At 65.1% G+C, this 200,920-nt stretch carries 182 protein-coding genes, 1 tRNA gene, 3 other RNA genes and 2 pseudogenes (1 of these 188 cut by a window edge); 103 read left to right on the top strand and 85 right to left on the bottom strand.

Annotated features, from left to right (window positions below; translation table 11 throughout):
- The first annotated feature begins 28 nt into the window (after window positions 1-28).
- The gene (locus QRM89_RS20200; protein WP_285448818.1) at window positions 29-322 is read left to right on the top strand and encodes a DUF6216 family protein; all 294 of its coding nucleotides are present in this window, start codon (window positions 29-31) and stop codon (window positions 320-322) included.
- Window positions 323-392: 70 nt separating this feature from the next.
- Here QRM89_RS20200 and QRM89_RS20195 read toward each other — a convergent pair whose 3' ends face one another.
- The 4 genes from QRM89_RS20195 to QRM89_RS20180 all read right to left on the bottom strand — a co-directional run bounded on the left by QRM89_RS20195 (window position 393) and on the right by QRM89_RS20180 (window position 3,509).
- Entirely contained in the window at window positions 393-1,166 is a 774-nt protein-coding gene (locus tag QRM89_RS20195; RefSeq protein ID WP_285448817.1) for a hypothetical protein, read from the bottom strand.
- Window positions 1,118-2,014, bottom strand: a complete 897-nt coding sequence (locus QRM89_RS20190; protein WP_274391613.1) for a hypothetical protein — start codon at window positions 2,012-2,014, stop codon at window positions 1,118-1,120. Before QRM89_RS20190 ends, QRM89_RS20195 begins: the two co-directional genes overlap by 49 nt.
- The gene (locus tag QRM89_RS20185; RefSeq protein ID WP_274391612.1) at window positions 2,001-3,044 is read right to left on the bottom strand and encodes a Fic family protein; all 1,044 of its coding nucleotides are present in this window, start codon (window positions 3,042-3,044) and stop codon (window positions 2,001-2,003) included. Before QRM89_RS20185 ends, QRM89_RS20190 begins: the two co-directional genes overlap by 14 nt.
- Before the next feature lie 168 nt (window positions 3,045-3,212).
- Window positions 3,213-3,509 (bottom strand): helix-turn-helix transcriptional regulator, encoded by a 297-nt coding sequence (locus QRM89_RS20180; protein WP_011050959.1) that lies wholly within the window; start codon window positions 3,507-3,509, stop codon window positions 3,213-3,215.
- A 171-nt stretch (window positions 3,510-3,680) separates the two neighbouring features.
- Here QRM89_RS20180 and QRM89_RS20175 point away from each other — a divergent pair, with 171 nt between their 5' ends.
- Window positions 3,681-3,992, top strand: coding sequence for a hypothetical protein (locus QRM89_RS20175; RefSeq protein WP_274391611.1), 312 nt, complete (start codon window positions 3,681-3,683; stop codon window positions 3,990-3,992).
- Between the two features lie 41 nt (window positions 3,993-4,033).
- Window positions 4,034-4,426 carry a hypothetical protein gene (locus QRM89_RS20170; RefSeq protein ID WP_274391610.1) on the top strand — a complete coding sequence of 131 codons (393 nt, stop codon included), beginning with the start codon at window positions 4,034-4,036 and terminating at the stop codon, window positions 4,424-4,426.
- Between the two features lie 64 nt (window positions 4,427-4,490).
- On the opposite strand, the gene QRM89_RS20165 is transcribed toward QRM89_RS20170, so the two are convergent.
- Window positions 4,491-5,213 (bottom strand): hypothetical protein, encoded by a 723-nt coding sequence (locus QRM89_RS20165; protein ID WP_274391609.1) that lies wholly within the window; start codon window positions 5,211-5,213, stop codon window positions 4,491-4,493.
- 536 nt (window positions 5,214-5,749) lie between these two features.
- Here QRM89_RS20165 and QRM89_RS20160 point away from each other — a divergent pair.
- Window positions 5,750-7,084 carry a site-specific integrase gene (locus QRM89_RS20160; RefSeq protein ID WP_274391608.1) on the top strand — a complete coding sequence of 445 codons (1,335 nt, stop codon included), beginning with the start codon at window positions 5,750-5,752 and terminating at the stop codon, window positions 7,082-7,084.
- Window positions 7,085-7,107: 23 nt separating this feature from the next.
- On the opposite strand, the gene QRM89_RS20155 is transcribed toward QRM89_RS20160, so the two are convergent.
- From QRM89_RS20155 to QRM89_RS20125, 7 genes are all read right to left on the bottom strand, one after another.
- Window positions 7,108-7,512: an H-NS family nucleoid-associated regulatory protein gene (locus QRM89_RS20155; protein WP_259172637.1), complete on the bottom strand. Its 405-nt coding sequence runs from the start codon at window positions 7,510-7,512 to the stop codon at window positions 7,108-7,110.
- Window positions 7,513-7,578: 66 nt separating this feature from the next.
- Complete coding sequence (locus QRM89_RS20150) at window positions 7,579-8,016, bottom strand: HIT family protein (protein WP_259172640.1); 438 nt, start codon at window positions 8,014-8,016, stop codon at window positions 7,579-7,581.
- On the bottom strand, window positions 8,016-8,870 hold the full coding sequence (locus QRM89_RS20145) for a macro domain-containing protein (RefSeq protein WP_259172641.1): 855 nt from the start codon (window positions 8,868-8,870) through the stop codon (window positions 8,016-8,018). The genes QRM89_RS20150 and QRM89_RS20145 overlap by 1 nt, the downstream gene beginning before the upstream one ends.
- A gap of 15 nt (window positions 8,871-8,885) precedes the next feature.
- Window positions 8,886-9,395, bottom strand: a complete 510-nt coding sequence (locus tag QRM89_RS20140) for a TIR domain-containing protein (protein WP_274391607.1) — start codon at window positions 9,393-9,395, stop codon at window positions 8,886-8,888.
- Between the two features lie 15 nt (window positions 9,396-9,410).
- Window positions 9,411-10,199, bottom strand: coding sequence for a toll/interleukin-1 receptor domain-containing protein (locus tag QRM89_RS20135; protein ID WP_259172645.1), 789 nt, complete (start codon window positions 10,197-10,199; stop codon window positions 9,411-9,413).
- Between the two features lie 527 nt (window positions 10,200-10,726).
- On the bottom strand, window positions 10,727-10,897 hold the full coding sequence (locus QRM89_RS20130; RefSeq protein ID WP_042598759.1) for a hypothetical protein: 171 nt from the start codon (window positions 10,895-10,897) through the stop codon (window positions 10,727-10,729).
- Between the two features lie 302 nt (window positions 10,898-11,199).
- Window positions 11,200-11,442 carry a hypothetical protein gene (locus QRM89_RS20125; protein ID WP_161963382.1) on the bottom strand — a complete coding sequence of 81 codons (243 nt, stop codon included), beginning with the start codon at window positions 11,440-11,442 and terminating at the stop codon, window positions 11,200-11,202.
- Between the two features lie 145 nt (window positions 11,443-11,587).
- On the opposite strand from QRM89_RS20125, the gene QRM89_RS20120 reads away from it, so the two are divergent.
- On the top strand, window positions 11,588-13,285 hold the full coding sequence (locus QRM89_RS20120) for a diguanylate cyclase (protein WP_285448804.1): 1,698 nt from the start codon (window positions 11,588-11,590) through the stop codon (window positions 13,283-13,285).
- Between the two features lie 16 nt (window positions 13,286-13,301).
- On the opposite strand, the gene QRM89_RS20115 is transcribed toward QRM89_RS20120, so the two are convergent.
- Complete coding sequence (locus QRM89_RS20115) at window positions 13,302-13,535, bottom strand: hypothetical protein (RefSeq protein WP_014507301.1); 234 nt, start codon at window positions 13,533-13,535, stop codon at window positions 13,302-13,304.
- A gap of 247 nt (window positions 13,536-13,782) precedes the next feature.
- On the opposite strand from QRM89_RS20115, the gene QRM89_RS20110 reads away from it, so the two are divergent.
- Window positions 13,783-14,757 carry a GGDEF domain-containing protein gene (locus QRM89_RS20110; RefSeq protein ID WP_285448802.1) on the top strand — a complete coding sequence of 325 codons (975 nt, stop codon included), beginning with the start codon at window positions 13,783-13,785 and terminating at the stop codon, window positions 14,755-14,757.
- A gap of 94 nt (window positions 14,758-14,851) precedes the next feature.
- On the opposite strand, the gene QRM89_RS20105 is transcribed toward QRM89_RS20110, so the two are convergent.
- The 6 genes from QRM89_RS20105 to QRM89_RS21375 form a co-directional block, all read right to left on the bottom strand.
- The gene (locus QRM89_RS20105; protein ID WP_115530120.1) at window positions 14,852-16,276 is read right to left on the bottom strand and encodes an efflux transporter outer membrane subunit; all 1,425 of its coding nucleotides are present in this window, start codon (window positions 16,274-16,276) and stop codon (window positions 14,852-14,854) included.
- Window positions 16,270-17,001: an SDR family oxidoreductase gene (locus tag QRM89_RS20100; protein ID WP_114997647.1), complete on the bottom strand. Its 732-nt coding sequence runs from the start codon at window positions 16,999-17,001 to the stop codon at window positions 16,270-16,272. The genes QRM89_RS20105 and QRM89_RS20100 overlap by 7 nt, the downstream gene beginning before the upstream one ends.
- A 34-nt stretch (window positions 17,002-17,035) precedes the next feature.
- Window positions 17,036-20,206 (bottom strand): efflux RND transporter permease subunit, encoded by a 3,171-nt coding sequence (locus QRM89_RS20095; RefSeq protein WP_285448798.1) that lies wholly within the window; start codon window positions 20,204-20,206, stop codon window positions 17,036-17,038.
- A 114-nt stretch (window positions 20,207-20,320) separates the two neighbouring features.
- Window positions 20,321-21,511 (bottom strand): efflux RND transporter periplasmic adaptor subunit, encoded by a 1,191-nt coding sequence (locus tag QRM89_RS20090; protein ID WP_103699737.1) that lies wholly within the window; start codon window positions 21,509-21,511, stop codon window positions 20,321-20,323.
- Window positions 21,508-22,281: an SDR family NAD(P)-dependent oxidoreductase gene (locus QRM89_RS20085; RefSeq protein WP_042598752.1), complete on the bottom strand. Its 774-nt coding sequence runs from the start codon at window positions 22,279-22,281 to the stop codon at window positions 21,508-21,510. The genes QRM89_RS20090 and QRM89_RS20085 overlap by 4 nt, the downstream gene beginning before the upstream one ends.
- Window positions 22,278-22,505: a hypothetical protein gene (locus QRM89_RS21375; protein WP_016944194.1), complete on the bottom strand. Its 228-nt coding sequence runs from the start codon at window positions 22,503-22,505 to the stop codon at window positions 22,278-22,280. Before QRM89_RS21375 ends, QRM89_RS20085 begins: the two co-directional genes overlap by 4 nt.
- 129 nt (window positions 22,506-22,634) lie before the next feature.
- Here QRM89_RS21375 and QRM89_RS20075 point away from each other — a divergent pair, with 129 nt between their 5' ends.
- Window positions 22,635-23,669 (top strand): LysR family transcriptional regulator, encoded by a 1,035-nt coding sequence (locus QRM89_RS20075; protein WP_011036627.1) that lies wholly within the window; start codon window positions 22,635-22,637, stop codon window positions 23,667-23,669.
- Window positions 23,670-24,757: 1,088 nt separating this feature from the next.
- On the opposite strand, the gene QRM89_RS20070 is transcribed toward QRM89_RS20075, so the two are convergent.
- The 9 genes from QRM89_RS20070 to QRM89_RS20030 all read right to left on the bottom strand — a co-directional run bounded on the left by QRM89_RS20070 (window position 24,758) and on the right by QRM89_RS20030 (window position 37,148).
- Window positions 24,758-25,483 (bottom strand): OmpA family protein, encoded by a 726-nt coding sequence (locus tag QRM89_RS20070; protein WP_076055809.1) that lies wholly within the window; start codon window positions 25,481-25,483, stop codon window positions 24,758-24,760.
- A 133-nt stretch (window positions 25,484-25,616) separates the two neighbouring features.
- The gene (locus tag QRM89_RS20065) at window positions 25,617-27,035 is read right to left on the bottom strand and encodes a deoxyribodipyrimidine photo-lyase (protein WP_285448796.1); all 1,419 of its coding nucleotides are present in this window, start codon (window positions 27,033-27,035) and stop codon (window positions 25,617-25,619) included.
- Between the two features lie 290 nt (window positions 27,036-27,325).
- Entirely contained in the window at window positions 27,326-28,756 is a 1,431-nt protein-coding gene (locus QRM89_RS20060; protein ID WP_011036624.1) for a replicative DNA helicase, read from the bottom strand.
- A 186-nt stretch (window positions 28,757-28,942) separates the two neighbouring features.
- Window positions 28,943-29,497 (bottom strand): NAD(P)H-dependent oxidoreductase, encoded by a 555-nt coding sequence (locus QRM89_RS20055; protein WP_285448795.1) that lies wholly within the window; start codon window positions 29,495-29,497, stop codon window positions 28,943-28,945.
- Window positions 29,498-29,571: 74 nt separating this feature from the next.
- On the bottom strand, window positions 29,572-31,515 hold the full coding sequence (gene asnB / locus QRM89_RS20050; RefSeq protein ID WP_115539980.1) for an asparagine synthase (glutamine-hydrolyzing): 1,944 nt from the start codon (window positions 31,513-31,515) through the stop codon (window positions 29,572-29,574).
- Window positions 31,516-31,537: 22 nt separating this feature from the next.
- On the bottom strand, window positions 31,538-32,167 hold the full coding sequence (locus tag QRM89_RS20045) for a glutathione S-transferase family protein (protein ID WP_285448835.1): 630 nt from the start codon (window positions 32,165-32,167) through the stop codon (window positions 31,538-31,540).
- A 227-nt stretch (window positions 32,168-32,394) separates the two neighbouring features.
- On the bottom strand, window positions 32,395-34,941 hold the full coding sequence (locus QRM89_RS20040) for a DUF3857 domain-containing protein (protein ID WP_285448833.1): 2,547 nt from the start codon (window positions 34,939-34,941) through the stop codon (window positions 32,395-32,397).
- A 92-nt stretch (window positions 34,942-35,033) separates the two neighbouring features.
- Entirely contained in the window at window positions 35,034-36,197 is a 1,164-nt protein-coding gene (locus QRM89_RS20035; protein WP_285448794.1) for an acyl-CoA dehydrogenase family protein, read from the bottom strand.
- A gap of 174 nt (window positions 36,198-36,371) precedes the next feature.
- The gene (locus QRM89_RS20030) at window positions 36,372-37,148 is read right to left on the bottom strand and encodes a glycine zipper 2TM domain-containing protein (RefSeq protein WP_011036618.1); all 777 of its coding nucleotides are present in this window, start codon (window positions 37,146-37,148) and stop codon (window positions 36,372-36,374) included.
- A gap of 144 nt (window positions 37,149-37,292) precedes the next feature.
- Between QRM89_RS20030 and QRM89_RS20025 the strand changes: the two genes are divergently transcribed.
- Together QRM89_RS20025 and QRM89_RS20020 are read left to right on the top strand one after the other, a co-directional pair.
- A complete protein-coding gene (locus QRM89_RS20025; protein WP_285448793.1) occupies window positions 37,293-37,508 on the top strand; it encodes a DUF6116 family protein in 216 nt (71 codons plus the stop codon).
- On the top strand, window positions 37,508-38,275 hold the full coding sequence (locus QRM89_RS20020) for a TatD family hydrolase (protein ID WP_285448792.1): 768 nt from the start codon (window positions 37,508-37,510) through the stop codon (window positions 38,273-38,275). The genes QRM89_RS20025 and QRM89_RS20020 overlap by 1 nt, the downstream gene beginning before the upstream one ends.
- Before the next feature lie 45 nt (window positions 38,276-38,320).
- Here the strand turns inward: QRM89_RS20020 and QRM89_RS20015 are convergent, their stop codons facing one another.
- Window positions 38,321-39,151 (bottom strand): tRNA threonylcarbamoyladenosine dehydratase, encoded by an 831-nt coding sequence (locus tag QRM89_RS20015; protein WP_285448791.1) that lies wholly within the window; start codon window positions 39,149-39,151, stop codon window positions 38,321-38,323.
- Window positions 39,152-39,199: 48 nt separating this feature from the next.
- On the opposite strand from QRM89_RS20015, the gene QRM89_RS20010 reads away from it, so the two are divergent.
- Together QRM89_RS20010 and QRM89_RS20005 are read left to right on the top strand one after the other, a co-directional pair.
- Window positions 39,200-39,628, top strand: a complete 429-nt coding sequence (locus QRM89_RS20010; RefSeq protein ID WP_285448790.1) for a hypothetical protein — start codon at window positions 39,200-39,202, stop codon at window positions 39,626-39,628.
- A 119-nt stretch (window positions 39,629-39,747) separates the two neighbouring features.
- Complete coding sequence (locus QRM89_RS20005; RefSeq protein ID WP_011036613.1) at window positions 39,748-40,230, top strand: glycine zipper 2TM domain-containing protein; 483 nt, start codon at window positions 39,748-39,750, stop codon at window positions 40,228-40,230.
- A 76-nt stretch (window positions 40,231-40,306) separates the two neighbouring features.
- On the opposite strand, the gene QRM89_RS20000 is transcribed toward QRM89_RS20005, so the two are convergent.
- Window positions 40,307-40,522: a cold-shock protein gene (locus QRM89_RS20000; RefSeq protein ID WP_003483561.1), complete on the bottom strand. Its 216-nt coding sequence runs from the start codon at window positions 40,520-40,522 to the stop codon at window positions 40,307-40,309.
- 228 nt (window positions 40,523-40,750) lie between these two features.
- Here QRM89_RS20000 and QRM89_RS19995 point away from each other — a divergent pair, with 228 nt between their 5' ends.
- Together QRM89_RS19995 and QRM89_RS19990 are read left to right on the top strand one after the other, a co-directional pair.
- A complete protein-coding gene (locus tag QRM89_RS19995) occupies window positions 40,751-41,236 on the top strand; it encodes a DUF456 domain-containing protein (RefSeq protein ID WP_011036612.1) in 486 nt (161 codons plus the stop codon).
- Between the two features lie 166 nt (window positions 41,237-41,402).
- Window positions 41,403-42,533, top strand: a complete 1,131-nt coding sequence (locus tag QRM89_RS19990) for a phospholipase A (RefSeq protein ID WP_040941535.1) — start codon at window positions 41,403-41,405, stop codon at window positions 42,531-42,533.
- Window positions 42,534-42,723: 190 nt separating this feature from the next.
- On the opposite strand, the gene QRM89_RS19985 is transcribed toward QRM89_RS19990, so the two are convergent.
- The 4 genes from QRM89_RS19985 to QRM89_RS19970 form a co-directional block, all read right to left on the bottom strand.
- Window positions 42,724-43,362, bottom strand: a complete 639-nt coding sequence (locus QRM89_RS19985; RefSeq protein WP_193387334.1) for a carbonic anhydrase — start codon at window positions 43,360-43,362, stop codon at window positions 42,724-42,726.
- Between the two features lie 184 nt (window positions 43,363-43,546).
- Window positions 43,547-44,182 (bottom strand): glutathione S-transferase family protein, encoded by a 636-nt coding sequence (locus QRM89_RS19980; protein WP_285448789.1) that lies wholly within the window; start codon window positions 44,180-44,182, stop codon window positions 43,547-43,549.
- Between the two features lie 28 nt (window positions 44,183-44,210).
- Window positions 44,211-44,747, bottom strand: coding sequence for a hypothetical protein (locus QRM89_RS19975; RefSeq protein ID WP_285448788.1), 537 nt, complete (start codon window positions 44,745-44,747; stop codon window positions 44,211-44,213).
- 80 nt (window positions 44,748-44,827) lie between these two features.
- Window positions 44,828-46,345, bottom strand: coding sequence for a fumarate hydratase (locus tag QRM89_RS19970; RefSeq protein WP_014507279.1), 1,518 nt, complete (start codon window positions 46,343-46,345; stop codon window positions 44,828-44,830).
- A 234-nt stretch (window positions 46,346-46,579) separates the two neighbouring features.
- On the opposite strand from QRM89_RS19970, the gene QRM89_RS19965 reads away from it, so the two are divergent.
- Window positions 46,580-48,457 carry an ABC transporter ATP-binding protein gene (locus QRM89_RS19965; RefSeq protein ID WP_057672901.1) on the top strand — a complete coding sequence of 626 codons (1,878 nt, stop codon included), beginning with the start codon at window positions 46,580-46,582 and terminating at the stop codon, window positions 48,455-48,457.
- A 212-nt stretch (window positions 48,458-48,669) separates the two neighbouring features.
- A complete protein-coding gene (locus QRM89_RS19960) occupies window positions 48,670-49,449 on the top strand; it encodes a ferredoxin--NADP reductase (RefSeq protein ID WP_012438788.1) in 780 nt (259 codons plus the stop codon).
- A 159-nt stretch (window positions 49,450-49,608) separates the two neighbouring features.
- Here the strand turns inward: QRM89_RS19960 and QRM89_RS19955 are convergent, their stop codons facing one another.
- The gene (locus QRM89_RS19955; RefSeq protein ID WP_285448787.1) at window positions 49,609-50,094 is read right to left on the bottom strand and encodes a glutathione peroxidase; all 486 of its coding nucleotides are present in this window, start codon (window positions 50,092-50,094) and stop codon (window positions 49,609-49,611) included.
- Between the two features lie 173 nt (window positions 50,095-50,267).
- Between QRM89_RS19955 and QRM89_RS19950 the strand changes: the two genes are divergently transcribed.
- Window positions 50,268-52,466: a M3 family metallopeptidase gene (locus QRM89_RS19950; protein ID WP_285448786.1), complete on the top strand. Its 2,199-nt coding sequence runs from the start codon at window positions 50,268-50,270 to the stop codon at window positions 52,464-52,466.
- 80 nt (window positions 52,467-52,546) lie between these two features.
- Window positions 52,547-52,623: non-coding RNA, sX9 sRNA (locus QRM89_RS19945), on the top strand.
- Window positions 52,624-52,688: 65 nt separating this feature from the next.
- On the opposite strand, the gene QRM89_RS19940 is transcribed toward QRM89_RS19945, so the two are convergent.
- The 3 genes from QRM89_RS19940 to QRM89_RS19930 all read right to left on the bottom strand — a co-directional run bounded on the left by QRM89_RS19940 (window position 52,689) and on the right by QRM89_RS19930 (window position 54,413).
- Window positions 52,689-53,189: a MarR family transcriptional regulator gene (locus QRM89_RS19940; RefSeq protein WP_115576790.1), complete on the bottom strand. Its 501-nt coding sequence runs from the start codon at window positions 53,187-53,189 to the stop codon at window positions 52,689-52,691.
- Between the two features lie 64 nt (window positions 53,190-53,253).
- The gene (locus QRM89_RS19935; protein WP_161960798.1) at window positions 53,254-54,090 is read right to left on the bottom strand and encodes a DUF3298 and DUF4163 domain-containing protein; all 837 of its coding nucleotides are present in this window, start codon (window positions 54,088-54,090) and stop codon (window positions 53,254-53,256) included.
- 38 nt (window positions 54,091-54,128) lie between these two features.
- Window positions 54,129-54,413 (bottom strand): GNAT family N-acetyltransferase, encoded by a 285-nt coding sequence (locus QRM89_RS19930; protein WP_042598734.1) that lies wholly within the window; start codon window positions 54,411-54,413, stop codon window positions 54,129-54,131.
- Window positions 54,414-54,628: 215 nt separating this feature from the next.
- Here QRM89_RS19930 and QRM89_RS19925 point away from each other — a divergent pair, with 215 nt between their 5' ends.
- Complete coding sequence (locus QRM89_RS19925; RefSeq protein WP_012438794.1) at window positions 54,629-54,829, top strand: hypothetical protein; 201 nt, start codon at window positions 54,629-54,631, stop codon at window positions 54,827-54,829.
- Between the two features lie 206 nt (window positions 54,830-55,035).
- Here the strand turns inward: QRM89_RS19925 and QRM89_RS19920 are convergent, their stop codons facing one another.
- The gene (locus tag QRM89_RS19920) at window positions 55,036-55,644 is read right to left on the bottom strand and encodes a rhomboid family intramembrane serine protease (RefSeq protein WP_011036598.1); all 609 of its coding nucleotides are present in this window, start codon (window positions 55,642-55,644) and stop codon (window positions 55,036-55,038) included.
- A gap of 7 nt (window positions 55,645-55,651) precedes the next feature.
- Entirely contained in the window at window positions 55,652-57,217 is a 1,566-nt protein-coding gene (locus QRM89_RS19915) for an oligopeptide:H+ symporter (protein WP_285448785.1), read from the bottom strand.
- 462 nt (window positions 57,218-57,679) lie between these two features.
- On the opposite strand from QRM89_RS19915, the gene QRM89_RS19910 reads away from it, so the two are divergent.
- The 3 genes from QRM89_RS19910 to QRM89_RS19900 all read left to right on the top strand — a co-directional run bounded on the left by QRM89_RS19910 (window position 57,680) and on the right by QRM89_RS19900 (window position 62,040).
- Window positions 57,680-59,449, top strand: a complete 1,770-nt coding sequence (locus QRM89_RS19910; protein WP_285448784.1) for a M14 family metallopeptidase — start codon at window positions 57,680-57,682, stop codon at window positions 59,447-59,449.
- Window positions 59,450-59,624: 175 nt separating this feature from the next.
- Window positions 59,625-61,811 (top strand): glycoside hydrolase family 3 C-terminal domain-containing protein, encoded by a 2,187-nt coding sequence (locus tag QRM89_RS19905; protein WP_285448832.1) that lies wholly within the window; start codon window positions 59,625-59,627, stop codon window positions 61,809-61,811.
- A gap of 142 nt (window positions 61,812-61,953) precedes the next feature.
- Window positions 61,954-62,040: transfer RNA gene (locus QRM89_RS19900), tRNA-Leu, on the top strand.
- Window positions 62,041-62,449: 409 nt separating this feature from the next.
- Here the strand turns inward: QRM89_RS19900 and QRM89_RS19895 are convergent.
- The gene (locus tag QRM89_RS19895; protein ID WP_285448783.1) at window positions 62,450-62,908 is read right to left on the bottom strand and encodes a hypothetical protein; all 459 of its coding nucleotides are present in this window, start codon (window positions 62,906-62,908) and stop codon (window positions 62,450-62,452) included.
- 431 nt (window positions 62,909-63,339) lie between these two features.
- On the opposite strand from QRM89_RS19895, the gene QRM89_RS19890 reads away from it, so the two are divergent.
- Complete coding sequence (locus tag QRM89_RS19890; RefSeq protein WP_343237691.1) at window positions 63,340-64,116, top strand: DUF2884 family protein; 777 nt, start codon at window positions 63,340-63,342, stop codon at window positions 64,114-64,116.
- A 19-nt stretch (window positions 64,117-64,135) separates the two neighbouring features.
- On the opposite strand, the gene QRM89_RS19885 is transcribed toward QRM89_RS19890, so the two are convergent.
- Genes QRM89_RS19885 through QRM89_RS19870 form a run of 4 tightly spaced genes read right to left on the bottom strand, consistent with a single transcriptional unit; the run spans window position 64,136 to window position 68,878 of the window.
- A complete protein-coding gene (locus QRM89_RS19885; protein ID WP_011036592.1) occupies window positions 64,136-65,716 on the bottom strand; it encodes a DHA2 family efflux MFS transporter permease subunit in 1,581 nt (526 codons plus the stop codon).
- 6 nt (window positions 65,717-65,722) lie between these two features.
- Window positions 65,723-66,916 carry an HlyD family efflux transporter periplasmic adaptor subunit gene (locus QRM89_RS19880; protein ID WP_042598728.1) on the bottom strand — a complete coding sequence of 398 codons (1,194 nt, stop codon included), beginning with the start codon at window positions 66,914-66,916 and terminating at the stop codon, window positions 65,723-65,725.
- Window positions 66,917-66,926: 10 nt separating this feature from the next.
- Window positions 66,927-68,441: an AdeC/AdeK/OprM family multidrug efflux complex outer membrane factor gene (locus QRM89_RS19875; RefSeq protein ID WP_285448781.1), complete on the bottom strand. Its 1,515-nt coding sequence runs from the start codon at window positions 68,439-68,441 to the stop codon at window positions 66,927-66,929.
- Window positions 68,438-68,878: a MarR family transcriptional regulator gene (locus tag QRM89_RS19870; RefSeq protein WP_029216859.1), complete on the bottom strand. Its 441-nt coding sequence runs from the start codon at window positions 68,876-68,878 to the stop codon at window positions 68,438-68,440. Before QRM89_RS19870 ends, QRM89_RS19875 begins: the two co-directional genes overlap by 4 nt.
- A 126-nt stretch (window positions 68,879-69,004) precedes the next feature.
- Between QRM89_RS19870 and QRM89_RS19865 the strand changes: the two genes are divergently transcribed.
- From QRM89_RS19865 to QRM89_RS19855, 3 genes are all read left to right on the top strand, one after another.
- A complete protein-coding gene (locus tag QRM89_RS19865) occupies window positions 69,005-69,868 on the top strand; it encodes a helix-turn-helix transcriptional regulator (RefSeq protein ID WP_285448780.1) in 864 nt (287 codons plus the stop codon).
- 60 nt (window positions 69,869-69,928) lie between these two features.
- Entirely contained in the window at window positions 69,929-72,172 is a 2,244-nt protein-coding gene (gene parC, locus QRM89_RS19860; protein ID WP_076039267.1) for a DNA topoisomerase IV subunit A, read from the top strand.
- Between the two features lie 305 nt (window positions 72,173-72,477).
- Entirely contained in the window at window positions 72,478-73,143 is a 666-nt protein-coding gene (locus QRM89_RS19855) for a thiopurine S-methyltransferase (RefSeq protein ID WP_115539962.1), read from the top strand.
- Window positions 73,144-73,386: 243 nt separating this feature from the next.
- Here QRM89_RS19855 and bfr read toward each other — a convergent pair whose 3' ends face one another.
- Entirely contained in the window at window positions 73,387-73,872 is a 486-nt protein-coding gene (gene bfr / locus QRM89_RS19850; protein WP_114998424.1) for a bacterioferritin, read from the bottom strand.
- Between the two features lie 153 nt (window positions 73,873-74,025).
- Here bfr and QRM89_RS19845 point away from each other — a divergent pair, with 153 nt between their 5' ends.
- The 3 genes from QRM89_RS19845 (at window position 74,026) to hpaM (ending at window position 80,145) form a co-directional block, all read left to right on the top strand.
- The gene (locus tag QRM89_RS19845) at window positions 74,026-76,413 is read left to right on the top strand and encodes a penicillin acylase family protein (RefSeq protein ID WP_285448779.1); all 2,388 of its coding nucleotides are present in this window, start codon (window positions 74,026-74,028) and stop codon (window positions 76,411-76,413) included.
- A 206-nt stretch (window positions 76,414-76,619) separates the two neighbouring features.
- Window positions 76,620-78,755: a TonB-dependent receptor gene (locus QRM89_RS19840; protein ID WP_285448778.1), complete on the top strand. Its 2,136-nt coding sequence runs from the start codon at window positions 76,620-76,622 to the stop codon at window positions 78,753-78,755.
- A gap of 340 nt (window positions 78,756-79,095) precedes the next feature.
- Window positions 79,096-80,145 (top strand): type III secretion-associated outer membrane-bound protein HpaM, encoded by a 1,050-nt coding sequence (hpaM, locus tag QRM89_RS19835; protein WP_042598717.1) that lies wholly within the window; start codon window positions 79,096-79,098, stop codon window positions 80,143-80,145.
- 202 nt (window positions 80,146-80,347) lie between these two features.
- Here hpaM and asnB (QRM89_RS19830) read toward each other — a convergent pair whose 3' ends face one another.
- Window positions 80,348-82,042 carry an asparagine synthase B gene (asnB, locus tag QRM89_RS19830; RefSeq protein ID WP_285448777.1) on the bottom strand — a complete coding sequence of 565 codons (1,695 nt, stop codon included), beginning with the start codon at window positions 82,040-82,042 and terminating at the stop codon, window positions 80,348-80,350.
- Window positions 82,043-82,411: 369 nt separating this feature from the next.
- Here asnB (QRM89_RS19830) and QRM89_RS19825 point away from each other — a divergent pair, with 369 nt between their 5' ends.
- Entirely contained in the window at window positions 82,412-83,284 is an 873-nt protein-coding gene (locus tag QRM89_RS19825) for a tetratricopeptide repeat protein (RefSeq protein ID WP_285448831.1), read from the top strand.
- Between the two features lie 190 nt (window positions 83,285-83,474).
- Here the strand turns inward: QRM89_RS19825 and dapE are convergent, their stop codons facing one another.
- From dapE to map, 6 genes are all read right to left on the bottom strand, one after another.
- Window positions 83,475-84,605, bottom strand: a complete 1,131-nt coding sequence (gene dapE, locus QRM89_RS19820; protein WP_285448776.1) for a succinyl-diaminopimelate desuccinylase — start codon at window positions 84,603-84,605, stop codon at window positions 83,475-83,477.
- A 109-nt stretch (window positions 84,606-84,714) separates the two neighbouring features.
- On the bottom strand, window positions 84,715-85,071 hold the full coding sequence (locus QRM89_RS19815; RefSeq protein ID WP_014507250.1) for an arsenate reductase: 357 nt from the start codon (window positions 85,069-85,071) through the stop codon (window positions 84,715-84,717).
- On the bottom strand, window positions 85,068-85,541 hold the full coding sequence (locus tag QRM89_RS19810) for a hypothetical protein (protein WP_285448775.1): 474 nt from the start codon (window positions 85,539-85,541) through the stop codon (window positions 85,068-85,070). The genes QRM89_RS19815 and QRM89_RS19810 overlap by 4 nt, the downstream gene beginning before the upstream one ends.
- On the bottom strand, window positions 85,538-86,710 hold the full coding sequence (gene dapD / locus QRM89_RS19805; RefSeq protein ID WP_285448774.1) for a 2,3,4,5-tetrahydropyridine-2,6-dicarboxylate N-succinyltransferase: 1,173 nt from the start codon (window positions 86,708-86,710) through the stop codon (window positions 85,538-85,540). The genes QRM89_RS19810 and dapD overlap by 4 nt, the downstream gene beginning before the upstream one ends.
- A gap of 20 nt (window positions 86,711-86,730) precedes the next feature.
- Window positions 86,731-89,340 (bottom strand): [protein-PII] uridylyltransferase, encoded by a 2,610-nt coding sequence (locus QRM89_RS19800; RefSeq protein WP_115576777.1) that lies wholly within the window; start codon window positions 89,338-89,340, stop codon window positions 86,731-86,733.
- Entirely contained in the window at window positions 89,337-90,113 is a 777-nt protein-coding gene (map, locus tag QRM89_RS19795; protein WP_011036574.1) for a type I methionyl aminopeptidase, read from the bottom strand. The genes QRM89_RS19800 and map overlap by 4 nt, the downstream gene beginning before the upstream one ends.
- 270 nt (window positions 90,114-90,383) lie before the next feature.
- On the opposite strand from map, the gene QRM89_RS19790 reads away from it, so the two are divergent.
- The 16 genes and pseudogenes from QRM89_RS19790 (at window position 90,384) to bamA (ending at window position 108,416) form a co-directional block, all read left to right on the top strand.
- Entirely contained in the window at window positions 90,384-90,935 is a 552-nt protein-coding gene (locus tag QRM89_RS19790; protein ID WP_029216855.1) for a spore coat U domain-containing protein, read from the top strand.
- Between the two features lie 98 nt (window positions 90,936-91,033).
- Window positions 91,034-91,687 (top strand): annotated as a pseudogene (locus tag QRM89_RS19785) (molecular chaperone); the annotation flags it as partial.
- 16 nt (window positions 91,688-91,703) lie between these two features.
- Entirely contained in the window at window positions 91,704-94,052 is a 2,349-nt protein-coding gene (locus QRM89_RS19780) for a fimbria/pilus outer membrane usher protein (protein ID WP_115576776.1), read from the top strand.
- Window positions 94,049-95,083, top strand: coding sequence for a spore coat U domain-containing protein (locus tag QRM89_RS19775; RefSeq protein WP_285448772.1), 1,035 nt, complete (start codon window positions 94,049-94,051; stop codon window positions 95,081-95,083). The genes QRM89_RS19780 and QRM89_RS19775 overlap by 4 nt, the downstream gene beginning before the upstream one ends.
- 48 nt (window positions 95,084-95,131) lie before the next feature.
- Window positions 95,132-95,470 (top strand): hypothetical protein, encoded by a 339-nt coding sequence (locus tag QRM89_RS19770; RefSeq protein WP_285448771.1) that lies wholly within the window; start codon window positions 95,132-95,134, stop codon window positions 95,468-95,470.
- A 55-nt stretch (window positions 95,471-95,525) separates the two neighbouring features.
- Window positions 95,526-96,188, top strand: a complete 663-nt coding sequence (locus QRM89_RS19765) for a fimbria/pilus periplasmic chaperone (protein WP_285448770.1) — start codon at window positions 95,526-95,528, stop codon at window positions 96,186-96,188.
- Between the two features lie 297 nt (window positions 96,189-96,485).
- On the top strand, window positions 96,486-97,313 hold the full coding sequence (rpsB, locus tag QRM89_RS19760) for a 30S ribosomal protein S2 (RefSeq protein WP_042598693.1): 828 nt from the start codon (window positions 96,486-96,488) through the stop codon (window positions 97,311-97,313).
- Between the two features lie 170 nt (window positions 97,314-97,483).
- Window positions 97,484-98,362, top strand: a complete 879-nt coding sequence (gene tsf / locus QRM89_RS19755; RefSeq protein ID WP_012438814.1) for a translation elongation factor Ts — start codon at window positions 97,484-97,486, stop codon at window positions 98,360-98,362.
- A 283-nt stretch (window positions 98,363-98,645) separates the two neighbouring features.
- Window positions 98,646-100,169 (top strand): GGDEF domain-containing protein, encoded by a 1,524-nt coding sequence (locus tag QRM89_RS19750; RefSeq protein WP_012438815.1) that lies wholly within the window; start codon window positions 98,646-98,648, stop codon window positions 100,167-100,169.
- Between the two features lie 107 nt (window positions 100,170-100,276).
- A complete protein-coding gene (pyrH, locus tag QRM89_RS19745; RefSeq protein ID WP_042598689.1) occupies window positions 100,277-100,999 on the top strand; it encodes a UMP kinase in 723 nt (240 codons plus the stop codon).
- A 237-nt stretch (window positions 101,000-101,236) separates the two neighbouring features.
- On the top strand, window positions 101,237-101,794 hold the full coding sequence (frr, locus tag QRM89_RS19740) for a ribosome recycling factor (protein ID WP_011036562.1): 558 nt from the start codon (window positions 101,237-101,239) through the stop codon (window positions 101,792-101,794).
- 17 nt (window positions 101,795-101,811) lie between these two features.
- Window positions 101,812-102,573 (top strand): polyprenyl diphosphate synthase, encoded by a 762-nt coding sequence (gene uppS, locus QRM89_RS19735; protein ID WP_042598688.1) that lies wholly within the window; start codon window positions 101,812-101,814, stop codon window positions 102,571-102,573.
- Window positions 102,570-103,397: a phosphatidate cytidylyltransferase gene (locus QRM89_RS19730; RefSeq protein ID WP_119959938.1), complete on the top strand. Its 828-nt coding sequence runs from the start codon at window positions 102,570-102,572 to the stop codon at window positions 103,395-103,397. The genes uppS and QRM89_RS19730 overlap by 4 nt, the downstream gene beginning before the upstream one ends.
- A gap of 2 nt (window positions 103,398-103,399) precedes the next feature.
- A complete protein-coding gene (locus QRM89_RS19725) occupies window positions 103,400-104,590 on the top strand; it encodes a 1-deoxy-D-xylulose-5-phosphate reductoisomerase (protein WP_119959939.1) in 1,191 nt (396 codons plus the stop codon).
- Between the two features lie 26 nt (window positions 104,591-104,616).
- On the top strand, window positions 104,617-105,963 hold the full coding sequence (gene rseP / locus QRM89_RS19720) for an RIP metalloprotease RseP (protein ID WP_228418085.1): 1,347 nt from the start codon (window positions 104,617-104,619) through the stop codon (window positions 105,961-105,963).
- Between the two features lie 83 nt (window positions 105,964-106,046).
- Entirely contained in the window at window positions 106,047-108,416 is a 2,370-nt protein-coding gene (gene bamA / locus QRM89_RS19715; RefSeq protein ID WP_161962618.1) for an outer membrane protein assembly factor BamA, read from the top strand.
- Window positions 108,417-108,497: 81 nt separating this feature from the next.
- Here bamA and QRM89_RS19710 read toward each other — a convergent pair whose 3' ends face one another.
- Complete coding sequence (locus QRM89_RS19710) at window positions 108,498-108,698, bottom strand: hypothetical protein (protein WP_011269917.1); 201 nt, start codon at window positions 108,696-108,698, stop codon at window positions 108,498-108,500.
- 127 nt (window positions 108,699-108,825) lie between these two features.
- On the opposite strand from QRM89_RS19710, the gene lpxD reads away from it, so the two are divergent.
- The 8 genes from lpxD (at window position 108,826) to QRM89_RS19670 (ending at window position 118,945) form a co-directional block, all read left to right on the top strand.
- On the top strand, window positions 108,826-109,839 hold the full coding sequence (gene lpxD / locus QRM89_RS19705; RefSeq protein WP_225041508.1) for a UDP-3-O-(3-hydroxymyristoyl)glucosamine N-acyltransferase: 1,014 nt from the start codon (window positions 108,826-108,828) through the stop codon (window positions 109,837-109,839).
- Window positions 109,836-110,297, top strand: a complete 462-nt coding sequence (gene fabZ / locus QRM89_RS19700; protein ID WP_011036554.1) for a 3-hydroxyacyl-ACP dehydratase FabZ — start codon at window positions 109,836-109,838, stop codon at window positions 110,295-110,297. Before lpxD ends, fabZ begins: the two co-directional genes overlap by 4 nt.
- A gap of 21 nt (window positions 110,298-110,318) precedes the next feature.
- Complete coding sequence (lpxA, locus tag QRM89_RS19695) at window positions 110,319-111,110, top strand: acyl-ACP--UDP-N-acetylglucosamine O-acyltransferase (protein ID WP_011036553.1); 792 nt, start codon at window positions 110,319-110,321, stop codon at window positions 111,108-111,110.
- On the top strand, window positions 111,107-112,423 hold the full coding sequence (gene lpxB / locus QRM89_RS19690; protein WP_285448769.1) for a lipid-A-disaccharide synthase: 1,317 nt from the start codon (window positions 111,107-111,109) through the stop codon (window positions 112,421-112,423). The genes lpxA and lpxB overlap by 4 nt, the downstream gene beginning before the upstream one ends.
- Window positions 112,420-113,154 carry a ribonuclease HII gene (locus QRM89_RS19685; protein ID WP_285448768.1) on the top strand — a complete coding sequence of 245 codons (735 nt, stop codon included), beginning with the start codon at window positions 112,420-112,422 and terminating at the stop codon, window positions 113,152-113,154. Before lpxB ends, QRM89_RS19685 begins: the two co-directional genes overlap by 4 nt.
- 242 nt (window positions 113,155-113,396) lie before the next feature.
- Window positions 113,397-116,987: a DNA polymerase III subunit alpha gene (gene dnaE, locus QRM89_RS19680; RefSeq protein ID WP_285448767.1), complete on the top strand. Its 3,591-nt coding sequence runs from the start codon at window positions 113,397-113,399 to the stop codon at window positions 116,985-116,987.
- A 185-nt stretch (window positions 116,988-117,172) separates the two neighbouring features.
- Window positions 117,173-118,132 carry an acetyl-CoA carboxylase carboxyltransferase subunit alpha gene (locus QRM89_RS19675; protein ID WP_011036549.1) on the top strand — a complete coding sequence of 320 codons (960 nt, stop codon included), beginning with the start codon at window positions 117,173-117,175 and terminating at the stop codon, window positions 118,130-118,132.
- Window positions 118,133-118,189: 57 nt separating this feature from the next.
- The gene (locus tag QRM89_RS19670) at window positions 118,190-118,945 is read left to right on the top strand and encodes a tetratricopeptide repeat protein (protein WP_285448766.1); all 756 of its coding nucleotides are present in this window, start codon (window positions 118,190-118,192) and stop codon (window positions 118,943-118,945) included.
- Between the two features lie 126 nt (window positions 118,946-119,071).
- Here the strand turns inward: QRM89_RS19670 and QRM89_RS19665 are convergent, their stop codons facing one another.
- Complete coding sequence (locus QRM89_RS19665; RefSeq protein WP_011036547.1) at window positions 119,072-119,518, bottom strand: CopD family protein; 447 nt, start codon at window positions 119,516-119,518, stop codon at window positions 119,072-119,074.
- A gap of 71 nt (window positions 119,519-119,589) precedes the next feature.
- Between QRM89_RS19665 and QRM89_RS19660 the strand changes: the two genes are divergently transcribed.
- Both QRM89_RS19660 and QRM89_RS19655 read left to right on the top strand, forming a co-directional pair.
- Complete coding sequence (locus QRM89_RS19660; RefSeq protein WP_161960790.1) at window positions 119,590-120,192, top strand: class I SAM-dependent methyltransferase; 603 nt, start codon at window positions 119,590-119,592, stop codon at window positions 120,190-120,192.
- 154 nt (window positions 120,193-120,346) lie between these two features.
- Window positions 120,347-121,654, top strand: a complete 1,308-nt coding sequence (locus QRM89_RS19655; protein ID WP_012438824.1) for a polyhydroxyalkanoate depolymerase — start codon at window positions 120,347-120,349, stop codon at window positions 121,652-121,654.
- A 391-nt stretch (window positions 121,655-122,045) separates the two neighbouring features.
- On the opposite strand, the gene QRM89_RS19650 is transcribed toward QRM89_RS19655, so the two are convergent.
- On the bottom strand, window positions 122,046-122,957 hold the full coding sequence (locus tag QRM89_RS19650) for a sensor domain-containing protein (protein WP_274348560.1): 912 nt from the start codon (window positions 122,955-122,957) through the stop codon (window positions 122,046-122,048).
- Window positions 122,954-123,316, bottom strand: a complete 363-nt coding sequence (locus QRM89_RS19645) for a PadR family transcriptional regulator (protein ID WP_040941562.1) — start codon at window positions 123,314-123,316, stop codon at window positions 122,954-122,956. The genes QRM89_RS19650 and QRM89_RS19645 overlap by 4 nt, the downstream gene beginning before the upstream one ends.
- A gap of 395 nt (window positions 123,317-123,711) precedes the next feature.
- Between QRM89_RS19645 and QRM89_RS19640 the strand changes: the two genes are divergently transcribed.
- Window positions 123,712-125,259, top strand: a complete 1,548-nt coding sequence (locus tag QRM89_RS19640) for an alginate export family protein (protein WP_016944171.1) — start codon at window positions 123,712-123,714, stop codon at window positions 125,257-125,259.
- Window positions 125,260-125,459: 200 nt separating this feature from the next.
- Here QRM89_RS19640 and QRM89_RS19635 read toward each other — a convergent pair whose 3' ends face one another.
- Complete coding sequence (locus QRM89_RS19635) at window positions 125,460-126,815, bottom strand: hypothetical protein (protein WP_285448765.1); 1,356 nt, start codon at window positions 126,813-126,815, stop codon at window positions 125,460-125,462.
- A 164-nt stretch (window positions 126,816-126,979) separates the two neighbouring features.
- Here QRM89_RS19635 and QRM89_RS19630 point away from each other — a divergent pair, with 164 nt between their 5' ends.
- The 3 genes from QRM89_RS19630 to QRM89_RS19620 all read left to right on the top strand — a co-directional run bounded on the left by QRM89_RS19630 (window position 126,980) and on the right by QRM89_RS19620 (window position 130,559).
- Window positions 126,980-127,651, top strand: a complete 672-nt coding sequence (locus QRM89_RS19630; RefSeq protein ID WP_011036539.1) for a DUF502 domain-containing protein — start codon at window positions 126,980-126,982, stop codon at window positions 127,649-127,651.
- Window positions 127,652-127,655: 4 nt separating this feature from the next.
- A complete protein-coding gene (locus tag QRM89_RS19625; RefSeq protein ID WP_285448764.1) occupies window positions 127,656-128,432 on the top strand; it encodes a queuosine precursor transporter in 777 nt (258 codons plus the stop codon).
- A 210-nt stretch (window positions 128,433-128,642) separates the two neighbouring features.
- Window positions 128,643-130,559: a DUF885 family protein gene (locus QRM89_RS19620; protein ID WP_285448763.1), complete on the top strand. Its 1,917-nt coding sequence runs from the start codon at window positions 128,643-128,645 to the stop codon at window positions 130,557-130,559.
- A 6-nt stretch (window positions 130,560-130,565) separates the two neighbouring features.
- Here QRM89_RS19620 and mmuM read toward each other — a convergent pair whose 3' ends face one another.
- Together mmuM and mmuP are read right to left on the bottom strand one after the other, a co-directional pair.
- Window positions 130,566-131,528 (bottom strand): homocysteine S-methyltransferase, encoded by a 963-nt coding sequence (gene mmuM, locus QRM89_RS19615; RefSeq protein WP_285448762.1) that lies wholly within the window; start codon window positions 131,526-131,528, stop codon window positions 130,566-130,568.
- Window positions 131,525-132,922 carry an S-methylmethionine permease gene (mmuP, locus tag QRM89_RS19610; RefSeq protein WP_285448761.1) on the bottom strand — a complete coding sequence of 466 codons (1,398 nt, stop codon included), beginning with the start codon at window positions 132,920-132,922 and terminating at the stop codon, window positions 131,525-131,527. The genes mmuM and mmuP overlap by 4 nt, the downstream gene beginning before the upstream one ends.
- Window positions 132,923-133,283: 361 nt before the next feature.
- On the opposite strand from mmuP, the gene QRM89_RS19605 reads away from it, so the two are divergent.
- The 18 genes from QRM89_RS19605 (at window position 133,284) to QRM89_RS19520 (ending at window position 153,000) form a co-directional block, all read left to right on the top strand.
- Entirely contained in the window at window positions 133,284-133,673 is a 390-nt protein-coding gene (locus QRM89_RS19605) for a VOC family protein (protein WP_115530076.1), read from the top strand.
- Window positions 133,674-133,879: 206 nt separating this feature from the next.
- Window positions 133,880-134,773: an ABC transporter ATP-binding protein gene (locus QRM89_RS19600; protein ID WP_285448760.1), complete on the top strand. Its 894-nt coding sequence runs from the start codon at window positions 133,880-133,882 to the stop codon at window positions 134,771-134,773.
- 12 nt (window positions 134,774-134,785) lie between these two features.
- The gene (locus tag QRM89_RS19595; RefSeq protein WP_285448759.1) at window positions 134,786-138,373 is read left to right on the top strand and encodes a M1 family aminopeptidase; all 3,588 of its coding nucleotides are present in this window, start codon (window positions 134,786-134,788) and stop codon (window positions 138,371-138,373) included.
- Window positions 138,374-138,631: 258 nt separating this feature from the next.
- On the top strand, window positions 138,632-139,081 hold the full coding sequence (locus tag QRM89_RS19590) for a DUF2147 domain-containing protein (RefSeq protein WP_114997528.1): 450 nt from the start codon (window positions 138,632-138,634) through the stop codon (window positions 139,079-139,081).
- A 270-nt stretch (window positions 139,082-139,351) separates the two neighbouring features.
- Window positions 139,352-141,436: a methionine--tRNA ligase gene (metG, locus tag QRM89_RS19585; protein ID WP_116903236.1), complete on the top strand. Its 2,085-nt coding sequence runs from the start codon at window positions 139,352-139,354 to the stop codon at window positions 141,434-141,436.
- 187 nt (window positions 141,437-141,623) lie between these two features.
- Window positions 141,624-142,214 (top strand): HAD family hydrolase, encoded by a 591-nt coding sequence (locus QRM89_RS19580; RefSeq protein ID WP_285448758.1) that lies wholly within the window; start codon window positions 141,624-141,626, stop codon window positions 142,212-142,214.
- A gap of 11 nt (window positions 142,215-142,225) precedes the next feature.
- Window positions 142,226-142,645, top strand: a complete 420-nt coding sequence (rnfB, locus tag QRM89_RS19575; protein ID WP_115530071.1) for an Rnf electron transport complex subunit RnfB — start codon at window positions 142,226-142,228, stop codon at window positions 142,643-142,645.
- Window positions 142,646-143,118: 473 nt separating this feature from the next.
- The gene (locus QRM89_RS19570; protein WP_115530070.1) at window positions 143,119-143,907 is read left to right on the top strand and encodes a hypothetical protein; all 789 of its coding nucleotides are present in this window, start codon (window positions 143,119-143,121) and stop codon (window positions 143,905-143,907) included.
- Window positions 143,908-143,989: 82 nt separating this feature from the next.
- Complete coding sequence (locus QRM89_RS19565) at window positions 143,990-144,358, top strand: membrane protein (protein ID WP_016944164.1); 369 nt, start codon at window positions 143,990-143,992, stop codon at window positions 144,356-144,358.
- Between the two features lie 58 nt (window positions 144,359-144,416).
- On the top strand, window positions 144,417-144,980 hold the full coding sequence (locus QRM89_RS19560) for a sigma-70 family RNA polymerase sigma factor (protein ID WP_042595946.1): 564 nt from the start codon (window positions 144,417-144,419) through the stop codon (window positions 144,978-144,980).
- Window positions 144,977-145,816 (top strand): anti-sigma factor, encoded by an 840-nt coding sequence (locus tag QRM89_RS19555; protein ID WP_042595944.1) that lies wholly within the window; start codon window positions 144,977-144,979, stop codon window positions 145,814-145,816. The genes QRM89_RS19560 and QRM89_RS19555 overlap by 4 nt, the downstream gene beginning before the upstream one ends.
- A gap of 356 nt (window positions 145,817-146,172) precedes the next feature.
- Window positions 146,173-147,174 (top strand): acyl-CoA desaturase, encoded by a 1,002-nt coding sequence (locus QRM89_RS19550; protein ID WP_228877764.1) that lies wholly within the window; start codon window positions 146,173-146,175, stop codon window positions 147,172-147,174.
- Window positions 147,171-148,421, top strand: a complete 1,251-nt coding sequence (locus tag QRM89_RS19545; protein WP_014507204.1) for an FAD-dependent oxidoreductase — start codon at window positions 147,171-147,173, stop codon at window positions 148,419-148,421. The genes QRM89_RS19550 and QRM89_RS19545 overlap by 4 nt, the downstream gene beginning before the upstream one ends.
- The gene (locus tag QRM89_RS19540; RefSeq protein WP_285448757.1) at window positions 148,415-149,299 is read left to right on the top strand and encodes a DUF1365 domain-containing protein; all 885 of its coding nucleotides are present in this window, start codon (window positions 148,415-148,417) and stop codon (window positions 149,297-149,299) included. Before QRM89_RS19545 ends, QRM89_RS19540 begins: the two co-directional genes overlap by 7 nt.
- Window positions 149,296-150,591 carry a cyclopropane-fatty-acyl-phospholipid synthase family protein gene (locus QRM89_RS19535; protein WP_011036521.1) on the top strand — a complete coding sequence of 432 codons (1,296 nt, stop codon included), beginning with the start codon at window positions 149,296-149,298 and terminating at the stop codon, window positions 150,589-150,591. The genes QRM89_RS19540 and QRM89_RS19535 overlap by 4 nt, the downstream gene beginning before the upstream one ends.
- Window positions 150,588-151,133, top strand: a complete 546-nt coding sequence (locus QRM89_RS19530) for a DUF2878 domain-containing protein (protein WP_228425922.1) — start codon at window positions 150,588-150,590, stop codon at window positions 151,131-151,133. Before QRM89_RS19535 ends, QRM89_RS19530 begins: the two co-directional genes overlap by 4 nt.
- Window positions 151,130-151,912: a DUF1295 domain-containing protein gene (locus QRM89_RS19525; RefSeq protein ID WP_076036105.1), complete on the top strand. Its 783-nt coding sequence runs from the start codon at window positions 151,130-151,132 to the stop codon at window positions 151,910-151,912. Before QRM89_RS19530 ends, QRM89_RS19525 begins: the two co-directional genes overlap by 4 nt.
- A 17-nt stretch (window positions 151,913-151,929) precedes the next feature.
- Window positions 151,930-153,000 carry a cyclopropane-fatty-acyl-phospholipid synthase family protein gene (locus QRM89_RS19520; protein ID WP_042595938.1) on the top strand — a complete coding sequence of 357 codons (1,071 nt, stop codon included), beginning with the start codon at window positions 151,930-151,932 and terminating at the stop codon, window positions 152,998-153,000.
- A 97-nt stretch (window positions 153,001-153,097) separates the two neighbouring features.
- Here QRM89_RS19520 and QRM89_RS19515 read toward each other — a convergent pair whose 3' ends face one another.
- Complete coding sequence (locus QRM89_RS19515) at window positions 153,098-153,445, bottom strand: RidA family protein (RefSeq protein WP_011036517.1); 348 nt, start codon at window positions 153,443-153,445, stop codon at window positions 153,098-153,100.
- A gap of 11 nt (window positions 153,446-153,456) precedes the next feature.
- Window positions 153,457-154,158 carry a DUF998 domain-containing protein gene (locus tag QRM89_RS19510; protein ID WP_285448756.1) on the bottom strand — a complete coding sequence of 234 codons (702 nt, stop codon included), beginning with the start codon at window positions 154,156-154,158 and terminating at the stop codon, window positions 153,457-153,459.
- 258 nt (window positions 154,159-154,416) lie between these two features.
- On the opposite strand from QRM89_RS19510, the gene mprF reads away from it, so the two are divergent.
- Window positions 154,417-156,981, top strand: a complete 2,565-nt coding sequence (gene mprF / locus QRM89_RS19505) for a bifunctional lysylphosphatidylglycerol flippase/synthetase MprF (protein WP_103699930.1) — start codon at window positions 154,417-154,419, stop codon at window positions 156,979-156,981.
- A 63-nt stretch (window positions 156,982-157,044) separates the two neighbouring features.
- Here the strand turns inward: mprF and QRM89_RS19500 are convergent, their stop codons facing one another.
- The 7 genes from QRM89_RS19500 to QRM89_RS19470 all read right to left on the bottom strand — a co-directional run bounded on the left by QRM89_RS19500 (window position 157,045) and on the right by QRM89_RS19470 (window position 162,744).
- Window positions 157,045-158,418, bottom strand: coding sequence for an AcvB/VirJ family lysyl-phosphatidylglycerol hydrolase (locus QRM89_RS19500; protein WP_228425912.1), 1,374 nt, complete (start codon window positions 158,416-158,418; stop codon window positions 157,045-157,047).
- A 69-nt stretch (window positions 158,419-158,487) separates the two neighbouring features.
- Window positions 158,488-158,670 carry an oxidoreductase-like domain-containing protein gene (locus QRM89_RS19495; protein ID WP_076055943.1) on the bottom strand — a complete coding sequence of 61 codons (183 nt, stop codon included), beginning with the start codon at window positions 158,668-158,670 and terminating at the stop codon, window positions 158,488-158,490.
- Between the two features lie 179 nt (window positions 158,671-158,849).
- The gene (locus tag QRM89_RS19490) at window positions 158,850-159,452 is read right to left on the bottom strand and encodes a hypothetical protein (protein ID WP_040941577.1); all 603 of its coding nucleotides are present in this window, start codon (window positions 159,450-159,452) and stop codon (window positions 158,850-158,852) included.
- A 35-nt stretch (window positions 159,453-159,487) separates the two neighbouring features.
- Complete coding sequence (gene thpR, locus QRM89_RS19485) at window positions 159,488-160,090, bottom strand: RNA 2',3'-cyclic phosphodiesterase (RefSeq protein WP_285448755.1); 603 nt, start codon at window positions 160,088-160,090, stop codon at window positions 159,488-159,490.
- A gap of 404 nt (window positions 160,091-160,494) precedes the next feature.
- Window positions 160,495-160,950 (bottom strand): PA2169 family four-helix-bundle protein, encoded by a 456-nt coding sequence (locus QRM89_RS19480; protein WP_011036511.1) that lies wholly within the window; start codon window positions 160,948-160,950, stop codon window positions 160,495-160,497.
- A gap of 239 nt (window positions 160,951-161,189) precedes the next feature.
- Window positions 161,190-161,366: a hypothetical protein gene (locus tag QRM89_RS19475; protein ID WP_011036510.1), complete on the bottom strand. Its 177-nt coding sequence runs from the start codon at window positions 161,364-161,366 to the stop codon at window positions 161,190-161,192.
- A gap of 169 nt (window positions 161,367-161,535) precedes the next feature.
- Window positions 161,536-162,744: an MFS transporter gene (locus QRM89_RS19470; protein ID WP_040942359.1), complete on the bottom strand. Its 1,209-nt coding sequence runs from the start codon at window positions 162,742-162,744 to the stop codon at window positions 161,536-161,538.
- A gap of 244 nt (window positions 162,745-162,988) precedes the next feature.
- Here QRM89_RS19470 and QRM89_RS19465 point away from each other — a divergent pair, with 244 nt between their 5' ends.
- On the top strand, window positions 162,989-164,083 hold the full coding sequence (locus QRM89_RS19465; RefSeq protein ID WP_103699933.1) for an alkene reductase: 1,095 nt from the start codon (window positions 162,989-162,991) through the stop codon (window positions 164,081-164,083).
- 416 nt (window positions 164,084-164,499) lie between these two features.
- Entirely contained in the window at window positions 164,500-165,555 is a 1,056-nt protein-coding gene (locus QRM89_RS19460; protein WP_343237690.1) for a L,D-transpeptidase, read from the top strand.
- Window positions 165,556-165,803: 248 nt separating this feature from the next.
- Here the strand turns inward: QRM89_RS19460 and QRM89_RS19455 are convergent.
- Window positions 165,804-165,878, bottom strand: a non-coding RNA gene (locus tag QRM89_RS19455) — sX9 sRNA.
- A 364-nt stretch (window positions 165,879-166,242) separates the two neighbouring features.
- On the opposite strand from QRM89_RS19455, the gene QRM89_RS19450 reads away from it, so the two are divergent.
- The gene (locus tag QRM89_RS19450) at window positions 166,243-167,040 is read left to right on the top strand and encodes a DUF6491 family protein (RefSeq protein WP_285448753.1); all 798 of its coding nucleotides are present in this window, start codon (window positions 166,243-166,245) and stop codon (window positions 167,038-167,040) included.
- A 138-nt stretch (window positions 167,041-167,178) separates the two neighbouring features.
- Here QRM89_RS19450 and QRM89_RS19445 read toward each other — a convergent pair whose 3' ends face one another.
- Window positions 167,179-167,514: a zinc ribbon domain-containing protein YjdM gene (locus QRM89_RS19445; protein ID WP_011036505.1), complete on the bottom strand. Its 336-nt coding sequence runs from the start codon at window positions 167,512-167,514 to the stop codon at window positions 167,179-167,181.
- 118 nt (window positions 167,515-167,632) lie between these two features.
- Between QRM89_RS19445 and QRM89_RS19440 the strand changes: the two genes are divergently transcribed.
- From QRM89_RS19440 to QRM89_RS19425, 4 genes are all read left to right on the top strand, one after another.
- On the top strand, window positions 167,633-168,595 hold the full coding sequence (locus QRM89_RS19440; protein ID WP_172666367.1) for a cation diffusion facilitator family transporter: 963 nt from the start codon (window positions 167,633-167,635) through the stop codon (window positions 168,593-168,595).
- Between the two features lie 157 nt (window positions 168,596-168,752).
- Window positions 168,753-169,226, top strand: coding sequence for a peptidylprolyl isomerase (locus tag QRM89_RS19435; RefSeq protein WP_040941580.1), 474 nt, complete (start codon window positions 168,753-168,755; stop codon window positions 169,224-169,226).
- A gap of 144 nt (window positions 169,227-169,370) precedes the next feature.
- A complete protein-coding gene (locus QRM89_RS19430) occupies window positions 169,371-170,753 on the top strand; it encodes an Hsp70 family protein (RefSeq protein ID WP_012438854.1) in 1,383 nt (460 codons plus the stop codon).
- Between the two features lie 189 nt (window positions 170,754-170,942).
- Window positions 170,943-171,128: a hypothetical protein gene (locus QRM89_RS19425; protein ID WP_008578219.1), complete on the top strand. Its 186-nt coding sequence runs from the start codon at window positions 170,943-170,945 to the stop codon at window positions 171,126-171,128.
- Window positions 171,129-171,229: 101 nt separating this feature from the next.
- Here the strand turns inward: QRM89_RS19425 and QRM89_RS19420 are convergent, their stop codons facing one another.
- From QRM89_RS19420 to QRM89_RS19410, 3 genes are read right to left on the bottom strand one after another with little or no spacing between them, the layout of a single operon-like run.
- Entirely contained in the window at window positions 171,230-172,114 is an 885-nt protein-coding gene (locus tag QRM89_RS19420; protein WP_285448752.1) for a DUF4097 family beta strand repeat-containing protein, read from the bottom strand.
- 11 nt (window positions 172,115-172,125) lie between these two features.
- Window positions 172,126-172,659, bottom strand: coding sequence for a hypothetical protein (locus QRM89_RS19415; protein WP_285448751.1), 534 nt, complete (start codon window positions 172,657-172,659; stop codon window positions 172,126-172,128).
- Window positions 172,656-173,243 (bottom strand): sigma-70 family RNA polymerase sigma factor, encoded by a 588-nt coding sequence (locus QRM89_RS19410; RefSeq protein WP_011036499.1) that lies wholly within the window; start codon window positions 173,241-173,243, stop codon window positions 172,656-172,658. The genes QRM89_RS19415 and QRM89_RS19410 overlap by 4 nt, the downstream gene beginning before the upstream one ends.
- A gap of 304 nt (window positions 173,244-173,547) precedes the next feature.
- Here QRM89_RS19410 and QRM89_RS19405 point away from each other — a divergent pair, with 304 nt between their 5' ends.
- Window positions 173,548-173,805, top strand: coding sequence for a hypothetical protein (locus QRM89_RS19405; RefSeq protein ID WP_285448750.1), 258 nt, complete (start codon window positions 173,548-173,550; stop codon window positions 173,803-173,805).
- Window positions 173,806-173,960: 155 nt separating this feature from the next.
- On the opposite strand, the gene QRM89_RS19400 is transcribed toward QRM89_RS19405, so the two are convergent.
- Window positions 173,961-174,035, bottom strand: a non-coding RNA gene (locus QRM89_RS19400) — sX9 sRNA.
- 131 nt (window positions 174,036-174,166) lie between these two features.
- On the opposite strand from QRM89_RS19400, the gene QRM89_RS19395 reads away from it, so the two are divergent.
- Window positions 174,167-174,760 (top strand): mechanosensitive ion channel domain-containing protein, encoded by a 594-nt coding sequence (locus QRM89_RS19395; protein WP_042599338.1) that lies wholly within the window; start codon window positions 174,167-174,169, stop codon window positions 174,758-174,760.
- Window positions 174,761-174,773: 13 nt separating this feature from the next.
- Here QRM89_RS19395 and QRM89_RS19390 read toward each other — a convergent pair whose 3' ends face one another.
- A complete protein-coding gene (locus QRM89_RS19390) occupies window positions 174,774-175,040 on the bottom strand; it encodes a DksA/TraR family C4-type zinc finger protein (RefSeq protein WP_228878730.1) in 267 nt (88 codons plus the stop codon).
- 129 nt (window positions 175,041-175,169) lie between these two features.
- Between QRM89_RS19390 and QRM89_RS19385 the strand changes: the two genes are divergently transcribed.
- Window positions 175,170-175,433, top strand: a complete 264-nt coding sequence (locus QRM89_RS19385; RefSeq protein ID WP_011036496.1) for a DUF2789 domain-containing protein — start codon at window positions 175,170-175,172, stop codon at window positions 175,431-175,433.
- Between the two features lie 163 nt (window positions 175,434-175,596).
- On the opposite strand, the gene QRM89_RS19380 is transcribed toward QRM89_RS19385, so the two are convergent.
- Window positions 175,597-175,770: a DUF1328 domain-containing protein gene (locus tag QRM89_RS19380; RefSeq protein ID WP_003489471.1), complete on the bottom strand. Its 174-nt coding sequence runs from the start codon at window positions 175,768-175,770 to the stop codon at window positions 175,597-175,599.
- Window positions 175,771-175,996: 226 nt separating this feature from the next.
- Here QRM89_RS19380 and QRM89_RS19375 point away from each other — a divergent pair, with 226 nt between their 5' ends.
- The 3 genes from QRM89_RS19375 to QRM89_RS19365 all read left to right on the top strand — a co-directional run bounded on the left by QRM89_RS19375 (window position 175,997) and on the right by QRM89_RS19365 (window position 179,046).
- A complete protein-coding gene (locus tag QRM89_RS19375; protein WP_285448749.1) occupies window positions 175,997-176,497 on the top strand; it encodes a YgjP-like metallopeptidase domain-containing protein in 501 nt (166 codons plus the stop codon).
- 37 nt (window positions 176,498-176,534) lie between these two features.
- Entirely contained in the window at window positions 176,535-177,788 is a 1,254-nt protein-coding gene (locus tag QRM89_RS19370; protein ID WP_285448748.1) for a 2OG-Fe(II) oxygenase, read from the top strand.
- 157 nt (window positions 177,789-177,945) lie between these two features.
- Window positions 177,946-179,046 carry a Glu/Leu/Phe/Val dehydrogenase dimerization domain-containing protein gene (locus QRM89_RS19365; protein WP_285448747.1) on the top strand — a complete coding sequence of 367 codons (1,101 nt, stop codon included), beginning with the start codon at window positions 177,946-177,948 and terminating at the stop codon, window positions 179,044-179,046.
- A gap of 101 nt (window positions 179,047-179,147) precedes the next feature.
- Here QRM89_RS19365 and QRM89_RS19360 read toward each other — a convergent pair whose 3' ends face one another.
- Window positions 179,148-181,994, bottom strand: coding sequence for a S8 family serine peptidase (locus tag QRM89_RS19360; RefSeq protein WP_285448746.1), 2,847 nt, complete (start codon window positions 181,992-181,994; stop codon window positions 179,148-179,150).
- 156 nt (window positions 181,995-182,150) lie between these two features.
- On the opposite strand from QRM89_RS19360, the gene QRM89_RS19355 reads away from it, so the two are divergent.
- From QRM89_RS19355 to pdeM, 12 genes and pseudogenes are all read left to right on the top strand, one after another.
- Complete coding sequence (locus QRM89_RS19355; protein ID WP_285448745.1) at window positions 182,151-183,326, top strand: thiolase family protein; 1,176 nt, start codon at window positions 182,151-182,153, stop codon at window positions 183,324-183,326.
- Between the two features lie 123 nt (window positions 183,327-183,449).
- On the top strand, window positions 183,450-183,791 hold the full coding sequence (locus QRM89_RS19350) for a hypothetical protein (RefSeq protein ID WP_011036489.1): 342 nt from the start codon (window positions 183,450-183,452) through the stop codon (window positions 183,789-183,791).
- Window positions 183,792-184,042: 251 nt separating this feature from the next.
- Entirely contained in the window at window positions 184,043-184,378 is a 336-nt protein-coding gene (locus tag QRM89_RS19345; protein WP_011036488.1) for a hypothetical protein, read from the top strand.
- Between the two features lie 142 nt (window positions 184,379-184,520).
- On the top strand, window positions 184,521-186,257 hold the full coding sequence (locus tag QRM89_RS19340; RefSeq protein ID WP_285448744.1) for a diguanylate cyclase: 1,737 nt from the start codon (window positions 184,521-184,523) through the stop codon (window positions 186,255-186,257).
- A gap of 69 nt (window positions 186,258-186,326) precedes the next feature.
- Window positions 186,327-186,887, top strand: a complete 561-nt coding sequence (locus QRM89_RS19335) for a polymer-forming cytoskeletal protein (RefSeq protein WP_285448829.1) — start codon at window positions 186,327-186,329, stop codon at window positions 186,885-186,887.
- Window positions 186,884-187,249 (top strand): hypothetical protein, encoded by a 366-nt coding sequence (locus QRM89_RS19330; protein WP_228438942.1) that lies wholly within the window; start codon window positions 186,884-186,886, stop codon window positions 187,247-187,249. Before QRM89_RS19335 ends, QRM89_RS19330 begins: the two co-directional genes overlap by 4 nt.
- Before the next feature lie 186 nt (window positions 187,250-187,435).
- Window positions 187,436-187,534, top strand: a pseudogene (locus QRM89_RS19325) (MBL fold metallo-hydrolase); the annotation flags it as partial.
- A gap of 219 nt (window positions 187,535-187,753) precedes the next feature.
- Window positions 187,754-188,764, top strand: a complete 1,011-nt coding sequence (locus tag QRM89_RS19320; RefSeq protein WP_011036484.1) for a ligase-associated DNA damage response exonuclease — start codon at window positions 187,754-187,756, stop codon at window positions 188,762-188,764.
- Window positions 188,761-188,994 carry a hypothetical protein gene (locus tag QRM89_RS19315; protein ID WP_040941587.1) on the top strand — a complete coding sequence of 78 codons (234 nt, stop codon included), beginning with the start codon at window positions 188,761-188,763 and terminating at the stop codon, window positions 188,992-188,994. The genes QRM89_RS19320 and QRM89_RS19315 overlap by 4 nt, the downstream gene beginning before the upstream one ends.
- Window positions 188,991-190,595 carry an ATP-dependent DNA ligase gene (locus tag QRM89_RS19310; RefSeq protein WP_070692582.1) on the top strand — a complete coding sequence of 535 codons (1,605 nt, stop codon included), beginning with the start codon at window positions 188,991-188,993 and terminating at the stop codon, window positions 190,593-190,595. Before QRM89_RS19315 ends, QRM89_RS19310 begins: the two co-directional genes overlap by 4 nt.
- Complete coding sequence (locus QRM89_RS19305; RefSeq protein ID WP_285448743.1) at window positions 190,592-193,084, top strand: ligase-associated DNA damage response DEXH box helicase; 2,493 nt, start codon at window positions 190,592-190,594, stop codon at window positions 193,082-193,084. Before QRM89_RS19310 ends, QRM89_RS19305 begins: the two co-directional genes overlap by 4 nt.
- Window positions 193,074-193,718 (top strand): ligase-associated DNA damage response endonuclease PdeM, encoded by a 645-nt coding sequence (gene pdeM, locus QRM89_RS19300; RefSeq protein ID WP_285448742.1) that lies wholly within the window; start codon window positions 193,074-193,076, stop codon window positions 193,716-193,718. Before QRM89_RS19305 ends, pdeM begins: the two co-directional genes overlap by 11 nt.
- 95 nt (window positions 193,719-193,813) lie before the next feature.
- On the opposite strand, the gene QRM89_RS19295 is transcribed toward pdeM, so the two are convergent.
- From QRM89_RS19295 to QRM89_RS19265, 7 genes are all read right to left on the bottom strand, one after another.
- Window positions 193,814-195,085, bottom strand: coding sequence for an NAD(P)/FAD-dependent oxidoreductase (locus tag QRM89_RS19295; RefSeq protein ID WP_285448741.1), 1,272 nt, complete (start codon window positions 195,083-195,085; stop codon window positions 193,814-193,816).
- Window positions 195,086-195,181: 96 nt separating this feature from the next.
- Window positions 195,182-195,388 (bottom strand): cold-shock protein, encoded by a 207-nt coding sequence (locus QRM89_RS19290; protein ID WP_003488188.1) that lies wholly within the window; start codon window positions 195,386-195,388, stop codon window positions 195,182-195,184.
- An 86-nt stretch (window positions 195,389-195,474) separates the two neighbouring features.
- A complete protein-coding gene (locus QRM89_RS19285) occupies window positions 195,475-196,227 on the bottom strand; it encodes an S-methyl-5'-thioinosine phosphorylase (RefSeq protein ID WP_285448740.1) in 753 nt (250 codons plus the stop codon).
- Window positions 196,228-196,316: 89 nt separating this feature from the next.
- Window positions 196,317-196,871 carry a hypoxanthine-guanine phosphoribosyltransferase gene (locus QRM89_RS19280; protein ID WP_011036478.1) on the bottom strand — a complete coding sequence of 185 codons (555 nt, stop codon included), beginning with the start codon at window positions 196,869-196,871 and terminating at the stop codon, window positions 196,317-196,319.
- On the bottom strand, window positions 196,871-197,866 hold the full coding sequence (nagZ, locus tag QRM89_RS19275) for a beta-N-acetylhexosaminidase (RefSeq protein ID WP_274317389.1): 996 nt from the start codon (window positions 197,864-197,866) through the stop codon (window positions 196,871-196,873). The genes QRM89_RS19280 and nagZ overlap by 1 nt, the downstream gene beginning before the upstream one ends.
- Window positions 197,867-198,268: 402 nt before the next feature.
- Window positions 198,269-199,858 (bottom strand): cryptochrome/photolyase family protein, encoded by a 1,590-nt coding sequence (locus tag QRM89_RS19270; protein ID WP_285448739.1) that lies wholly within the window; start codon window positions 199,856-199,858, stop codon window positions 198,269-198,271.
- A 170-nt stretch (window positions 199,859-200,028) separates the two neighbouring features.
- Window positions 200,029-200,920: the 3' portion of an FAD-dependent oxidoreductase gene (locus tag QRM89_RS19265; RefSeq protein ID WP_274348524.1), read on the bottom strand. Its footprint extends 116 nt past the window's final position; the window shows 892 of its 1,008 coding nt (coding positions 117-1,008); its start codon lies off the right edge, out of view; it ends in the stop codon at window positions 200,029-200,031.

Here is a 200,920-nt window from a genome sequence, read left to right as displayed (position 1 = left end):
TAGTGTGCCCGGAGACCTCTAACTATGGATGGATCAATTTTACGGGGAGTCGACAGTTGAACAGTGCAACACCGCCAACAAACAAGTCATCCCACCTACATTCGACCCACGAGACCTTAAAATTCTCTGCCAAGTTTGGCAGGATCCCGCTCTAAAATCGCATTTGGCAAAAGAGGTGCCTAAGCAGAGAGCTGCATCACTGTTGGGTTTTGTCTTCGCACTGTGGTGTGCCTGGCAATTTTATACATTGTTCAGAGAGCTGCTCTCAGCCAACATGCTCAAAGCTATTCTTGACGAGCGTCAACTCAGCACAAGTGAGTAGCGACGCGATTCACACTTCCCAAAAAAATGAGGAGGGCTTTGCCTCCTCATTTTTATATTTCCGCTAAATTCTACTCAACAGGTCTCGGAGACGGACGCTGATATTTAGAGAATGTTTTGTAAAGCGAAGCTGCACGCTCATCGGCAGCAACGCTCTCAACGCTACTCAACCCTCGAAGAGCAATGTCAGCAGATGCTTTGCCGTCTCCCAACAGATACGCCAAACGCAGATATGCGGCACTATCGATCAGATTTTTATCCTTAGTCTCGCTGGCATAGATATCCGACAATCCATAATACGAGTATAAGTTTCCAGCAGATGCCGCATTCCTTAAAATGCCAAGCCCCTCCTGGAAGTGGCCACTCGTTGCCGTCTTCTTTCCATAAATGACAGTTGCGGCCTTATTGCCCGCCTGCGATTCTGCCTTCAACTGATCCAGCGTCAGTTTGTCCAATCGTGCAAGTTCGGCCTCAGTCGGATAGCCATTAGACAAAAGCCACTCTGCCTCGGCATCCGAGTTAGCAACCAAAGGGCCACTTGCCTTGCAAGCACTTCCGCCGCCCTGACACAAATACTGCTTGGCATCTTGCACGCCGCTAGGCTGTTGCAGCTTCGCCGTCTGCTGCGCTCCATCCACAGCTGCGCTGTGATCAGCTTTTGCAGGCGAAGAAGTCCCAGTCTGGGAAGCTGGTGAGTCGCTGTTTTCCGCTGGCTTGTCGGCTTTTCCACAGGCAGCAAGCGCGCAGGAAAGCAGCGCCATGGACAAGATCATTTTTGCTTTCATAGTTCTATCCATTATAGGCTGCACTGATTTTGCTGGAAATTGGTCCACCATGCTGAGCATGCACCATCAGCGGATGTGACTTTCCATTTTACTCCGATTGAGTTGTCCAAGCTCCCTGAGCTTATCACTGCCCCTGGCACATAGCTTTCAAGATTAACTGCATAGCGCTTGGACCAATCGATGAAAAACTGCACAAAATTCATCTGATCGTCTGCTTCAATATCAAGCGCTTTCATGATTTCGAAGCAATAATACTCAGGAACGGTCAATTGGCCAGGAATTCGATACTTGCTAGACTCAATACTCTCCAACTCGCAGACTTGCTTTACGTCCTCTCGAAAAATCTTGGTCGCGTCTTTAAAAGACATTCCAGGATTTGCATAATTTTCCGTCTGTTTGTTTAAAACAAAGTCCATCAGCCATGCTGCTGTCACATTTGGTGCGGCTGTCGTCCCATTGGGGCCAAATGCTCTACCTTGGGAATAGCCAATGGCCATGAGCACGGTCGATTTCCCATTGATACTTGCCCCCGGCAATTTATCTTGGGCGTAGGTCGCGCCAGCTGGAAGCGGTATCGGATTTGGACACATCGCAGGCTTGGTTGCCCTGAGGTTCGCGCAAACCACTTCCGGATCCTCTCCGCTACCGCCGCCGCCACCACCATTGTCACCACCACCATCGCCTGGATCTGGATAGTAAGGTGGTGTCGGATTTTCAATCGGCGGCGGGATGTAAGGAGGCGGCACTTCGACAGGCGGCATCGTCGTGGTCCCGTCGGTATCGGAGGCTGATGCTAAGGGCGACAACACGCTTGCTGCACCAGCCAAGATCAATGTCAGATAAATGGTTCGCCTGATCGCAGCTTTGAGCTGCTTGGGCTTGCCGTCCTGCGCTTCATTCACTTTCATAACTATCCTTATTAATAGAGCGATCAATTCCGATGATCAGGATTTCAAGCTCGGCTGAGTAAAATATCCCCTGTTCCTGTTCCAAAAGCGCCGGTAGACGCCCCATAATTTTTGCAGCAAGCGCTGGACTGCATGCATTTTTGCCAGCACTAAGCGTTTCTACGGATACATATCCGTATGAAAGAAGTGACCACAACGCTCTCGGATCTAAACCAGCTGTTGCTAAGTCAGAAATTTTTTGCAAGATCAATTTGATTTGATCCAACCACGCCTTTGAATTACTGAAATTTCGACTTGTTGCAATCAAGGATGCCTGCATCCAGGTTTGACCTGTTCGCTGTTTGGCGAAGACCAGGCAATGCGCAATATAAAGTGGATAAAAATTTCGATAGCGTCCCGCAATATTAATCAAGAGAGTGCGAGTCACCCGTCCATTGGTGTCACTGAGCGGATGGATACAGATCATCTGATACGCAATGGCTTCGAAAAATGCGCAGTTGACCGGCTGGGTGGTTTTGCCTTGTAGCAAATCTTCAAGGTTTTTCAAAAGAGAAGACAGTTGATCTGCCTGCGGTAAAACAAGCCACGCTTCTGACGGTTTCTTACCGCCAACCCATGCATTGTCCGTGCGGCTTTTAACTTGGCTATTGCCTAAATTTTTGGCCAAATTCAATGACCAATTTAAAACACCATGCGTATCTGGAAGTCCTGCTCTGAGGGACACATTGATGGCTGACGCCGCTTGGCGACTTGCCCTCAAATCAGGGATCGAGGTGAACTTCCAACTCCCTCTGCACACATGAACTAGCCGGGAAGAAAGGGCTGAAAGGTAACTGGCGCACTGAGCATCTGACTCAAAGCGTTGGTAATCCCCTATTTTTTCATGGGTTCGAAGTGGTGGCTCCAACAACGCTGGCGTATAGACCGAAAAGGATGCATCGAGCCAAACAGAAGCGTCAGGCGCATCGCGTCGTCCTGGAAGTGGCGCAAAAGCCAAATCAAGCGGCGCTAACTCAAAATTTCCATCCATAAAATTTCGACGCACTGACGAAGCCCGGGCAACATGCCCTGACAACTATGTCAAAGCAAGGCAAAAATCACACAAAAAGTGATGTGCGTCACAAAAATCATCAAAACTCGATGATTATCAGAAAACCCCTACAACCACTGCGCACTTCACCGACAAACGTGATGCCAGTTAGCGCACACGATTTGTCTTGGAGCGAGACTTGATATCAGCCAAGAGCGCGTGCTGGTCTTTGGCGGGAAGCTGCATGAACTCCTGGATGAGTTCTGCTAGTTCGTCTGTCTCTGCATAGAGGTAGGCAAGCGAGACGCCAAGAGCGTCAGCCATTTTCTGAGCGGTTTCACTATCGCACTCATGCACTGCCCGCTCGTATCGATTGATGCGAACACCTGCGACATCTTCTGGTAGTCCCATGAGCACTCCTAAGGCCTTTTGGCTGAGCCGAAGTGTCTTCCTCCGCTTCTTCATACGGGCGGCGAAGACGACACGAACACTGCGGGCGTTGGGAGAAGTCATGCCCCAAGGATGAACGTAAGCTACGTTGCTCGTAAATTACGTTGCCCGTATGTTACGTTTAGCGTATCTTTTGCTTCGTTGCAACCCTCGTGGTTACACCCACCCAAGGCAAAGGACCAAACCATGTCGAAGTTCCGTGTCTCCCTCATTTCCTTGCTCATTGCGGGGCTGACAGCCTGCTCAGCAGGCGGCCCGGCTCAGACCGAAAGAGAGCATGCATTTCTGCAATATGTGAAAGACAACGGCAGCGACGACGCCAGGATTGAAGACTTCAAGAGTGGCAAGTGCACGAAGGCAGAAGACGCACCCAGCTTTTCTTGCGATGTCAGTGCCAAGGTTCGGGCGATGGGCCGAGATTTTGGGCACGAGATGGACGGGGTCTATACCTTTTCGGAAGTTGGTGGGGTTTGGAAGGTAACCGGTCGCATCCAGTGACGACCACTCTCTGATATTTCCTTCCCCATTTTGGAACTTCAATGACGGTCTGGACCCTCCTCCTTCTCCTGTTGGTTGGCAGCGCATTTTTTATTGTTATTGGATCGGTGGTCGCCTTGAAGCTGCACGGTGAGCGTGCAGGTTTTAAAGAAAATTATCAGCGGTTCCATTTTAATAAGCGCACTGCTATTGCCATTTCCACAGCTCGCTCATCCATTAAATTTAAAATGGGCAGCGCTTCAAAGGCTTATCAGTTTTCGGATGTTCGCTCATGGGATAAGCATTGGCACCGCTCAAAGCATGAAGGAACGATCACCGTGAATATCCGAGACATCGACCACCCGAATTGGACGATCAGTTTTGGAAATGAGCGCGAGATGGACAAGTGGTATGAGCTTATTCGACAAGCCGTCAATGAAGGCTTGAAGCTTTAATTTAAATTGACGCATTAAAAAGTTGGCCCCAGTCGGGGCCTTTCTTTTAATTTGAACATGGTCGTCAACCCGCACGGCCGCCTAGGATTTCCTTCTCCCACTCGTTCTTCATTTCGTTCAAGTTTGCAGCTTCGTCCCAAAAATTCTCATCTATCTCATTCAAATCGGCCATAAGCCATGATGTAAACAGGCCAATCTCAAAGCAGCAGAAGAGTGAAGCCTCAACTCTACTAGGCAGAACTAGCCCAAGCCCTACTTCAAAATGTGTGTCTGTTTCCTCCATTTTGATGGACGGAATGATGGACCTGACATTAGGATGAGCACCATCATCGATCATTGAATCATACATAGCAGTGATGAGACCCGCATTTTCTGGCATTAACTTGCCAAAACGCTTGCAGGTTTTCTTGACTGCATCGCTAAACTCGGCACGGCACTTTCTTCGAGCATCTGTATCTCGATGCCGTTTAGCCCACACATCGCCAAGCTCTGGCTTCTGTTCAATGAGTTGTGCATAGCAGGCTGCTTCAAGACACGCTCTGAGAGTCGGGAAGATCGCTGCACGGTATCCAATCAGAGCAGTGTTGATCGATGCACAGAACATACCTCTGGCACTCAACCGCAGAAGGGCCGCAATGGGCACTTGCAAACGAGCGGCTGCTGACTTCTCAATGAAAGCGTCCAGCTCAGCGCATCGCCTTACCGCGCTCGCATTTGATTGAATTGCGCCTTTGACGCAATCAGAAGCAGCTTCAAGAAACTGATAAAGGGAGCGTGAGGTATCCAAGATCTGAAAGCTCCGTAGAGGGAGGCAAATGATACCTAATTCATAAGAATCAGGTTGGGTGTGCTGGTTTTCCTGACGATTCTTATTACCGGATCAGGAATCACCTTGACTGAAGTCGATTCCGGATTATAAAACGTGGCATGGGCAAAAAAACGACATCGACTGATTATCACCTCGCTAATCCTATCCTGGACGACGAAGAGCGTGCGTTCCGAGCTGAGATTGTGAAAACAACTTACAAAGTCCTCAAAGCTAACAAGGTTCGCCCGTTCAAGCGGGTTAAACACTATCCCAACTCTATGTCGATGGCCTCATTACCGACAAAGAGCTAAGCGCGCTCTTGAACGCTCGCATTTCAAGGTGATTGAACAGCGCAACAAATCTAACCCACTTATATAACATTGTTCGCGACTCCTTACACTGCTGGGTATTTTAGATTTAGCGCAACAAAACAAAGTGCATCAAAAATAGTATTTTCGACATGGGTATTGACAGCCATCTGCTCGACGTTAGTGTCGGATGCAGAAGGAAACTCCATGCCCGATCATACAAAACAAAGCACATCTTGCAGATGCATCATTAGAAATTTGCCCCTCGGAAATACCGTCATCGGTGAGATTATTGTTGAGGGAGTAGATGCAGCCCAGTGCTTTGACAAAGTGCTGAAAACACTCACTCGAAGAGCTAGGCACAGGAAGTCTGACCACATCGAAGAAAAGCCAACTCTCAAACCCCGCATGCTTTCAGACGAGATTACGGGATATATTTCCGATCTGAAACGGAGGAAAGTGACGCTCACACATATTCAGTCCAGTGAGCAAACGCTTGGTGTTATGCTAGCGGTCACTGGCGATAAACAAATAGCCTCAGTCACAGACACCGATATTCGCGCCACTTTGGACAGCTATAAATTTTTGCCACCAAATGCTAGACGCAAAAAATCCTACAAAGATTTAAGCTTCCAAGACATTTTGGAAATTGGCAGAAAGAAAAAGCATTCATCCATAAATGCGACAACCTACAACAATCACGTCAAGCGGATCAAAGCGTTTTTCAACAAGCAGCTTCGTGCTAGACACATTGAACACTCACCCGCTAACGGCATAGCCATTGAAGTTGATACCTCTACCTTGGTCAAAACTCGCCGGCCTCTCAGCAGAGATGACCTAGCCCGCATTTTCGAATTAGAACCCTACGCCAAATGGAGCAAGGATATGCCCCACCGATGGTGGGCACCCATGATTGCGCTTTACAGCGGTGCCAGAGCAGGCGAAATTGCACAGCTCAAAATCTCAGACATCTTCATCATCGACGGCATTTCTTGCTTTTGTTTCCGCGTAACGACGAAAAATCAGCGCATTAAAAACGCTTCATCAATCCGAGTCATCCCCATCGCGCAGCCTCTTCTCGTTGCTAATTTCCTGACCTACGTCGATGAAGTCAAATCCACCGGACAAGATCGCTTATTCCCGCATCTGCCGCTTACAATTTCAGTCTACGATGGCGAAGCATACATGAAGGGCTATGGGAGCGCGATGGTCCAACAGTTCGGCCGATATCTGAAAAAGCTGGGGTTTGAGACGGGCATTGGATCTCATATCTTCCGACATACCTTCGCCACAAATTTGACCCGAGAGAAAGTCGGAGCCGTCCAAATCGCAGCTCTGACCGGACACAAGGTGATCGGTTCTAAGTCAGAAAGCGTGCTGGTTCCGGGCTTGCAATCGTATATTGATCGGAATGAATGCCCGCCCGAGTTGCGCGCGTGTGCGGAGACACTTGCCAAATTCAATCCCGGCATTGAGATCCCGATCTATACGCCAGGGCAATTCGCAAAAGCGCTATCCAACAGAAGACGCTTCAAAAAATAGCCCCGCGATGCGGGGCCTACTTTTTATCCCGGAAACTTAGGGAATTTTTCATCGGGATGCTTCGCCTTCCATTCCTTATAAGCCGCCGATCCTTCGTAAGCTGCAAAAGCACGTGGTGTCCTACCACGACCAGACCAAGTTTCCTGCGTATGGGGAAGCCAATACTTAGGAGCCACTTCCTTACGAGTGCCGGTTGCTTTCTTCGGGCGGCCAGATCCGCCAACAGAAGCCCCGAGCTGAGCTGCAAGATCTGCTTTCTGCTTGGCGGTGAAGTGCTGGCCGAAACGGGTCAGCAACTCTGACACTTGCTGGAAAGCGTTCGCTGCCTCTTCCTCCAATAAGTTGGCTTCTTGTTCTTCCAGCTTTCTTAATTCTTCAGCAATTTTGGCTTTCGCCGAGGCGATTGAATCAAGGGTCGATTTACTCATCTGGCCAGCGGTCCAATTGAAAGAGAATTCATTATAACAAACTAAGGGAGCGTGATAGCTTCGCCTCTACATATGCTCTGTGAGCCTCCGAGCGATTTTATCCGTCTCAGCCACCGAGATCTCAGCCACCTTCCCCCACTCTGTTCCCCCCTCATCAAGCGTTCCTGCCACATGAAAATGAAGATGGCTTATGGCCTGATTCGCATCCTTACCGTTATTTTGCCACACCGCGATGCCTGGCCTCTCATATGCTTGATCAATGAGACGCGCTGCATCACGAACAGCTGTCATTAATGCGAGGGCCTCACTATCGTCTAATTCCAATAGCGTTGGTCGATGGGCAATGGGGATGACCAACAAGTGTGGGATACCCCTTTGTTCACGAGTTACAAGCGTTGCTGTAAGTGCATCGCGCCGCAATATTGTGTAAGGCCTGTCTCCTCTTAAATATGCACAAAAGGCACATGCGCCATCGTCAGGAAGCTCAATACTATTTTGAGCCATTATGAACTCCTCAAAGAAGAGAGAAATGCCTGCAATTCTAGGCGATCTAGCTTTTTGAAAATTTTTGGGGGAATGACCACTGTGAGTTGGTCGGAGACCTTTTTCTTTCGCGAGGCAAACATAAAAGATAGAACGATAAGCCTAATTGAATCCTGCGCAGGAAGAATGCTTGAAATTCTTGACGGACCACCACCCCAAGGCGTAATTGAGATATGTTGACAGTTCCCTCTTGCGACAACTTCAACCCAGAGATCAAATAAGCTTTTGGTCAATGTATCGATCTCGGAGCTTGCGGAGTTATTCTGATCCATCTCCGCATATGCGGAGAAGAATATTTTTCGCGCCTGATCGTTCACAACTGCGACCGTTCCGATTTCATAAACATCTTGCTTTCCAGGTTTTTCCAACTTACCCACTACTACTTTATTGGCGAGAGCCTTTTCCAACTCTAAATCAAGCCTTTCGTAGTTGGATCCGTAAAGCTTATCAATTGTTTGACCAAGCAAGCTGTTCTTATCGATTATGTCTGGAATTTTCGTGTCAAAGGTATTGCAGATACCAATGACCAAGTGATCACGCTGGTCAAATATGTCGCCTTTCTTTATTTTAATTTTAGTTTCAGGCGACAAATAATCACACTCGATAGGCCTGGGCCAGGTTAGAAATAAGCCAGATCCTGCGGATATCATAAGAGCCGCAACAAACTCTCTTTCTCCAAGAAGATTTGCTTGTCCTGGGTAGAAAAGGAGCCAGATCCTAATAATTGCTACGATGGTTCCTAGCACCGCAAAGGACTTGGTTAAATAGTGGCGCCAGAAGCGCCACGTTCTAATGTCCTGTAATAACTCGTGCATTGAGGTTCCGGTTAATTAAAGACCTAGGCTTTCATAGACACTTGACTTATAACAGTGTGGCCCCTGACCTTTTTTAGATGGGTAAAATCCTACATAATTGTCCAAAGCAAACCTTATGATTTTCATCTGAAACGACACCGACATTGTGTAGTAGTTGGCATCCAGGAATGGCTTGGGTATGAAGCTCTCATCAACTTGACGGTCACCGTCCAAGTTGGCAACAACGACTGGCAGATCGAACTCTTTGATCACTTCAACTTCGTGTGCCAAGAAGGAGGATCCATCGCCGCCCTTCCTTTTCGCGTCTGAGCTTCCAAGCAGCACAACTTGCTTGGCATTCTTGAGGCGTTCCCTCAGGTTTCGCTTGATGGTCTCCGGCTTACTTGTGTCTCTGGCCTCAAACAGATCGTGAGCGTCGTAGAAGTTGAAATCGATCTTATCGTTGTCTCTCCAAGCTTCCATCAAACGATAGGATCTAATATCCTCGCTCGCAAACGCGATATAAGTTTTATTTCGATAACTCATTTTAAGCTCCATTTATTAAAGATGGCGCCGTTCCGGAACCAAATCATATAAGTCGTCCAGCGGACTTCTAGCAACGCCAGGATCGTAGCAAATTTTCCAAGCCAACAATCGCACTTCATCTATCCTGGAAAGATGGGAAACATCTAATTTATGAATAAGAGGGATGGAGCCATCCGATTCCATGAAGGCAGAGTCGTATGCCACAACACGCTTGTTTTGACGTGCGGGGGGCAGCGCTTTCTTTTGAATGGTCTTGGCGATAGCAATTTCGGCGTATATCCAAGGGGAAGATGTGCTTCCATCCTTTATTGTTTTACCGGGCCATATTGATTCAGGCGTATTCAGAAAAAAAAGACACTCACAACGATCAATCATCTCTGTAATCGCCATCATTAGCATTACATGGACGTGACTGGTAGAGAGATTTCGCTTATCGTAGTTATAACTCACACCGTTATCGTGAAGACAATATCGATTGTCTATCATTCTAATCAGCGCGTCTGCACTATTCCAAACAGTAGAGTCAATGAATGCAGTTAAATCAAAGCAATCTTTTAGCCAACCGGCTAGGCGTAGTGCCTTGGCTTCGTCGTTGTGGGAGTGAGAAATAAATACATCTGCTTTAATGGCCGGAAACCAAGCTTTGCTCAAAGCCTGCGCATCGAGCTTGCCATCTCCGTTAAGATATCCCTCGAGCGAGCTTTTTATTGCCGATGCATGCTCTTCTTGGACTAACCGCCCGAGAGAAGCAACGGAATACCCGAAGTTTTGCGAGAGACCTTCGATTTGAAAACCACGGTGCATCGTTCCCCCTATGAAGCTTGGCAGTGCTTTTCACCCAAGCCCGATGCTACCTTAACGAAGTGTTCATTGGGATAGGAATTCTCCCACATTTACTTGTGCCCGACCCGAATCTCGGAGATCGAGGTATCATCCTAGGTATCAAAGCAGGCACATCTGTTGGACCCAAATTTCTTTAGGTTCAAGGGTTTGTCTGAGGGCGTTTACAGGCTCCGCCCACCTCCACCAAACAACGGTCCTAAGACGACCGACTAAGGCCAGGCGTTCTCGAGAGAGACGACTGGCCTTTTTCATGTGCGGTGTTGAGCGTTTGGAGAGCGCTGCCGTGCGGGTCAGGTCGGTCCGTAAAAAGGTCACGCCACCTGGGCTTTGTGTAGCCCCGCCCTGCTTGCTCCAAGCGTCTACGGTGCCGCCTCGTTAGGGGGCGGTAGCGCGAAGCGCCGGCACGGGCAGTGGCAGTGGCGGCACAGCAGATCACCACAACACGACCGTGATGCGCCTCGCCCAGCCACGACAGTGGACGCAGCACGTCAGAGAGTGACGTCACCGGTCTGTGGCGCATGCGCGCGGACCGGCTCGGCTGCATTGCCCTGCATCGGGGTCGCTGGCGCGGTATCGCAGCATAGGCGGTCGAACAGGGCCAGCAATTCGGTGGCTTCCTGTCGCAGCATGACGAAGGCCTGTTTGGTGTGCTCTTCCATTCCTGCTCTCTTTGGCGCGCTCCCCAGCGCTCGTAGGGAGACAGCAGCAAGTGGCGTGCCAGTGTGTTCGCAGGACACAGTAGGCCTGCTGACAGGAAATGTACGCTCGGCAGGCAGCTTGCAAGAACAGGCGAAAAAGGGAATTTCCACCGGCGGTTCGGCTAGTGCGCCTACACCGTCAAGGCGGGCGATATGCCCTCCCAAGCCTGGCCTCGCCCGCCGGCCGTTGATCGCGTCGGCCCGAGATCGAACGCCGAAGGCCTTGGAGTTCAGGCGGCGTCGGCGAGCAGCGATGCCAGTGCTCAGGCGTATTCGAGCTGCCGCTGGGCGTCGGCGTGCATGGCTTCCAGGATCACCATGCCGGCGGCACGGGCGGCGGCCATGGCGCTGCGGTGGTCGGTAAACAGGGGCGAGAGTTCGCCGCGAGCCAGATCGCCGGCCTTGGATGCACCCACCTGATGGATGCGCCAGTCCGCGCGCCACCCTTGGGCAGGGTGCGGCAGCGCGTTGCACGACAACTGGTAACGCCCAAGAAAAATGACCAACGCGTGCTCGGCTCGATGACTCGCCACAAGGATACCGCTGGCTCCGCACGCAGGCGACCCCGTGCCGCCACCGGGCAAGCGAAGTGAAGCATAGGCACAGCGCTTGCATCGGACTCGACCAGACGATCGTTGTTTGGGGAACACGGTGTTGACCAGAAAAGCAAAACGCCACGCCGCCGGGGCCTTGGTGCTCGGCGGGCTGATCTTTGTGTTGATCGGCGTCGGTGGCTACATCACCTCGCGGCAGTCGCTGACGGCGGCCGCGTGGGTCTCGCATACGCAGGAAGTCATTGCCAGCATCGACGAGATCCAGGCCGGACTGCTGTCGGCGGAGTCGTCGGCGCGTGGCTTCGTGCTGACCGACAACGAGGCCTTTCTGGGCGTGCATGCCGACGCCATCGGGCGCCTGCCCGGGCGCATTGCACGGCTTGAGGTGTTGGTGCAGGACAACCCCCTGCAACTGCGCAACGTGGCCGCGCTGGACAAGCTGGTGGACATGCGCCTGGTGCAGATCAACGACCTGTTGCACAGCTATCGCGCCACCGGGCTGGACGGCGCGCGTGCTTCCATCGCCAAGGGCGTGTTCCAGACCTCTTCGGCCCTGCGCAGGCAGGTGCAACTGATGGGCGAACTGGAGCGCCGGCAGCTGGTGTCGCGCACCCAGGCCAACCACGACAGCGCCCGCTGGGTGCTGTGGATGACGGCGATCGGCATTTTGTCCGGGCTATTGGTCATGGTGCTGGCCTACCGGCTGTTGTCGCGCGAATTGGCCCGCCGTGTGCGCGCCGAGGAAGAAGCCAGTACGAGCAGCACGCGGCTGGCCGAATCGTTCAGCACGTTGGAACGGACCTCGGCAGGATTGGAAGCGCTGGCGCGCTATTCGGGCCTGCTGCAGAACTGCCGCAACGCCGAAGAGGCCCTGGAAATCACGGCACGCACGATCGCCCCGCTGGTGCCCGGTGTGTCGGGCGCGGTGTATCTGCTGCGCGCCTCGCGCGATCGCGCCGAGCAGGTGGCGGCGTGGGGAACGCTGGCCGATGGCGAACGCGGGAGCATCGCGCCCGAAGAGTGCTGGGCACTGCGACGCGACCGCACTCACCTGGTGGAGGACGCCAGCGTAGGCATGGTCTGCCAGCATGCCGGCGTCAATCTTCCGCCGCATGCGAGCACGGTCTGCATTCCATTGTCGGCACAGGGCACCCAGCTGGGCATGCTCGCGCTGCGCGGCGACAACGCGCAGGAACTGGCCTCGCTGACCGTGGCCGAGGCGGCCGCCGAACAATTGTCGTTGGCGCTGCACAACCTGCGCCTGCGCGAGACGCTGCGCCAGCAATCCATCCGTGACCCGCTGACCGGCCTGTTCAACCGCCGCTATCTGGAAGAAGCGCTCAACCACGAGCTGTCGCGCTGCACCCGACGCGTGCAGCCACTGTCGGTGCTGATGCTGGACGTGGACCATTTCAAGCAATTCAACGACCTGCATGGCCACAGTGGCGGCGACCGCGTGCTTGCTGCGATCGGCGAACTGCTGCTGGCGCAGACCCGCGGCGAAGACATCTGCTGCCGCTACGGCGGCGAGGAACTGACCATTATCCTGCCCGAGGTGGACCTGGCCACCGCCAGCGCGATGGCGGAAAAATTACGCGCCGGCATCGACGCCCTGCAGGTGATGGCCGATGGCGTGTCACTGCCCAAGATCACTGCCTCGTTCGGCGTAGCGACCTTCCCCGGGCATGCAGGCAACGCCGCGCAGTTGCTGCGCAAGGCCGACGAGGCGCTGTATCGGGCCAAGCAGGCCGGGCGCAATCAGGTGGTCAGCGCGGTGACGCCGGGCAGCGTGTGACGCCAGGCCCGTGCTGTCAGCGACAGGCTTGGCCGTTGTCGTCGGTCGGGATCAGCCCGGCGCTGGCCAGCATGTCGTCGATGCGGCCACGTACATGCGCGGCGTCTTCGGGTGCGGCGCTGTGCAGGACGGCCTCGGCGCGGGCCTGGAAATCCAGATAATCGAAGTCGGCATCTTCATCGGACGCCACGTTCGGCAGTGCGTCCTGCAGTGCATCCAGGCGCGCATCCAACTCTGAGCGATTAGGCATAGGTGACTCCACGGCAAAGCCCCAAGGTTGCGGCTATGCCGTCAAGGATCTGCGAAACCGCACAGCGCGTGCGGGATGCGGCATCTGATCGGGAGGCGTGCCGAGGTCCGTGATCATCGGCGTTGTGCGCCGCATCGGCATCTGGCCAACGTTACGCACGCACGAGGCGCTGCCGGCGCGCGCCACCTTCCCTCAACTTTCGCACGCGTCGGCCGATACTGATGCCGACTCCTCCAGAACTTCGCCCGTGATCCTCCATTTGCGGCGGGATTTCCGCCTCGGCATCGTCAAGATGCTCGGGCCGATCACCGCGCTGTTGCTCTGCCTGTACGCGGTGTACCTGGCCATGCATGGCCAAGGGGTGGCATGTGCGTTGACTGCCACGCTCGGCCTGGTCGCGGTGTGGCGTGGCTGGCGCATGCGCAGTGCCGAGCGCACCGGACGCGGTGGGGTGTGGCTGGCCTCCATCAATGTCGCTGGCTGCCTGATCGGCTGCTGGAGCGGCGGCGACGGCGCCCTGCCCTGGTTGTTCCCGGTGCTGGCCACCAATTATTTTCTCTGCGGCCCGCAGCGCGCGGTGTTGCTGAGCCTGCCGTTGCTGGCGGCCTTGCTGTTGCTGCCCGGCTTGATCATCAGCCCTGGCCAGGGCATCTCCACCGTGATGGTCACCTTGGTGACGCTGGCGGTGGGCTACGCGTTCTCGGTGCGCATGCAGGACGACCGCGTGCATCTGGAAGAACTGGCCTCGCTGGATGCGCTGACCGGCCTGCCCAATCGGCGCATGCTCGAGCGCGCGCTCACCCATCAGATCGATCAGCGTCAGCCGCAGGATCGGCTCAACAGCCTGATCATCCTGGACCTGGACCACTTCAAGGACGTCAACGATCTGTACGGGCATGCCGCCGGCGATGCGGCATTGGCTGACCTGGCCACGATCCTGCGGTTCGAGGTGCGTGAGCCCTATCAGGTGTTCCGCTTCGGCGGCGAAGAATTCGTAGTGCTGCTGCGCGCCGGCTCGCTGGCGGAACTGGAAGCGGCCACCGAGCGCTTGCGCAAGGTGATCCGCAACGGATTACGTGGGCCGGGCGGACGCATCACCGTGTCGCTGGGCGCGGCCCGCCACGATGGCGAAACGCACTGGCAAGACTGGTTTTCGCGTGCGGATGCGGCGCTGTATCTGGCCAAGAACGGCGGCCGCGACAGCGTGCGCATCGCGGATTAATCGATCCAGCGCTGATCGGCGATTTCCGATCAGCGATTGATACCGTCGTGCATGCAAGAGCGGGACGGCCGCGCGGCCGCCCCGCCCTGCCATCTCAGCGCTCGGCCACTGCCACCGGCGCGGCCGGTGCATCGCCTTGCTTCCAGCCACCCAACGCCTTGTAGACGCCGACCACGCCGACATTGACCGCCGCTTCGGCCTGCGCCAATGCATCATCGGCCGCCAGCTGGGTGCGCTGTGCATCCAGCAGGGTCAGGAAGTCTTCCGAACCCTCGCGGTAACGGATCTGCGCCAGCTGCTCGGCACGCCGCGCCGCATTGGCCTGGTCCACCACGATCGCCAGGCGCGCCTGCTGACGCCCGTAGCCGGTCAAGGCATTTTCGGTGTCTTCCAGTGCCAGCAGCACGGTCTGCTGGTACTGCGCCAACGCGCCTTCGGCCTGCGCCTTGCTGGCACGCAGGCGTGCACGCACGGTGCCGAAGTCGAACGCGGCCCAGCTGATCGACGGCGTGATCGACCACGCCTTTGCGTTGCCCTGGGTCAACCTGGCCGCATCGCCAGACAGAAAGCCGACAAAGCCGCTCACACTGATGCGCGGGAACAGATCGGCCGTGGCCACGCCCACCTGTGCGGTGGCCGCAGCCAGACGCCGTTCGGCGGTGCGCACGTCCGGGCGTTGCCGCAGCAAGCTGGCGGTATCGCCAAGCGGCAAGGCGCGGGCGAACGGCGGTGCGGTGCGCGGAACCAAAGTGGCATCCAGCGCATTCGGCTGTTGGCCGAGCAACACGGCAATCCGATGGCGGTACTGCGCTTCGGCAGTTTCCAGCAGCGGAATGTCGGCTTCGATGGCCTTCAAGCGTGCCAGGCTGCTCTGCACATCCAGTTCGCTGCCGGCACCCAGGTCCCAACGCGTCTGCGTCAGCTTCTGGGTATCGCGCAGGTTGGTCAGGGTGCGCTTGGAGACGTCCAGCTGCTTTTGCGTGCCGCGCAATTCGAAATAGTTGCGCGCCACTTCCGCCGCCACCGTGACCTGCACGTCCTGCAGGCCGGCCTGCTCGGCTTCCAGGTCGGCACGCGCCGCCTCCGACGCACGCCGCTGGCGGCCGAACAGATCCAGCTCCCACGCCGCATCCAGACCCAGCGTGGTCTGCTCGGTGAGGAAACGCTGATTGCCGGCGATCACCTGCTGTTGTTCGCGGCGATCAAAGCTGCCTTGTGCGGTGATGTGCGGCGCCTGGTCCAGCCGGCGTTCGACGAACACCGCACGCGCCTGCTTGACGCGCGAGACGGCAATGCGCAGATCGTGGTTGGCGAACAACGCATCGCGCACCAGTTGTTCCAGCACCGGGTCATCGAACTGCGACCACCAGTTGCCCACCGGCGACTCGGCGCTGTAGGCCGCATCCTGCGCGCCTTGCAGCGTCACCGCGGCCGGCGGTTCGGGGCGGTAATCCGGCCCGACCGCGCAACCACTCAGGATCGCCGCGGCAAGCGCGGCGCCCAGCAAGGTCCTCACCATGGCAGCACCTCGCCCAGGTGGGTGAAGCTGCCATTGGGGCCGTGCGCATCGATCAATGCCATCTGCACGCTGCTGTGTGCGCCCTGCTCCACGTCGATCTCGCCGCCGCCACCGTTCATGTCGGTTTTGACATAGCCCGGGTGCACCATGTTGACCTTGATCGCGCTTTCGCGCAGCTCATGGGCCAGGTGCACGGTCCAGCTATTGAGTGCGCTCTTGGAGGCGTCGTAGGCAGGTATCTTGAAGTCATAGATCGGCGAGCCCGGCTGTGTGTGCAAGGTCAACGAGCCGAGGATGCTGGAGACGTTGACGATGCGCCCGGCCAGCGAACGACGCAGCAGCGGCAGGAACGCCTTGGTCACGCCGACCACCGCAAACAGGTTGGTGTCGAAGGTGCGCTTCCAGGTGTCCAGGCTCTGCTCGGACGGCTTGCGCTGCATGTCCTCGATCATGATGCCGGCGTTGTTGATCAGGATGTCCAGGTGGCCGTGACGCTGCTCCACCGTGCCAACGGCCGCGGCGATGCTGATGTCGTCGTTGACGTCCAGCTGGATGGCTTCCACCGGCAGGCCTTCGGCCTGCAGCTTGAGTGCGGCTGCAACGGCGTCATCGCGCTTGCGGCCGGCCAGCAGCGTGTGCACGCCGGCCTGGGCCAGTTGACGGACGGTCTCCAGGCCGATGCCGCGGGTACCGCCGGTGACCAGTGCGATCTTGTTGGTGCTCATGTGCAATGTCCTTCAAAGATGGGGGAAAGAGGAATCAGGCCTTGACCGGATCATGTGCCACGGCGGCCGATGCGGCGGGTTCGCCACGGGTCACCCACTTGCGCAGGGCCACGTAGAACACCGGCGTCAGGAACAGGCCGAACAGGGTCACGCCCAACATGCCGGCGAACACGGTGATGCCGGTGACCGAGCGCACTTCTGCGCCAGCGCCATGGCCGAACACCAGCGGCACGGTGCCGGCGATGAAGGCGATGGAGGTCATCACGATCGGGCGCAGCCGCAGGCGGCAGGCTTCCAGTGCGGCTTCAACGATGCCCTTGCCATGCATTTCCAGTTCGCGGGCGAATTCCACGATCAGGATCGCGTTCTTGCACGCCAGGCCCATCAACACCACCAGGCCCACCTGCACGAACACGTTGTTGTCGCCACCGGTGAGCCACACACCGAACAACGCAGACAACAAGGTCATCGGCACGATCAGGATCACCGCCAGCGGCAGCGTCCAGCTTTCGTACAACGCGGCCAGCACCAGGAACGCCAGCAGCACCGCCATCGGGAACACGATCAACGCGGAGTTGCCTTGCGTGGATTGCTGGTAGCTCAGGTCGGTCCACTCGATGTTCATGCCGTTGGGCAACACCTTCGGTGCCATGCCGGACAGCGTCTGCATGGCCTCGGTGGAGGACAGCACGCGCGGGTCTGCTTCACCGATCAGGTCGGCAGCCGGATACCCGTTGTAGCGGATCACCGGATCCGGGCCGTAGGTCTGGCCCAGCGTCACCATGCTGCCGATCGGCACCATCTGCCCACGGTCGTTGCGGGTGCGCAGATTGGCGATGTCTTCGACGCTATCGCGGAACTGTCCATCGGCCTGGGCGATCACCTGGTAGGTGCGACCGAAGCGATTGAAGTCGTTGATGTACGACGAACCCAGGTAGGTCTGCAGCGTGTCGAACAGATTGGTCAGCGGCACGCCCTGCGCCTTGGCCTTGTCGCGGTCGACCTTGGCATCGAGCTGCGGCACGTTGGCCTGGTAGGTGCCGATCGGGAACTGCATGCCCGGCGTCTGCGAGATCGCGCCGGACATCGCGTTCACCGCACTCTGCAGCTGGCCGTAGCCCAGTCCCGCACGGTCCTGGATGTACAGCGAGTAGCCCGAGCCCTGCCCCAGACCCAGAATCGGCGGCGGCATGAAGGCGAACGCGAAGCCCTGCTGGATCTGGCTGATGCGTGCGTTGATCTCTGCATTGATCTGCACCGCACTGCGGCTACGCTCACTGAAGGGCTTGAGCGTCAGGAACACCGTGCCAGTGTTGGGCGTGTTGGTGAACTGCAGCGGATTCAAACCCGGGAACGCAATCGCGTGGTCCACGCCTTCGGTCTGCAGCGCGATCTGGGTGATCTGGCGGATCACCTCATTGGTACGCTCCAGCGAGGCGCCTTCCGGCAGCTTGGTGCCGGCGATCAGGTACAGCTTGTCCTGGGTAGGAATGAAGCCACCCGGCACCAGCTTGAACATCACCCCGGTGCCGACCAGCAGCAACAGGTACACCACAAACACCGCACCGCGCTTGCCCAACGCGCGCGACACCGCACCTTGATACTTGTGCGAACTGCTGTTGAAGAAGCGATTGAACGGACGGAACAGCCAGCCGAACAAGCGGTCGATCAGCCGCGACGGGCCGTCCTTCGGCGCGTCGTGTGCCTTCAGCAGCATGGCGGCCAGCGCCGGCGACAGGGTCAGCGAGTTGATCGCCGAGATCACCGTGGAGATGGCGATGGTCACCGCGAACTGCTTGTAGAACTGTCCGGTCACACCCGACAGGAACGCCATCGGCACGAACACCGCGCACAGCACCAGCGCGATCGCGATGATCGGCCCGGACACTTCGCGCATGGCCTGGTGCGCCGCCGCCAGCGGGGTCAGGCCTTCTTCGATATTGCGCTCGACGTTTTCCACCACCACGATCGCGTCGTCGACCACGATGCCGATCGCCAGCACCAGGCCGAACAGGCTCAGCGTGTTGATCGAAAAACCCAGCAGATACAGCGCGGCAAACGTACCGACCACCGACACCGGCACCGCCAGCAACGGAATGATCGAGGCGCGCCAGGTCTGCAGGAACAGGATCACCACCAGCACCACCAGCAGCACCGCTTCGAGCAGCGTATGCACCACCGCGCTGATCGAGTCGCGCACGAACACGGTGGGGTCATACGCGGCCGACCACGCCATGTCCTGCGGGAACTGCTTTTCCAGCTCGGCCATCTTGCCGCGCACCGCGTCCGACAATTCGATTGCGTTGGCACCGGGCGACTGGAACACACCCATGCCCACCGCGTTCTGGTTGTCCAGCTGCGAGCGCAAGGTGTAGTTGCCGGCGCCCAGTTCCAGGCGCGCCACATCCGACAACCGCACGATCTCGCCGCTGTTGCCACTGCGGATCACGATGTTGCCGAACTCTTCTTCGGTGGTCAGGCGGCCCTGCGCATTGATCGAGAGCAGAAAGTCGCTCTTGTTGGGCATCGGCTCGGCGCCCAACTGACCGGCGGAAACCTGCACGTTCTGCTCGCGGATGGCGGCAACCACATCGCTGGCGGTCAGCCCGCGCGCAGCCACTTTGTCCGGGTCCAGCCAGATGCGCATGGCGTAATCGCCCGCGCCGAAGATCTGGATCTGGCCCACGCCCGGCAGGCGCGAGAGCTCGTCCTTGACCTTCAGCAACGCGTAGTTGCTCAGGTACAGCGAGTTGTACTTGCCCTTGGGCGAGGTCAGATGCACGACCATGGTCAGCGTCGGCGACTGCTTCTGCGTGGTCACGCCCTGGCGGCGCACGTCCTCGGGCAGACGCGCCTGCGCCTGGCTGACGCGGTTCTGCACCTGCACCTGCGCCTGGTCCGGATCGGTACCGGGCTTGAAGGTCACGGTGACCACCAGCACGCCATCGGAGCCGGCGACCGACTTCATGTACATCATGTCTTCGACGCCGTTGATGGCTTCCTCAAGCGGCGTGGCGACGGTCTCGGCGATGACCTTCGGGTTGGCGCCCGGGTACACCGCGCGCACCTGCACGCTCGGCGGTACCACTTCGGGGTATTCGCTGATCGGCAGCAGCGGCATGGCGATCAGGCCAGCCGCGAAGATGATGATCGACAGCACCGCCGCAAAGATCGGTCGGTCGATGAAAAAACGGGAAAAGTCCATGGGGATGGTCCTGAAAGAAGTCGCCGCCGGGTGGCGGCGCGGCACACAGCGCCCCGGTCCGGCCATCGGGATGGCCGGCGGTTGGGGCGTGCAGTGCAGCGGTAAAACGGGTGCTTAGTTGGACGCGGTGCGCTTGTCCGCCGCCGGCACCATGGCCACGGCCTTGGCGTCGACCGGCATGCCGGGCATGAAGATCTTCTGCACGCCATCGACCACTACGCGGTCACCGGCGGCCAGGCCCTTGCGGACGATGCGCAGGCTATCGGCCGTACGGCCGAGTTCCACGTCGCGTCGCTGCGCCTTGCCATCCTTGTCGACCACGTACACGTACTTGCGGTCCTGGTCGGTCAGCACGGCCTTTTCGTCGACCAGCATGGCCTTGAACTGACCGCTGCCGAGCAACTGCACATGCGCATACAGGCCCGGCGTGAACTGCCGATCGGCGTTGTCGAGCACGGCACGCACGCGGATGGTGCCGGTGCTGCGGGTGACCTGGTTGTCCAGGAAATCCACGCGCCCGCTGTGCGGGAAGCCCTGCTCGCCGACCAGGCCGATGCGCACCGGCAACTCGCCGCCGCGTTCGTCCGGACGCTCGCCGTTGCGGCTCATCTGCGAGTAGCGCAGGAAGGTGCCTTCATCGGCATCGAAGTACACGAACACCTTGTCCAGCGACACCAGCGTGGTCAGCACGCTGGCGCTGTCGCCGGCGGTGACCAGATTGCCGGCGGTGACCATCGCACGCCCGGCGCGGCCGTCGATCGGGGCACGCACGCGCGTCCAGTCCAGGTTGAGCTTGGCGGTGTCCACGGCGGCCTGTGCGGCCAGCACCTCGGCATCGGCCTGGTCGGCCGCGGCGCGGCGTTGTTCCCAGGTTTCGGTGGAGATGGCCTGCTGCTCGGACAGCTTGCGCGCACGCGTCGCTTCGCTGCGGGCCAGGCTGGCCTGGGTGCGGGCACGTACCAGCGCGGCATTGGCGCGAGCAAAGTCGGCGCGGTAGCTGCGGTCGTCGATGCTGAAGAGCACATCGCCCTTCTTCACTTCGGCGCCTTCGGCGTAATTGACCTTGTCGATATAGCCGGACACGCGCGGGCGTAGTTCCACGCTTTCCACCGGCTCGATGCGGCCGCTGAATTCATCCCACTGGCTGATCTCTTTCAGCAGCACCGGGGCGACACTGACGCTGGGCGGTGGCGGCGCACCGGTCTCGGCGGCCTTGCTGCCGCAACCGGCCAACACGACCGCGAGGACAGCGCCCGTCAATACAGTACGCAAGGGAAAACGGAACGGGGTGGCGTTCGGGGTCATGGGGAAATCTCTCGGGTGGGAAGGGGAAACTGCAGACCGGCCAGGCGGCCAGCCGACGGTGCGGTCTGCGGGCGACGGCTGACGGTCACGATGGCGTGTCCGGGCTGGCCAGGCCCGGCGATCAACGAGACGGCGGCGCGGCCGACGTCCACGGCCCGGATCCATTCCGGGCAGGCCTCCTTGGCACGGCTGGGCGTGCACACCGGCTGCTCGACCGACAGCAGGTGTACGCGCACGCCCAACGGCTTGGCTTCTTCGTGCAGCACCTGCGCCAGCATGCGGGTGGCCGCCGCGGCGATGGAGATATCGCCGTGCGCCGACCACGCACGCAGTGCACACGGGCTGCCGAGCAACAGGTAACGGCCGCCGCCATCGGCCTCGGCCAGCAGCGGCATCAGATGCCGGGCGGCCGCCAGGTGCGGAAGCAGGTCGCGGTCCAGCCGGCGGCGCAAGGCGTTGACCGGGCGGTCCAGCAGGCGGCCAGCCTTGAGCGGGCTGCCCAGGCTCGCAACCACCGCCGCCAGCGGGCGTGGACGCTGCGCCAGCTCGGCGGCCAGTGCCTGCGCGGCGGCGTCATCGGCCACCGAGCCCTGCACCGTCTCCAGCAAGGGGCTGTCGCCATGGCGGGCGCGCAACGCAGCCAGCTTGGCGGCATCGCGACCGACCACCAGCACCGGCAGCTGCGCCTCGAGCAGCGCGGCAACGATGCCGGCACCGACGTTGCCCGCGCCACCCAGGACGACCGTCTCGGATTGGACCATCCCAGTCACGGGACTTTCACTCCCGAAATCGGGACAATCCCACACATGGCCCAACGTGCAGACAGCCCGCTGCGGCGCACCGGCGCACCGCCGGCCTGCCGCTTTGGCGAGGCAGCAAAGGCGCGCGAAACGCTGGAATGCGGGCGTTTTGCCGGCATCTGCACCGGATCGAACGCGCTCTCAAGGGCGTCGCGGGGACTGGGGGACAAGCCGAGAAGTTGGCGCAACCACATGGCGGCGCTCCTGCGTGGAGGGGATGCCGCATAAGCTAGGCCTCAAAGCAGCACTTGATTAGTCCGGATTTAGGGGAATAATCGTCCCGCAAGCGGTCCAATCCCTCCAGACTCCGGAAGGCACCCCTCATGACCCACGATCTCAACGACACCCTGATCTTCGTCAAGGTGGTCGAACAAGGCAGTTTCATCGCTGCCGCCAACTCGCTCGGCCTGCCCAAGACCACGGTCAGCCGCAAGGTGCAGGAACTGGAAACCCGGCTGGGTGCCCGCCTGCTGCACCGGACCACGCGTCGCATCGGCCTGACCGAAGCCGGCGCGGTCTATCACGAGCATTGCCAGCGCATTGCCCGTGAACTGGAAGAAGCCGAAAGCGCTGTCGGCCAATTGCAATCGGGCCCGCGCGGTTGGTTGCGCTTCACCGTGCCGTACTCGCTGGGCATCACCTGGATCGCGCCGTTGCTGGGCGAATTCCACGCGCAATACCCGGAAATCCAGCTGGACATGCACCTGGGCAACGAGAAGCTGGACCTGATCGGCGGCGAAGCCGATCTGGCCCTGCGCGTGGGTGCCCTGCCCGATTCCAACCTGGTTGCGCGCAAGCTGGGCAGCCTGCGCACGCAGGTGTTTGCCAGCCCGTCTTACATCGAACGCTATGGCGAACCGCTGCATCCTGACGAGTTGCAGTTCCATCGCACGCTCGCCCTGCGCAAGAACCGCAACGTGCACAACAACCGCTTCTTCTGGTCGCTCAGCGACGGCAGCGATGTGCGCGAATTCCCGGTCAATCCGTTGATGGTGGCCAACGACCCCGCCGCGCTCAATGGTGCGGTGCTGTGCGGCGAAGGCTTGTTGCTGACCGGCGATGTGATGGCCAAGCCGTTCGTGCAATCGGGCATGGTGCGGCGTGTGCTGGCCGGTTGGACCGGGCCGGAAGTGGACTTCAACGCGGTCTTCGCCGGTGGCCGGTTGGTGTCGCCGAAGGTGCGTGCGTTCGTGGATTTCCTGGTGACACGCCTGAACTTCGACGCCGATTACATGATGGCGCAGTGCCCTGCACGGCTGGCCGCACAGCGCGCCAATGGGGATGCGGAGGTGGAGGTTGAAGTGGAGGCCGAGTTGCGCGCCGAGGGTAAGCGCATTTTGGAGAAAGCTACGGCGTGACGGGCGTTTTGTGCGGTCTCGGCACGTAGCAAGCAGGTGTTCCTTCTCCCAGTGGGAGGAGGTGCCTGCGGGACTGATGAGGGTGAGGCGCGTTGGTTGTTCTGATATTCGTAATCGGATTTGCGTCTAGCTCGCGCAAGAAAGTTGATGCGACGCTTTAAGCGAATCCCTGATCCCGACGCTCCAATTCCGGCTTCAACGCAGAGCTTTCGCGCCTGCGGCGCGAGTTCCTTTTGTCTTGGCAAAAGGAACCAAAACCGCTGTCGCCGACGCAATCCGGTGCGGTGAAGCCGCACCGGTGCCCTGCGCTCCTCGCCACGCGCGGCACGGCGCCGAAACTCGCTGCGCTCAGACAAGGGCGCCTCTTCGGCCGCGCGTGGCTGCGGTGCTCGGCTTGCTTTAAGGCGACTGGGTGAAGCAGGAGCAAGAGCGGAATGGCCCGGCCCGACCTATCTATTTTGTTGTACCGATAGTCGGATTGGGCTTTTTGCATCTAGTTCGCAGCGAAGCTGACGCGACGCTTCAAGCGAATCCCTAATGCCGACATTCCAATCCCGGCTTCAACGCAGAGCTTTCGCGCCTGCGGCGCGAGTTCCTTTTGTCTTGGCAAAAGGAACCAAAACCGCTGTCACCGACGCAATCCGGTGCGGTGAAGCTGCACCGGTGCCCTGCGCTCCTCGCCACGCGCGGCACGGCGCCCAAACTCGCTGCGCTCAGACAAGGGCGCCTCTTCGGCCACGCGCGGCTGCGGTGCTCGGCTTGCTTTAAGGCGACTGGGTGAAGCGGGAGCAAGAGCGGAACAGCACGGCCCGAGCAAATCTAGGTCGCGTCGGGCGATCAACGTACTGATCGCAAACAAAGCAAATACAGCGACAGCGACAGCGACAGCGAGTTCAATGATGAGGAATGCAGCCGCTTTGTTGGACGTTTTTTGCTCTTATTTTTTTGTTTATGTTGGCGTTTGCGTAACCAGTGATCTGGATCTTGGTCTTGCTTCAGGCCGTCTGTAACTCAAAAAAAAGGCCGCTTTCGCGGCCTTTCTTATGCATCCGGTGACGCAAGTTACACGTCACATGACGCCATGAAACTCAGCGCATGCCGGTATTGCTGGCGGCGCCTTCCTGGCGTAGCGGGATCAGGCGGATTTCGACGCGGCGGTTCTGTGCACGGCCGGCGTCGGTGCTGTTGTCGGCGATCGGGTAGCGCTTGCCGGCGCCCATGGTTTCCATGCGTTCGCGCTGCACGCCCTGGGCGGTCAGGTACTGGGCCACCGCATTGGCGCGCTCTTCGGACAGGCGCTGGTTCACCGCATCGCTACCGACGCTATCGGTGTGCCCCACCACTTCCACCATGGTCTGGTTGTACTCACGCAGTGTCGAGGCCACGCCGTTGAGCGCGGTGTAGAACTGCGGCTTCAACGCAGACTTGCCGAAGTCGAAGGTGATGCCGTCGGGCAGGTTCAAGGTGATGTTGTCGCCCTGGCGCTGCACGTCGATGCCGGTGTTGGCGGTACGCTCGCGCAACGCGCGTTCCTGACGGTCCTGATACTGGCCCACGGCCGCACCGCTCAATGCGCCGATACCGGCACCGATCATCGCGTGCTGGCGGCGTTCGGTGGCGCTGTCGCCGGTGAGCAGGCCGGCGGCGACGCCGATCGCAGTACCGATCAGCGCATTGCGGCCAGTGCGGTTCTGCTGTTGGGTCTGGTCGCCGTACTGGTCGCGCTGCACGTACGAGCCGCCGGTGGCGCAGGCGGACAGCGCGATGGCGCTGGCCAAGGCCACGGCAAGGCTCTTGCTGGCTGCTGGGGACATGGTGTTCTCCTTTGGCCGGACCATCCGGCGCTGAATCGTGCCGCGAGGATAAACAGCGCAACGCGACTGGCACATGATGAAATGGCCCGCCGCCAGCGCTCGGCTAGCGGTTCATTCAGGAAAACGTTTTCGCTTAGCCGCGCGTGCCTGCGTAGGCCGCCAACGCGGCATCGCGCCCTTCGGCCAGGCCGATGATTGGCGCGCGCGGATAGGTCGGTGCCAGCCGCGCCAGCGATAACGGATACAGCCACGGTGCAAAGCGCTCTTTCACCGGCAATGCCGCCAGCTCGGGAATCCAGCGCGTGATGTAGGTGGCTTGCGGGTCGAATTTCTCGGCCTGCGTCACCGGATTGAACACGCGGAAATACGGCGCCGCATCGGCGCCAGTGCCGGCCACCCACTGCCAGCCCATCGTGTTGTTGGCCAGGTCCGCATCCACCAAGGTGTCCCAGAACCAGCGCGCGCCCTCCAGCCAATGCACGCGCAGATGCTTGCACAACAGGCTCGCCACGATCATGCGCACGCGGTTGTGCATCCAGCCGGTATGCCACAGCTGCCGCAGCCCCGCATCGACGATCGGGATGCCGGTGCGCCCGCGCTGCCATGCGTCCAGCGTGACCGGATCCACCGTGGCCCAGTCGAAGCCGGCGAAGCGCGGGTTGAGGTTTTGCGTGGTGGTGTCCGGGAAATGATGCAGCAGGTGGTACGCAAAATCGCGCCATCCCAACTGGCGAATATAGCCGTCGATTTCCGCGCCATTGCGTGCGGTGCGCTGCGCCTCCAGTGTGCTGGCAATGCGCCAGGGCGCGATCTCGCCGAAATGCAGATGCGGCGACAACTGCGAGGTGCCAACGCGGTCGGGACGGTCGCGGTTTTCGCGGTAACCCGACAGCGCGCCATCGACAAAGATCTCCAGCATCTCGTGCGCACCGGCTTCGCCCGGCTGCCAGTGTTCCCAGAAGCCCTGATCCCATGCCGGCGTGGGCACCAGGTTCAGCGCATCGACGTGCACACCGTCGAGCGACGCGGGCAACGGCGGCAGGCTGCGCGGCGCGGGCATGGCATCGGGCAAGCGCAGCTGAGTGAGTGCATTTCGCCAGAACGGCGTAAACACCTTGTACGGCCCGCCCTGCTGGGTGGCCAGGGTCCATGGTTCGAACAACAGCGCGGCGTTGCAGCTTTGCACCTCCAGCCCACGCTCACGCAGGCTGCGCTTGATCTGCGCATCGCGTGGCTGGGTGGCCGGCTCGTATTTGCGGTTCCAGTACACCGCCACCGCCCCGGTCTGCGCGATCACCGCGTCGAGCACCTGCGCGCTGTCGCCCTGGCGAATCAGCAACGCGCTGCCGCGCGCGCGCAAGGAGGCATCCAGTGCGGCGAGACTGCGATGCCGCCACGCACGCGACGCTGCGCCCGGCGCCCATTGGCCTTCTTCGTGCGGGGCATCGATGTAGAGCGGAATCGGGTCGTGCCCGGCATCGAGCGCGGCGCGCAAGGCGGGGTTGTCCTCCAGACGCAGATCGCGACGGAACCAGACGATGGCGTAAGACATGCAGACTCGGCAGCGGCAGGTGAGGCCGCGCAGCATAAGCCAGCAGCCGCAACGATGGCGCGATGCCAGCCGCGGAGTCTGTGCGAAGCGTTCGCTGGCGCACCGGCCGTGCCGCGATGTGCGGCAGCAATCGCTGCGCGTCACGTCCTACCCGCCTTACGCGCGCTGGTGCAGCTACGCGCGCATGGCGCCCAGGCATCGCTGCTGACACATGCGGTGCCGGGCACCGGCCCCCGCATTCCTCATCGACCGCCATCCCTGAGGTCAAGACGCCACGGGTTGCCAGCGGCTTACTCGAAGCTACCCACCGAATCGTGCGCCAGATTGTCAAAGCGCGTGTATTCGCCGAAGAACTTGAGCTTGCACGAGCCGGTTGGGCCGCCACGGTGCTTGCCGATGATGATCTCGGCCAGGCCCTTGTCGGGCGAGTTTTCCTTGTTGTAGTAGTCGTCGCGGTAGATGAACACGATCATGTCCGCGTCCTGCTCGATTGCGCCGGATTCGCGCAAATCGGCCATCACCGGGCGCTTGTCGGTACGGGTTTCCAGCGAGCGATTGAGCTGCGACAACGCAATCACCGGCACGTTGAGTTCCTTGGCCAGGCCCTTGAGCCCACGCGAAATTTCCGAAATTTCGGTCGCGCGGTTTTCGCTGTTGCCCGGCACCGACATCAGCTGCAGGTAGTCGATGACGATCAGGCCCAGGTCGTGTTCGCGCTTGAGCCGGCGGCACTTGGAACGCAGCACTTCCGGCGACACGCCGGGCGTGTCGTCGATGAAGATCTTGGTTTCCTTCAGCATCTTGATCGCGCCGGTGACGCGCGCCCAATCCTCGTCTTCCAGCGCACCGGTGCGCAGGCGTTGCGCATTGATGCGGCCGTTGGAAGAAATCAGGCGCATCGCCAGCTGCGACGCCGACATTTCCATCGAAAACACAGCCACGCCCTTCTTGGACTTGATCGCGGCGTATTCGGCAATGTTCAACGCCAGCGTGGTCTTGCCCATCGCCGGACGTGCGGCCAGGATGATCAGATCGGTCGGCTGCAGGCCGGCGGTCATCGCATCGAAATCGGTGTACCCGGTCGGCAGGCCGGTGATGTTGCCGCCGTTTTCGAAGCGGTTGCGCAGCTCTTCGAACGCGTCCTTCAAGGCGCCCGGCATCGCCACGAAGTCGGTCCGCCCACGCGCGCCGGCTTCGGCGATCTTGAACACCGCTTTTTCCGCCGACGCCAGCAGCTCCACGCTCTCGCGGCCTTCCGGCTGGAAGCCATCGTTGACGATGTTGGTGCCCACTTCGATCAGCTGCCGCAACACCGCCTTGTCGCGCACGATTTCCGCGTAGGCGGCGATGTTGGCCGCCGACGGCGTGGTGCTGGCCAGCTCGATCAGATAGGCGCCATCGCCCACCTGCTCCAGCTTGCCCTGCGACTCGAACCACTCGCCCAGCGTGACCGCATCGAACGGGCGATCCTTCTCGGAGAGCTCGCGGATGGCGCGGTAGATCAGCCGATGGTCGCGCCGGTAGAAGTCGTTCTCGGTGAGCTGGTCGTTGACCTTGTCGAACGCATCCGGCGCCAGCATCAGGCCGCCCAGCACCGCCTGCTCGGCTTCCACCGAATGGGGTGGAACCCGCAACTGGTCCAAGCGCGGCTCGGGACGATCGTAGTCATCACGATCGCGGTCGCGATTGCGGTTGGAACGGAAGCCGGGACGAGCGGACATGGACGGACAGCCTGACGCGAGGGAGACGGGGGCAGGAAGCATAGTCATCGCCGGCGGCGAGGACCATGCACAACTCTGTGGATAACTGGTGCATAGCCAGTGCACCACAGCCTACGCCGGTGCGGTCTCACTGCTCGCGATGCCCTGCCCGTCTAGCCTGCGGGCATGCCGACCTGGCCCGAGCGCTCAGCGTGTGTGGTGTGCGATCCAGGCCAGGAAGCTGTCGACAAATCCCTGCAGGAACTTGCGGCTGTCGGCATCGGCAATCTGGCCGTCGGCGCCGAACAGGCCATCCTTGTACTGCAGATAGATCTCAGGCTGGCCGAGCACGTGCATGTCCAGGTAGGCCAGCACGCCACGCAGATGCTGCTGCGCCAGCGCGGTGCCGATCGCGCCGACCGAGATCCCCGCGATGGCGGCCGGCTTGCCGGCGAAGGCGCTGTCGCCATAGGGCCGCGAGGCGGTGTCGATGGCGTTCTTGAGCACGCCGGGGATCGAGCGGTTGTATTCCGGGGTCACGAACAGCACCGCATCGGCGGCGCGTAGTTGCTGCTTGAGGCGGGTGCCTTCGGCCGGGTAATCGATGTCGCGGTCCTGGTTGTACAGCGGCAGGTCGCCGATCTCAAGGAACTCGAACGTGGCCTTGTCGCCGGCCAGCTGCGCCAGCGCCTGGGCCAGCTGACGGTTGTAGGACTGCGCGCGCAGGCTGCCGACCAATACCGCAATGGTGTACTTGCTCATGGGGAACGCTCCGTGGGAACCAGCGCCCCACTGTAGGCAGCGTGGCGCGCACACCCGGTGAAGCGCCGCCCGCGCTACGACCGGACGATGGCGGCCCGCTGCGCGCGCCAGTGGTCCTGCCAGGCCTGGAACATCAGCACCGTCCACAGGTGGGTGTGCCACTTGCGCTCGCCGCCATTGAAGTCGCGCCACAGCCCGGCCACGGTATCGGCAGCGAACACGCCTTCGCGCTGCAGCGTGCCGTGCGCCAGCAGATCGTCGGCCCAGCCGTGCAGGTCACCGCGCAGCCACGCACTCACCGGCGCACCGAAGCCACGCTTGCCGCGGTAGACCATCGGCTCGGGCAGATAGCGGCACAGCACGCGCTTGAGCAGGTACTTGCTGACCCCGTCGCGGTACTTGAGCGACAGCGGCAGCGACCAGGCGAACTCGGCCACGCGCCAGTCCAGCAACGGCGCACGCGCTTCCAGCCCCACCGCCATGGTGGTGCGGTCCACCTTGCACAGCAGATCGTCCGGCAGATACGCAGCGAAGTCGGCCAGCATCATTGCGTCGGCCGGCGTGCCTGAGCCATGCAGCGGATCGGCCAGGCTGTAGAAACTGTCTGGCTCGGTCGCGCCCAGCACCACCGCGGCCGGGTCACGCCAGCGCGAGATGCGGTTGCGGTAGATGTCGCCGATGCCGCGTGCGCCCGCCTCGGCCACCAGTGCCGCCAGCCCGCCGGTGCGGGAGGCTTCGCCGCTCTTGCGCGCTGCCACCGCCATCAGCCGCCGCAGCGGCGCCGGCACCAGCCCGTGCATGCGCCAGTTACGCAGCGCGCGCTGGTAGCGCCCATAACCGAAGAACAGCTCGTCGCCGCCATCGCCGGAAAGCGCCACGGTGACGCCACCGCGCGCCAGCCGCGCCACCAGCGCGGTGGGGACCTGCGAGGCGTCGGCGAACGGTTCGTCGAACATGTCCGGCAAGCTCGGCACCACCGCCAGCGCGTCGGCGCCGCTGACATACAGCTCGGTGTGATCGGTGTGCAGGTGCGTGGCCACTTCGCGCGCCAGCGGCGCTTCGTCGTGGTGCGAGCCTTCGAAGCCGATGCTGAAGGTGTGCACCGGCTGGTCGCTCTGCGCCTGCATCATCGCGGTGACGATCGACGAATCGGTGCCGCCGGACAGGAACACGCCCACCGGCACGTCGGCCACCATGCGCAGCGCCACCGCATCACGCAGTACGCTATCGAGTTGCTCTTCGGCCTGGGCATCAGTGCCGGTGAATGGCGCGGCCAGCGCACGCTGCATGGCCTCGCGTGCATTCCAGAACGGTTGCTGGGCCTGGTCGGGCCGGTGTGCGGCGGCGCCGGCGGCCACCGCTTGGGCGTCCAGTCGCAGTACCCGCCCGGGCATCAGCTTGAAGGTACGTTCGTGGATGCAGGCCGGCGCCGGGATATAGCCCAGCCGCAACAGCAAGGTGAGTGCATCGCGGTCCACGCCGTTGTCGAAATCCGGGTGCTGCCACAGCGCCTTGAGCTCGGAGCCGAATACCAGCGTTTCGCCGGCCCAGCCGTAATACAGCGGCTTCTTGCCGACGCGGTCACGGGCCAGCGACAGGCAATGGTCGCGTTCGTCCCACAGCGCCAGCGCGAACATGCCGTTGCAGCGCGCCAGGGTGTCGTCCAGGCCCCACTCCACCACCGCGGCCAGCAGCACTTCGGTGTCCGAATGCCCGCGGAAGCGGTGCCCGAGCGCCGCCAGCGCCGCGCGCAGTTGCGCGAAGTTGTAGATCTCGCCGTTGTAGGCCAGCACGTAGCGGCTGTCGGCCGAGCGCATCGGCTGATGGCCGAGCGGAGAGAGATCCAGAATGCTCAGGCGCTGATGTGCGAGCGCAACGCCGGCCTGCGCATCGCACCAGGTGCCGGCATCGTCAGGGCCACGGTGGCGCAAGGCGCCGCCCATCGGCCGCACCAATGCCTCCAGCTGCTCGCCGTGCATGCGCGGTGTTGCCAGCAACAGTCCTGCCAATCCACACATCGTCAGTGCTCCTGCCAGCCGCTCATGCGCTCACCGGCGCAGGCGCAGGCATCGCCACGAAGCCCGGCAGCGCGCGCACCCGCTGCAACCAGCCGCCAATTGCGGGCCAGCGCTCCAGATCGAAGCCGCCGTCTTCGGCGCAATGGGTATAGGCGAACAACGCGATGTCGGCGATGCCGTAGTCGGCGCCGGTGAACCAGGCGTGCTGGCGCAGGTGCTGTTCCATCACCGCCAGCGCCTGCTCGCCGCGCGCGCGCAGCTGCGGCAGCTCGGTACGGCGTGCGGCATCGCGCGGCGTCCACAGGCTGATGAAGCGCGCCACCGCCACGTAGGGCTCGTGGCTGTACTGCTCGAAGAACATCCAGCTCAGCGCCTGCGCGCGTTGCCAGGTGTCGGTGGGCAGGTACGGGGTGCCTTCGGCCAGCCAGAACAGGATGGCGTTGGATTCGGTCAGCACGCGGCCGTCGTCGCGTTCCACCATCGGCACCTTGCCGTTGGGATTTTTGGCCAGATATTCGGGCGTGCGGGTCTCGCCGGAAGCGCTATCGACCTCGACCCAGTGGTAGCGGCTGCCGAGCTGCTCCAGCAGCAGACGCACCTTGTAGCAGTTGCCCGAGCTGGACATGCCATGCACGGTCAGGGGGGGACGCACGGTCGAGGTCACGCTGACTCCGCGGCAGCAACGAGGGGCTGGCAGTGTCACAGCCCTTCGCGGCTTTGCAAAGCCCTGCCGCGGGCGCACGCGGCAGGGCACATCTGCCGGTCATCCACCTGCCTACTGCCGCCCGCAGCGAAGTAGATGGCCTGCAGCGGGCGCCCTGCCGTCATTGCGGCGTTGTATCGGCTGGATCCATCAACGCCTTGCAGACCGCACGCCGATCAGCGCATCACCCATAACGCGAGCGGCACACCAATCACCGCGACCAGCATGCCCAGCAGCGACGCAGTCAAGGCCAGCGCCCCGAACGCACGGGCGCGCCCGCAGTGCGCCGCGCCGGCCACGGCCTGCAGCGCGGCAATCGCCCACCACAGCGCACCCAGCAGCAGCACGAACACGTACATCGCCAGTTGCGCCAGTTCCGCCCCGTTGCGCGCGCCGGTCCGCAGCAACGTGACATCGCCAGCGAGCGCCACCAGCCCGGCCAGCAGGCAGACCAGCCACGGCAAGGCGCTGCCCAAGGCGGCCGGCAGCACGCGGCCCAGCGACGCGGTGCTGCCCATCCAGCGCAACACCGGCTTCAGCAACACGCCGCCGAGCACGGCCAGCGCATAGACGCCGATGCCGCCTGCCAGCCGCGCCCACAGTGGCCAGCTCTGCAACAGCATCCAGGCCATCAATGCCGCAGAGACCGCTGCGGTGCTCCACGCGCCCCAGCGCAGGCCCGGCTGCTGCGGCATGCGTTGCGCAACGGCATACGGGTCGAACAACATTCCGCCCAGCCCGCCGAGACGCCACCACACCACACACCCCAACAGCAGCACGATCAACGCCCCAAGCGCTGCCATCGGCTGCAGCAGCGCGCGCCAGTTGGTCGGCGCGCGCGGCGCCGGCGTTGCCAGATCGTGGTTGAAATACAGCAGGTCGCGCGCACGCTCCATGTCGGCCGCCGCACGTTTGATGCCGTTCGGCGGAATGCGGTCGGACAACCGCTGCCACTCGCCGACGATCTCCAAGCGGCCATCGCGCATGGCCACGGTGCGCGAGAAGCGGAACCACGGGTTGGCCACCTCATCGCGCTGCGCCTTTACCGAGATTGCAGGCGTCACGTGCACGCGCACGGTCTGGCGCGCCAGCCGCGGGCCTTCCAGGGCCAGCGGGCTTTTTCGCGCGGCGCTTGGCAGCGTGTCCATCCAGTCGCTGAGCTGGAACAGCGGGAAGCCGACCTCGTCGCCTTCGTCCTTGGCCCATTCAAGCCGGTAGGACTCGTGGGTGCGCGCCTGCGAGCGATCGTCCGGCTGGGTGAGCGTCGGCTCCTCCTGCTGGGTCAGCGCGGTGTAGTACTGCTGCATGTACTCCAGATAGCGTTCGCCCACCGCCTCGGCACCGTCGGCGTCGAACCGCGCCGCGACCGGATCGCCGTAGCCCTGGCGATACACCGTGGCCACGCTGAAGGTCGCCACGCGCGGCGAATCTTCCATAGCGACATGGATGTCTTCTTCCACCTCGACCTGCGGCACCGTCGGCCGCGGCGCGGGCACCGCCACCAGCTCGGTCTGCCCGGCCAGCACCGGCAAGCCGCGTACGAACGGCAGTGGGCGGCGCTGCGCCAGTGGCCCTTGCTCGCGGTCGCGCGTGGCATCCACCCATACCTCGCCCTGCGGCAGATGCGCGCGCACCACCACATGATCGAAGGCATACGGGCTTGGCAGGCGGTTTTCCAGACCATGGCCGCGCTCGCTGTGCACCAGCACCGGCTCGGCGCGGATGCCGGCCAGCTGCAGCAGCGCGATCAGCAGCGTGGCCTTGTCCTTGCAGTCGCCGTAGCGGTTACGCAGCGTCACCTCCGGCGCATGCGGGGCGTGCGAGTTCTCGCCCATGTCCAGGCCTACATAGCGGATCTCGCCCTGCACGAAGGCCACTGCGCGCAGCAGCGCGCCCTGAGGATCGGTGTTGCGCAACTGCAGGCTCTGCACCATGCCGGCGGCCACCTGCGCATCCTTGAACGCGTGCGGGTAGAGCTGCAGCGCCCATGCCGCCACCGCGCCCCAGCTGCCGGCGGTCGACACTTCGATCACGCCATAGGGGTCGACATCGTCGGGGGCATCTTTCTCCGGCTGCACCGCGGCAATGTTGCTCGCGGCAATCTCCAGCGTGGTCACCCCGTCGGCACTGCTGACATGCCGGCTGAAGCCCGGCGCGGCGATCTTCCATTGCAAGGACAGCGTGGAGGGATAGCGCACCCGCACCCGGCGCTCGCCCAAGGGCACGCCGTAGCGCGCATCGAAGACGTCGTAATAGCCCTGGCCAAACACCGGGTTACTGCCGGTGAGGGTCACGCCGTAGTCGACCCGGTCACCCACGCGCAGGTCCGGCACGGTGATCGACAGCGTCACTGCGCCATCGATCAGCCCTTCCTCCAAGCCGCTCTCGCGGCGCAGCCGCGCGTAATGCGCCTGCGTGCGCATGTCGATCCGGCGACCGTCACGCCAGACCTCCAGGCTGTTTAGCACCAGCTGCTGGTACTGCGGCTGGTAGTCGATGGAGATCTGCCCGGCCTCTTCCAGGTCTTTTTCGCGCCGCACGCTGTAGCTCAGCCGCCGGTACGCCTGCGGCGCGCGGCCGGTTAGATCGACTTGGTCAGAGACCAGTTCATAGCGCAAGCCGCTGGTACCGGCCACCTTGTCCGGCACGGCGTCGGCCACCACCCACGCCGGCGCGGGCGCCATACGCGGCGCATCACTGGCCCGCGCGGCCGGCACCGCCAGCACCGCAACGACGGCCAGGCACACCCACACTCCCCACCACACGCCACGCAGGCGCTGCATCACATCCTTGCCGATCAAGCACCCACTCCTCGTCAGAACGCATTGAGCCCGGTCAGGGCCCGTCCTACCACCAGTTGATGCACGGTTTCGGTGCCCTCGTAGGTGATTACCGATTCCAGATTCAGCGCATGCCGGATCGCCACGTGCTCGGTGGTGATCCCCGCCGCCCCAAGCAGGTCGCGGCACTCGCGCGCCACATCCAGTGCCATGCGGCAATTATTCCACTTCGCCAGCGAGATCTGTTCCGGGCGCAGCGTGCCGGCCTCCTTCAGCCGCCCCAGTTGCAGCGCCAGCAGCTGCGCGGTGGCGATCCGGCGCGCCATGTCGGCCAGCTTGATCTGCGCGCTTTGCGTGGCCGCCAGGGGCCGACCGAACAGAATGCGTTCGCCGCTGTAAGCCAGCGCCTCGCGTAGGCAGGCGACCGCCGCCCCGATCGCGCCCCAGGCGATGCCAAAGCGCGCCTGGCTCAGGCAGCCCAGCGGCGCCTTCAATCCCAGTGCATCCGGCAAGCGTTGCTGCTCGGGCACGAAGACATCGTCCAGGAACACCGCCGAGGTGACCGAGGCGCGCAGGCTCATCTTGTGACCGATGTCCTGCGCACGGAAACCCTCGCTGCGTGTGTCCACCAGAAAGCCACGCACGCCGTCGTCGGTATGCGCCCAGATGATTGCCAGATCCGCAATGCTGCCGTTGGTGATCCACATCTTGGCGCCACGCAGCCGCCAACCGTCACCGTCGCGCACCGCGCGCGTGGTCATCGCCGCCGGGTCCGAACCACCTTGCGCCTCGCTCAGGCCGAAACAGCCGATCACCCGGCCGGCGGCCATCTCCGGCAGCCATTGGCGCCGTTGGGCCTCGCTGCCATAGGCATGGATGGGATACATGCACAGCGACGATTGCACGCTGACAAAGCTGCGCAGGCCGCTGTCGCCACGCTCCAGCTCCTGGCAGATCAGCCCGTACGCCACCGCGCCCAGGCCGGCGCCGCCCTCGCTCACCGGCAGGCTGGCGCCCAGCAAGCCCAGCGACGCCAACTCGGGCACCAGCTCACGCGGGAAGCGCGCGGCATCGAATGCCTCGCCGATGCCGGGCAGCACCCGCGCATCGGTGAAACGTGCCACCGCATCCTGCACCGCGCGTTCGTCATCGCTCAGCTGCGCACGCACGTCGAATAGGTCATCAGGCCGTACCGGCATTGCGCGCCTCCAGGTGTGATGCGGCGATTATCTGCCAGTTGCGCCGTCCACAGGCGGCCATTCACAGGCGAGCGCTGTGTGCGGGCAGCGCCGCGGCGTCCGCACAAACGAGAAGAGCCGGCAATGCCGGCTCTTCTCTCTACTGCGCACCCAACTGCTAGTGCGCGTTGGCGCTTACTGGCGGGTGCTGCTGCTCGGGCGGTCTACGGCCGACGCGGTCTGCGTCACCAGCTGACCATCCACCACCGGCAGGCGCTCGCTGGCCGGCTTGTCGTTCATGCGCACGGTCTTCTCGAAACCGTCATAGCGGTAGGTCACGTCGTAGCCCACCACGTTGTCGGCATCGCCCAGCGAAATGCGCTCGCCCGGCTTGCTGTCCATGCGCATGGTGGCGGTGGTGCCATCCTGATTGCGGTAGGTCACGTCATAGCCGACCACGCGCGAGGACTGCGAGTTGGCATTTTCGGTATGGCACTGGCGCTCGGTGCGGTCGACCACACGGCCACCGACGTGATTGCGATCGACGCGGTTGCCGACCATGCCGCCACCCACTGCACCGGCCACGGTGGCAAGCTTGCGGCCGTTGCCGCCGCCCACCTGGTTACCCAGCAGACCGCCGATCACGGCACCGGCCACCGTGCCGCCGACGTTACCGTCACGCTCGGGCAGGCGCTCCTGCACCACCACGTCGCGGCAGACTTCGCGCGGCGAGGAGCTGGTGGTGGTTTCGCGAATGGCGTTGCTGTTGATGACCTGCGCGTACTGCGGCTCGCGCTCGGTGATCGGCGCAACCTTCACCACATCGGCATATTCCAGGCCGCGCGGTGCGGGCTCGCCGTTGGCGACGAAATCACCCGAGGACGGGCGGTTATTCATGAAGGCAGCCGTGGCCACGCCTCCGACCAGCAACGCTCCAGCAGCGACCAGTATAGTTGTCGTATTGCTCTTCATGACCAGCTCCGTGCGGACACGCCGCGTTGTTGACGGCGTGATTCCAGCACGGGAACCCTGAACAAAAACGCCCTCGCTCATGAATGCCGCAGTTAAGTTCAGCTAGCGGTTACTTCATGCATCGCTAACAGCAGGAGCCTGCGCATGCGTAATCCACTCATTTCACGCGCTCTGGACTGGGCCAGCAAACTGCGATATCCCACCTTGTTCAAGCTGGCGGCCGCCCTGTTCCTGGTGGACTTGGTGGTGCCTGATCCCATTCCGTTCCTGGACGAGCTGCTGTTCGGCCTAAGCACCTTGCTGCTGGCCAACTGGAAGACGCGCAAGGCGCCACTGCCTGCACCGGTGCGGCGCGACTGATGCACTTGATCGACAGCCACTGCCATCTGGACGCAGGCGAGTTCGACGCCGACCGTGCCGCGGTGATTGCGCGGGCACAGGCCGCCGGTGTCACGCAGCAGGTGGTGCCGGCGATCACCGCTGCCAGCTGGCCGGGCCTGCGTGAAGCCTGCGCGCTGGCGCCGGGCCTGCATCCCGCGTACGGGCTGCACCCGATCTTTCTGGACCAGCATCGCCCCGAACATCTGGAAGTGCTGGCCGAGTGGATTGCGCGCGAGCGCCCGTGCGCCATCGGCGAATGCGGCCTGGATTTCTTCCTCGAGGGCCTGGATGCGCAGACCCAGCGGCACTACTTCGATGGCCAGCTACAGCTCGCCAAGCGCTTCGATCTCCCGCTGATCGTGCATGCGCGCCGCGCCGTCGAGGAGGTCATTGCGCGCATCAAGGCGGTAGGCGGCATCCGCGGCGTGGTGCACAGCTTTGCCGGTAGCCCGGAACAGGCGCAGCAATTGTGGAAGCTGGATTTCATGATCGGCCTTGGCGGGCCGGTCACCTATCCGCGTGCCAATCGCCTGCGCGGCTTGGCCGCGCAGATGCCGCTGCAGCATCTGCTGCTGGAAACAGATGCGCCCGACCAACCGGACGCCGAGATTCGCGGGCAACGCAACGAACCGGCGCGCCTGCGCACCGTGCTGGACTGCATCGCGCAGCTGCGCGGCGAGCCGGCCGAAGCGATCGCGGCGCAAACCAGCGCCAACGCCCGGCGGCTGTTCGGCTTGCCGGCCTGACGGCGTGCGCTAGCAGGCCATCACTGGCAGACCAGCGGCCAGACGCTACGACGCCGCCGCATCCGCCGTGGCAGGCAACGCTGCCGCGCTCTTGGGCTTGAGCAACATCTCCAGCGCCTTGCCGACCGCGACGAACGCGAACGTGCCGGTGATGTGGGTGGCCGCGCCCAGCCCGGCACCACAGTCCAACTTGAGCGCGGCATCGGCGCCCAGTTGCGGACGAATGCCGCAAACGCTGCCATCGGCTTGCGGGTATTTCACGTTCTCCAGCGAATACACCGCCGGCACGCCGAAGTAGCGCTTGGCGCTTTTCGGAAAGTTGAAGTCGCTGCGCAACTTCTTGCGGATCAGTGCCAGCATCGCGTCGTGCTCGGTGCGCGAGACATCGCGTACACGCACCAGGGTCGGATCGGTGCGCCCGCCCGCCGCGCCCACGGTCAGCAGCGGCAGCTTGCGACGCCGGCACCAGGCGATGGTTTCGACTTTCACGCGAAAACTGTCGCAGGCATCGATCACCAGATCGAAGCCCTCGCCCAGCAGGCTCTCGATATTGCCGGCGGTGAGAAATGACTCCACCGCATCGGCATCGATCTCCGGATTGATTGCCACGCAGCGCTCCGCCATTGCGCGCGCCTTGTTGCGCCCGTACTGGCCGGCCAGCGCCGGGAGCTGCCGGTTGGTGTTCGACACACATAGATCGTCGGCATCGATCAGCCGCAGATGGCCCACGCCGGTGCGGGCCAGCGCCTCCACCACCCACGAGCCCACCCCGCCCATGCCCACTACCGCGACCCGGCACTCGGCCAGCCGCTCCACCGTACCAACTCCGTACAGCCGGTCGATACCGGCAAAGCGTTCACGCCATTGTGCTTTCATCGGCCTATTTTACGCGCCCCATCCACGGCGCGCTCACCTGGAGCAGCCATGTCCGCACCGCCTCCCGCGCAATCCCATGCGGCACGCTATGTGTTCGTTCTCGTGCTGGGCGTGCTGATCGGTCTGGTCTGCACGGTAATGGTGGCGCGCACGCTACAGGCACGGCGCGACCCGGTGCCGGACAGCCTGATGCAGGTCATGGACCATCAACTGCGCGCCCTGCCCGGCCCATCCAGCGGCAGCTGTGAACCAGCCAGACAACACGCGCGGCTACAGACGCTGCAGCTGCTGGTCACTGACCTGGAGCCGGTGTTCGGCGACCTGGGCGAAGACCGGCGCTTTGAAGAACACGCGCAGGCACTGCGTACTGCGATCGCTGCGCCACTGCACGTACCGAACCTTGATTGCGCTGCGCTGGCACAGGCGCGGACCCAGATTTCCGAGGCCTGTGAGGCCTGCCACCGTGACTTTCGATGAAGGCCTCGCTCGGGTTTCGTTAAGCCTGGAGTGATCCAGTTGGCAGGCCGTTCACCTGGACCATCACAGGATGACGTCGCCGCGGCCCCGACCGCCTACTGAATCCCTGGAGAGACCTCATGAAGACCCGACTGCTCGTCATTGGCCTGGCCGCCACCGCAACCCTGGTCGGCTGTGCCACCTCCCAGCCCCAGTACGGCAGCTATCGCGGCGACCGCGGCTACGACCAGGGCGGCTACTCGCAGCAGAACCGCTGCGTGGATTGCGGCATCGTCACCCGCATCGATGAGGTTGGCCCCACCCGCAGCGCTCCGACCGGCACCGGCGCGGTACTCGGCGGCATTGTCGGCGCGGTCGCTGGCCGTCAGATCTCCAAGGAGACCGGTGGCAGCAAGGGCAACAAGAACGTGTCTGCCGTTGCCGGTGCCGCTGCCGGCGCCCTGGCGGGCAACGCGATCCAGAACAACGTCACCAGCGAGAGCTACGACGTGCAGGTGCGCATGGACGATGGCCGCGTGATCATGGTCAACCAGCGCGACCTGGCCGGCGTGCGCGAAAACGCCTATGTGCGCGTGGTCAACGGCAAGGTCGTGCTGCGCTAAGCGCACGCCGCTTCAAACCGGAGTGATCAGAAAGGCCCGGCAACGGGCCTTTCTGCCGTCTGCGCAATGCGTGTGCTCAGACCACCTGCACCGCGTCGGCCTGCAGGCCCTTCTGGCCTTGCACGACGGTGAAGCTGACCTTCTGGCCTTCCTTGAGGCTCTTGAAGCCCTGGATCTGGATCGCGCGGAAATGCACGAACACATCCTCGCCATTTTCGCGGCTGATGAAGCCGAAGCCCTTGGCATCGTTGAACCACTTCACGACACCATTTTCGCGTTCGATGTTGGACATCTCGACTGACTCCCTACGACACTGTGTATGGAATTGGCGGCGGTGGCTGGTTGCAAGGAGGAAGCGAGGTACAAGGATGTAGCGGATCGGTCGATCTACCGCATCAGGCCACGATTCACTGTGACCCCGGCAAACAGCTGCGGCTGCAACTTAACCTGCACAAAACGAAATTTCAAGCACCCCTTGCGCATTTTTGTCAACCCTGAAATAGGACATTTCTAGACCATCATGGACACCACCGTCGTCTACTACATTCTGGCCGGCGTGCTGGTCCTGGTCGGGCTTGCCGGGGTGATCCTGCCGGCGTTGCCCGGGTTGCCACTGGTGTTTGCCGGCCTGTTGCTGGCGGCCTGGGCGGATGGCTTCGCGCATGTGGGATGGGTCGCGCTGGTGGTGCTGGGCGTCATGACGGCGCTGTCCTTCCTGATCGACTTCCTGGCCACGGTGTACGGCGCGCAGCGGGTCGGCGCCAGCAAGCTGGCGCTGTGGGGCTCGGTGATCGGCGCCATTGCCGGAATTTTCTTCATGCCGATCGGGCTGTTCGTGGGTCCCTTCGCCGGCGCCTGGATCGGCGAGTACTGGCAGACCCGCAAGACCGGCCAAGCCACCAAGGTAGGGATCGGCACCTGGCTGGGCATCGTCTTCGGCACTGCCACCAAGCTGGCGCTGGGCATGTGCATGCTGGGCGTGTTCGCGATCGCCTGGTTTTTCTGAGGCGACAACAACCGCGGGCCGGCAACGGCACGCGCTTCATCGGCAGCTCCGCGGCCGCGGTCGCGTCCGACTTGTTATGCCGCCGTGTACACATGGCTTATGCAGACGCGACCGTTATCCTGCGTCCTTCTGCGCCTGTGTGGCGCCTCCACCTCGGCCAGCACCCATGTCCAAGCACCGTACCCGTCCCCTAATGCTGATCGCCCTGGCCGCTGCGCCGTTGGCGCATGGGCAGGAAATCGCTCCGCAGCCGGCATCGCCGCAGGCCTGTACCTCCGTGACTTCGGATGCCGCGCGTCTGGCGTGCTACGACCAGGCGCTGGGATACACCCCGCAGGCCGTGCAGGAGGCAGATGCCGCCGCGCAGTTGGCCAAGCAGGCCGCCAAATCGGAAGACACCCGCAAGATCAGCCGCGTGGGCGATTTCTTCCGCGCCGACGGCCAGGACCAGCCGAAGGAAGAAGCGGTCGCCAATGCCGGCCGCGGCTCGCTGCTGGACCGCCGCTGGGAGCTGGCCAAGGATTCCAAGCTGGGCACCTTCCAGCTGCGCGGCTACAAGCCGGTCTACCTGTTGCCGGCATTCTGGACCAGCGACACCAACCGCACGCCGCAATCGCCGAACCCGGCCAACTCGGTCAGCACGCCGCAGCAACTGGACAGCGCCGAGTTGAAGTTCCAGCTGAGCTTCAAGACCAAGGTGGTTGAAGATCTGTTCGGCGACAACGGCGACATCTGGATGGGCTATACCCAGAGCTCGCGCTGGCAGGCCTATAACTCCGATGCCTCGCGCCCGTTCCGCGAGACCAATTACGAGCCGGAAGCGATGCTGGTGTTTCGCAATAACTACAGCATCTTCGGCTGGAAAGGCCGCATGAGCGGCATCAGCATCAATCACATGTCCAACGGCCGCGAAGACCCGCTGTCGCGTTCCTGGAACCGGGTGATCCTCAACATCGGCCTGGATCGCGAGAACTGGGCGCTGACCTTGCGCCCGTGGTTCCGTATCAAGGAAGACCGTGCTGACGACAATAATCCGGACATCGAGGATTACATGGGCCGCGGCGACGCCACCCTGGTCTATAACAAGGATGGTCACGAATTCGCCTTGATTGCCCGGCATTCGCTGCGTGGCGGCGACCGCTCGCACGGCTCGGTGCAACTGGATTACGGCTTCCCGATCACCAACCTGTTGCGCGGCCACGTGCAGGTGTTCGATGGCTACGGCGAGAGCCTGATCGACTACAACCACAAGGCCACCTATGTGGGCGTGGGCGTGTCATTGCTGGAATGGTTCTGATGCGTCGGCCGCATGGGTGCACGCGGGCCAGTCAACACCGGCGGTAGATCCTGAAGGCCGATGTTGTCGCAGCAGCGACGGCACAATCAGTTGCCATGAAAAAAGCCGGCATCGCTGCCGGCTTTTTCAATTCCGATGTTTCAGCGCAGCAGGAGCGGAAAAGGCCGCAGGCGCGCGCGTTGCCAACGCCTCAGACGTCGAAGAAATCGACCTTGCCGTCCTTGAGCGTGTAGTAGGCGCCGACCACACGGCAGCTACCGCCACGCAGCGGTTCAAGAAGTGCCGGCTCGGACGCACCACGCAGGCGGTCCACGGTGCGCTTGACGTTTGCCTTCACCGATGCCGCCAGCAGGTCTTCACCGCCCTTGCTCTTTGCCGTCAGCACGGCCGGGACGATGGGTTCGATCATCGCGCCGATCGCGCCCGGGAAGAACGCGTTCTGCTCGACCACCGACACCGCCGCCGCCACCGCACCGCAGCTTTCATGCCCCATCACCACCACCAACGGCACGCCGAGCTGGCTCACTGCGTATTCGATCGAGCCCAGGGCGGTGGTGTCTACCGTGTTGCCGGCATTGCGCACGATGAACATTTCGCCCAGGCCGCGGCCGAACAGCAGCTCCGGCGGCACGCGCGAATCCGAGCACGACACCAGGATCACGAACGGGGTCTGCCCAAGCGCAAGCTCCAGGCGGCGCTTGCCGTCGGAGATCACCTTCTTGGGGCGGTTCTCGACGAACGCCTTGTTGCCGTCACGCAGCACCTGCAGCGCCTGTTCGGCGGTGAGGTCGGTCTTCTTGCTGGGCGCGGCGCGCAGCGAGAACGGCAACGAGGCAGCGGCAGCCGCCACCGGTGCGCAACATGCGCATTGCAACAGTTTGCGACGCGATACGGACTGCAACATGGTAGAGCCCCTGTTCTCTGTGTGTCTCGCGATCGTACACCTGGGCAGGCATAACCCAGCGGACTCAACTGCAACTATCGACACACCGCTTCGCCTGCGCGTTCGCGGTTCAGGTCCAGTCGGTCAGGCCCTCGCGCCGGTAGGTCTCCCGGAAGGCAGGCCGCGCCTTCATCCGCTGGGCATGCGCGTGCAAGGCGGGCCAGGTATCCGTGGGTTTGGGCATATTGCGCGACCAGCGCATCAGCATGGTCAGCAGGAAATCGGCTGCCGACAGCGTGTCGCCCAGCAGATACGGGCCATGCGCCTGCAGGTGCGCGTCCACCTGCGCCCAGGCCGCCTCCAGTTTCTGCCGGGCCTGCGCTTGCGCAGCGTCGAGCTGCTCAGCGCCGGCCGGCTCGTCCGGGTAGAACCAGGCGCGATACGCCGGCTGCAAGGTGTTGGCGCAGAAGAACATCCACTGGTAGTACGCCGCACGTGCCGGCGTTCCCGGCGGCGGTGCCAAGCCCGCCTGCGGGTACAGGTCGGCCAGGTGCAGCACGATGGCCGCCGCTTCGGTCAGCACCTGCCCCTCCAGCACCAGGGTCGGCACCACGCCGGCCGGGTTGAGCGCGAGATACGCGGGGGATTTCTGCTCGCGCCGGTCGAAGTCCAGTGGATGCAGCACATGCGGCACCTGCAGTTCGATCAACATCCAATGCACGACCAGGGCAGCGGTGCTGGGGGCGTGGTACAGCGTCGTGGTCATGCAGGCTCGCTCGTTAGGTGGGACAGGACTAGTTGGTACAGGAACGCAAACAGGCAAGCTTGTGCGGTTCACAGCGATTGACATCGCTTTGCTGGGTGCAATCGAACACCTGCGCCATGCAATTGGCCCGCTGCGCTGGATTCTGGGTTGCGTCGCAGCTCTTTCCGCGCGGTGCAACCGCCATGCGGCAACTGCTTTCGCTTGGCCGGTCGGCGTTGCACTGCGCGGCGCTGCGGTTGCAATGCGCGATGCAGCGCTCCATCACCGAGGGGCCGTCGAAGCGCGTCGCGGTGTCGCTGGGCTTGAGCGGCTTTTTCTCGGCAAACGGCACCGGTGCGGTGGGCTGCGGCGCGTAGTTGCCGGAAGGAAACAGCACGGTGGGCTGGGTCTTTTGCTGCGCTGCCAGCGGCAGGCTGGCGCACACCAAGACGGCAAGGCAGATGAGGCGGAGCATTCCTGTTCTCCTGAGGGTGTTGGCATGTGCACCCCGAGCATAGCCCGTTCCTGTTGGGCCGTTCTGCCACGTGAGACACGCATGCAGGCATCTTTTCCAGCGCACAAACACCGCGTGCGAATGACAGATATACGCGGTGCCTAAACTGAAAACGGCGACGCAGTGTGTGTGCGTCGCCGTTCCAGGTTTGCTTATTCCACCACTACCGGAATCTTGCCGATGCGCGACTGCCACAGCCGCGGGCCGGTCTTGTGCACCGATTCGCCGGTGGAATCCACCGCAACCGTCACCGGCATGTCCTTGACCTCGAATTCGTAGATCGCCTCCATGCCGAGGTCTTCGAAGGCCAGCACGCGTGCGGCCTTGATCGCCTTGGACACCAGGTACGCCGAGCCGCCGACCGCCATCAGGTACACGGCCTTGTTGTCGCGGATGGCGTCGATCGCCGCATCGCCACGCTCGGACTTGCCGACCATGCCCAGCAGCCCGGTTTGTTCGAGCATCTGGCGGGTGAACTTGTCCATGCGCGTGGCGGTGGTCGGGCCGGCCGGGCCCACGACTTCGTCGCGCACCGGGTCGACCGGGCCAACGTAATAGATGAAGCGGTTGGTGAAGTCGACCGGCAGGGTCTCGCCGCGGTTGAGCATGTCGATCATGCGCTTGTGCGCCGCATCGCGGCCGGTGAGCAGCTTGCCGTTGAGCAGCACCACTTCGCCCGGCTTGAAGCTGGCCACTTCTTCGCGGGTGATGGTGTCCAGGTTGACCCGGCGCGCGTTGGTCGGGTTGTAGGTGAGCTTGGGCCAGTCTTCCAGCGAAGGCGGGTCCAGCATCACCGGGCCGCTGCCATCCAGGGTGAAGTGCGCATGGCGGGTGGCCGCGCAGTTGGGAATCAGCGCCACCGGCAGGTTGGCGGCATGGGTCGGGTAGTCCTTGACCTTGATATCGAGCACCGTGGTCAGGCCGCCCAGACCCTGGGCACCGATGCCCAGCGCGTTGACCTTTTCGTACAGCTCCAGGCGCAATTCTTCGGCGCGATTGGAGGCGCCACGGGCCTGCAGGTCGACGATGTCGATCGGCTCCATCAGCGCTTCCTTGGCCAGCAGCATGGCCTTTTCGGCGGTACCGCCAATGCCGATGCCGAGCATGCCCGGCGGGCACCAGCCGGCGCCCATGGTCGGCACGGTCTTGAGCACCCAATCGACGATGGAATCGGAAGGATTGAGCATGGCGAACTTGCTCTTGGCCTCCGAGCCGCCGCCCTTGGCCGCCACGATCACCTCAAGATGGTCGCCCGGCACGATTTTGGTGTTGACCACCGCCGGGGTGTTGTCCTTCGTGTTGGCGCGCTTGCCGGCCGGGTCGGCCAGCACGCTGGCGCGCAGCTTGTTGTCCGGGTGGTTGTAGGCGCGGCGCACGCCCTCGTTGACCATGTCTTCCACGCCCATCGTGGCGTCGTCCCAGCGCACGTTCATGCCGATTTCCAGGAACACGGTGACGATGCCGGTGTCCTGGCAGATCGGGCGGTGGCCTTCGGCGCACATGCGCGAGTTGATCAGGATCTGCGCAATCGCGTCCTTGGCGGCCGGCGACTCTTCGCGCTCGTAGGCGGCGGACAGATTCTTGATGTAGTCGACCGGGTGGTAGTAGCTGATGTACTGCAGCGCATCGGCGACGGACTGGATGAGGTCTTCCTGCTTGATCGAGGTCACGGCTGGCTCTACGGCTGGCGGGGGCAATCCGGGCATTTTAGTCCAAACCGCCGGCCAGGCCGGCGCAGCCAGGAGAAGGCAGCGTTGCACGCGGCGATCGCGCCGCGCATGGACGTGTGGGCGCTCGCGGCGCCGCACCTGATCGCGGGCGCGGGCGGGCAACGTACGGCCCGCCCTGCTCCGCTGTGGCGCCCCAACACCCGCAGCGCACGCGGCCCCCGGCACACTATGCGCATGTCAGCATCCCGACCCGGCGCCAGCGCGCCCGCCCCCCGTACCGGCCCCACCCTGCGCGAGCGCTTCGATGCGCTGCGCAACCTGCCGCCCTTCCTGCGCCAGATCTGGCAGACCAGCCGTTGGTTGAGCGCCAGCAGCATCGGCTTGCGCGTGCTACGCGCGTTGATGCCGATCGCCACGTTGTACATCGGCAAGCTGATCATCGACGAGGCGATCCACCTGGTGGGCCAACCGCCGGCATTCGATTCGTTGACCCAGGCATTGGCCAGCGGCCGGCTCAACCGGCTGCTGGAGTTGCTGGCGCTGGAACTGGCGCTGGCGATCGGCTCGGACCTGCTCGGCCGCCTGGTCGGTTACGCCGATGCGTTGCTGTCGGAGTTGTTCAACAACGCGGCCAGCGTGCGGCTGATGGAACACGCCGCGCAGCTGGATCTGGAGGATTTCGAAGACCCCGACCGGCAGGACAAGCTGGATCGCGCACGCCGCCAGACTATGAACCGCATGAACCTGATGAGCCAGTTGTTCGGCCAGGTGCAGGATGCGATCACCGTGGCCAGCCTGGCGGTTGGCCTGCTGGTGTATGCACCCTGGTTGATCGTGCTGCTGGCCATTGCGTTGATTCCGGCCTTCATCGGCGAGGCGCATTTCAATGCGCTGGGCTATTCGCTCAACTTCCAGTGGACCCCGGAGCGCCGCCAGCTCGACTACCTGCGCCAGGTCGGTGCCAGCGTCGAAACCGCCAAGGAAGTGAAGATCCTCAACCTGCACCGGTTTCTGATTACGCGCTACCGCCGGCTGGCCGACAAGTTCTTCCAGGCCAATCGCGCGCTGGCACGCAAGCGCGCGCTGTGGGGCGCACTGCTGGCGGCGCTGGGCACGCTGGGCTATTACGCGGCCTATGGCTACATCGCCTGGCGCACGGTGCGCGGCGATTTCAGCATCGGCGATCTGACCTTTCTCGCCGGCAGCTTCCTGCGCCTGCGCCAGTTACTGGAGGGCCTGTTGATCGGGTTTTCGCAGGTCGCCGGGCAAGCCTTGTATCTGGACGATCTGTATTCGTTCTTCAACATCGTGCCGGAGATCCGCTCGCGCCCGAACGCGCTGCCGGTGCCGCGGCCAATTCGCCAGGGCTTCGTGTTCGAGGACGTGGGCTTCCGGTACCCAGAGGCCGAACACTGGACGATGCGGCATCTGAATTTCGAGCTGCGCGCCGGCGAAGTGCTGGCGCTGGTCGGCGAAAACGGCGCTGGCAAAACCACCTTGGTGAAACTGCTGGCGCGGCTGTACGACCCGGACGAAGGCCGCATCCTGCTCGACGGCCGCGACCTGCGCGATTACGACCTGGACGATGTGCGCGCCAATCTGGGCGTGATCTTCCAGGACTTCGTGCGCTACCACCTGAGCATCGGCGAGAACATCGGCGTGGGCCAGGTGGATGCGATGGACGACACCGATCGCATCCGCACCGCCGCGCAACGCGCGATGGCCACCGAGCTGATCGACAGCCTGCCCGATGGCTACAACCAGCTGGTGGGGCGGCGTTTCAAGAACAGCGTGGACCTGTCGGGCGGGCAGTGGCAGAAGATCGCCATCGCACGCGCCTACATGCGCGATGCGCAGCTGATGATCCTGGACGAGCCCACCGCCGCACTGGATGCGCGCAGCGAGTTCGAGGTGTTCCAGCGCTTCAAGGAATTGTCCGACAACCGCACCGCGGTGCTGATCTCGCACCGTTTTTCCAGCGTGCGCATGGCCGACCGCATCCTGGTACTGGCCGATGGACGCATCGAAGCAAGCGGGACCCACGCCGAACTGATGGCACAAGGCGGGCGCTATGCGGAGCTGTTCGAGCTGCAGGCGGCGGGGTATCGGTGATTTTGGGGATTGGGCATTCGGGATTGGGAATTGGGGATTGGCTCAAGCTGCTAGCCCTTTCGCGAGCCCCATCCCTTCCAGGTCCCCAGGGATCCGCTTTTGCGAATCCCGAATCCCAACTCCCGAATCCCGGATAGTCAAATGAGAGTTCATCTCATTTGGCCGGCTTGAGGTAGAATTGGCGGGCACTCTTCACTACGACACTAAACGGCATGTCTTCCGCTTTCGGCGCCGAAACGGTGCTTGAGGTCCGCCACTGGACCGACGCCTACTTCAGCTTCACCACCACCCGCGATGCCGGCTTCCGGTTCGAGAATGGTCAGTTCGTGATGATCGGCCTGGAGACCGAGACACGGCCGCTGCTGCGCGCCTACTCCATTGCCAGCGCCAACTGGGAAGAACACCTGGAGTTCTTCAGCATCAAGGTGCAGGACGGCCCGCTCACCTCGCGCCTGCAGCACATCCAGCCGGGCGACAAGGTCCTGGTGGGCAAGAAGCCCACCGGCACGCTGCTGATCAGCGACCTGCATCCGGGCCGCAACCTGTACCTGTTGGGCACCGGCACCGGCCTGGCGCCGTGGCTGTCGATCATCAAGGACCCGGAAACCTACGAACGCTTCGACAAGGTGATCCTCACCCACGGCGTGCGCTTTGAAAAAGACCTGGCCTACCGCGATTATTTCGAGCGCGAACTGCCGCAGCATGAATTTTTGGGCGAGCTCCTGCACGACAAGCTGCTCTATTACCCGGCAGTCACGCGTGAGGCGTTCGCCAACCAGGGCCGCCTGACCGAGCTGATGGCCGACGGCCGCATGCAGCAGACGCTGGGGCTGCCGCCGCTGGATCCGGCCAACGATCGCTTCATGATCTGCGGCAGCCCGCAGATGCTGGCCGACCTGCGCACCCTGCTCGACGCACGTGGGTTTGAAACCTCGCCGCGCATCGGCACCCCCGGGCATTACGTGTTCGAGCGCGCGTTCGTCGAGAAGTAAGGCAACCACGCGAAGACCCCGCGCGGTGCGGAGTTTTATCTGGCTGCTGCGCGAGCACGTCGCGTCGTCGTAGGAGCGCACCCGGGCGCGACGGGGCGTTCCCTGTAACGCTTCATCGCGCCCGAGGGCGCTCCTACGGTTTGGCAGCAGCCTGCCAACTCAAACGCCCAGCGCGCGTTCGATATCCGCCGCCAGCGCCTCCGGCTTGGTGGTCGGCGCATAGCGCTCCAGCACGCGGCCATCGCGGCCGATCAGGAACTTGGTGAAATTCCACTTGATCGCTTCCGAGCCGAGCACGCCGCGTTTTTCGTGCTTGAGCCATTGCCACAGCGGGTGGGCACCGCTGCCATTGACCTCGACCTTGGCCGCTAGCGGAAAATCCACCGCGTAGTCCAGCAAGCAGAACTGGCGGATGTCCGCCGCATCTCCAGGCTCCTGATGACCGAACTGATCGCAGGGAAACCCGATCACCACCAGCCCGCGATCGCGGTAGCGCTGCCACAGCGCCTGCAGGCCGGCGTACTGCGGCGTAAAACCACATTTGGAGGCGACGTTGACCACGAGCACCACCTTGCCGGCGTACTCGGCCAGCGACTGGGGTTGACCGTCCAGGTCGGTGAACTGGTAGGTGGAGAGCGTGGTCATCGGCAGGTCCGCAACGGAAACCGCAAGCCTAACGCAGCGCCGCCCACAGCCAGGAAATGTCCCGCCTTGATGTCGCGCCACGCTCGCGTTTGCCTGGCGGCCATGCCTTTTGTCACACGCCTGTCCCGGCCGCCTGCGCTAGCCTCGGCGGTTCGCACTTTGGAGTAACGCTCTTGACCACCCGTCTTGCCTTTGCCCTGGCCGCTTCCCTGGGACTTGCCATGCCGTCCTACAGCATCGCCGCACCCGCCGCCACCCAGGCCACCGCGACCGCCAACCCGTTCTTTGCCGACAGCACGCTGCCGCTGCACTACCCGCAGTTCGACAAGATCAAGGACAGCGACTTCGCGCCTGCCTTCGACGCCGGCATGGCCGCGCAGTTGAAGGAAGTGGACGCGATCGCCAACCAGAAGGCCAAGCCGACCTTCGACAACACCATCATTGCGCTGGAAAAGAGCGGCGCCACGCTGGATCGCGCCACCACGGTGTTCTTCAACCTGGTAGGCGCCGACACCAACGATGCGCGCAAGAAACTGCAGGCCGACTACTCGGCCAAGTTTGCCGCGCACCGCGATGCGATTTCGCTCAACGGCAAGCTGTTCGCGCGCATCCAGTCCCTGTACGACCAGCGCAGCAAGCTCGGCCTGGATGCGCAAGGCGTGCGCCTGGTCGAGAAGTACTACAGCGATTTCGTGCGCGATGGCGCCAAGCTGTCCGATGCCGACAAAACCACGCTCAAGGCCATGAACGCCGAGCTGGCCAACCTGGGCACCACCTTCAGCCAGAACGTGCTGGCCGAGGTCAACGCCGCGGCCGTGGTGGTGGATGACGTCAAGCAACTCGATGGCCTGTCTGACGAGCAGATCGCCGCCGCTGCCGAAGCGGCGAAGGCGCGCAAGCTCGACGGCAAGTACGTAATCGCCCTGCTCAACACCACCGGCCAGCCGCCGCTCACCCAGCTCAAGAACCGCGAGCTGCGCAAGAAGATCTACGACGCCTCGGTGTCGCGCGGCAGCCATGGCGGCCAGTACGACAACACCGCTCTGGTCTCGCGCATCATGACCCTGCGTGCCAACAAGGCCAAGCTGCTGGGATTCCCCACGTACGCTGCGTATTCGCTGGAAAACCAGACCGCCAAGACGCCTGAAGCGGTCAACGCGATGCTCGGCAAGCTGGCACCGGCCGCGGTGGCCAACGCCAAGCGCGAGGCCGCCGACCTGCAGGCGATGATCGACAAGGAACAAAAGGCAGCACGCAAGCCGACCTTCAAGCTGGAAGCCTGGGATTGGGCCTACTACAGCGAGAAAGTGCGCCAGGCCAAGTACAACTTCGACGAGTCGCAGCTCAAGCCGTATTTCGAGCTGAAGAACGTGCTGGAAAACGGCGTGTTCTATGCGGCCAACCAGGAATACGGCCTGACCTTCAAGCAGCGCACCGATCTGCCGACCTACCGCGACGACATCACCGTCTATGACGTGTTCGACGCCGACGGCAAGCAGCTGGCGATCTTCATTGCCGACATGTACGCGCGCGAATCCAAGCGCGGTGGCGCCTGGATGAATTCCTACGTCTCGCAGTCGGAGCTGACCGGTTTCAAGCCGGTGGTGGCCAACCACCTCAACATCCCCAAGCCGCCGGCCGGCCAGCCGACGCTGCTGACCTGGGATGAAGTGACCACCATGTTCCATGAGTTCGGCCATGCCTTGCACGGCATGTTCTCGGACGTGAAATACCCGTATTTCTCCGGCACCAGCGTGCCGCGCGACTTCGTCGAGTTCCCCTCGCAGGTCAACGAGATGTGGGCCGACGAGCCGTCGATCCTGAAGAACTACGCCAAGCATTATCAGAACGGCACGCCGATGCCGCAGGCATTGCTTGACAAGGTGATTGCCGCGTCCAAGTTCAACCAGGGCTTTGCCACCACCGAGTATCTGGGTGCGGCCATGCTCGACCAGAACTGGCACCAGATCAGCGCCAACCAGGTGCCGGACGCCGCAGGCGTAATGGCGTTCGAAGCCAAGGCGCTGGCCGATGACGGCATCGCCTATCCGCCGGTGCCGCCGCGCTACAAGACCCCGTATTTCAGCCACATCATGGGCGGCTATGCGGCCGGCTACTACGCCTATATCTGGTCCGAAGTGCTGGATGCCAACACGCAGCAGTGGTTCAAGCAGCACGGCGGATTGAGCCGCGCCAACGGCGACCGCTTCCGTCAGACCCTGCTTTCGCGCGGCGGTAGCGTGGATGCGATGGAGTTGTTCCAGAACTTCGCCGGGCATGCGCCGCAGATCGAGCCCTTGCTGGAGAAGCGCGGCCTCAGCGCACAGGGTGGCGACGGCGCCACGCCGGAAGCGCCGCAGTCCAAGCCGTAACGGCTTGAGATTCGGTTAAGAGCAACTATCAAAACGACTGCGCAGCCGCCAGGCGGGCGCGGCCGGTGCTCGGAATCGGCATGTACCCCCGTACACTCCGGTTCCTCCGCGCCGTCCGCACCCCACCTGACGGCTGCTCGCTATGTTTTTGTTAGCCGCTCTAAAAACAATGCCGCCTGGTACTGCCAGGCGGCATTGTCGTTTGAAGCCCGCAAGCAGCGATTACTGTTCGACTGCGTCCACGCCAGCGAGCAATTTCTTCAGCAGTTTCTCAAGGCGCACCTGCTCGGCCTCGCTGATCTGCGCGGTCTCCGCCTCCAGCAAGGTGCAGGCATCTGGCAGCAGCCGATCGATCAATGCCAGGCCAGCCGGCGCGAGCGTCAAGGTAATCTTGCGGCGGTCGTCCGGGCTGCTGGCGCGCGCAATCAGCCCTTTTTCGTGCAATTGATCGGTCAGCCGGGTGATGTTGGCCGGCTTCTCACTGGCCGCCTCTGCCACTTCGGTCGGCGTGATTGCCTGCCCCGGCGTCCCATACAACATCATCAGGATTTCGTACTCAGGCGGGCTGATGCCATGCGGCTTGAGCCGCACGCAGGCCTGGGTGTGCAGCCGCTTGTAGAGGTGCTTGATCAGCCGCACCAGGACGGCCGGCTCCCGGGGAAAAGGCGGGTAACGCTCGCAAGTGTGGTCGACGCGTTTAGCGGTTGGATCAAAGCTACTCATGGCACCGTTGATTACATTACTGAATGGCTAAACCATTCAAACACATCGTCGGCGCGTGCACGCATCAGCGTGCGAAGAGATGTGCATATTCCGGCGCTACCCATTCCAGCAATGTGGCGGCGGGAATCTCGGCTGTTTGTGTGCCGTCCGAATACGGGCCCACCTGGTACGGTGGAAACACGAAGCGCAGTGCGCTGATCTTGCCGGCGGAATTCAACACCGGCACGAACTGCGCAAAGTTATCCGCCTGTGCAGCAGTGCCCTCGGCAATCATGCGATCGGCCGAGGCCACCTGTTCGGCTTGCTCTTCCACTGGCACGCGGTCCGCTTCCACGCGTTGCTCGGCGGCCGCATGCAGGCGCTGCGCCACCGCCTGCCCGATCTGCTCCCAGCCGGCCGGATCCGGAATCAGGGCTTGCGCGGTGAGCTGCTTGCGCTCCTTGATCAGCCAGACAAAGCGCGCCACCAGCGGTTCGCCATGCGCACCGCCGGTATAGCGGCTGCCATCGGCCGACACCACGATGAGATCGGCGCTCTGCAGCACCTTCTCAAATGCCAGCGATAGCTCGTACGGTGCGGCGGGCTTGTCGTTGCCCAGCCCCGACACCGCCTGCATGAGCTCGCTGCGTGCGTCCTGCGCATAGCCTCGAATCAACGCCTGCAATTCGGGATGCGCCTCCAGCCCGGGTGGGTAGCTGATACCAACCATGTAGGCGGGCGCGTGTTCGATCACATCCTGCAGCGGCCCTTCTGCCACCGGTTGCACTGCCGGCTCGGCGACCGCGGCCGGTGCCTGCTCAGCCGAAGGTTGCGCGGCCTCCGGCGTTTGTTGATTGCAACCTGCCAACAGCGCCAGCACCAGCAAGCCCTGCACCCCACCACCCACGTTCGACCACCGCATTCCCACCTACTCCCCTGACGACACCCAGCTGCTGACGATCAGGCCAGCAGCGCTTGAAATTGCGGATGCCGGCGCATATAGGCGTCGGCATAACTGCAGGCGGGGATGACCTTCAACCCCGCCTCACCTGCGAAACCCAATGCCGCCTCCACCAAGGCGGCAGCCACGCCGCGGCCACCGATCGCGTCCGGCACCCGCGTGTGCGTGATGGTCAGCACCGCATCCTGCTGCTGATAGGCCAACTCGGCGGTGTTGCCATCGAGCTCGACCGTGAACCGCTGGTGGGCGGCGTCGTGCGTCACGCACAGCGTTGAGGCATCCATCTGGTCTTGATCCGGCGTTATTTCCTGTACCAATTCTGACCAGCGACGCGCCGTGTCTGCGTGAAAGACAAGCCACACCGTGACCTGCTGCCCAGCCTGCTGCGGCGGGGCTAAAGTTCGCCGCGCCGACGCCGATAGCCAACGCGAAGGCGCTCGCAACAGCTGCTCGGCAGCGACGCACCGGCGCCTTCGCCCTACCCGCCAGGAGCGACAGCATGAACAACGATTCGTCAGGACACGGCGCAGAGAGTGATAGCTCGTTGCTGGAAGGCCTGTTCCAGTTCGCCATCAACGGCAACACCCAGGGCCAGGAATTCGCCCAGCTCAACGACACCGTCTACGAGCGCCTGCAGCAGGCCTACGGCACCGTGTCCGGCAGCGGCAGCCTGATCGACCACGAGCGCAACGCGGCCTGAGGCCTTTGCGCTGATCGCAACACTGCAGGGCCGCGCCCTGCCCAACCCGACCACGCTGCGGCGACCGAGCCGCAGCGAACGCCGGGCAGGCACATCATTCAACACCTGCACTTTCGGCGTGACGCAGGCCAGGCACATCGGCCAGCGCGCTCATCACGCCAGCCCATGTCACGCCCCGCAAGCACCTTGCGGCGAGACCCGCCTGCTCAACCGAAGCGCGGGTTCGACAATTGCTCCAGGAACACCTGCAGCACGCGCGGTTCCATGATCAGCATGAACATCACGCCGAACGCCGCGCCCGCCAGGTGCGCGCTGTGGTTGATGCGGTCGCCGCCGCGACGGTCCATCCACAGGCTGTAACCCACGTAGAACACCGCATAGATGATCGCCGGCGCCGGAATGAACAGCACCAGGATGATCGTCCATGGCTTGAGCAGGATGAAGGCGAACAACACCGCCGACACCGCGCCCGATGCCCCCAGGCTGAGGTAGTTCGGGTTCTTCTGGTTCTTCAGATAGCTGGGCAGGATCGAGACGATCAACGCGCCCAGATAGAACAGCGGATAGGTCAGCACGCTACCGGTCAGCCGCGTCATCACGTCTTCGATGTACCGGCCGAAAAAGAACAGCGTGATCATGTTGAAGACCAGGTGCCCGAGATCGGCATGGATGAAGCCGTAGGTGATCAGGCGGTCGTACTGCTTGTGCTTGTCCAGGGCGGGCGGCCACAACACCAGCCGGTCGGCCAGCTTGCGGTTGTTGAACGCCATCCACGAGACGATGCCGGTGATGGCGATCAGGATCAGGGTAATCATGCAGACCTCAGGCAGGACGGTAGTTGTCGACCATGCGATACCGGCGCGCGTACAGGCCGAAGGCCAGTGCTGCCAGGAACGCGAAGGCCGCGAAGAAAAACATCAAAAATGCCGCTTCGCTGAGCCCAGTATCGGCGATATGCGAGGTCACCGTATCGTTGCGAACCGCCACATTCGAGAGCAGCACCCACAGGTTGCCGACCGTGGTGGTCAGGTACCAGAAACTCATCACCACGCCCTTCATCGACGGCGGCGCCTGGCTGTAGGCAAACTCGATCCCGGTGGCCGACACCAGCACTTCGCCGAAGGTGAGCAAGGCGTAGGGCAGGATCTGCCAGGCGATATGCATCGGCTCACCGCCATCCATCGCCACCTGGATCGCACCGACCGCAATCCACGCCACGCCGCTGAAGGCGATGCCGCTGGTCATGCGCCGTAGCGAAGTGGGCTCCCAGCCCAGGCGACGCAGCAACGGATACAGCACCAGGTTGTTGAAGGGAATCAGCAGCATCACCAGCAACGGATTCAGCGCCTGCATCTGCGAGGCGGTGAACCACGCCGGCATCGTCATCTCGCGGCCCTGCAGCACCCAGGTGGAAGCTTTCTGGTCGAACAGCGAAAAGAACGGCGTCACCAGCGCGAAGATCACCAGCACCCGCAGCAACGCGCGCACGCCATCGACCGCCGCATCCGGATGCGTGCCGCGGGCACGGTCCAGCTGCCACCACGTGCCGCCGCCGATGCCGGCCAGCAACAGCACCAGCGCCATGCACAGGCAGATCACCAGGCCTAGCTGCTCGGTCAATCCCAAACAGGCCAGCGCCAGCAAGACGCTGATCGCCGCCAGTGCCAGGCCCGGGCGCCCCTGGCCCGGCGCACGTGCCAGCAACGCACTGCGCACCACGGCGCCAAACCCATGCGGGTCCTTGGGTGGCAACGGCACCCGAACGTAGCGCTTGCGGCCCAGCCAGAACACCGCCGTGGCGATGAACATCAAGATGCCGGGAATGCCGAATGCCCACGACGGGCCCAGGTGCTTGAGCGCCAACGGGATCAGCAACGAGGCAAACAGGGAACCGAAGTTGATGATCCAGTAGAAGGCGTCGAACACCACCTTGGCCCGATGCTTGTTGGACTGGTCGAACTGGTCGCCCATGAACGAGGCCACCAAGGGTTTGATGCCGCCGGCACCGAACGCGATCAAGCCCAGGCCGACAAAAAACCCGCTGCGGCTGTCTTCGAACAACGCCAGGCAGGCGTGGCCGGCGCAGTAGATCAGGCTGAACCAGATGATGGTGGTGTACTTGCCGAAGAAGCGATCGGCCAGCCAGCCGCCCAGCAGCGGGAAGAAGAACACCCCGATCATGAAACTGTGCAGGATGTGCTTGGCTTCGGCGTCGCGTTCCGGCGCGCCGACCTCCTGCAGTAGCAGCGAGGTGATCAGGAACTGCACCAGGATGTTGCGCATCCCGTAGAAACTGAAACGCTCGCACGCCTCGTTGCCGATGATGAAGGGGATCTGGCGCGGCAGCCGCGCATCGGCGGCGGGCGCCGGCAAGGTGGAGGTCGTCAAAGGCAGTCCGGTCGAGCAGAAAACGAGCCCTATCGTACCGGCGGCGGCCTGTTGCCCGCCATCGCGCGGCACTGGGTTGCTGGTCCGGAACGGGCCACAGGCCGCAGCACTTGCGTGGCTGTGGCCGCGATGCAACCGATGCAGCGGCAGGAGTGGCGTGCTGGGTGATGCATCCGCCGCAGTTGGCCGCGCAGCGCTGCGCGCTGATCGCGACACACGAGCATGTGGTCGACGGCCTGCAAGCGTGTCGGCCAGCCATTGCGCGCTTGGCAACCGCAACCCGTGGCCGCAGACCACATGCCAGATATCCACTGCTGATTGAGCCGAATAACAGGCCAAAAAGCCCGAGCGAACGCGACCACGCCGCCGCGTCGCAGCTGACGCCTTTGACGCAGTGCAGATTGGCCTGCCACGCTGGCTCGGCTACATTGCAAACGTTTTCCTGGAACACCGGACCGCTGGATGCCCCGCTTCACCCGCCTCGCCCTGAGCCTGCTGCTGCTCACCTCTGCCCCCGCCGCCCTGACTGCCGAGCCGCTGACCACCGTGGCCGAGCGCAGCGGTTTTGTGCAGACCGGCCGCTTTGATGAGGTCATCGCCTTGTGCGATGCATTCGCGCAGCGCTACCCGCAGGCGGTGCGCTGCATCAGCTTCGGCACCACGCCTGAAGGGCGGCCGATGAAGGCGTTGGTGGTGTCCACCAGCGGCGCGCTGGATGCGGCAAGCGCGGCGCAGCGCGCATTGCCGGTGGTGCTGGTGCAAGGCGGCATCCATGCCGGCGAGATCGATGGCAAGGACGCGGGCTTCCTGGCCCTGCGCGAGTTGCTTGATGGCACCGCCGGCAAAGGGGTGCTCGACAAGGTGGTGTGGATCTTCGTGCCGGTGTTCAATGTGGACGGCCATGAGCGCTTTGGTGCCTGGAACCGCCCCAACCAGCGCGGCCCCGAACAGATGGGTTGGCGCACTACCGCGCAGAACCTCAACCTCAACCGCGATTACGTCAAGGCCGACGCGCCGGAGATGCAGGCGATGCTGCGGCTGGTGCAGCAGTGGGACCCATTGATGTACGTGGACCTGCACGCCACCGATGGCGCGCAGTTCGAACACGATGTGTCGGTGCAGGTGGAACCGGTGCACGCGGGCGACGCGGCGTTGCGCAAGGACGGCACCCGCTGGCGTGATGCGGTGATCGCCGATCTGGCCAGGCAGGGTTCGTTGCCACTGCCGTACTACCCGTCGCTGGTGCGCGAGGACGACCCCAGCTCGGGCTTCGCTGATGACGTGTCGCCGCCGCGGTTCTCGCACGGCTATTTCCTGCTGCGTAACCGCTTCGGCATGCTGGTGGAAACCCACTCGTGGAAGCAGTACCCGGTGCGCGTGCGGGTGACCCGCAACGCCATCGTCTCGGTGTTGCAGCAGGCCGCACGGCACGGCACGCAATGGCTGGCCGACGCGCATGCCGCCGACCAGCGCGCCAGCGCATTGGCCGGTCATCTCGAGCCGTTGAGCTACGCGGCCGGCCCGGGCACGCGCACCGTCGCGTTCCGCGGCTATGCCTACACACGCACGCCCTCGCCGGTGTCCGGTGCGTTGATGACCCGCTACGACGAGCGCACACCGCAGATCTGGAAGGTGCCGCTGCGCGACCAGATCGCTCCGGATGTCACGGTGGAGGCGCCGCGCGGTGGCTACCTGGTGCCGGCGGCGCAGGCCGCCCTGGTCGCCGACACACTGCGCCTGCACGGCATCACCTTCCAGATCCTCACGCAAGCAGGCAACCGCGCGGTGCAGAGCTTCCGCGCCGACACTGCTACCTTTGCGACGCGCTCCAACGAGGGCCACCAGGGACTCACCGTTAGTGGCCAATGGCGTGCTGAGACGCGCGCGGTGCCGGCAGGCACGTTGTTCGTACCGATTGCCCAACCCAAGTCGCGGCTGGTGATGGCGATCCTGGAGCCACAGGCATCGGATTCGTTGCTGCAGTGGGGCCTGTTCAATCTGGCCTTCGAGCGCAAGGAGTACATGGAAGACTACGTGGCCGAAGACGTGGCGCGCGAGATGCTCGCCAGCGACCCGGCCCTGAAGGCGCAGTTCGAACAACGCCTGGCCAGCGACCCGGCATTTGCTGCCGACCCGCAGGCGCGCCTGGAGTTTTTCTACCGGCTGCATCCGTCCTGGGACGAGCGCTACCGGCTCTACCCGGTGCTGCGTACCGACCAGAGCGCATTTTGAGCGCGCCGACGCAGGCGCGCTGATTCACGGCGCAGCCGGCGCCACCCATTCGGGCACCACGGTGCCCTCCCCCGATCCGTTACCGCACCACAAGGACCACGACGTGCCACACCTCGATATGAAAACGTTTACACCCGCCGCTCCGCGACCGCGCCGACTGGCGCTGGCCCTCGCGCTGGGCCTGGGCGTCGCCCTCAGCGCGCCGCTGGCCGCGCAGCAGGCCAACGCCGCACAGCCGTGGATGGACACCGCGCTGAGCCCGGACCAGCGCGCCGCGCTGCTGCTGACGCAGATGACCGAAGACGAAAAATTCCAGATGCTGCGCAGCTACTTCGGCCTGGGCACCGACAAGATTCCCAAGCCCGAAGGCGCGCTGGGCTCGGCCGGGTATGTGCCGGGCATTACTCGCCTGGGTATCCCGGCGCAGCAGCTAGCCGATGCCGGCGTGGGCGTCACCAACCCCGGTGGCATCCGCAAGGGCGACTTCGCCACCGCGATGCCGTCCGGCCCGTCCACGGCGTCGAGCTGGAACCCGCAACTGGCCTATGCCGGCGGCAAGACCATGGGCCGCGAATCCTGGCAGCAGGGCTTCAACGTGCTGCTGGCCGGCAGCGTCAACCTGCAGCGCGACCCGCGCAACGGCCGCAACTTCGAATATGCCGGCGAAGACCCGCTGCTGGCCGGCGTGATGGTGGGCGAATCGATCCGCGGCGTGCAGAGCGAGCACGTGCTGTCGACGATGAAGCACTTCGCGCTCAACGACATGGAAACCCGGCGCAACTTCCATAGCGCGCAGATCGGCGAGCAGGCGATGCACGAATCGGACCTGCTGGCCTTCGAGATCGCGCTGAAGATCGGCGACCCGGCATCGGTGATGTGCTCGTACAACAAGATCAACGGCATCTACGGCTGCGAGCACGACTACCTGCTCAACCAGGTGCTCAAGCAGGAATGGAAGTACCCCGGCTATGTGATGTCCGATTGGGGCGGCGTGCACAGCGGCTCCAAGGCCGCGCTGGCCGGGCTGGATCAACAGTCGGCCGGCGAAGTCTTCGATGCGGCGGTGTTCTTCGATGCACCGCTGCGCATGGCGGTCGGTGCCGGCGTAGTGCCGCGCGCGCGCTTCGACGACATGGTCACGCGCATCCTGCGCAGCCTGTTCGCGCATGGAGCATTCGACCACCCCACCCAGCGCCAGCCCATCGACGGCAAGGCCGGCCAACGCGCCGCGCAGCGCGTGGCCGAAGAAGGCAGCGTGCTGCTGCGTAACGAACAGGCCACCTTGCCGCTGTCAAAGGACGTGCGCCGCATCGCGGTGATCGGCGGTTATGCCGACAAGGGCGTGATGTCCGGCGGTGGTTCTTCGCGGGTGGACTACACCATCAACGGCGGCAATGCGGTGCCCGGTCTCACCCCGACCACCTGGCCGGGCCCGGTGATCATTCATCCCTCATCGCCGTTGCAGGCGCTGCGCGCAGCGTTGCCAAACGTGCAGATCGATTACGTGGACGGCAAGGACCGCGCGGCGGCCGCACGCGCGGCCAAGGCTGCCGACGTGGCGATCGTGTTCGCCACCCAGTGGGCCGCCGAGTCGGTGGATCTGCCGGACATGCAGCTGCCCGATGGCCAGGACGCCTTGATCGAGGCAGTGGCCAAGGCCAACCCCAAGACCACCGTGGTGCTGGAAACCAACGGCCCGGTGCGCATGCCGTGGGCCGAGCGCGTGCCGGCGGTGTTGCAGACGTGGTACCCGGGCATCGGCGGTGGCGAGGCCATCGCCAACCTGCTGACCGGTGCGGTGAATCCCTCCGGCCATCTGCCGGTGACCTGGCCGGTGGATGAGTCGCAATTGCCGCGTCCGTCGATTCCGGGCCTGGGCTTCAAGCCGGCCAAGCCGGGCGAAGACACCATCGATTACGCCATTGAAGGCGCCAACGTCGGCTACAAGTGGTTTGCCGCGCGCAACCTGACCCCGCGCTATCCATTTGGCCATGGTCTGTCGTACACGCAGTTCCGCATGGGCGGCCTGCGTGTGGAGGCTGCCAACGGCCAGCTGACCGCCAATTTCGAGGTGGAAAATACCGGCAAGCGCGACGGTGCCGCCGTGCCGCAGCTCTACGTCACGCTGCCCAATGGCCACGCCACACCGTTGCGCCTGATCGGCTGGCAGAAGGTCGCGCTCAAGCCCGGCGAGAAGCGCATGGTGCAGGTCGTGGCCGAGCCCAAGACGCTGGCCGACTTCGACGCCAAGGCACGTCACTGGACGATTGCCGCTGGCACCTACCGCGTGCAGTTGGCACGCTCGGCCACTGACCCGGTGGAGAGCGTGGAGGTCGCGCTGCCGGCGATGCAGTTGCCGTAACGCGGCATGGCGGACGCACGTACCTGCGGCGTCCGCCACTGCGTGTTTCGGCATGCGCATCTACCCGCGTGCGCGCCCAACTTTTTTTGTGCAACTGCGTTGACAGCCGCGCCGCCAGCTTGCACAATTCGCCCCCTGAGTCGCCCAGGTGGCGGAATTGGTAGACGCACTAGCTTCAGGTGCTAGCGGGGGCAACTTCGTGGAGGTTCGAGTCCTCTCCTGGGCACCACGACTCACGGTAGATCGTAAAAAACCTCGCTTCGGCGGGGTTTTTTGCGTTTGGGCGATCGCAGTGTGCGGTGCCGATGGTGCCCACTGTCTGTGGCTGACGCTGCTTGGCGTCGCGCGTTGTCGCTGTCCGTGGCTGACCACGCGGGGCGCTGTGCTTTTGGGCAATCACGGTCGTCGCGATGCGTCACAGGCGATGCGAATGGCACGCCGTGCAGCCGGAGTCGCTAGCGGTGTGTTCGGCTGTGCACCGCCAAGCGATGGCCTGGCGTCGATGCAGATGACTTGGTCCGCGACGTTGGAGCTTGCACGTGACCGCAGACCGCGCAGACGTCTCCACGGTGGCTAGCGTCAGATGAGCCACATCGCGACAGGCATTGTCGCCAGTGCCTGTCGCGACACCACGCGCCCTACTTGGCGGCAGCCTGTTCCTGATAATCGGTCAGGTAATGCTCGGCGTTGATCTGCTCGGAGGCAGCGGCGTCGTATCCCACCTGTGCAGCCTTCTGTGCGCTAGGCAGGTACAACTCGCCAGTTCCGGCATTGAGGATCAGCAGCACGTACGGCTGCCCGCGCAGTTGCACCGTGTAGCGGGTGTCCTTCTGGGTCGCGGCGGTGCTGGCCAACAGGATCTTGTCGTCGATCTCGCTATCGGCACCGGTCACCTGGACCAGCGCCTGGTTCTTCTCGCGCGGGCCATAGCGCAAGGTCGATACCTTGATGCCATCCCTGGAGCTGTAGGCCTTGGCCTGCTTGGCAACCTCCGGGCGTGCGCCAGCAGCCTGCGTCTGGGTGATGGCGGCCAGCGACAGCAGGGGAACGAGTACGGCGGCCGCAGACAGGCGGCGCAACTGAGATCCAAACATCATGAAAGCTTCCTTGTTTGAGTGAGAACACGGGCAGCATGCCCATGCCATGCGCCACGCACTGCATCGTTCGAACACCTCAGCACGCGTCGCTGCGCCGCATGCTACTGCACGCGATTGCACGATCGGCAATGCCTGGCGCACTGACCTTGCTGGTAATTCACTAAAAGGCGTCAACACGACGATCGAGAGGCAACCAAGCTTCATGGATGTCCTCACACATGACCGCGCATCTCGGAGCGACTGCAGATCCTGCGCAGTGACTTTCGACACGCGACCGTGCATGGCAACGAAGCGGACCATTCGGTATGACACCACTGCGCATGGCCCCGTCGATGCGAAGCTCCTTTGCGCTCGTTCTCTTGCTTGTTGCTTCCAGCGTCCACGCTCGCGGCCAGGACGACGACGCTACCGCGGGTGGGCACGGCCATCGCGTGCAGCTCTCGTCTTCGCACTGCAGCCTCAGTACGCCATTCAATGTGCTCGCCGACAGCGGCGGCATCTGGCTGTATCGCGCAGACGGACTGCCGCGCGAGATCTTCTTCCATGCAGGCGAACTGAGTGTCGACCACCAGTTGCAGCAGATCAGCGCGGACGATGCGCAGCGGTTGCAGGCGATGGAAACGCAAGCACGCCAGTTGATGCCACAGGTCGCAGGGATTGCGCGTGACGTGATCGACCTTAGCTACGACGCGCTCGGGGGTGTGGTCGAGGTCATGACCGGTAGTTGGCTCAACGCCCGCAAAATCGAACGCCTGCGCAAGCGCGCTAGCGTGTACGTCGATGACACGCTCGGCAAGGGACGCTGGGACCAACAGGCCTTCGATGGCAACTTTGAGCGCTACGTCGAGCAGGAAGCCGAGGCATTCAAAGGCAGCATCGGGCGGCATCTGATGTGGCAGATCATGACCGGGCGTGCGGATGGGATCGACCAACGTGCCCAAGCGATGGATGGCCCGCTGGATGCCAAGCTCGACGCGCGAGCGGCCACGATCGACGTCAAGGCCAATGCACTCTGCACTCAGGTGCAATCACTACGTCGTCTACAAGACGCGCTGCAGTACCGCTATCAAGGCAAGCCGCTGCAGATGCTGACGCCGTTGCATGAGGACACCTCAGCCAAGGCCGCCGAAACGGCCACAACGACACCTCACACCGCGGATGCACCTGCCGGCACCGCGATCGAAGTGCAGCAGGCACACCACAACTGATGCGCGCTATCAGCTGCGCTCAGTGCCCCCCGGCTGCCGCGGCGCCGCCGGCACCGGCGCCGAACGGTGGCTTGGCCAGCCACAGGAAGAAGATGATGCCCAAGAAGGTCCAGCCGAGCAGATAGAAGATGTCGTTGAAGCCCATCTGCGAGGCCTGGTGATTGATCATGTTGTTGAGCGAGGCCGCGCCGCGTTGCAGGTCGCCCTGCCCCATTGCGGTGACCTGCTCCTGCATGCCGGGCGTGTACACCGAGATGTGTTCGGTGATGTGCGCATGGTGCACCTGCGTACGGCGCGCCCACAGATACGTGGTCAGCGATGCGGCAAAACTGCCGCCTAGCGTGCGCAAGAACGTGGCCAGGCCGGAGCCGGCCGCGATCTCGCGCCCGTCCAGATCCGAGAGCAGGATCTGCAGCACCGGCATGAAGAACAAGGCCACGCCCACGCCCATCACCAGCTGGATGGTCGCCACGTGGGCGAAGTCCACCTGCAGGTTGAAGTTGGAACGGAAGAAGCTGGTGAACGACATGAAGATGAAGGCAATGGTGGCGAGCATGCGCAGATCGAAACGCAACGCGTACTTGCCCACGAACGGCGTCATCAACACCGGCAGGATGCCGATCGGCGCGGTGGCCAGGCCCGCCCAGATCGCGGTGTAGCCCATGTCGCGTTGCAACCACTGCGGGATCAGCAGGCTGACGCTGAAGAAAGCCGCGTAGGCCACCACCATGGCGAGCGTGCCGGCGCGGAAGTTGCGGTGCCGGAATAGCTTCAGATCGACGATGGGATCCTTGTCGGTGAGTTCCCAGATCACGAACACCACCAGCGCCACGGCTGCGACGCAGGCCAGCACCACGATCTTGTCGGAAGAAAACCAGTCTTCGTCGTTACCCAGGTCCAGCACCAGCTGCAGCGCGCCCACGCCGACCACCAGCAGGATCAGGCCGATGTAATCCATGCGCGGCCGTTCCAGCTGTTCCGGGCGATGCCGCAACTGCGAACCGACGATGCTGCTGGCGATGATGCCCAGCGGCACGTTGATCAGGAAGATCCATTCCCAGCTGTAGTTGTCGGTGATCCAGCCGCCCAGGATCGGGCCGGCGATCGGCGCCACCACCGTGATCATGGCCAGCAAGGCCAGCGCCTGCCCGCGTTTTTCGCGCGGATAGATCGACACCAGCAGACTCTGCGTAATCGGGTACATCGGCCCGGCCACGAAACCCTGCAGCGCACGCGCCACCACCAGCATGCCCATGCTCTGGGCGAGGCCGCACAGCAGCGAGGCGATGGTGAAGGCCAGCGTGGACCACACGAACAGCTTGGTTTCGCCGAAGCGACGGCTCAGCCAGCCGGTCAGCGGCAACGCGATCGCGGTGCTCACCGCGAACGAGGTGATGACCCAGGTGGCCTGCTGCGAACTGGCGCCGAGATTACCGGCGATGGTGGGCAACGAGACGTTGGCGATGGTGGTGTCCAGCACCTGCATGAACGAGGCCATCGCCAGGCCTACTGTGCACAGCGCCACGCTCGCCGGGCGAAAGCCCGCGGCGGGCGCCGGTGCCGAAGGGCCGCCGGGCGCGGTGGGAGCTTGCGAAGACATGGTGGCTTAGCCCGCCTTGGTGGCAGCCTGCGTCGGCAGGTTGTCCTGGATGATGCGATGGATGTCGGCGTCGGCGGCCTTGAGCTGCTGCGCGTAGACATCGGTGGAGAACACCGCGCCGCTGGCAAGCTTGGTCGGCAGCACACTGCCCTGCTGGTCGTGCAGGTTGACGTCGACCTTCATCGACAACCCCAGACGCAGCGGGTTGGCCGCCAGTTGCTTGGGCTCGATGGCGATGCGCACCGGCACGCGCTGCACGATCTTGATCCAGTTGCCGCTGGCGTTCTGCGCCGGCAACAGCGAGAACGCGCTGCCGGTGCCCAGGCCCAGGCTTTCGATGCGGCCGGTGTAATCCACGCCACCGCCGTACAGATCCGAATGCAGTTCCACGGTCTGGCCCAGACGCATGTGCTTGAGCTGGGTTTCCTTGAAATTGGCTTCCACCCACATCTGCTCCGGCGGCACCACCGCCATCAGCACGGTGCCGGGCTGCACCCGCTGGCCTACCTGCGCCGAACGCCGCGCGACATATCCGGACACCGGTGCTACCACGCCGGTACGCGCATGGTTGAGGAAGGCCTGGCGCAGCTGCGCCGCGGCGGCCTGCACGTCGGGCTGGGTGGCCACTTCGGTGTCGTCGACCAACGCGCGATTGCGCTCGAAGCTTTCGCGCGAGCCGCTCACCGCCGCTTCGGCGGCAGCGAGTTCATCGCGGGCATGGGCCAGTTCTTCGTTGGAAATCGCACCGCTTGCAGCAAGGTCCTTGCGGCGTGCGAAGTCGGCACGTGCACTGCGCAGTGTCACTTCGCGTGCAGAAAGTTCGGCCTGCGCGCCTTCCACACTGCGGTACAGACCACGCACCTGGCGCACGGTCTTGGCGAGGTTGGCTTCGGCCTGCTGCAAGGCGACCGCGGTGTCGGACGGGTCCAGCTGCACCAGCAGCTGGCCGCGCTCCACGCGCATGCCGTCTTCGGCGCCGATGCTCACCACGGTGCCACCCACCATCGGGGTGATCTGCACCTGGTTGCCCTGCACGTAGGCGTCGTCGGTGTCTTCAGCCCAGCGCCCGATCAGGAAGTACCACACCACCAGGCCGATGACCGCAAGGATCACCAGGATGGCGACGATGCGCAGCAGTTTGCGGCGCTTGCTCGGTGCGGCCGGCGCGGGATGCGAAGAGGTAGGAGTCGTCTGGCTCATCGTCGATGTCTCAGGAATGCGGTTGTGCGGAAGAGGTCGCGGCGTGTGCGGTGTCGTGCGCAGGCTCCGGCGTAAAGCCGCCGCCCAGCGCACGGCGCAACTTCACCGAGGCCATGACTTGTTGGGAATGCAGCCCGGCCATGCGCTGGCGCGCGGTGAGCAATTGCTCCTGCACGCTCAGCACTTCCAGATAGCTGCCGATGCCGGCGCGGTAGCGCTGCTGGGCCAGGTCGAAGGCGGCGCTGGCGGTCTGCACGGCGTCGTTCTGCGCGCGTGCGCGCTGCTCCAGCGAGCGCACCGCGTTGACCTGGTCGGCCACTTCACGCAGGGCGTCGAGCACCTTCTGGTTGTAGTCGGCCACCGCCAGGTCGTACTGCGCATCGCTGCCAGCCAAGCCGGCGCGCAGCCGGCCGCCATCGAAGATGGGCAGGCTCAAGGCCGGGGCCACCACACCGAGGACCGAGCCGCTTTCCAGCAGCTTGCCGACATCGGAGTTGATCACCCCGCCCAGCGCGGTGAGGTTGAGGCTGGGATAGAAGCGCGCCTTGGCGACGGCGATGTCCTTGTCGGCCGCTTCCACGCGCCAGCGCGCCGCCACCACATCGGGGCGACGGCCGAGCAGGTCGGCCGGCAAGGCGCTGGGCAGTTGCGGCGGCACGCTCTGGCTCAGCACCGGGCGCGCGATGTCCAGCCCGCGGTCCGGGCCCTGCCCAACCAGCGCGGCCAGGGCATTGCGTGCTTCGTCGATCTGCTGCTGCGCCGATTGCACCTGCTGCTGCGCGGCGGGCACGCGGGCCTGCGCCTGACGCACCTGCAATTCGCTGTCGATGCCGGCGCCGCGGCGGCGCTGGGTCAGCTCCAGGGTTTTCTGCGCACGTGCCAGCTCATCGTTGGCCACGTCCTGCAGATCCCAGGCGTAGGCGAGCTGTGCGTAGCCTTCGGCGATGGCCGCCGACAGGTTGAGGCGTGCCGCCTGCGCGTCCACCTCGGCGGCATGCGCCTGGTCCACGGCTGCTTCCCACGCGGCGCGCTTGCCGCCCCACAGGTCCACGCCATAACGGAAGTCCAGCACCACCTGCGCGCTGCCGGCATAGCTGCCGCCGCGCTCCTCGCCCACCATCGATTCGGGCAATTGCAGGCCGGTGTAGCCGCCGGAGACCGACAGGCTGGGGCCGCGGTCGGCCTGGGCAGTGCCGGTGCGCGCCTGCGCCTGGCGCAGCCGTGCATCGGCAGCGGCCAGGCTGGGGCTGTGCTGCAGGCCTTCGGCGATCAGCGCGTCCAACTGCGGGTCGCCCAAGGCACGCCACCAGTCACTGGCCGGCCAGGCGGCCGGGCTGAGCTGCGCCTGCCCGAAGGTGCGCTCGGCATGCACGGCGCCGGGCTCCAGCACGGTGCCTTGCGGCGCCAGGCCGCGGCTGCTGGCACAGGCGGCCAGCGCCAGGGCCAGCGTGGTCACGAGGATCGGCCGCAGCCTGCGCACTGCGCGCGGGTGCCGCCTCTGAAGGAAGGAACTAGCAGCGTTCATGAGTTGAGTGCATCGCGGACACGGATGAGAAGAGAAGTGAGTTGCTCGCGCTCGGGCGCCGACAGGTCGCGCAGGCCATGCTCCATGGCGCGTTCGCCGCGCAGCCGCAGGCGCTCCCACAGCGCTACGCCCTGTTCGGTCATGACGATCTGCAGCGCGCGGCGATCCTGCGCATGTGGCTCGCGCCGCACTGCGCCCAGCGCCTCGAGCTTGTCGAGCAGGCGCGTGACCGCGCTCGGGGTCTGGTCCAGCGCCTGGGCCAGCTCGTTGGCGGTACACGGCGAGCGCACTGCCAGCACCTTCAGGCCCACGTAATGGCTGAAGCCGAAGTCGGGCAGCTCGCCCTTCATCTCGGCATCGAGCTGGCGCATCAACGCGTCGCGCACCTGGCGCAACAGCAAGCCGAAGGTCGGCGGCGTGGTGGCTGTGGAGTCGATCATGGGGCGTTATTTTGTTCCGTAAAATATATTTGTCAACGCAAATATGTCATCCGGGATAAAACCGATTGCAAGGATCGAGACGATACGCGCCCCGCCAGCTGGCCCGGTAATACAATCTGGCCAATGAATAACGAAAACCGGCCAACCGAGATCGATGCGCTGCCACCTGGCGCGCGGGCCAGCTTCGAATGGGCGGATGGCCCGGTGGTGGTCGCCTTCCGCGCCGACCTGCGTGCGGTGTGGGCGCCGGAGACCGCCTGGCATGCGCATATGCGCGGCCAGCTGATGTATGTCGAACAGGGCGTGCTGACCGTGCACACCGAACACGGCACCTCCTCGCTGCCGCCCGGCTGTGCCGGCTGGATGCCGCCCGGCCAGCAGCACACCGTGGAGTTGGCCGGGCCGCTGCGCGGCTGGGGCGTGGTGGTGCGGCCGGATGCCTGCACCGGCCTGCCGGCGCGCAGCGGGGTGATCCGCCTGAGCGGGCTGGCCCGCGAGGTGATCATGCGGGCGGCCAGCTGGCCGCTGAGCGAGATGCTGGCCGAACCCGTGGATCCGGCCCGGCAACGCCTGGCGGCGGTCCTGCTGGACGAGCTGTGCCAGGCGCCGATCGAGCACCTGCACCTGCCGATGCCGGCGGACCGGCGGCTGCTGCGCATTACCCGGCAGCTGCTCGACACCCCCGCCGACCCGCGCCCACTCGAGGCCTGGGCCACCTGGGGCGGGCTGTCGCCGCGCAGCCTGAGTCGGCACTTCCGCGACGAGACCGGGCTCAGTTTTGCGCAATGGCGGCAGCAGGCGCGCCTGGCCGAGGGCCTGCGCCGGCTCAGCCAGGGCACCGCGGTGGCGCAGGTCGCCGACCAGCTTGGCTACAGCAGCCCCAGCGCCTTCGTCAGCGTCTTCCACCGGCATTTCGGTGCCCCGCCGGCCCGTTATCTGGCCGGCGGCCACGCGCGCGGCTTGGCATCCCCCGCCGCATCCGGATAATCGGCGCTCTTCGAGCCCGCGCGCTGGCGCGGGTTCTTCTTTCGTAGGACCTGGCTTCGCATGACCGATCTGACCCGCCCCACCTTCCATGGCTTCGAGCAGCTGCCGCTGCGCGAGTACGCCGAACGCGCCTATCTCGATTATTCGATGTACGTGGTGCTCGACCGCGCCCTGCCGTTCCTGGGCGACGGCCTGAAGCCGGTGCAGCGCCGCATCATCTTCGCGATGAGCGAGCTGGGGTTGAACGCGGCTGCCAAGCCCAAGAAGTCCGCGCGTACCGTGGGCGATGTGATCGGTAAGTACCACCCGCACGGCGATAGCGCCTGCTACGAAGCGCTGGTGTTGATGGCGCAGCCGTTCTCCTACCGCTATCCGTTGATCGAAGGCCAGGGCAACTTCGGCTCCACCGACGACCCCAAGTCGTTCGCGGCGATGCGCTACACCGAATCCAAGCTCACCCCGATCGCCGAAGTGCTGCTGGGCGAAATCAGCCAGGGCACCACCGACTGGGCGGCCAACTTCGACGGCACCCTGGAAGAACCCACCTGGCTGCCGGCGCGCCTGCCGCACCTGTTGCTCAACGGCACCACCGGCATCGCAGTGGGCATGGCCACCGACGTGCCGCCGCATAACCTCAACGAGATCGTCAGCGCGCTGCTGCACCTGCTCGACGACCCGGACGCCACGGTGGCGCAGCTGTGCGAACACGTGCTGGGCCCGGACTACCCGACCAGCGCGGAAATCATCACCCCCGTTGCCGATCTACGTGCCATCTACGAGACCGGCCACGGCAGCGTGCGCGCCCGCGCCACCTACAAGAAAGAACACGCCAACATCGTCATCGACGCGTTGCCCTACCAGGTCTCGCCGTCCAAGGTGATCGAGCAGATCGCCCAGCAGATGCGCGCAAAAAAGCTGCCGTGGCTGGAAGACATCCGCGACGAATCCGACCACACCAGCCCGGTACGGGTGGTACTGGTGCCGCGCTCCAACCGCGTCGATGCCGAGCAGTTGATGGGCCACCTGTTCGTCACCACCGATCTGGAACGCAGCTACCGCGTCAATCTCAATGTGATCGGCCTGGATGGCCGCCCGCAGGTCAAGAACCTCAAGCACCTGCTGAGCGAATGGCTGACCTTCCGCAGCGACACCGTCACCCGCCGCCTCAACCATCGCCTGCAGAAGGTCGAGCGCCGCCTGCACCTGTTGGAAGGCTTGCTGATCGCCTTCCTCAACCTGGATGAAGTCATCCGCATCGTCCGCAGCGAGGACGAACCCAAGCCGGTGCTGATCGCCCGCTTTGCGCTCAGCGAAGAACAGGCCGAATACATCCTGGAAACCAAGTTGCGCCAGCTGGCGCGCCTCGAAGAAATGAAGATCCGCGGCGAGCAGGAAGCCCTCGCCAAGGAGCGCGAGCAGATCCTGTCCATCCTCGGCAGCAAGACCAAGCTGAAGAAGCTGATCAAGGACGAGCTCACCGCCGACGCCAAGAAGTTCGGCGATGCGCGTCGCTCGCCGCTGGTGCAGCGTGGCGCCGCACAGGCGATCGACGAAACCGAGATGGTCGCCAGCGAACCGATGACGGTGGTGCTGTCGGAGAAGGGCTGGGTGCGTGCAGCGAAGGGCCACGAGGTGGATCCGGCTGGCATGTCGTACCGCGACGGCGACGGCCTGCTGGCCGCCGTGCGCAGCCGCAGCACCTACCACGTGGCGTTCCTGGATTCGGACGGCCGCGCGTACTCCACGCTGGTGCACACCCTGCCCTCGGCGCGCGGCAACGGCGAACCATTGACTGGGCGTTTTTCACCGGCCTCCGGCGCCTCGTTCCAGGTGCTGGCCAGCGGCGAGAACAATGCCCGCTTCGTGCTGGCGTCCTCGCACGGCTACGGCTTCGTGACCCGTTTCGAAAACCTCACCGGCCGCAACAAGGCCGGCAAGGCGATGCTCAACCTGACCACCGGCGCGCATGTGCTGACGCCAGCGCAGGTGCTCAACCCGCAGACCGACCGCATCGTGGCGGTGACCAGCGCCGGCAACCTGCTGGCGATCACCGCCTCCGACCTGCCCGAGCTGGACAAGGGCAAGGGCAACAAGCTCATCGAGATCCCCAAGGCCAAGCTCGGCACCGAACGCGTGGTCGCCGTGGCCGCGGTCGCCCCGGGCAACACCTTGCTGGTGCGCAGTGGCGCACGCGTGATGAGCCTGTCGTTCAAGGATCTGGACACCTATGTGGGCGCGCGTGCAAGCCGTGGCGCGTTGTTGCCGCGTGGGTGGCAGAAGGTGGATGGGCTAGACGTGCAGTAAGGATTTTCACCAGCCGAGCGCGCGGCGGCGCGTTTGGCACTGCCGTGCTTATGGGTGACTGAGGCGCGGCAGAAGGTGGATGGGTTGGACGTGCAGTAATGGGTGTTCACCAGCCACACGCGCGGCGGCGCGTTTTCCCATCAACGAATGCCGAGCACTGCGCGCTCATGCGCATTGCTGACCAAGCCTGCGTCCACGCAAGCATGCGTAGCTCTGTGCCGGCAGTTAATCGCCATCGCATAAGCCAACGCTGTGTTCAAAGCGGGCCAATGATCACCGCGCCAAAGCGCAGCTAGAGAAACACGATGGACACGGAGTTCTGGATACAACGCTGGCAGGCCGGCCAGACCGGCTTTCATCAGGACGAGGTGATGCCGCTGCTGCAGAAGCACTGGCCCGCCGTACAGGCGCCGCCTGCTGGTCGCGTGCTGGTCCCGTTGTGTGGCAAGAGCCTGGATATGCACTGGCTGGCCGCGCAAGGCCACCGCGTGCTTGGCGTGGAGCTGTCGCCGCTGGCAGTCACGCAGTTCTTTGCAACTGCCGGGATTGAGCCAAAGCGCCACACCAGCAACATGGGCGAGCACTACGTCGCCGGCCCGATCGAGATCATCTGCGGTGACGCATTTGCGCTGGATGCGCAGGTGCTGGCTGATTGCAGCGCCGTCTACGATCGCGCGGCGCTGGTGGCACTTCCAGCTGACCTGCGCCAGCAGTATCTACGCACCGTCTATGCGCGCCTGCCTGCGCAGTGCTGTGGTCTGCTGATCACCCTGGAGTATCCGCAAGCCGAAAAAGCCGGCCCACCGTTTTCGGTGGACGCAGCCGAGGTGCATGGTTTATTCGATGCCCACTGGCAGGTGCAACTACTGGAGCAGCGCGACATCCTCGACCAGGAGCCGCGCTTCCGCGCCGATGGCGTGACCGCGCTGGCAACCGGCGTGTACCGTCTGCAACGCAACGGATCGACATAGACGGGAACGGCTGTGCCGCGCGGTGATCGCAACGGCGAGCGTGCGAGTCGCCCGCACACATCGACAACACCACACGGCACTACTGATGCGGTGACTCACGAGAACTGCACCGACCCGACGCAAGAAACTGCCCTGCACACCCGGCAGCTGCCACCCCACGACACGCAGGCAGCACGCCTCGAACACGTACCCCGCTTCCACTCCGCCACGCAGACCGACCGCTGCGCCGCGTCGAGACCGGATTTACCCGGCCACGTGACTCTTGTCGATCTTCGAGGTCTGGTACAGCTCCAGGCCGATGCGCTTGATCAGGCCGAGCTGCTGCTCCAGCCACCAGGCATGATCTTCCTCGGTGTCCTGCAACTGCTTGAGCAGCATGTCGCGGCTGACGTAGTCGCCGTGGTCTTCACACAGCTTCATGCCGGCGGCCAGCGCAGCGCGCACTTCGTATTCCACGACCAGATCGCGCTCCAGCATCTCCACTACGGTTTTGCCCGGCGCAAACTCGGCAGGCCGCATGTCCGGGTCGCCTTCCAGGAACAGGATGCGACGCAGCAGCGCGTCGGCATGCTCGGTTTCCTCTTCCATCTCGTGATTGATGCGCTCGTACAGCGCCATCAGGCCCTGGTCCTCGTAACGGCGCGAATGCAGGAAATATTGATCGCGCGCCGCCAATTCGCCGCGCAGCAGCTGCTTGAGGTAATCGACGACTTCGGGATGGCCTTTCATGGTGTGCTCCAGCAACGCAATGCGCGCATGGTGCCCGAAGCGGGCGGGCAATGATCTAATCGGAATCACTTTCAGTTGCGCTTGCAGGCGGACCGGCAACGGTCACGCACCGGCGCGACACTGGTCACAGATGAATCGCTCAAGGAATCGATGATGCGCAAATGGCTGCGCCGGCTGTTGCTGGCCCTGGTGGTGCTCACCCTGCTGGTCACGCTGGGGCTCTACCTGGCGGTGCGTGGCAGCCTGCCACGGCTGGACGGCGAGACTGCGCTACGTGGCCTGGGCGCACCGGTCAGCGTGCTCCGCGACGCGGGCGGCGTGGTCACCATCGACGCCACCAGCCAACGCGATGCGCTGCGTGCGCTCGGGTATGTGCACGCGCAGGAGCGCTATTTCGAAATGGACCTGATGCGCCGCGCATCGGCTGGCGAACTGTCCGAACTGTTCGGCCCTGCTGCGCTGGACCTGGACAAACGCAACCGCGTGCACCGCCTGCGCGCCCGTGTGCACGCCAGCCTGGATGTGGCCGCCGGCAGCGAGCATGCGGCACTGCAGGCCTATACCGAGGGCGTAAACGCGGGGCTGGCGGCATTGCGCGTGCGGCCATGGCCGTATCTGTTGCTGCGGCAGACCCCGCGCGCCTGGACGCTGGACGATTCCATCCTGACCGGCATGGCGATGTACGCCGACCTGCAGGACAACGACAATCAGACCGAACTGGCCGCTGCGCGCATCCGCGCGGTGGTACCGCCGGCACTGGCCGCCCTGCTCGATCATCAGGGCTCCAGCTGGGATGCACCGCTGTTCGGCCCGGCGCTCGGCGATGCGGTGTTGCCGGATGCTGCCGCTGTCGACCTGCGCCGCCTCCCGCACCCGTCCACCCCGCCCGGCGCCGAGGCCCCCACGCCCGGCAGCAACAACTTTGCCGTGGATGGCAGCCTCACCGCCGATGGCCGCGCCATCGTCGCCGATGACATGCACCTGGGCCTGCGCGCACCCAATATCTGGTTCCGCGCGCGCCTGCGCTATCCGGATACACGCGCGCCCGACGGCAAGGTGGACGCCACCGGCTTCACCCTTCCCGGCCTGCCCGCAGTGGTGGTCGGCAGCAATGGGCATGTGGCATGGGCGTTCACCAACAGCTACATCGACACCGCCGATTTCGCCCGCATTCCGGCTGACCAGGCAGACCGCACCATCCCGCTGCGCGATTACACCGAAACCATTCGCGTGGCCGGCGCCGCGCCGGTGACGTTCACTGTCCGCGAGGCGGAATGGGGCCCGATCCTGCACACCGAGGCCAACGGCGATCTGCTCGCCCTGCGCTGGGCGGCGCAACTGCCCGGGGCAATCCGCCTGGATTTCACCGAGATGGTCAACGCCGGCGATCTGGAGGCCGCCTTCGCCGTGGCAGACCGCTCCGGCATCCCGGCACAGAACCTGCTGATTGCCGACCGGAGCGGGCGCATCGGCTGGCGGCTCATCGGCGCGCGGCCAGCGCGCAACCCGGGCTGCTGGCCCAGCGGGATTGCCGAGCTTGCGCCCACCACGCCCGCTTCGAATGGCACCGTCGCGCCGGGCAATTCGCCTGGCGGCTGCGTGCCCTGGCCGCTACGCAGCGATGCCGCGCCGTCGCTGATCGACCCACCCACGCACCGCCTGTGGACCGCCAATAGCCGCATCGTCGATGCGCAACAGCTCGCCATCCTGGGCAATGCCGGTTACGACCTCGGTGCGCGTGCGCAGCAGATCCGCGACGACCTGTTCGCCAAGCAGCGCTTCACCGAACGCGATCTGCTGGCCATCCAGCTCGATGATCGTGCCGTGCTGCTCACGCGGTGGTGGCAGCTGCTGCGCAGTGTGGTCGAACACAGCAAGGACCCGGCGCTGCAACGGATCGAAGTGGCGACACGGCAGTGGAGCGCCCATGCGGCCACCGATTCGGCCAGTTACCGCATCGTGCGTGGCTTCCGCGGCATGCTGCTCGATACGCTTCAGGCCGGCCTGCTCGCCCCCGCCAAAGACGCACTGGGCGAGAGCTTCCTGCCGCCGCGCCGCGCACAGCTGGAAGGCATTGTCTGGCCGCTGTTGCAGCAGCGCCCGGCCAACCTGCTGCCGCCGCCTTATCGCAGCTGGGAGCAACTGCTGGACGAGACCGCGCGCGCACTGCATGCCGATCTGGCCTCACAGGGCGACACGCTGGGCGAACGCACCTGGGGCGAACGCAATACCGCCGCCATCTGCCACCCGATCGCGCGTGCACTGCCGGCGTTGGCGAAACATGTGCTGTGCATGCCGCCGGACCAACTCCCAGGCGATCGCGACATGCCGCGTGTGCAGGGCCCGGCCTTTGGCGCTTCGGAGCGCATGGTGGTCTCCCCGGGACACGAGCGCGACGGCATCGTGCACATGCCCGGCGGGCAAAGCGGCCACCCGCTGTCGCCGTTCTGGGGCGCCGGCCACGACGACTGGGTCCACGGGCGCCCCACGCCGTTCCTGCCCACCGCCACCCAATACACGCTGCAGTTGCGGCCGGAGTAGCGGGTTCCGTTTTCTCACGTGGACAGGCCGCTCTGCTGGGCGTACGGCTGCGCGGCGCCAGCGGATTGCCGCATGCCCACGCGCAACGCGTGGGCATCATCCACGGACTAGTCGCAGCGCCGTTCCAGACGCTGCGCCCGAGACGAACCCAACCGCGCAATCCGCCATGCTAAGATGCATTTGATAACCATTCCCATTGGTAACCAATGCGCCCCACGCTTCTTGTCACTGCGCTTGCCGCCGCACTCCTGCTGCCCCCGCCGTCCGCGCTTGCCCAGCACACCACGCCCGCACCCACCGAACTAGATGGCGTGGATGTCATCGGCCGTGCGCAGACGTTGTACAAGTCCGACGACGCCGCGGTGGGCACGCGTACCGATACGCCGCTGGCATTGGTGCCGCAGTCGGTGCAGGTGCTGCCGCGTGAGTTGATCGACGACCAGGCCGCACGCCAGATCACCGATCTGTATCGCAGCATCAGCGGCATCAGTTTCTTCAGCTATGCCGGCGTCACCTTGCGTGGCTTCCGCCAGGAAAACGTGCTGTATGACGGGCTGCGTGGCGACCCGTACGCCGGGTTTTCGGTGCCGCAGCTGTTCAACATCGAACGCGTGGAAGTGCTCAAGGGCCCGGCCGGCGCGCTATATGGCGGCGGTGAGCCGGGCGGCGTCATCAACTACGTGACGCGCAAACCCGGCCATCAGGCGTTGCGGCGGGTGGAGCTGCAACTGGGCAACCAATCGTTTGGCGCGGCATCGTTCGAAGCCACCGGCCCGGCACGCGAGGATGGCCGCATCCGTTACCGCATCGGCGCCTATGCCGACGGCGAGGACGGGTTCCGCTGGAACACCGACAGCGAAAGCCAGATCGGCGATGCGTCGGTGGCATTCGATATCGGCGAGACCGGCGAGCTCACGTTGCAATACACCGACATCACCCAGAACCTGGGCGGCAACCGCTTGCGTGGCGTGCCGGTGGACGATGACGGCAACTTCCTGACCAACCGGCGCTGGAATCACAACGAATCCACCGACTTCCTGGACATGCGCGCCAAGGTCGCCTTCGCGCAATACAAATTCGCCCCCTCCAGTGCGTGGGACGTGGACATGGCACTGCGTTGGTTCAAGAACGACGAGCACCAGATCTACCACGAGCCCATGGGCTTGATCGACCGGGATGGCGACGGCACCGCCGAGTGGATGACCCGCCAGTTGCGCAACCAGTATCGCGACAACGACGCGCTTTCCGGCAACGTCAACGCGGTGTTCCGCACCAGCACCGGTGCGATCGGCCATAAGCTGCTGATGGGCGCGGACTACTACCGCCTGGATGCGGATTTCCGCGCGCAAACCGCCAACACCGCCGACACCGGGCGCATGCGCGGGCCGGTGCCCGGCATCGATCTGTTCAATCCGGTCTACGGCCGCAGCGGCTTTTACGACTACGGCCTGGACACGCTGCCCTGGCGCGCCACCAGCACCCGCAGCCAACGCTATGGCGCCTACCTGCAGGACGAACTCACGCTCACCGAGCGCTGGTTCGCGATGGCCGGGCTGCGCTGGGATGGCTTCAAGGACGACAACCGCCTGGATGGCTCGCGCATCACCGGCAATGACCTCAGCTGGCGCGTCGGCAGCACCGTGGTATTGCGCGAGGGCATCAACGCCTACGCCAGTTACGCCAGCGGCTTCCTGCCGCAGGATGCGGCCAACCAGGACAGCAGCGTCGGCGGCCCGTTCGATCCCGAGCGCAGCACGCAGTGGGAAGTGGGCCTGAAGACCGCGCTCAACGACGGCGGGCTCACGCTCAACACCGCGCTGTATCGCATCGAGCGCAGCAACATCGTGCAGGCCAACGGCAGCATCACCGATGGCGTCAACCAGCTCTCGGCGCTGGGCCTGGTCCGCAGCGAAGGCCTGGAAGTGGATCTGCTGGCCGATCTCACCGAGCGCTGGGTACTCAACCTCACCTACGCCTACAACGACGCGCGCGTGCTGGATGCCGGCACCAACGGCATCACCAATGCCTCCGGCGATCGCTTTGCCAATGCACCGCGCAATACCTTCGGGCTGTGGACGCGCTATGAGCTACCGGCGTGGAACTCGGCCGTTGCGTTCGGCGCCGATTACGTCGGCGAGCGTCTGAGCCTGGAAGGCCAACGCGTCAAACCGTATGCCATCTTCGACATCAGTTGGCAGACCCAGTGGGATGCGTGGAAACTGCAGGTCAACGTCAAGAACCTGTTCGACAAGGTGTATGCGGCCAGCGGTTTCACCGAACGCACCGGCCACTTCCCCGGCGAGCCACGCCGCATCTATGCGCAGCTGGCCTACAGCTTCTGAGCATGCTGCACAGCGCTGCTGCGCGGCCACGGCGCCGCGCAGCAGCGCGCTAGGATCAACATCGCAGATGCGCTGCATCGCACAGCGCTGCAAGCGCATCGCTGCGCTGCGCTGCGTGATGATCAATCGCGACCCTGCCACATCACAGCGCCAACAGTGCAGCACTAGAGTGCGCATCCGCGCACAGTTGGCACCGCCACGTTGACCGCCATGAACCTGCGCCGACCATGCGGGCCGATGTCGGCTGGAACTTAACGCCTGGTGCGACACACTAGAGGCCGTCGCGATTGGACGCTGCATCGCACCCATCGCCCCCCTCCCCTCACTGACCGGAATCCGCATGCCTCTGCTTGCCCGCTCCGTTTCCGCCCTGTTGCCCCTGGTCTTTGCGACCGCCTGCTCGGCTGCACCGCCAGCGCCTGCCGGCCCACCTGCGGCGCCTGTCGCCAGCTGCACCGCCAAGGTGCGGCCGGGCCAAGACCTGCAAAAAGCCATCGACAAGCTGCCGCAAAGCGATACGCCTGCCGTGCTGTGCCTGGAAAAAGGCGAGTTCCCGCTCAACGGGCTGGTATCGATCCACCGCGGCAACCTCACCGTGCGCGGTAAAGGCCCGGCCACCGTGCTGCGCATGGCCGATGGCGTGCAACAGCCGGTGCTGGTGGTTGGCGATTACGAGAACCAGCAGCCCACCGGCGTGATCCGCAACGTCAGCATTGAAGACATGCAGATCGTGGCCAGCACCGGCGACAAGGAATTCATGCCGGAGCGCCCGTACCTGAGCAACAGCGCGGTGGTGGTGCGTTCGGGCCAAGGCATTCGCCTGGCCGGTCTGCAGGTCAACAAGTGCCGTAGCGCGTGCCTGCTCAGCGAATACGACACGCGCGAGATCACCATCGAACGCAATGATGTCTCCGGCGCCATCTGGGACGGTGTGTCGTTCAATCGCACCGCCAAGGTGACGATGATGAATAACTACATCCACGACAACGTGGCTGCCGGCCTCACCACCGAGCATCTGGAAGACAGCGAGATTCGCGACAACCGCTTCGAGCGCAATGGCAGCCAGGGCATCTATCTGTCGGATGCGCGGCGCAACCGCTTCACCAACAATCAGTTCGATGGCAACAAGGTGGCGGGCATCTTCCTGGCCTGCGCCATCCGCTATCGCACGCCGGAAATCCTGTGCTGGGACAACAGCATGAGCCAGGACAACCTGTTCGAGAACAACCGCTTCGCCAGCAACCCGTTTACCTACACCATCGGCGTGGACCGTGCGGCCAACTGCAGCGCGGCCGACTTCAAGCCCAACGTGTGGCGCAACAACCAGGCCGATGTGGCCGGCGTGGATATCGAGCCGCAGCGCTACGGCTACTGCGTGCGCCACGAGTAAGCGCAGCGATCAAAACCGCTGCGCAGCCACCAGGCGGGCGCGGCCGGTGCTCGGAACCTGCATGTACACGTACGCTCTGGTTCCCCGCGCCGTCCGCACCTACTTGGCGATTGCTGACTACGTTTTCTGATCGGCCAGAAGCAACGCACTGGCATGGCCGGCGCCCTTGGGCTGCCGGCCATGCCGTAGCGCAGTCGTTTGATCAGGACGCCAACGCCTGCGCGTGCACGCCGGCAATCGCACGGCCCGACGGATCGGCCATCGCCGCAAAGCTCGCGTCCCAGGCAATGGCCGTCGGCGACGAACACGCGATGGATTTACCGCCCGGCACCGTCTCCGCAGCGGCCTGGCTGGGGAAGAACTGCTCGAACAGACTGCGGTAGAAATACGCTTCCTTGGTCTGCGGCGGGTTCACCGGGAAGCGCCGGTCGGCCGCCGCAAGTTCGCGATCGCTCACGTGCGCGGCGGCATGTGCCTTTAGGCCGTCGATCCAGCCATAGCCGACACCATCGCTGAATTGCTCCTTCTGCCGCCACAGGATCGATTCCGGCAGATAGCCGGCAAATGCCTCGCGCAAGATGCCCTTCTCGATGCGGGTGGCACCGGTGCTGGTCTTGTCGATCATCTTGAAGCGCGCGTCCATGCGCATCGCCACGTCCAGGAATTCGCGATCCAGGAACGGCACGCGCGGCTCCACGCCCCAGGCCATCATCGACTTGTTGGCGCGCAGGCAATCGTAGTTGTTGAGCGCATCGAGCTTGCGCACCAGTTCTTCGTGGAATTCCCGCGCATTGGGCGCCTTGTGGAAGTACAGGTAGCCGCCGAAGATCTCGTCGCTGCCTTCGCCGGACAGCACCATCTTGACGCCCATCGCCTTGATGCGCCGCGCCAGCAGGAACATCGGCGTAGACGCACGAATCGTGGTCACGTCATAGGTCTCGATGTGGCGGATCACTTCCGGCAACGCATCCAGGCCTTCTTCAAAGCTGTATTCGAAGCCGTGGTGCACGGTACCGAGCGCGGCGGCGGCCACCTCGGCGGCGGCCAGATCCGGCGAGCCGGTCAGGCCGATTGCGAAGGAATGCAGACGCGGCCACCAGGCTTCGGTGGTGTCGTTCTCTTCGATGCGATGCCGCGCGTAGCGCGCGGCCACCGCCGCCACCAACGACGAATCCAGGCCACCGGACAGCAGCACACCGTAGGGCACGTCGGTCATCAGCTGGCGATGCACCGCGCGCTCGAACGCCTCGCGCAGTTCCTGCAGCGGCACCTGCACATTTTCCACTTCGCTGTATTCGCGCCACGAGCGCTCGTAGTAGCGGCTCAATGCGCCAGTGGCGCTGTCGTACCAATGACCAGGCGGAAACTGCGCGGCATCGGCGCAATCGTCCACCAGCGACTTGAGTTCGGACGCCACGCGCAGGCGGCCTTCGCGGTCGTGGCCCCAGTACAACGGCACCACGCCAATCGGGTCGCGCGCGATGATCACCCGCCCCGCGGTCTTATCCCACAACGCGAAGGCGAAGATGCCATTGAGGCGGTTGAGATAGGAGGCCGGCGCATCTTCGCGGTACAGCGCGTTGATCACTTCGCAGTCCGAGCCGGTCTGAAAAGCGTACGGCTGCAATAGCTCGGACTTGAGTTCGCGATGGTTATAGATCTCGCCGTTGACTGCCAACGCCAGGCTGCCGTCCTCCGACAACAGCGGCTGCGAACCGCCCGCCGGGTCGACGATGGCCAGGCGCTCGTGCACTAGGATGGCACCGGCATCGACGTACACGCCGCTCCAGTCCGGCCCGCGATGGCGCTGCCGCTGCGAACATTCCAGGGCCTGCCGGCGCAGGGCCTGCAGGTCGTCGCCGGGTTGCAAGCCGAAGATACCGAAGATGGAACACATGGAGACACTCCTGGAAAAGTCGTGATGGGCGGCCGAAGGATCAACGCAGTGCAAGACGTCACCCATAAAAAAAACCCGCATCGGCCGATGCGGGTTTTCTGGAAACTGGGCGTGGGTGTTGGTACTTCGCCTAGTCGCAGACCCGCATCGGCCGCGCACGATTATTCGCGCGCAGATTGCTGCGGTGATTGGCGTTGGCGACGTTGGACTGAGACGATGTCATGGGCCGACCGTATCCCGCTTTCAGCGGCGACGCAACTGTTGCGATGGCAACCAAGCAGGGTCGGCAATCCCGGCATTCCAAGGCCGCCGCGCGATCGCGGACGCGTTGCGCGGATAATGTCGCCCCCGTCGTCGGAAGCCTCTGCAATGACCCCACGCATCGGACGCCTGGCGTTTGCGGCCCTTATCCCACTCGTGCTGCTGCAAGGGTGCAGCACGACGGCGCCGCGCACCGACCCTGCCAAACTGCGACAGCTGGAGCAGACGGCTGCCGATGGTAGTTTCGACAGCATCTGGGAGGTCGCCAGCCAACTGGAGAGCCGCAACGATCCGCGCGCCATCGGCTGGTATGAGTGTGCCGCCGCGACCACGCCGTGGACCTTCCGCAATGCCCTTGCCGAGCTGGCACTGGGCCGGATCTGGGCAAGCGGCACGCTTACGCATGCAGACAGCCCCTACATCGACCAGCGCGTGGCGTTGCGGGCATCGCCGCGCAAGGGCGAGCGCTGGTATCTGGCGGCGGCCATGCACGGCAGCCCGCATGCCATTCGCGAGCTCGCCAAATTCCACCGTGACCGCGGCGAAGCGGCCGCCGCGTTGCGCTGGGATTTGCGCGTCGCGATCTACGAGCGCGCCGCCTCCGGACCGTCAGGGCTTCCCGCCGCCATCGCGCCACGCGACGGCGACATCCATCCGCTGGTGCGCGACATCCAACGCCGTGCGCGTGGCGGTGACGCCGAGGCGCAGGTCGATCTTGGCGCGCTCTACGAAAAGGGAATGGGCGGCGTGAACAGGGATGGTGCCGAAGCGCTGCGCTGGTACCGACGCGCGGCCGACCAGGGCAATGTGTATGGAGAATACTTCTACGCCCTACTGCTGGGACGCGGCAGCAGTGGGGTCACGCGCGATGAGGAAACCGCGGCGATCTGGTTTGCCAAGGCGTCCGCACAGCGGTTCTACATCGCCGACGTATCGCATTGGCGCGAGGCGATCAAACCACCGTTCTGGACCTTCGACTAGGCACTCTCGCTGGTGTGTTCGTACGACCCGGCGACGCGGCGCGGTGTAACCGAGATGCTGCTGCAGCAACAAGTCCGCAGCGCACACGGTAGGACGCGCGTATCAGGATCACCCTGCCACGCATCGCTGCCGGCAGTGCTGAGCGTCGCACGGCGCGCGTCGGATGTCGGCCGGAAGCGTCTGCAACACCTCAGACCAGCAGACGCTCGACGAGCGTGCGGTACAGCGCCGGCAGCGCTTCCAGATCGGCCACGCGCACGTGCTCGTCCACCTGATGGATCGATGCATTGACCGGGCCCACTTCGATGCACTGCGCACCCAGCGGTGCGATGAAGCGCGCATCGGAGGTGCCGCCGCCGGTGCTTTCTTCCGGCGGTGCCCCGGCAAAGGCGCCGAGCACTTCGCGGGCCACGCGCCGCAGCGTGCCTTCGGGCGTGTAGAACGGCTCGCCGCTGCGATGCCAGGCCAGCGTGTAGGTCAGCGCATGCCGCTCCAGCAGCGCGACGATCTCGCGCTCGAGCGTCTCGGCATTCCAGTGCGGCGTGTAGCGCAGATTGAAGGCCACCTGCAGCTCGCCGGGAATCACGTTGTTGGCGCCAGTGCCGGCGTGGATATTGGAAATCTGCAGGCTCGTAGGCGGGAAGCTTTCGAAGCCATCGTCCCATTGCCGCGCGATCAATTCGGCCAGCGCAGGCGCCGCCAGGTGGATCGGATTGCGCGCCTTGTGCGGGTACGCCACGTGGCCTTGCACGCCTTTGACGATCAGGTTGCCGGACAGGCTGCCACGGCGGCCCACCCGCAGCAGATCGCCGAGCCGCTCGGTGGACGATGGCTCACCGGTGATGCACCAGTCGATCTGCTGGCCGCGCTCGGCAAACAGCTGGGCCACATGGCGCACGCCGTCGATGGCATCCCCTTCTTCGTCGCTGGTCAGCAGCACCGCCAGCGTGCCCGGATGCTCCGGATGGGCAGCCACAAACTGCTCGGCAGCCACCACGAACGCAGCCACGCTGCCTTTCATGTCGGCCGCACCGCGGCCGTACAACACGCCATCGCGCACCTGCGGGGCGAATGGGTCGCTGGTCCAATCGCTCGCCGGCCCAGGCGGCACCACGTCGGTGTGCCCCAGCAACACCAGCACGGGCGCGCCACTGCCGTGCGTGGCCCACAGGTTATCGACGGCGCCCAGCCGCAGGTGTTCGCACGCAAAGCCGGCAGCGCTCAAGCGGTCGGCGATGAGCGCCTGGCAGCCCGCATCGGCGGGCGTCACCGAGGCGCGTGCGATGAGGTCGCAGGTCAGTTGCAGGACGTCGCTGGTCATCAGGGTCTCTTGGCAAGGGACTGCATGCAGCGCATGCGTGAGGGGTGCAGCATGCGGCAACGCGCGCCACCGCGCGGGCCGCCAGGCGAAGCGATGTTGCCGCGCAGGTTCAGCCCACCGCGAAGCGCGCCTTGAAGCCGTTGTCGGAGAACCCCTGGCTCAGCGTGCCATCGTCGGTCAGCACCACCGGGCGACGGATCAATTGCGGGTACTCGCGAAGCAGCAGCTTCCACTCTGCCTCCGAGCCGGGCGTTTTCTTGTTGTCGGGCAACTGCCGCCAGGTGGTCGAGGACTTGTTGATCAAGGCATCGAATCCACCGGCTTTACCGGCCCATTCCAGCAAGGTGTCCGGTGCGGGCGTGTGCTCGCGGTAATCCACGAACGTGTAGGCAACACCAAAGCGATCCAGCCACTTGGTGGCCTTTTTGCAGGTATCGCAGTTCTTCAATCCATATAGCGTGGTCATGTCGTGCTCTCTTCAACTGTTTGGCGCGCGCCTGCACGCGCCAGCAGGGTGGTGGCCAACTCGGCGGGGTCTTGCCCGTGCGCAGGCAGGAACACCACCGGTGTGCGCTCACCGTGGAATTTCAATGCCAGCCGCGCCGGCGGCATCACCCAGGCGAGATCGACCGCACGCAACTGCGCAAGGTCCACACGCTGCGATTGTCCCTGCCGCACGATCTCCAGCGCATCGCCGTCGTCGCACACCTGCGCCCATCGCCCGCACAACACGAGGTACCGCACGGTCAGCCCCACCATCGCGACAGGCGCCAGCCAGCGCAACACATCCAATTGCTGCGGGACGCCGTCGCGCACTAGCGAGCCCGCCACGTAGGCCACAACCCAGCCCAGCCACAGGGCCGGGATGCCCCACCGGATCCAGCCACTGGCCGGACGCGACAGCAGGGTGCCTGCGTGTGCGTGTGCGGTACTCAATCGGCCAGACCGCGCAGCAATTCGTTGACGCTGGTCTTGCTGCGCGTGCGCGCATCCACCTGCTTGACGATCACCGCGCAATACAGCGAATGCGAGCCATCCTTGGACGGCAGCTGGCCGGACACCACCACGCTGTACGGCGGCACGTAGCCGTAGGAAATCTCGCCGGTCGCGCGGTTGTAGATGCGCGTGCTCTGGCTGATGAACACGCCCATGCCGATCACGCTGTGATGGCCGATCACCACGCCTTCCACCACTTCCGAACGCGCACCGATGAAGCAATGGTCTTCGATGATGGTCGGGCTGGCCTGCAGCGGCTCCAGCACGCCACCGATGCCGGCACCGCCGGACAGGTGGCAGTGTTTGCCGATCTGCGCGCACGAGCCCACCGTGGCCCAGGTATCGACCATGGTGCCTTCGCCGACATACGCGCCGATATTGGTGAAGCTGGGCATCAGCACCACGTCCTTGCCGAAATAGCTGCCGCGCCGTGCAACCGCACCGGGCACCACGCGCACACCAGCCTGGCGGAACTCGGCCTCGTGGAAGCCGGCAAAGCGCGATTCCACCTTGTCCCAGAACGGCGCCGGCTGCGCCTCGATCACGGCCATCTCGTTGACGCGGAAGTACAGCAGCACTGCCTTCTTCAACCACTCGTTGACGGTCCAGCCGCCCTGCCCGTCCGGCTCGGCAACACGGAACTCGCCGCTTTCCAGTCCATCGATGACACGATTGACGATTGCCCGCGTGGAGCCTTCGATCTCGTCGATGGTCAATGCCGCACGGCGTTCAAATGCGCTTTCGATACCGAACTTCAGTTCGTCACTGCTGACCTGCGCGGTGGGCTGCACGGCCTTCTTGGCGATCGGCAGCTTCTTGGCCGCCGCGGCCTTCTTGGCGGCCGGTGCAGCCACCACGGTGGTCGCCTTCTTGGCTACGCGCGGCACCTTGGCGGCCGTTTGCTTCGGCTGCGCTGGGGCGGCGGTGGCGTTACGGCGCGCGCTCTGCTTGGCGACGGCAGCAGTACTGTCGGCCGGCTTGGTTGCCGGCTTCTTGGGGGCTGCGGCCTTGGACGCGGCCGCGCGCTTGGGCGTTGCAGAAGAAGCGCGCTTGGCGGCTGCGCTGGCGGGAGTCGCGCGCGGCGTGCGCGCAGGCTTCTTGGTGCTCATGGGGGCTCTCCGGGAGGAACTCAGGTGGGATCGAGACAGGCGCACAGCGCATCGCGCAGCGCCTGCCGGGCAGCATCGGGCAACGGGCGATCGTGCTCGTCGGTGATCTGGAACTGGTCTTCGGCGCGCTCGCCGAAGGTGGCGATGCGGGCGTCGTGCACGCGCAGGTGCTGCATGCGCAACACGTGCGCCACGTCGGCCAGCAGGCCCGGGCGGTCAGGCGCCACCAGGCTGATGCGGGTGCGCCTGCCACCGGCACTTTCGCTGAATTCCACCCGCGGGGCGAAGCGGAAATGCCGCAACTGGCGCGGCACCGCGCGCCGTGACGGGCGCACTTTGAGCAAGTCGCCCGCCAGTACCTGGCGCAGGGCGGCGGCCAGGCGCTGCGGGTCGCCATCGGCGGAACTGTCCTGCGGCAGCACTTCGAACACGTCGAAGATCGCATCGTGTGGCGCGTCCAGCACGCGGGCGCGGTGGATGCCGTAGCCCTTGCGGTCCAGCGTGGCCACGATCGCCGAAAACAACCCATCGCGGTCGGGCGAATACACGAACACTTCCAGCGCGTCGTTGTCGGGCACCGCGCGGCGCGCCTTGACCAGCGTCTGGCCGATCTGCACCTCGATCAACGAGGCCGCTTGCCAGGCCAGTTGCTCGGGCCGGAAACGCAGGAAATTCTCGTCCGGCATGCCCGCAAACTGGCGATCGATGGTGGCATCGTCATGGCCTTGCGCCTGCATCAGCGTGCGCGCGGATTCGCGCGCTTCGCGCAGGCGTTCCTCACGCGGCGGCGGGTGTTCCAGACCTTCGCGCAAGGCGCGGCGTGCGGCGAAATACAGATCCGCCAGCAACCGATCCTTCCAGGCATTCCACAGTTTGGGGCTGGTGCCGGCGATGTCGGCACAGGTCAGCAGATACAGGTAATCCAGGCGCTCGCGCGTGCCCACCAACGTGGCAAAGCGGTGAATCACCTCCGGGTCGGAGATGTCCTGCTTCTGCGCGGTGACCGACATGCGCAGGTGCTGCTCCACCAGCCAGGTGACCAGCTCGGTATCGCCTTCGCTCAACCGATGCGACAGGCAGAACGCGCGCGCGTCCACCGCGCCGAGTTCGGAATGGTCGCCGCCGCGGCCCTTGGCAATGTCATGGAACAACCCCGCCAGCAACAACAGCTCCGGCTTGCGCAGGCGCGGCCAGACTTCATGGGTGATCGAAAAACGCTCGTCGGCGCGGGCGGCGGCAAACAGCGCGATGTTCCGCAGCACCATCAAGGTGTGCTGATCCACCGTGTAGACATGGAACAGGTCGAACTGCATGCGCCCGGACACACTGGCGAACGCGGGAATCCACTGGCCAAGCACGCCCAGCCGCGCCATGCGGTTGAGCGTTTCCACCGCACGCGGGCCGCGCAGCAGCGCCATGAACCGGTCGCGCGCGATGGCGTCGGCAACGTCGTACGCAGGGAGATCGCGCAACACTTCGGCCAGCGCGCGCGCAGTCAACGAATGCAGCCCACGCACCTCGCGGTGGGCCGCCCATTGCGCGAACAACGCAAACACCTGTAGCACATCGCCATCCGGCCAGGTGTCGGCATCGGCGGTGAGATAGCCACGGCGCAGGCTGAAACCGGCATCGAGTTGCACCGGCACCGCCTCGCCATCGAACTGTTCTTCGAAGCGCTGCAGCAGGCGGTCGCTGATCCGGCGAATCAACGCGGCGCTGCGATAAAAGCGCTGCATCATCTTTTCCACGCCCAGGCTTTCCGGGTCGTCGGCAAAGCCCAGCCGCTCGGCCAGGGTCTTCTGGTAATCGAAGCGCAGGCGTTCTTCAGGCCGGTTGGCGACCAGGTGCAAGCCGTAGCGCAAGCGCGCGAGTTCTTCGCGTTCGCGCCGCAATGCGGCTGCTTCGTCCATGCCGACATGGCCCAGCCCGACCAGCGCTTCCAGGTCCTTGACCCCAAACGCGCGCAAGGCCATCCAGCCCAGCGTTTGCAGGTCGCGCAGGCCGCCGGGGCCGTCCTTGATGTCCGGTTCCAGGTTGTCGGCGGTGTCGCCGAAGCGCTGATGCCGCGCGTGTAGTTCCTCGCGCTTGGCCTGGAAGAATGCGCGCGGCGGCCACACCTGCTGCGGCGCGATCGCTGCGGCCAGCGCCGCACGTGCCTGCGCATCGGCCACCAGCGGGCGCGATTCGATCAGTGCGGTGAGCACGGTCTGGTCGGCGGCCGCACTCGTGCATTGCGCCGGCGAGCGCACCGCATGACTGATCGGCAGGCCCACATCCCACAACAACGCAAACAAGCGCGCCAGCGCCTGTTCGTGGCGCTGTTGCGCAGTGGTCTCGCCCAGCACCAGCAGGTCCACATCCGAACGCGGAAACAGTTCACCGCGCCCGTAGCCACCCACTGCATGCAAGGACAGCCCGGCGTCGGCGGGGATACAGCGCGTCCACGCATTGCGCATCAATTGATCGACGGCGCGCGCGCGCAAGGCGAGCAGACGCTCGGTCGGCTCGCCCTGGTCGAAACGCTTGCATAGCCGCATGTCCGCATGCACCAGCAGCGGACGGGCCTCGGCGGCCCAGTCGGCGTCGCCGGCGACGCCCGGATCGGGTCGGTCCGCCGGCGTTGCGGTCATGCCGGCGCGGAGGCGTTGGGCGACAGCGTCAGCACATCCACGCCGTCTTCGGTCACCGCCACCATGTGTTCCCACTGCGCGGACAACTTGCGGTCCTTGGTCACCACGGTCCAGCCGTCCGGCAGGGTCTTATGGTGGTAAGTGCCTTCGTTGATCATCGGCTCGATGGTGAAGGTCATGCCCGGCTTGAGCACCAGGCCCTCGCCCGGCCGGCCGTAATGCATCACCTGCGGTTCGTCGTGATAGACCTTGCCGATCCCGTGGCCGCAGTAATCGCGCACCACGCTGAAGCGCTCGGCCTCGGCGAATTTCTGGATGGCATGCCCCACATCGCCCAGCGTCGCGCCCGGCTTGACCGCGCGGATGCCGCGCCACATCGCTTCGTAGGTGGTTTCCACCAGGCGCTTGGCCATCACCGACGGCGTGCCCACGTAATACATGCGGCTGGTATCGCCATGCCAGCCATCCTTGATGACGGTGACATCGATATTGACGATGTCGCCTTCCTTCAGGACCTTGGCCGCGCTCGGGATGCCGTGGCAAATCACGTTGTTGACCGAAGTGCACACGCTCTTGGGAAAGCCGCGGTAGCCGACATTGGCCGGGATGGTGCCCTGCACATTGACGATGTGGTCGTGGCAGATGCGGTCCAGCTCGGCAGTGGTCACGCCTGGTTTCACATGCGGGGCCACTACGTCGAGCACCTCGGCGGCCAGGCGGCCGGCGACGCGCATCAGTTCGATTTCTTCTTTGGTTTTCAGATTGACGCTCATGCGACGGATTATCGCCGATTCCGAGCGAATCTGAATGACTCCGCGCTTTGCACGGCACGCTCGCGCTCGCCGGCGGAAATCCGGCGCACTGGCCCCGGAACTGTGACGAAGGTCTTCACGCGTCAAAACTGCGTGAAACGGAGTCATCCGTAGGACATCCCATTTTTTGCTAAAGACCCAAAAAAAACAGCGGGATAGCTAACCGATTCATGGTTATCTTTGGCACGGGCGATGCATTACGAGGAGGGCGACGACTTGGTCGCGTCATCAATGACCTATTCGGTCAAGGAAATGTCCATGCGTAATGTCCGCCCTGTCTTACTCTCTCTCGGCCTGCTCTCGACCGTCGGCATCGCGACAGCAGCAGACACCACCACCTTCAACGTCAAGATCGCGGTCACCAAGGCCTGCACCATCACCGCGGCATCGGCCACGGACGTCGACTTCGGCTCGGTGCTCTCCACCTCTACCGCAAATGCCGATGCGAACGGCAGCGTCACCGCCCAGTGCACCGCATTGACGCCTTACAACATCGCCCTGAGCGCAGGTAGCAACGCCGGGACGGCCAACGATGTGACCACCCGCCGCATGAAGAACACCGATGCACTGGTCACCACCAACAACTTCGTCGCTTATCAGCTCTACCAGGACCTGGGCCGCAGCACAGTGTGGGGCAGCACCAGCGGCACCAATACGCTGAGCCGCACCGCCACCGGCATCAATCAGATCTACCCGGTGTACGGCCGCGTGACCAACCCGTCCGCCGGCAACCCAGCCACTGGTACCTACCAAGACACCATCACCGCCACGATCATCTATTGAGCCCACGCATGCCGCTATCGCTGCTTTCGCCACTGCGTCCGTTGTTGTTGCTGGGCCTGTCCGGCCTTTGCCTGGCTACCCAGTCGACCACGGTGCGCGCTGCCAGCCTGCAATTGGCGCCCACCTCGCTCACGCTGACCGCCCAGCAGAGCGCAGATGGATTGTGGCTGAGCAACAGCGGCAGCGCGCCGGTGCAGGTGCAGACCCGCGCCTACCGCTGGACCCAGCGCGAGGGCCAGGATCAGCTCGATCCCACCCAGGAACTGCTGATCAGCCCACCCATGCGCACGCTGGCCGCCGGCGAGCGTCAGTTGATCCGCGTGATCCGCGCCGGGCCGCCACCACGTGGTGAAGAGGTGTGCTACCGCATCATCGTCGACGAACTGCCCAGCGTCGACGCAGACCGCAACGGCATGCAGTTCGTGCTGCGTTACTCAGTGCCGATTTTTGTCCAGCCACCCGGCATCGCCGCGCCCACGCCGCGGCTGGACACGCAACTGGTAGCCGGCAGCGACGGCAACGCGCAGATCCAGATCCGCAACACCGGCAACGGCCATGCACAGGTGGCCGATCTGCGACACCTGATCGATGGCAAGGCCAAGACGGAGTTGAACGGACTGGTGGGCTACGTCCTGCCCGGCCAGACCATGCGCTGGTCGCTCGGCGCGCCGCTGGCACAGTTTGGCCGCGGCGCCATCACCGCAAGGATCAATGGTGAGGCTGACGAACGCACCCTGCTGGCCGCGCCGTGATGTGGCGCGGCTGACGATGACGCTGCTTGCCGCCGCCATCGGTCTGCAGAACTCTGCAGCCGCCGATCTGGCAGATGTGGCGTCCCTGCCGGATCCTACACCGCAGACCGGTGTCTTGGCCGCGCAGACCTTGTATCTGGATGTCAGCGTCAACCAGGCCGATCGCGGCCTGGCACCGTTCGAGCTGGTGGATGGAAATTTGCGTGCGTCGGTGCAGACCTTGCGCAAACTCGGCTTCATCCTGGCCGATCAAGCGCCCGAGGCGCTGGTCGACCTGGACCGCATGCCGGACGTCGAAGTGCGTTACGACGCCGCCCTGCAGCGGCTGGCCTTGCAGGTCCCGCTGGCGCAACTGTCGCTGTCCACCACGGTGTTGAAGAGCGAGGAAGTCGCCCCGCCGAGCGCCACTGCCTCGCCGGGCGCGCTGCTCAACTACGACCTGTATGCCAACCGCAACGCGGGTGCCAGCAGTGTCTCGCTGGCCACCGAACTGCGCGGCTTCGGTCTGGGCCGGGGCATGGTCGAAAGCACGGCCGTGTTCCAGACCTACAGCCGCGCGCAAGACCGCGGCTGGCGGGGCGAAGCCGTACGCCTGGACAGCGCCTGGCAGATGGATTTCCCCGACACCGCCACCAGCCTGCGGGTGGGCGATTTCTATAGCGGTTTCGTCGATTGGAGCCGGTCGATCCGCCTGGGCGGCATCCAGATCGGCCGCAACTACGCCCTGCAGCCGTATCGCGTACTGACCCCGACGCCCAGCTTTCTTGGCGAAGCCGCAGTGCCGTCGACCGTGGAGCTGTACGTCGATGGCCTACGCCAATACAGCGGCCAGGTCCCGGCCGGCCCGTTCCAGCTCGCCGCACAGCCCGGCATCAGCGGCACCGGCCAGGCGCAGATCGTGGTGACAGATGCGTTCGGCCGCGTGCGCCGGCTGGATTTCGCGTTCTACGGCACCCCGCAGTTGCTGGCGCGCGGCATCTCCGAGTGGTCGGCTGGCATCGGCCACCTGCGTCGCGATTACGGTGTGCGCTCGTTTTCTTACGACAGCCGGCCGGTGGCCAGTGCCAGCCTGCGCAAGGGCGTGCGCGAGGATTTCACCATCGAGGCGCATGCCGAAGCTGGCGGCAGCCTGGTCAATGCCGGCGCCGGCGGCATCTGGCTGCTCGGTGTGGGCGGCGTGTTCAACGTGGCTTACGCGCACAGCCAGATGGGCGGCTTGCGCGGCGGCCAATACGTGCTGGGCTACGCCTGGAACAACCGCCGCTTCAATCTCAACTTCGCCACCCAGCGCACCCATGGCGACTATCGCGACCTGGGCGCCCTGCAGGGCAGCCTGCCGGCCAGCGTCAGCGACCGCGCAGTGTTCGGCGTCAACGTCAACCCGCTGGGCTCGCTCGGCACCAGCTACGTCCGGCTGAGCTATCCGCAGGGCGACACCTCGCGCTACGCCAGCGTGTTCTGGTCGCGCAGCTTCGGCCGCAACTGGGCCGCCAACCTGTCCGGCAACCAGAACCTGGATCTGCGGCGCGACCGCAGCCTGTATCTGTCGCTCTCCACCACCTTCGGCGGAATCCGCCAAGCCAGCGCTTCCATGCAGCGCAACGGCAACCGCACCGGCTTTGTGGCCGATGTCAGCCAACCGCTGCCGGGTGACGGCGACCTGGGCGGCGTGGGCTGGCGCCTGCAGGCGCGCGCCGGCGACGACGCCAGCGGCGGGCTGGCGGAACTGGGCTGGTTGAACCGCGTCGGTCGCTACAGCCTGGGCGCTGCCACGCAGGACGGCGACACCTTCGGCTATGCCAGCGCCAGCGGCAGCCTGGTCTGGATGAACGGGCGCGGTTTCGCCGCGCGTGACGTGCAGGATGCCTTCGCCGTGGTCTCCACCGACGGCCAGCCCGGCATCCCGGTGCGCCTGGAAAACCGCTTGATCGGCGTGACCGACGCCAAGGGCATGTTGCTGGTGACCCCGCTGCAGTCGTGGCAACGCAATCAGCTGTCGATCGATACGCTGGCATTGCCTGCCAACCTGCGTGTGGACCGGGTGGACACCACGGTGACCCCGCGCCAGCAATCCGGCGTGGCGGTGCGCTTCGGTATTACGCCCGTGCGCGCAGCCATGATCGTGCTGCATGACGCGCAAGGTGCGCCGTTGCCAGTGGGCAGCGTGGTGTGGCGCGAGGGCGATGCCGAACGCGTGGTGGTCGGGTACGACGGCGAAACGTATCTGGACAATCTGCAGCAGGAGAACCGCATCCTGGTCGACCTGCCCGACGGCCGCTGCAGCGCGCAGTTCACCTACCCGGTCAATCCCACCGACATCCCGCGCGTCGGCCCGCTGCCGTGCATCGCCGAGCCGGCGCCATGAGCCTGACAGGCCTTGGCCATTTGTTGTTCGCGCTGGCGATTGCCACGCTGTGGCTGGCCCCAAGCCAGCGCGCGCACGCGGACACAAACTGCACCGTCACGCTCGGCACGCCGCTGGCGTTTGGCAACGTGGCCGCCAACGGCACCACCGACGCGGTGGCAACGCTCAACGTGTCTTGTGCAACTGCCGCGCTCAGCGTCCTGGGCTATGCGCACGTGAGCCTGTGCCTGGATCTGGGCCCCGGCAGCGCCAGTGCCGGACTGTATGCGCCGCGCCGCATGCTCAACCCCACCAGCGACAGCCTGGATTTCCAGATCTACTCCGAGGCGACCCGTACCCAGGTCTGGGGGGCCACTGGCTCGACGACGCCCTCGCCGCGCGTACTGACACTTTCGTACGGGGTACCGCTGATCACCGGCGGCTCGCAGACCACGTCGGTCACGCTGTACGGCCGCATTCCAGCCAATCAGACCCTGTCGGTGGGCAACCACACCAGCACCTTCAGTGGCGCCGACACCGTGCTGCGGTATGCCTATACCGAAAGCATTATCGGCGTTCCGCCGGCGCCCAGCAGTTGCACGGCCGGCGGCAGCGGCGCCAAGACCGCCAGCAACGCCTTCCCGTTCACTGCCTCGGCCAACGTGCCGGCCCGCTGCAATACCTACGTCACCACCGACCTGGACTTCGGCACCATTGCCGGCAGCATTACCAGCGACATCGACCGCACCTCTACCGTCAGCCTGTCGTGCACCAACCGGACCGCCTGGAACATCGGCCTGGGCGACGGAGTGAATGCCAGCGGCAGCACCCGCCGAATGCGCCAGGCCAGCAGCAGCAACTACATCACCTACGAGCTCTACCGCGATGCGGCGCGCAGTAACCGCTGGGGCACCACCATCGGCACCGACACCCTGAATGGCACCGGCAACGGCGTCGCCCAGACGGTCACCGTCTATGGGCGTGCGCCGTCGCCACAGCTACCGGCCGCTGGCGCCTATACCGATACGGTGACCGTCTCGATCACTTACTGATGGTTAATTAAGTTCGCACCGGGCGCGTCGTTATTGGCTACGTCTCCAATGCAAACGATTGCCTTCATGACGCCGTTCAACCTTCTGAAGTGCTCTGCATTACTTGCGCTGGCCTGCGCCGCCTCCACTGTCGAGGCGGCCGGCACTAGCCAAGGCCTGGAAAATTCCACCCTGCATATCGGCTTGCGCGTGCTCAGCGGCTGCGAACTGCGCACCTCGCCGGCACGCGCCAACTGCTCCAAGGGCACCCCGGCGGCGATTGCCCCGGCCGCCAGTGCCGCGCCCGACACCGCTGGCACCGCCGCCAGCGCAACCGGCCAGGTCGCCAGCGCCTTGGCCGGCCCGGCGCCGACCGGTGCTGCCCGCATCACCACGGTGGCCTTCTGAAATGGCCGGCGCCTGGCCACTGACGCGTTGGCTTGCCACGGTTCTGGCCGCTGGCATGCTCCTGGTCACGTCCACCCCGGCCCTTGCCGCCGAGATCACAATTGCGCCGACCACTGCACGCATCCCCGCCGATGCCGACCAAGCCACCGTGTGGCTGTACAACCAGGCCAGCAAACCGTGGCGTGCAGAGGCAAAGCTGTATCGCTGGCGTCAGGACGGCGAGCGCGAGGTGCTTGAACCGGCCATCACTGCCACCGTCAGCCCCAGCCAGTTCGAAATTCCCAGCCAGGGCCGCCAGCTGCTGCGGGTGATCCGGCTCGGCCCCAGCCCGGCCACCACCGAAGACAGCTACCGCCTGGTGGTGACCCAGCACGCCAATGGCGATGAGCCAGAACTGCTGCGCTACTCCACGCCGGTGTTCGCCCTGCCCAGCCAGTCGGGCGAGGTGCACCCGCAGTTGCACGCCAGCCTGGCCCCGTCTGGCGCCGGCCGGGCCTTGAGCGTGCACAATGCCGGCATCGGCCATGCCCGCCTGGCCGACCTGGCCTATATCGATGCCAACGGTACCCGGCTAAACATCCGCAGCGACCTGGCCGGCTACGTCCTGCCCGGGCAGACCCGACGCTGGACGCTGCCGGCCAGCCTGCCCGCCGGCAAGGGCCGCTTCGTGGCCCGTATCAATGGCGACACCGAGAGCACCCTGGTGCTGGAACCATGATCCGGCGCTGCACGCACCGCGGCCCCTGAGTCAGATTGCATCGCCCTGCCCCGGCGGCTATACTCCGCCGGCTGTTTTGCGTTTCATGCGCAGCGCGCCGTCCACGTCGGACGTCATCGACGAATTCACACCTGCCGCCGCCATCCGTGCCGGGGTGCCCCGCAAGGGGTTCGTCACGGAGGCGACAGGGAAGCCCAACCCCGGAATTACGTGCGTCCCCGCCAGGGCTCGCACAGTCATGCGCAGGCTTTCAAACCACAGCCGCGCACGGCAATTCCGCTATCAGGAGTTTTTTCAATGCCTCAGGTCACCATGCGTCAGATGCTGGAAGCCGGCGTCCATTTCGGCCACCAGACCCGCTACTGGAACCCCAAGATGGCGCCGTACATCTTCGGCGCGCGCGGCAAGATCCACATCATCAACCTCGAGAAGACCGTTCCGCTCTTCAATGACGCGATGAACTTCCTCTCCTCGATCGCGCAGAAGCGCGGCACCGTGCTGTTCCTGGGCACCAAGCGCAGCGCGCGCGAGTCCATCAAGGAAGAAGCCGAGCGTTGCAACATGCCATTCATGACCCAGCGCTGGCTGGGTGGCACGCTGACCAACTTCCGCACCGTGAAGCAGTCGGTTGCTCGCCTGAAGGAACTGGAAGCCGCTGAAACCGACGGCACCTTCGAAAAGCTGGTCAAGCACGAAGTGCTGGGCCTGCGTCGCGAGCGCGAAAAGCTGGACGCGTCGCTGGGCGGCATCAAGGAAATGAACCGTCTGCCCGACGCGATCTTCGTGATCGATATCGGCCATGAAGACATCGCCATCAAGGAAGCCAAGAAGCTCGGCATCCCGGTGATCGCCGTGGTCGATACCAACTACGATCCGGCCCTGGTCGATTACGCCATCCCGGGCAACGACGACGCCATCCGCGCCGTGCAGCTGTACGCACGCGCCGCTGCCGATGCCGTGCTGGAAGGCAAGGCGGCTGCGCCGAACTCGGCGTCGGTTCGCGAAGAAGAGTTCTCGGCTGAAGCCGGCGACGAAGGCAAGGGCCGTCGCGCTCCGGCCAAGAAGGCCACCGAGAAGAAGGCCGACGCACCGGCCGCTGCACCTGCGGCACCGGCTGCCGAGTAATCGGCATGCAATGCGGCCGCACCATGCTGTGCGGCCGCAGCCCCGACGGGACCCTCGCGTCCCGTCGCTCGGGCCATTGAAGACACCCACGGGGGCGGCCAGCACGCTGCACCGTCTCCTCATTGGCGGAACACTTCCGCCGCACGTATTCGTCCATACGAGGTAATTCCATGGAAATCACTGCTTCCCTGGTTAAAGAACTGCGCGAGCGCACCGGCGCCGGCATGATGGAGTGCAAGAAGGCACTCGTCGAAAACGCAGGCGACATCGACGCCGCGGCCGAATGGCTGCGCAAGTCGGGTCTGGCCAAGGCCGACAAGAAGGCCGACCGCGTTGCCGCCGAAGGCCGCATCGCCACCGCACAGGCTGGCGGCAAGGCCGTGCTGGTCGAAGTCAACTCCGAGACCGACTTCGTCGCCAAGGACGAGAACTTCCTGGCCTTCACCGACGTCGTCGCCAACGCTGCGCTGAACTCCGACGCGGCCGATGCCGACGCCCTGAAGAGCGTCAAGCTGGACAGTGGCGAGACCATCGAAGAGCGTCGCGCTGCGGTCATCGCCAAGGTCGGCGAAAACCTGCAGGTACGTCGCCTGGTCCGCATCGACAGCGCCAACAACGTCGCGGCCTACGTGCACGGCGGCCGCATCGGCGTGCTGGTCGAGCTCAAGGGCGGCGACGCCGAGCTGGCCCGTGGCATCGCGATGCACATCGCTGCCATGAACCCGCCGCACGTCAAGGCCTCCGACGTCCCGGCCGAGTTCGTTGCCAAGGAAAAGGAAATCGAGCTGGCCAAAATGTCTGAGAAGGACAAGGCCAAGCCGGCCGAAATCCTGGAAAAGATCATCAGCGGCAAGATCAGCAAGATCGTCAACGAAGTCACCCTGTACGGCCAGCCGTACGTGCTGAACACCGACCAGACCGTCGAGCAGGCGGTCAAGGCCGCCGGTGCCGAAGTGATCGGTTTCCAGCGCCTGGCCGTTGGCGAAGGCATCGAGAAGGTGGTGGAAGACTACGCCGCCGAAGTGATGAAGCAGGCCGGACTGGCCTGATTCACCGGGTTCGATGACGAAAAAAGCCGCGGCATGCCGCGGCTTTTTTTTGCCCGCACTACGCGCTGGCACAGCGCTGTTTGCCGCTAGGCCGTCTGCATGCGCGGTGTACGCAACCGGCCACATCGCTACAGATGCGCCTGCCGCTGCCGCTAAAAACGAGATGCCGACCAGGCTTTCCAGCGCCCATTGCGCCTGCGTTGCAGCGCGGCGACTGCACTGCGTGGCGTGCCCAACTCAACGACCGCGGCTGTATGCTTGCGATCACTGTCGGCGATGAACCATGCAACCAGACCTCCAGGCCGCCCTGCACTACTGCCGCAACCTGCCCTCGCCGCCGGGCGTGGCGCTGCGCATCATCGAGCTGGCGCAAGACCCCGACGTCGACATGACCACCACGGCCAATGTCATCGGCATGGACATGGCGTTGAGCGCACGCATGCTGCGCGTGGCCAATTCACCGCTGTACGCCAGCCGGCGCCGCATCGACAACCTGGGCCAGGCACTGACCATGCTCGGCCTCAATGCGACCTTGAGCCTGGCGCTGGGCTTTTCGATGGTCCACGGCGTGCGCAGCACGTTCAAAACGCATCCGCTGCACGAGCGCATCTGGCGCCGCGCCGGCCTGTGCGCGCTGGCCAGCCGCATCCTTGGCCAGGCCTATGGCATCCGCAAGCCGGAAGAGCTCATGCTGGCCGGCCTGCTGCAGGACATCGGCAAGCTGGCGCTACTGCAGGGCACGCCGGAGGTGTACGCCCCACTGCTCGAGCAGGCCCCCGATAACGCCGCACTGCTGGACGCCGAACGCGAGCATCTTGGGGCCACGCATGCCGAGGTCGGCGCCTGGCTGGCGCATCAATGGCAGCTGCCGCCATACCTGCAGAACGCCATCGCCCAGAGCGAAGAAGAGCCGGCAAGCCTGGAACCCTTCATGGCCTGCGTGGCGCTGTCCGGGCGGCTGGCCGACATCTGGCTGTCGGCCAGTGCGGCCACCGCTACCGAGCGCGCGCAACAGCAGGCGCAGGATGTGCTGGAGCTCGATGCCGAGCGCTTTGAAAAGGTGATCGAGCGCATTGCCGAATCGCTGCCCGAACTCGAAGCCCTGTTCGATATCCGTGTGCCGCAGCCCGAGCACATCCAGCTGATCTTCGAACAGGCACGCGAGCTGGCTATGCTGCGCAGCCTGCGCGAGCTGCAGGACGTGGCCGAGGCACGCCGGCATGCCGACGAATCGGAAAACCGCATGCGCCACCTGGCCGAACAGGCCAGCCGCGATGCACTGACCGGCGTGTTCAACCGCCACCAGCTCGGCACCGCGCTCGCGCATGAGTTCGAACTGGCCACCCGGCAGGCGTGGCCGCTGTCGATCGCCTTCATCGACCTGGACGACTTCAAGCGCGTCAACGATGCGCATGGCCACCTGGTTGGCGACGAGGTGCTGCGCAACTTCGCGCAGACCCTGCAGCGCATGGTGCGTACCAGCGACCTGGTGGCGCGCTACGGCGGCGAAGAATTCCTGGTGATCCTGCCCAACACCACCGCCGAGGCCGCGCTGATGGTGATCGAGCGCATCCTGGCCGAAACCGCACGCACACCGATGGCGCAATTGCCCGGCGGGCCGCTGCACATCACGTTTTCTGCGGGATTGGCCACGCACGGTGGCGGCGACCGCCAGTTCGAAAGCATCGAGCATCTGTTGCAGGCCGCCGACACCACGCTGTATCGCTCCAAGCATCGCGGCCGCAACCGCGTCACCGCCTACGATGCGACCGAGGTACCGGCGCAACCGACACCACGCGCGCACTGAGCAACACGGCACGCATCGCGCAACAAAGGAATTTTTACCACGCCCGGTGACAGGCTTCCGCTAGAATTGCCGGCGTTTGCCGATCCCCCACCCCCGAGGCCTGCCCCATGTCTGAACTTTCCTATCGCCGCATCCTTCTCAAACTTTCCGGGGAGGCGCTGATGGGGGATGGGGATTACGGCATCGACCCCAAGGTCATCAATCGCCTCGCGCATGAAGTGATCGAGGCCCAGCAGGCCGGCGCGCAGGTTGCGCTGGTGATCGGCGGCGGCAACATCTTCCGCGGTGCCGGCCTGGCTGCCAGCGGCATGGACCGCGTCACCGGCGACCACATGGGCATGCTGGCCACCGTGATCAACGCGCTGGCCATGCAGGACGCGCTGGAAAAGCTCGGCGCCAAGGTGCGCGTGATGAGCGCGATCAAGATCAACGACGTCTGCGAAGACTTCATCCGCCGCCGCGCGATCCGTCACCTGGAAAAGGGCCGCATCGCGATCTTTGCCGCCGGCACCGGCAACCCGTTCTTCACCACTGACTCGGGCGCCGCGCTGCGTGCGATCGAGATCGGCGCCGATCTGCTGCTGAAGGCGACCAAGGTCGATGGCGTGTACGACAAGGACCCGAAGAAGCACACCGATGCGGTGCGTTACGACAGCCTGACCTACGACGAAGTGATCATGCAGGGCCTGGAAGTGATGGACACGGCCGCCTTCGCACTGGCCCGCGACAGCGACCTGCCGCTGCGCATCTTCGGCATGAGCGAGCCCGGCGTGCTGCTGCGCATCCTGCACGGCGCGCAGATCGGCACGTTGGTACAGGGCCGCAGCTGAGCGACACGGTCGGGCCCGGCTGAGACGCCGCGGCTCGCCAGACAGTGACCCACACAGCCGCCTCCGGGCGGCTGTGCTGCATTTTCACCATGCAAACTGGGTCAGCCCCGCCCGGCCGCGCCGTGCGCCCCCATGAATCCCGGCGGGCGCCTGCCGGGCTTTTTGCTGCGCTGCGCCGGCTGTCGGCGCCGCTGGCGGCTATAATCGATCAATTACGATTCACCAGGACGTTCGGCGATGCTCAACCAGATCAAACAAGACGCGCAGACGCGCATGACCAAGAGCATCGATGCTCTGCGCCATTCCCTGACCACCGTGCGCACCGGCCGCGCCTCGCCGGCGCTGCTGGACAACATCAAGGTCAAGGCCTACGGCACCGACACCCCCCTCAACCAGGTCGCCAGCATCAGCGTCTCTGAAGGCCGCTCGCTGGTCATCAGCCTGTTCGACAAGGGCATGATCAAGGACGTCGAGAAGGCGATCTATGCCTCCGACCTGGGTCTGACCCCGACCGTGGTCGGCACCGTGATCCGCCTGAACCTGCCGCCGCTCACCGAAGAGCGCCGCAAGGAGTTGAGCAAGTCGGTGCATGGCGAAGGCGAAGACGCCAAGGTCGCCATCCGCAACATCCGGCGCGATGCCAACCAGCAGGTCAAGGATCTGCTCAAGGACAAGCAGGTCACCGAGGACGAAGCGCGCGGCGCCGAAGACGACATCCAGAAGCTCACCGACAAGGCCATCAAGGACGTGGATGAGGTCGTCAAGGGCAAGGAACAGGAATTGATGACGGTCTGACCGTGGCGTCCACTGCCATGCATTCGGAGCCCTCCGCTGCCGCGGTGCCGCGCCACATTGCCATCATCATGGATGGCAACGGGCGCTGGGCGCAGCGTCGGCGGCGTCCGCGCGTGATCGGCCACCGTGCCGGCGCGCGGGCGGTCAACCGCACCATCGATTTCTGTCTCGACAAGGGCGTGTCGGCACTGACCTTGTTTGCGTTTTCCAGTGAGAACTGGGGCCGCCCGCAGGACGAAGTCGATGCACTGATGAAGCTGTTCCTGCATGCACTCGATCGTGAGGTCGAAGAGTTGCAGCGGCGTGGCGTGCAGGTGCGTTTCATCGGCGACCGCAGCCGCTTTGCCGCGCCACTGCGCGACCGCATGGCCGGTGCCGAGCGCATCACCGCGGCTAACACGCGACTGGTGCTGAGCATCGCTGCCAGCTATGGCGGCCGCCAGGACATCGCCATGGCCGCGCGTGCGCTGGCCGTCGAGGTCGCGGCAGGCCGGTTGCAGCCGGAGCAGATCGACGAAGCCTTGCTGGCCAGCCGGGTCGCGCTGGCCGACCTGCCTGCGCCCGACCTGTTCATCCGCACCGGCGGCGACACCCGGATCAGCAATTTCCTGTTGTGGCAGCTCGCCTACACCGAGCTGTGGTTCACCGAAACCCTGTGGCCGGAGTTCGACGCCGGCGTGCTGCAACAGGCTCTGGACGACTATGCCGGGCGCGAACGCCGCTTCGGCCTGACCAGCGCCCAGATCGCCGAGAAGGCGACGGAGACGTCTTCCGCATGACCCAGACCCGTGTGATTGCCGCGCTGATCATGGCGCCGCTCGCCATCTGCGCGATCGTGCTGCTGCCCACCCAGTGGCTGGCGGCGCTGGCGGCGATCCTGTTCCTGACCGGGCTGTGGGAGTGGCTCAAGCTGTCCGGCATCGACGACAGCCTGCCGCGCACCGTGCTGCTGATGCTCAACCTGCTGCTGATGGTGCTGATGGTCTGGGCATCGGTCGGCTCGATGGTGCTGTTCCAGATCGCTGCCCTGGTGGGCGTTGGCTGGTGGCTGGTGGCGCTGCTGTGGTTGCGGTTCTTCAACTTCGGCGCCGATCACGGCAATGGCCAGGCACGCGCGCTCAAGCTGGCCGCCGGCACGCTGGCGGTCCTGCCGGCCTGGGCGGCGCTGGTGCTGCTGCATGCCAATCCCGACAAGGGCAACCTGTGGCTGCTGACCGCCCTGACCATGGTGTGGGCGGCTGATTCGGGCGCGTATTTCGCTGGGCGACGGTTCGGCAAGCGCAAGCTGGCGCCGCGGATCAGCCCCAACAAGACCATCGAAGGTCTGCTGGGCGGGCTGGTTGCCGGCATTGCCGTGGCCTGCGCCTTCGGCTGGCTGGCCGGGCTGACCCTGGCGCATGTGCCGCAGCTGGTGCTGGTGGCCGCGGTCGCGGTGCTGGCCTCGGTGCTGGGCGATCTGTTCGAAAGCCTGCTCAAGCGGCATGCCGGCGCCAAGGATTCGGGCACGGTGATTCCCGGCCACGGCGGCGTGCTGGATCGGATCGACGGCGTGCTCGCCGCGCTGCCGGTGTTCGCGCTCGGCAAGGAAATTCTCGGATTCTAGGCATGTCAGGTTCTTCTCTTCGTCGGGTCGCCGTGTTTGGCGCGACCGGCTCCATCGGTGCCTCGGCACTGGACGTGATTGCCCGGCATCCGGAGCGGCTGCGTGCCAGCGTGCTGTCGGCCGGCAGCAAGGTCGATGCGCTGCTGGCGTTGTGCGTGCAGCACCGCCCCGCCCATGCGGTGATCGCCGACGCCACCTTGTATCCGGCATTGCGCGATGGCCTGCGCGCCGCCGGCCTGACCACCCAGGCGCATGCCGGTGATCAGGCGTTGGATGCGCTGGCGGCCAGCGATGCCTGCGACACCGTGGTGGCGGCGATCGTCGGCGCCGCCGGCCTGTCGTCCACCCTGGCGGCCGCGGCCGCCGGCAAGCGCCTATTGCTGGCCAACAAGGAATCCCTGGTGCTGGCCGGCGAGCTGCTGACCCGCACTGCTGCGGCAGCGGGCGCGGAAATCATTCCGATCGACAGCGAGCATAGTGCGATCTTTCAGTGCCTGCGCTCCTGCGACGCCAGCCGCGGGGTGCGGCGGGTGATCCTGACCGCCTCCGGCGGGCCGTTCCGCGGCCGCCAGCGTGCGCAATTGGCCGAAGTGACGCCCGCGCAAGCGGTGGCGCACCCGAAATGGTCGATGGGCCCGAAGATCTCGGTCGACTCGGCCACGCTGATGAACAAGGGCCTGGAAGTGATCGAAGCGCACCATCTGTTCGGCCTGCCCGGCGAGCAGATCGACGTGCTGGTGCACCCGCAGAGCCTGGTGCACTCGTTGGTGGAATTCGTCGACGGCTCCACCCTGGCCCAGCTCGGGCTGCCGGACATGCGCACCACCCTGGCGGTCGGCCTGGCCTGGCCGGAGCGCGTCGAGTCCGGCGTCGGCGGCCTGGATCTGCTGCAACAGGGCCGGCTGGACTTCGAAGCTCCGGACACCGAGGCGTTCCCGTGCCTGCGCCTGGCCTGGGACGCCTTGCGCGCCGGCGGCACCGCGCCGGCGATCCTGAACGCGGCCAACGAAGTGGCTGTTTCAGCGTTTCTTCAGGGCAAGGTGGGTTTCCTAGCCATCCCTGCGTTGGTCGAACACACGCTGACAACGCTTCAGCGGCAGAATGCCGATACCCTGAATACTCTCCTTTTCGCCGATGCCGAAGCACGGCGAACCACTGAACGCGCCCTCGCCCATCATTCCCTTCATGCCTGATCGAACCACGCTGCCGAGTTGCATCCATGGGTGATTTCATCGGTTCGGTCTGGTGGATGATCGTCAGCCTGGGCGTGTTGGTGACCTTCCACGAATTCGGGCACTTCTGGGTCGCACGCCGCTGCGGCGTCAAGGTGCTGCGCTTTTCGGTCGGTTTCGGCAAGCCGCTGTGGATGCGCCGCGACCGCCACGGCACCGAGTTCGCGATCGCCGCGATCCCACTGGGCGGCTACGTGAAGATGCTCGACGAACGCGAAGGCGAGGTGCACGCCGCCGAGCGTGAGCAGGCCTTCAACCGCAAGACGGTGTGGCAGCGCATCGCGATCGTGGCCGCCGGACCGATCGCCAACCTGCTGCTATGCATGGTCATGCTGTGGGCGATGTTTGTGATCGGCAAGCAGGATTACTCGGCCACCGTCGGCCGCGCCGATGGGCTGGCCGCCGCCGCCGGGCTGGTGCCGGGCGAGCGCATCGTGCGCATCGACGGCCGCAGCGTCAGCAGCTGGAGCGATGCCAGCATGCAGTTGACCACCGCGGCCATGGACCGCCGCGACGTGCAGGTGCTGACCGCAGCGGAGGAAGGCGGCAACAGCGAGCACACGCTGCGCCTGTCGCAGCTGCCGGCGGGGTTCGACGAGCGCCGCGTGGCCACGCTGGCCGGCATCGGCTGGCAGTTCATGCTGCAGCCGCCGGTGGTGGACAAGGTGGTCGCCGGCTCGGCGGCAGACGGCGTCCTGAAGCCGGGCGACCGGATCGTGGCCATCGACGGCCAGCCGATCCGCTCGGCCGGCGAAGTGCCCGCTCAGCTCCAGGCGCTGGGCACGCAGGGCGGCATCGGCATGATCGAGGTCGCGCGCGAAGACGACCGGCTGGCGCTGGAAATTGCCCCGCGCAAGTCGCCCGAAGGCCAGTGGATGCTGGGTGTGGGGTTTGCGGCCACCGCGGCGCCGGCCTACGACAGCCGCCAGCAATACGGGATGTTTGCCGCGGTACCCGCCGCGATCCGCGAAACCGGCAAGATGACCGCCGATTCGCTGGGCATGATGAAGCGCATGCTGACCGGCCAGGCCTCGGTGAAGAACATTTCCGGACCGGTCACCATCGCCCGCGCCGCCAACGCCTCGGCCGAACGTGGCGTGGACTGGTTCCTGTATTTCCTGGGCCTGCTCTCGCTCAGCCTGGCCATCATCAACCTGATGCCCATCCCAATCTTGGACGGTGGGCACCTGCTGTATTACCTTATTGAGTTGGTCAAGGGCAGCCCGATCAGCGAACGGGCCATGATCGCCGGGCAATATGTCGGCCTCGCGGTCCTGGCAGGCTTGATGGGTCTGGCGTTCTACAACGACATCCTCGGCCTGGTTCCACGATGAAGCTGCTCCACTCTTTCCGCCTGTTGTCGTCGTCATACGCCGGCACCCAGCAACACCCGCAATCGACTCCAACCGGATGTGACATGACGCGTCTTCCCACTCGCCGCCTGCTTGCCCTCGCTCTTGCCGCCGGCCTCAGCCTGCCAGCCGCCGCAGCCCTGGCCGCCGAGCCGTTCGTCGCCAGCGACATCCGCGTGGACGGCCTGCAGCGCATTGCATCCGGCACCGTGTTCACCTACCTGCCGGTGAACCGTGGCGATACCGTGGACGATGGCAAGGTCGCCGACTCGATCCGCGCGCTATACCGCACCGGCTTCTTCGAAGACGTGCAGCTGGATCGCCAGGGCAACATCCTGGTCATCACGGTCAAGGAACGCCCGGCGATCAACAAGCTCACCGTGACCGGCAACAAGGACATCAAGTCCGAAGAGCTGCTCAAGGGCCTGGGCGACATCGGCCTGACCGAAGGCGGCACCTTCGACCGTCTGAGCCTGGACCGCGTGACCCAGGAGTTGACCCGCCAGTACAACAACCGCGGCAAGTACAACGTCGAGATCACCCCGACGGTCAGCCCGCTGGACCGCAACCGTGTCGATGTGGCCATCGCGATCAAGGAAGGCAAGGCGGCCAAAATCCGCCACGTCAACCTGATTGGTACGGAAAAGTTCGCCAACGAAGACATCCTGGAAAACTGGGAATCCAAGGAGCACAACTGGGCCTCGTGGTACCGCCGCGACGACCAATACTCCAAGGAAAAGATGTCCGGCGACCTGGAGAAGCTCAACTCCTGGTACCTGGACCGTGGCTATGTCGACTTCAGCATCGACTCCACCCAGGTGTCGATCAGCCCGGACAAGCGCGACATGTTCGTCAGCGCCGGCGTGACCGAGGGTGAGCAGTACAAGATTTCCGAGATCAAGGTCACCGGTGACACTGTATTGCCGCAGGCCGACATCGAGCGCCTGGTGATCCCCAAGGCCGGCGACATCTTCTCGCGCGCCTTGCTGGAATACACCTCCGATGCCATCACCAACACGCTGAGCAACGTCGGTTACGCCTTCGCCAAGGTCAACCCGATCCCCACGCCGAACCGCGAAGACCGCACCGTTGCAGTGAACCTGCAGGTCGTGCCGGGGCCGCGCGTGTCGGTGCGCCGCATCCTGTACAAGGGCAACAGCCGCACCTCCGACGAGGTGTTGCGCCGCGAAATGCGCCAGTTCGAGAACACCTGGTACTCGCAGGCCGCGATCGACCGTTCCAAGATCCGTCTGCAGCGCCTGGGCTACTTCGAGAGCGTGGACGTGGAAACCCCCGCAGTGCCGGGCAGCAACGACCAGGTGGACGTGGTGTACAACGTCAAGGAAACCACCTCCGGCAGCTTCGTGTTCGGCCTGGGCTATTCGCAGAGCTTCGGTGTGACCACCTCGGTGCAGTTGTCGCAAAACAACTTCCTGGGCGGCGGTAACCGCGTTGCAGTGGAAGCCTCGCGCAGCACCTTCCAGCAGCGCTATGCGTTCTCTTACACCAATCCGTTCTTTACCGATGACGGCGTGTCGCTGGGCTACAACCTGTCGTGGCGCGAACTCGATTACTCGGACTTCAACACCGCGCAGTACAACAGCACCAACGGCTCGGCGCAGGTGGTGTTCGGCGTGCCGATCACCGAAAACGACACCGTCTCGGCGATGATCGGTATCGACAGCAATCAGATCACCACCTTTGGCGGTTCCACGCCGCAGGCGATCGTCGATTACATCGACGCGATCGGCACGCGCACCTTCCACGCCTGGCGCACCGAGTTGGGCTGGGCGCGCGATACTCGCAATGACTTCTTCATGCCAACCCGCGGCATGTACCAGCGTGTTGGTCTGGAAACCACCCTGCCCGGCTCTACGGTCGAGTACTACAAGCTCAACTACCAGATCTCCAATTACTGGCCGATCATTCCGGCGATCGTGTTGAACACGCGCTTCGAGCTGGGTTACGGCGACAGCTACGGCAACGACAGCTCGCGCGTGGTCACCAATCCGGATGGTTCCAGCCGCACGATCACCGCCTCGGGCCTGCCGTTCTACGAGAACTTCTACGCCGGCGGTACCAACTCGGTGCGTGGTTTCGAGGACAACACACTGGGACCGCGTTCGGAGCCGACCTTGTCGTATTCGCGCGGCCAGCCGCTCGGTGGCTCGTTCAAGACCGTCGGTTCGGTGGAAATGTATTTCCCCAAGCTGTTCGACAGCCCGTCGGCACGCATCTCGGCGTTCTTCGACTTCGGTAACGTCTATAACGGCGTGGACAACTTCAAGGCCAACGAGCTGCGCGCCTCCACCGGCGTGGCGCTCTTGTGGCGTGCACCGGTCGGCCCCATTTCGATCAGCTATGCGTTCCCGCTGAAGAAGGAAGACAACGACGAAGTCGAGCGCTTGCAGTTCACCTTCGGCGGCCAGTTCTAAGTAGGACGCAGCAAAACAATGGCGGCCCGACTACTCGGGCCGCCATTGTTTGTTTACACCAGGTCTGTTTGCGGGACTGACTCAGTAGGTGCTGAGGTAGTTGCTCCACACGGTGCCCAGGCAGTCGGCGGTACCGCTCCAATCGGAGCTGTTGACGCACTGGACCTGCTGGTCCCACAGGCTCTGCGCATTGGCTTGCTGTTCCGAGAAGTCATACGCGGAGGCGGTGCTGACCGCACCCAGCAGGACCAGGCTTCCGAAGACGGAGAGGACAGTTTTCATATGCTTCTTCCTAGGTGTGCCGCACGATTGCGACCACGCAAGGGATACGCCTGGAGTTTTAGTCACTTGTTGGTTGCGTTTTCTTTTCGTAAAACCAGCGCCTTCATGTTTAAAAGAGGTTCACCTGATGCGTTTGACCGCCAGTGAGATTGCCGCGCAATTTGGTCTGACCGTTGTCGGCGATGGCGCCACCGAAGTCAGCGGTGTCGCCACCCTGGCGCACGCGGGAACAGGGCAGCTGAGCTTCCTGGCCAACCCGCGCTATCGCCCGCAACTGGCCGAAACGCAGGCGTCGGTGGTGATCCTGCGTGCTGACGATGCCGAGTCTGCGCAGGGCACGGCGCTGGTTGCCAAGGACCCGTACACCGCATTCGCCAAGATCGCCGCGCTGTTCGATGTCGCGCCGGTGCGTGCGCCCGGCATTCACGCATCCGCGGTGATCGACCCGACCGCCACCGTGTCGCCAACCGCGCATGTCGGCCCGTTCGTGAGCATTGGCGCGGGCAGCAGCGTGGGCGATGGTTGCGTGATCGGCGCCGGCAGCATCATCGGCGAAGACTGCGTGGTCGATGACGGATGCGAACTGATTGCCCGCGTCACCCTGGTCACCCGCGTTCGCTTGGGCAAGCGCGTGCGCGTGCATCCCGGCGCGGTGCTCGGCGCCGACGGCTTTGGCCTGGCGATGGATGCCGGCCACTGGATCAAGGTGCCGCAGCTGGGCGGCGTGGTGATCGGCGACGATTGCGAAATTGGCGCCAACACCTGCATCGACCGCGGCGCGCTGGAAGACACCGTGCTGGAAGAAGACGTGCGCGTGGACAACCTGGTGCAGATTGCGCACAACTGCCGCATTGGCGCGCACAGTGCGATCGCCGGCTGCACCGGTATCGCCGGCAGCGCCAAGATCGGCCGTTATTGCCTGCTGGGCGGCCACGTTGGCGTGGTTGGCCATCTGGAGATCTGCGACAAGGTGGTCATCACCGGCAAGTCGGTGGTGCGCAATTCCATCCATGAGCCCGGCGAGTATTCGTCCGGCACCCCTCTCACCGACAATCGCACGTGGCGCAAGAATGCCGCGCGCTTCAAACAACTCGATGCGCTGGCAAGGCGCATTCTGGCTGTGGGCAAGGAGAACCAATGAGTCACCCCATTTACGAGCTGCCGATCGACGTCAATCAGATCCAGACGCTGATCCCGCACCGCTACCCGTTCCTGCTGATCGACCGCGTCATCGAGCTGGACCTGGAAGCCAAGCGCATCGTCGGGCAGAAGAACGTCACCATCAACGAGCCGTTCTTTCAGGGGCACTTCCCGACCCGTCCGGTGATGCCGGGTGTGCTGATCATCGAAGCGCTGGCACAGGCCGGCGGCGTGATGACCCAGCTCGGCCTGGGCCGCGACGCGCTGTCCAAGCTGTTCTACATGGTCAAGGTCGACAACGCGCGCTTCAACAAGCAGGTGGTGCCGGGCGATGTGCTGATCCTGGAGGTGCAGATGAAGCGCCTGATCCGCAACATGGGATGCTATTACGGCGAAGCCAAGGTCAACGGCGAAATCGTGGCCAGTGCCGAAGTCATGTGCGCCGGCGCCAGGGAATAACCCGTTTTTGGAGGTGAGACGATGCGTGATCAGGCACCCTTGATTCATCCCACCGCTGTCATCGACCCTGCGGCGCGGCTGGCCAGCGATGTGCGCGTCGGCGCGTTTTCGCTGATCGGCGCAGACGTGGAGATCGGCGCCGGCACCGAGGTGGGGCCGCATTGTTCGATCCACGGCCCTACCCGGATCGGCAGCAACAACCGCTTCATCGGCCACGCCGCGATCGGCGGCGAACCGCAGGACAAGAAGTACGCCGGCGAGCGCACCGAACTGGTGATCGGCAACGGCAACGTGATCCGCGAGTTCGTCACCATCAACCGTGGCACCGGCGGCGGCGGCGGCATCACCGTGGTCGGCGACGACAACTGGATGCTGGCCTACACGCACGTGGCGCACGACTGCCATGTCGGCAACCACTGCGTGTTCTCCAACAACACCACGCTGGCCGGCCACGTCACCGTGGGCGACTACGTGATCATCAGCGGGTTTGCCGGCGCGCATCAGTTCTGCCGGATCGGCGCGCACGCCTTCCTGGGCATGGGCGCGCTGACCAATGGCGACGTGCCGCCCTTCACCATGGTGGGCAGCGACTCGCTGGGCCGCCCGCGCGGCATCAACAGCGAGGGGCTCAAGCGCCGCGGCTTCGATGCCGAGCGTATCTCCGCGATCAAGCGCGCCTACCGCACGCTGTATGTGGCCGGCCTGCCGCTGGCCGAAGCAAAGCTGCAGCTGGCCGAACAGGCGCGCGACAGCGACGACGTGCGAGGGCTGCTCGAGTTCATCGAGGCGGCGGAACGGCCGCTGCTGCGATGACCGGAATCGGGAATCGAGAACCGGAACACGCTGCAGGTGCGCACGTTGGCGCGGCCGTCACCGTCCCGGATGCCGCATCGATTCCCCATTCCCCACTCCCGATTCCCGGCGCGCGCATGCGCGCTCCACGTATCGCCCTGATCGCCGGCGAAGCATCCGGCGACATCCTCGGTGCCGGCTTGATCGACGCACTGCGCCGCCGCTATCCCGATGCCGAATTCGTCGGTATCGGCGGCGATGCGATGCGCAGTGCCGGATGCCAGACCTGGTTCGACGCCAGCGAGCTGGCGGTGATGGGCCTGACCGAAGTGCTGCGGCATCTGCCGCGCCTGCTGAAATTGCGCAGCGCCTTTCGCGAGCGCGTGCTGGCGTGGAAGCCGGATGTATTCATCGGCATCGACGCGCCCGACTTCAATCTGCCGGTGGAACGCTGGCTCAAGCAGCGCGGCGTGCGCAACGTGCATTACGTGAGCCCCTCGGTGTGGGCCTGGCGCGAGAAGCGTGCCGAGAAGATCGGCGTCAGCGCCGACCTGGTGTTGTGCCTGTTCCCGATGGAGCCGCCGATCTACGCCAGGCACGGCGTGGATGCGCGCTTCGTCGGCCACCCGATGGCCGACGCCATTGCCTACCAGGCCGACCGCGAGGCCGCACGCGCCAAGCTGGGGCTGTCGACCTCCAGCACCGTGCTGGCAGTGTTGCCAGGCAGCCGACATGGGGAGATCAGCCGGCTGGGCGACACCTTCTTCCAGGCGGCCTGGCTGGTCTCCGAGCATTTGCCCAACCTGCACGTGCTGGTGCCGGCCGCCAATCCGGGCTGCAAGCAGTTGCTGGCCGAGCAGTTGTCGCGCAGTTCGCTGCCGGTGATGCGCTCGCACCTGCTCGATGGCCAGGCGCGCACCGCGATGCTGGCCGCCGACGTGGTGCTGCTGGCCTCCGGCACCGCCACCCTGGAAGCGATGCTGGTCAAGCGGCCGATGGTGGTGGGCTACAAGGTCGCGCCACTCACCTACCGCATCGTCAAGACGCTGGGCCTGCTCAAGGTCAACCGCTATGCCCTGCCCAACATCCTGGCCAACGAAGACCTGGCGCCGGAGCTGATGCAGGACGACTGCACCCCGGAGCGCCTGTGCGTGGCCCTGCTGGACTGGTTCAAGCACCCCGAAAAAGTCGCCGGCCTGCAGTCGCGCTATCTGGCCCTGCATGCGCAGCTGCGCCAGGACGCCTCGACGCGCGCGGCCGAGGCAGTGGCTGAGCTGCTTGAAGGCAGGGATTCGGGAGTCGGCATTGGGGATTCGTCAGGAGCAAAGGCATGAAAATCATGGCTCCGTGCACACAAGCAGACAACGTCCATACCGAAGCACGCCAGTCGCCTTTGTTCTGCGAATCCCACATCCCGAATGCCGAATCCCGGCGGTTGATTGCCGGCGTCGACGAAGCCGGCCGTGGTCCGCTGGCCGGGCCGGTGGCCGTGGCCGCGGTGGTGTTCGACCCGGCCAAGCCGCGCATCAACGGGCTGGACGATTCCAAGCAGCTCAGCGCCGAGCGCCGTGAGCAGCTGTATGCCCGCATCGTCGATCGCGCACTGGCCTGGTCGGTGGTGCTGATCGACAGCGAAGAGATCGACCGCATCAACATCTACCAGGCCACCATGCTGGGCATGCGCCGTGCGGTGGAAGGCGTGGCGCATGTGGCCGGGTTTGCGCGCATCGACGGCAACCGGGTGCCCAAAGGGCTGCCCTGCCCGGCCGAGGCATTGATCGGCGGCGATGCGCTGGACCGCGCCATCATGGCGGCCTCGATCGTGGCCAAGGTCACCCGCGACCGGCTGATGCGCGAGCTGCATACGCAGCACCCCGAATACCGCTTCGACCTGCACAAGGGCTATAGCACTCCGGCCCACCTGGCGGCCCTGCAGACCCACGGGCCCTGCCCGCAACACCGGCGCAGCTTTTCCCCGGTGCGCCGCGCGCTGGGGCTGGAGACCGCCCAAACCGCCTGGGACGTGCCCTGCGCGCCTGCCGACGGACTGCTGCTGGCCGAGTAAGCCGATCCATTGCCGTCTGCAGGTCGCCGGTAGCCGGTAGCCGGTAGCCACTACGAGGCTCTCGCGCTCGCCACGCAGCTTGCGCATCCACCCGCCTGCACACCGGCGCAACCCGCCGCCGCCTGAACCACCCACGCCGCCCAGCCCCTGCCCCGCCTGGGCGCGGCGCGTGAACCATGCTGTCAAGCCTTGTTCCACCCGCCCGCCGTCGCTACCCTGACCGCGCATTATTCCGGTCTCGCATGTCCACTTCCCGCTTCGTCCATCTGCACGTCCACACCGAGTTCTCGTTGGCGGATTCCACCATCCGCGTGCCCGAGAAACCGGATCAGGCTGACCCGAAAAAAGCCAAGCAGGCCAACCTGCTGAGCCGCGCGGTCGAACTCGACCTGCCCGCGCTGGCGGTCACCGACCTGAACAACCTGTTCGCCCTGGTCAAGTTCTACAAGGCCGCCGAAGGCGTGGGCATCAAACCCATCGCCGGCGCCGACGTGATGATCGCCACGCCGGACATGACGCCCTGGCGCATGACCCTGTTGTGTCGCGACCGCGAGGGCTACCTGAGCCTGTCCCGGCTGCTCACCCGCGCCTGGATGGAAGGCCACCGCCCCGAAGGCGGCGTGGCGATCCACCCCGAATGGCTGCAGGCCGGGCATGCCAACCTGTTCGCCCTGGCCGGCCGCGACAGCCTGGCCGGGCGCCTGTTCGCCGAAGGCCGCGCCGACCTGGCCGAGCAGCAGCTCGCCGACTGGCAGCGTGTGTTCGGCGACGGCCTGCACCTGGAACTGACACGCACCGGCCGCGAGGGCGAGGAGCGTTTCAACCAGTTCGCGCTGCATGCGGCTGGCGTGCGCGGCCTGCCGGTGGTCGCCAGCAACGATGTGCGCTTTCTGTATGCCAGCGACTTCGCGGCGCACGAAGCGCGCGTGTGCATTTCCTCCGGCCGCGTGCTGGACGACCCCAAGCGCCCGCGTGACTACAGCGACCAGCAATACCTCAAGTCCAGCGAGGAGATGACCGCGCTGTTCGCCGATGTGCCCGACGCCATCGACAACACGCTGGCGCTGGCGCAGCGCTGCAACATCGAGATGCGCCTGGGCACCTACTTCCTGCCCGCCTACCCGGTGCCGGAAGACGAAACCCTGGACAGCTGGATCCGCAGCCAGTCGCGCGACGGTCTGGCCGCGCGCCTGGAAAAGAATCCGATCGCGCCCGGCAAGACCCGCCAGGACTACGTTGACCGGCTCGAATTCGAGCTGGACACCATCATCAAGATGGGCTTCCCCGGCTACTTCCTGATCGTGGCCGACTTCATCCAGTGGGGAAAGAACCAGGGCATTCCGATCGGCCCGGGCCGCGGCTCCGGTGCTGGTTCGCTGGTGGCGTGGGCGCTGCAGATCACCGATCTGGACCCGCTGCCGTACAACCTGCTGTTCGAGCGCTTCTTGAATCCTGAGCGCGTGTCGATGCCCGACTTCGACATCGACTTCTGCATGGACCGCCGCGACGAGGTGATCGACTACGTCGCGCGCAAATACGGCCGCGAGCGGGTCAGCCAGATCATCACCTACGGCACCATGGCCGCCAAGGCAGTGGTGCGCGACGCCGGGCGCGTGCTCGGTTTCACTTACGGTCTGGTCGACAGCGTCGCCAAGCTGATTCCCAACATCCTGGGCATCACGCTCAAGGACGCGATGGGCGAAGGCAAGGACTCGGAGATGGCCTCGCCGGAGCTGATCCAGCGCTACCAGGTCGAGGACGATGTCCGCGACCTGATGGACCTGGCGCGCCAGCTCGAAGACCTCACCCGCAACGCCGGCAAGCACGCCGGCGGCGTGGTGATCGCGCCCGAACCGTTGAGCGAATTCTGCCCGCTGTTCGCCGAACACGACGAAGGCGGCCGCGGCAAGAATCCGGTCACCCAGTTCGACAAGAACGACGTGGAAGAAGTCGGCCTGGTGAAGTTCGACTTCCTCGGCCTGCGCACGCTGACCATCATCGATTGGGCGGTGAAGGCGATCAACGTGCGCCACGCACGTGCCGGCATCGACCCGGTCGACATCACTGCCATTCCGCTGGACGATGCGCCCACCTACAAGGGCGTGTTCGCCTCGGGCAACACCGGCGCGGTGTTCCAGTTCGAATCCTCGGGCATGCGCCGCCTGCTCAAGGACGCGCGCCCGGACCGCTTTGAAGACTTGATCGCGCTGGTGTCGCTGTACCGGCCCGGCCCGATGGACCTGATCCCGGACTTCAACGCGCGTAAGCACGGCCAGCAGGAGATCATCTATCCCGATCCGCGCACCGAAGCGATCCTGAAAGACACCTACGGCATCATGGTGTATCAGGAGCAGGTGATGCAGATGGCGCAGATCGTCGGCGATTATTCGCTGGGCGGCGCCGACCTGTTGCGTCGTGCGATGGGCAAGAAGGTGCCGGCCGAAATGGCCAAGCACCGCGAAATTTTCCGCGAAGGCGCGGCCAAGGGCGGCGTGAGCGCGCAGAAGGCCGATGAAATCTTCGACCTGATGGAGAAGTTCGCCGGCTACGGCTTCAACAAGTCGCACGCTGCCGCCTATGCGCTGGTCAGCTACCAGACCGCCTGGCTCAAGCGTCACTATCCGGCCGAATTCATGGCGGCCACGTTGTCCTCGGATATGGACAACACCGACAAGGTGGTGGGCTTTCTCGATGAGGTGCGCAACCTCGGCCTCACCGTGCTGCCGCCGCGCGTCAATGAGTCGGCCTACATGTTCGAGGCCGCCAGCCCCGACACCATCCAGTACGGTCTGGGCGCGATCAAGGGCGTTGGCCAGGGCGCGTGCGAGGCCATCGTCGAAGAGCGCCTGCGCAACGGCCCCTACACCACGCTGCTGGATTTCTGCACGCGCGTGGGCACCGCAAAGCTCAATCGCCGCACGCTGGAAGCGATGATCAACGCCGGTGCGATGGACGGGCTGGGCAAGAACCGCGCCTCGCTGATGCTGCAATTGCCGGAGGTGATGAAGGCCACCGAGCAGATGGCACGCGAACGTGCCTCCGGCCAGAACTCGCTGTTCGGTGGGCCCGACCCGAGCGCGCCGGCGATGCGCCTGGACCTACCCGAAAGCAAGGAATGGCCGCTGGGCCAACTGCTCACCGGCGAGCGCGAAACACTGGGCTTCTACCTCAGCGGGCATCCGTTCGATCCGCATCGCGACGAAGTGCGCGAACTGGTCGGCTGCGACCTGAGCGCGCTCGACAAGATCCTGGCCTCGCAGCAGCGCGGCGGCGGCGGTGGAGGCGGCGATGGTGAAAAGCGCGCCTGGCGTCCTGAAGTCAGCGCCATCCTGGCCGGCCAGGTGGTGGGCGTGCGCCGCAAGGGCGACAGCCAGGTGTTCGTGCAACTCGAAGATGGCCGCGGCCGGGTGGAATGCAGCGCGTTCTCCGATGCGATGGCCGAGTTCGGCCACCTGCTCACCCGCGACCGCATCCTGATCATCAAGGGCGGCCTGCGCGAGGATGAGTTCAACGGCGGCTACAGCCTGCGCATCCGCCAATGCTGGGACTACGAGCAGATCTGCGCCGACCACGCGCAGCGGCTGTCATTGCGCCTGGATCTGCGCGAGAAACAAGCCTGGTCCCGTATCGACACGTTGCTGGCCAAGCACCGCCCCGGCAAGACGCCGCTGCGCCTGGACCTGCTGCTGCGCTCGCCGGCCGGCGGCGTGGCCGGCATGCTCGACCTCAACGGCAGCCACTCGGTGCGCATCGACCAGCAACTGATGGACAGCCTGCGCGCCGACCCTGCCGTGCGCACGTTGAAGGTCAAGTACAGCCCGCCGTGGGCTTGAGAGGCCGGGATTGGGCATTCGGGATTCGGGATTGGCACGAGCGGCGCTGCTGCGTTCGGGTTGCTCTGGACCGCTGTTGCGAATCCCCAATCCCTACTCCCCAATCCCCGCCACCGAACGGCTGCGTACGGGCCGCAGACACCGCTTCAGCTACACTCCCCGCCTTACGTTGACGACGCCATTGCATGAATCCTAACTACCTCGACTTCGAGCAACCCATCGCCGATCTGGAAGCCAAGATCCAGGAGCTGCGCAAGGCCAGCACCGGCCCTGCAGTGAATGTCGATGCGGAAGTGCGTGCCTTGCGCGACAAGCTGCGCGTGCGTACTGCGCAGATTTTCCGCGACCTGTCGGCCTGGCAGGTATCGCAGCTGGCGCGCCATCCGCAGCGCCCGTACACGCTGGACTACATCAACACCATGTGCGACGAATTCCAGGAACTGGCCGGCGACCGCGCCTATGCCGACGACAAGGCGATTGTCGGTGGCCTGGGCCGCATCGATGGCCGCCCGGTGGTCATCATCGGGCACCAGAAAGGCCGCGATACCAAGAGCAAGGTGGCGCGTAATTTCGGCATGCCGCGCCCGGAAGGCTATCGCAAGGCGCTGCGCCTGATGAAGCTGGCCGAACGCTTCCGCCTGCCGCTGCTGACCTTCATCGACACCCCCGGCGCCTACCCCGGCATCGGTGCGGAAGAGCGCGGCCAGTCCGAGGCGATCGCACGCAACCTGATGGAAATGGCCGAGCTGAAAGTGCCAGTGATCTGCACGGTGATCGGCGAAGGCGGCTCCGGCGGCGCGCTGGCGATCGGCGTGGGTGACCGCACCCTGATGCTGGAATACGGCACCTATTCGGTGATTTCGCCCGAAGGCTGCGCCTCGATCCTGTGGAAGGATGCCGCCAAGGCCAAGGACGCCGCCGAACAGCTAGGCCTCACCGCCAAGCGCCTGAAGGGCCTGGGCCTGGTCGACAAGGTGATCCGTGAACCCACCGGCGGCGCGCACCGCAATCCGGAACAGATGGGCAAGCGGCTCAAGGCCGTGTTGCTCAACGAACTGGACGCGCTGGAAAAGGTGCCGGTGGACGCGCTGATGCAGCAACGCTACGAGCGTCTGCGCAGCTACGGTGCCTACGAAGGGCATTGAGTCACTGGTCATGATCGCCGCGCGAATGCGCGGCCACGGAATGGAATCCTTGCACCGATGAGCCCTCTCCTGCTGCTATCGCTGGTTCTGCAAGCCGCCTGCTGCGTGCACGTCGTGCGCAGCGGCCGCCCGCTGTACTGGATCTTCCTGCTGCTGGCGTTTTCGTTGCTGGCGGTGCTGGTCTACGTGTTCGTGGCGGTGATTCCAGACCTGCGCAACGACCCGAGTGCGCGCCGCAGCCTCAAGCGCGTGCGTAGCAAACTGGACCCGCAACGCGAACAGCGCGACGCCTCGCGCCGCCTGGACGTGGCCGACACTCCGGAGAACCGCCGCCAGCTCGCCGAAACGTTGCTGACCCAAGGCGATTACGCGCAAGCCGCCGAGCACTTCCAGGGCGCGCTGCGCGGCTTGTATCGCGACGATCCGCACCTGATGCTCGGGCTGGCCAAGGCGCAGTTTGGGCTCGGCCAGCCGGCCCAGACACGCCAGACCCTGGATGCGTTGATCGCAGCCAATCCCACCTTCCGCTCGCATGATGGGCACCTGCTGTATGCCCGTGCGGTAGAAGACAGCGGCGACATCGACGCCGCCCTGCACGAGTACGAAACGCTGGCGCAGGGCTACCCGGGCGAAGAAGCGCGCGTGCGGTATGCACAGCTGCTGCAGCGCACCGCACGTACGGACCAGGCCAAGGCAATGTACGAGCAGGTGCTACGCCACGCCGGGGCCTCGCCCAAACATTACCAGCGCGAACAACGCGGCTGGGTCGAGCTGGCGCGCAAGGGCTTGAGCGAGTTGGGCACCACGACGTAAGCGCTGCGTTGCACTGTCTGCGTCAGTGCGGCAAGGCGATGCGTTGTGATCGCCCCACAGATCTGTCTTCTCGCAAGATCGATCACCACGCCTGATGGCCTGGCGACGTCGCCGCCAGAGCCGCCCTCAGAACGGCTTGGCCAGCACCAGCCAGATCACGCCCACCAGCAACACCACCGGCACTTCGTTGAACAGGCGCAGCGCGCGCCCGCTGGGCAGTGCCCGGCCTTGGTCCACGCCCTTCAACCAACGCCCGGCCACGATGTAGTGCGCCAGGATCAGCGCGACGGCAAACAGCTTGGCGTGCAACCAGCCGCCAGCCACCATCGTGGGGAAGTCCGGGATCACCCGGTACCCCAGCCACAGCACCGCGCCCAGCAGCAGCGCCAGCCCGAGCATGCTGTGACCGAATTTGTAGAGCCGCCGCCCCATCAGCACCAGGCGCGCACGCACGGCGGTGTCGGTGCCGGCTTCGGCGATGTTGACCAGGATGCGGGGCAGATAGAACACCGCGGCCATCCAGGCGATGACGAACAACAGGTGGAAGGTCTTGATCCACAAATACAGGGTCATGCGCTGGCTCCGCTGGCTCGCGTAGGATGGCCCGCATTTTCACCTATCCGCTCGCGCGAAAGCGCATCCGCATGCACAAGCCCGACGACAAACAGTACGACGCCACCTATTTCACCCGCTGGTACCGCGATGCGGGGCTGGCAGACCCTGCACGCCTGCGGCGAAAGGTCGCACTGGCCGTGGCCCAGGCCGAGTACTACCTGGAGCGCCCGATCCGCACCGTGCTCGATGTGGGCTGCGGCGAAGCCGCCTGGCGTGCACCACTGCTGGCGCTGCGCCCGAAGCTGCAGTACCTGGGGTTCGATAGCAGCGAGTACGCGGTGCAACGCTACGGGCGCAGCCGCCAGATCCACCCGGCCCGCTTCGGCGACTTTGCCTGGCTGCGTCCGTGCGCGCCGGTGGATCTACTGATCTGCTCGGACGTGCTGCATTACGTGCCCACACGCGAGTTCAACCAGGGCCTGCCCGGCCTGGCCGAGATGTGTGCCGGGGTGGCCTTTCTGGAGACCTTTGCCGAAGAGGACGCCTTTGACGGCGACCATGAGGGCTTCCAGGCGCGGCCGGCACGCTGGTACCGGCGCCGCTTCGCCAGCGTGGGCTTCACTGCGCTCGGCTCGCATTGCTGGCTGTCGCCACCGTTGCGGGGCGAGGCGGCGGCGCTGGAGCACAGCTGAGCAGGGCCGCAGCGCATTCCGGCTGACCGCACGCTGGCCGCGTCGCATTAGCACAGTTGACTTGACGGCCTCTACCGTCCGCAGCCCCATTAAGGTGCAAATGCGCCAAACCGGGTATGCTGCGCGGCAGCAAAGAGCCGCACGGATGGGTGGAATGCTTTATCAACTGCATGAGCTGACCCGCAATCTGCTAGCCCCCTGGGTGCATCAGGCCCAGGCGAACGCCAAGATGTTTTCCGACCCCGACAGCCTGTGGGCCTCGCTCCCGGGCGCCGAGCGCATGGCGGCCAGCAACGAGCTGTTCCATCGCCTGGGCAAGGAATACGAAAAGCCCGCCTGGGCGCTCGACGATGTCGAGGTGGATGGCCACTCGCTGCCCATCATTGAACGCGAGGTGCTGAGCAAGCCGTTCTGCCGCCTGCTGCGTTTCAAGCGCTTCAGCGACCATGTCGAGCTGATCGGCACGATGAAGCAGCAGCCGGCCGTCCTGGTGGTGGCGCCGTTGTCCGGTCACCACGCCACGCTGCTGCGCGACACCGTGCGGACCCTGCTGCGCAACCACAAGGTCTACGTGACCGACTGGGTGGACGCGCGCATGGTGCCGCTGGAAGCTGGCGCGTTCCGGCTTGAGGACTACATCGCCTACATCCAGGAATTCATTCGCCACATCGGTGCCGAGCGCCTGCATGTAGTGAGCGTCTGCCAGCCCACCGTGCCGGTGCTGGCGGCGGTGTCGCTGATGGCGTCCAACGATGAGCCCACCCCGCGCTCGCTGGTGATGATGGGCGGGCCGATCGATGCGCGCCGCAGCCCGACTCAGGTCAATAACCTGGCGACCGAAAACGGCATCGAGTGGTTCCAGAACAACCTGATTCACACCGTGCCGTTCCCGTATCCGGGCCATGGCCGCCAGGTGTATCCAGGCTTCCTGCAGCACGCCGGCTTCCTGTCGATGAACCCCAACCGGCACGTGATGTCGCATTGGGATTTCTACACCGACCTGGTCAAGGGCGACCTGCAGGATGCGCAGGCGCACCGCCAGTTCTATGACGAATACAACGCCGTGCTGGACATGCCGTCGGAGTACTACCTCGACACCATCCGCGTGGTGTTCCAGGAATTCCTGCTGCCGCAAGGCAAGTGGAAGGTGGATGGCCAGCTGGTGATGCCGTCGGCAATTCGCAACACCGCCTTGCTGAGTATCGAAGGCGAGCTGGACGACATCGCAGGCCTGGGCCAGACCGAAGCCGTGCATGATCTGTGCACCGGCATCGACGCGGCGCACCGTCGCCACCTGGTGGTGGAAGGCGCCGGCCATTACGGCATCTTCAGCGGCCGTCGCTGGCGTGAGGTGGTGTACCCGCAAGTGCGCGAGTTCATTGCCCGCTACGACGCCGACCCGGTGGGCAGTCGCGACCCGGCCACCGTCACGCCGATCCGCAAGCGCGGCAAGCGCGCCTGATCGCCGCACTAGGCGCTCCCGGTCTTGCGATCGGGAGCGCTTTTTTATGCCTGTTTTTTAGCAGCACTTCCGCGTGAGCGCGTTGTTCTGCGGCGTGCGTTTGGCTGCTGTTGATCGGGCTTCACAGTGCATGGTTGTTCGCGTATGGCGTGTAGGCTGATCGCCTTGTTCTAGCGTCCATCAAATCAGCGTAGCAGCGCTGGCTGGGTCGTCATTCTCGGGACGTGCACTGTGGATCATTGCCCTGCACTGCAGGTCGCCCGTAGCCTTCGCCGCAAAACGCGTCAGCAGCGACGGCAATCACCGCGGTGACCCAGGCATGGCACTGCCGTCGCAAGCGCCATCGCACCTCTTCGCCGAATGCGAAACCAAGCCTCACGCGCCAACGCACTCAGCCCTCGCCGCTCTTGACCAACAGATGCTTGGCCAGCATGCCGTGCACGCTGCCAAGTCCACGCGCCAGATGCAGCGTTGCGAACAGCAGCAGGACGCCGATCGCGCACACCGGCACCGACAGCCATCCACTCGCGTATGCCGTGTCGCCGAAGGTAAACAGCACGCCGGTATCCAGCAACGCCAGCAGCGGTGCTGCGGCAAAGCCCAGCGACAGTGACAACAAGGTCACGATCACGGTGAAGTAGACGGTGCCCAGCGGCAGCATCAGCAGGAAGTACAGCATCGTGCTCCAGGTGCGCGCGTCGGTAAACATCGCGCCGATGCGCTGCAACCAGCTACCCGGAATGCCCGGATGTGGCGGCCGACGCGGCATGCGCACGCCCAACAGGGTTTCCACCACCCGCCCTTCCACCAGCGACAGCAGCCGCACCGAGCCGAAGAACAGCACCAACAGCGGCACGCCGATGATCAGGATCAGCAGCCCGACCGAGAGACTGGCGCCGGTGACCACCCAGCTGAAATAGAACACGCCGGTGACCAGCGACAGCAGCAGATAAAATAGCGCGCCGTAGGTGCGCGGATCGGCAGCCACGCCGAAGAAACTGCCGATCCACGAACTCCGCTTGGGCGGCAGTGGCGGGCGCAACGCACGCGTTACCGTCACTTCGGTTTCGCGGTAGATCTCGGCCACTTCGTCGGGCGCGCCGTAGCTGCCGGCCACACCGGCAATCACCTCGGCCTCGCTCTTGCCGGCTTGCTCGGCCAGTTCGGCCCGCAGGTATTCCTCGGCGTCGTAGAGCGCGTCCTGGATCATCGCCGGGTCCGCGCCGGCCAACGCGTGACGCAACTGCGTGAGGTAATCGGGAATGGTGGTCGGCAGCGGACGCGGTGGCGTAATCGTGTTCATGAGTGGGTCCCTTCCAGCACAGAGTCGACGGAATCGCGGGTGGCACGCCAGGCGGCCGTCCACGCGCGCAGGCAATCACGCCCGGTTTCGGTAATGCGGTAATAGCGACGTGGCGGACCGGAGGCCGATGGCTCGACATGGCTCTGCAACAGCCCGGCCCCTTCCAGGTTGCGCAGCACTGGATACAGCGCGCTCTGCTTGCCGCTGAGCACACCTTCCAACCGCTCCAGCCGCTTGGCGATGAGGTAGCCGTACAGCGGCGCATCGGCCTGGGCCAGCACCGCCAGCAATGCCAACGACACCGTGCCTGCGCTGAGCTCCTTCTGAAATTTCTTCAGATAAGCATCCGGCTCGTTCATTGCCACCTCCGCACTAGGTCGAAGGCAATGCTATGTAGAAGTTGGGTATAGCGAATGTGCCGGTAGTCATGCGGCGGAGATTTGGGAGTCGGGATTGGGGATTGGCAAAAGCGGCATCGCGCAGCGCCCGTGGAGAGCAGACATGCGCATCCAAATATCCCTTCTGCTCGGGGCCGTGCGCTAAGGCGACGCGCACTTGCTGTTGCGAATCCCCAATCACGAATCCCCAATCCCCGCTTTCGAATCCTGTCGCGCTCGCACTGCCAAACCCAAGTCCGTTCATGAGCTTAGAACCTTTGGGTTACTGCCTTTCCTGTACGGCTCCACTACAGTCGGTGGCCCCTGTGCCGATAAACCTCGCTCAGGTGGTTTTCACTTTTTGATGGGGTAACAAGATGCGATTTGCGCGTTCGGCACGGCCGTCCATGGCTGACACTTCCTTTGGCGCCACCAAGTGCCTGTGCCTTGCGATCGGGTTGTCGCTTTCGGGCGTGAGCATTGCGCAGCAGGCGCAGACAGCCGCGCCCGCGATCGAACAGCCGCAGGCCGAACCGGCCAAGACGCCGGCACCGCCCGCACCCACCGGTTATCCGCTGGAAGCGCAGGGCTGGGGTGCCAAGCAGGGCGGCAACATGTGGCAGGTGCGCTGGGCCGAAGACTGGTCGTATCTGAAAGACCCCTCCAAGCGGAAGAGCCCGTTTGATCCGCTCAAATTCATTCCGTTGAGCGAGTCCGGCGATGTGTATCTGACGCTCAACAACGAACTGCGCGTGCGCAGCAACACCGTGACCAACCCCGGCCTGATTCCGGGCAGCCACTCGCAGCAGCAGTATCTGTTCCGTGCGTTCTTTGGCGCCGACCTGCACGTGGGCGAGCATTTCCGTCTGTACACCGAGCTGGCCCATGGCAGCCTGGACGGGCGCAATGAAGGCGCCAAGACCGGTACGCAGGAAAACAACGCGATCCTGCAGCAGGTGTTCTTCGACGTGAAGGGCCAGGTTGCCGAAACTGACCTCGGCCTGCGCGTTGGCCGCCAGGTATTTGTGGACGGCCCGACCACCTTGATGGCGCTGCGCGACAACACCGACATCTTCGTGACCTTCAACGGCGTGCGCGCCTGGGCGATCGGCGAGAAGACACGTGTGGACGTGTTCGATTTCAACTTCAACCTGGATGGCACCGAGGGCTTGGGCGATGACCGCATCGACCGCTCGCGGCATTTCCGTGGCGTGGTGGGCGGCTATCGCCTGCCGACAGCCAAGCCGATGTATCTGGAGCCGTTCTTCTATCAGTTCCGCAACGACAACCAGGTGTGGGGCCGCCAGACAGCGGAAGAAAACCGCAATTACTACGGCCTGCGGTTGTGGGGCAACGTGGGCAAGCTGCGCACCGATTCGTTCGTGACCGTGCAGCGCGGCAGCTTCGGCGGACGCGACCTGCGCGCCTACATGGCCAGCACCTCCAATGCCTGGACGTTGAGCGACAGCGGCTGGAAACCGCGCCTGGGCTTCCATAGCGAAATCGCGTCCGGCGGCGGTGGCACCTCCGGCACCGGCACCTTGCGCAACAACAATTTCCTCTACGGCAACACAATTTATTTCAGCTGGGCCACGTTCTTCGGCCCGGTCAATCTAGTGACCGCCGCGCCCACATTCACCTTCTCACCCACCTCCAAGATCACCGTGAATCTGGAGTGGGAAACCCTGTGGCGGCAGACCACCAGCGATGCCATCTACAACAACCAGGCACGCGCCTACGCACGCACGCAGAACACCGGCGAGCGCCGCATCGGCACCATGCCGCGCATCAACGCCACCTGGAACATCGACCCGAACTGGTCGGTGACCTTCCGCGCCGAGCATCTGATGGCCGGCCCGGCACTGGAAAAAGCCGGATACGGCGACTCCACCTTCGTGATGGGCTGGTTGAACTTCCGCTTCTAGGCAAGCGCGGCGCACTGCCGCACGACGCTGATCACACCGCACAGCCGCCTGGAGCATTCCTGGCGGCTGTTGCGTGATCGGCAGCAGCGTTGTCTGGGGATGAGCAACACGGGCGCTGCGGTGATCGCCACGCAGTGCGCGTCAGCAGCGCGCTTGCACGTATCGATACCGAAGCCACGCAGTCCGCCCACCGCCGAAATTCATTGCAGCGATACCGCCGATGGATTCGCCAAGGCACTGCCGGCCAGCGGGAACTGCAAGATCGCTTGCGCGTGGCGTGCATAACGCTGCACCTGCACAGCCTGCCCTTGCGCTGCAATCGTGATGCCACGTGCTGGCCGCACCAGTTCGTCCGGGAGCTCCTGCAGGCGCTGCGCGAGCGGGCGCGCATCGGGGTGCTCGCGCAGCCACAGCACCACGCCAATCAACCGCATCGCCGCGGCAGTGTCCTGCAACTGACGCTGATAATTGCCACCATCGCTGTACTGGGCGTCCGCCAACACACAGCCGACGGCGTTGGCCACACAGGCAACATCCTTCGCAGGCGGCGGTACCAGGGCACTGTCGTCAACCCGTGCATCCTGCACCAGCTGCTTGCGTACGGCATCGCTGCAGGCCCAGGTGTAGTTGGGCGCTGTCAGTGCACGCGTGCGCTCGGCATCGAAAAATTTCAGCACAGCGCGGTCGTACCAACGCTGCGCGCGTTGGTCCATTTCGCCGAGCATTTGCGCATACACCGCATCGACAATCCTGGCCTCGCCATGCAGCGCGCCGCACAGGCTGCTGTCCTCGACGCGCAACGGTGCGAACGCGCTGGCGCACTGCGCCGGCAGGGCTGCGTTGACGGGCAGCTCGCTGAGCATGCTCGCAAACAGGTCGGCATTGCCGCGCAACATTGCCCCACCAATCATCGTGACGATCAGACTCTCGTCGCTGCGCAACAACACGCGCGCCACCTGTGCATCGCTGCAGACAGCAGCCACCGCCTGGGCCTGCCGTCCCTGCACGAAGTCCAGCGCGTGCTGGGTCATCGACAACGTCAATCCCTGCAGTTCCGGCAGCGGCGAGTCGATACGGCGAGGAAACGGATCGCGGTAGTAGGCATGCTGCGAGAAGCTCGCCATACGCGCCAGCAACGGCGCCTGTGGCGCCAGCGCAGCCGCATAGCTGCGCGATTGCGCTCGCACGTGGGCCAGGCACCCGGACGCGGCCCAACTGCACTTGGGCGGCGCAGTCGCCGGCCACGCCGGCGCGCGGGGATAGCGGCTCAGTTCACTGCGAAATCCGCTTGCGACCGGCGTGCGCTGGAAGCGCTGCAGGTCGCGCGCCAGCACCGCTTGCTGTTCGTCATTTGGAATCGTGTACGGCGATGCCCACAGCGCGACAAACAGATTCGACCCCGCCGGCGGCGCGGGCCGTGGCTGACGCAGTTGCGCCAACGCCTGCTGCTGCGCCTGCGGGATCGGCCAGCGCGCCGAGAGCGCATAGGCTCCCACCAGCAACGCAACCACCACACCCACCGACAGCAGGGCCCATTTCAAGAACGTTGCGAACATGGCAGACACCTTCCCTGGAGAAGGCTGGCATCTTAGCGGGGGCCACCTACCGGATGCGATTGCCCGAATGGCGGCTGTACCGCACCACGCTACCGACGCGAACACGCCACGCGCTGGCCGAACCACAGGCCCACCGGCCGCAAGCGAATGCCTACAATGCGCGCATGTCTGAATCCTCTGCTCCGCATCGTCCGTCCGTGCAACGGGTCTTCCTGACCGGCCTGCTCACCTTGCTGCCGGTCTGGCTGACCTGGGTGGTGGTGAAGTTCGTGTTCTCGCTGCTGTCGGGCATCAGTAGCCCGTGGGTGGTGCCCTTGTCCGGACGCATCGCGGCCTCGTTCCCGCATTACCTGGGCTGGATCACGGCGCTGTGGGTGCAGAACACCATTGCGCTGATCGCCACGGTGGCGGTGATCCTGTTCGTGGGTGTCCTGAGCCGGCGTGTGATCGGCCAGCGGCTGCTGCGCTGGTTCGAAGCGATCATGCGGCGCATACCGTTGGCCAGCGTGGTCTACGACAGCGCGCGCAAGTTGCTGGACATCCTGCAGACGCAGCCGGGTAGCACGCAACGTGTGGTGCTGATCGACTTCCCGCATCGCGATATGAAATCGGTTGGCCTGGTCACCCGCGTGATCAAGGAACAGGGCACCGGCCGCGAGCTGGCGGCGGTGTATGTGCCGACCACGCCGAACCCCACCTCCGGCTATCTGGAGATCGTGCCGGTGGAGCTGCTCACGCCCACCGACTGGACCGTGGACCAGGCGATGAGCTTCATCATTTCCGGCGGCGCCGTGTCGCCGGAGACCGTTCCTTTCACCCGGACTGCGGACCGCTGACGCCATGACACACGTGCGTACCCTCGACGATCGTGCGGTACGGCTGTTCATCGCGCTGGCCGCGTTCTTCTGCGTCAACGCCGCGCTGGCCGAGTTCATCGGCGTCAAGATCTTTGCGCTGGAAGACACCCTCGGCATCGCGCCATTGAACTGGAACCTGTTCGGGCAGACCGGCTCGCTCAGCTTCACCGCCGGCACCTTGCTGTGGCCGGTGGTGTTCATCATGACTGATACCATCAACGAGTTCTTCGGCAGCCGCGGGGTGCGTTTCATCTCGTGGGTGGCGGTGGGCCTGATCGGCTACGGCTTCGTGTTCGCGTTTGCGGCCATCGCGCTGGCACCGGCCGGCTGGTGGGTCACCGCCGCGCAGAGCCAAGGCGTGCCGGACTACCAGGCCGCCTTTGCGGCGGTATTCGGGCAAGGCCTGTGGACCATCGGCGGCTCGCTGGTGGCGTTCCTGTTCGGGCAGCTGATCGATGTGTCGGTGTTCCACCGCATCCGCCGCGCCACCGGCGAAAAATACGTGTGGTTGCGCGCCACCGGCTCCACGGCGGTGTCGCAGCTAGTGGACAGCTTCGTGGTGATCTATATCGCCTTCGTGCTGGGTCCACAGCATTGGTCGATCGACCAGTTCCTGGCAGTGAGCACGCTCAACTACCTCTACAAGATGGGCTTTGCGATCGCGCTGATTCCGTTGCTGTATCTGGCGCGCCGCGCCATCGACGCCTACCTGGGCGCCGAACGCGCCGAACAATTGCGCGAAGAAGCTGCCGCCGATTGAGCCAGGCGGCTGCGACGAGCGACCGAACCTGGCGCCGTCAAGGCTTGCAGCACAAGCCGTGCGGCACATTATCGCACCGCAGCATTTGTTCCTTACGCGGCGCCCTGCCCGTGCCGTGCATGAATTGCACGCGCGGGCCATGACCCTGGTGGCTGGCCGTAACGGTGCGGATCGGGCAAGCTCCCCGCTCGCTTGTTTCCGGAGCCGGTAATGCCGCTTAGCTTTTCCCGCCTGCTGTCCCTGGCCATGGCCGCCGTGTTGAGCCTGTCGCTGGCCGCACCGGCCGATGCAGCCAAGAAGAAGACCGGCAAGGCACAGACCTCGCAAACGCGCGCGAAGGCGGGCAAGGCCAAGAAGTCCACCAAGCCGGCCAGGAGCACCAAGGCCAAGGCCAAGCCACGCGCGGTGGTGGCACCGGTGGTGCAGAGCAAGGCACAGCAACTCACGCTGCTGTACGACCAATACTGGGATGCCTCGCTGAAGCTCAATCCGCTGCAGGCCACCTTCCAGGGCGAGAGCCGCTACAACGACCAGCTGCCCAACTTCCTGTCGCCTGCGTTCCGCCAGCAGTCGCACGACTTCACCACGCTGTGGCTGGCCAAGGTGGAGGCGATCGGCCCAGATGGGCTCAGCGGGCAGGATCTGCTCAGCTACCAGATCTTCGTGCGCGATGCGCGCAGCGCCCTGGCGGCCGAGCAATTCCCGAGCTGGATGCTGCCGATCAACCAGTTCTACAACATCGCCAGCATTGCGGTAGTCATGGGCTCGGGCACCGGCGCGCAGCCGTTCAACACCGTCAAGGACTACGACAACTGGTCGCGCCGCGCGCTCGGCATTCCGGACCTGTTCGACCAGGCCATCACCAACATGCGTGCGGGCATGCAGGCCGGGGTGGTGCAGCCCAAGGCCCTGATGGAGAAAGTGCTGCCGCAGCTGGACGCGATCATTGCGCGCAGTGCCGAAGAAAGCCTGTTCTGGGGGCCGATCCGCAACCTGCCCGCCGACATGCCCGAGGCCGACAAACAGCGCATCACCGCCGAGTACAAGCGCATGATCGAGTTCCGCATCATGCCGGCCTACCGCGCACTGCGCGGCTTCATCGCCACCGAATACCTGCCAGCCTGCCGCGACACCGCGGGCCTGGCCGCGCTGCCCAACGGCACCGCCTGGTACGCCTACGACGTGCGCCAGAGCACCACCTCCGACCTGACCCCGGCACAGATCCACCAGACCGGCCTGGACGAGGTGGCGCGCCTGCAGGGCGAGATCCAGAACGTGGCCAAGCAGGTCAAGTTCCGCGGCAACCTGCCCAAGTTCTACAAGTTCATGCAGACCGACAAGCGCTTCGTGTTCCGCAGCGAGTCCGAACTGCTGGACGCCTACCGCGGCCTGCAGAGCCGCGTGCAGGCCGCGGTACCCCGCCTGTTCGCCACCCAGGGCATCCCGGCCCTGGACGTGCGCCCGGTGGAGCCACAGCGCGCGCAAGCCGCGGCCAGCGGCTCGTACATGCGCCCCAACCCGCACGACAACACGCCGGGCATCTTCTACGTCAACACCTCCAACCTGCCAGCGCGCCCGCGCTGGGAAGGCGAAAGCCTGTTCCTGCACGAAGGCGTGCCGGGCCATCACTACCAGCTCGGCCTGCAGCAGCAATTGACCGACCTGCCCAAGTTCCGCCGCTTCGGTGGCGAGACCGCCTTCATCGAAGGCTGGGGCCTGTATGCCGAATCGCTGGGCCGCGAATTGGGGCTGTACCAGGACCCGTACAACTACTACGGCTACCTGCAGAACGCGCTGCTGCGCTCGATCCGGCTGGTGGTGGATACCGGCCTGCACAGCCAGGGCTGGACCCGCGCGCAAGCCATCGACTACATGTTGCAGAACTCGGCCGTCACCCGCGAAGACGCCGAGGCGGAAGTGGACCGCTACCTGGCCATTCCCGGCCAGGCGCTGGCCTACAAGGTCGGCGAGATGAAGATCAGCCAGTTGCGCGAACAGGCGCAACGCGAGCTCGGGCCGCGCTTCGATGTGCGTGCCTTCCACACCGAAGTGCTCAAGGACGGTTCGGTGCCGCTGGAGATCCTGCAGGACAAAGTGCAACGCTGGATCGCCACGCAGAAAGGCTGAGCACGCTCAGCCAGCCGTACACGCCGCCACCAGTGCGGCGATGTCGGCCGGCGTGGTGCGGCAGCAGCCACCAATCAAACGCGCACCGGCCGCATGCCATTGCGCGCGTTGCGTCGCCAGTGAACACGCCGCTGTGGTTTCCGAATGCCAGCGTTTGTCGCTGGCGTCGTAGTGCTCACCGGAATTGGGATACACCACCAACGGCAAGCTGGTGAGCGCGGCTAGCGACTGCAGCGCGGCGGTGACCTGCTCGATCGCAATGCAATTGATGCCCACCGCGACCACCTGCGGGCACGCGTCCAGACTCGGAATCACTTGCGCCAATGGCGTGCCATCGCTCAGATGCGCCGCATCGCGCAAGGTGAACGAAAACCACGCATGCACCTGCGGGAACTCCTTCAGCAACAGGCGCAGTGCGGTGATCTCGCTGGCCGAGGGCAAGGTTTCGCAGGCCAATAGATCCACGCCGGCATCCACCAACGCCGCAATGCGCGGGCGATGGAAGTCGAGCATCTGCGCCACCGGCAGCGCGTAGTCGCCGCGGTATTCGGAACCATCCGCCAGATAGGCGCCATACGGCCCCACCGAGCCGGCCACCCACAGCGGCGCCGCCTGCGGATGCGTGGCCAGGTGGTCCGCGCGCGCCTGCGCCGCCAGCGCCACGCTGCGTGCGATCAACGCCTGCGACTGCGCCAGGCCCAGCCCGCGCGCGGCAAAGCCCTGCGGCGTGGCCTGGTAGCTGGCGGTGATCGCACACTGCGCACCGGCGGCGAAGTAGTCGCGGTGCACCTGGTAGATCAGTTCCGGCTGCTCCATCAACACCCGTGCCGACCACAAGGCGTCGTTGAGATCACAGCCGCGCTGTTCCAGCTCGGTGGCCAGCGCGCCATCCAGCACCACCTCACCGTCGCGCTGCAAGACATCACTGAAGGGCGCGCCGGCGCGCGGTTGGCGGGGCACAACGGTCATGGACGCACTCTCCGGGCTGCAAGCCTTTGGGTCACTGCATAGGCGCCGTAACAAAGCGCCACAAAGGGAATCCCGCACCACAGCGCAATGCGCTGCTGCGGGTCAAACGCCAGCCCAGCGCAGGCCAGCACGCACAGCGCGCCACCAATCAGCGGCGTCCACGGATACCACGGCGCGCGGTAGGCCAGGCTCTCCAGTGCGATGCCGTCACGCAGCAGCTGGCGGCGGAAACAATAGTGCGAGGCGCAGATGCTCAGCCATACCACCACCACCGCAAACCCGGAGACTGCAGAAATCGCCACGAACACGGTGTCGGCCGCGTACACACCGGTCAGCAGCGCCAGCAGCCCGCCAAGCATGCTCAGCACCAGCGCAGGCAGCGGGATGCCACGCCGGGTCAGCCGCGCAAAGCGTGCCGGCAAGGTGCCCTCGTTGGCCAACGACCACAGCATGCGGGCCGCCGCATACAACCCGGAGTTGGCCGCCGACAGGATCGCGGTGAGGATCACCGCGTTGAGCAGACCTGCGGCATACGGAATGCCCAGCAGCTCGAAGGCGCGCACGAACGGGCTGGTCTCCACTGCCGCCGCCTGCGCTGGCAGCAACGCGGCCAGCACCAGCACGGTGCCGACGAACAGCACCACCAGACGGATCAACGTGGTGCGGATCGCGAGCGGGATTGCGCGTGCAGGCTGTGCAGTTTCGCCGGCTGCGATGCCGATCAGCTCGGTCCCGGAGAAAGCGAAATTCACCGCCACCATTGTCATCAGGATCGGCATGGTGCCGTGCGCAAACCAGCCATCGGCGCGCAGATGGCGCACTCCCGGTGCCGGGCTGCCGTCGGCCAACGGCAGCCAGCCGATCACCGCCGCGCCGCCCAGCACGATGAACACCACAATGGTCACCACCTTGATCAGCGAAAACCAGAATTCGCCTTCGGCAAACCAGCGTGCCGACACCATGTTCAAACTGAAAATCAGCACGCAGAACAGCAGACACCACGGCCACGCCGGGCTGTGCGGAAACCAGTACTGCATGCAGAACGCCGCAGCGGTGAGGCTGGACCCCAACGCCACCGTCCAGGTGAGCCAATACAGCCAGGCCACCACGTAGCCGGTGGCAGGCCCCAGATAGCGCGCGGCATACACATGAAACGCACCGGTCTGCGGCATCGCCACCGCCAGCTCGCCCAGGCACTGCATCACCAGGTACACCACCAGAGCGCCGATCAGGTACGCCAGCACCGTACCGAGCGCACCGGTGCTGGCGATGATGTAGCCGGTGTTGAAGAACAATCCCGTGCCGATCACACCGCCCAGCGACAGCATCACCAGATGGCGCACCTGCATGCTGCGCTGGAACTGCGGTGCGGCGGTGGACGAGGGCTCGGACATGCGTGGTTCTGATCGGTGGCGCCCCATCCTGCCATGCACGTGCAGGCGAGCACAGCCACGCAATGGCCAGGCGTGACGTGCAGCCAAATAACGCGGGTGGCGTGCGCACGACTTGCCGCGCTCGGCCCACGCAGGCTTTGCGCTCGGCCAGGGCTGCACGACACGCTCCAGGCGCCGGCGTATCCTCGTGACTGCTCATCTGGATTGTTGCCATGCCAAACCTCCTGCATACACGCCCGGCAGCGCGAGCGCAGCGCCGGACTGCATCCCGGGGGCCGGCACGCCGTGCAGCCGCTGCGCCTCGCGTATCCGTGCCGGCATCGGGGCTGCACCAGTGTTCGCTACGCATGCGAGGCGCCGCATGAAGCTGGCCGGCATCCACCATGTGGCGATCATCGCCGGCGACTACGCAGTGTCCAAGCGGTTCTACTGCGACATCCTGGGCCTGCGGGTGCTCGATGAGCACTACCGGCAGGCGCGCGATTCCTGGAAGCTGGACCTGGCGCTGCCGGACGGCGGCCAGATCGAGCTGTTTTCGTTTCCCGACGCACCGCTGCGCCCCAGCCGCCCGGAAGCGCGCGGGCTGCGTCATCTTGCCTTCCGGGTCGAAGCGCTGGACGCGGCCGTCGCGCATCTCAACGCGCACGGCGTGGTCACCGAAGACATCCGTATCGACGAATATACGGGCCGCCGCTTCACCTTCTTTGCCGACCCGGACGACTTGCCGCTGGAGCTGTACGAAGTCGGTTGAGCAGGGACCCGGCAGGTTCGGTCACATCTGCCACGGAGGCACGTCGAAGAGTCAGAACGATCAACAAAGCTACTGCACGGCCGCCAGGCGGGCATTCGGTATGTTTTGTTAGTCGCTGGTAGTCGATGGTCGCTGTGACTTTCGGCGGATGCGGCAATGCGGTAACGCCATGAAGATCGAACCACACCAGGACACAGGAACCGTCCATGCTGCAGATCCGTGCGCTATCCAAGACCTACGCCAATGGAGTGCATGCGCTGCAAGGCGTCACGCTCGACATCCCTCGCGGCATGTTCGGACTGCTCGGGCCAAACGGCGCCGGCAAGTCGTCACTGATGCGCACGTTGGCCACGCTGCAAGAGCCCGACTCGGGCAGCATCAGCCTGACCGGCGCCGATGGCAGCAGCATCGACGTGCTCACCGACAAGGACGCCTTACGCCGCCGGTTGGGCTATCTGCCGCAGGATTTCGGCGTGTACCCGAAGGTCAGCGCGCTGGACATGCTCGATCACTTCGCCGTGCTCAAGGGGCTGACCGATCGCGGCCAGCGCAGAGAGGTGGTCGAGCGGCTGTTGCAGCAGGTCAATCTGTGGGATGCGCGCAAGCGCAAGCTCGGCACCTATTCCGGCGGCATGCGACAACGCTTCGGTATCGCGCAGGCGCTGCTGGGCAACCCGCAACTGGTCATCGTTGACGAACCCACTGCCGGGCTGGACCCGGAAGAGCGCAATCGCTTTCTCAATCTGCTGGCCGAGATCGGCGAAAACGTGGTGGTGATCCTGTCCACCCACATCGTCGAGGACGTCACCGACCTGTGCCCGACGATGGCCATCATGAACCAGGGCCAGGTACTGCTGAGCGGCCGCCCCGCCGATGCGATCGCGATGCTGCATCAGCAGGTCTGGCGCAAGCAGGTCAGCAAGCAGGCGTTGCCCGAGTACGAGGCACGCTTCACCGTGCTGTCCACGCGCCTGATCGCCGGCCATCCGGTGATCCATGTGTTCAGTACCGACTGCCCGGAGCCGGGTTTCGAACAGGTTGCTCCCGATCTGGAGGACGTCTATTTCCAGCGCCTGCGCAAGCAAGCGCTGGCTGCCTGACGGAGCGCTGCAATGATCATGGCGTTCCTGCGCTTCGAGCTGCGCGAACAACTGCGCTCGCCCTTGCTGTGGCTGCTGGCCACGCTGTACGCGCTACTCGCCTTTGCAGCGCTGGCCAGCGATGCCGTGCAGATTGGTGGCGGCATCGGCAACGTGCTGCGCAATGCACCGACCGTGATCGCCACGCTGCTGGGCATGTTCACCTTGCTCGGCCTGCTGGTGACCACCCTGTTCGTCAGCAATGCGGTACTGCGCGATTTCGACCTGGGTACCGCCGAACTGGTGTTTTCTACCCCGGTGCGGCGCCACGATTACCTGATCGGCCGTCTTGGGGCAGCGCTGATCGCCGGCATGATCATGTACGTCGTGATTGCGCTGGGCATGTTCATTGCGCAATTCATGCCGTGGATCGATCAGGCCCGGCTAGGACCGGTGGCGGCATTCCCCTATCTTTGGTCATTGCTGGTGCTGGTGCTGCCCAACCTGCTGTTCACCACCGCGCTGTTGGCTCTGTTGGCGGTGACCACACGCAGCATCCTGTGGGTCTACATCGGCGTGATCGTGTTTTTCGTGCTCTATGGCGTGAGCCGCGCCCTGCTCGCCGATCTGGACAATGTATGGATCGCCACGCTGGCCGACCCGCTGGGCATTCGTGCGTTATCGCAGACGCTGCGTTACTGGTCGGTGGAACAACGCAATCAGGGACTGCCGCCGTTGAGCGGCTATCTGCTTGCCAACCGGGCCTTGTGGCTGTGCATGAGCGCACTGTTGTTCGCTGCGATGTTTTCCCTATTCCGCACCGAGCGCAGCGGTACGGGCCGGCGCCGTGGTGCAGCCCCTTCGGCGCCCACTCAACCCGCGTCCACTCTGGCTACTGCGGTCAGCCGCCTGACGGTGACGCCGCACTTCGGCGTGGGCACGGCGTGGAAGCAGCTGCTGGGCCAGATCCGCTTCGATACGCTGGGCGTAGTGCGCAGTGCGCCGTTCCTGGTGCTGCTCATCTTGGGCCTGGCCAACTTCATCCCAACTGCGTTGTTTCGCCAACTCTATTACGGCACCGCGGTGTTGCCGGTGACCTCAGTCATGCTGGACGCCCTGCAGAGCAGCTACAGCTTCCTGCTGATCATCGTGGTGCTCTTCTACGCCGGCGAGCTGGTGTGGAAGGAGCGCAGCAACCGCATCGACGGCATCACCGACGCGATGCCGGTCCCAGATTGGGTGCCGCTGCTCGGCAAGTTCGTCGCCTTGCTGGGGGTGATCGCCAGCTTCCAGCTCGCCGGTGCGCTGACCTCGATCGCGCTGCAGCTGGGCCGTGGCTACACCAGCATCGAACCGCTGCTGTATCTCAAGACCCTGGCACTGGGCTCGGTGCTGTACGTGCTGATGGGCGGCATGGCCTTGGCGCTGCAGGTGCTGAGCAACAACAAGTTCCTCGGCTATGCGCTGCTGATGCTGGTGTTGATCGGGCAATCGGTGCTGTCGATGCTCGACTACACCCAGAACCTCTACACCTTCGGCGGCTGGCCCAACGCACCGTATTCGGACATGAACGGCTACGGGCACTTCTTGCCCGGCCAATTGTGGTTCCAAGGCTATTGGGGCGTGTTTCTGCTGGCCTTGCTGTTGCTGTCCTCGGCATTCTGGCCGCGCGGCGTGGGCCACGGGTTGCGACAGCGTGTGCGGCTGGCGTTGCGGCGTTTGCGCAGCCCGACCGGCGCGGCATTGGCGGTTACCCTGCTCGGCTTCGCGGCGGTCGGCGGCTGGCTGTACTGGAGCACCAACGTCCACAACAGCTTCCTGTCGCCGGAACAGCAGCTGGACCTGCAAGCACGCTACGAGCGCGATTACCGCAAGTACAAAGATCTACCACAGCCGCGCATCATCGCCGTCGACAACCATGTCGACCTGCATCCGGAAACCCAGTCGGTGCTAATCGATGCCACCTGGACGGTGCGCAACACCCACTCCACACCGATCAGCGAGGTGCATATCGGCATGCAGGGCCGCACAGGTGACCGCAGCCTGGTGCAGGTGGATCTGGGCGGGCAGACGCTGACTCTGCACGATATCCCGGCCGGCTATCGCATCTATCGCCTGCACACACCACTGCAACCCGGGCAGGAGCGGGTGTTCCGCTTCCGCGTGGACCAGCATCCGCACGGTCTCACCGCCGAGCAGGCGCAAACCGAACTGGTTGCCAACGGCAGCTTCTTCAACAACACCTTGCTGCCCTGGTTTGGCTACAACCCCCGGACCGAGATCAGCGACCGCAACGACCGCCGCAAGCGCGGCCTGGGCGAACCCACGCGCATGCCCAAGCTCGAGGACCAGGCCGCGCGCGCCAACACCTACGTCAGCGACGATGCCGACTGGCTCGATTTTGCCAGCACCGTCTGCACCGCGCCGGATCAGATCGCCCTGGCGCCTGGCTATCTGCAGAAAGAATTCCAACGCGATGGCAGGCGCTGCTTCCGCTACGTGATGGACCGCCCGATGCTCAACTTCTACGCCTACCTGTCGGCACGCTGGCAAGTGCGCAAGGCGCGTTACAAGAACATCCCGATCGAGATCTATTACGACCCCAAGCACCCGTACAACGTGCAACGCATGATCGAGAGCGTGCAGAAATCGCTGGCCTATTACGAAGCCAATTTCAGCCCGTATCAGCACCATCAGGTGCGCATCATCGAGTTCCCCGGCTACGCGCGATTTGCGCAGTCGTTCGCCAACACCATTCCCTACGCCGAGTCGATCGGCTTCATCGCCGACCTGCGCGACAAGAACGACATCGACTACGTGTTTTACGTCACCGCGCACGAAGTGGCACATCAGTGGTGGGCGCACCAGGTGATCGGCGCGAACGTGCAAGGCGCCACCATGCTGTCGGAATCGCTGGCGCAGTATTCGGCGTTGATGGTGATGGAACGCGAGTACGGACGCGCCCACATGCGGCGCTTTCTCAAGTACGAACTGGACCGCTATCTGGAAGGCCGTGGCGGCGAAACCATCGAGGAATTGCCGCTGTATCGCGTGGAAGACCAGCAATACATCCACTACCGCAAGGGCTCGCTGGCGTTCTACCGGCTGCGCGAAGAGATCGGTGAGCAGGCGCTCAACCGCGCGTTGCAGCGCTTCCTGGCCGCCAAGGCTTTCGAACAACCGCCTTACACCACCTCGGCCGAGCTGCTGCAGACCATTCGGGCCGAGGCGCGCCCGGACCAGCAAGGGCTGATCACCGACCTGTTCGAAAAGATCACCTTCTACGACAACCGTGTGGTAAGCGCGCAGGCACGCAAGCGCCCCGATGGGCGCTATGAGGTCACCGTGCAGACGCATGCGGCCAAGTTGCAGGCCGATGGCAAGGGCAAGGAGCATGCGGTGCCGCTGGACGATTGGATCGAGGTGGCGATCTATGGCGTTCCGGCCAGCGAGAATGCACCGGCGCCGGTGCTGGCCTTGCAACGGCAGCACGTCACCAGCACCGCGCCCAGTTTCACCATGACCGTCGACCGCCTGCCGATCGAGGCTGGCTTCGATCCGGACAACAAGCTGATCGACCGCGTGCCGGCGGACAACCGCAAGCCGGTGACGCTGCGATAGCGGGTGGCCGTGGTCAGGTGGCTGGTGATCGGCAAGGACACGCAGGGCGCACAGCCGACACGCACAAACGAGCCGAACAGGGCCATGACGACTGACGGGAGGCGCAGCCGGCCCGTCAGCGGAAGCGGCCCAGCGGCGGCATTGCGGGCGCCCGGCATGAATGCATGCCGCAGCGCGGCTTTCCGCCACCATACTCCACGGTATACATTCGCGATCAGGCCGCCGACGGTGGCCACTGCACTCCCTGGGAGGGGACACATGCGCAAGACCTTCAAGACCCTGATGCTGGCCCTGCCGCTGGCCGCCGCCTCGCTGCTGGCCCAGGCCGCCGACTCGCCGGTGGGCCGCTGGAAGACCATCGACGACGAAACCGGCAAGCCCAAGTCGGTGGTGCAGATCGAGCAGGCCGCCAACGGCACGTTGAGCGGCAAGGTGGTCGAGATCCTGCAATCCAACCACGGGCCCAACCCCACCTGCGACAAGTGCGACGGTGCGCTGAAAGGCAAGCCGATCAAGGGCATGACCATCCTGTGGGGCCTCAAGCCCGACGGCACCGCCGTGTGGGGCGGCGGCTCGGTGCTCGACCCGGCCAAGGGCAAGACCTACAAGGCCAAGATCACCCTGACCGACAGCGGCAAGAAACTGCAGATGCGCGGCTATGTCGGCATTGAAGCCCTGGGCCGCACGCAGACCTGGGTGCGCGAGTAGGTCGGGATTCGGGATTGGGGATTCGCAAAAGCAGGCGCCCGTGAGGGCGCCTTTTTTGTTCGTCTCCATTTTTTGTGCGTCTCCATCCGCGCATATCTGTGCGGCGGGAACTGGCAGGCGATGAGCGCCAGCCAATGCAGCCAAACGCTGACGCGCCTCGACAGCACGGCCACCTGGCCCCGCTTTGACCGATTCCCGACTCCCCAATCCCCATCCCCGCCCCTTTCCCGACTAATGCGATAATCACGTGTCCCCCGCATTACGCCCGCCATGACCCGCACCGCACTCGTCACTACCGCCCTGCCCTATGCCAATGGGCCGCTGCATCTTGGCCATCTGGTCGGTTATATCCAGGCCGACATCTGGGTGCGCGCGCGCCGGTTGCGCGGCGACAAGACCTGGTTCGTCTGCGCCGATGACACCCATGGCACGCCGATCATGCTCGCGGCCGAAAAGGCGGGCGTGACGCCAGAGGCCTTCATCGCCAACATCCAGGCCAGCCATGAGCGCGATTTCGCTGCGTTCGGGGTGACCTTCGATCACTACGATTCGACCAATTCGCCGGTCAATCGCGAACTCACCGAAGCCTTCTACGCCAAGCTCGAGGCCGCCGGCCATATCAGCCGTCGCTCGGTGGCGCAGTTCTACGATCCGGCCAAGGGCATGTTCCTGCCGGACCGCTACATCAAGGGCATCTGCCCCAACTGCGGCAGCGCTGACCAGTACGGCGACAACTGCGAAGTCTGTGGCGCAACCTATGCGCCGACCGAGCTGAAAGAGCCCAAGTCGGTGATCTCCGGCGCCACGCCCGAGCTGCGCGATTCGGAGCACTTTTTCTTCGAAGTGGGCCATTTCGACGGCTTCCTGCGGGAGTGGCTGGATGGCGACGTGGCGTTGCCGGGCGTCAAGGCCAAGCTCAAGGAATGGCTGGATGCCGAAGGCGGCCTGCGCGCGTGGGACATCTCGCGCGACGCGCCGTATTTCGGCTTCCAGATTCCCGGCCAGCCCGGCAAATATTTCTACGTCTGGCTGGACGCGCCGATCGGCTACCTGTGCAGCTTCAAGACCCTGTGCGCGCAGATGGGCGAAGACTTCCAGGCGCATCTGGCGGCCGGCACGCAGACCGAACTGCACCACTTCATCGGCAAGGACATCGTCAATTTCCACGGCCTGTTCTGGCCGGCGGTGCTGCATGGCACCGGCCACCGCGCGCCAACCCGGCTGCACGTCAACGGCTACCTGATGGTGGACGGCGCCAAGATGTCCAAGTCGCGCGGCACCTTCGTGATGGCGCGGACGTTCCTGGATGTCGGCCTGGAGCCGGAGGCGCTGCGTTATTACTTCGCCGCCAAATCCTCCGGTGGCGTCGACGACCTGGACCTCAACCTGGGCGATTTCGTTGCGCGGGTGAACGCGGACCTGGTCGGCAAGTTCGTCAATCTGGCCAGCCGCTGCGCCGGCTTCATCGGCAAGCGCTTCGATGGCAAACTGGCTGACGCGCTGCCCGATCCGGCGCAGTACGCGCGCTTTGTGGAGGCACTGGCGCCGATTCGCGAAGCCTACGAGCGCAATGACCCGGCCAGTGCGATCCGCCAGACCATGGCGCTGGCCGACGAGGCCAACAAGTACATCGACGACACCAAACCGTGGGTGATCGCCAAGCAGGAAGGCGCCGACGCGCAACTGCAATCGGTGTGCACGCAGGGCCTGAACCTGTTCCGCCTGCTGGTCGCCGCGCTCAAGCCGATCCTGCCGCGCACCGCCGCCGAGGCCGAGGCCTTTCTGTCGGCACCGATGACCAGTTGGGAGGACGTGAGCCGCCCGCTGACTTGCCATGTCATCCAGCCCTACACCGCCCTGTTCACCCGCATTGACCCCAAATTGATCGACGCCATGACCGACGCTTCCAAAGACACGATGGCCGCACCTGCGGCACCGGCTGCGACTACCAAGCCCGCACCGAGCAAGGCCGACGCAGCGCCCGCCGCCGTTGCGAATCCCCAATCCCCAACCGCCAATCCCGGCTTCATCGGCATGGACGATTTCGCCAAGCTCGATCTGCGCATCGGCAAGGTGCTGGTGTGCGAAGCGGTGGAAGGCTCCGACAAGCTGCTGCGCTTCGAGCTCGATGCCGGCGAGCTGGGCAAGCGCCAGATCTTCTCGGGTATCCGCGCCAGCTACGGCGAGCCGGAAACGCTGGTCGGCCGCAGCGTGGTGTTCATCGCCAACCTGGCCCCGCGCAAGATGCGCTTCGGCATCAGCGAAGGCATGATCCTCTCGGCCGGCTTCGACGGCGGCGCCCTGGCGCTGCTGGACGCCGATGCGGGCGCACAGCCGGGGATGCCCGTAAGGTGAAGCGGGATTGGGGGAGTCGGGATTAGGGATTGGTGGCACGCGAGCCACGCCTCAGCGTTTAAAGCCAAGCCTGGCAACGCTGCCAGCACCGGAACCCGCACTCGATCTCCACAGCTACGTTACTCACTAATCAGCAGACACCGCACTTAGACCAATCCCCACTCCCGAATCCCCAATCTCCGCCCCAATGCAACTCGCCCTGTTCGATTTCGATCACACCGTGACCACCTGCGACACCTACGCGCGGTTCCTGCGCCAGGTGGCCAGCCCGGAACAGCGGGCGGCGGCACGGTGGCAGGTGGGGCCCTGGGTGGCGGGTTATCGGCTCGGGCTGGTGTCGGCGCCGCGCCTGCGCGGGCGGGTGACGCGGCTGGTGTTCACGGGCCGCGCCCTGGACGAGATGCAGACGCACGGCGCCAGCTATGCACGCACCGACCTGCCGGGCGTGTTGCGCCCGGAGGTGATGCGACGCATCGACTGGCACCAGGCCCAAGGCCATGAGGTGGTGCTGGTCTCGGCATCGCTGGACCTGTACCTGCAGCCGTGGTGCACGCAGCATGGCCTGTCGCTGATCTGCAACCGGCTGGAGCACGCGGCCGGCCGGCTCACCGGCCGCTACGCCGATGGCGATTGCGGCCCGCACAAGGCTGCGCAGATTCGCCTGCGCTACGCACTGGCGCAGTACGACTGCGTGCATGCCTATGGCGACAGCCGCGAAGACCGGCCGATGCTCGCACTGGCGCAGCAGCGCTGGTACCGCGGCCAGCAACTGCACTGACACGCCGCGCAATGCCCACCCCGCTCCCCACGCTGGTCGAACGTCTGGACCGCCTGTTGCCGCAGACCCAATGCGGCCAGTGCGGGTTCGACGGCTGTCGCCCCTATGCGCAGGCGATGGCCGAGGGCAAGGCCACGATCGACCACTGCCCGCCCGGCGGCGATGCGGGCGCGCGGGCGCTGGCGCAGGTGCTGCAGGTGCCGGCGCGCCCATATGACCGCAGCCGCGGCACCCATCTGCCCCCGCAGGTGGCCTGGATCGTGGAAGCCGATTGCATCGGCTGCACCAAGTGCATCCAGTCCTGCCCGGTGGATGCCATCGTGGGCGGCGCCAAGCACATGCACACGGTGATCGCCCCGCTGTGCACCGGTTGCGAGCTATGCGTGCCGGCCTGCCCGGTGGATTGCATCGAGCTGCGTGTAGTCGGTTAAGCGCAGCGGTCGAAAACGGCCGCGCAGGTCCGCAGGCGTAGTCCGCGCCTATTCGACGGTGTCCGCGCCCTGCCCGCCAACGGCGATGCCGAGCAGACGGAATGACGGCATCGCCCAAGCGCATGAACCACGCGCCCCAGGGCCCTCTGCGCCTTCGCCTCTACGTGGCGACACGTCGTCAGATCCCCGAATGCCGAAGGGCACTGAGTGAAGCCGGGGGTGGCGAGACGCACATCGCTGAACGCGGTTGTTCGCCCGCTCCAGGCATCAGTATCAGCACCAGCTCCCCACCCCCGCCAGCCTGCCCGCGTCACCCCGACCGACGCCCCACACCGGCCACGTGCGCCGATCACTGTCACAGACGCTCGCCGTCCGCCCATCCCCTGACGTCAGGAACCCCCTGACGCCTCCCGCCGCATCCGTGCTGCGGACGCGCTCGTATGAGGTCAGGACTGTCATCGAGGAACGCGCCGATGCGCCTGCCCGCCGCCGTTACCAAGCTCGCCACGCTTTGCCGCCCCACACCGCCGCTACTGCTATTGGTGCTGGCCTGCTTGCCGCTGGGCGCTGCCGCCGCGGTCACCCGCGTCGACGGCGATGCCTTCGATGGCGACAGCGGTGCGCTGCGCTACCGCGAGTCGCACTGGCTACTCGATGACGGCGGGCGGTTGGTGCTGTACCGCTGCAAGGACGGGCAGCCGTTCGCGCGCAAACAGGTCGATGGCGGCGGCAGTGCGCCCAATTTCAGCCTGGTCGATGGCCGCGATGGCTATCGCGAAGGCGTGCGGCAGCGCGACGGCGTGCGCGAGATGTACCAGCAGCTTCCGGGCAAACCGGAACGCCGCACCGCACTGCCGGCCACCGAGACGCCACGCGTGATCGATGCCGGCTTCGATGCGTATCTGCGCACGCATTGGGCCGCCCTTGGCAGCGCGGCGCAGCAGGTGGAATTCGTGTTGCCCAGCCTGCAGCGGCAACTGACGTTCCGCGTGCAACGCATCGGCGAAACCGCCGGGCAACGCCGCTACAAGGTCAGCCTGGATGCCTGGTATGGCGCGGCGCTGCCGGCCCTGGAAGTCACCTACGCCATCGCCGACAAGCGCCTGCTCGAATTCCGTGGCGTAGGCAATCTGCGCGATGCCAATGGCCGCTATCCGCGCGTGCGCATCGTGTTTCCCAACACACCGGCGCAGCCGGCCAACGCCGAGTCGCTGCGCCAGGCTCGCGAGCAACCGCTGGTTGCGCGATGCGACGTGCCGTGAGCACCGCCGCCCTCTTCACACCCGCCCACACGCGCTTGCGTACAACGGCCCGGGCAGCCCTTTCCCCTGCAGGAGCATCGTCATGGCCAAGGCCTATCTCTGGATCAACGCAGTGCTCTATGTCGTCCTGGCGATCTGGTGCACTCTCTCGCCAAGCAAGACCGCCACGGCGGTGGGCTACACGCAGCTGTCGCCGGCTGGCCAGTCCGAATACCTGGTCATCTATGGCGGGCTGCAGTTGGGCATGGCCTTCCTGTTCGGCTATTTCGCCTGGATCGATCAACCGCGCACCGGCCTGCTGGTCGCACTGGCGTTCTACGTGCCCATCGTGCTGTTCCGCACCGTCTCGCTCTCGCGCCTGTGGCCGGTCTCCGCGCCAACGATGGCACTGGCGGGTGTGGAAATCCTGCTGCTGCTCGCCGCCGTGCTGCTGTGGTTCAAGCACCGATGAAAGACTCTTTCGGCCCAGTCCGGTACGATCGGCGCCACCTCCGCCAACGCCCGACCGCATGAGTGCCATTCCTGGCCACGACGACGATGAGACCGGACGCCTGCTCACCGCAACGGCGGGCGGCGACCGCCACGCCTTCGAAGCGTTGTACCGGCAAACCTCGCCCAAGCTGTTCGGGGTGTGCCTGCGCATGATCCCGCAGCGCGCCGAAGCCGAAGAAGTGCTGCAGGACGTGTTTACGCTGATCTGGCACAAGGCCGGGCAGTTCGACCCGAGCCGTGCGCGCGGGCTGACCTGGCTGGCGATGATTGCGCGCAACAAGGCCATCGACCATCTGCGCGCCACCGCGCAGCAGCGCCGTAACGTGGCGTTGGACGATGCCGGCGAGCTGCGCTCGGCCGATGCCTCGCCGTTGGAACGCGCCGAACGCCTCACCACGCGCCGCCGCATCGATCACTGCCTGGCCGAACTGGAACCGCCGCGCAGCGAGCTGATCCGCACTGCGTTCTTCGAAGGCATTACCTACGAAGAACTGGCCGAGCGCACCGATACGCCGATTGGCACGGTCAAAAGCTGGATCCGCCGGGGTCTGGCCAAACTCAAGGCATGTCTGGAACGATGAGCACGCCCTTCCCCATCGACCAGGAACCACCCCGCGACGTGCTGGCCGGCGAGTATGTGCTGGGCCTGCTCAGTGCCGACGACCGTTTGGCCGTGGAGCAGCGCATCGCCACCGATGCGCAGTTCGCGCAGGCAGTGGCGCAATGGCAAGAACATCTGGCGCCGCTGCTGGAAGAGATCGCCGCGGTGACACCGGCCGACCAGGTCTGGGCGCGTGTGCGCCAGGCACTGGGCTTCGATACACCGTTGCATGCGGTGCCCGCACCAGGCGTGCAGAGCCCGGCGCCACCGGCGGCGGTTCCGCTATGGAACAGCGTGCGCTTCTGGCGCTGGGCCAGTGCCGGTGGCCTGGCCACTGCAGCAGTCTGCGTGCTGGCCTTGCTGAGTGTGCGCACCCCGCCGACCGCGCCGCCATCTGGCCCGGTGCAGAACACGCCGATCGTGCAGACACCGCCGGCCAAGCCGCCGGTCACTCCGCCGGCAACCGGCATTGCGATGACCTCCACACTGGCCACCGCCGATGGGCGCCCGGGCTATGTGGCGTTGATGGATGCCGACAAGCAGGTCATCACCGTGACGCCGCTGGATCGCACCGCCACCGCCGGCAAGGTGCCGGAATTGTGGCTGATCACCCCCGATGGCAAGGCGCACTCGATGGGCGTGTTCGACGACCAGCGTGCGCGGCGTGCGTCGATCCCGGCGCCGTTGATGCCGATGCTCAGCAACGAGGCGATCCTGGCCGTCACCCTGGAACCACCGGGTGGTGCGCCGGGCGGCGTGGCCACCGGCACCGTGGTGGCCAAGGGCGGCATCAGCACGTTGGCCATGGCGCCTTGATCGCCTGAGTGCAGCGGCATCCGTCAAAGGATGCCGCTGGCAGCGTCATTGGCAAACACCTCGCGCGCCGTCGTCCAGCAGCACGGACCATGCGCACGCACGGCATCGTTCGAGCGAGCTGCTGCACCTGCGCACCGTCAGCGCCTGCCGCGCAGCCGTGCAGCCGTTTTCTTCTTCTGGCAAAGCAGACTCGTCCGCGCGCACGCGCTTTGCGCGGATGTTTTTGTGTGCGCCGCCACGCGAATCGCTTGCGTTCCCAACCGTAGACGCCGGATGCGTGCGACGATCAAGCGGACTGGTGCATCTGTTTGTCGGCAGCATCCGTAAAGGGTCCCATCCACCACGGAGAACCATGCGTGCCGAGCTCTGGACTCGACCCCCGCGTCGCACCAACGCCCCACCCCGCCACCCCGCCACAGCGCGCGGGCAAGGCCGGGCGGTTCGGCAGCCTGCGTCGCTGGGTGGATTCGCAAACCGACGAACCGCTGGACGAAGCCCGCGCGGACCGCATCGACTGGCTGCGCGCGCTGCCGTTCATCGCCTTGCATCTGGCCTGCTTTGCGGTGTTCTGGGTCGGTACGTCGTGGTTCGCGGTCGGCATGGCGGTGGCGCTGTACGCGCTGCGCATGTTCGCGCTGACCGGGTTCTATCACCGCTATTTTTCGCACCGTGCGTTCAAGACCTCGCGCGTGGTGCAGTTCGTGTTCGCCGCCATCGCTGCCACCTGCGTGCAACGTGGGCCGCTGTGGTGGGCCGCACACCATCGCAACCATCACCGGCATACCGACACCGGGCGTGACCCGCATTCGCCGGCACAGCACGGCTTCTGGTGGAGCCATACCGGCTGGTTCCTGACGCCGCGCAATTTCCGCACCGATTGGGAAGTGATTCCGGATCTGCGCCGCTTCACCGAGCTGCGATTTCTGGACCGCTTCGACATCGTGATGCCGGTGCTGCTAGCACTGGGACTGTACCTGCTGGGCGACTGGCTGGCGGATGCGGCGCCTGGCCTGCACACCAATGGCGCGCAGTTGCTGGTGTGGGGCTTCGTGCTGTCCACGGTGGCGTTGTTCCATGCCACCTTCACCATCAATTCGCTGGCGCACCGCTTCGGCAGCCGGCGCTTCGACACCCGCGACGACAGCCGCAACAACTGGCTGCTGGCGCTGCTCACCTTCGGCGAAGGCTGGCACAACAACCATCATTTCTTTCCCGGCTCGGCGCGCCAGGGCGTGCGCTGGTGGGAATACGACATGACCTGGTACGGGCTCACGGTGATGTCGTGGGTGGGCCTGGTATGGGATCTCAAACCGATGCCCGCCATGCTGACGCGACGCGCCGGACGGGTGGCGCGATGAGCGGTGGCAGGATCGCGGTGGTCGGCAGTGGAATCGCTGGCCTGGGCGCCGCATGGCTGCTGTCGCGGCGTTACGAAGTGACGCTGTTCGAGGCCGCCGATTATCTCGGCGGCCACACGCACACCCACGACATCCAGCTGGAGGGCCAGCGTTACGCGGTGGACAGCGGCTTCATCGTGTTCAACCCGCAGCACTACCCCTTGCTCACCCGGTTGTTTGCCGAAATTGACGTGGCGTCGCAGTCCACCACCATGAGTTTTTCGGTGCACGATGCGCGCAGCGGGCTCGAATACAACGCCGGCTCGCTGGGTGGACTGTTCTGCCAGCGCCGCAACCTGCTCAGCCCACGCTTCTGGGGCATGCTGGCCGACCTGCGGCGTTTTTACCGGCAGGCGCCTGCGGTACTGACCAGCGACGAGCGTTTCAGCACGTTGGGCGAGTACCTGCACCGGCACGGCTATTCGGACACCTTTCGCGACCAGCACCTGGTGCCGATGGCCTCGGCGCTGTGGTCCTCGCCCTCGCAACGCATTCTCGAATTTCCGATGGGCCAGTTGATCGGCTTCATGGCCAATCACCACATGCTGCAGATCAGTGGCCGGCCGCAGTGGCAGGTGGTGCGCGGTGGTTCGTCGAGCTATGTGCGCGCGTTGCGTCGGCGTTGGCAGGTGCAAGAGCGCTTGTCCACGCCGGTGCACGCCGTCCGCCGGGCCGGCAACGGCGTGGTCGTGACCTCGTTGCGCGGCGACGAGCACTTCGACGAGGTGGTGCTTGCCTGCCATGCCGACGATGCATTGGCCTTGCTCAGCGATGCCACGCCTGCCGAACAGCAGATCCTGGGCGCCATCACCTACCAGAACAACGACACCGTGCTGCACACCGATGCCAGCGTGCTGCCGCGCGACCGCCGCGCCTGGGCGGCCTGGAATGCGCATGTGCCGGCCGACCCACAGGCTCCGTGCACGGTGAGCTACTGGATGAACGCGCTGCAGTCGATCAACGCACCGCAGCCGTTCATCGTCAGCCTCAATCGCGACCAGGACATCGCACCGGAGAAAGTGCTGCGCCGCATGCGCTACCGCCACCCGGTGCAGAATGCCGCCGCACTCGATGCACAGGCACGCAAGGCACAGATCCAAGGCCAGCGGCACACCTGGTTTGCCGGCGCGGCATGGGGCTTCGGCTTCCACGAAGACGGCCTGCGCAGCGGCGTGGACGTGGCGCACGCACTGGGAGTGCCGTGGTGACCCAGCTGCTGCGCGAAGCGATCACCGATGCCGTTCCACTGCCGCCCACCGAGGGCGGTGGTGCCGGACGGCTGCACGGCCCGTTGCGCAGCGCCATCTACACCGGCTGGGTGCGGCACCGCCGCTACGCCCCCAAGCCGCTGCAATTCCGCTACCGCCTGTTCCTGATGTATCTGGACCTGGCCGAGCTGGAGCACGTCTTTGCACGCCGCTGGCTATGGTCGGTGGGCCGCGCGAATCTGGCGCAGTTCCGCCGCAGCGACTACCTGGGCGACCCTCAGGTGCCGCTGGACCAGGCCGTGCGCGACTGCGTGCAGGCCCACACCGGCGACCGCCCGGAGGGTGCGATCCGCCTGCTCACGCACCTGCGCTACTTCGGCCATGTGTTCAATCCGGTCAGCTTTTACTACTGCTTCGACCGCCACGACGGGCTGCGCTGGATCGTTGCCGAAATCACCAACACGCCCTGGCAGCAGCGCCACACCTATGTGCTGCCGGTGGCGCAGGCGCGCAGCCATCGCGACGTGCATGCCTGGCGCTTCGATAAACGCTTCCACGTGTCGCCGTTCATGGGCATGCAGCACCACTACGACTGGCGCTTCAGCGTGCCCACCGAACACCTGCGCGTGCACATGGATGTGCTGGATGCCATCGAAGCCACGCCGCAAGTCCCTGCGCAGCAGGCGCGCCGCTTCGACGCCACGCTGGTGCTGCAGCGCCAGCCGCTGACCGCAGGCACGCTGGCGCGCACGCTGCTTGGCTACCCCTTGATGACCGTGCAGGTGGTGCTGGCCATCCATTGGCAGGCACTGCGCCTGTGGCTGCGCGGCAATCCCATCCACGATCACCCCACTCCGCCTGTGCGAGAACGCTCATGAGTGCCACCTCCCTGCCCGACACTGCCGCGCCGCGCGCGGCCTCGTGGACCGATCGTCTGTTGCGCAAGCGGCTGCTGGCCACACTGGGCGACCTGCGCGATGGGCAGCTGCAGCTGCATGAAGCCGATCGCGTCACCACGCTCGGCAATGCCAGCGGCACGCAGGCGCTGCAGACCCAGTTGCGGGTGACCGACCCGCGCTTCTATCGGCAGGCCGCGCTCAACGGCAGTGTCGGCGCTGGCGAGGCCTACATGGATGGCGATTGGCAGTGCGACGACCTGGTGACGCTGATGCGCCTGCTGCTGCGCAACCGCGACCGATTGGACGCGATGGAAACCGGCACCGCCCGCCTGGGTGGCTGGGCCATGCGCAGCCTGCATACGCTGGCACGCAATACGCGCAGCGGCAGCCGGCGCAACATCGCGGCGCACTACGACCTGGGCAACCCGCTGTTCCGGTTGTTCCTGGATGCCAACCTGATGTACTCATCGGCCATCTTCGTCGATGGCGAAGAAGCGCAGGGCGAGGCGGCGCTCGAGCGCGCAGCCACCCGCAAGCTGGAACGCATCTGCGAAAAGCTGCGCCTGGGGCCGCAGCACCATGTGGTGGAAATCGGCACCGGCTGGGGTGGGTTTGCACTGCATGCCGCACGCGAACATGGCTGCCGCGTCACCACCACCACCATCTCGCGCGAACAGTTCGAACTGGCCACCCAGCGCATCGCTGCAGCCGGCTTGAGCGAGCGTGTGACGGTGCTGCTGCGCGACTATCGCGACCTGGAAGGCCACTACGACCGCGTGGTGTCGATCGAGATGATCGAGGCCATCGGGCACCAGTACCTGGACACCTACTTCGCCAAGGTCGGCAGCCTGCTGACCGACGAGGGCGAGGCGCTGATCCAGGCGATCACCATCGAAGACCATCGCTATGCGCAGGCGTTGCGCTCGGTGGACTTCATCAAGCGGCACATCTTCCCGGGCAGCTTCATTCCCTCGGTGGCGGCGATGACCGGCGCCATCGGCCGCGCCAGCGACCTGCGCCTGTTCAATCTGGAAGACATCGGCCCCAGCTATGCGCTGACCCTGCGTGCGTGGCGGCAGCGCTTCATGGCGCAACTGCCGCAGGTGCGCGCACTGGGCTACGACGAGCGCTTCATCCGCATGTGGGAGTTCTATCTGGCCTATTGCGAAGCCGGTTTTCTGGAACGCTCGATCGGCGATGTGCATCTGTGGTTGAGCAAGCCCGGCGCACGTCCGCCGCAGTTCGTGCCCGGGTTGAGCAGCGCCGCATGAAGCAGCTGGGCAACTACGTCGGCTTGCAGGTGCTGTGGCTGGTGGCGGTCAGCTCAGCCGCGCGTGGGCGGGTGTGGCCCACGCTGCTGGCGTTGGCGCTGTTTGCGCTCTACCAGCTGTGGCCCACGCGGCGCGCGCGTGGCGACTGGCAGTTGCTGCTGGCCGCCATCGCACTGGGGCTGTTGCTGGACACCACACTGGCCGCAGGCGACTGGGTGCGCTACGCCGCGCCGTGGCCGGGCAGCGTGCTCGCACCTGCGTGGATCCTGGCGCTCTGGCTGGGATTTGCGCTGACGCTCAATCATTCACTGGCAACGGTCATGCAGCGCCCCTGGCTGGCGGTTGTGCTGGGCGCGGTCTTCGGGCCGCTGTCGTACTGGCTGGCCGAGCGCAGCTGGCAGGCCATCGAATTGCTGGCACCGCAGCGCAACGCGCTGCTGGCGCTGGCGATTGGCTGGGGCGCGGCCTGCGGCCTGCTCTCGCTGTATGCCCGCCGCCTGGCACGCCCCGCCTTTGAAACCATCACTGGAGACCCGCAATGACTGTCTGGCCGCTGCTGCATGTCGGCGTGTTCGCCGCCGTGGTGATGGTGTTGGGTTGGCTGTGGCAACGCCGCAGTGGCAACGCCGGCCCGGTGGACGTGTTATGGGCGGGCTGCCTGGCGGTTGCCGCGCCTTACTGCGCGTGGATGTCCGATGGCGCGCTGCTGCCACGCGTGCTGGTGGCGGTGCTCGGCGGCGTATGGGGCGCACGGCTTGCCTGGCACCTGGGCGTGCGTGTGTTCGGCGACCCCCACGAGGATGGCCGCTACCGCGCCCTGCGTGAGCACTGGAACGGCGATCAGCGCAAGTTCCTGGGCTTTTTCCTGGCCCAGGCGGTGGTGGTGGTGTTGTTCTCGGTACCGTTCCTGGCCGCGGCCAGCAACCCGAACCCGGCATGGAGCGTGTGGAGCAGCCTGGCGATTGTGGTGTGGTTGATCGCTGTCGGCGGCGAGGCGCTGGCCGACCGGCAGTTGTCTGCGCACAAGGCCAACCCGGCCAACCGCGGCAAGACGTGTCGCACCGGGCTCTGGCGCTATTCGCGGCATCCCAATTACTTCTTCGAATTCGTGCATTGGTTTGCGTACTTGGCCCTGGCGGTCGGTGCGGGGCCGTGGCCGGTGGCGCTGTGTGCGCTGGGCCCGGTGGTGATGTTCGTGTTCCTGTATCGCTTCACCGGCATTCCCTATACCGAGCAGCAGGCACTGCGCTCGCGTGGCGAGGACTACGCCCAGTACCAACGCAGCACCAGCGCATTTTTCCCGCTTCCCCCTTCATCCTGATTCGCCTGGAGAGTCGCATGTCCACCGTTACCATCCCGCCCTCCGCGCATCCCGAAGAAGGCTTTGCCACCCGCCTGGCCGAATCCGGCGTGCTGCCCGACGCCGCGTTGCGCTATGGCATCCGCCGTCTATGCGCACAGCGCCTGCTGGACGAACGCCGCGATGGCGCCGATGCCAGCGGCGAGCGCCAGCGCGCCTTCATCGACAGCCTGCGCGGCAGCGCCATCGCGATCGAAACCGATGCCGCCAATCGCCAGCATTACGAGCTGCCGCCGCAGTTCTTCACCTTGTGCCTGGGGCGGCGCCTGAAATACAGCAGCTGCTACTGGGACGCGACCACGCCGGACCTGGACGCGGCCGAACTGCGCATGCTGGCGTTGTACGGCGAGCGCGCCGAGCTGGCCGATGGCCAGCGCATCCTGGAGCTGGGCTGCGGCTGGGGCTCGCTCACCTTGTGGATGGCCGAGCGCTATCCGAACGCCAGCATCACTGCGGTATCTAATTCGCGGCCGCAGCGCGCGCACATTCTGGAACAGTGCCGCGTGCGCGGGCTGAGCAACGTGCAGGTCATCACCGCCGACGTCAATGCGCTGGCACTGCCCACCGACAGCTTCGATCGCGTGGTCTCGGTGGAAATGTTCGAGCACATGCGCAACTACCGCGAGCTGCTGTCGCGGATCGGCAGCTGGCTGGCACCGGGCGGCAAGCTGTTCGTGCATATCTTCTGCCACCGCGACCTGGCCTACCCGTTCGAAGTGGCCGGCGAAGACAACTGGATGGGGCGGCACTTTTTCACCGGCGGGCTGATGCCGGCGGCCGATACGCTGCTGCAGTTTCAGCAGGATGTGGTGATCGAACAACGCTGGGTGTTGTCCGGCGAGCACTACGAAAAGACCGCCAATGCCTGGCTGGAAAACCAGGACCGGCACCGCGAACAGATCATGCCGCTGCTGCGGCAGACCTACGGCGAGGATGCACAGCGCTGGTGGCAGCGCTGGCGCATGTTCTGGCTGGCCTGCGCGGAGCTGTTCGGCTATGACGAAGGCCGCGAATGGGGCGTGGCGCATTACCGCTTCGCCAAGCGCTGACCTACACCGGTTGACCAGCTCGGTCAGTCGGCAGTCACGCTGCCGACCGGCCCGCAGCGCGATGCCGCAGCACCGCGTGCATTGATGCCGCAGTGAATCAGCTCGTTGCTGCGGTGATCACGATCTCCACCTTCCACTCCGGGCGCGCCAGCTTGGCTTCCACGGTGGCGCGTGCCGGGGTGAAGCCGTGCGGCACCCACTCGTCCCAGGCCTTGTTCATGCCGTCGAAATCGGCGATGTCGGCAAGAAAGATTTCTGCACGCAGGATCTTGGTCTTGTCGCTGGCGGCCATCGCCAGCAGCTTGTCGATCTCGGCCAGCACCTGACGGGTCTGCCCGGTGATGTCTTCGCTGGTGTCGTCGGCAATCTGTCCTGCGAGGTAGCACACGCCGCCATGGACGGTCATTTCGGACATACGCGGGCCGGTATCGAATCGCTGCAGCATCTTCAGGCTTCCTACGGTTGGTTGACCGGGGCATTGTCACGCGAATGCGATGAACGTGCAGCGCGTGCCAGCCAACTGCCCACCAGCGTCAACCAGATCACGATCAGCACGATGGCGGTCTTCTGGCTGATGCCGCGTGGCGCGGTGTGCACGCTGACGTTGAACAGCAAGACCGCAAACGCCACCAGGCCCAGGCCGAAGGCCGGCACGAAGCGGCTGCGCCAGCGTGGGTCGTGGCGGAAATACCACGACTGCAGCAGCAGCCCGGCAATCACGCATAGAAACGCGGCCTGCGCGGACAATAGGTGCACCATCAACGCCGCGTTCGGCGCTAGCGTTGGCATCCAGCTGTCGCCGATCGAGACTGTACTCAGGCCCAGTGCTGCGGCCCAGAACAAGCCCAGCACGGTGCGGCTGCGCGCAGTTGGCATCAGCGCGGCATGCAGGCCCAGCGCCAACCACGCCATGCTCGCGGCCAGCACGCAATAAGCGGTGCGCAGTACCAACCCGTAGGGCCCGTGCAGATACAGGCTCAGTTGCGCGCCCACCCAGTCCAGGTCGGCGCGCATCAGTTGCAGGGTCAGCACCAGCACGACGAATGCCACGCCAACTATGGCGGCGGTGCTGCCGGCATGCGCGCTCCAGCGCGGCGGCGCGCCTGGCACGGCCTGTGCATCAGCTTCCCTGCCTTGCGCCACCTCACGTTTCAACATCCTGTCTGCACCTTCACTGCATCGCTTTGCATCGTTTCGTTCCAACCGCACGCATGCGCCCGTTTGGCCTATGATGCGCGCGGCCGTCCAGGGCCGACAATGTGTCGGCCAGATCGAACCCTGTGTTCACCCTCCACCGGCGCCCACGCGACCACGCTGCATGCATTCCCACGTTGTCCGGCCCATGCAGATCCTTCGCACTTGCTGCCTCCGCGGCGCGTGCGCACTCCCCTCCTTTCAGCAGATCCCGTTGCCCCCATGACGGATACCCCCGTGTCTTCCGAAGCGACCGCCAGCGGCTGGCGCCGTGCGCTGCCCGTGATCATCAGCCTGGCGATCCTGGCCATGGCGCTGCACGCGCTGTCCTCGCAATTCACCGATCACGGCTACCGCCAGATCCGGCAGGCGTTCCGCGCACTCGGCGCCGGCCAGATCGCGCTCACCTTGCTGCTTGGCCTGAGCAGCTATGCGTGCCTGGTGGGCTTTGACTGGGTGGGCCTCAAGCGCACCGGCAAGCGCCTGCATCCGGCGCGGGTGGGCATCACCGCCTTCATGGCGCACGCGGTGGGCCAGACACTGGGCTTTGCGGCGCTCACCGGCGGCGCGGTACGCTTGCGCGGCTACGGCAGCGTGGGGCTGACGCTGGCCGAGATCGGCCAGGTGGTGCTGATGAGCACGCTGGGCTTCATCTTCGGCGCCTGGGTGCTGCTGGGCATTGCACTGATGCTGGAACCCGAAGCGGCCGCACGTGCACTGCCGATCGCCGCCGAAGGCATCCGCATCGCCGGCATCGCCTTGCTGGTGGGCTACGTGGCGATGCTGGTATTGGTGGGCAGGCACGGGCGCGAATTCGGCATCCGCAGCCATCGCTTCTGGCTGCCCGACCGCACCACCGTGCTGGGCGTGACCGCGCTCAGCGTGGTCGAACTGGGCCTGGCCGCGGCGGCGTTCTACGTGCTGCTGCCGCCCGATCCGGGCACCGGCTACTTCGGCTTCATCGGCATCTGGCTAGTGGCGGTGGTGGCCGGGCTGATCTCTACCGTGCCGGCTGGCCTGGGCGTATTCGAGTGGAGCCTGCTCAAGCTGCTGCCGCATGTCACCCCGGCGGCGGTGCTGGCGGCCGCGCTGGCGTACCGGGTCACGTATTACATCGTGCCGTTGCTGATTTCGGTGGCCATGGCGGCGGCCACCGGCCTGCGTGCACCGGTGCGCGCCAGCGCCAGCACCGCACGCACGGTATGGAAGACCTTGCGGCCGTGGCTGCCGCAGATCCTGGCCTTGGCGGTGTTCGCGGTAGGTGCGGCGCTGGTGATCGACGGCACCCTGCCCACGCCACGCGCACGTCAGGAGGTGGCGCCGCTGCCGCTGATCGAGACCTCGCACCTGCTGGTCAGCCTGGGCGGCATGCTGCTGTTGCTGATCGGCCAGGGCCTGCAACGCCGCAGCCATTCGGCCTGGGTGCTGGCACTGGGCGTGTGCGTGTTGCTGCCGCCGCTGTCGCTGCTGCGCGGCAGCCATATCTCGGTGTCGCTGTCGGCCGCACTGGCCGCAGTGGCCTTGTGGGCGGCACGCCGGGAGTTCTATCGCCAGGGCGCGCTGCTGGACGAAGCCTGGTCGTGGCGCTGGCTGAGCAATCTGGGGCTGGTGCTGGTGGCCACGTTCTGGCTGTTGTTCTTCGTCTACAGCCATGTCGAATACAGCAACGACCTGTGGTGGCAGTTCGCCACCTCGGCCAATGCGCCGCGTGCGCTGCGTGCGCTGCTGATCCTGTGCGTGGGCGTGATCCTGTTCGGCACCGCACGCCTATTGCGCGGCGGTCGCCGCCCAATGCCGCCAGCCGATGCGCAAGCCTTGCAGGCCCTGGCACCGGTGCTGGCCAGCAGCGCCGACACCCAGGCCTGCCTGGCGCTCACCGGCGACAAGGCGTTCCTGCGCGATGAGAAGGGCCTGGGCTTTGTGATGATGCAGCGCTACGGCGGCTCGCTGATCTCGATGGGCGACCCGGTCGGGCCGCCGGAGGTCGCGCGTGCGCTGATCTGGCGCTTCCGCGAAGAGGCCGATCACATGGGCCTGCGCCCGGTGTTCTACCAGGTGGGCGAGAAATACTGGCAGACCTATCTGGACATGGGCCTGACCCTGGTCAAGCTGGGCGAAGAAGCCATCGTGCCGCTGGAGGGCTTCACCCTGGAAGGCCGCGACCGCGCCGACCTGCGCCAGGCCTGGAACCGCGGCAAGCGCGGCGGCCTGAGCTTCCGCATGCTGCAGCCTGAGCAGGTGGATGCGGTGATGGCAGAGCTGGGCGAGGTCTCCGAGCAATGGCTGGACGAAAAGGCCGGTGAAGAGAAAGGCTTCTCGCTGGGAAGTTTCGACCCGGACTACCTGCGCCGGTTTCCGGTGGCAGTTGCCGAGGCGGAGGGCAAGATCGTGGCCTTCGCCAATGTATGGTGCGCGCCGGCCGGCGGCGAGTTGTCGGTGGATCTGATGCGGCACAGCGCGCAGGCACCCAAGGGCACCATGGATTTCCTGTTTATCGAGCTGTTCCTGTGGGGCCATGCCAACGGCTACACGCGCTTCTCGCTGGGCATGGCGCCGCTGTCGGGCCTGGCCGAGCATCGGTTGGCTGGCCGTTGGAACCGCTTCGCCAGCCTGGTGGCGCGGCATGGCGAGCGTTTCTACGGATTCAGCGGGCTGCGCCGCTTCAAATCCAAGTTCGCACCGACCTGGCGCCCGCGCTATCTGGTGGCGCCCGGCGGCATGCATCTGCCCGCCGCCTTGCTGGATGTCACCCGGCTGATCTCGGTAGACCCGGGCCGGCAGGACTGACGCGATACCTGACCCACGCACCGCGTGCGATCACGCGGTGCGCGGATGGGCTGTCTTGCTCGGTTATGGTTTCGACAGCGCGTGCAGCTGTTCCATGATCACCTTCGCCAGGGTTGCGTAATCGCCCTTGAAGTGGTGATCGCCCGGCAGCATGACGCGCTTGGCCGTCTCCTCCGGCAGGCTTGGGCACAGCGCGTCTTCATCGTCCTGGCCGTAGATGCACACGGTGGTGCCAGGTGGCAGACGCTGCACTTCCGGGGCGATCGGCAAGCCGTCGTCGTCCGACCCCAGCCAGTTGCTGACATGGAACTCGTAGTCGGCCAGCTTGCCGACCGACAACAGCGCGGTCATGCGCAGGTTCTGCTTGGTGGGTGCGGGCAGCTTGTTGATGGCCGCCGGCAGCACGTCGGCACCTTGCGAGAAGCCGATCAGCACCACCCGCCGGCGCTGCCAACGCTGCGCATAGAACCGCGCGATACGGTCCAGGTCGGTGGCGAATCCTTGCGGCGTGCGTTCGCTCCAGAAATAGCGCAGCGAATCCAGGCCGACCACCGGAATGCCCTGCGCCACCAGCGCATCGGCAACCTCCTCGTCCAGCCCCGCCCAGCCGCCGTCACCGGAGACGAAGATGGCGAAGGTGTCGTCGTCGTTGTCGCCATCGCCCCGGGCCGGCAATTCGACCACGGGCAGGTCTTCCAGGCCACCCGGCGGTGGCGGCAAGGCCACGCCTTTCTGCTCGCCCAGCGAGCGCGCCGCTGCGCGTAGCCCCGGCAAAATATCGCCCTGCTTGGAGCGCCGGAATGTCTGGGCCTGCGGAATCTGCTTGAGGAAGGCGTCTTCAGCAGCGGACGGGCAACGCGTGCCCTGGCTGCTGGCAAGCACCCACGGAATCTGCAACGGCGCCGGCACCAGGCTGTTGCTGCCCGGGCGCACGCCCGGCTGGCAGATCGCCTGATCCGACACCGCCGCCGGGCACAGGCCGTCGGTCAGCACGCCGGCGAGCGTGTGCGGCTTGGCCTGCGCGGCGATCGCATAGGCCAGCGCGGCGCCTTCGCCATCGCCCACCAGCAGCGGCAGCCGATAGGTGGGGATGTGATAGAAGGCTTGCAGGTAACGCGAGAAGTTCTCCACATCGCCCACCGAGAACGCGCAGGTGCCGCCATCCTTGCGCACCACGCCATACAGATGTGCGGTGTCCACCAGCGCCACCATCGCACCGTCGGCACGCAGCGCTTCGGCCTGGGCCTTACGGGTGGCCGTATTGCCGTTGCCGGCCAGCCAGATCACCACGCGTTGTGGCTCGCCCTTGGGCATCAGCACCGGAATCTGCTCGAAACGCCCGTGGCTGGCCGCCTGCGGTGCCTGTGCGGCGGCCATGCCGGAGAGCGCCACTGCCGCCGCGCCGCAAAGCGCGCTCCACATCTCAAGTCGTCGCATGTCGCACCATCGGGAAGAGTGGGCCAAAGATAATCGTTCCACGTGCTGCCGCGAAGCGCGTTGCTTCGCTCACGGCGCAGCCGCAGGCTGGCGTGCTTGCCAGGCGGCCAACGCGGCGCGGTAACGCGCCAGCTCCTCGGCGTACAGGTCATGCACGCACAGGGGGCAACCGCTCTCGCAGCACTCGTTGGGGGCCGGCGGTTGCGGCGGCTGCGGGCGTGGATCGTGGTGAGAAGAAGCGCCGTCGTGCATGCGGCAAGTGTACCGCGCACGCTGGCTGGGCCTTGGAACGCTCATTCAACGGAGCGAGCAATCGTCAGGCGGGTGCGGACAGCGCGGCGGAAGCCAAGCGTGTGGGGATGAGTGAGGATTTCGAACGCAGCCCGCGCCCGCCCGGAGGCTGCGCAATCGTGTTGATCGCTGCGTTTAGCCTAGCGGCCTAGCCGCCGGCGCAGGTTGGCACGCGCGGCGGCATCGCAGCGCGCGTGGAAGTCATCGCTGAGGAAGATGCGCGGGCGCTTGAGCAGCCCGGCCAGGAAACGGCCGCGGTTGAGCCGGAACAGCAGGCTGGGCACCACCCCACGGTATTCCTCGGCAATTCCGCGGTCGTAGGCGTCGAAGACCTCGGCCGGCGCAGCAAGAATGGCCATATCGCAATCCAGGAACAGCGCCGCGTCGGCATCCACATCCTGCGGCTGCAGCTGGCCGTGCCGGGCGGTGAGCAGGATCAGCGCCTGGACCCGGGCCAGGTCCACCGGCGCCTGCGGCCACCATTGCGGAATACAGGCCAGCGCCCAGTCGGCCGAGCGGGCTTCGTTGTCGCTGCGGCCGGGCACGTACACCGCATCGTGGAACAGCACCGCCAGCCACACTTCCACCGGCTGCTGCCAGCCTGGCCCCGCCGCAACCTCGGCGTAATGCTGCAGCACGGCCCGCACGTGGCCGAAGTGGTGGTAGGCGCGCGGCGGCGTGGCATAGGCCTGTTCCAGCGCGGCCAGATGGTCAGGCGATAACGGAAGCGGTGTGGAGTCCATGCGCGCAGGCTAACGCGTTGATGCCGGCGTGCACATCAGCGCAGTGACCAGCGGCCTTCGATCTGATAGCGCGACTGGCCAAGAAAGCTGCGCACCAGGGCGAAGTCGGTGACGGTCCAGCGCAACAGGTCGCAGCGGCGTTGCGGCAGCGACTGATTGCAGTAGAGCAAGGTCATGTGCGGGGTGTATTGCGCATCGCCGGCAATGCCCACGTGCGCCAGTTGCCGGCCCAGCGCGCCTTGCAGGTCGTATAGCCCGCGCACCTGCTCTTCGCCACGCAACACGCACGGCAGTTGCGAGCGGCGCCCACCGAATGTGCCCACGCGGTCGAACTCCACTTCGAATGGGTGCTGCGCCACGCGTTCTGCGGCCTGGCTGGCACGCGCCACCAGCGATGGTGGCAGGCCGCCGGCGTAATCGCCCAAATGATGCAAGGTGACATGCAAGCGCTCCGGCGCCAGCGGCTTGCCTTCGACCAGCCCGGCCTGCAGCAGCGCACTGCCTATCTGCGCGGCATGCGTGGCGGTGGCGGCATCGGCCATCACCGCAAAAAACAGGCGCTCGGTGGTCTTTTCTTCGCCCAGGCCCAGCGACAGCTGCGCTTCGGCGGAGGACAGGTACAGGAACTGCTGCTGCATGGGATCAATCCACGACCGCGGGCGCCGGCCTGCCTGAACAAGGGCGGCGGATACTAGCAGAACCGCTCACGCTGCAGAACACAGGGCGTGTTGGTGCTTGCTGATGACAGCGCTGATGCTGGGTGACTGCGGACGTCCTCGCATCGACACGTGCAACGTTGGACGATGCGAAGCGCCACATCGCCTGCGTCACTCAAGGCGAGCGACCTACACACTGCGCATCAGCGAAGTGCTACCGGCCATACGCGACACATTGCCCGTAGCACTGCTCGTACCACGCAACAGCTCCATACAACTCAACAACACCACACAAAAAGAAACGGGCAGCTCGCGCTACCCGTTTCCGCCTCTATCGTTTACTTCCCGAAGCTGCACCATGCGGTGCATCCGGTCACGCTGTCGTATTACGCAGCGCTCTTCATCGCGTGCTTGCGGTTGCGCATGACGTCATGGCAAGCGCGCACTTCCGGCAGCAGGCGCAGCGCGGCATCACGTGCGGCAGCCGGGGTGTCCTGGTCGGCGATGGTTTCGTCAAACGCCTTCAGCAGGCGGTCTTCGGACTCTTCCAGCTCGGCCACGTAGCCGTACTTGGTGTCGCCCAGCGTGGCGCGCACCTTGCCGTAGAACTGCTGCATGCTGCCGACCATGGTGCCGTGGGTTTCCGGCTTGCCGCCAACCGAGGCAACCACGCTGCTCAGGTTGCTAACGATGTCGGACTTCACGCCTGCAATGCGGCGGAACAGCGTTGCCAGTTCGGCATCGCCTACCTTGCTTGCGGCTTCTTCGTAGAAGTCCTTGCCGTCGCGGGAAATGGCGATCAGGTCGTTGAGGCTATGCTCGGTCTTGCTCTGGATGCTCATATGTCACTCCTGTGTTGCAGGTGGTCCAGCGCTGCGCACGCTCGTTACTGTCATGCGCTGCGGCGGAAGAAAGGGGTTTCAATCATTCCGTGTCACTGCGGTGTTGCTGTGTACGGCCTCATCCTGGCCTTGCCGCCATAAGCCGTGTGTGAGTGATTGCCCCGCTGTCCTCACGCGGCCGTGCCTGCCATGAACATCGATTCATTCAATGCAAGCGGCCTGGACTGAAGTGATATGCATCAGCCGTCCTTGGGCAATTTGCTGGCCCACATGTTGTCGACCAGATTGGGATAGCGCCGCCCCGCCGCATCGGCGCGCGCCTTGGCTGCAGCCTTCTGTGCATCGCTCAACGGCGTGCTGCCGGTACGGCGCTTGGGCGCTGCACGCGTCCAGGGTGGTGGAGTCGGAGTGGTCACCGCGGCACGCTCACTGTGTTGAAAACGCCCAGTCTCGGCAGCGCGCCGTGAGCTAGCCGTGCAGCGCCACATGTGCGCGTTTGCAAGTGCGCGGCGCCATATCGCATGCAGTGCCGCGACTTAGAGCAGCTATCAAAACTACTGCGCAGCTACGTTTTATTAGACGCTCTTAGTAGCTGGCTGCCAGCGCGCGCTGGCGACGTTCCTGCCACACCGCGCAGCTGTAGACCAACAAGCCGCCCAGTGCGGTGGCCGCACCGACATAGCCGGTGGAGGTCCAGCCCCACCCCGCCGTGATCGCCATGCCCCCCAGCCACGGCCCCAAGGCGTTGGCGGTGTTGAACGCGGCATGGTTGGACGCGGCGGCCAGGGTTTGCGCTTCTGCGGCCACGTCCATCAACCGGGTCTGCAGGGCCGGTGCCAGTGCGCCCATGGTGCCGACCGCCACGATTGACACGAACACCCAACTGCTCGACAACGCCGCCAACGGGAAGGTCAACATCACCACGATCGACCACACCAGCAACACCGGCACCGCGCGGAACTGCATGCGGTCGAACAACCACCCGCCAAGAATGCTGCCGAGCACGCCGCCTACGCCGAAGGCCGCCATGGCCAGCGGAATGCGCGCAGGCGCCACACCGGTCACGGCGGTGAGCGTGGGCGCCAGATAACTGAAGACGCAGAACATGCCGGAAAAACCCACCGCGCCAATTGCCAGCGCAAACCACACCTGCGGCTGATTGAACGCGCGCATCTCGCGCAGGGGTTGCTGGCGCGGTTCGTCCGGTGCCGGTGGCAGCAACACCGCAACTGCAGCGACCGTGCCCAACGCAATCACCGACACCGCCGCATACGCCCAACGCCAGCTCAGGCTCTGGCCAAGCCAGGTGGCCAACGGGTTGCCGACCAGCAGCGCCACGCTCAGGCCCAGCAACACACGCCCCACCGCAGTGGCGCGCTGGTTGGGCGGGCTGATCGACGCCGCCACCAACGAGGCCACACCGAAATACGCCCCATGCGGCAGGCCGGCAATGAAGCGGCACAGCAACATGGTGTGGTAGCTCGGCGCCAATGCGCTGGCCAGGTTGCCCAGCGCATAGAACACCATCAGCAGCAGCAACAAGGTGCGTCGCGGCCAGCGCGCACCCAGGATCGCCAGCAGCGGCGCGCCCACCACCACACCCAGTGCGTACGCGCTGATTACATGCCCCACCTGCGGCTCGCTGATGTGCAGCCCGTGGGCAATCTGCGTCATCAGGCCCATCGTGGAGAACTCGCTGATGCCGATGGCAAACCCGCCCATCGCCAGTGCCAGCAGGATCAGCACGTAGTCGCGGCGAGGCACGCGCGGCGTTGAAGCATCGTTGGAAGACATGCCCGGGTCCACAATGGCGAGCCGCCCATTATTGTGCAATGCAGCATCTGGCGAAAGGCGCGCCATCGCCTTGGTTCAGCACACGCCTCGTGACACATCACAGAATGCGCTGAAACACGTTACAAAAGACGCACTGTCCCATCGATGCAGCCTCGAATACAGATCAGTCCGCCACCATCGCTGGGAGGCCTACGTCATTGGCAAGATCGCGACGTACGCATTTTCTCCTTCAACCTGGCGACCGATGTCTACTTCCACTCCTTCTCCGTTGTTTTCGCCGGTGCGCCTGGGCGCGCTGGATCTGTCCAACCGCGTGATCATGGCGCCGCTGACGCGCAACCGCGCCGTTGCTGGCGCAGTGCCGTCGCCGCTAGCGGTGGAGTACTACGCCCAGCGCGCCACTGCCGGCCTGATCATCGCCGAAGGCACCCAGATCAGCCCGCTCGGTCAGGGCTACCTGGACACCCCCGGCATCCACACGCCCGCACAGGTCGAAGGCTGGCGCGCGGTCACCGATGCAGTGCACCGGCAGGGTGGCAAGATCGCGCTGCAGCTGTGGCACGTGGGCCGCGTCTCGCACACCAGCCTGTTGCCGCCGGGCGAAGTGCCGGTGGCCCCTAGCGCCATCCGCTCCACCGGCAAGACCTTCACCGCGCAGGGCTTTTCTGATGTCTCCGAGCCGCGTGCACTGGCGCTGGAGGAAATTCCCGCGCTGATCGAGGACTACCGCGCAGCTGCGCGTAACGCCATCGATGCTGGCTTCGACGGCGTGGAAGTGCATGCGGCCAACGGCTACCTGATCGACCAGTTCCTGCGCGACGGTTCCAACCAGCGCACCGATGCCTACGGCGGCGATATCGAAAACCGCACGCGCCTGCTCGCCGAAGTGGTGCAGGCCATTGCCGACGAGATCGGCGCCGAGCGCACCGGTGTGCGGCTCTCGCCGGTGACGCCGGTGTACGACATGCACGACTCCGACCCGCAAGCCTTGTTCGAACGCGCAGTAGAGCGGCTGAACCTGATCGGCGGGCTGGCTTTCGTGCACGTGATCGAAGGCGCCACCGGCGGCCCGCGCGACAACATCGCGTTCGACTACACCGCACTGCGGGCCAAGTTCGATGGCGCATGGATCAGCAATAACGGCTATGACAAGGCAATGGCCGAACAGGCGATCAGCCGTGGCGACACCGATGCGGTCTCCTTCGGCCGTGCCTACATTGCCAACCCGGACCTGGTACGCCGCCTGCGCGAGAACGCGCCGCTGGCGGAACCGAACCAGGCCACGCTGTACGGCGGCGGCGCCGAAGGCTACACCGACTACCCGGCACTGCCGGCGTAACCGCACCGCTGCCCGGTCGCCATTGCAAGTGATCGGGCAGCTGCGTTTTTCTTGAGCAGCCGCAGCCGAGCGTTGCCATTGCAAACGAACGCTGTAAGTCACAAGCACACGCGCGCGTGGCTCATCGACACAGATGACTGCGATAGCGCTGATCGCGCGCAGATGCCGTTGTACATGCACGACAACACCGGGCGGCAACGTCGTTGCCACGCCCAACCTGCACACGCTGCGTCGCAACGCGCACAGTGGACACCGACAGCGCATGGCAGACCGCACCTGGCTCCCGCGCCCTTCAACCGTCGTCTTCGGACCGACATCAGCAACCAACAGCGCATCGCCTACAGCGCCACCACAAACTGCGCGAACATGACGCACACGCGCAGCCCGGCTAGGATCGTGCGACATGATTTTCGGGAATGCCCATGCGCCGCCTGCTCCCTGCCCTGCTGTTGTGTGCACTGCTGTTCTGCGACCAGGCAGTTGCGGTGCCGTTCTGGGGCGCGCGCCAATCCAGCCCTGCGGAAACCCCGCCGGACCAGCTCAAGCCCGGTGAATGGATCTGGGGCGGCGTGAGCAAGGGCTGGGGGCCGATGGCAGTGATCGTCAGCCTCACCGAGCAACGCGCCTATGCGTATCGCAACGGCATCCTGATCGGCGTGTCCACCATCAGCTCCGGCAAGCCTGGGCACGAGACGCCTACCGGCGTGTTCACCATCCTGCAAAAGGACAAGGACCACCGCTCCAGCATCTACAACGCCGCGCCGATGCCCTACCAGCAGCGGCTCACCTGGGATGGCGTGGCGCTGCATGCCGGCGGACTGCCCGGCTATCCGGAGTCGCATGGCTGCGTGCATCTGCCGTCCGAGTTCGCCCGCCTGCTGTTCGACAACTCCAACATGGGCATGGTGGTGGTTGTGGCGCAGGCCGGCGTGGATGCCGATGCGGTGGTGCACCCGCGTGCGCTCAGCCCGATCGACCCCTCCACCGGTGCGCAGCGCCCGCTGTTGCCGCTGCCCAGCGGGCAGACCTTTGCCTGGCAGCCCGAGCTCGCGCCCACCGGCCCGATCTCGATGCTGGTCAGCAGCAGCGACCAGCAACTGGCGGTGTATCGCAACGGGGTGGAAATCGGACGCGCCCGCGCGGTGCTGCATGCACCTGCCGATGCCGCGCCCCTGGGCACGCAGGCCTTCATCGTTGGCCAGGGCTTCTTGCCCGGCGAGGTGCCTGGGTTGCCGGGCGTGCGCATGCCCAACTGGATGCGCATCGGCATTCCCGGCAGCGCGGCGGCCGCTGGGCAGGCGCTGGATGCGAACACCATCGCGCGGCTGCAGGTGCCGCCGGCCTTTCTCGCCAACCTGCTGCCGCTGCTGACGCCGGGCGTGGTGCTGGTGGCCACCGATCAACACATCCTGCCGGAGACCACTGGCGGCAAACTGCAGGTGCTGGATTCGGATCCGCCGGAAGCGCCCTAGCGCGGGCAATGGCCGGTGAGAATCGCCGGGATACGTCGACCTTCGCCGTACCGAAGCGACGCACGGCATGACCGAAGCGACGTCGGTCCGGGCGCGCAGGTAGTCGCCTTCGACGAAGTTGCAGCAGAGCACACCGAGCGGCGTGGCGGTGACCTCGCCTACGGCAGTGAGCGGCTTATCGACTGCCCCGATGACGCACAAGCGGCGTGGCGTCCGACCCACCGAATGGTTGGAACTTCAGTAAGAGCGGCTAACAAAACGTAGCGAGCAGTCGTCAGGTGGGTGCGGACGGCGCGGAGGAACCGGAATGTACGTGGGTACATGCCGATTCCGAGCACTGGCCGCGCCCGCCTGGCGGCTGCGCAGTCGTTTTGATAGCTGCTCTAAGTCGTTGCGCGTGCCACCCTACAGCTCAAGGCCGCCATCACTGCCACTGTCGCCACGCTCAACGCCGGCTTGGCCGCCGCGAACGATCCAGCGTGACTCTGCGCATCGCGCCACAGCATGCGCCAAGCAGACGCTCCCACTTGGTAGTCAGGCAGCGGATACGCAGCGGCGCACGCACGCACGCTTCGCCGTGCCTCCAGACCGCTAAATTCGCCACCGCTCTCCTTCCCAGCCAAGGCTGCAGTCGCGATTGCCACACCGGCGCCGCGCGGTGATGATGCAGTCACTTCATTGCCAAGGATGTGCGTGATGCGCCAACGATTGCTCGCCCTGTTGTGTGCCGCGTTGTACGCCGCCGCGTCGCCATCGCGCGCCGATGAGATGCGCCCGGCTGCGCCCGACGCCACCTGCCTGGATGCACGCCAGGTGGCCGAACTGCAGCAGGCCGATGCCCGCACGTTGGCGGTGACCGGCCAGCAAGGCCGCCTGTTCCGCCTGCGCCTGGCCGAGGACTGCCCCGACATTGCCAACCAAACCGGCGCGTCGTTACTGGCTGCGCATGGCTGGGTCTGCAACGGCGCGGCCGCGTTTGTGGGCACCGGCACGCAGCGCTGCGCCATCACCCAGGTGGAGCCGATCGATGCACGGACATACGCCAGCATCGCGCGTTACCGCGCAACCGATGGCACCGCCACGCTGGATCCGGTGACCGTCCGGCAGAGCCGCCGCCGCAACTTCGCCGGTTCTTCCAGCTATTGTTTCAATCCCAGCATGCTGCGCTCGTGGTCGGAGGACCCCGATGGCCTGCTGGTCGAAGTCTCCGCGCGCCATCCCGGCACACACCGCTACTACCGTGTGGAGCTACTGGACAGTTGCCGCGAGCTCAGCGGCGCGCCGCCCATCCAGTTCGTTTCCGGTATGGGCATCAATGCCATCTGCGGCAATCCCGGCGACAAGGTGACCGTGCTCGACGAGCTCAGCCTGGCCGGCGCGGCGGCCGGCTCCGGCCAGCAAGGCGAGTTCGCCACCAGCCGCGGCGGGATGCTCGCTCGCCTGCGCCAGAGCTGCACCATCGCAGCGGTGTATCCGCGCGATTGAGTCGTCCAACGTCGCGATATACACCTGGCTTTGTGGGAGCGCGCTTGCGCGCGATGGGGCGTCACCGGTAACACCCCCATCGCGCGCAAGCGCGCTCTTACAACGCGTTTCAGACCCAACAAGCGCTCTAGATCGCGCTCAGGCCTTGCGCAGGAAACAGGTCTTCAGGACCAGGCCCTTGATCTTGTCGGAGTTGCCTTCGATGTGCTCGGCATCGTCCTCGACCAGGCGGATATTGCGGATCACCGTGCCCTGCTTGAGCGGAATCGACGAGCCCTTGACCTTGAGGTCCTTGATCACGGTGACCGTGTCGCCGGCGTCGAGCACATTGCCGTTGCTGTCGCGCACGACTACCGCGTTAGCCGGCGCCTCGGCGGCGCTCCACTCGAAACCGCAATCGGCGCAGATCCACAGCGCGCCATCGGCATAGGTGTTGTCCAGACTGCATTGCGGACAGGCGGGCGCGGTGGACATGGGCTTCCTTACGAACACAAAGAGGGCGTGGATTGTAGCCGCAGCCTGCCGCGATCACGCATCGGCCACGGCAGCGGCGCGATAGTGCGTCGCCTCCCCCGGTAGTCGCAGGTTGCCCGTGTCCAACAAGCCCAGTGGTTCGCATCTGGTCGTCTACGTGGCGTTGGCAGGCAATCTGGCCATCGCCGTGGCCAAATTCATCGCCGCCGGCATCTCCGGCAGCTCGGCCATGCTGAGCGAAGGCGTGCACTCGCTGGTGGACACCATCAATGAAGTGCTGTTGCTGTACGGCCTGCGCCGCGCGGCACGTGCGCCCACGCCCACGCATCCGTTCGGCTACGGGCGTGAGCTGTATTTCTGGAGTTTCATCGTGGCGCTGTTGGTATTCGCGATGGGTGCCGGCGTTTCGCTGTACGAAGGCATCGTGCATCTGCGCAATCCCGAACCGGCCAGCAGCCATTGGCTGGCGTACAGCGTGCTGGGTGTGTCGATCGTGTTCGAGGGCATCTCGTGGGTGGTGGCGTTTCGCGAGTTCCGCGCCAAGAAGGGGCGCATGGGCTATTTCCAGGCGTTTCGGCAGAGCAAGGACCCCAGCACTTTTACCGTGCTGCTGGAAGACAGCGCCGCGCTGGTCGGTCTGTTCATGGCGCTGCTGGGCGTTGCCGGCGCGCAGCTGTTCAATATGCCCCAGCTCGATGGCATCGCCTCCATCGGCATCGCCTTCGTGCTGGCGTTCACGGCATTTCTGCTCGCACGTGAGACCAAGGGCTTGCTGATCGGCGAACCCGCGCATGCGCACGTCACCGACTCATTGCTGGCCATCGCCGCGGCCGATCCAGACGTGCGCGCGGCCAATGGCGTGCTCACCATGCAGATGGGCCCCAACCAGGTGGTTGCAGCGCTCAGCGCCGAATTCGAAGACAGCCGCACCACGCCGCAGATCGAAGCCTGCATCGGCCGCATCGAAACGGCGGCCAAACAGAAACATCCCGAAGTCACCGCCCTGTTCGTCAAGCCGCAGACGCCGGAAACCTGGCGTGCACGGCGTGCGCAGATCGAGCGCGGCGCGCAAGCCGAGTAGCGCAGGCGCGTGTGCACCAAGCTGATCCTGCCGTAACCCGCACGCGCGGTCGCGGTTGCATCGGCTGTATCGATTGCCTACCGTTGTGGTGCGCCATCGTCTCGCATCGTGATCTGACCGATGCACTCCCCTTGTACTCAATCAATGGAGGTTTCCCATGGAAATCACCCAGGGTCGCGTTGCGACCATTCACTACACCCTCTCCGATGACAGCGGCCAGGTGCTCGATCGCTCCACGCCCGACACCCCGCTAAGCTATCTGCACGGCGCCGGCAACATCGTGCCGGGCCTGGAACAGGCACTGGACGGCAAGCGCACCGGCGACACGCTCACCGCCGATGTCGCGCCGGAACAGGGCTACGGCCCGCGCCATGCGCAACTCATCCAGCACGTGCCGCGCGAAGCCTTCCCGAGCGACGTTGAGGTGGTTCCGGGCGCGCAGTTCGAGGCGCGCACCCAGCAGGGGCCGGTGATGGTCACCGTCACCGAGGTCGGCCCGGAGCAGGTCACCGTGGACGGCAATCACCCGCTGGCCGGGCAAACCCTGCATTTCGCCGTCGAAGTGACGGCGGTACGCGAGGCCACCACCGAAGAACTCGACCAGGGCCACGTCACCGACATCGCCGCCTGAGGCGTTGCGCCGCGCGCCAGTGGTGCGCGGCGCTCCCGACAGCGCAGGCCGCAGACCGCAGACCGCAGACCGACCGTGAGGCCTCCCGCAACGGCAGGCAGGCAGCCGTAGTAAAGTGCGCGGCCCGCTCACAGGCGCGCGCGCATGAAACTCGGCATCGACTTCGGTACCAGCAACTCCGCCGCGGCGGCCATCGTCGACGGCAAGGTGGTCCCGGTGCGCTTTGGCGAGGCATTGCAGTTCCGCACCACCGTGTATTTCCCGGAAATCATGCGTGACCCGGACGATTTCAGCCTGACGCCGGCGCTGGAATACGAACTCGAACGCCTGATCGATGCCGGACGCCGCGACGCCGCCGCCGCCGGGCGCAGCCCCAGCCAGGACAGCCTGCGCCGCGACGCCCTGCGGGTGGTGCGCCGGCAATGGATGGAAGAGCAGGTACGTGCGCCGCGCAGTTCCGCGGCATTGCTGCAGAACGCGGTCTATGGCGACGAGGCGCTGGATGCGTATTTCCTCGAAGGCGAAGGCAACCTGGTGCAGAGCCCCAAGTCGATGCTGGGCTACAACCTGCATCCGCGCGCGCGCCAGACCATTACCGGCATTGCCACGCATGTGCTGGAACACATCCGGCTGACCGCCTCGCAGCAATTCGATCACAACATCCGCAGCGCCACGCTGGGCCGCCCGGTGCAATTCCGCAGCTCCATCGGCGAGGCCGGCAACGCACAGGCGCTGGAGATCCTGCAGACCGCAGCGATCGCCGCCGGCTTCGACCAGGTGGATTTCCTCGAAGAACCTGCGGCCGCAGCAATGCATTACCACGTCAGCCATGCCACCCGGCACGACACGGTGGTGGTGGATATTGGCGGCGGCACCACGGATGTCGCGCATGCCAGCGTGGGCGGCAGCGCGCCCCCGCAGGTGCACCGCGCGTGGGGCATTGCGCGCGGCGGTACCGACATCGACCTGGCCTTGAGCCTGGCCGCCTACATGCCGTTGTTCGGGCGCGGCATCACCCGTGTCCCGGCGCACCACTACGTCGAGGCGGCGATGGTGCAGGACATGACGCGCCAGCGCGAGTTCCGGCTGCACAAGTATCAGGACGTGCCGGCGCCGTTCGATCGTCGCCTGCAGGCCCTGCAGGACACCGGCAATACCGCGCGCCTGTACCGCGGCGTGGAAGCCTGCAAGATTGCGTTGAGCGAGCACGACCGGCACAGCGCAGTGCTGGAGTTCATCGAGCGCGACCTGACGGTGGACGTCGACGCAGCCGCCCTGGTCGGGGCAGCTTCCAATTACCTGCGCGAACTGGAAGGCCTGTTGGCCCAGGTCAACGCAGACCTGAGCACCGCGCCGGAAACGGTGTTCCTGACCGGCGGCATGTCGCGCGCCGGCTATATCCGCGACACCGTGGCAGCAGCGTTCCCGGCCTCGCGTCTGGTCCATGGCGACCCGTCGTTCGGCGTGGTGCAAGGCTTGGCCTGGGCCACCGCGGGTGCCGGCGAGGCCCAGCCCGCGGTCGTTTAACGAAACTCTACATCGCCCCGACTAGACTGCGCGGTTGCTGCCGGACGCCCCGCCGTCTTGCCTGCAAGGCACGCTCCGCCGTGCCGCCGTGACCACGCACCGAACGTGATCGCACTCTTCGACACCGCTTCCGCGCGCGCACCCTAGCCGCACGCGGTGTCCTTGCACTTCCCCGCTACAGGAGGCCACATGGCACGTCCCGCGACCAAGCAGAAATCCCAGCCCAGCATCGCTCGCAGCGAAGGTAAGTCGCAGCCGCTCAGCCGTGAGCGTATCGCTGCCGACATCGCCGCGTTTCGCAAGACCGGCGGCCGGATCGAAGTGCTCACCACCAACTTCGGCCCCGCCCGTAACGACGGCGACAAGAGCGCCTGAGTTCGACCGACGTGCTGCCCTGCGGGGCGGCACGTCGTGCTGCACTGTCACGGCAGGTTGCCGGTGACACAGGCAGCTGCCCTCAGCGGATCTGCAACGCCTCAGTTGCCGTAATCGACCCGCACCGAGCCGGAATGCGACTCCAGTTTGATGTCGCCATTGCCTGCGCCCAACGTCGTTTTCAGGCTCTTGCCTGGGCCGTACTCCGGCCGTTCGACCCGCCCGGCCACCGCGCGGATGTCGCCGCTGAAGACCTCTACGTTCAACGCCGCCGATACCATGCGCGGCACGCCCAGCGCGATCTCTCCGCTCACACTTTCCGCCGCGATACTGCCGCCTGGCGCCAGGCCTGCCACCTTGAGCCCGGTTGTGCCGGATACGCTCTGCGCACGCAGCTGCGCCACCTGCCCGGTGCTGAGGTTGATATCGCCGGACACCGACTCGGCACTCACCTGGCCACTGGCACCGCTTGGCGCCGCGATCTCGCCGCTGACAGTGCTCAGGTTCAAACGCGTAGTGGCCACGGTGCTGCGCACATCGCCGCTGACCGACTCCAGACGCGCTTCCTTGGCGCGCCCGGCGGCCACCACCTCGCCGCTGACCGACTTCAGCTGCAGCCGCGCCAGATCGATCTGGTCCACATCCAGATCGGCGCTGACCACCTCTGCCTGCAACACCGCGCCACGCGGCACCCGCAGTTCGAGCTGCGCCCCGTTGCCGTTACGGCTGCTGCGCGGATAGACCACCTCGAACTGCAGCCGGTCGGCACTTTCATTGACATCTAGCCGCTGGCCCGGCCCAAGCGTGCCGGTCAACGACACCTCGTCGCGGTCCCAGCCACGCACGCGCACCTGCCCGGCGATGTTTTCAATCTCCACGCGCCCACCGCGCGCCAGTGGATGGGTCTGCTTCACCGCAGTCTGGGCCGCGGCGGGCAGTGCGCAGACGGCGCTCAACAACAACAGGGATAACGTGGCGTAGCGCATGGGTGGCTTCCTCAGCTGGGGACGTAGGCCTCGCCCTGTGCGGCGAGACGGGTCAATTGCAGGCGCTTTGCATAGGTGCGCTGCAACTGCGACAACAAAAACGCAGAGCGCGGGCTCTGCACGATGGCGGCGTGGATCGACTGCGCGCTGCGGTCCAGCTCGTTCAGTGCCGGCAACAATGCAGCCGGCGCCTGCTCCACGGGAACCGCCGCGATGGCCTGCTGGTATTGCCCGGCCAGCGCCTGCGCCTGCATCACCAGCGCTGGCGGCGCAGCTGCATGGGCTGGCGCAGTCGGCAGAGGCGTGAGCCTGGGCGCGATGGCGATCACTCCCAGCGCAGCCGCGAGCGCAAGGCCGGCGGCTGGCAACTGCCAGGTGCGGCGCTGCCGGCGTGGTGCCAACGCCGCGACCGTGTCGCGCGGCGGCAGTGCGGCGGCAATGTTTTCCCACACCTGCGGCGCAGGCTGGCGCTGCGTGGGCAGGGCCTGCAGGCGCGCGACCAAGGCCGCATCGTCGTTGCCGGGTGGAGGAAAGGATTGGGTCATACGGGTTCTCCCAGCCGCGCACGCAACAGGCCGCGTGCGCGATGCAATTGCGCCTTGGAACTGCCAACCGCCATCTGCAGTTCTTCGGCGATTTCATGATGTTTCCAGCCCTCGATGTCGTGCAGCACCAGCACAGCACGCGCGCGTGGCGGCAGCGTCTCCAGCGCGCGCTCCAGATCCATTTGAGTGGCCTGGCAGGACGAAGCACCAGGAATTGCCGCGAGCAATTCGCCATCGGCATCGTCGAGCTCGTGATCGCGCGAATGTGCGCGGCGACGCAGCTCCATCAAGGCGGTATTGACCGCCAGCCGATGCAGCCAGGTGCCCAGGGCACTCTGAAAGCGAAACTGCGGCAAGGCCTTCCAGGCGGCGATGAAGGTCTCCTGCAAGGCATCGTCGGCGCGTGCGGCGTTGCCGCCGCACAGCCGCCACACCACCGCATACAGGCGCGGCGCATGGCGGCGGTAGATCGTCTCGTACGCCGAACGGCTGCCTGCCGCGGCTGCACGCGCCAATGCCGCATCGTCGCGGTCGGCGGGGCTGTCGCAAGCGGGGGCATCGGGGGGCACGGTGGTATCGAGCATAGCCAGTTCGATGCGCCGGGCAGCAAAAAGGTTTAGAGCAGCTATCAAAACTACTGCGCAATCGCCAGACAAGCGCGGCAGACGCCCGAAATCGGCATATCTCCCCGTACACGCCAGTTCCTCCGCACCGCCCCCAACCGCCTGGCGATTGCTCACTACGTTGGTTCGCCGCTCTACGCCCGGCGCAGCCATTTTTCTACCGGAGTTCTAAACCTTTCTGGCGCAGGGCGCATCGAAGGCTTCGATTGCACAGCGTCGCGCCGCTGTCTTGGGCGGCCCCGCCCTGGCGTTATCGGAGATCCGCATGACCCTCATCGTTGGCTTGCTGCTGAGCCTGTGCCCGACCCACTGCCCTGGCCCGCTGCCCACGGCCGCCTTACGCCTATCGCTCAGCCCACAGCGCGTGGAAGCCTGCGTGCTGCCCGCAAGCAGCGCTGCGACACCGCGCTGTGTGCACGTGCCGTCGCCCAGTCACTGGGGCGCCGTGCGTACCCTGCGCACCAGTTGGCAGGCCGTGTTCGATCTCCGGGAATATCAGGCGATGCATCTACAGCGACGGTAATGCACTGCCAAGACCCGACACGTATAAAGAACTGCACCCCTACCGCATGACAGCGATTGCAGCGGCCATCCCAGGCCCACGACCGCAGCGCTTCACGCGTTTGACCATGGATCACTGCACCACACAGCACACGCAGATGAGCGCGCATTTAGAGCGGCTGACAAAACGTAGCGAGCAGTCGTCAGGTGGGTGCGGACGGCGCGGAGGAACCGGAATGTACGTGGGTACATGAGGATTCCGAGCACCGGCCGCGCCCGCCTGGCGGCTGCGCAGTAGTTTTGATAGCTGCTCTTAGCCCACGCACCTATTGCGCGATGAGTAGCCCGTTACACTAGGCACCCCCACGTATCCGCTTGAGCTGATGGCTGCACCCGACCCCCTTCCCGCGATGATCCGTAGTCTGTTGCCGCACTGGAACCCGCAGTGGCTCGATGTCGCAGTGCCCGCCGTCAAGATCGTCGTGATCCTCGCCGTCGCGGGCCTGATCCGGCTGCTATTGCGCCAACTGCTCAAACGCCTGTGCACGCGCTACAGCGTGCCGGCCGAAATGATGATTGGCATTCGGCGGGCGGGCGGCTTCATCATTTCGGTGAGCGCGCTGTTGATGGTGCTGCACGTGATTGGCGTCTCCGCCGGCACGTTGTGGACGGCGTTCACCGGATTTGCGGCGGTGGGTGCGGTGGCGTTCTTCGCTGCGTGGAGCGTGCTGTCCAACATTTTCTGCACGTTCCTCATCATCACCACGCGGCCGTTCCGGCTGCACGACCACATCGAATTGCTCGAAGGCGGTGACAAGCCGGGCCTCAAGGGCCGCGTCATCGACATCAATGTGATCTACACCACGCTGGAAGAAACCGGCGACCACGCCGGCAGCGTGCTGCAGGTGCCCAACAGCCTGTTCTTCCAGCGCACCACGCGGCGCTGGCGCGAGACCAGCGGGTTTCATTCGCCTTAAACAGCGGCACCCGTCAGCGCAGCTGGCTGTCCTTGCTGCCGCGCCGGTTGTAGCCGCCTTGCGCGGCTTGCGCATGGTCCTGCGCCTCCTGGCAGGTAACGCACAGATGCACACCCGGCACAGCGCTGCGCCGCGCCTCGGGAATACGCGCATCACAGTCTTCGCAGTGCGTCAGGCTCGGGCCCTGATGCAGCTGGCTGCGCGCCCGCTGGATCGCCTCGTCCACCGTGGCATCGATCTGGTCCTGCACCGCCCCATCACCCGCCCATCCGGTCGCCATGTCTGCATCACCTTGTTGGTCTGTTTCTGAAATGGGCACGCACGGCGCAAAATCCAAGCCGGCTCTGCACAGTGCCCTCAAACCGGGTGCTCTAGCATTCACCGATTCGCCGCCCACAGGAACCCCACCATGGAACAACCCGTCCACCCGTTCTCCGAACTGTTTGCACAGCTCGGCCTGCCCTCCGACGAAGCCAGCATTCGCCGTTTCATCGCCGAACATTCCCCACTCCCCGGCGATGTGCGACTGGAAGAAGCGCCGTTCTGGACACCGGCCCAGGCGCAGCTGCTGCGCGAAGAGCGCATCGACGATGCCGACTGGATCGTCACCATCGACCAGCTCAATATCGCCCTGCATACCGAAGCAGAAGACACCGGCGTGTCGGCAGGCTGAAGTACGGCTCCAGTAAAGCTAGAGCTCGTTTGCGCACTTGCCTGGCGATGGCTTGCAAGGCGCACAAAACAGCACGCACAAAAAAAGGAGCGGCATTGCCGCTCCTTTTGTATCTCTAACGCCTGCTAGCAGCGCTCGAAAGCGCTACTGCAGGCGATGGCAATCAGGTCACCTTTTTGGCGATCGTCATGCCCAGCACGAACAGCACAATGGCGATGATGATGCCGGCCCAGAACAGGAACTTGGCGATTCCCATCGCCGCACCTGCCATGCCACCGAAGCCCAATGCACCGGCAATCAGGCCGATGATGGCGAAAATAATGGCCCACTTGATCATGATGTCTCCTATCGGCAAAGCCGTTGCGTCAGTCGAGTGCTTTCAGCGGCGCAGTGCCGGAAAACATGCCGTGCACGCTACCCACCACCCTGTGCCGCACTCGTGAATACGCGTGACACACGACGACACAGTTGCCCAGCCGTTTAGCTGCGCGAACGCCTCTTCACATCGCTCGCAGACACACCGCGCATCGGCGATCATGCGGCCTGGGCAACGTTTGGATCACATGGAAACGCTTCGCTATCTCACCGGTTACCCACCTGCAGTGCTGGAGCAGGTGCGCGCCTTGATTGCGCAGGACAAGCTTGGCGCCGTCCTGGCGCAGCGCTATCCCGAGCGCCACACCGTGCGCACCGACCGGCAGTTGTACGAGTACGTCAAAGAAATGAAGGAGCGCTACATGCGCTCTTCGCCCACGCTGCACAAAGCCATCTACGACAATCATCTGCAGGTAGTGAAGCATGCGCTTGGCACGCACACCGCCATCTCGCGCGTGCACGGCAGCCGCCTGAAAGCCAGCCGCGAGATCCGCATCGCCGCGGTCTTCCGCGACGCGCCCGCGCCCTTCCTGCAGATGATCGTGGCGCACGAACTGGCGCACCTCAAAGAGCCCGAGCACGACAAGGCCTTCTATCAGCTGTGCCACCACATGGCCCCGGATTACCACCAGCTCGAATTCGACCTGCGCCTGTATCTGACCCAGCTCGCGTTGAGCCCGCGCGACTGATTGTCTCCCCGCCCCGACCAGGGCTTAGGATGCGCCCATGGACTCACACGCGCTCTCCCAGCTCACCCACGCAGCACAGAACCAGGCCCCTGATGCCATGGCGGCGCTGGCACACGCGCTGGTCCGCGCCGGACGGGTGGAAGAAGCTTTTTCCTGGTACTGCCGCGCGGCAGCTGCGGGCGATGCCACCGCGCGGGTGGAGGCGGGCCGCATGCTGGCCTACGGCATCGGGTGCGAGAGCGATCTTCGGCAAGCCCTTGTGTACTGGCAACAGGCCGAGCAGCAAGGTGCGCCTGCAGCGCTGTATCTGCTCGCAAGCGCCGCGCTGGCCGAAACGCCGCTGACGCTGGATGCCCAGGCGCAGGCACGGCTGCTCGCATCGGCAACGGCAGGCTATGCGCCAGCGCTGCGTGCGGTGGCGATCCAGCACGGGCGCGTCGCCCACCCGGCGCAACAACGCCAGTGCGTTGCGCTTCTTGAACGTGCCGCTGCGGCTGGCGATGTGCCCGCCGCAGCGCTGCTGGCGCAGCGCCTGCTGCACGGCGAAGGTGTTCCTGCGCAACCGGCGGCGGCAGCGGACTTGCTGCTGCAATTACAGGCGCAGGGGATTGCGCAGCTGCCAGAGCTGCATGTCGCGCCACCACTGCCGGTCCACACCGACGACCACGCGATGCATTTTGAACCGCCCGCCACACGACTGCACCACCATGCGGCTCCGCGGATCGAAGAACTGCACGGTGTGCTCTCTGCAGACGAATGCCGGCTATTGATGCTGCTGGCGCGTCCGCATTTGCGTCCTTCGCAGGTGGTTGACCCCAACGATGCGAGCACGCGGCGTACGCCGGTGCGCACCAGCCAGGGCGCCACGCTCGATCCCATCCTGGAAGATTTCGCCGCACGTGCGGCCCAGGCACGGCTCTCAGCCTGCGCAGGCCTGCCGCTGAGCCACGCCGAGCCGCTTTCGGTGCTGTGCTACGCGCCAGGCGAGCACTACCGCCCGCATCGTGACTATCTGCCGCCCAGCACGATCGCGATCGACCGGCCCGCCGCGGGCAACCGGCTGCGCACTGTCTGCGTGTATCTCAACGCCGTCCAGGCCGGTGGCGCCACCGATTTTCCGATCGCCGGGGTCCGCGTGCAGCCGCGTGCCGGTGCGGTGGTGTGCTTCGACAATCTGCTGGCCGACGGCACGCCTGATCCGGATTCGTTGCACGCGGGTCTGCCGGTGAATGCGGGCAGCAAATGGCTGGGCACGCTGTGGTTTCGGCAGCGCCGCTACCGGGATTGGTGAACAGGTTCATACACATCCACCGGCCAGCGTGGTTTAAAATGTTGCGGCGCGGCGTGATCGGACAGGGTCTGGAGACGTCGCGTTTTTTGTTTCCCATTGCGCCGGCTGCAGGCCGGGCGTCAGGGAAGGCACATCACGCAGCCCCGCGGAGCCTTCGATGCTTTTCGAAACCCTCGATACCACCGGCCATGAGCAGGTGATTTTCTGTCACAACCGCGACGCCGGCCTCAAGGCCATCATCGCGTTGCACAGCACCCGTCTGGGGCCGGCACTGGGTGGGGTGCGCATGCGGCCGTATGCCAACAGCGAAGCCGCGCTCAACGATGCACTGCGGCTCAGCCGCACCATGACCTACAAGAACGCGCTGGCCGGCCTCAATGTCGGTGGTGGCAAGGCCGTGATCATCGGCGACCCGAAGACCGACAAGAGCGAGGCGCTGTTCCGCGCCTTTGGCCGCTTTGTCGACACCCTGGGGGGCCGCTACATCACCTCCGAGGATGTGGGTACCGATGTCAACGACATGGAGCAGATCTACCTGGAGAGCGAGTACGTCACCGGCGTGCATCAGGTGCATCGCGGCTCCGGCGATCCCGCCCCGTTCACCGCCTACGGCGCGCTGCAGGCGCTGATGGCCTCGCTCAATCGCAAGCTCGGCCATGAAGAAGTGGGCAAAGCCAGCATCGCGATCCAGGGCCTGGGCCATATCGGCATGGAACTGGTGAAGTTGCTCAAGGAGCGCGGCGCCAAACTCTATGTGGCCGATCTCAATCCGGCACTGGTGGATCGCGCGATGTCCGAATACGGCGCCGAGGCCGTGCGCCCCGAAGAGATTCATGAAGTGCCCGCCGATGTGTTTGCGCCCTGCGCACTCGAAGGTGCCATCAACGAAGACACGCTGCCGCGGCTCAAGGCCAAGATCATCTGCGGCACGGCCAACAATCAGTTGTCCAGCGCAGCGATCGGCGAAGAGCTGCACAAGCGCGGCATCCTGTATGCGCCCGACTACGTGGTGAATGCCGGCGGCGTCATGAATGTGTCGCTGGAGATCGACGGCTACAACCGCGAGCGGGCGATGCGCCTGATCCGCAGCATCTACCACAACCTGGAAAAGGTGTTCGACCTGTCCACCCAGCTCGGCATCCCGCCGCAGCAGGCGGCCGACCAGATTGCCGAAACGCGGATCGAAGCGATCAGCAAGCTCAAGCTGCCGCTGGGCCGCACCGCACCGCGCTTCCTGCACAAGTTACGCGGCGAGTAAGCGCGCAAACGAGCGGGACGCGGTTGAGGACTGGTGCGATGACACAATCCCCACCGCACACGTGACGCCCGGGCATTGCACCCGGGCGTCATGCACACCGATCAGAAATCGGCGCTGTACTTCAGGCTCAACGCGCGGTCATCGCCACGCTCGCCCACCCGCTGGTCGTAGCCGAAACGCAACTGGCTCTGCTGGCCCAACGGCGCCGAGGCCGCAATGCCGAACACACCGCCCGAGCGCGCCGGCTGCATGCCACGTAACGGTGCCCATGCCTCCACCCCGATGAAGCTGGCATCGAGCATCAACCCCTGACTGCTCAATGCCTGCTGCCATTCGACATAACCACCCAACTGCAGACCGCGCCAGCGATACGCCGAACGCATACCGGCCAGCACTTGCGTGCGCGAGGATGTGCTTGCAGCGGCACGCAAACCAAAACCTTCACCACCGCTTTCGCGGAAACCTTCGCTGCGCAAACGCACGTAATCCAGGCCCATGTACGGCGTCAGCGACGCAGCTGCATGGCCCCAGCGATACCCGGCTTCCAGGTTGCCGCTGAGATAGCTGCCGCTGTAGTCGCTGAAGGCACTGCTGCGGTCTTCGCCCAATTGCAGGTTGCGTTCGATCTGCCGGTTGACGTTACCGAAGCCCAGCTGCCCCAGCGTATGCGCCGCCCCCAGCGTCGTGCCCCAGTAAAGCTGGGCCTGCACCTGCCGGTCGCGGCCACGCGCGCCATCCAGATCGCCCAGGCTGTTGGAACGCGTTTCACCAAAGGCAAAGCCGGCGACTGCGCCAGACGCCAAGCGCAGATCGTTGCCCATCATCCAGCCGGAGGTGGCAAACCCATTGCTGGTCGCACCACCCTCGCCCGGCCCGCCCAGCGCACGCTGCCAGGTGCCCAGCATGCGCGGCTGCTGCGAAAGGCCATCGAAATGCGCTGCCAACGCGCGCCGGCCCAGATCGATGGTGTCGAAGGTCATCGCCGCAGACGCCGCATGCGCACGTCCGGACAGGCTGCGCAGCGAGTCCGCTGCGGTCTTGGCATCGGGTGACTGCTGCAATGCTGCCGCGGCGCGGATGAAGCCGCTGCTGATGCCGCCGTTGCCCTGCAGCTGCTGCGCATCAACCTTCTGGAACGCCTGTTCGACGCGAATTGCCGAATCCATCGACGCCGTTCCGACCGCGCCCAGCGATGCGGCGACTGCGGTGACATCCATGCGCTGCAGCGACACGTACGCGGTGTTGGCGTCGTAGCTCAACGTGGCATCGAGAAAGGTGACTGCGGGCCCGCTGCTGAGACTGGCAAACGTTCCCTGCAGCCCGTTGGCTGCTTGCAGCACAGGATAGGTGGTGTTGTTGACGACATAATCCCGCCGCCCGATCAGCTGCAGGTCGCCATCGATCGTCGCAGTACCGCTCACATTCAAGCGGTCACCCACGTTTAAGGCCAAGCGCCCTAAGTCATCCTGAGTGTAGTTACCTCCGATTGCCAAAACCGCGCCACCGACCTGCAGCGTACTCCCTCGATTAGAGACCGTGCCGGCAATGCGTCCTGCTCCAATCAACGTTGCACCATTCAGGATGTCCACCCGCACGCTCTGCAGACTGGCCGTCTGCAACGTGCCGTCCAGCACTTGGGTATCGCCGGCAAACGTATTGTTGCTACTGCTGAGTATCAGCGTGCCGGATCCGCGCTTGGTCAACCCACCGTTGCCACTGATGTCGTTGGCCCAGGTCGAACGTAAGGTCGTGACCTCGACATCCACCGTGCCCCAGTCAAAACGCGCCGGCCCCAGCACCGCCTTGCCCACGTTGAGCAGGCCGTAACCGAACGTCGGATCGACGCCAGCCGCGCCCAGATCGGTGGCGGTGCCCAACAATGTCTGCCGAACCAGATCGTTGTTGAGGTACGGAAACGCCTGCCACACCAATGCTGCTGCACCCGATACCAGCGGCGCGGCGAAAGACGTTCCGCTGCCGTAGAAATAACGGATGTTGCTGGCGGTTGCATCGGGGTCGATAAACAGTGACGTGCCCGGTGCTACCAGGCAATACCGCATCGCCACGCCGCAGGCATTGGAATACGACGCCAGTTGGGTGGGATTGGCGGTGTCCAGCGCGCCGACTACCAGCCAGCCGCGCTCCAGGTCTGCCGCCGGAAGCGTGCCGTTCGGGCCCACCTGGCTGGGAAGCGCCGCAGTATCAGACGGTTGCGCACGCGACTCATTGCCCGAAGCGAACACCACCAGACCATCGTTGCCGATGACGAAGGAGCGGTATTCCTGCGCGATCTGATTGGTGACTGTCGGGTCGTTCCAATACAGACCGCCCCATGAGTTGTTCATGATGCGCACGCCTGCGCCGATCAGGTCGGCATGCACTGAGCCCAGACCGAGCGGGCCATCGACTTCATTGCCTTGGCCACTGCCATCGTCCACCGGCGCGCGGTCGCTGATGATGCGCGCCGACACCAGGCCCGCACCCGGCGCAATACCGCCCGGCCACTGCCCCACCGCACGCCCGGCCGCCAGCTCGGCGACAACCGTGCCATGCCCGACCACATCGCCCACCGCGACATTGTTGTTACGCGGGTCGACATAAATGAAGCTGTCGCTCACTCGGCCCTGCAAGGCGGGATGATTGGCGTTGATACCGCTATCAATGACACCGATGCGATAGCCCGCGCCAGTGAAGCCCAATGCCTGCGCGGCACGTGCATTGGTCAACGTCAGATGTGCGTCGATTGCCGGTTCCGGCGTCGGTGCAGTGACCGGCGGCGGCGGCGGCGGTGAGGTGGGCGGTGGCGGAGGTGGTGGCGAGGTCGGTGGTGGTGCAGTCGGCGTGCTCGGACGAATGCCGCCTCCACCACCACCCCCACCACCACACGCGGTCAATGCCACGGCCAGCGCCGAGGCCAGGACAGTCCTGGCGACATCTGTCTTCTTCATCTTGAGTTTTCCCCGAACCAATCCATGGATCGGGCCCAACCCCGGGCCCGAATATGGCTTTTATACGTCACGTTAAGCCACCACTCCAGCACGGTGCGCGCTGGCGCGAATCGGCCACGAGGCAGATAATCGTTTCACTTTAAACGGTATCCACTCATGTCCGACATCGTCATCGTTGCTGCAAAACGCACTGCCATCGGATCGTTCCTTGGCCAGTTCAATGGCGTCCCCGCCCCCACGCTTGCTGCCGCCGCCATTGAAGGCGCGCTGGCGCAGTCGGGCGTTGCCGCGGCCGATGTCTCCGAAGTGATCGTCGGCTGCGTGTTGCCCGCCAACCTGGGCCAGGCGCCGGCGCGCCAGGCCGCCATTGCGGCCGGCATCCCGACCTCGACCGGCGCCACCACCATCAACAAGGTGTGCGGTTCGGGCATGAAGGCAATCATGTTCGGCCACGACCTGATCAAGGCCGGTTCGGCCAGCATTGTGGTGGCCGGCGGCATGGAGTCGATGAGCAACGCGCCGCACCTGCTGCCGAACTCGCGTACCGGCAACCGCTACGGCAATTTTCAGGCGGTGGACCACATGGCGTGGGACGGCCTGACCAATCCCTACGATGGCCAGGCGATGGGCGTGTTCGGCGAAGCCACTGCAGAGAAGTTCGGCTTCTCGCGCGCCGATCAGGATGCCTATGCCATCGCCTCGGTGGAACGTGCACAGGCTGCGCAACGCAATGGCGCATTTGCCGATGAAATCGTGCCGGTGAAAGTCGCCACCCGCAAAGGCGAGATCGTCGTGGACAGCGACGAGCAGCCCGGCAAATCCGACGTGGCCAAGATCCCCACCTTGAAGGCGGCGTTCAAGAAGGACGGCACTGTCACCGCCGCCAGCTCGTCGAGCATTTCCGATGGCGCCGCGATCACCGTGCTGATGGCGGCCGATGAGGCGCAGCGCCGCGGGATCACGCCGCTGGCGCGCATCGTGGGCCATGTCACCCATTCGCAGGCACCGGAATGGTTCACCACCGCGCCAGTGGCCGCGATCCAGTCGCTGGTCGGCAAGATCGGCTGGACGCTGGACGACGTGGACCTGTTTGAAATCAATGAAGCCTTCGCCGTGGTGGCGATGACACCGATCAAGGAATTGGGAATTGCACACGAGAAGGTCAACGTGCACGGCGGTGCCTGCGCGCTCGGCCACCCGATCGGCGCATCCGGTGCGCGCCTGGTGGTGACATTGGTGAATGCGTTGCGCAGCCGCGACGGCAAGCGCGGAATCGCGACGCTGTGCATCGGCGGCGGTGAAGCAACTGCCATTGCTATCGAATTGATTTGATTGGCATTAACAGCGAATTTGCAAAGCTGAATGCGCGCGCGCTTGACACTAGTCTTCGGGCCGTCATCATGTCGGGGGCGCGCAATAGCGCGTTGCCTAATCTAATCGACGAGGATTGAAACAATGACCATCAACAAGCTGCTGATCGCAATGGCTCTGGGCCTGGCCCTGACCGCTTGCTCGAAGCCGGAACAGGCTCAGGACGCTGCTGCTTCGGCTAACGAAGCTGCAACCGACGCTCAGACCGCTGCTGACCAGGCTGCTGCCTCGGGCTCGCAGTCGGCTGACGCCGCTCAGGCTGCTGCCAACACCGCCGCTGCTTCGGCTGACACCGCTGCTGACGCTGCCCAGGCTGCTTCCGGCGCCGCCACCGACGCTGCTGCTGACCAGGCTGCTGACGCTGCCAAGACGGCTGAAGACACCGCCGAAGCTGCTAAGGACACCGCTGAAGAAGCCAAGAAGTAATCACTTCTTAGCTCCAAGCGCGTTCGGAGAAAGCCGCTGGTTTCCAGCGGCTTTTTCTTTGCCTGGGTGTTGAGTGTTGCCCACCTCACGTCCACGCGTACTGCCCAACGCGTATCTATGCGCGCGTAACCGCACTGCGGCTCTACCGCTTCTGTTCGCGCAGCTGAATGCGGCCTCGCGGCATTGACACCGGCTGCATCCGGGTCTGCATAAGCTCCGCTTTCCAATCGGAACCGGAACAGGACCCACCCATGAACAAGATCCGCATGCTGTCGCTGAGCGCCGTTGCTGTTGCTGTGGTCACCCTCGCCGCCTGCCAGGGCCCGGATGCCGAACAGGCACGCCGCGATGCCGCTTCTGCCGCAAAGCACGCCGCCGCCGCGACCGAGCAAGCCGCCGACCGCGCTGCCGTGCAAGCCAAGGAAGCCACTGCCGATGCACGCGTCGCCGCACGCGACCTGGCCGCCGACGCCAGCCGCGCTACCGCCAACGCCGCCGATGCCACTGCCGACAAGACCCGCGAGATGGCCAACAAGGCCGAGCAGAATGCGGCCGAAAAGAATGCCGAGCACGACGCGCAGCATTGAGTGCAACCGCGACGCCTGAGCGCGCACGCAATTAGCGACGCGCTTCGCAACTCCTGCATGCACCGGTGACATCTGCCCGGTGCATGCAGCCCGGACAAGCAGCCGGCTCGTGTTGTCGAGCCTGGCACGCTAGGATCTGCGGATGCCTTCTTCCTTTACCTCGCGGCGCCGCAATCAGCTGGCGCTGGTCTTCTCTGCGCTCATCTTTATTGCGATCGGGATCGGCATCTTCGTCGGTGCGCGCCGCTCCCTCGCCGATGCCGCACTCGTCTCGCATACGCATGAAGTCATTGGCCGCGTCGATGAGATCCAGGCGCGCGTGCTCGATGCCGAATCGGCCGAGCGCGGTTACCTACTCACCGGCAATGACGCGTACCTGCTGGACTATCAGACCAGCGTGGAGCGGCTGCCGATCCTGATCGGCAACTTGCGCCGCAAGATCGCCGACAACCCTTCGCAGGTGGCGCATCTGGATCAACTGCATCATTTGGTCGACACGCGGCTCAAGCAGATCCAGCACGTACTCGACGTCTACGCCGACAGCGGCCTGGAGGCGGCGCGTACCAGCATTCGCCAGACCGCGTTTCGCACCACCAGCGCCATCCGCGAACAGGCACTGACCATGGTGCAGCGCGAGCAGGAGCTGCTGGCATTGCGTGCGGAAAGCAGCCGCCAAAGTGCGTTGTTGTTGCTGATCCTGGCTCTGGCCGGCATCCCATTCGGGCTGGCCGTGGTCGGCACGGTGTACGGCCTGCTGATGCGCGAACTGCGGCATCGCGCGCAGGCCGAGCGGCATGCCGCACGTGCCAACCAGGAACTGGGCGAGAGTATCGGCGCGCTGCAGCGCAGCGCGGCCGATCTCAATCTGCTCAGCCGCTACACCGGCCTGCTGCAGAGTTGCGTCAGTGCCGAAGAAGCACTGGATGTCACCAGCCGCACGCTCGCGCATCTGTTGCCCGGCATCGCCGGTAGCGTGTATCTGCTGCGCGCCTCGCAGGACCGCGCCGAGGTGATCAGCCACTGGGGCATGCCGTTGGTGCACAGCGCCTCGCATCTGCTGCCCGAAGAGTGCTGGGCACTACGCCGCGGCCAGCCGCACCTGATCGAAGACCTGGCGCGCGATGCGCCGTGCGCGCACATCGACCTGCCCGATGCGAGCGTGGCAATCACCACCGCGTGCCTGCCGATGTCGGCACAGGGCACGCAGCTGGGCTTTCTGTTCCTGTCCGCGCCCGGGCCGGCGCCGATGCCCCGCCTGGAGATCGCTGAAGCGGCCGCCGAGCAGTTGTCGCTGGCCTTGAGCAATTTGCGTCTGCGCGAATCGCTGCGCCGGCAGTCCATCCGCGATGCGCTGACGGGGTTGTACAACCGCCGTTACCTGGAAGAAGCGCTCAGCCACGAACTGGCGCGCTGCGCACGCCGTGATCTGCCGCTGTCGGTACTGATGCTGGATGTGGACCACTTCAAGCAGTTCAACGACGGCCAGGGCCATGCCGGCGGCGATCTGTTGCTGGCCGCAGTCGGTGAATTGCTGCTCACCCGCCTGCGCGCCGAGGACGTGGCCTGCCGCTACGGTGGCGAGGAATTCACCGTGATCCTGCCGGAAACCGACGGCAAGGAAGCGATGCGCGTGGCCGAACAAATTCGCGGCCACATCGCTGCGCTGGCGGTGAGCGACGGCCAGCGCGCGCTGCCACGGGTCACCGCGTCGATCGGCGTGGCCAGCTTCCCGGCCGATGGCGAGCTGGGATCGGCCTTGATCCAGAAGGCCGATGCGGCGTTGTACGTGGCCAAGCGCCAGGGCCGCAACCGGGTGGAACGGCACGGCGCGGTGGCGGTGAATGCCGAACCGGGTGGCACAAGCGGCGCGATTGTTTGAGATTCGTCACACAAAAGATGCTCTAGCGCAGCGATAGTCGGCGTGACCCATCCAAGCGAGGCAGTCCCGATGTCGATGTGGCGCGATCAAGGTCCCAACAAGAAAGACGGCGTTCCCGCAGCGCCCGAGGTTCCGCCGGCCGATGGCCGCTTGTTCAATGCCGAACCCACCGCCACCCCGGCCGCTGCAGCGGCGGTGACGCCAACTCCGCCGGTGGCGGCGGCGCCGGCGCCAACCCGGCAGAGTGAGGCGAAGGAATCCCTGATCGCCGCCGACATCAGCATCGAGGGCAAGATCGAAGGTGCCGGACATGTGCGCCTGGCCGGCCGGTTCAAGGGCGACGTCAACGTCAAGGGCGATCTCACCATCGAACGTGGCGCCAAGCTCAACGGCGGCGTGCGCGCCAACAAGGTGATCATTGCCGGGGAACTGGAAGGCAATATCGAATCGGCTGCGCAGGTGGAGTTGCAGACCTCCGGCGTGCTGGTCGGCGACGTCAAGGCCGGTAGCCTCACTGTCGCCTCCGGCGCGCGCATGCGTGGCCAGGCCGACTTTGGCTGGGGCGAGGACACCGGCAGCAAGCCGCCGGCCAAACCGGTGGTTGCGGCCGGAGACAGCGACGCCACATGAGTGCACCCCGCCCGGGCACGCCCGGCGCCACGCGCAGCTGCCCGCATTGCAAGGCGACGATCCTGGAAAGCGCGGTCGTCTGCCCTGCCTGCCGGCACCATCTGCGCTTCGATTCGGCGGCGGCGCAGCACACCCAGCCGGCGCCGATCGTGCCGCTCAAGGTCGACGGCACGATTCGCCACCCGGCCGATGGCGATGCCTGGGAATACACGGTGGTGGTGGTGGTGCGCAACGGCAAGGGCGAGGAAATCCGCCGCCAGGTGGTGGACGTGGGCGCCATGCAGGGCGGTGAGGAACGCGGCTTCAGCCTGGCGGTGGAGGCCACGGCGGTGCGAACACCTGGGCGTCGTACGCGGCATTAGCTGCGCTGCGTAATGGCGGTGCGGCGTGGCCCGCAGTCGGCGCCGTGCGCCTCCTGGAGCGGCAGTTGCATCGGCCTGTTGCGGTTCCGGCGATCAGTCCGGACATAACGACTATGGTCAGGGTCGAACGCGCGCAGGACCAGGTCGGCTGCTACCGAGACGGCGCAGCTCCTTTGGTAGCCCATCGCGCGCAAGAAATGGTTGATCCTGTCCCATGCACACCTGGATCGCGCTGGCGGTACCGGCGCCTTGGTGCAGCACCTGCCGAATGCGCGCATGTTCGTGGAGCAGTCGCCACGCGCAGCTTCGTGACGCAGCTGCATCGTTGCCCACTGGCGACCAGCGCAACCTCCACCGCGCGGGGCTCTGTGCTCCCCATCGCGGCCTTCCACAGGCAGGCATCTGACACCGATGTGCACGCCGCATCTGCGCAACACAGGCAGCATCTCGCACGCACCACCCCCATTCTCAGGATCTGCACATCGGCTTGGCCAGAGTTGCCGCATGCACAACGGCAATGACACACGCGGCGATCTGGTGGTGCTTGGGCCCGAAGGGCTGTACTGCCCACAAGGCGATTTCCATATCGATCCATGGCGGCCGGTGCCGCGCGCGGTGATCACGCATGGTCATGGCGACCACGCACGCGGCGGCATGGGCGAGTACCACTGCACGCGCGAAAGCCTGCCGATCCTGCAATGGCGGCTGGGCGAGCAGGTCTATCACCCGCATGCCAATGGCGAGGCGTTCACCCTGGGACGCGCGCGGGTGTCCTTGCATCCGGCCGGTCATGTGCTGGGCTCGGCGCAGGTGCGCATTGAAGTCGATGGCCAGGTGTGGGTGGCCTCCGGCGACTACAAACGCCAACACGACCCCACCTGCGCGCCGTTCGAAGTGGTGCCGTGCGACACCTTCATCACCGAGGCAACCTTCGGGCTGCCCGTGTACCGCTGGCCGGACACCGCGCAGGTGGCGGCCGATATCGTGGCCTGGCGCCATGAGTGCGCCGCGCGCGGCGAGGCGGCGATCCTGTATTGCTATGCGCTGGGCAAGGCGCAGCGCGTGCTTGCTGAGTTACGCGCCTGGGACACGCAGCCAGCGCTGTTGCATGGCGCAATCGCCGCCGGCGTGGAGGTGTACCGGCACGCCGGCATCGCCATGCTGGAGACGCAACCGGTGAGCGAACACGCACGCGGCGCAGACTACGCCGGGCAATTGGTGCTGGCCCCGCCATCGGCAGCTGGCAGCCCGTGGATTCGCCGCTTTCGGCACGCGCAGCAGGGCTTTGCCTCGGGCTGGATGCGCATCCGCGGCAACCGGAGGCGACGCAACTACGACCGTGGCTTTGTGGTGTCCGATCATGCCGACTGGCCCGACCTGCTGCGCACCATCGCCGACACCGGCGCGCGCCGGGTCATCGCCACGCATGGCAACACCGATGCGTTGATCCAGCACCTGCGCGAGCACGGCGTGGCCGCCGAAGCCTTCCGCACCGACTTTGGAGCCGAGGAATGAATCCGTTGCCTGCACGCCGCTATGTCCGCGCGCGGCCGCGGATCCGGCTCAGTGGCGCACTGGCGTTTCGCCGGCATGCGCTGGCCTTTTGTGTGCATCGCGCCACCCCCGCCGCCACGCTGGGGCCACCGCGCCCGCAACGTCGCCCACGCGCGTTGAGTGCGTTCACCCGCGCTGCCTTGCGGCTGCGCGCGACACCGCTGCTGGCCAGCGCGGAAACAACGCCGTGAAACGGTTTGCGGCGTTGTACCGCACCCTGGACCGCAGCACCGGCACGCTCGACAAGCGCGCCGCCTTGGTGGCGTATTTCCGCGCAGCGCCGCCGCTGGATGCGGCCTGGGCGCTGTATCTGTTGGCGGGTGGCAAGGTGGCCAGTGCGCGCATGCGCATCGCCGCCAGCGGCGAGTTGCGCGAGTGGATCGCCGAGGCCGCCGGGATCGCCGACTGGCTGGTAGCCGACAGCTACGATCATGTAGGCGATCTGGCGGAAACACTGGCATTGCTGCTGGATGATCCAGCCAGCGAGGCGGTGGATGTGTCACTGGCCGAGTGGATTGAACAACGCCTGCTGCCGATCGCCAATCAAGACGTGGCGGTGCGCAAGCACTGCATCGTGCAGGCGTGGCGCACGCTGGCCTTCGACGAACGCCTGGTCTTCAACAAGTTGCTGACCGGCGCCCTGCGCGTGGGTGTGTCGCAACGGTTGGTGCAGCAGGCCCTGGCAGAACTGTCGGGCGTGGATATCGCACGCATTGCCCAGCGCATGCTCGGCAGCTGGCGCCCGCATGCCACGTATGTGGCCGACCTGCTCACCCATGAGGAGCTGCCAGGCGACCGCCAGCAGCCCTACCCGTTTTTTCTGGCGTCGCCGCTGGAGGCCGATGTCGAGAGCCTGGGCGCCATCGACGACTGGCTGCTGGAATGGAAGTGGGATGGCATCCGGCTGCAGCTGTTGCGTCGTGCTGGTGAAGCGGCGCTGTGGTCGCGTGGCGAAGAACGCCTGGATGGCCGCTTTCCAGAGATCGAACAGGCTGCCATGGGCTTGCCAGACGGCACCGTGATCGACGGCGAGCTGCTGGCATGGCAACCGGAACAACCGTTGCCGATGCCGTTCACCGCGCTGCAGACGCGTATCCAGCGGCTCAAGCCAGGGCCCAAGACGCTGGCGGCGGCGCCAGCGCGCGTGGTCGCCTACGACCTGCTCGAACTGGACGGCGAAGACCTGCGCGAGCGCCCGCTGCACGCACGCCGCGCACTACTGGAGCGCGTGCTCGCCACCCTCGCCGACCCACGCATCATCGCCTCGCCGCTGGTGCAACCCACCGATTGGCAGGCCGCCGCGCAGGTGCGGCTGGATGCACGTGCGCGCGGCGTTGAAGGGTTGATGCTCAAGCGCGCGCGTTCGCCCTACCAATCCGGCCGCCGCCGTGGCGACTGGTGGAAGTGGAAGATCGACCCACTGACCATCGATGCGGTGCTGCTGTACGCACAGGCCGGCCATGGCCGGCGCAGCACGCTGTACACCGACTACACCTTCGGGCTCTGGCACGACGGCGCGCTGGTGCCCATCGCCAAGGCGTATTCGGGCCTGGACGATACCGAGATCCTGCAACTGGATCGCTGGATCCGCGCCAACACCACCGAGCGCTTCGGGCCGGTGCGCGCAGTTACGCCGCACCATGTGTTCGAACTGGGCTTTGAAGGCGTGAATCGCAGCACGCGGCACAAGTCCGGCATTGCGGTGCGCTTCCCGCGCATCCTGCGCTGGCGCCACGACAAACCCTTCGCCGAGGCCGATCACCTGAGCAGCCTGCAGGCACTGGCGCGGTGAGCCCGGCACAGCCACAGCGCGGCACGCCGTTGCAGCAATGGCGGGCCTGGTTTGCGCAGCGCGGCTGGGCGCCGTTACCGTTTCAACGCGATGTCTGGAAGCGCTATCTGGATGGCGAATCCGGCTTGCTGCACACCCCAACCGGCAGCGGCAAGACCCTGGCGGCATTTGGTGGCCCGCTGCTGGAAGCGCTGGCCGCACGCGGACGCACGCCGCCGGCCACGGCGGGTGCACGTGGCCGGCGGCAGCCGCAGCGTAGCCTGCAGGTGCTCTGGATCACCCCGCTGCGCGCACTCGCTGCCGATACCGCGCGTGCCCTGCGCGAACCGGTGGAGGCCTTGGGCCTGGATTGGCAGGTAGGCCTGCGCACCGGCGACGCCAGTGCGCGCGACAAACGCCTGGCCCGCAGCGGCAAGCTCGATGTCCTGGTCACTACGCCCGAATCGCTGGCCTTGCTGCTGTCGTATCCAGATACCGCGCCGCAGCTGGCGGCGCTGCGCTGCGTGATCGTCGACGAGTGGCACGAGCTGCTCGGCAACAAGCGCGGCGTGCTGTTGCAACTGTGCCTGGCGCGCCTGCGCGGGTGGTCACCGGCGCTGCGCATCTGGGGGTTGTCGGCCACGCTGGGCAACCTGGCGCAGGCACGCGATGTGCTGCTGCCGCATCAACCGGACGCGGCCTTGGTGTCGGGGGTCAAGCCACGCGCCATGACCCTGGAAACGCTGCTGCCCGAGACCGGCGAGCGCTTCCCGTGGGCCGGCCATCTCGGTCTGGCACAACTGGCGCGCGTGCTGCACAAACTGATGGAACAACGCACTAGCCTGGTGTTCACCAACACGCGCGCACAGGCCGAGCTCTGGCACCAGGCGCTGAGCGCAGTGTGGCCGGAGGATGCGGCTACGCTGGCGCTGCACCATGGCTCGCTGGATCCGGCGCTGCGCACCGCGGCCGAACACGGCCTGCACGACGGCAGTCTGCGCTGCGTGGTGGCCACCTCCAGCCTGGACCTGGGCGTGGACTTTCCGGCGGTGGATCAGGTGCTGCAAGTCGGCAGCCCCAAGGGCATCGCACGCCTGCTGCAACGCGCCGGCCGCGCGCGGCACCGCCCGGGCGAATCCGGCCATGTGGTGTGCGTGCCCTCGCATGCGCTGGAATTGCTGGAATATGCGGCGGCGCGGCGTGCGATTGCACATGGGCAGATCGAAGCACGCCCGCCACCGCGGCTCTCACTGGACGTGCTGGCCCAACATTGCGTGACCCTGGCACTGGGCGGCGGTTTCCAGGCCGATGCGTTGTTGCGCGAAGTCCGCGGCACCGATGCCTTCACCGCACTCGATGAGGCCACCTGGCAGGCCGTGCTCGACTTCATCGTGCAAGGCGGCAGTGCGCTCGCGCACTACCCCGATTTCCACAAGGTGGTGCGCGACGACGCCGGCATCTACCGCGTCACCGACCGGCGCGTGGCGCTGCGGCATCGCCTGTCGATCGGCACCATCACCAGCGATGGCAGCGTGCGCGTGCAGTTCCTGCGCGGCGGCCGGCTGGGTGCGGTGGAAGAACAGTTCGTCGGTCGCCTCAAGCGCGGCGACCGCTTCCAGTTCGCCGGGCGCTTGCTGGAACTGGTGCGGCTGGAAGACATGACCGCCTACGTGCGCATCGCCAAGGGCGGCAGCGGCGTAGTGCCCAAGTGGATGGGCGGGCGGATGCCGTTGTCCTCGGCGTTGGGGCGCGAGGTGGAGGCGGTGTTCGCCGATCCCGGCGACGCGCCGGAAATGCAGACCCTGGCACCGTTGCTGCACTTGCAGGCCAGCCTGTCCGCACTGCCCGGCCCCGGCCATCTACTGGTGGAAACCATCAAGGCGCGCGATGGCCGCCACCTGTTCGTGTACCCGTTCGCTGGGCGCCAGGTCAACGAAGGTCTGGCCGCATTGCTGGCTGCGCGCTGGGGCCGGCGGCAGCGCAACACCTTTAGCTTTGCAGCCAACGATTACGGGTTTGTGCTGTCGCCAGCGCAGGACGTGCCGGTGGATGCCGCGCTGCTGCAGGAATTGCTGTCGCCGGCACGGCTGTTCGAGGACCTGCGCGACAGCCTCAATCTGGGTGAGCTGGCACGCCGGCAGTTTCGTGAAATTGCGCGCGTCGCCGGGCTGCTCTCGCCATCGCTGCCTGGGCGTGCGCCGCGCAGCCTGCGCCAGCTGCAGGCCTCCAGTGGCCTGCTATACGACGTGCTGCAGCGCTTCGACCCGGACCACCTGCTACTGGCCCAGGCCGAGCGCGAAGTCTTCGAAGGCCAGCTGGAATTCGCGCGCCTGGCCCACGCGCTGGAAGACTGCGCAGCGCGCGCCTTGCGCCTGTGCACACCGCGCAGCCTGACGCCGCTGTCGTTCCCGCTATGGGCCGAGCGCGTGCGCGGGCAACTCAGCACCGAAGACTGGAAAGCGCGCGTGCTGCGCGCGGCCGCGCAACTGGAACGCAAGCATGGCCGATAGCGTGCAGCTCACCCTGGCAGGCGAGCCGGTGGAGCTGCTCGGCGAGCGTGCGCTGTATCGGCCCGCGCGGCGCGCATTGCTGATCGCCGATCTGCATCTGGGCAAGGCCGATGTGTTCCGGCGTGCCGGCATCGGCTTGCCTGCGGGCGGCACCGAACACGATCTGGAGCGGCTGGACGCGTTGCTGGCATCGCGCCCGGTGGACGCGCTCTGGATTCTGGGCGACCTGCTGCATGGGCCGGCACCGCGCGCCGCCTGGCACCGCCGCTGGAGCGCCTGGCGCGAGCGCCATTGCGCCCTGCAGGTGATTGCGATCCGCGGCAATCACGACCGCGCATTGGCAGGCGCCGATCTGCACATCGAAGCGGCCGGCGAACAGGTGGAAGATGGCCCGTTCCTGCTGCGCCATGACCCGCTCCCGCACCCCAGCCGCCACGTGCTGTGCGGCCACCTGCATCCGCTGGCGGCGCTGCCCGGCCTGTCGCGCCGCTGGCCGGCATTCTGGTTGCGCGACGGCGTGACCATCCTGCCGGCGTTCTCGCACTTCACTGCCGGCATCGTGCCGACCCTAGTCGAAGGCGAACGCCTGGTTGCCTGCGTCGAAGGCGATGCGATGGCGCTGCCGGTCCGGTGACAACGCGCGCACCGCGTTGATGCAAAGGCGCGTGCGGCGCACCAACTTCACTTCATCAGTGAAGCCAACCGCACGGCGACTGCCGCTGCACGTCACTACGCAGCCATGCCATCTCCTGCATTACTCGAACTTGGCACCGGCACCGGCTGCGCCAATGCATCGACGAACGCCGGGTCCAGCGCGAGCTTGCCGAACCAGCCGTGCTGGGTGCCGCTGAGCACGCGCAGCATGTGGCCGCGCCCACCCGGCACGCGGCCCATCGGCTGCAGCAACAGATCGCGCCCGCGCGCCCACACATCGCGCTCGGACTGAAACAGCGGCGTGAGCCAGCGACTCCAGCGGTGATAGATCGCCACATGCGCCTGGCGTTCGCGCTGGTAGCGCTGCAATGCGGCATCCAGATCCGCGCCGACGCGCAAGGCATCGCGCATCGCCAGTGCATCCAGCAGCGCCATGTTCACGCCCTGCCCCAGCTGCGGGCTCATCGCATGCGCGGCATCGCCGGCCAGCGCAAAGCGCCCGCGGTGCCAGCGCGACACCACCGCGTCGCGGTAGCTGGCGCGCGCCAAGGCGCCATGCACCTGCACGGTCTGCAGGCGTGCAAGCGCGTCCGGCCACATCTGCGCCACTTCTTCGCGCCAGGCGTCCATGCCGCGGGTTTCCCATGCAGCGAAATCGCTGCAGGGCAGGCTCCAGAAAAAGCTCAGCCGCGGCGTGTCATCGCCCGGCCGCGTGCCCACCGGCAGCAGCCCGATCATCTTGCGTGCGCCGATGTAGCGCTGCCGCAACTCGTCCACGTACGGCCAGTCTTCGCGTGGCAACAAACACCACAGCGCGCCCCATGGATACACCCGATCCAGCTGGGTGCCCTGCGCCTGTGCGCGCAAGGTCGATGCCGAGCCATCGGCGGCGATGATCAGATCGTAGGGGCCATGCCATTGCCCGCGCTGGTCCTGCACGCGCACGCCGTCGTGATCGACCGCGGTGATCTGCGTGCCGATGTGCAGGTTGGCGTACTCGGGCCAGGCATCGCGCAGCAACGCGAACAACGCGCCGCGCTGCATGCCCAGGCCCATCAGGCGCGCATCCAGGTCGCGGTAGCGCATGTCCATCACCGCGCGCCCGCAGGGCGTCTCGCCATACAGCCGCCGCACCGGTGCACCGTGCTGCAAGGACTGCTCCAGCAGGCCCATCTTCCACAGCACCTGCAGCCCGCTCGGCTGCAACAGAAATCCCGCACCAACCGGGCCGGGCGCGGGCGCGCGCTCGAACACGTCCAGCCGATGCCCATCGGCACCGAGCAGCACGGCCAGTGCCTGCCCCGCCGTGCCGTATCCCACTACCGCAATTCGCAATGTCTGCTGCATCGTCCGTGCTCTGTCTGCGTCCTCACCGGCCCGACATGGACCGGCGCAAAAAAAACCCCGCCGGAGCGGGGTTCTTCAATCGCACAATCGAGTGAATCACTCAACCGGCGTGATGTTCGAAGCCTGGGCACCCTTGGGGCCCTGGGTCACGTCATAACTGACGCGCTGGCCTTCCTGCAGGCTGCGGAAGCCCTTGGAGTTGATCGCGGAGAAGTGCGCGAAGACATCGGCGCTGCCGTCCTCCGGTGAGATGAAGCCAAATCCCTTGGCGTCGTTGAACCACTTGACGGTACCGTTCGGCATGGTGATGCGAGACCTTTGCAAAATTAATGGGTGGTGTACGGCGGAGCGTACGCGCCGAGTATGCAAAGCTTATGCCCCGATGACAATCACCCGCGTGCAAGTTCGCCAATCAGCTCCGGCAGTCCGGACGAGGCCGCATCCACGTTCGACAGCACCTCGGCCATGGTGATTTCCTGCGCGTCGCCACAGCCCGCCGCCCAGTTGGCCACGATCGCCAAACACGCATATTCCAGGCCTTTTTCGCGTGCCAGCGCTGCTTCGGGCATGCCGGTCATGCCGACCAGATCGCAGCCGTCGCGACGCATCCGCGCGATCTCTGCAATCGTTTCCAATCGCGGTCCCTGGGTGGCGCCATAGCATCCACCCGCTACCAGCGTGACGCCGGTCACTTTGGCCGCGGCGATCACCTTGCTGCGGAACATCGGCGAATACGGGTGGCCAAAGTCCACATGCTGCACCTCGCTGCCGGCCTCCTCGCAGAAGGTGGAAATGCGGCCCCAGGTGTAGTCGATCAACTGGTCCGGGCAGGCCAGCACGCGCGGGCCGAAGGACTCGGTGATGCCGCCGACAGTGTTGAGCGCCAGCACGCGGGTGGCACCGATTTGCTGCAGCGCAGCGATGTTTGCGCGGTAGTTGACCTTGTGCGGCGGCAGCGAATGACCTTCGCCATGCCGGGCCAGGAATGCCACGCGATGGCCGAGCAGCATGCCCACGCGGATCGGGCCGGACGGCGCGCCGTATGGGGTGTCGATCGCGTGCGTCTGCACCTGGTCGAGCTGGGCCAGCTTGTACACGCCGGTGCCGCCGATGACGGCCAATGCGATGGAATTGGAAGACACACAGACCTCTGCATCGAAAGACGAAATGAAGAACGCTGCACCGGCAATGGCGCAGCGCTGTACCCACCGGGGTGGGTAGGTGCGCTGGCTTACTGCTTCATCGCATAGATGGCAGGAATGCCGCGCAGCTGCTCGTTGACGTCCATGCCGAAGCCGAACACGTAGCGGTCGGCCACTTCCACGCCCACGTAGTCGGCGGTGACGCCCGGCACGCAGCGGTCGTGACGCTTGACGGTCAACACTGCCACGCGCACATCGGTGGCGCCCTGCTCCAGGCACCACTGGCGCACGCCCTGCAGGGTGTAGCCCTCATCCAGGATGTCGTCGACCAGGATCACCCGGCGGCCGAACAGCGCGGTGGCCGGGCGGTGCTTCCAGACCAGCTCGCCGCCGGTGGTTTCGCCGCGGTAGCGGGTGGCGTGCAGATAGTCGAACTGCAGGTCCTGGCCGCGCGCGCCCAGCTCCAGCGCCAACTGGCCGGAGAACGGCAGCGCGCCGTGCATGATGGTGAGATACACCGGCACTTCGCCGGCGTAGTCGCGCGCGATTGCATCGGCGATGGTGGCGACGGCGGCATCGATGGCAGGGCGGTCGACCAGCAGATCGGCTTGGGCCAGGGCCTGGGAAATGGTGAGCGTGGACATCAGGCAAGTGTTCCGAAAGAGGCGGAAAGGGAGGTGGTGGGAGCATCGGCGAGCAGGCCATCCCAGCCCAGCGCGCCACGGCCGATCAGGCCGATCAGTGCGGCAGTGTTGAGCGTACGGCCGGCCACCGCCTGCAAGGACTCGGCGACCAGTTCGGGGTGACAGACCAGCACCACGTCGCAGCCGGCATCCAGGTGCGCGTGCACCCGTCCGGCGACGCCGCCAGCACTGAACGAGGCGGCCATGCCGATGTCGTCGGAGAAGACCACGCCGCGGAAGCCCAGTTGCCCGCGCAGGATCTGCTCGATCCAGCGCGACGCGTAGCCGGCCGGCTCCGGCGCCACCTGCGGGTAGACCACGTGGGCCATCATCACCGCGTCGGCACCGGCGTCGATCCCGGCCACGAACGGCACCAGGTCTTCGGCCAGCAGGACGTCCAGCGGCCGTGGGTCGCTGGCGTGGTCGACATGGGTGTCTTCCAGCACGGTGCCGTGGCCGGGGAAATGCTTGAGCGTGGCGCCCATGCCGGCGGCGTGCAGCGCCTGCACGTAGGCACGGGTGAAGCTGGCCACCACCTGCGGGTCGTCGCTGAAGGCGCGGTCGCCGATGGCGCGGTTGCCGCGTGCCAGGTCCACCACCGGGGCAAAACTGAGATCAACACCACTGGCGCGCACTTCGCTGGCCATCAGCTGCGCATGCGCGCGGGCCTGGGCAAGCGCGCCTTCCGGGTCGGTGGCATACAGCGCGCCAAAGCTCTGTAGCGGCGCCAAGGCGCTGTAACCCTCGCGAAAGCGCTGCACCCGGCCGCCTTCCTGGTCCACGCAGATCAATTGCGGGCGCGGCGCTGTGGCGCGGATGGCGGCCGACAACTCGGCCACCTGCGTGCGCGAGGCGAAGTTGCGCTTGAACAGCACCACGCCGGCGACGGCGTCGTGCTGCAGCCAGTCGCGTTCCTGTGCGCTGAGTTCGGTACCGGCAACGCCGATCAGAAGCATGTTGGGGACTCCCGGGCCAGGCGCCACGATGGCGCAGCGCGGCATTGTCGCAGATGCGCGCAGCAGCGTCAGACCGCGCATTCAGGCAAGGGCGGCCGTGGCTGGCTGTTGCGCGGGTGCTGGGAATGGGCGCGGCGACCTTGTTGGGTGCCGGAGGAGTCCTTCTCAGCGATTTTTTATTGGGTTTGCTTGCAAGCGCTGTCGGCTGACTGGCTGCTGCGCTCTGCAGACCAGTGCCGGTGTGATTGCTTGTGCCGGTGTGGCGCGCGGTAATGCTTCCGCGTGACCAGCCAGGTTGCATGTGCAGGCAAGCCAAGAATTCTGCTCAGGCTGAAAAAGGATCCAGCCAACAACGGCACCGACCTCTCCCCGACGGCGCCCATTGCCGTGCTACCCAGGCGCCTACAGCACCTCCAAGTGCGCGCGCCAATGCTCCGCCTGCGCCTGCAGCTGCGCCAGCGCCTCGGGCGCCATGTCGTCCAGTTGCCGGTACGGCAACGCCAGCCGCTCATTGCCTCCCAACAGCACGCGTTGGCGGGCCAGAAAATCCCAGTACAGCGCGTTGTACGGGCATGCGCGCGGGCCCACCCGCTGCCTGCGCTGATAGGCGCAGCCAGTGCAGTAGTCGCTCATGCGATCGATATACGCCGCGCCGCTGATATAGGGCTTGCTGCCGAGAAAGCCGCCGTCGGCGAACTGACTCATGCCTACCGTATTGGGCAACTCCACCCACTCGAACGCGTCGATGTAGACGCCCAGATACCAGCGATGCAAGGCCTGTGGATCCAGCCCGGCCAACAGCGCAAAGTTGCCGATTACCATCAGCCGCTGGATGTGGTGCGCATGCGCGTTGTTCAACGAATTGCCGATCGCATCGGCCAGGCAACGCATGCCGATCTGCCCATCCCAGAACCAGTGCGGCAGCGGCGCGTGCTGGCCTAGCTGATTGGACTGCGCGTAACCGGGCATCTGCGACCAGTACACACCGCGCACATATTCGCGCCAACCCAGGATCTGGCGGATGAAGCCTTCCACCGACGCCAGCGGCGCGTGCCCGTCGCGCCACGCCGCTTCGGCACGTGTAATCACTTCGGCCGGGTGCAGCATCTTGACGTTCAGTGCGAACGACAGCAGCGAATGAAACAACCGCGGGCTGCGCGTGCTCATCGCATCTTCGTAGCGGCCAAAATGCGGCAGCGCGTGCGTGATGAAGTCGTCCAGCTGCTGCAGCGCTTCGTCGCGGTGCAGCGGCCAGGGCAAGGCATCAGCCTGCGGCGCACCGAAACTGCGTACGCCGGCTGCCTCGATGGTCTGCCAGAGCGCAGCATGGTCGTGGGTCATGCGCCAGTCCGCCGGTGCCGGCGGGTCGCCCGGCCACGGCGCGCGATTGTCATGGTCGAAGTTCCAACGCCCGCCTTCCGGTACGCCCGCGTGGTCCAGCAGGATGCGATGCCGTCGCCGCATGTGGCGATAGAACACTTCCATGCGCCAGGCCGCACGCGCATCGAAGTACCCGGCCACGTCCTCGCGCTCGGTCAGGAAATGTTCGCTGCCCACCATGCGGCTGGCAAACGGCTGGGCTGCGCACCACTGCTCCAGCAGTTCATCCAGGCGCCACTCGTCCGGCGCCTGGTATTCCAGCCACTTGGCGCGGTAGTGCACCATCAACGCTTCCAGATTGGCGGTGATCGACTGCCGATTGCTGGGCGTGTCGATGCTGACGTAACGCACGCGGTGCCCGGCCTGCCGCAAGCGCGCGGCGAACGCGCGCATCGCCGCGAAAATCGCCAAGATTTTTTGCGCGTGATGCAACACGTAGTCGGTTTCCGCACGCACCTCCATCAGCACGTAGACCACACTGGCGTTGGGCGTCTCGAACCAGCTGTGCAGCGGATTGAGCTGGTCGCCCAGCACCAGGCGCAGCGTATGCGCCGGCACCCAGCGCTGCGGTTCGGCGCCCGTGTCTGCACCGCCTGCATCGTGTTCACGCATCGGCGGCACGCGACTCGTTTCCGATGCGGGATGTGCATGCTGCTTGCTCCGTCACGCAATGCGTGCGGCTTCGCATTCCGTCATCGCGATATGCCCGCTCAACCTGATCCGCCATGCGGCTGTGCTCCTAAACCTCTTCCATGCAATACGCGCAGTGGCAGCCGATGGATTCAGTCGCGACCGCCTGCGTCATACGCGCAGATGCGTTGCGCCAGCGCGGTTCCGCTACGCCAGGCGCCCTCGACCTTGCCGCCTACCAACCAATCGCCGCACAGCCCTGCCGCCGATGCTGCATCCCACACGCACGCATCGGCCACGGCCGGGGATTCGGTACTGGCCGCTTCCCAGAAGAAGGCCTCACACGCCAGCGGCGCGGGTAAGCCGAGCGCCGGTAATTCCGGCAGCAGCTGGTCGATCACCTCTGCTGGCGTGGCATCCCAATGGGCGTGGCTCCACAGCGCGGTGGCGTGCAGCAGCCAAGTCTCCGCACCGACACGGCCAGGCTTGCTGGAATTGCGGGCGATCCAGCGCAGTGGGCCGGCATTGACGAACAACCCGTCGTAACCCGCCTCCACCGGCGCCGTAAAACGTGCCACCACGGCCCAGGCCGGTTGCATGCGGACGCGGGCAGCAATGCGCGCCAGATCGCTCGCAGCCGTCTCCAGCAACGCAGCGGCCTGCGGCGCGGGCAGCGCCAGCACCAGCAGTTCGGTATGCACGGCTTCTGGCAGACCAGCACCTCTCAGTGCCCAGCCGTGTTCGGTGCGTTGCAGCGCATCGATGCGCGTTTTTGTACGCAGGTCCAACCCAACCGCCAGCGCACGCGCCGGCGCCGCCATATCCGGCACTCCGACAAAGCGTTGCAGCGTGCCACGCGAGGGCTGCAGGGTGGTGCCATCCCAACTGGCCAGACGCGCAGGCCATGGCGCAGCACAGTCATTTGCTATCCACGCCCTTACCGCCGCCATGAAGTCCGGATCACGCGCAGTGAAGTACTGCGCCCCGTGATCGCAGTGCCACTGCTGGCCTGCAAGTGCGCGCATGCGTCCACCTGGCGCCGGT

This window comes from Xanthomonas sp. LMC-A-07, from assembly GCF_030208825.1.
GTDB classification, from domain to species: Bacteria; Pseudomonadota; Gammaproteobacteria; order Xanthomonadales; family Xanthomonadaceae; genus Xanthomonas; species Xanthomonas campestris.
This window is presented reverse-complemented; position numbering and strand designations above follow the sequence as displayed.

Excerpts from the sequence above, each read along its gene's own strand:
- dapE (WP_285448776.1), bottom strand. The coding sequence starts at position 84,605 with ATGACCAGCGACGTCCTGCAACTGACCTGCGACCTCATCGCACGCGCC.
- QRM89_RS19935 (WP_161960798.1), bottom strand. The coding sequence starts at position 54,090 with ATGCGGTGGTCGAACGTGGGTGGTGGGGTGCAGGGCTTGCTGGTGCTG.
- QRM89_RS19420 (WP_285448752.1), bottom strand. The coding sequence starts at position 172,114 with ATGCGCTACGCCACGTTATCCCTGTTGTTGTTGAGCGCCGTCTGCGCA.
- QRM89_RS20190 (WP_274391613.1), bottom strand. The coding sequence starts at position 2,014 with ATGAAAGTGAATGAAGCGCAGGACGGCAAGCCCAAGCAGCTCAAAGCT.
- QRM89_RS20025 (WP_285448793.1), top strand. The coding sequence starts at position 37,293 with ATGCGTAATCCACTCATTTCACGCGCTCTGGACTGGGCCAGCAAACTG.
- QRM89_RS20140 (WP_274391607.1), bottom strand. The coding sequence starts at position 9,395 with ATGAGTTATCGAAATAAAACTTATATCGCGTTTGCGAGCGAGGATATT.
- QRM89_RS19635 (WP_285448765.1), bottom strand. The coding sequence starts at position 126,815 with ATGTTCGCAACGTTCTTGAAATGGGCCCTGCTGTCGGTGGGTGTGGTG.
- QRM89_RS19620 (WP_285448763.1), top strand. The coding sequence starts at position 128,643 with ATGCCGCTTAGCTTTTCCCGCCTGCTGTCCCTGGCCATGGCCGCCGTG.
- QRM89_RS19855 (WP_115539962.1), top strand. The coding sequence starts at position 72,478 with ATGGACACGGAGTTCTGGATACAACGCTGGCAGGCCGGCCAGACCGGC.
- map (WP_011036574.1), bottom strand. The coding sequence starts at position 90,113 with ATGAGCGTCAATCTGAAAACCAAAGAAGAAATCGAACTGATGCGCGTC.
- hpaM (WP_042598717.1), top strand. The coding sequence starts at position 79,096 with ATGCCTCTGCTTGCCCGCTCCGTTTCCGCCCTGTTGCCCCTGGTCTTT.
- QRM89_RS19315 (WP_040941587.1), top strand. The coding sequence starts at position 188,761 with ATGAATCCGTTGCCTGCACGCCGCTATGTCCGCGCGCGGCCGCGGATC.
- QRM89_RS21375 (WP_016944194.1), bottom strand. The coding sequence starts at position 22,505 with ATGTGGTTGCGCCAACTTCTCGGCTTGTCCCCCAGTCCCCGCGACGCC.
- bamA (WP_161962618.1), top strand. The coding sequence starts at position 106,047 with ATGACGCGTCTTCCCACTCGCCGCCTGCTTGCCCTCGCTCTTGCCGCC.
- QRM89_RS19495 (WP_076055943.1), bottom strand. The coding sequence starts at position 158,670 with ATGCACGACGGCGCTTCTTCTCACCACGATCCACGCCCGCAGCCGCCG.
- QRM89_RS19910 (WP_285448784.1), top strand. The coding sequence starts at position 57,680 with ATGCCCCGCTTCACCCGCCTCGCCCTGAGCCTGCTGCTGCTCACCTCT.
- QRM89_RS19825 (WP_285448831.1), top strand. The coding sequence starts at position 82,412 with ATGACCCCACGCATCGGACGCCTGGCGTTTGCGGCCCTTATCCCACTC.
- QRM89_RS19710 (WP_011269917.1), bottom strand. The coding sequence starts at position 108,698 with ATGAAAACTGTCCTCTCCGTCTTCGGAAGCCTGGTCCTGCTGGGTGCG.
- QRM89_RS19725 (WP_119959939.1), top strand. The coding sequence starts at position 103,400 with ATGTCAGGTTCTTCTCTTCGTCGGGTCGCCGTGTTTGGCGCGACCGGC.
- QRM89_RS20055 (WP_285448795.1), bottom strand. The coding sequence starts at position 29,497 with ATGAGCAAGTACACCATTGCGGTATTGGTCGGCAGCCTGCGCGCGCAG.
- QRM89_RS20195 (WP_285448817.1), bottom strand. The coding sequence starts at position 1,166 with ATGCTCAGCATGGTGGACCAATTTCCAGCAAAATCAGTGCAGCCTATA.
- QRM89_RS20180 (WP_011050959.1), bottom strand. The coding sequence starts at position 3,509 with ATGAAGAAGCGGAGGAAGACACTTCGGCTCAGCCAAAAGGCCTTAGGA.
- QRM89_RS19345 (WP_011036488.1), top strand. The coding sequence starts at position 184,043 with ATGAACAAGATCCGCATGCTGTCGCTGAGCGCCGTTGCTGTTGCTGTG.
- QRM89_RS19875 (WP_285448781.1), bottom strand. The coding sequence starts at position 68,441 with ATGAACGCTGCTAGTTCCTTCCTTCAGAGGCGGCACCCGCGCGCAGTG.
- dapD (WP_285448774.1), bottom strand. The coding sequence starts at position 86,710 with ATGAGCACCAAGAAGCCTGCGCGCACGCCGCGCGCGACTCCCGCCAGC.
- thpR (WP_285448755.1), bottom strand. The coding sequence starts at position 160,090 with ATGCAGCAGCAGTTCCTGTACCTGTCCTCCGCCGAAGCGCAGCTGTCG.
- QRM89_RS19980 (WP_285448789.1), bottom strand. The coding sequence starts at position 44,182 with ATGACCACGACGCTGTACCACGCCCCCAGCACCGCTGCCCTGGTCGTG.
- rnfB (WP_115530071.1), top strand. The coding sequence starts at position 142,226 with ATGCCCACCCCGCTCCCCACGCTGGTCGAACGTCTGGACCGCCTGTTG.
- QRM89_RS19930 (WP_042598734.1), bottom strand. The coding sequence starts at position 54,413 with ATGGATGCCTCAACGCTGTGCGTGACGCACGACGCCGCCCACCAGCGG.
- QRM89_RS19570 (WP_115530070.1), top strand. The coding sequence starts at position 143,119 with ATGCGCCTGCCCGCCGCCGTTACCAAGCTCGCCACGCTTTGCCGCCCC.
- QRM89_RS19675 (WP_011036549.1), top strand. The coding sequence starts at position 117,173 with ATGAATCCTAACTACCTCGACTTCGAGCAACCCATCGCCGATCTGGAA.
- QRM89_RS19885 (WP_011036592.1), bottom strand. The coding sequence starts at position 65,716 with ATGTCTTCGCAAGCTCCCACCGCGCCCGGCGGCCCTTCGGCACCGGCG.
- QRM89_RS19600 (WP_285448760.1), top strand. The coding sequence starts at position 133,880 with ATGCTGCAGATCCGTGCGCTATCCAAGACCTACGCCAATGGAGTGCAT.
- QRM89_RS19410 (WP_011036499.1), bottom strand. The coding sequence starts at position 173,243 with ATGCTCGATACCACCGTGCCCCCCGATGCCCCCGCTTGCGACAGCCCC.
- asnB (WP_285448777.1), bottom strand. The coding sequence starts at position 82,042 with ATGTGTTCCATCTTCGGTATCTTCGGCTTGCAACCCGGCGACGACCTG.
- QRM89_RS19500 (WP_228425912.1), bottom strand. The coding sequence starts at position 158,418 with ATGCGACGACTTGAGATGTGGAGCGCGCTTTGCGGCGCGGCGGCAGTG.
- QRM89_RS20010 (WP_285448790.1), top strand. The coding sequence starts at position 39,200 with ATGTCCGCACCGCCTCCCGCGCAATCCCATGCGGCACGCTATGTGTTC.
- QRM89_RS19840 (WP_285448778.1), top strand. The coding sequence starts at position 76,620 with ATGCGCCCCACGCTTCTTGTCACTGCGCTTGCCGCCGCACTCCTGCTG.
- lpxD (WP_225041508.1), top strand. The coding sequence starts at position 108,826 with ATGCGTTTGACCGCCAGTGAGATTGCCGCGCAATTTGGTCTGACCGTT.
- QRM89_RS19370 (WP_285448748.1), top strand. The coding sequence starts at position 176,535 with ATGGACTCACACGCGCTCTCCCAGCTCACCCACGCAGCACAGAACCAG.
- QRM89_RS20155 (WP_259172637.1), bottom strand. The coding sequence starts at position 7,512 with ATGAGTAAATCGACCCTTGATTCAATCGCCTCGGCGAAAGCCAAAATT.
- QRM89_RS19405 (WP_285448750.1), top strand. The coding sequence starts at position 173,548 with ATGACCCTCATCGTTGGCTTGCTGCTGAGCCTGTGCCCGACCCACTGC.
- QRM89_RS19895 (WP_285448783.1), bottom strand. The coding sequence starts at position 62,908 with ATGATGTTTGGATCTCAGTTGCGCCGCCTGTCTGCGGCCGCCGTACTC.
- QRM89_RS20030 (WP_011036618.1), bottom strand. The coding sequence starts at position 37,148 with ATGAAGAGCAATACGACAACTATACTGGTCGCTGCTGGAGCGTTGCTG.
- QRM89_RS20115 (WP_014507301.1), bottom strand. The coding sequence starts at position 13,535 with ATGCCTAATCGCTCAGAGTTGGATGCGCGCCTGGATGCACTGCAGGAC.
- metG (WP_116903236.1), top strand. The coding sequence starts at position 139,352 with ATGACCCGCACCGCACTCGTCACTACCGCCCTGCCCTATGCCAATGGG.
- tsf (WP_012438814.1), top strand. The coding sequence starts at position 97,484 with ATGGAAATCACTGCTTCCCTGGTTAAAGAACTGCGCGAGCGCACCGGC.
- QRM89_RS19535 (WP_011036521.1), top strand. The coding sequence starts at position 149,296 with ATGAGTGCCACCTCCCTGCCCGACACTGCCGCGCCGCGCGCGGCCTCG.
- QRM89_RS19490 (WP_040941577.1), bottom strand. The coding sequence starts at position 159,452 with ATGGACTCCACACCGCTTCCGTTATCGCCTGACCATCTGGCCGCGCTG.
- QRM89_RS19445 (WP_011036505.1), bottom strand. The coding sequence starts at position 167,514 with ATGTCCACCGCGCCCGCCTGTCCGCAATGCAGTCTGGACAACACCTAT.
- QRM89_RS19640 (WP_016944171.1), top strand. The coding sequence starts at position 123,712 with ATGCGATTTGCGCGTTCGGCACGGCCGTCCATGGCTGACACTTCCTTT.
- QRM89_RS19390 (WP_228878730.1), bottom strand. The coding sequence starts at position 175,040 with ATGGCGACCGGATGGGCGGGTGATGGGGCGGTGCAGGACCAGATCGAT.
- QRM89_RS19290 (WP_003488188.1), bottom strand. The coding sequence starts at position 195,388 with ATGCCGAACGGTACCGTCAAGTGGTTCAACGACGCCAAGGGATTTGGC.
- QRM89_RS19465 (WP_103699933.1), top strand. The coding sequence starts at position 162,989 with ATGTCTACTTCCACTCCTTCTCCGTTGTTTTCGCCGGTGCGCCTGGGC.
- QRM89_RS20150 (WP_259172640.1), bottom strand. The coding sequence starts at position 8,016 with ATGGCTCAAAATAGTATTGAGCTTCCTGACGATGGCGCATGTGCCTTT.
- QRM89_RS19800 (WP_115576777.1), bottom strand. The coding sequence starts at position 89,340 with ATGACCGCAACGCCGGCGGACCGACCCGATCCGGGCGTCGCCGGCGAC.
- lpxA (WP_011036553.1), top strand. The coding sequence starts at position 110,319 with ATGCGTGATCAGGCACCCTTGATTCATCCCACCGCTGTCATCGACCCT.
- QRM89_RS20105 (WP_115530120.1), bottom strand. The coding sequence starts at position 16,276 with ATGGTGAGGACCTTGCTGGGCGCCGCGCTTGCCGCGGCGATCCTGAGT.
- QRM89_RS19775 (WP_285448772.1), top strand. The coding sequence starts at position 94,049 with ATGAGCCTGACAGGCCTTGGCCATTTGTTGTTCGCGCTGGCGATTGCC.
- QRM89_RS20185 (WP_274391612.1), bottom strand. The coding sequence starts at position 3,044 with ATGGATGGAAATTTTGAGTTAGCGCCGCTTGATTTGGCTTTTGCGCCA.
- fabZ (WP_011036554.1), top strand. The coding sequence starts at position 109,836 with ATGAGTCACCCCATTTACGAGCTGCCGATCGACGTCAATCAGATCCAG.
- QRM89_RS19425 (WP_008578219.1), top strand. The coding sequence starts at position 170,943 with ATGGCACGTCCCGCGACCAAGCAGAAATCCCAGCCCAGCATCGCTCGC.
- QRM89_RS19365 (WP_285448747.1), top strand. The coding sequence starts at position 177,946 with ATGCTTTTCGAAACCCTCGATACCACCGGCCATGAGCAGGTGATTTTC.
- QRM89_RS19385 (WP_011036496.1), top strand. The coding sequence starts at position 175,170 with ATGGAACAACCCGTCCACCCGTTCTCCGAACTGTTTGCACAGCTCGGC.
- QRM89_RS20170 (WP_274391610.1), top strand. The coding sequence starts at position 4,034 with ATGACGGTCTGGACCCTCCTCCTTCTCCTGTTGGTTGGCAGCGCATTT.
- QRM89_RS19380 (WP_003489471.1), bottom strand. The coding sequence starts at position 175,770 with ATGATCAAGTGGGCCATTATTTTCGCCATCATCGGCCTGATTGCCGGT.
- lpxB (WP_285448769.1), top strand. The coding sequence starts at position 111,107 with ATGACCGGAATCGGGAATCGAGAACCGGAACACGCTGCAGGTGCGCAC.
- QRM89_RS19990 (WP_040941535.1), top strand. The coding sequence starts at position 41,403 with ATGTCCAAGCACCGTACCCGTCCCCTAATGCTGATCGCCCTGGCCGCT.
- QRM89_RS19395 (WP_042599338.1), top strand. The coding sequence starts at position 174,167 with ATGGCTGCACCCGACCCCCTTCCCGCGATGATCCGTAGTCTGTTGCCG.
- QRM89_RS19565 (WP_016944164.1), top strand. The coding sequence starts at position 143,990 with ATGGCCAAGGCCTATCTCTGGATCAACGCAGTGCTCTATGTCGTCCTG.
- QRM89_RS19925 (WP_012438794.1), top strand. The coding sequence starts at position 54,629 with ATGAACAACGATTCGTCAGGACACGGCGCAGAGAGTGATAGCTCGTTG.
- QRM89_RS19670 (WP_285448766.1), top strand. The coding sequence starts at position 118,190 with ATGAGCCCTCTCCTGCTGCTATCGCTGGTTCTGCAAGCCGCCTGCTGC.
- parC (WP_076039267.1), top strand. The coding sequence starts at position 69,929 with ATGACCGATCTGACCCGCCCCACCTTCCATGGCTTCGAGCAGCTGCCG.
- bfr (WP_114998424.1), bottom strand. The coding sequence starts at position 73,872 with ATGAAAGGCCATCCCGAAGTCGTCGATTACCTCAAGCAGCTGCTGCGC.
- QRM89_RS20005 (WP_011036613.1), top strand. The coding sequence starts at position 39,748 with ATGAAGACCCGACTGCTCGTCATTGGCCTGGCCGCCACCGCAACCCTG.
- QRM89_RS20200 (WP_285448818.1), top strand. The coding sequence starts at position 29 with ATGGATCAATTTTACGGGGAGTCGACAGTTGAACAGTGCAACACCGCC.
- QRM89_RS19955 (WP_285448787.1), bottom strand. The coding sequence starts at position 50,094 with ATGACCACGCTCTCCACCTACCAGTTCACCGACCTGGACGGTCAACCC.
- QRM89_RS20145 (WP_259172641.1), bottom strand. The coding sequence starts at position 8,870 with ATGCACGAGTTATTACAGGACATTAGAACGTGGCGCTTCTGGCGCCAC.
- QRM89_RS19515 (WP_011036517.1), bottom strand. The coding sequence starts at position 153,445 with ATGCTGCAGCGATTCGATACCGGCCCGCGTATGTCCGAAATGACCGTC.
- QRM89_RS19530 (WP_228425922.1), top strand. The coding sequence starts at position 150,588 with ATGAAGCAGCTGGGCAACTACGTCGGCTTGCAGGTGCTGTGGCTGGTG.
- QRM89_RS19460 (WP_343237690.1), top strand. The coding sequence starts at position 164,500 with ATGCCCATGCGCCGCCTGCTCCCTGCCCTGCTGTTGTGTGCACTGCTG.
- QRM89_RS19880 (WP_042598728.1), bottom strand. The coding sequence starts at position 66,916 with ATGAGCCAGACGACTCCTACCTCTTCGCATCCCGCGCCGGCCGCACCG.
- QRM89_RS19765 (WP_285448770.1), top strand. The coding sequence starts at position 95,526 with ATGCTCCTGGTCACGTCCACCCCGGCCCTTGCCGCCGAGATCACAATT.
- QRM89_RS20175 (WP_274391611.1), top strand. The coding sequence starts at position 3,681 with ATGTCGAAGTTCCGTGTCTCCCTCATTTCCTTGCTCATTGCGGGGCTG.
- rpsB (WP_042598693.1), top strand. The coding sequence starts at position 96,486 with ATGCCTCAGGTCACCATGCGTCAGATGCTGGAAGCCGGCGTCCATTTC.
- QRM89_RS19845 (WP_285448779.1), top strand. The coding sequence starts at position 74,026 with ATGCGCAAATGGCTGCGCCGGCTGTTGCTGGCCCTGGTGGTGCTCACC.
- QRM89_RS19450 (WP_285448753.1), top strand. The coding sequence starts at position 166,243 with ATGTGCGTGATGCGCCAACGATTGCTCGCCCTGTTGTGTGCCGCGTTG.
- dnaE (WP_285448767.1), top strand. The coding sequence starts at position 113,397 with ATGTCCACTTCCCGCTTCGTCCATCTGCACGTCCACACCGAGTTCTCG.
- frr (WP_011036562.1), top strand. The coding sequence starts at position 101,237 with ATGCTCAACCAGATCAAACAAGACGCGCAGACGCGCATGACCAAGAGC.
- QRM89_RS19360 (WP_285448746.1), bottom strand. The coding sequence starts at position 181,994 with ATGAAGAAGACAGATGTCGCCAGGACTGTCCTGGCCTCGGCGCTGGCC.
- asnB (WP_115539980.1), bottom strand. The coding sequence starts at position 31,515 with ATGTGTGGATTGGCAGGACTGTTGCTGGCAACACCGCGCATGCACGGC.
- QRM89_RS19375 (WP_285448749.1), top strand. The coding sequence starts at position 175,997 with ATGGAAACGCTTCGCTATCTCACCGGTTACCCACCTGCAGTGCTGGAG.
- QRM89_RS20160 (WP_274391608.1), top strand. The coding sequence starts at position 5,750 with ATGCCCGATCATACAAAACAAAGCACATCTTGCAGATGCATCATTAGA.
- QRM89_RS19645 (WP_040941562.1), bottom strand. The coding sequence starts at position 123,316 with ATGAACGAGCCGGATGCTTATCTGAAGAAATTTCAGAAGGAGCTCAGC.
- QRM89_RS19340 (WP_285448744.1), top strand. The coding sequence starts at position 184,521 with ATGCCTTCTTCCTTTACCTCGCGGCGCCGCAATCAGCTGGCGCTGGTC.
- QRM89_RS19780 (WP_115576776.1), top strand. The coding sequence starts at position 91,704 with ATGACGCTGCTTGCCGCCGCCATCGGTCTGCAGAACTCTGCAGCCGCC.
- QRM89_RS20020 (WP_285448792.1), top strand. The coding sequence starts at position 37,508 with ATGCACTTGATCGACAGCCACTGCCATCTGGACGCAGGCGAGTTCGAC.
- QRM89_RS19995 (WP_011036612.1), top strand. The coding sequence starts at position 40,751 with ATGGACACCACCGTCGTCTACTACATTCTGGCCGGCGTGCTGGTCCTG.
- QRM89_RS20090 (WP_103699737.1), bottom strand. The coding sequence starts at position 21,511 with ATGACCCCGAACGCCACCCCGTTCCGTTTTCCCTTGCGTACTGTATTG.
- QRM89_RS19770 (WP_285448771.1), top strand. The coding sequence starts at position 95,132 with ATGCAAACGATTGCCTTCATGACGCCGTTCAACCTTCTGAAGTGCTCT.
- QRM89_RS20100 (WP_114997647.1), bottom strand. The coding sequence starts at position 17,001 with ATGAGCACCAACAAGATCGCACTGGTCACCGGCGGTACCCGCGGCATC.
- QRM89_RS20060 (WP_011036624.1), bottom strand. The coding sequence starts at position 28,756 with ATGTCCGCTCGTCCCGGCTTCCGTTCCAACCGCAATCGCGACCGCGAT.
- uppS (WP_042598688.1), top strand. The coding sequence starts at position 101,812 with ATGCATTCGGAGCCCTCCGCTGCCGCGGTGCCGCGCCACATTGCCATC.
- QRM89_RS19430 (WP_012438854.1), top strand. The coding sequence starts at position 169,371 with ATGAAACTCGGCATCGACTTCGGTACCAGCAACTCCGCCGCGGCGGCC.
- mmuP (WP_285448761.1), bottom strand. The coding sequence starts at position 132,922 with ATGTCCGAGCCCTCGTCCACCGCCGCACCGCAGTTCCAGCGCAGCATG.
- QRM89_RS19415 (WP_285448751.1), bottom strand. The coding sequence starts at position 172,659 with ATGACCCAATCCTTTCCTCCACCCGGCAACGACGATGCGGCCTTGGTC.
- QRM89_RS19545 (WP_014507204.1), top strand. The coding sequence starts at position 147,171 with ATGAGCGGTGGCAGGATCGCGGTGGTCGGCAGTGGAATCGCTGGCCTG.
- QRM89_RS20130 (WP_042598759.1), bottom strand. The coding sequence starts at position 10,897 with ATGGAAGAGCACACCAAACAGGCCTTCGTCATGCTGCGACAGGAAGCC.
- QRM89_RS20015 (WP_285448791.1), bottom strand. The coding sequence starts at position 39,151 with ATGAAAGCACAATGGCGTGAACGCTTTGCCGGTATCGACCGGCTGTAC.
- QRM89_RS19470 (WP_040942359.1), bottom strand. The coding sequence starts at position 162,744 with ATGTCTTCCAACGATGCTTCAACGCCGCGCGTGCCTCGCCGCGACTAC.
- QRM89_RS20035 (WP_285448794.1), bottom strand. The coding sequence starts at position 36,197 with ATGCCGGTACGGCCTGATGACCTATTCGACGTGCGTGCGCAGCTGAGC.
- QRM89_RS19730 (WP_119959938.1), top strand. The coding sequence starts at position 102,570 with ATGACCCAGACCCGTGTGATTGCCGCGCTGATCATGGCGCCGCTCGCC.
- QRM89_RS20065 (WP_285448796.1), bottom strand. The coding sequence starts at position 27,035 with ATGTCTTACGCCATCGTCTGGTTCCGTCGCGATCTGCGTCTGGAGGAC.
- QRM89_RS20135 (WP_259172645.1), bottom strand. The coding sequence starts at position 10,199 with ATGCACCGTGGTTTTCAAATCGAAGGTCTCTCGCAAAACTTCGGGTAT.
- nagZ (WP_274317389.1), bottom strand. The coding sequence starts at position 197,866 with ATGCTTCTGATCGGCGTTGCCGGTACCGAACTCAGCGCACAGGAACGC.
- QRM89_RS19685 (WP_285448768.1), top strand. The coding sequence starts at position 112,420 with ATGAAAATCATGGCTCCGTGCACACAAGCAGACAACGTCCATACCGAA.
- rseP (WP_228418085.1), top strand. The coding sequence starts at position 104,617 with ATGGGTGATTTCATCGGTTCGGTCTGGTGGATGATCGTCAGCCTGGGC.
- QRM89_RS19920 (WP_011036598.1), bottom strand. The coding sequence starts at position 55,644 with ATGATTACCCTGATCCTGATCGCCATCACCGGCATCGTCTCGTGGATG.
- QRM89_RS19330 (WP_228438942.1), top strand. The coding sequence starts at position 186,884 with ATGAGTGCACCCCGCCCGGGCACGCCCGGCGCCACGCGCAGCTGCCCG.
- QRM89_RS19660 (WP_161960790.1), top strand. The coding sequence starts at position 119,590 with ATGCACAAGCCCGACGACAAACAGTACGACGCCACCTATTTCACCCGC.
- QRM89_RS19435 (WP_040941580.1), top strand. The coding sequence starts at position 168,753 with ATGGAAATCACCCAGGGTCGCGTTGCGACCATTCACTACACCCTCTCC.
- mprF (WP_103699930.1), top strand. The coding sequence starts at position 154,417 with ATGACGGATACCCCCGTGTCTTCCGAAGCGACCGCCAGCGGCTGGCGC.
- QRM89_RS19625 (WP_285448764.1), top strand. The coding sequence starts at position 127,656 with ATGACACACGTGCGTACCCTCGACGATCGTGCGGTACGGCTGTTCATC.
- QRM89_RS20000 (WP_003483561.1), bottom strand. The coding sequence starts at position 40,522 with ATGTCCAACATCGAACGCGAAAATGGTGTCGTGAAGTGGTTCAACGAT.
- QRM89_RS19940 (WP_115576790.1), bottom strand. The coding sequence starts at position 53,189 with ATGAGTAGCTTTGATCCAACCGCTAAACGCGTCGACCACACTTGCGAG.
- QRM89_RS19750 (WP_012438815.1), top strand. The coding sequence starts at position 98,646 with ATGCAACCAGACCTCCAGGCCGCCCTGCACTACTGCCGCAACCTGCCC.
- QRM89_RS19665 (WP_011036547.1), bottom strand. The coding sequence starts at position 119,518 with ATGACCCTGTATTTGTGGATCAAGACCTTCCACCTGTTGTTCGTCATC.
- pdeM (WP_285448742.1), top strand. The coding sequence starts at position 193,074 with ATGGCCGATAGCGTGCAGCTCACCCTGGCAGGCGAGCCGGTGGAGCTG.
- QRM89_RS19280 (WP_011036478.1), bottom strand. The coding sequence starts at position 196,871 with ATGTCCACGCTCACCATTTCCCAGGCCCTGGCCCAAGCCGATCTGCTG.
- QRM89_RS19510 (WP_285448756.1), bottom strand. The coding sequence starts at position 154,158 with ATGTTGAAACGTGAGGTGGCGCAAGGCAGGGAAGCTGATGCACAGGCC.
- QRM89_RS19790 (WP_029216855.1), top strand. The coding sequence starts at position 90,384 with ATGACCTATTCGGTCAAGGAAATGTCCATGCGTAATGTCCGCCCTGTC.
- QRM89_RS19865 (WP_285448780.1), top strand. The coding sequence starts at position 69,005 with ATGAATAACGAAAACCGGCCAACCGAGATCGATGCGCTGCCACCTGGC.
- QRM89_RS19355 (WP_285448745.1), top strand. The coding sequence starts at position 182,151 with ATGTCCGACATCGTCATCGTTGCTGCAAAACGCACTGCCATCGGATCG.
- QRM89_RS19655 (WP_012438824.1), top strand. The coding sequence starts at position 120,347 with ATGCTTTATCAACTGCATGAGCTGACCCGCAATCTGCTAGCCCCCTGG.
- QRM89_RS19320 (WP_011036484.1), top strand. The coding sequence starts at position 187,754 with ATGCACAACGGCAATGACACACGCGGCGATCTGGTGGTGCTTGGGCCC.
- QRM89_RS19650 (WP_274348560.1), bottom strand. The coding sequence starts at position 122,957 with ATGAACACGATTACGCCACCGCGTCCGCTGCCGACCACCATTCCCGAT.
- QRM89_RS19960 (WP_012438788.1), top strand. The coding sequence starts at position 48,670 with ATGTCTTCCGCTTTCGGCGCCGAAACGGTGCTTGAGGTCCGCCACTGG.
- QRM89_RS19350 (WP_011036489.1), top strand. The coding sequence starts at position 183,450 with ATGACCATCAACAAGCTGCTGATCGCAATGGCTCTGGGCCTGGCCCTG.
- QRM89_RS19270 (WP_285448739.1), bottom strand. The coding sequence starts at position 199,858 with ATGCGTGAACACGATGCAGGCGGTGCAGACACGGGCGCCGAACCGCAG.
- QRM89_RS20070 (WP_076055809.1), bottom strand. The coding sequence starts at position 25,483 with ATGTCCCCAGCAGCCAGCAAGAGCCTTGCCGTGGCCTTGGCCAGCGCC.
- QRM89_RS19560 (WP_042595946.1), top strand. The coding sequence starts at position 144,417 with ATGAGTGCCATTCCTGGCCACGACGACGATGAGACCGGACGCCTGCTC.
- QRM89_RS19965 (WP_057672901.1), top strand. The coding sequence starts at position 46,580 with ATGTCAGCATCCCGACCCGGCGCCAGCGCGCCCGCCCCCCGTACCGGC.
- QRM89_RS19520 (WP_042595938.1), top strand. The coding sequence starts at position 151,930 with ATGTCCACCGTTACCATCCCGCCCTCCGCGCATCCCGAAGAAGGCTTT.
- QRM89_RS19295 (WP_285448741.1), bottom strand. The coding sequence starts at position 195,085 with ATGCAGCAGACATTGCGAATTGCGGTAGTGGGATACGGCACGGCGGGG.
- QRM89_RS19605 (WP_115530076.1), top strand. The coding sequence starts at position 133,284 with ATGAAGCTGGCCGGCATCCACCATGTGGCGATCATCGCCGGCGACTAC.
- QRM89_RS20095 (WP_285448798.1), bottom strand. The coding sequence starts at position 20,206 with ATGGACTTTTCCCGTTTTTTCATCGACCGACCGATCTTTGCGGCGGTG.
- QRM89_RS19525 (WP_076036105.1), top strand. The coding sequence starts at position 151,130 with ATGACTGTCTGGCCGCTGCTGCATGTCGGCGTGTTCGCCGCCGTGGTG.
- QRM89_RS19590 (WP_114997528.1), top strand. The coding sequence starts at position 138,632 with ATGCGCAAGACCTTCAAGACCCTGATGCTGGCCCTGCCGCTGGCCGCC.
- QRM89_RS19815 (WP_014507250.1), bottom strand. The coding sequence starts at position 85,071 with ATGACCACGCTATATGGATTGAAGAACTGCGATACCTGCAAAAAGGCC.
- QRM89_RS20075 (WP_011036627.1), top strand. The coding sequence starts at position 22,635 with ATGACCCACGATCTCAACGACACCCTGATCTTCGTCAAGGTGGTCGAA.
- mmuM (WP_285448762.1), bottom strand. The coding sequence starts at position 131,528 with ATGACCGTTGTGCCCCGCCAACCGCGCGCCGGCGCGCCCTTCAGTGAT.
- QRM89_RS19555 (WP_042595944.1), top strand. The coding sequence starts at position 144,977 with ATGAGCACGCCCTTCCCCATCGACCAGGAACCACCCCGCGACGTGCTG.
- QRM89_RS19480 (WP_011036511.1), bottom strand. The coding sequence starts at position 160,950 with ATGAGCATCCAGAGCAAGACCGAGCATAGCCTCAACGACCTGATCGCC.
- pyrH (WP_042598689.1), top strand. The coding sequence starts at position 100,277 with ATGTCTGAACTTTCCTATCGCCGCATCCTTCTCAAACTTTCCGGGGAG.
- QRM89_RS19580 (WP_285448758.1), top strand. The coding sequence starts at position 141,624 with ATGCAACTCGCCCTGTTCGATTTCGATCACACCGTGACCACCTGCGAC.
- QRM89_RS19595 (WP_285448759.1), top strand. The coding sequence starts at position 134,786 with ATGATCATGGCGTTCCTGCGCTTCGAGCTGCGCGAACAACTGCGCTCG.
- QRM89_RS19335 (WP_285448829.1), top strand. The coding sequence starts at position 186,327 with ATGTCGATGTGGCGCGATCAAGGTCCCAACAAGAAAGACGGCGTTCCC.
- QRM89_RS19630 (WP_011036539.1), top strand. The coding sequence starts at position 126,980 with ATGTCTGAATCCTCTGCTCCGCATCGTCCGTCCGTGCAACGGGTCTTC.